Consider the following 221,370-nt stretch of genomic DNA (forward strand, 5'->3'; position numbering starts at 1 on the left):
CATCCCCGTGCGCACGCTGTTTCCCGGCGTCAAGCTGGCGCCGTACACGGCACGCACCAAGAGCTACTTCGGGCTGGAGGAGAGCCCCTTCACCTTCCTCTTCACGTATCACATGATGAGCGTGATGGAGCGAAAGAATCCCAAGGGCCTGATTCGGGCGTTCAAGCAGGCTTTCCGGCCGGACGAACCCGTGCGCCTGGTCCTCAAGAGTTCCTTCGGCGACAGGCACCCGGCGCAGATGCAGGAGCTGCGCGACGCCGCTGCGGGCGCCAACATCACCATCATCGACAAGATCCTGAACCCCGACGAAGTCCTGTCCCTCATGGACGCCTGCGACGCCTACGTCTCCCTGCATCGCAGCGAAGGCCTGGGCCTCACCATGGCCGAAGCCATGCTCATGGGCAAGCCCGTGATCGCCACCAACTTTTCCGGCAACGTGGACTTCATGGACGACAGCAACAGCCTGCTCGTCCCCTACAAGCTCGTGAAGCTGGGCAAGCCCATCCCGCCCTACGACGCCGACCTGGAATGGGCCGAGCCCTCGGAGCAGCATGCCGCCGAGCTCATGCGCCGCGTCTACGACAACCAGGCCTGGGCGAAAGGGGTGGGGGCGCGCGGCAAGGCCAGCGCCGAGGCCAACCTGTCGCTCGAGGCGGCGGGCCGCCGGATCGCCGCCCGCCTGGAAGAGATCAAGTCGCTGCGACGGCGCTCGGCAGGCTGACAGGCTCGCTGGCCGCCTGCTCGACGATCCGCCCGTGCTCCAGGTGGATCACCCGGTTGCACTCCTTCGCGATCAAGGCGGGCGAGTGCGAGGCCAGCACCAGGATGCCGGACTTGGCCACCACGTCCTTCATCCGCTGCTCGGCCTTCTCGGTGAACTCGGCGTCGCCCACCGAGAGCCACTCGTCCATCAGCAGGATGTCGGCCTGCACGCTGGTCGAGATCGAGAAGGCCAGCCGCATCAGCATGCCGGTGGAGTAGGTGCGCACCGGCATGTTGACGTATTCGCCCAGGCCGCTGAACTCGCAGATTTCGGGCGTCAGCGCGTCGATCTGCTTCTTGCTCAAGCCCATCACCAGCCCGCGCAGCATGATGTTTTCGATGCCGGTGGCGTCGTGCTCGATGCCCAGCGCCGGGTCGATCAGGCTGGACACGCTGCCCTCGCGCACGAACTCCCCCGAGGAGGGCTCGTAGACGCCCGCCAGCGCGCGCAGCAGCGTCGACTTGCCTGCGCCGTTGTGGCCGACCAGGCCCAGCCTGTCGCCGCTCTTGAGCTCCAGGTTGATGTTGCTCAGCGCCTGCACCACGTTGACGCCGGTCTCCTTGCCGAAGCGGCCCCCGGTGACGGAGGCGGCCAGCGTCTTCTTCAACGAGGCGGCGCCGGCGCCGTAGATGGGGAAGTTGACCGAGACGTTCTTGAGGGAGATGAAAGCCATGTTCTTTTTACAGCCAGTAGACGACGCGGCGGCGGTATCTCGCGAACAGCAGGCCCGAGACGGCCACGCTCAGCGTCGTCCACACCAGGATGCCCCACCAGTTGTGGGCATCGGCCACGCCGCCCATGAGGGGCGCGCGCACCAGTTCGAGCATCTGTGCGAAGGGGTTGTAGAGGATGTACTGCGCGCGTCCCGGCAGGCTCTCCGGCAGCCAGAAGACGGGCGTCAGGAACATCAGCATCTGCATCACGCTGGTGACGATCTGGGTGACGTCGCGGAAACGCGTGCACACCAGCCCGAGCGCCAGGCCGAGCGCCTGGGCGTTGACCATCAGCAACAGGAAGGCCGGCACGAAGAGCCAGGCCGGCCAGGACAGCGAAATGCCGGCCCACAGCGCCACCGGCACGTAGAGCACGATCTGGTGTGCGAACTGGATGAGGTTGCGCGCCATGCTCCGCCAGACGAACAGGCTGATCGGGAAATAGCCCTGTTTCAGATAGTTGCTGGAGCCGATGAACGCATTGCACGAGTCCGTCACCATGCTGGAGAAGAAGGTCCAGAAGATGATGCCCAGTGCCAGGTGCGGGAAGAACTTCGACAGCTCGGTGCCGAACAGCGAGCTGTACAGCGGTCCCATGCCGCCGATCATCGCGCCCATGCTGAGGGTCAGCCACAGCGGACCGAGCATCGAGCGGCGGTAGCGCAGCACGATGTCGAACCAGGCCAGCGTCCACCAGATGTCGGTGCGGCGGGTGCCCTCCCACCAATCGGACCAAGCGCTGCGATGAAGGTTGGAGTGAGCCTGACTCATACACTCATACGCGTCCGTAGGTGTCCACCAGGCGAACGATGTCGTCCTCGCCCAGGTAGCCACCGCACTGGACTTCGATGAGAACCAGTTCATCCTGTCCGATGTTGGTCAAGCGATGCTTCTCCTTGAGCGGGATGTAGCGGTATTCGCCGGGCAGCGTCCGGTGCTCCACGTCGCCGATCTGGACCATGGCCGTGCCCTGCACCACCACCCAGTGCTCCGCGCGCTGGTGGTGGTACTGCAAGGACAGCGCCTCGCCCGGCTTCACGGTGATGCGCTTGACCTTGTAGCCGTCCTCTTCCTTGAGCGAGGCATAGGTGCCCCAGGGGCGGTGGACGGTGGCGGGCAGCGTCACCGTCTCGTGCTTGCGCGCCTTGAGGATGTCGACCACCTGCTTGACCTGTTGCGCGCTGTCCTTGTGCGCCACCAGCAGCGCGTCGGGCGTGTCGACGATCACCAGGTCGCGCAGGCCCAGCGCCGCGACGATCTTGGGGCCATGGCTCTCGATCTGGATGTGCGTGCCCGTGGTGTCCACGGCCACGACGTGATCGTCGGGGAAGGTGTTGCCGCTGGGATCGGAAGGCTGCGCCTTGGCAACGGACGGCCAGGAGCCGACGTCGCTCCAGGCGAACCTCGCAGGCACGACACGCACGTTGTCGGCGTGCTCCATCACCGCGTAGTCGATGCTGATGTCCGGCTGCAGGCCGAAGGTATGGAGGTCGAAGCTGATTGCGTCGCCCTTGGTCTGTGCCGTGTCCAGCGCATGGCGCGCGGCGTTCATCACGTCGGGCGCGTGCCGCTCCAGCGCGGAAACGATGGCGGAGGCGGTGAAGCAGAACATGCCGCTGTTCCAGTAGTAGCGGCCCGTCGCCAGGTATTCCTGCGCCGTGGCCAGGTCCGGCTTCTCGACGAAGCGCTTGGCGAGCTGGCTCTCGCGCGACACGCGCTCGACCTCCACGTAGCCGAAGCCGGTGTCCGGCGCGGTCGGCACGATGCCGAACAGCACCAGCGAGCCTTCCTGCGCGAGCCGGAAGGCCTCGCTCGCGCTGGCGACGAAGGCCTCCACGTCGGGCACCAGGTGATCGGCCGAGAGCACCAGCATCACCGTGTCGCCGCTGAACTGGCGCTCGCACTGCAGGGCGGCCAGGGCGATGGCAGGCGCCGTGTTGCGGCCCTTGGGCTCGAGCAGGTAGGTGGCCGAGGGCGGATCGCTCATCTGGCGTAGCACGTCCTTGGTCAGGAACTGGTGGTCTTTGTTGGTGACGACCATCAGGTCGCCGGTGCCGCAGGCCTGTCCGCGCTCGATCGCCTGTTGCAGCAGGGTGGAGCCGCCCAGCGTCATGAAGGGCTTGGGCAGGGCCTGACGGGAGACGGGCCAGAGTCTGGAGCCGGAACCTCCCGAGAGCACCACAGAAAGCAATCGCATTTTTGTCCTTCTCTTTGAGAGGGCGCGATTTTACCGGCCCGAGCCGGACGGCCACCCGGCGCGACGGGCGGTGCACGAAGGCGGCATCACGTTGCGAAGATAATCACGCGCTTGCCCGCGACGCCGAGTCGCCGGCCGATCCGCCCCGCCCAGACCGCGCCCGCATGCCCCCCCAAGAAGAACAGTCCCACCTCGCCCACCCCAAGTACCGGCCGGACATCGATGGCCTGCGCGCGATCGCGGTGCTCTCGGTCGTCGGCTTTCACGCCTTTCCGCACTGGGTCAAGGGCGGGTTCATCGGCGTCGACATCTTTTTTGTCATTTCTGGTTACCTGATTTCCACGATCATCTTCGGCAGTCTGGCCGGAGCGGGCTTCAGCTACCGCGAGTTCTACGCGCGGCGCATCCGGCGCATCTTCCCGGCGCTGCTGGTCGTGGTGGCGGCGACCCTCGCTTTCGGCTGGTATGCGCTGCTCGCGGACGAGTTCCGCCAGCTCGGCAAGCACCTGCTGGCGAGTGCCGGTTTCGTGGTCAACCTGGCGCTGTGGAACGAGGCCGGCTACTTCGACACCGTTGCCGAAAGCAAGCCGCTGCTGCACCTGTGGTCGCTGGCGGTCGAAGAGCAGTTCTACATCTTCTGGCCCGTTTTTCTCGGCCTGGCCTGGCGCTTCCGGGGCGGGCAGGGGCGCCATCTCGCCATCTGGATGTGGGTGGCGACGGGGCTGTCCTTCCTGCTCAACGTGTACGCGGTCCATCGCCATCCCACTGCCACCTTCTATTCGCCGCTGCCGCGCATGTGGGAACTGGGGGCCGGCGCCTTGCTGGCATGGAACGCGCTGCGACGCGAGCCGCATCGCAACTGGTACAGGCGCGAACTGCGCAGCGTGGGGGGGCTCCTGCTGATCGTTGTCGGGGTGCTGCTCATCCAGCGCACCAAGTCCTTTCCTGGATGGTGGGCGCTCCTGCCCGTGCTCGGCGCCTGCCTGTGCATCTCGGCCGGCCCCGGTGCGTGGATCAATCGGCGGCTGCTCGGATCGCGCATCGCCGTCTGGTTCGGGCTGATCAGCTATCCGCTCTACCTCTGGCACTGGCCCTTGCTGGCGTATGCGCGGGTGCTGGAGAACGGCAGCGATCCGCCGCGCACCGTGCGCATTGCGGCGGTCCTTGCGGCGATCGTGCTGGCCTGGCTCACCTATCGCTACGTCGAGCAGCGGCTTCGCAGGCACCAGGGGCCGTTCGTCGTGCGCGGCCTCGCGACGAGCATGGTCCTCGTGGCCTTCGTCGGTACGCTGGCCCTTGCGCGCGTGCTGCCCTCGCGCAACGACGATCCCGGCCTGCAGGACGTCATGGCGGCAAGCGCCGACTGGGCCTATCCGGACGGCATGCGCACCGTCAAGGTCGAGGGCGAGACCATCTACCGTGTCGGCGAGGGCCGGCCCCACGTGCTGCTGATGGGCGACAGCCATGTCGAGCAGTTCGGTGCGCGCGCGGTCGAACTCGAAGAAAAGCGGCCCGATTCGGTGGGCACGATGTTCTTCGCCACGCGCGGCGCCTGCCCCCCGATCCCGCACGTGCTGGAAGATCGCGATCCGGTCTGCGGCGAGCGTTTCGACCGGACGCAGCGCTTCGCGCTCGGTTCGCAAGTCGACGTGGTCGTGATCGGCGGCTGCTGGACCTGCTATTTCGACATCGGCGACGCCCCGCCCAGTCCGGCCGCGCCTCCGCCCGACAACTATTACTACCTGGATGTCAGGGGGCGCCATCCGCTGCGCGGCGGCGACGGCATTCCGCGCTCCATGGAGTCGCTGGAGCTGTTCATCCGGTTGCTGCGCGCGGCCGGCAAGGAGGTCTATCTGCAACTGACCATTCCCGTCGGCCCCGACTTCGAGCCGCGCACCCGCGTCGCGGGCAACCGGCTCGGCGTGATGCATGCAACGCCGGTCGGTCCCAGGGCGCCGCTGTCGCCGAGCCAGCAACAACTCCGCGAGCGGCTGCGACAGGTGGCGGAGCGGGGCGGCGCGAAGGTCATCGACCCCGTGGCGGCCCTGTGCACGCCGCAGGGCCAGTGCCTGCGGACCACGCCGGACGGCGCCCCGATCTACAAGGACGCGACGCACCTTCGGGCGGCGTATGTCCGTCATTCGGCCACCTTCCTCGATCCGGCCCTCGAGGCGCGCAAGTAAGCGACTTTGCCCAGCATTCCATGAAGCACATCGCCCGATTTCTCCGGCTCGCCCAACTGGCCGTGCGGCACGGCCCGCGACTGATGACGCGGGTTCCGCAGGCCTGGCGCGTCTTCCGCAGGGCCGGATGGCGCGGCGTCGTGTGGGAAATGCGCCGGCGGACGTGGCCGCGCAGCGACTACGCGAATTGGGTGCGCCTGCATGACACCCTGTCGTCCGAAGCCCGGGCAAGAATCGCCGAACGCGTGAGCGCCATGCGGGAGGCGCCGCTGATCTCGGTGCTCATGCCCTGCTACAACCCCGACCCCGCCTGGCTGCGCGCCGCGATCGAGTCGGTACGCGACCAGCTCTATCCGAACTGGGAGCTGTGCATCGCCGACGACGCATCGCCTTCGCTCGAAGTTCGCGAGCTCCTGCGTGAATACAGCGCGCGCGATGCGCGAATCAAGGTCGTCCTGCGCCCCGAGAATGGCCACATCTCGGCCGCCTCGAACAGCGCGCTGGAGCTGGCAACGGGGCCCTGGATCGCGCTCATGGACCACGACGACCTGCTCCCCGCGCACGCACTGTTCTGCGTCGCCCAGTGCATCGTTGCGCATCCGGACGTGCAGCTCATCTATTCGGACGAGGACAAGATCGACGAGTCGGGTCGACGATTCGACCCCTACTTCAAGCCGGACTGGAACATCGACCTGTTCCGTTCGCAGAACACCTTCAGCCACCTGGGCGTCCTGGCCACCGAGCTGGTGCGCGCGGTCGGCGGCTTTCGCGTCGGCCTCGAGGGATCGCAGGACTGGGACCTGGTGCTGCGCTGCGTCGAGCGCGTGCGTGCCGACCAGATTCGGCATGTGCCGCGGGTGCTCTACCACTGGCGCGTGCACGGCGCCAGCACTGCGCGCTCGATGAAGGCCAAGCCCTACGCGGCCGTCGCCGGCGAGCGGGCGCTGAACGAGCACTTCGCGCGCCTGGGCGTCGAAGCGAAGGCCGAGTACATCGGCATCGGCTACCGCGCACGCTACGCCTTGCCGCATCCGCCGCCGCTGGTGTCGCTGATCATTCCGACGCGCAATGCGCTGAAGCTGGTGCGCCAGTGCATCGAATCGATCGTCGCGAAGACCACCTATTCGCCCTACGAAATCATCCTCGTCGACAACGGCTCGGACGATCCCGCGGCCCTCGACTACTTCCGGGCCCTTTCGCAGAGGCCGAACATCCGGGTGCTGCGCGACGAGCGCGATTTCAACTATTCGGCGCTCAACAACGCGGCGGTCGCAGTGGCTCGGGGCGAGGTCATCGCGCTGGTCAACAACGACATCCAGGTGATCTCGCCCGAATGGCTGTCCGAAATGGTGAGCCTGGCCCTTCAGCCCGGCGTCGGCGCGGTCGGCGCGCGGCTGTGGTATCCCGACATGACCTTGCAGCATGGCGGCGTGGTGCTCGCCCGCGACAACCTGGCCTTGCATGCGCACAAGGGCCTGCCGGCCGGGCTGAACGGCTATGCCGGACGCGCCGCGCTGATCCAGACCTTCTCTGCCGTGACGGCGGCCTGCCTGGTGATCCGCAAGGCGAGCTATCTGCAGGTGGGCGGGCTCGACGAGGTCCATCTGCAAGTGGCCTTCAACGACGTCGACTTCTGCCTGCGCCTGCGGCAAGCCGGCTTTCGCAACGTGTGGACGCCCTATGCGGAGCTCGTACACCACGAGTCCGCGACGCGGGGCGAGGATGTCGCCCCGCACAAGCGCGAGCGCTTCGAGCGGGAAATCGCCTATATGCAGGGGCGCTGGGCCGACGTGATTCGGAACGACCCGGCCTACAGCCCGAACCTGACCGTCGACAGCGACGACTTCGGCTACGCCTGGCCGCCGCGCGTCGAAGCGCTCGGGTGATGGCCGCAGTCTCCGTCGCGCTGTGCACGCGCAACGGCGCGCGCTACCTGCCGGCGCAGGTGCAGAGCATCTGCACGCAGGACCTGCTGCCGCGCGAAATCGTGCTGTCCGACGACGGCTCCAGCGACGACAGCGTGGCCGTGGTGCGCCAGGCCATGGCGGCCTGCGGCGCCGCCTCGAGCGTTGCGCTCACCGTCTTCGAGAACAAGCCGGCCCTCGGCGTCACCCGCAACTTCGAGCAGGCGATACGCGCCTGCCGGCACGAGCTGATCGCCCTCAGCGACCAGGACGACGTCTGGCATCCGCGCCGCCTCGCACGCATGGCGGCGCGCTTCGAGGCCCAGCCGGAGCTGCTGCTGCTGCACACCGATGCCCGGCTGGTCGACGGCGAGCTCCGCCCCCTGGGCGACACGCTGTTCCACGCGCTGGAAGTGCAGCCCGGAGAGCTCGAAGCCATCGCCCAGGGACGCGCCTTCGACGTGTTCCTGCGGCGCAACCTCGTGACCGGGGCGACCACCCTGTTCCGCCGCAGCCTGCTCGCGTCCGCGCTGCCTTTTTCCGACGAATGGGTGCACGACGAATGGCTGGCCGCGCTGGCCGCGGCCACCGGCCGCGTGGACGTGCTGCCCGAAGCCCTGATCGACTACCGCCAGCACGGCAGCAACCAGATCGGCGCCAAGCGGCCCACCTTGGCCGACAAGCTCGCCAAGGCCATGGAGGCGCGCGGTGGCAAGCACATGCAGCGCTGGCGCCGTGCGCAGGCGCTGCTCGATCGCCTGCTGGCGCTGCGGGGGCTGGTCCCCGAACCCATCGTGAACGCCCAGCGTGGCAAGGTGGCGCACCAGCGCTTCCGGGCCGAACTGCCGGCCTCGCGCCTGGCGCGGCTGCTGCCGGTGCTGCGCGAGGCCGCGAGCGGGCGCTACGAGCGCTTCGGCCGCGGCAAGCAGGCCATCGCGCAGGATCTGCTCGAGCGCGGCTGACTAGCGCTGGCCGGCGCGCGACGCCGCATCCAGGCGGCGAAAGCGCCAGAACGCCGCCGAGCTCCACACCTTCAGCAGGCTCGTCAGGTGCCAGTACAGGTGCCGCTTGCTGCTGTGGCTCGCGCGCTGCGCATCGTGCCGGGCCTGCAGATGCTCCGCGATCGACAGCTTCCAGCCCGCCAGCCGAAGGCGCGCGCAGATGTCGAAGTCCTCGCCGTACATGAAGAAGCGCTCGTCGAAGCCGCCGATCTGCCGGTACGCTTCGCTGCGGAACAGCATGAACAGGCCCGGAATCCAGGCCGGCTCCGCCGGTATCGCATAGCCCGGGCGCCGCCGCGTGAGGATCTCGCGCGGCGTGATGATCGCGCGGTGCTGCTCCGGTGTGTTCTTGCCGGGCTCCAGGATGCGGGGCGCCAGCAGGCCGGCGTCCGCTGCTGCGAATTCGACCAGCGGCGCCAGCACGTCGGCGTCGAAGCGGATGTCCGGGTTGAGCACCAGGAACCAGGGCGTTTCGCAGCGCGCGAAGGCCTGGTTGTGGTTGGCGCCGAAGCCCATGGGGCTGCCGTTCTCGATGCGCTCGATCGGAAAGCCCCAGCGCCCGCCCGCCAGCGCATCGGGCTCCGGGATGTTCACCGTGAGCAGCACCTTGGCCGTCGCGCCGCGGCTGAAGCGGTCGAGCTGGTCCAGCAGCGGGCGGATGAGTTCGAGCTGACCATGGCTCACGACAGAGACCGTGACGGCGGGCGGGGAGGGCGGGAAGGGCGGGGGTGAGGGCATGGTCTAATTTCGCCCGGGGATTCTAGGAGCAGGCTCCTGGGGCCCGCCTCACGACCATGCTTACCCTGATCGTCATCAGCTTCCTCCTCTCCGCCATCGCCGTGCAGCTGTTCATGCGGCGCGCACGCCGGCATGCGCGGCGCTATGGCACCGACATGCCCCAGCGCTTCCACAAGGGCCATGTGCCCCGGCTCGGCGGTGCCGGCATGCTGCTCGGCACCGGCGTGGCCTGGCTGGTGGCGGGGCTGCCTTCCGATCCCTTCAACGTCAACTGGCCGATCAAGGCTTCCGGCATCGCCCTGCTGTGCATCGCGCCGGCCGTGCTCGCCGGCATCGTCGAAGACCTGACCCAGCGTGTCTCGGTGCGCTACCGGCTCGGCATCACCATCGGCTCGGCGCTGCTCCTGTGCTGGCTGCTCAAGCTCGGCGTGGCGCGCACCGGCATTCCCTTCGTCGACGGCTGGCTGCAGGCCTGGCCTTACGCCGCGATGCTGTTCGCGGTCGTCGCCATCGGCGGCCTGCCGCACGCCTTCAACATCATCGACGGCTACAACGGCCTGGCCGGCACGGTGGCCATCCTGGTCTGCCTGGCGATCTCGCACGTGGCGCTGCAAGTGGGCGACCGGCAGCTCGCCGCCATGGTGATCTGCCTGGTCGGCGCGACGGCGGGCTTCCTCATCTGGAACTACCCGCGCGGCAAGATCTTTGCCGGCGACGGCGGGGCCTATGTCTGGGGCATGGTGATCGCCCTGGCCGCGGTCACCCTGGTGCAGCGGCACCGCGTGGTCTCGCCGTGGTTTCCGATGCTGCTCTTGATCTACCCGGTCTGGGAGACGGTGTTCTCGGTCTACCGCCGCTTCGTGCGCGGCCAGTCGCCGGGCGACCCGGACGCGCTGCATTTCCACCAGCTGATCTTCCGCCGCATCGTGCGCGTCGCCTTCGCCGACGACGAGGCCCGTCAGCTGCTGGCGCGCAACAACCGCACCTCGCCCTACCTGTGGATCTTCGCGGCCCTCACCGTGGTGCCGGCCGTGCTGTTCTGGAACAACACGCCGGTGCTGATGGCCTTCAGCGCGCTGTTCATCGCCACCTACGTCCTGGCGTACTTCATGATCGTGCGCTTCAAGGTGCCGCGCTGGCTGCGCCCCTGAACCAATAAGCTCTCCCCCAGGTTGGCTCACTTCGTGTAGCCGCCCACCCCCTCACCGGGGGCAACACCAGCGGCCCGGCCCTTCGCCGGGCTCAGGACAGGCGAAAGCCGGTTCCGCGGTGTTTCCCGAATTTGGCTGCAAAATCCCGTCGTCTTCAGCGTGAGCACCATGACCGATCCTGTCCTCAATATTCCCCCCCGCGACAAGGCCGAGATCCTGGCCCAGGCGCTGCCCTACATCCGCAAGTTCCACGGCAAGACCATCGTCATCAAGTACGGCGGCAACGCCATGACCGACCCGGCCCTGCAGGCCGACTTCGCGGAAGACGTGGTGCTGCTCAAGCTGGTGGGCATGAACCCCGTGGTGGTCCACGGCGGCGGCCCGCAGATCGAGGCGGCGCTCAACCGGCTCGGCAAGAAGGGCCACTTCATCCAGGGCATGCGCGTGACCGACGCCGAGACCATGGAAGTCGTCGAGTGGGTGCTGGCCGGCGAGGTGCAACAAGACATCGTGGGCCTGATCAACCAGGCCGGCGGCAAGGCAGTCGGCCTGACCGGCCGCGACGGCGGCCTGATCCGTGCGCAGAAGCTCAAGATGGCGGACCGCAACGATCCGAACGTGGAGCATGACGTCGGCCAGGTGGGCGACATCGTCGCCATCGATCCGGGCGTCGTGAAGGCGCTGCAGGACGACGCCTTCATCCCCGTCGTCAGCCCGATCGGCTTCGGCGAAGAGAACGAGAGCTACAACATCAACGCCGACGTGGTGGCCGGCAAGCTGGCCACCGTGCTCAAGGCCGAGAAGCTGATGCTCCTGACCAACACGCCGGGCGTGCTCGACAAGGACGGCAAGCTGCTCACCAACCTCAGCGCCCGCGAGATCGACGACCTGTTCGCCGACGGCACCATCTCCGGCGGCATGCTGCCGAAGATCGAGGGCGCGCTGGATGCGGCCAAGAGCGGCGTCAACGCGGTGCACATCATCGACGGGCGGGTGCCGCATGCGATGCTGCTGGAGATCCTCACGGACCAGGCCTACGGCACGATGATCCGGGCCCGATAGGGGCGGGCCGGATCGAGGACACGGCGCCTACAGTTCCTCGGGCACCGCCGCCAGCTTCAGTCGCAAGGATGAGTCAGGCGGCTGCGATGCGACGATGCGTGCCAGCTCGCGCTTCATGGGCTCGGGCATCGCTGCGGCCTTCACCGTCGTATTCGTGGCGACGCAGATCGAATTCGGAAAGGTGATCGGTGGCAGGTCCGAGCGACCGCCGTTCATGGCGAGATCTCTTCTGTAGGCGCGGTAAGCCTTGTCCGCTTCCGGAACCGCCTTGTCCAGGTCGATGAACGAGTACACCAGCTGGTCGGAATCCCTCGGCTCGCCGGCCCGGTCCATCTCCATCTGGACGACTGAGAGGTCGCCCTCCGTCATTCGTTCGAGATGGCCGTCGTGGTACTTGTCTGCGTAGGCACGTACCCGCTCCATGACGGGGTTGTTCTGCAAGTCGTTTCCATCGAGAACCAGGGCCCAGTTCCTCCCATCGACCAGGAAGGTGCCGATCACCAGGACCGCATGGTGCCCGGCGTACTGTGCGCCTCCCTGATCGCTCGCCAGCATCCGTGCGAGCGCCAGAACGCAGGGGCCATGTTGCTCCACCAGGTGGACGATGTCCTCGACCGTCGGGTCGTGACGGTACTCCCGATCCAGCTCTGGAGTCCTGATCGAGCCGAGCATCTGCTCCAGCCGATGAAGCAGACCTCCGCTGGTATCGCTGCTGCCGGCAATCTCGATTTGGTGTCTGCGATGTAGAGCGTGCAGGATGTGCGCCTGCATGACTTCTGAATTGCTCACGCACTCTCCCGGGCTCTGGAACTGGTAGTTGTGCACGAGCGTCTCTGCCCAGGGGCTGCGCCGGAGGACGTTGAGCACGGGCCTGTTCACAAACTGGCGAGTCTGTTGCCCTGGCCGTGCTTGCAAGGCTGCCGAGCCGGGCGTGCGGCTTCGAAATGGGTGTGTCTGAAACTGGGCCGCCGATCTGCTCGCCATGTACATCTCTTTGTGTCTCCGGGTGGTACGTGTCTGTGTGGCGGCGGCGCGGATTTGGTTCCATGACGTACAGAGCCCATGATCTTGGCTGGACGAGGCTCGATGTTCTGGCACTTTGCTGGGTCCGCGCAGCAAAGAGAACGATCCGCATCCCCTGCGCCATGGCGCGCATGAACACCGTCGACCCGCGTGCCTTCGTCCGCGTCAGGCGCTGGCTTGCGGCGCGCAAGGAGCGCGATCCGCTCAAGCGAAGAAAAGACCGCTTGCAGGCCGACGTCGTCGACTCGCTGATCGAGAACTACCTGCCGCAGCTCGGTGCTCAGGTATAGCCCTTCGGATTCCCCTCCTGCCAGCGCCAGCTGTCCTCGCACATCTGATCCAGCCCGCGCCGCGCGCGCCAGCCCAGCAGCGACTCGGCCAGCGTTGGGTCGCCCCAGTAGGCCGGCACATCGCCCGGCCGCCGCGGTCCGATCTCGTAGGCAATCGTCTTGCCGCTTGCGCGCTCGAAGGCCTTCACCACGTCGAGCACCGAGGCACCCTGGCCCGTGCCCAGGTTCAGCGTGACCAGGCCCGGCTGCTTCTCGGCATGGCGCAATGCCGCCACATGCCCCTCGGCCAGGTCCATCACGTGCACGTAGTCGCGCACGCCGGTACCGTCCGGCGTCGGGTAGTCGCCGCCATGCACCGAGAGCTTGTCGCGCAGCCCCACCGCCACCTGGCTCACGAAGGGCATCAGGTTGTTGGGCTTGCCCTGGGGGTGCTCGCCGATCAGCCCGCTTTCGTGCGCGCCCACGGGGTTGAAGTAGCGCAGGAGCGCGATGCGCCAGGCCGGGTGCGCACGGTGCAGGTCGCGCAGCGCGTCCTCCACCATCAGCTTCGACCGGCCATAGGGGTTGGCCGGCCGCAGCGCCGCGCTCTCGGGAATCGGCGAACTGTCCGGGTCGCCGTACACCGTGGCCGAGGACGAGAAGATCAGCGTGCGCACGCCCGCTGCCTGCATCGCCTCGGCCAGCACGAAGCTGCCGTGCACATTGTTCTGGTAGTAGGTGATCGGGTCCGCCACCGAGTCGCCCACCGCCTTGAGACCGGCGAAATGGATCACGCCCCCGATGGCCTCCCGGCGGAACACCCGGTCGAGCAGGGCCCGGTCGCGAACGTCGCCCTCCACGAAGCGCGGTGCCGTGCCGATGATCCGGGCCAGCCGGTCGAGCACGCGCACGTCGCTGTTGCCGAGGTTGTCGAGGATCAGCGGCACATAGCCCGCCGCTGCCAGCGCCACGCAGGTGTGGCTGCCGATGAAGCCGGCCCCGCCGGTCACCAGAATCGTTGGGCTCATCGTTCTTTCTCGCCGATCGTTAAAAAATCCCGTTGATTCTGCGCGACGTACAGTGCATGTCCGGTTGGCACGCGCTCACGTCGCTGTGCGAGAATCATTTTTTTACATTTTGCACGTGCCCATGCAGAACGATGACGAGACTAGCGCCTCCGGTGCTCCGCTGAGTTCCGTGAGTTCCGAGCCGGTGGCAGCAGCAGCGCCGACGCGCAAACGTCCCAGGCCGGGCGAGCGGCGCGTGCAGATTCTTCAGGCTTTGGCCGCCATGCTGGAGCAGCCCGGCGCCGAACGCGTCACGACCGCGGCCCTGGCGGCCCGGCTCGAGGTGAGCGAGGCCGCGCTGTACCGCCACTTCGCCAGCAAGGCGCAGATGTTCGAGGGCCTGATCGACTTCATCGAGCAGAGCGTCTTCACCCTCATCAACCAGATCACCGAGCGCTCCGCGCCGGGCCAGGAGCAGGCCGCGCGCATCATCGCCATGCTCGTCCAGTTCGCCGAGAAGAACCCCGGCATGACCCGCGTGATGGTCGGCGACGCGCTGGTCTACGAGAACGAGCGCCTGCAGAACCGCATGAACCAGTTCTTCGACAAGATCGAGGCCACCCTGCGCCAGGCCCTGCGCGGCGCGGCCGCGGCCGAGGGTTCGGCCACGCCCAGCGTCGATGCGCAGGTGCGGGCTTCCGCGCTCACGGCTTTCGTGGTGGGGCGCCTGCAGCGTTTCGCGCGCTCGGGCTTCCGGCGCCAGCCCTCGGAGCATCTCGAAGCCGCCGTGGCGCTGATGCTCTGAGGCGCCGCCGGGTCAGTTCGTCACGGTGAGCCGGTTGTCGACCGAATCGACGCCGCTCACGGTGCGCGCGATCTGCTCGGCGCGCGACTTCGCTTCGGCGCTCGGTGCCGAGCCGCTCAGCTTCACGGCACCGGACCTGGAGACCACCTCGATCTGCCGCGGGCCGAGCTCCGGATCGCGCGCGATCGCGGCCGACACCGAGGCGGTGATCGCCGTGTCGTTGGCAGACGAGCCCAGCCCGCTGCCGGCATTCTTCAGGGCCTGCTTGGCCGCGTCGATGTCCTCCTTCACGTCCGGCGACTTGAAGTAGTTCACCGTGTTGTCGCGGGCCTTCTCCGCCAGCTCGGCGGCCTTGCGCGCGGCGGCGACGGTGGCATCTTCCGTCTTCTCGACCGCAGTATCGACGCTCTTGCGGGTTTCGGCCTTCTCGCTCTCGCTGCAGGCCGACAGCGCCGCCACGATGGCGCCCGCCACCAGGCATGCGCAGTTCAAACGCAGAAGGCGAAGCAGCAGTTCTTGCTTCAGGATCATCGGCGCTCTCCTTGTTGCGGCCACCGGCCACCGCGAAACTGCTCCAGCAGCCCCGCCAGCCGCGCCACGCCGCCCGTGCCGCTCGCTGCGCGTCCGATGAAGGCGCCGGCGGCGGCGGCGACCAGTGCCCGGCCGATCAGCGAGCGGCTGCGCCCGGTCGCCATCAACAGCAGCACGCCGGTCGCCAGCACGATCAGGTGTTCGCCCGGCAGGTCGGGCCGGCGCGCGTCCGCTTCCTTGAGCTTCGCGAGCCACGATTTCAGTTCCATGAGGACTCCTCGTTGAGCGCCTCCTTCATAGGCGCGCCGCGCCGAACCCGGTGTAGGCGGGTTTCGAATACGCAACGAAGATCGCGCCGCCATCCACCCCGTTGAAGGGGCCGGGGGGCGCGCCGCCTCACTCCGTGTCGCGCACCTTGTGCTGCGACATCAGCTGCTGCTGCGTCCCCGGAGGCACCGCCTCGTAGTGCGACAGCTCGATGGTGTAGCGCCCCTGGCCGCTGGTCATCGCATTGAGCCGCGACTGGTAGCCCGAGAGCTCCGACATCGGCACCTGGCCGCGCACCAGCACCGTCCCCGCCGCCGCGTTGGCCGTGCCGGTGACCAGCCCGCGCCGCGACGACAGGTCGCCGGTGATGTCGCCGATCGCGCTGTCGGGCGCGGCGATGTCGATCTTCACCACCGGCTCCAGCACGATCGGCCGCGCCTCTTGAATGGCCGCGATGAAGGCCTTGCGCCCCGCGGTGGCGAAGGCGATGTCCTTGCTGTCCACGCTGTGGCTCTTGCCGTCGTAGACCGTCACCCGCACGTCGACCACCGGATAGCCGGCGATCGCGCCGTGCTCCAGCACCTCGCGCACGCCCTTTTCCACGGCCGGGATGAACTGGTACGGAATCGCCCCGCCCTTGACCTCGTCCTTGAACTCGAAGCCCATACCGCGCGCCAGCGGCTCCACCCGCAGGAAGACCTCGCCGAACTGGCCGGCGCCGCCGGTCTGCTTCTTGTGCCGATGGTGGCCCTCGGCCGGCGCCGTCACCGTCTCGCGGTAGGCGATGCGCGGCGGCCGCGTGTTGACCTCGAAGCGGTACACGTCGCGCAGCCGCTCCAGCAGCACGCGCAGGTGCAGCTCGCCCAGGCCGTAGACGATCGTCTCGTTGGTCGACGCCACATGCTCCACGCGCAGGCACGGGTCCTCGTCCACCAGCTTGCCCAGGATCTCCCACAGCCGCTGCTCGTCGCCGTGCCGCTGCGGCTCGATCGCCAACCCGTGCACGGGAATGGGGAAGTCCAGCGGGGCAAGGTGCACGTGGTCGTCTTCGGCGGCGTCGTGCAGCACGGCGTCGAAGTGGATGTCCTCCACCTTCGCCACCGCCACGATGTCGCCCGGCAGCGCGCGCGACACTTCGGTGTATTCCTTGCCCTGCAGCATGAACAGGTGGTTCACCTTGAAAGGCTTGCGGCCGTTGCCGATGAAGAGCTGGCTGTCGCGCGTGAGGGTGCCCTGGTGCACCCGGAAAATGCCCATCTTGCCCACGTACGGATCGACCGTGACCTTGAACACATGCGCCAGCACGTGCGCCGAGGGATCGGGCTTGGCTTCCATCGGCTTGGCGTCTTCGCCCTCGCCGACGAGGAAGGCCGGCGGATTGGCTTCGGTCGGATCGGGCAGCAGCTTGACGATCACGTCCAGCAGCTCGCCGAGCCCGGCCCCATTGCGCGCCGAGACGAAGCACACCGGGATCAGGTGCCCCTCGCGCAGTGCCTGCTCCAGCGGCGCATGCAGCTCGCCGGGGTCGACGTCGCCTTCCTCGAGGTAGCGGTCGACGAAGGCCGCATCCACCTCCACCACCTGCTCGACCAGCGCGCGATGCGCCGTCTCCACGTCGCCCATCTTGCAGCCGCCCTCGCGGTTGTAGAAGCAATCGAGCACCTTCGTGCCGCCGTCGTCGGGCAGGTTGACCGGCAGGCACTCGCGGCCGAAGGCGGCCTGGATCTGCGCCAGCAGCCCGGCCATGTCCACGCCCTGCGAGTCGATCTTGTTGACGATCACCATGCGCGCCAGATTGCGCGCGGCCGCATGTTCCATCATGCGCACCGCCATCTGCTCGATGCCCGTGGCCGCGTTGATCACCACTGCCGCCGTTTCCACGGCTTCCAGCGCCGGCAAGCTCTGGCCGAGGAAGTCGGCGCCGCCGGGCGTGTCGAGCAAGTGGATGCGCGTGCCTGCATGCGCGAAGTGCATCACCGAGGAGTTGAGCGAATGCTGCATTCGGCGCTCGAGCGGGTCGAAGTCGCTCACCGTGCTGCCGCGCTCCACGCTGCCCGGCGCGCCGATGGCGCCAGACTTGAGCAGCAGGGCCTCGGCCAGGGTGGTCTTGCCGGCGGCGGACGGGCCGACCAGCGCCAGGGTTCGCACCGCTTCCATTTCGGCCACGAGGCCGTTCGATCGGCTTGGCATGGGCAACTCCTTTGCGCCTCGCAGGGCGCCTTGGGCGGTTCAGGGTACGGGATTGCCCAGCGTGGCGCAAGGCCGAGAACCTGAGACGGGGCGGCTCGCAATGCCGGCGGCCCGAGGACTATCATGCTCGCCCAACCGGAGGATCTCCCCAGCATGAACACCCCGACCTTGCTCGTCTTCTCGCTCGTGGCGCTGATCGCCATCGCCACCCCCGGCCCCACCGTGCTCCTGGCCCTGGCCAACGGTTCGCGCTTCGGCGTGCGCCGCGCGCTGCCCGGCATGCTGGGCGCGGTTGCCTCCGACTTCGTGCTCGTGGGCGCCGTGGCGCTGGGCCTGGGCGCCTTGCTGGCCGCCTCGGAGTTCTGGTTCTCGGTGCTCAAGTGGGTGGGCGCGGCCTACCTGGCCTGGCTGGGCTTTCGCTTGCTGCGTTCGCAGGGCGGGCTCGATCTCTCGCAGCAGGGCGCGGCCGACGGCCGCGGCAGCCCGCGTGCCATCTTCGCCAGGTCCTTCCTCGTGGCCGTCACCAACCCCAAGGGCTACCTGTTCTGCTCGGCGCTGATGCCGCAGTTCATCGACCCCGGCGCGCCGCAGTGGCCGCAGTACGCGGCCATCAGCATCGTGTTCGCGGGCTTGGACTTCTCGGTGATGCTGGCCTATGCCGTGATCGGCGCGCGCGCCGTCAAGCTCCTGCGCCGGCGCGCCGTGCTGTGGCTGGACCGCTGCTGCGGCGGTGCCCTGCTGGCCCTGGCCGGCTCGCTCGCCTTCTACCGCCGCAGCGCAAGCTGAGCGGCATTCCTCCCTCTCCCGCCGGCGGGAGAGGGCCGGGGTGAGGGGGGTCACCCTTCCTCGAGCTCGAACGCCTCCACCTGCCGGCCGTCGATATCGGCAAACCCGTACTCCCGCGCAAGGTCCGCCACCCGGTGCACCGCGCCGCTTTTCCCCAACACCCGCGCATCCCCCGCCAGCGCCACCGCAGCCCGCCCCAGATAGCGCGGCGATTCCGTGCGCGCCAGCGCAGGCCGCTCCTGCCAATGCGCCTCGTCCGTCTTGTGCCCCATCAGAACGAACTCCGTGCGCATCCATCCCGGCGATACCGCCAACGAGGCGACCCCATGCGGCCGCAGCTCCTGCGCCATCCCGAAAGCCAGCCGCGTCATGCTCGCCTTGGCCAGGTCGTAGAACAGGTTGCCGTGCAGATAGCGGTCCCGGTCCCAGAAGGTCGTCGTCACGATCAGCCCGCGCTTGCGCTTCACCATCATCGGCGCCGCAAAGCGGCTCGCCAGCAGGTGGTTGCGCACGCCGCGGTCGAACATCGAGTCCCAGTTCGCGAGCGGGTGCTCCCAGAAGGGCGCATCGAACACCCCGTTGAAGGTCTCGTGCCCGCCCCAGGCGTTGTTCACCAGCAGGTCGATGCGGCCGGCTTCGCGCTGCACGCGCTCGAACAGCGCCGCCACCTCGTCCTCGCGCGTGTGATCGCAGCGCAGCGCGATGCCGCGGCCACCCATGCGCGTGACCTCCTCGGCCGTCTCGTCGATGCTGCCGGGCAGGGCGCCGCGCCCGGCCAGGCCCAGCAGTTGCCCATAGGTATCGGGTTGCTGCTCGCGCGTGCTGCGCCCGGTCACATACACGGTCGCGCCCGCCGCGCCCAGCTCCTGGGCGATGCCACGCCCCGCGCCACGGCTCGCGCCGGTCACTACCGCCACGCAATCCTCGAGCCTTGGTTGTTGCTGCATCCGCTGTTCCTTTCTTCCTTGTTGGTCGAGTCCGGAAACGATAGGCCGCGTTCAACCCGCCGTCTTGGAAGAACCCGAAACCGCACGACCCAGGAACTCCGTCGGCGTCAGCCCGCACAGGGCCCGGAACTCGTTGACCAGGTGCGACTGGTCGTAGTAGCCATGGTCCACCGCCACCTCCGCCCAGTCGGGCGCCGCCTGCCCGCGCAGCCCGCGCAGGCAGCCATGCAGCCGCGCCAGCCGGGCCCAGGCGCGCGGCGACAGGCCGACCTGCGCGTGGAACAGCTGTTGCAGCCGCCGCTCCCCGACGCCGACGGCCGCAGCCACCTCGCGCAGCGGACGCCGTCCGCCCGAGGCGACGATGAGTCCCGCCGCATGCGTTGCGGCCCGTTGTGCCGTGCTGGATGCGCGCGCGGCCTCGGCCAGGCGGCGCTGCAAGGCGGACTGCAGCCACGCCATGCGGACAGCATCGTCCGGCGCCTCGGCCATCCTTGCCAGCAGCTGCGCGCCTTCGCCGTGCCACAGCGCGTCCAGCGGCAGCGCGATCCCTGCCAGCTCCCCGGCCGGCAACCCCAGAAGGCCCGCCACCGCACCGGGACGCAGCGTCAGCGACACCCCGTCCACCCTTCCACGCAGGCGCACCAGCGCCGGCCCCGTCGAGGCGCCGACCACCGCCGCCGAGGGGCTGGCCGGCTCGCCCAGGTTGAAGATCAGGCGCACCGCCCCATCGGGCAGCACGCGCTCGACCACCTCCTGCCCCGCCGCGAAATCCTCCCGGCACAGCAGCACGTGCGACACATGCGCCCGCAGCGCCGCGCCCACGCGCAAGGCGCGCAGCGTGCCCGCGGGCGCGTCTGCTTCCGGTCCTTGCACCGGGTCGTCGTCGAGGCGAAGGAAAAGGCGTTCGTTCATGCAGGGCTTGCGAGGAAGGGCACGCATCATCCCGCCGAAGGCCGCAGCTGCGCAACGAAGGCGGCCGCCGGCTGCACCTGCTCACTTCGGCGTCTGTGATTCCCTGACCGGCGGGGGTGCCGCCTTCACCGATGGCGGCGCCACAGGCGGCTCGCTCGGTGGAGCGGGCGGCGGGGGCGCGAACCAGACCTCGACCGTCCTGGCCCTCGGGCGATAGGGGGCCGGCAGCGGCTCCACGGGCCAGTCGACTTGCTCGACCGCGCCCGCCAAGGCGCGAGCGCACATCACGGCATCCAGATCATGAAACCGCACCGTCGTCTTCGACACCACGGGCGGGCTGGCGAAGCCGCGTGAGTGCGCCGTGGCCACCACGTCCTCGATCGGCGGGAGCTTCGCGCCGAGGCGTCCCCAGCCTGCGGCGTAGCCCTCCGCAGTCGCGCGTTGTTCCGGCCGGTAGATCAGCCGGAAGAGCGAGATGTCGCTGCACGGTCCCCCACCCGGGGCCGGCGCGGCGGTAGCGCCGGCGGGCGGCAAGCTGTTCAGCAGCCCCGCGAAGCGCCCCGTGAAGCTGCACGCCGGCCGCGGCAGCACGCCCATGTTCAAGGCCCGCCTTTGGGCGTCTTCCCGCTCGGCCACCACGGGATCGCAAGGATGGGCATTCGTGGCGTTGCCCGCCCCCGTGTAGTCGTAGATCCAGTAGCGCGGCGGCGGCTTGACGCTGATGACCTCCGGCCCCGGCGCGAGGCAGGTTGCACGGCTGCCCGCATCCCGGCCTTGCGCCGCGTACAGCAGCGCGCCGCAGGCGGCGGGCTTGTCGCCGGGGATTGCCGCGCAGAGTTCGCGCGCCGCGCTGTCGATGCGCACCGCCAGGTCGGAGCGCGCGAACCAGTCGGCGCCACCGGCGGGGCAGAGACTGTCCGCGGTGCGCAGCAATGCGGCAGCCAGCGTGTTCGCCGCCGCCGGCCTCTCTTCGTCCTTGGCCGCCGCGGCCTGGGTCCACAGCTGCGTGAGTTCCCTCATCGCGCCGCGCTCGTCCGTGCTCTGCCTGGCATAGCTGCTCTTGGTCGACTCGATGGCCTGCCACGTCGCCACGCCCACCGTTGCTGCCGCGCTGAGGCTGAGCGTCGCGCCCACGGCCGTCACACCGCTGGCTGCCGTGGCAATGCGCGCTCCGATGCGTCCGTTGCCGGCCGTCGTCGAGGCCAGAGCGGCGGGCGCGGCCGCCTTTGCCGCCACGAAAGGCGAGCACTCGTCGTCCTCGAACCAGGCGTCTGCATTCGCCAGCAGGGCTTCGATGAACACGCGATCGAGGTGCTGGCCCAGGAAGCTGCCCAGATGAAAGTAGCTTTCCCACTGCGCTTCGGAGAAGAACTGGTCCGATGTCGCCTGCTGCGGAAACTCCGCGTACTGCCGCTTGAAATTCATCAGGTCGACCGGCAGTCCCGCGCACACGTTCGGCTTGATCACGATCAGGATGCCGGTGCTCGCGCGCTCATCCGCGTACTGCACCTTCGCCAGCGCGAGGCAAGCGCTGCTCGTCGCCGATTCCAGATCGTCCAGGGAACCGAAGCGGTCCAGTGCCGCGGGCCGGGGAGCCGCCGGAGCCACCCGCCGCGCGGTCCTGAAGCGCCGCGGCGAGGCGGCCGTTGCGCCTGCCGTCTCGCCGGCCTTCGGCTTCTGGAACAGGATCTCCGCCTGCAGGTCGATGCGCGCCTTGCGCACCAGGTTCTCGAGGTCCTCGAAGCGGTACTGCGGGTCCGCCCCGCAATCGGCGATCACGATGACCTGCGCGCGCTCGGCGAGCAGCACATAGGCTGCCGTGTTCTCGAAATGCCCGCCGTCCGTCAGGAACCAGTCGTCCTTGTCCGTGCCCTTGAAGACGCCGAAGGTCTCGTTGAGCACGCCGCGCGACTTGGCCCCGAGGTGGTACGGCGTCGTGATGCACCCCGTGCGCGCGGAGCGGTCCCACCAATAGCCCAGCCGCACGCCCGCGAAAGTGGCGAGCGCGGAGATGCCGCCACGCGTGCGCCCGCCCAGGCCCGGCGCCACCGCCGCGCCGGAGATCGCCGCCCAGTTGCCCAGGCTCAGCGCCCCGGGCCCGGTGAGGTCTTCCCACTCGCCCTGCGAGGCCTTGCGCAGCCCGCCCGACGCGACCGACAACGCCAGACCGCGGCGGTCCTGGTTGAACAGCCCGCCGCGCGGATCGCGGGTCTGGTTGATGCACACGTTGAGGATATGGATCGGCCCGCCCTTCTCCTGGGGCCGGTAGGCGTCCAGCGCGATGTCGTCATCGGCGTGGACGTCGTCGATCGAAGCGATCTTGTGGTCGGTGCGCAGCACCTGCGGCACGCGATCCAGCGCCGTGAGCGGCGGCACGGCAGCGTCGCTGGTGAAGCGCGCACCGTTCGCCGCGCCCAGATAGCTGCGCACGATGCGCGCCTTGTAGAAGGCATGCAGCGACGAGACGTTCAGAAACTCGACGTTCTTGCCCGTCAACAGCAGGAAGCCGAGCACCGGCACGGCCAGCATCAGGCAAGCCATCCAGGCGCTGCCGTAGGAAATCCCCTCGGGCGTGAAGAGCGCGCCCAGCACCATCTTGTGCGCCAGCGAAGCCCACCACACGCACAGCAGGAAGACCAGCGCATAGCCCAGAAACCGCCCCACCGCCAGCGCCACGCTCGTGCTCGGGCTCGAGGGCAGCAGCTTCGAGGCCAGCGGCAGCACCGCGCGGATCACGGCCGCGGCGATGGCCAGCCACAGGCCGGCCACGCCCTGGCCCGTCTCGGTGAGCGGCTCCAGCTCGAAAGCCAGGAACCATGCGCAGCGGTCGATCAGCCCCACCAGCACGATGGCGCTGAACAGCTCGAAGGTCTTGGCCAGCGCCCGCGTCACATAGGTGCGTGCGGCCTCCGGGCGCAGGGCGCCCTGGTCCCTGGATCGCCACAGGAAGTTGGCTGCCACCGGCATCGCCGCAAGCCACAGCACGAGCAGTGCGATGGTGATGGCGAGCAAGGTGTTCCTGAGCACCTGCCCCACCGGATGATGGTTGCCTTCGAACTGCAAGTACCACCAGCACAGCCCCCAGGTCAGGGCCAGGCTTCCCACCCACGCCGCGACCAGCCAGTACCACTTGGTCTCGTCCACCCACGGGATGGCCCAGTAGGCTGCCGCCCGCCAGGCGCCCACCATGAACACCAGCGGAAGCGCCAGCCACACCACCGGAATCCACAGCGGCGCCCAGCCGGGCAGGTCTTGCAGCAGCGCGAACACCGGATCGGAGGCGGCCGTGCCCAGCGCCGCCAATCCCTGCCAGGCATGCAGGATCACCACGTCGAGCACGAGCGCGAAGGTCAGCACGATCAGCGCGAACTCGAAGTGGATCGCGACCAGGTTGCGGACGAACAGCGCCGCCACGAACAGCGTGTCGCGCGTGCCGCGCGGGATCAGGTAGCGCCCGTTCGCCCGCAGCCACCAGGCGAACCAGCCGGCCTGTATCTCGCCGAGTGCCCGCTGCACCCTGAACATGTCCGTGCGCCGCGTGCCGCGCGAGAACAGCCGCCCCAGCATGCTGCCGATGTACCCGCCGCCCGATACCGTCGACAGCAGATCGAAGCGCAGCAACAGCCGGTTGCGTGCCAGGCTGCGCAGCAGCCCGAAGCAGAAGGTCGCGCTGCGAATGCCGCCGCCCGACAGCGCCAGGCCCCAGAGGGCCGAGCCGTCTGCGGGAAGGTTGCGAATGCCCAGGGCCCGGCGGCGGGCCGTGACTTGCTCAAGCAGCTTGCTCACGGGTGCTTCCCTCCAGGGTGGCCGCCTGGCAGGAGTCGTCGTTGTCGGTTCGAGCGCAGGCGCGCGCCGAGTATCTCAGTTGGCCGGCGCGCTTGAAAGCCCGGATCTCACTCGCGTGGAGGAGAGAAGAATGCCGTCATGCCCCGGCTGCCTACTGCCGAGCCGCATCCGCCGCGGGCGGCGGTTCGTCGTCGCGCAGCCAGGCATCGAGCAGCGTGTACGACACCGCCAGCATCACCGGCCCCACGAAGATCCCGACCAGTCCGAAGCCCAGCAGTCCGCCGATCACCCCCGCGAAGATCAGCACCAGCGGCAGGTCGGCGCCGCGGCGGATCAGCAGCGGGCGCAGGAAGTTGTCCATCGTCCCCACGATGATGGTCCACACCAGCAGGAAGATGCCCCAGCCCGTGTTGCCGCTCCAGAACACCCAGATGGTCGCCGGCGCCAGCACCAGTGTGGGCCCGACCTGCACGATGCACAGCATGAACATCACGGCCGTGAGCAGCGCCGCGAAGGGCACCCCCGCGATCGCCAGCCCGACCCCGCCCACCACGGCCTGGATGATCGCCGTCACCCCCACCCCCAGCGCCACGCCGCGGATCGCCTTGCCGGCCAGCACCACCGCATCTTCGCCGCGCTGCCCGCCCAGCTTGAAGCCGAAGCGCCGCACCACCGCTGCCGCCGACTCGCCGCCCGCGTACATCATCCCGGCGATCACCACCGTGAGCAGGAACTGCAGCGTCAGCGCCCCCAGCACGCCGGCTTGCGCGAGCACGAACGACGTGACCTGCCGGAAATAGGGCGTGACCTGCGCCTCCAGCCCCGACACCCCGGCGGCCACCAGCTCGCTCCAGGCCTCCGTCAGCCGCTTGCCGACCAGCGGCAGGCGCTGCACCCAGCCGGGCAGCGCGGGCGGGCCCTGGCTGATCAGCTTGCGCACCCAGTTGACGACTTCCTCCGCATTGGAAGCAACGGTGGTGATCGCGAGGGTGAGCGGCAGCACGAACAGCAGCAGCAGGATCACGACCATCACCAGCACCGCGAGGCTGCGGCGCCTCCACAGCCGGGCCTGGATCCAGAGGAAGGCGGGCCAGGTGGCGACGACGAGCATGGCGGCCCAGATCGTGGCGCCCAGGAAGGGGCGGAGGATCCAGAGCGAGGAGGTGATGAGCAAGACCAGCGTGAGTACGACGAAAGTCGTCTTGGCGAGGTCGGGGCGGGCGACGGACATGAATGGGAGGCGAGTGCGGCTCGCAGCAGTGTGCGCACGGGCGATGGCGCATTGTGCGGCCTGTGGTGTGCCCGCGAGCCGCCCTGCCTTTCGGCCGATTGATGCCGACGCGCGAAGGGATCATCATGCGTCGCCCCTGAACCGCGAGGAGGTGTGCGATGAAGATCGAACGCATCGAGATTCACTTGATCCGCGTGCCCTTCGACATGGGCGCAGCGCCCACGGCCTTTGCCGGCATGAACTGGACTTCCGTCGATTCCCTCTTCGTGCGCGTGCGCACCGATGCGGGGGTCGATGGCTGGGGCGAGGGCTGGGGGCACGTGGCCTGCCCCATCACCAGCGCCGCGCTGGCCGGCCTGGTCGGCCCGGCCTTCATCGGACGCGACCTCACCGACCGATCGGCATTGATGGCCGAGATGGCCCATCGCTTCCACATCCATGGCCGAAGCGGCCCGGTGGTGTACGCGCTCTCCGCCATCGAGATCGCGCTGTGGGACATCGCCGGCAAGCTCGCTTCGCAGCCCATCGCCACGCTGCTCGGCGGCGCACCGCGTGAACTCGATGCCTATGCGAGCCTGCTGCGCTACGCCGAGCCAGCGTTGCTGGCCCAGGCCGTCGAGCGCGCGGTGGGCCAAGGCTTCAGGCACATCAAGCTGCATGAGGTGCGCCTCGACACCGTGCGTGCGGCGCGGGCTGCGTGCGGCGATGCGGTGTGGCTCGCGCTGGACACCAACTGCCCCTGGAGCGTGTCGCAGTCCATCGAGCAGGCGCGCGCGCTCGAATCCGTGCGCCTGGCTTGGCTGGAAGAGCCGGTGTGGCCGCCTGAGGACTTCGCCGGGCTGGCCCGCGTGAGAGCCTCGGCGGCCATGCCCATCGCCGCAGGCGAGAACGTCGCAGGCATCCATGAGTTCGGGGCCATGCTGCGCGCGGGGGCGGTGGATATCTGCCAACCGAGCGTGATCAAGTTCGGCGGGATCGAGGCGGTGGCGCAGGCGGTGACGCTGGCCCGCACGCATGGCATCGACTATGTGCCGCATTGCTTCTACTTCGGGCCGGGCTACCTGGCTTCGCTGCACCTGGCGGCGGCGTTTGCGCCGGGGGTGGCGTTCGAGTTGTTCTTTGGGGAGTTGGAGGCGAGTCCGTATCACGAGGCGGTGCGGGCGCGGGAGGGCAGGGTGGCGGTGCCGGCGGGGCCTGGGCTGGGAGTGGAGCCGGATATGGCGGTGATCGAGCGGTATCGGGTCGGGGCGCCTGTGGTCATCGAGGCCTGATCTCGATGTCTTGCCGGCGGTGCTCACCGCTAGGGGCCTGGCTGTACTCACAGAGAAAAATCTTCAACCGAGATCGGTACTTGTTGGCGCTTCGGCCAGCGGCCGACCCGCATGCAGGACGCCCAGCCTTGTGGTCCATGCGGTTGCTGCCCAGAATTCGCGAGCTGACGCGACATCTTCGATTCGCGGATCGCCTGAAAGCTTGCGTCACTGCGTAGCTGAAGCCGTCGTCGGTGAAGGAGGCCTCTGAAACGGCGGTGAGCTGGGGGTCTCTGAGGCAAGTCCGCGCGTCGGAGCCGACGTCGCATCAACAACAAGAACGAGGAGACGCGCGTGCCGAAACGCAGAAGATCCAGCCCGCTGGACGACATGATTGAGCTGGTGTCGATGCTGCCCTGGTGGGTGGGTCTCTCGATGGCGCCAGTCTCCTACTTCCTCTTGCATGGCTGGGCGGTACGCTCCGCGGCCGAGATGGCGACCAAGCCGCAGCTCACTTCAGGCCTCTACTACGGATTGGCCACTGTCGGCCAGTTCCTGTTGCCCTTGGTCTGCCTTGTCGGCGCGGCCGTGTCGGCATGGCGACGCCACCAGAGACGAGCGCTGGCAGACAACGTGACGGCTGCGAAGTCCGCAGACGTGCTCGAACGCATGGACTGGCGCGAGTTCGAGTTGCTGGTGGGCGAGGGCTTCAGGCGCAAGGGCTTTCATGTCGAAGAACTGGGCGGTGCTGGCGCCGACGGCGGCGTCGATCTCGTTCTGCGCAAGGGCGGAGAGAAGCACCTGGTGCAATGCAAGCAATGGCGCGCCTACAAGGTCGGCGTGCAGGTCGTGCGGGAACTCTATGGGGTCATGGCTGCAAGCGGTGCCGCCGGCGGGTTCGTGGTGACCTCGGGGCGCTTCACGGACGACGCGCGCGAGTTTGCCAAGGGGCGCAATGTCGAACTGATGGGTGGCGATGCGCTCTTCGAGTTGATCCGGTCGGCACGGGCTGGCGGGCGGGGCGGCGAGCGATCAGGAAGCGCTGAAGTCGAGAGCCGGCCTGAAGCGGAGGACAAGAGTCGCGCTTCGGCACCCGCGTGCCCCCGCTGCGCAGGACAGATGGTCCGAAGGACCGCGACGAAGGGCGCGCGCGCAGGCGAGTCGTTCTGGGGCTGTGCCGCGTTTCCCAGATGCCGGGGTACGGCATGAATGACAGCCGAGGTCGGCTATGAAGAAGCTGATCGTTCTGGCGATCGTGTGCCTGATCGGATGGAACGCGTACTCGCACCACGAGGAGCGCCGTCAAGCCAGTCACTCTTCTGCTCCTGAGACCGTATGGAGCCCCACATCGAGCAGTCGACTCACGGCCGAGAGTCCATCGTTCAAGTGCGATGGCCGAACGCGTTGCTCGCAGATGACTTCATGCGCAGAGGCAACGCACTTCTTGAAGAACTGTCCTGGGGTGAGGATGGATGGGAACAACGATGGGGTGCCGTGCGAGCAGCAGTGGTGTCGGTGAGTGCGGTCGAAGGTCTTCAATGCAGCGGGAGCGGTCGTTCGGCTTATCCTCGCGGACTGGCGTAGACGGCCAGGAGCGGTCCGTCGTTCTTGCGGCGTATGGCTGTCGCTCGACCTGGGCGACGGGCCTATGGCATAGCGTCGGCCCTCCAACTGTGAGGTCCGAAAGCAGACTCTCGGTGGCGGCGGACAAGTGAACGTGATCTTGGCCAACGTGCATTCCCATGGCGGCGCCTCGACGGCCCGTTTGCGCTTGGATACTAAGGAGCGCATGATGCTTTGGCGCGCACGACGCAGTCTTTCTGCACCGTGACGGTAGGCTCCAATCGAGGAACACAATGGCGAGCGCCCCAATCCTGCCAAAACTTTCAGCAGTTCTGCTCGCGGCATGCATGGCCGACGCCGCGCAAACTCAGACTGTGCAAGAGATCTCAGGTGCCGCTCTGGTTGAACTGGTCAGCGGGCGAACCTGGGGACTCTCAATCTATGGGACCCCGGAACGCCCTTCGCACACCAACCTCTTTGACTTTCGCAAGGACCGGTCGGTGTGCGCGAGAGCAGTTGGGAGCAAGCATACGGACAAGTGCGCGGACCAGGGCAAATGGGAAGTTAAGAACAACGTGCTCTGCTGGGAACTGACATGGATGGGTGCTGAGTCAGGCTTGAAGGCTTCCTGCGTGTCCGTGAGACAGGTTGCCGGCAACCGGTTTGAACTGAGAAGCGAGAAGACGCCGGACCTGGTGTTCGCCGTAATGCAGGTCATGTGAGACTCGACGCGACAGTTCCATTCTCGACTCCCCGCAGCGACGCTGGTGCGGTAGATGAGTCAAAGCCGTGGAGGTTCAGCGCTCCACCGCGCTCTGCATTGAGCGTCAAGGCCTTCAAGCGGAGTCCCGGCATCCCTCGAACTTGGCTCTTGCGGATGCGACGGTTCACGATCGCGAACTGGAACTGTCGGCCATCACCATTCAATGTCAATGCCAAAAAGCAGCCGCTCGACGCCGCTCTCGACCCATCAGAGACATTCTCTTCGCTGAATTGGTCGACGCAAAGCAGGCGGCCCAGCGTGACGAGTAGGCGAGGGGCAGGTAGGCGCGACGACCATACCTAGGCGCCGGTCGACGCTCGAGCGAAACGCCTGCGGCCGGGGGCCCACGGGCGAGAAGCAGCCGCAAGGTGAGACACGGTGGCGGATGTCGGTTACAAGCTTGGAATGCCATGGACCCTGACCCGGGTCGCAGGCGCGCCCGTTCCATCCGATGGAGTAAGCACATGCCATTCGTCACCGAAAACGTCCTGGGCAGCATCGGCAATACGCCGCTGGTCGAATTGCGCAAAGTGGTGCCGGCAGGATGTGGGCGGGTGTTCGCCAAACTGGAATGGGCCAATCCGACCGGCAGCATGAAGGACCGGATGGCTGCGGCGGCGATCCGCAGTGCGGAGGCCGACGGTCGGCTGCAAGCCGGCGGCACTGTCGTCGAATACACCGCCGGTACGACGGGCATCTCGCTGGCGCTGGTCTGCGCCGCCAAGGGCTATGGCCTCGAGATCGTCTTTTCGGACGCCTTCAGTGACGAGAAGCGCCGCACCATGCAGGCCTTCGGCGCCCGCATTACGGACGTGTCGAGTGACAACCAGCAGATCACCGAGGCGCTGATCAAAGCCATGATCGACACGGCCGCCGAGATCAGCCGCCGGCCCGGGCACTGGTACTGCGACCAGCTCAACAACCACGATGCGACCCAGGGATACCTACCGCTCGGGGAGGAAATATGGCGTCAGACCCAGGGCGAGATTACCGCCTTTGTGCACTCTGTCAGCACGGCGCACTCGATCCATGGCGTCACGAAGGCGCTGTGGCGGCACGATCCGAAAATCCGGGTGGTAGCGGTCGAGCCGGCCGAGTCCGCGGTGCTGTCGGGCGGGCCTTCCGGTTCGCACAAGATCGAGGGCATCGGCATCGGCTTCATCCCGCCGCTGTGGCGTCCAGACCAGGTCAACGAGATCCAGCCCGTCGCCACCCGGGAAGCCAAGGAGATGACCCGGCGGCTGGCGCGCGAGGAAGGCATCTTCGGCGGCACCTCGTCGGGTGCCAATGTGGTGGCGGCGATCTGGGTCGCGCGCAGCCTGGGGCCGGGGGCCAACGTGGTCACCATCATCTGCGACTCAGGGCTGCGCTACCTGAGTACCGACGTCTATCGCGCGCCGGCTTGACCGGCACCTCGGCCCTGGCATGATCCACCACCGTCCACGGAGTCCGTCCTTGCACGCCACTACCCTCAAGCACTTCGACCAGCCCGACGAGGTGCGGACATTCCCACATGGGCGCTTCGAGATCGTTCACCTGGCCGGCGCCAGCCTTGGCCGAGCGACCTATCAGCCTGGCTGGAAATGGTCTGAACACAATTCACCGCTGGTCGGCACGGCGCTGTGCCATGCGCCTCACACCGGGGTCGTCATTTCCGGTCACGGGGTGGTGCTCTACGAAACCGGCGAGCGGCTGGACCTGCTCCCGGGGCAAGCCTTCCACATCACGTCAACGCCGCACGACAGCTGGGTCGAGGGCGACCAGCCCTATGTCTCGCTGCACCTGTTGAGTCCCCCGCCGGCATGAGCGGCACTCTCCAACCTGTCCTCTCGAAAGGGAGCATTCGAGGAGCCGTCGCATCGCCAGGTTCGAAATTGCGGTCCTCGACCTGGGTCGAGCCATCGCGTTCAATTCCGGGGTGCTCGGCGTGCCGATCAACAAGGAGGGCTGGCCGGGTTTCCGTGTTCGGCCCGGTGCCGGATACCACGACGAGATCGGCGGCTTCCTGTGGTCGCCCGAGGACGGCAATGCACCGTCGAAAGCGGGTCCACTGGTCTACCTCATCGTCGAAGGTCGTTTGCCGCAGGCCGTCGAGGCCGCGGCGGCCCATGTCGGCGAAGTGATGCGGTCCATCCACTCGATCGGCCCGCACGCTTCGCGGTTCGCGCGCATCGTGCTGGACAGCGATGGCAACCGCATCGCGCCGCACGCCCCCGCCCGGCAGACACCGACTTCTGTATCAGCGGCCCGGAACAGTGCACCCGAACCGGACCGCCACGAGCACCCGCTCTTGGCCGTTCAGTAACTTTGACGAGGGCCAGCTTCTCTTGATACTGAAAGACGGCAACGGGCCCGGACTTGCCTGCCGATCCGCTGCCGCAAATGACCGCAACCAGTCTCAAATTGTCATCCACGCGGTGGCGCTGAAGTCCGAGTTAGTCGGAACCAGCTGATTTGCTGCAGAGGCATCGAGGCATCTCAAAGGCGACACGCACTAGTCTCTGGCACTCTGCATTCCCCCCGGGCCAAACTGGTCCCATGCAGCCCGCTCCTATCGTCCGCGCCGAGCCCATGCGCCCCATGCGCCAGTTGCTGGTGCACCTTCCACGCCTTCCTTTCTCCGACAACGGCGCTGTCGACGTCACTCGTGCCTCGCCCGAGCTGCTGCGATCGGTCGCCGAGGACGCAGCATGAAATGCCGCACGCCTAACGGCGGTGTGCGGCTCAACGGGCCGGCTATTTCTTCGTCGCCCGGGTCATCAGATAGTGCTGGCGCACCACGTTGTTCTCGAAGTAGCGCGCGATGAATCCGTCGAGCTCCGCCCGGAAGGCCGCGAGTTTGTCCGGCTCATCCTTCAAGGTGGCAACCAATTTCACTACGGGGCCCAGCGTTTCCTCGATGCCCTTGCGATAGTGCTGCGGACTCAACGCAGGAAATAACATGACCGAGCGATCGAACATGATATCGGTCACGGCATCGCCGAGCCTCTGCCGGATGATGGTGGGGTCACCCCATTGCGGCGGCGGGGCTGCGCCCGGAGGCGGAGGGACGAATTTTCCGACCAGCGCGAACATCTGCCCCACGTAGTGTTCCGGCGGCCACGTGGAAAACGCAATGGTGCCGCCCGGCTTGAGCACACGCAGCATCTCAGAGATGGTGATGTCCGGCCTCGGCGCGAACATGTGACCGAACTGGCTGACCACTGCATCGAAAGTCGAGCTCTCGAAGGGCAGAGCTTCGACGTCGCCCTCGCTGAATTCAATCTCGACGCCGGCAAGCGCCGCATGCTGCCTGCCGTGCTGGATCAACACCGGAGAAAGGTCGAGCGCGTGGACCTTCGCACCTGCGCGCGCTGCAGTCAGCGCCACCACGCCGGTGCCGCAGCCAACATCGAGCACGACCTGCTCCGCCCTTATGCGCGCGTGTCTGACGAGTTCAGCTGCCGTCGCCGTGGTGACGGCTTCGAGCGGCGCGAAGAGCGACCATCCTTCTCGCTGGACGGCCTTAAGCTGAGCAAACGGATCGTTTGACACTGGCGAACTCCTCTTTGAAGCGGCGACGGAGACAACGATTGTTTACCTTCGGCCGCAGCCTTGCAAGAAACCAAGAGTCACGTTCCCTTTTTGCTTACGAACCATCCGGCCTCATGTCCGCTGGGTCGGACGCACCATTTCATAGCAAGCGCCGTTCTATTCCTTGATGGTGAATGACCGTTTGGGGCATCCATGAGCAAGGGGACCATGCCGACCCACCATGCTCCCCCGCTTGTGCCTCCCCGCCCATTGCGGAACAATGCTCGCCCGACTTGCACGCAGCGCTCGAAAAGCGCCGTTCGACAAGGCGGCACGCACCGCATCGCGGGCTCCTGGCCCGAAGGGAGGTTGTGATGACGAAGTGGTCCCGAGCCCCCGCAGCCCTCCTGCTCGCCCTCGCCTGCGCCACCACCGCCGGCATCCTCGAAGGCGTGGGCTCGATCCATCCGATGCCGCAGCTCTGGCTGGACCGCAACCGCGACCTCAAGAGCGACGTGATCCTGCCCTCCACGCTGTTCAACAAGATGAAGGGCTGGAGCTGAAGGCCGAGGCGGGCAGGCATCATGAAGAAGACCGGTGTACTCGCGATCGCAGGCCTTGCCCTGGCCGGGCTCGTGTGGGTGGTGTTCGGGTGGCAGCAGTCTCCCGCACCAACGGCGCAGCGGCAGGAATCGCCCGGGTCCGCCTCCCGCGGGAGCGATCAAGGCGCATCCGCCGCAGCGGCCGCCGGCAGGTACGCGGCAGCGATCACCATCGCCAGGAACACGCCGGACCCTCAGAACCCGCTGGTCGCGTACGTCCCCAAGCCCGGCATCGCGGGCCGCAACGAGCTCGACCGGATCTTCGCCCAGGGAGTGCCGCTCACCACGCAGTCTGCATTGGCCGCGCGTGCCTTGTTGCAGCGCGGGCTCAGCGACGATGAAAAGATTGCGCTGGCCCGCATCCTCGCCCGCCTGTATGCGCCGGACGACCCGACCGGCTACAACGCCGAACTCCTGCTCGACCTGCGTGGCCTGATGGCGGACGCCAACAAACAGGTGGCGCGATCGGCCGTGCTGAGCTTCTCGCGCCTGGGCTATCTGCCCGGCTCCGATGCGGTGCTGAAGGACGCGTTCGACAAGAAGATCCTCGGGCCCGACGACTACTACGGCGAACTGGCGCACATGGCGCCGCTGGCGCCCGCGCGCTTGCAGGACGAGCTGCTGTCCACCGTGCGCGCCTCGTCCAATGGCTATGCGGCCGACATCCTGGCGCATGCGATCAACGACAACCCGAAGGTGCTGACCAGCTACTCCGCCCACGCGCTCGGCGAGATCATCGAGCTGCTGGGCCGGACCGAGCCGCGCTTCCCGCCGGCCACCGGCGAGTTCGGGCTCACGGATGCGGTGCGCTACGCCAACTGGCTGCGCGCCACCGCGCAGCTCGAAAACCGCATCCACGGGATCGATCCTGAGCGCGCGATCGTCGACCGGCTCGGCCTGCCCGGAACCGATCCACGCAAGATCACGGCCTATCTGTTGACGTCCGAGGCGGCCCCGCTGCTGGCGGGCGCGCGCCTCGGCTCGCCGGCGAGCAGCCTGGTCGCCGTGTCCAACCAGTACGCGGCGCAGCACCCGGGGAACAGGAGCCTTCAGGCGGCTGCGCAGGAGATCGCGCAGAGGAGTGCAAGGGCCAAGGGCACGGGCCGCTAGGCGCAAACGCTCAATGCCGATGGCCGCCCGCCCGTGCGCGGCGGTAGTGCTCGCCGAGCACGTCGCGCCCCCAATCCCCTTCGAAGTCGCGCCACACGTTGTGGATGTGGTTGCCGCCCGAGTTGTCCCACTCGATCAAGAAGCGTGCGCCCTGGATGCGCCAGTAGTGCGGCTGGCCGCGCTCGGTGGCGCCGGCCCATCCGAAGCGAATGCTGTCCAGGCCACCCGCCCGCACGCGCTCCAGCCGCTGCTGCGCCAACGACGCTTCCGCCACCGAGGCCAGCGACTCGACGATGCGCAGCAGCAAGGCCTGCTGCGCGGCGTCCATGGCGTTGAAGGCCACGCCCACGGGTGCCAAGGGGTCCAGCTGCGCGGCATTGCGCGTGACGATGTCCCCGAACGGCCGCTCGCTGAAGATGGCCTGCCGGCGCTGCGCGGGCGAGAGCGCGGCCAGCAGCGCAAAGGCGCGGTCTTCCTCCTCGCCCAGCGCGCGCTGGTCCTTGCGCGGGCCCTTGCTGCCGATGTCGCGCGGCACCTGCGCCGGATTGGCGCCCAGGAACTGCGGCAGCGTGGCCACGACCTGGCCGTCGGCCAGCGTGAAGTGCAGCGAGAGATGGTGCCCTTCGATGCGCCAGCCCCAGGGCGAAGCCGCGTCCGGCGTGCCGAACAAGGCAAGGGCGTAGTTCTCCGGATCGCGCGAGAGCCCAAAGGTTTCGAGCTCGCGCAGCGCGATATCCAGGGCGATGATGGCCTGCACCTTGACCAGGCCCGGCTGCGACAAGGCCGCGGCCAGCAACTGCTGCGCGGCCTGGCGCTGCGCGTCTTCCATGGCCTTGAACGCAATGCCGGGACGGCTGCGCGGCGTGTAGTGCCAATCGCCGCGCGCCTCCAGCGTGAACGGACGCAGCAGCTCGGACCGCTGTGCCGCCGGGGTTGCCTCCAGCAGCGCGCGCGCAGCGGCCGTCATCGCCTGCGCCGCGCGGCTGGTGTCGGCCGCCGCGGCGGCCGGGGGCGCCACGGTGAGCAAGGTCCAGCAGCTCATCCAGGCGGAGAGAGAGCGCAGCAGCATGGTGGTTCCTTGTGCATGAGTCGACCCGTCGACAGGTTCGAGAATGCCCGAGTCGCGACGATGCGTCGAGGTTGTCGAACCACGCTGACAGACGAAGCGTGCTTCATGCGGAAGGCTATCCGATCCAAAGGAGCATATGCATGGAAACACAGGAGTTGCACCGCGGCCGCTTGATCGACCACCTCCAGCTCGTCGTGAAGGACCTCGCCGCAAGCCGGGCCTTCTACGAGGCTGCCTTCGAAGCGCTGAAGATCCCGATGGCCGGCAGTGGCGAGGACTATTTCTGGGCCGATGAGCTCTTCGTTTCGACCGCCAGCAGCAAGGCCGCCAACGGCCAGCTGACCGGACGCCACCACCTGGCTTTCCAGGCCCAGGACGAGGCGATGGTCGATGCCTTCTACAAGGCCGTGCTCGCGCATGGCGGCAGGGACAACGGCGCACCGGGCAAACGCTCGTATCACCCGGGCTACTACGCCTGCTTCGTGCTGGACCCCGACGGCAACAACATCGAGGCCGTGTTCCACGGCGAGGCCCAGCGCAGCGCGCCCTCGGTCAAGGTCACTTTCTGATCCTGGGCATCGCGCGCGACTCAGCCCCTGGCCGCCTGCGCAGGCTCCGGCCCGCGTCGAAAGCTGATCGCCAGCCGGTTGAAGGCGTTCATCAGGCCGATCGCGATGGTGAGGTCGGCGAGTTCCTTGTCACTGAACACGGACGCGGCGGCCTCGAACGCGTCGTCCGGCACATGCGTGTCGGCCACGCGCGTCACCGATTCGGCCCACGCCAGCGCCGCGCGTTCGCGCTCGCTGAAGAGGTCGCCGGCTTCCCGCCATGCCTGCACCAGGGCGAGCTTCTGAACCGACACGCCCTTCTTCGAGAGGTCGCGGGTGTGCATGTCCAGGCAATAGGCGCAGCCGTTGATCTGGCTGATGCGCAGGTACATGAGCTCGACGAGCACGTCCTCGAGGCCCGATTGGGCGATGTAGCCGTACACGCTGCCGAAGGCCTTGACGCCGCCCGGAGATGCTTGGGTGTAGTCCAGTCTCATGGTTCGCTCCTCGGTCATTCGTTGGTGGTTAGCGGGTGGTCGCCGCTGTCCACGACGAACACGGCCAGCAGCTTGGCGGGCTTCGTGTTGCTGGCGTTGCGGCTCACGGGATGGCGCGAGCCCGGGTCCTCGTGGAAGCTTTCGCCGGCCTTGTAGACGCGCTCGGGGCCGTCGTCGACCTTGCTGGCGATGCTGCCCGAGACCACGTAGGCATAGATGAACGCGGACTTCGAATGGACGTGCGGAAGCGAAGCCCCGCCTGGCGGGTAGAGCACTTCCAGCGCGATGAGCGACTTGCCGGGAACGTTGGCGATGGGGCGGTCGAAGTTCGGCTTCACCGTGTCGCCGGCGCCGTGTGCGGCCGCGGTGGCGGCGAAGGCCGCGCCGGTGGCGAAGAGGAGGGGGAGAAGAAGGCGTCGGAGTTTCATGGGTCGGTTTCCTGGGTTGGGAGCCTCGATGGTGCGCTCCGGTTGGTCCAGGGAAAAGACCTGAAAAGTCGAAATCGGGATGTACCATGCCCCGATGGACAACGGCTTGCAGATCGTTCTGGACCGCACGGCCAAGACCTCCCTGGCCGAACAGATCCGCATCGGAATCTCCGGCGCGATCGAAAGCGGCGTGCTCGTACCCGGCGCCAGGCTGCCCTCGTGGCTCGATCTCGCGGCGCAACTGGGCGTTGCGCGCGGCACGGTGAAGACGGCGTACGAGCGGCTGGCCGATGCGCAGTTGATCGTCTCGTCACGGCCGGCCGGCACCCGCGTGGCGGGCCAGCCGGTCAAGCGCGCCGTGAAGGAGCAGCGATCGATCGAGACCGATCTGCAGTCCGACCTGTACCAGCATTTCGTGCCCGGGCCCGCCGTGTTCCAGATGGGCGTGCCGGCCTCCGACTGCTTCCCCGCCGCGCTCTTCGCGCGCATTCGCTCGCGGGCGGTGCGTGACGAGGTGGAAGCGCCCGCCTTCTATCACGACCCGCGCGGCGAGCACGCGTTGAGGCGCGAGATTGCAGCCCACCTGGCGCTGTCGCGCGGTATCGAGTGCCGGCCGTCGCAGATCTTCATCACGGCGGGCTTTTCGGGCGCACTGGGTGCCACTCTGCAGGCCCTCCGCGCCGAAGGGCGTGCTGCATGGGTCGAGAACCCAGGCTTCCTGCCGGCGCGCAGGGCGCTGCGGATCTCGCGTCTTTCGACGGTGCCCGTTCCGGTCGACGAAGAGGGCATCGACGTTGCCCATGGAGAGGCGCACGCGCCCGATGCGGCCGTGGCGCTGGTCACGCCGGGCCAGCAGGCGCCCCTGGGTTCGACCTTGTCGCTCGCGCGCAGGCTTCGGCTGCTCGATTGGGCTAGGCGCGCACACGCCTGGATCATCGAGGACGACTACCTGGGCGAGCTGCAGCTGAAGCGGCGCGCCGCGCCCGCGCTGGCGGCGCAGGACAGGTCCGGGCGCGTCATCCACATCGGATCGTTCAGCAAGACCATCAGCCCCACGCTGCGCCTCGGTTTCGTCGTGGCGCCGCTCTCGCTCGTCCCCCGCTTCGACGAGGTCATGGCCTGTCTTGCGCCCGCTCCCGGCCCGGCCGTGCAGACGGCGACGACCGAATTCATGCGGGACGGCCACTACCTGCGGCACCTGCGGCGGATGAAGCGCATCTATGCCGCGCGCAGCAGCGCATTGCTCGCCCACCTGGAGGCCGAAGGCCTGCGTGGCTACGCCGCCGGGCTGGCCGTCGTGCTTCAGTTGCCGGACGGTGCCGACGACAAGGCGATCGCTCGCGAGGCGTATGCCTACGGCATGGCCCCGGCGCCGCTGTCGATCTGGTACGGCGCACCCGGTACGGCGCGTTCGGGACTGCTTCTCGGCGTCGCCACCGCCATCGAAGCCCAGCAGGCGACGGCTTGCCGGCGCCTGGGTCAGCTCATACAGCGGTTCTCGTGAGGGCTTGCTGCGCGACGCTGCCCAGCCGCCGCAGCTTCTCCGCTTCCGCAGCACTGAACTCCGGGGACTGCACGCACCCGGACGCCATCGCCTCCGCGGCGAAGCGCATGGCCGCGTCCGGCAGCGCATCGCGCCCTTGGAGGCGAAACGAAACGGGCGCAAGCGGCCCGAACAAGAGCGCACGCCGAAGCGCGGGCCAGCGTTCCGGTTCGGGCTCCACGCCCGCGGCGCGCGCGAACAGCAGCGCCATGAGGTTCATCTTCGTCTTCTGCGGCTCGCCGCGGCGGGCGCGGCATTCGGCAACGCCGAGCTGCATCGCTTCGAGCGTCGGCGCTGCCACGGCACCGCTCCACACATAAGCGAGCCACCGCGCCTGCAACTCGATGGGCGGGAACATCGGCCCGGACTGATCCCACATGCCGACGAAGGCAAGCCCCGGCAGCGCCGGATGGAAGGTGTGCTTGTAGAGCTCGATGTGCTGCGCATCCAGGTCGAGCGTGCGGCGGATCGCTTCGCCCAGAAAGGGCAGGCTCATCGCGAAGCCCGTGCCGAAGAGAATGCCGTCGAAGGGCTCCACCCGCCCATCGCTGAAGGCGACCTGCGTGCCGTCGATCCGGTCGAACCACGGGCGCACCTCGATGCGGCCCTCGGCGACCAGGGGGAGGTAGTGCTGGCTCAGCGTCAGGCCCGCGTCGAAGATGCTTTCGGCGGGCTTGGGGGCGCCGTACTGTTCCGGGCTGCCCACCGCGCCCACCACCAGTGCCTTCAGCAGCGCGCCGAATTCGCCGAGCGGCAGCGACTCCTCGGCCAGCGCCTGGTAGCGCGAGAACACGCGCTGGTCCGAGGGGACGCCGGCCATCAGCTTCGGAAGCACGTAGCGCTGCCGCCGCTGGCACACCACCACGCGCGACGCACCGAGCATGCAGAGGTCGCTGGCAATCTCCAGCGCGCTGATGGCGCAGCCCGCCACGAGCACGCGCTTGCCGCGGTATTGCTCCGGGTCCTTGTACGCGAAGGTGTGCGCCACGCCGGCGCTGCCCGAGAACGACGCCAGGCCCGGCACCTCGGGGATGCACGGATGCTGGAAGCGGCCGCTCGCGACCACGACCTTCTCGAACACCTCCTCCTGCGCATCGTGCCGCACGGCCCATCCGCCGGGCACGGCCCGGATCTCGCGCACGGGCGTGCGCAGGCGCGTTTTCGCCGTCAGGTCGAAGCGGGCCGCATAGCGCAGCAGGTAGTCGCCGATTTCGCGATTGGAAGGGTAGATGGCCAGGCCCGGCGCGTGCGGCAGGTCGCTGAACTGGGTCAGCACGCGGCTGGTGTTCGTGCGCATGGACGGCCATACGCCGCTGCAGCTCGCGTCACCGCTCCACTGGCCGCCAGGCCGTGCCGCCTGCTCGAAGAGCACGGGCGCGAAGCCTTCCGATTGCAGGTAGCGCGCGGCGACCAGCCCGCCGGGCCCGGACCCGATGATGGCGACCCTTTGCATCGTCTCTCCTCCTTGGTTCGTTGCAGCCTCAGGACGCGGCCGGTCCGCTTTCCGCATCCGTCCTCTCCGTCCCCGGGACGCGGTGCGCCACCAGCAGCCACCCGATGGCCCATGCCGCGCCCAGCGCCCACCCCGCCAGCACATCGGTCGCCCAATGCACCCCCAGCGCCACGCGGCTCAGTCCCACCAGGAAGGTCGCGATCGAAGCCGTCGCCAGGATGAAGACCCGCTCCACCCAGCGGCTGCGCGTGTTCGCCAGCAGCGCGCCGAGCGTGAGGAACACGATCGCCGACATGCTGGCGTGCCCGCTCGGAAAGCTCATGCCCCAGGCTGCGTGGTCGGCAAAGGCGAGGTCCGGCCGCAAGCGCCCGAAGGCGGGCTTGAGTAGCAGGTGGATCAGCACGGCGCCGGCCGCGGTGGAGGCAGCCACCAGGATGGCGGCGGTGCGCGCCGACAGCACGACCAGGTAAACCACGGTGGCGAGCACCAGGAAGCTCAGCACCACGGTGCTGCCCAGGCCGCTCAGGTCGCGCATGACCTCGCCGAAGCGCGGATGCACGGCCCTGAATCGCTGGGCGGCCTGCAGCAGCTGCATGTCCAGGCCGCGGGTGCCGCCCTCGAAGACCTCGTCGGCCAGCAGGGCGAAGAGCAGCAGCAACAGCACCACGCCCAGCCCGGCCAGGAGCGGCGCGACCAGCGTGCGCAGGCCCTCGATGTGGTGCAGGCGCAGTCGCGCCGCGACGGCGCGCAGAAGCGGCAGGGGCCGGGCTGCGCGGCCCCTCACTGGCCGGCGCTCCTGGTGGCGGTGTTGCGGGGCATGGCGGTTTCCTGGAGACATCGGCGCATCGTGCCCGATGCGCGCGAGTGTCCGCCGAAAGCGCCGCCGCCCGCAACGCGGCCCGCAACGCCGCTCGCGGCGCGGGCCTCAGTGCAGCGAGGCGCCGCGGTATTCCGCCAGCTCGGTGCGCTGGAACGCGCCCACGGGCACCCGCTTGTCCTCCAAGCCGGGAAAGCGCCCGACGATCTCGCCGCGCTCGCGCGCCCAGCAGCCTTGCAGGGTCTCGACGCCCCACCAGGTCAGGTAGGCCACGCGGGCGAGGCCCTCGCAGTTGCCCTGGGCATCGGTGAGGCTCATCACGTCGAATCCGGTGCCTTCGGTGGTGTAGAGGATGCCGGGCTGCGTGTCGCAGGCGGCCAGCAGCGCGCAGCTCAGGGCCAGCGCCGATGCGGAAAGAAATGGCTTCATGACAGGCTCCCTTGACGGCCGAACCCAGGCCGCCTGGGCCGATTGGGCGCGCCGGCGGCCCGTGCGTCATCCTCCAGCCGGACGAGAAAAGCCCGGCGAACACAGGACGGGACTGGCCGAAGAGGGGATGACTCCCTACAGCGCGGCCGCTTTACAGGCCTTACATTCAGCGACTCCTTAGTTCTTTCGTAGAACGTTTTCGGGGGCTGGAAATGAAGGCAAGCACACCGCCCACGGGCGGCAGCAACAAAGCGCAGGAGTACGAGCTGTTGAAAATGGGCGTCCCGGGACTCGACGATGTCCTGGGCGGCGGCCTCACGGCGCACCGCCTCTACCTTCTGGAGGGCGCGCCCGGCGCAGGCAAGACCACGGTGGCCATCCAGTTCCTGCGCGAGGGCGTGCTGCACGGCGAGTCGGTGCTGTACGTCACCCTCTCCGAAACAGCGCAGGAGCTGCAGGGCGTGGCCGAGTCCCACGGCTGGGACCTGAAGGGCATCGAGGTACGCGAAATGCTGCCCGCGCAGGACGTGCTGGAGCCGGACGACCAGTACACGATGTTCCATCCCTCCGAGGTCGAGCTCGGCGAGAAGACGCTCCGCATCCTGGCCGACGTCGACAAGATCAAGCCCTCGCGGGTGGTGTTCGACTCGCTGTCCGAGCTGCGCCTCTTGGCGGGCGGGTCGCTGCGCTACCGGCGGCAGATCCTGGCGCTCAAGCAGTTCTTCACCGGGCGGCAGTGCGCGGTGCTGCTGCTCGATGACCTGACGGCCACCGAGCAGGACCTGCAGGTGCAGAGCATCGCGCATGCGGTGATCCGGCTGGAACAGGTCAACCCCGACTACGGCGCGTCGCGCCGCCGGCTGGTGGTCAGCAAATACCGCGGAAGGGAGTTTCGCGGGGGCTACCACGATTACAAGATCGGGCGCGGCGGGCTGCAGGTGTTTCCGCGGCTGGTGGCTTCGGAACATTCGCCGCCGGTGACGCAGACGCGTATTCCCAGCGGGCTGGCGGCGCTCGACGACCTGCTGGGCGGCGGCATCGAGAATGGCACCAGCACGCTGTTCGTGGGCGCGCCCGGCACGGGCAAGTCGAGCGTGGCGGTGCAGTTCGCGATCACCGCGGCGCGTCGCGGCGAGACCGCGGCGCTCTTCATCTTCGACGAGAGCATCAACACCCTGCGCACGCGCTGCAAGGGCCTGGGCATGGACCTGGGGCCGTTCATCGACGCCGGACGCATCCGCGTGCGCCAGATCGACCCCGCAGAGTTGTCGCCCGGCGAGTTCGTCTTCGAGATTCGCCAGGCCGTCGAGCGGCACCACGCCACGATGGTGGTGATCGACAGCCTGAACGGCTACCTCAACGCCATGCCGGACGAGCGCTTCCTCATCGTCCAGCTGCACGAGCTGTTGACCTACCTCGGGCACAACGGCGTTGCCACCATGCTGATCGGCGCGCAGCACGGCCTGATCGGCATGCAGATGCAGACGCCCGTCGATGCGAGCTACCTCGCGGACTCGGTGGTGCTGCTGCGCTACTTCGAGGACGAGGGCGAGGTGAAGCAGGCGATCTCGGTGCTCAAGAAGCGCGGCGGCGCGCACGAGCGCACCATCCGCTCCTTCTCGCTGGACGCGCAGGGCATCCATGTCGGGGAGCCGCTGCGCAATTTCCGGGGCATCCTGACCGGCGTGCCCATCCCGATCGACGGAGTCCGGTCGCCATCGTGAGCGCTGCTCCGCCCGATCTCGACGAACGCATCCTGCTGCGGACGGCGACCACCAGGGACGCCGGCATGGCGCGCGCCGTGCTGGAGCGCGCGCATTTCGTGTCGCATGTGTGCGGCGACATGCACTCGCTGGTGGAGGAGCTGCTGCGCGGCGCCGGCGCCATCATGCTGGCAGAGGAAGTGCTCGCCGGCCCCGCGCTGGCCGAGCTCACCGGCGCGCTCGCCGCGCAGCCGCCCTGGTCCGACGTGCCGGTACTGGTGCTGGCGCGCCAGGGGGCGGATTCCCGCGCCGTCGCCAACGCCATGGACGAGTTCGCCAACGTCACGGTGATCGAGCGGCCGATGCGCGTGGCCGCGCTGGTGAGCGCGGTGCGCACCGCCCTGCGCTCGCGCCGCCGGCAGTACGAGTTGCGCAACCTGCTGGAGGGGCTGCGCGAAGCCGACCAGCGCAAGACCGAGTTCCTCGCCACGCTGGCGCACGAGCTGCGCAATCCGCTGGCGCCCTTGGGCACGGCCCTGTCGCTCCTGCAGCGCAAGAGGCCGGCGCCGGAGGAGGCCGGCAAGTACTACGAGCTCATGAACCGCCAGGTCGAGCACATGGTGCGCCTGGTGAACGACTTGATGGAGGTCTCGCGCATCACGCGCGGCAAGATCGAGCTGCACCTGGGCCCGGTGCTGCTCGACGCGGTGATCGACGACGCGGTCGAGCTGAGCCGACCGCTCTTCGAGCGCGCCGGGCATACGCTCACGGTCGATGTCGCGGGCGAGCCGCTGGTGGTGCGCGGCGATGCGGTGCGCCTCACGCAGGTGTTCTCGAACCTGATGAACAACGCGGCCAAGTACACGCCCGCGGGCGGCCGGGTGACCGTGGCCGCGCGGCAGGAAGGGCGGCAGGCCGTGGTGTCGGTGAGCGACACCGGCACCGGCCTCGCGCCGGAGATGCTGAAGTCGATCTTCGAGATGTTCGTGCAGGTGAGCGGCACGGCGCGCGAGGCGCAGGGCGGGCTGGGCATCGGCCTCACGCTGGTGAAGAGCCTGGTCGAGCTGCAGGGCGGCAGCGTCGAGGCTGCGAGCGAGGGCCTGGGCCGCGGCGCGACCTTCACCGTGCGCCTGCCGCTGGCGAAGAGCACCACCGTGACCGGCCGGCGCGCGCGCATGTCGCAGGATGGATGGGCGCCTTCCATCGAGGGCACGATCCTGGTCGTCGACGACAACCGCGACGCGGCCGACAGCCTGGCCGAGCTGCTGGCCTCGATGGGCGCGACGGCGCTGGTTGCCTACGGCGGCGAAGAGGCGCTGCAGCTGGCACGGGAGCATGACATCGACATCGCCGTGCTCGACATCGGCATGCCCGGCATGGACGGCTGCGAGCTCGCGCGCCATCTGCGCACCGGGCCCCGCGGCGCGGACCTGAAGCTGATCGCGCTCACGGGCTGGGGCCAGCAGGGCTACCGCGACCGCATCGCGGCAGCGGGCTTCGATCACCACCTGCTCAAGCCCCTGAACCTGGGCGAGTTCATGGCGCTGCTGTAGCGCCGTGGAAGTCAGCCGATCGCCACGCCCACCTTCGCCCCCGCCGCCACGATCTCGCTCCAGGTCGCGTCGTCGATCCAGATGCCTTCGCGCTCGCGGGCGGCGCGGGCCTTGCGCTCGGGCTCGCCGGCAATCTGCACGCCGTCGAAGCCCTGGCCCGGCGGGCTTTGCCGCAGCCAGTCGACGAAGGCGCGCGCCTCCTGCTCGAAGCTGGCCTGCGTGCCCAGCTTGCCCGGGTCGATCACGATGGCCAGCATGCCGTTGAGCACCGTGCGCGCGGTGTCCGCCTGCCGGTGCCAGGTGCCGCCGCCGGTGAGCGCACCGCCCAGCAGCTCGCAGGCCACGGCCATGCCGTAGCCCTTGTGCTCGCCGAAGGTCATCAGCGCGCCGAAGAGGCCATTGCCCTGCGGCACCACGACCACACCGGGGTCGTCGGTGGGCGCGCCGTGCTCGTCGATCAGGTAGCCGGGCGGCACGCGCTCGCCCTTGTTGTGGGCCACGCGCATCTTGCCCTGGGCGACGCGGCTGGTGGCGTAGTCGAGGATGAAGGGTTCCGCGCCCTTCAGCGGAATCCCGATGCAGCACGGATTGGTGCCGAAGCGCCCGTCGCCGCCGCCCCAGGGCGCGACCACCGGGCGCGAGAGCACGTTGACGAAGTGCAGGGAGACCAGGCCCTGCGCCGTCGCCATCTCGGCGAAGTGGCCGATGCGGCCCAGGTGGTGGGCGTTGGCCAGCGACAGGACGCAGCTGCCGTGCTGCTTCGCGCGCTCGATCGCCATTTGCATGGCCTGCACGCCGACGATCTGCCCGTAGCCGCGCTGGCCGTCGAGGGCGAGCATCGGGCCGGTGTCGAGGTTGATCTTGACCGCCGCATTGGGCTTCAGGCCGCCCTCGGCAGCGGCATCGACGTAGCGCGGGACCATGCCAACGCCGTGGGAGTCATGGCCGCTGAGGTTGGCGAGCACGAGGTTGGCGGCGACCTGCTCGGCTTCGGCCGGGGTGCTGCCGGTGCCGGCGATGATGGAGGCGATCTGGGTGCGAAGCGTCGCGGCTTGAAGGGTCAGAGGCATTGAAAAAGGCTCCTTGGTATGGGCTCCCTCCCCCGGAAAGAGAGGGAGCAAGACGGTCACATCACGGCACCGACCTGCCACGGCACGAACTCGTTCTGCCCATATCCATGCTTCTCGCTCTTGCTCGGGTCCCCGGAGGCCGTCGCCAGCACCAGCTCGAAGATGCGCTGCCCCATCTCCTGGATCGAGACGCTGCCTTCGACGATCTCGCCGCAGTTGATGTCCATGTCCTCCTCCTGCCGCTGCCACAGCGCCGAGTTGGTCGCGAGCTTGAGCGAGGGGGAGGGCGCGCAGCCGTAGGCCGAGCCGCGGCCGGTGGTAAAGCAGATCATGTTGGCGCCGCCCGCCACCTGGCCGGTGGCGCTCACCGGGTCGTAGCCCGGCGTGTCCATGTAGACGAAGCCGTGCGCCGTGACCGGCTCGGCGTACTCGTACACGGCTTCGAGGTTGCTGGTGCCGCCCTTGGCCACCGCGCCCAGGCTCTTCTCGAGGATGGTGGTGAGCCCGCCCGCCTTGTTGCCGGGCGAGGGATTGTTGTTCATCTCGCCCTCGTTGATGGCGGTGTAGTGCTCCCACCAGCGGATGCGCTCGACCAGCTTCTCGCCCACCTCGCGCTTCACCGCGCGTCGCGTGAGCAGGTGCTCGGCGCCGTAGATCTCGGGCGTCTCCGAGAGGATGGCGGTGCCGCCGTGCGCCACCAGCAGGTCCACCGCCGCGCCCAGCGCGGGGTTGGCGCTGATGCCCGAGTAGCCGTCCGAGCCGCCGCACTGCAGGCCGATGGTGATGTGCGCCGCGCTGCAGGGCTCGCGCTTCACCGCATTGGCACGCGGCAGCATCTCGTTGATGAGCGCAACGCCTTTCTCCACCGTCTTGCGCGTGCCGCCGGTGTCCTGGATGTTGAAGACGCGCAGGTTCTCGCCCTCGCGCAGGTTGCCGGTGGCAAGCCAGGCATTGATCTGATTGGCCTCGCAGCCCAGGCCCACCACCAGCACCGCCGCGAAGTTGGGGTGCGTGGCATAGCCGGTGAGCGTGCGCTCCAGCAGCTGCATGCCCATGCCCTGGGTGTCCATGCCGCAGCCGGTGCCGTGCGTGAGCGCGACCACGCCGTCGACCATCGGGTAGGGCGCGAGCGCCTGCGGGTTGGTCCGGCGCGAGAAGTGATCGGCGATGGCGCGCGCCGCGGTGGCCGAGCAGTTCACGCTGGTCAGCACGCCGATGTAGTTGCGCGTGGCGACGCGGCCATCGGCGCGCTTGATGCCCATGAAGGTGGCCTCGCGCCGCGGCGGAGGCGCCTTGACGTCGGCCCCGAAGGCGTAGTCGCGATCGAAGTGGCCCTTGTCCGGGCCCATGTCGAGGTTGTGCGTGTGCACGTGCTCGCCGGGCCCGATGGGGCGGCTCGCGAAGCCGATGATCTGGTTGTAGCGGCGCACCGGCTCGCCCTGGGCGATGGCGCGCACGGCAACCTTGTGGCCGGGCGGAATCAGGCCGCGGGTGGTCACGCCTTCGACGGACGTGCCGCCGACCAGCTGGCCGCGCGCGATCACGACGTCGTCGGCGGGGTGGAGGCGAATGAAGGGGTTCATCGTGGGGTCCTGCGTCGGGAATTCAAAAGAACATTTTCGGCAGCCACAGTACCAACTTGGGCATGTAGGTGATGACGGCCAGGCTCAGCAGCAGCGGCGCCAGCCAGGGCAGGATCGCCATCGTGGTGCGCTCGAAGCTCAGGCCCGCCACCCGCGCCAGCACGAAGAGCACCATGCCCATCGGCGGATGCAGCAGGCCGATCATCAGGTTGAGCACCATCACCAGGCCGAAGTGGATCGGGTCCACGCCCAGCTGCGTCGCGATGGGCAGCAGGATGGGCACGAGGATGGTGATGGCCGCGGTCGGCTCCAGGAAGCAGCCGACGAAGAGCATCAGCAGGTTGGCCAGCAACAGGAAGACCCAGGCCTCCTTGGTGAAGCCCAGCACCCAGTTGGCGATGTCGGTGGTAACGCCGGTGGCCGTCAGCATCCAGCCGAAGATGGAGGCGGCGGCGACGATGAAGAGCACGGTGGAGGTGGTCTCGATGGTGTCGAGGCAGACCTTGACGAACATCTTCCACGAGAGCGTGCGGTACCAGGCGAAGCCGAGGATCATCGCCCACACGCAGGCGGCGATGGCGCCCTCGGTGGGCGTGAAGAGCCCGGTGCTCATGCCGCCGATCAGGAGCACCGGCGTCATGATGGGCAGCAGCGCCTCGAAGGCGAAGATGCGGTCGAGCACGAAGAGCAGGGCCAGGCCGCCGAACACCGTGATCTGCGCCGGCGCGCCCAGCTTCGCCACCGCCACCCACAGCAGCAGCGGCCAGCCGATCACCACCGCCAGTTCGCACAGCGCCTTGAAGAGCCGCGTGCTGGAGAACTTGACGTCGCCGCCCCACTTGTTGCGGTGGGCGTACCAGCCGACGGTGAACATCATCAAGAGCGCCATCATCGCGCCCGGCAGGATGCCCGCGAGGAAGAGGGCGCCCACCGAAACGTTGGCCATCATCCCGTAGATCACGAAGGGCAGGCTCGGCGGGATGATCGGGCCCAGCGTGGCGGAGGCGGCCGTCACGCCCACCGCGAACTCGGTCGCGTAGCCGTGCTCCTTCATCGCCTTGATCTCGATGGTGCCGAGGCCGGCCGCGTCGGCAATGGCGGTGCCGCTCATGCCCGCGAAGATCACCGAGCCCAGCACGTTCACGTGCCCCAGGCCGCCCTTGAGCCAGCCCACCAGCGCGAGCGCGAAGTTGTAGATGCGGGTGGTGATGCCGGCGTTGTTCATCAGGTTGCCGGCCAGGATGAAGAAGGGCACCGCCAGCAGCGGAAAGCTGTCGATGCCGCTGACCATGCGGTGGATGACCACGAAGGGCGGCAGGCTCCCCGAGCTCAGGATGTAGACCAGCGAGGCGCCGGCCATGGCGATGGCGACGGGAATGCCGCCGGCCATGAAGATCAGGAAGAAGATCTTGAGCATGGGTCAGCGGTCTTCCAGCGTCGATTCGGGCCGCTCCAGCACGCTGTAGCCGCGGCGCCAGTGCACCCGCGCCACCTGCAGCGAGCGCCAGGCCATGGCCGCGAAGCCGAACAGGCACAGGCCGTAGACCAGGTTCATCGGCAGGTCGACGATGGTCATGCGGGTCTGGTTGCCGATCTTCATCATCATCTGCACGGTCATGACCACCGCCGCGACGAAGAAGCCGACGCGCAGCACGTCGACCGCGCGCGAGAGCCAGCGGCCGACCGCGCCGGGCAGAAAGCGGTAGAAGAAGTCGACCTGGATCTGGTTGTTCTTGGACACCCCGATGGCCGCGCCGACGAAGACCACGCCGATGAGCATGTAGCGCGCGATCTCCTCCGTCCAGGCGGCGGAGTCGTTCATGACGTAGCGCGTGACGAACTGGTAGAAGACCGTGAGGCCGAGCAGCCAGAAGAGCGCGAGCGCAGCCCAGCCCTCGGCGATGGTGCCGGAGAGGTCGACCACTTCGTCCTCGGCATGGAAGTGGCCTTCGTCGTCGATGATTTTCTGTTCGGTCATGGGGGAGCCGGACTCACTTGATCGCGATGATGCGGTCGTAGTCCTGCTGCCTGTAGCCGTGGTCCGTCGGCTTGGTGCTCTTCAACACCGCCTCGCGGAATGCGTTCTTGTCGACGGTGATCACGTTGTTCCCCTTCGTCTTGAACTCCTCCACCAGCCGCGCCTCCGAGGCGATGATCTCGCGCCCGGTCTTCTCCGCGGCCTCCTGCATCACCTCGGTGAAGATCTTCTTCTCGTCCGCCGAGAGCTTGCCCCACAGCTGCCCGGAGACGATGGTCAGCAGCGAGTCGACGATGTGCCCGGTCAGCGAGATGTTCTTCTGCACCTCGTAGAACTTCTTGGCCTCGATGGTCGGCAGCGGGTTCTCCTGCGCATCGACCGTGCCGTTCTGCAGCGCCAGGTACACCTCGGCGAAGGCGATCGGCGTCGGGTTCGCGCCCAGGGCCTTGGGAAAAGCCAGGTAGGCCGGCGCATCGGGCACGCGGATCTTCAGGCCCTTCATGTCCTCGGGCTTGGCCACCGGCCGGGCCGCGCTCGAGGTGACCTGGCGCGCGCCGTAGTAGGTCAGCGCCGTGATGTGGTTGCCGCTCTTGTCGTCGTAGCCCTTGGCCAGTTCCTTGAAGACGTCGCTCTTGGCGTACTTCAGCTGGTGCTCCGCATCGCGGAAGATGAAGGGAAAGTACGACACGGCCAGCGGCGCATAGGTGCGCCCGGCGAAGCTCGCGCCCGAGAGGATGATGTCCACCGTGCCCAGCGTCAGGCCCTGGTTGATGTCGGCCTCTTTGCCCAGGCTGGAGGCCGGAAAGACCTGCACCTCGTACTTGCCGTTGGTGCGCTTCTTGATCTCCTCGCCGGCCCACACCGAGTACTTGTGGAAGGGCTCCGAGGTCTCGTACACATGCGCCCACTTGAGCTTGGTCTGGGCCTGTGCCATGCCGAGGGCTCCCGCGGCGAGCACGCAGGCGGCGATCGTCTTCAGTGCGAAACGCTTGGTATTCATCGTCTTGTCTCCGTCGGTGGTTGAATGAAGAGGTTGGCCCGGCGCCAGCTCGCGCTGAAGCGCTGGTGCGACTTGTCCATGTGCGCATGCATCGCGGCGCGCGCGCCCGCCGGGTCGTGCGCGGCGATCGCGTCGCGGATCGCCTCGTGCTCGGCGATGGCCGAGCGCCAGGACTTCGCGCTCTCGAAGTAGCCGCCCAGGCGCGTGAAGATCGGGCCGCGGCGGGAATCCCAGAAGCCCTGCACCGTCTCCGACAGCACCACGTTGCCGCAGCACTCGACGATCGCCAGGTGGAAGGCGCGGTCGCCGTCCAGCGGCATCACGTTGCGCTCGGCCAGCTCGCGCATGAGCGCGATGGCGCGCGTCATCGCCTCGATGTCCTTGCGCTTGGCGGAGACGGCGGCGATGGCGGCGGTTTCGCCCTCGACCACGCGGCGCGCGCGGATCAGCTCCAGCGGGCCCCACTCGGTGCTGGTCTCCGGTGCGGCCGCCAGCTGCGCGCGGCCGCGCACGTAGACGCCGGAGCCGGTGCGCACCTCGACCCAGCCCTCGACCTCGAGCGCGATCAGCGCCTCGCGCACCGAGGGCCGGCTCACGCCCAGCTGCTTGGCCAGGTCGCGCTCCGCCGGCAGGCGCGCGCCCACGGCGAACTCGCCCTTCGCGATCAGCGCGCTGAGCTGGTCGGCGATCTGGCGGTAGAGGCGTCTGGGTTCGAGGGTCTGGAGCGGCACTTAGGGGTTGTCCTGGATTGGCCAAGTGGTCAGGCCAATTCAGAATACGAGGCGCTTCGCGATGCAGCCATCGGGCCAAACCCTGAACGCCGGCATCGCGGCTCCATCCATCAGCGAGAAGGACATCCCATGAGACTCGAGGGCAAGACCGCGCTCGTCACCGCGGCCGGGCAGGGCATCGGCCATGCCAGCGCGCTCGCACTGGCCGCCGAGGGCGCGCAGGTCTGGGCGACGGACATCAACGAGAAGCTGCTGGAGCGCTTCGCGGGCGTGGCCAACATCACGGCCGCCAGGCTCGACGTGCTCGACAAGGCGGCGATCGACGCCTTCACGAAGAAGCTGCCCGCGCTCGACATCCTCTTCAACTGCGCGGGGGTGGTGCACAACGGCACCGCGCTGCAGGCCAGCGACGACGACCTGGACTTCGCTTTCCGCCTCAACGTGCGCGCCCAGTTCTGGATGATCCAGGCGGTGCTGCCGGGCATGCTGGCGGCCGGGCGCGGCAGCATCATCAACATGGCCAGCGTGTGCTCCAGCATCAAGGGCCTGCCCAACCGATGCGTCTACGGCACCACCAAGGCGGCGGTGCTGGGGCTGACCAAGAGCGTCGCGGCCGACTACGTGGGCCAGGGCATCCGCTGCAATGCGGTGTGCCCGGGCACGGTGGACACGCCTTCGCTGGCCGACCGCATCAACGCCAACGCAGACCCGGCCGAGGCGCGCAAGGGTTTCATCGCGCGCCAGCCCATGGGGCGCCTCGCGCAGGCCGAGGAGATCGCGCCGCTGGTGGTCTTCCTGGCGAGCGACGAGTCGCAGTTCGTCACCGGGCAGGCCTACGCGGCCGACGGCGGCATCACCATATGAACCAGCTCGACTTCCGGGAGCGGCATGCAGTCGTGACCGGCGGTGCGACCGGGCTGGGCCGCGGCATCGCGCAGCGGTTGATCGAATCGGGCGGCAGCGTCACGCTGTGGGACCGCGATGCCGGGGCGGCCGAGAAGGCGGCCTGGGCGCTGGGGCCCCGCGCCTTCGCGCTGACGGTCGACGTGGCGCAGCAGGCCTCGGTGACCGAGGCCGTGGCCGCCACGCTGGCGCAGGCCGGGCGCATCGATGCGCTGGTCAACAGCGCGGGCATCACCGGCCCCAACCTCAAGCTGTGGGACTACCCGGCCGATGCCTGGCGCGAGGTGATGGACGTCAACCTCAACGGCCTCTTCCTCTGCTGCCGCGAGGTGGTGCCGCAGATGCGCAGGCAGGGCTACGGTCGCATCGTCAACATCGCCTCCGTCGCGGGCAAGGAGGGCAATCCCAATGCCAGCGCCTACAGCGCGAGCAAGGCGGCGGTGATCGCGCTGACCAAGTCGCTGGGCAAGGAACTGGCGGACACCGGCGTGCGCGTCAACTGCGTGACGCCGGCGGCGGTGAAGACGGCGATCTTCGACCAGATGACGCCGGAGCACATCGCCTTCATGCTCTCCAAGATCCCGATGGGCCGCTTCGGCACGGTGGAGGAGGTCGCCGCGCTGGTGGGCTGGCTTTGCACCGAAATTTGCTCTTTTTCCACGGGCGCCGTGTTCGACCTGTCCGGCGGCCGCTCCACTTACTAGTCTTCCAAGAAGAAAGGACTTCATGAAACTCGTTCGCTACGGCAACCCGGGCAAGGAAAAGCCCGGCCTCATCGACGACAACGGCCAGCTGCGCGACCTGAGCGCCGTCGTCGAGGACATCGGCCCCGAGCAGCTCGGCGACGCCGCGCTCGCCAGGCTGCGCAAGCAGAAGTTCGACAAGCTGCCGCTGGTCAGGGGCAAGCCGCGCTACGGCTGCCCGGTCGCGGGCGTGGGCAAGTTCATCGCCATCGGCCTCAACTACGCCGACCACGCGGCCGAGTCCGGCCTGCCGATCCCGGCGGAGCCGGTGGTCTTCATGAAGGCCAACAGCTGCGTCCAGGGGCCGAACGATCCGGTGATGCTGCCCAAGGGCTCGGTCAAGACCGACTGGGAGGTGGAGCTGGGCGTGGTGATCGGTGCGACCGCGCGCTACGTCTCGCAGAAGAGCGCGCTCGACTGCGTGGCCGGCTACTGCGTGATCAACGACGTGAGCGAGCGCGAATACCAGATCGAGCGCGGCGGCACCTGGGACAAGGGCAAGGGCTGCGACACCTTCGGCCCCATCGGCCCCTGGCTGGTGACGCGCGACGAAGTGGCCAACCCGCAGAGGTTGTCGATGTGGCTCGACCTCAACGGCAAGCGCATGCAGACCGGCAACACCAAGACCATGATCTTCAACGTGGCCAGGATCGTGAGCTACGTGAGCCAGTTCATGACGCTGGTGCCCGGCGACGTGATCACCACCGGCACCCCGCCCGGCGTGGGCCTCGGTATGAAGCCGCCGCTTTACCTGAAGAAGGGCGACGTGATGACGCTGGGCATCGAAGGCCTGGGCGAGCAGCGGCAGGAAGTGATCGGCTTCAAGGCCTGAATTCTTGTTCCCTCCCCCGGGCAGGGGAGGGAGCAATAGCCGGCTTACTTGGCCGTCGGCATCACGAACTCCGCCCCCTTGGGCGTGCTCTCCGGCCAGCGCTGCATGATCGACTTCTGCCGCGTGTAGAAGCGCACCCCTTCCTCCCCGTAGGCGTTCATGTCGCCGAAGAGCGAACGCTTCCAGCCGCCGAAGCCGTGCCAGGCCATGGGCACCGGGATCGGCACGTTGATGCCCACCATGCCCACCTCGATGCGCCGCGAGAACTCGCGCGCCACGTTGCCGTCGCGGGTGAAGCAGGCCACGCCATTGCCGAACTCGTGCGCGTTGATCAGCTCCACCGCTTCCTTCAGGTCGTGCACCCGCACGCAGGAGAGCACCGGGCCGAAGATCTCTTCCTTGTAGATGCGCATCTCGGGCGTGACGTGGTCGAACAGCGTGCCGCCCATCCAGAAGCCGTTGTCGCACCCTTCGCCGACTTGCGTCGTATCGAACTGCCGGCCGTCGAAGACCAGCTTCGCGCCTTCCTTCTCGCCCTGCGCGATGTAGCCGGTGATGCGCTCGTGCGCCGCGCGGGTGACGATCGGGCCCATCTCGGCCTCGAGGTTGGTGCCGTTGCGCACCTTCAGCGTGCGGGCGCGCTCGGCCAGCATGGGCACCAGCTTGTCGGCCACGTCGCCCACCAGCACCGCCACGCTGATCGCCATGCAGCGCTCGCCGGCCGAGCCGTAGCCGGCGCCGATCAGTGCGTCGACCGCCTGCTCCAGGTCGGCATCGGGCATCACCACCATATGGTTCTTGGCGCCGCCCAGCGCCTGCACCCGCTTGCCGTGGTGCGCGCCGGTCTCGTAGATGTAGTTGGCGATCGGGGTGGAGCCGACGAAGCTGATGGCCTTCACGTCCGGGTGCTCCAGGAGCGCATCGACCGCCTCCTTGTCGCCCTGGACCACGTTGAACACGCCGTCGGGCAGGCCCGCCTGCTTCAGCAGCTCGGCGATGCGCAGCGAGGGGCTGGGGTCGATCGGGCTGGGCTTGAGGATGAAGGTGTTGCCCGCCGCGATCGCGACCGGGAACATCCACATCGGCACCATCACCGGGAAGTTGAAGGGCGTGATGCCCGCGACGACGCCCAGCGGCTGGCGCAGCGTCCAGTTGTCGATGCCGGTGGAGACCTGCTCGGTGTAGTCGCCCTTGAGCAGTTGCGGGATGCCGCAGGCGAACTCGACGATGTCGATGCCGCGCGTCACCTCGCCCTGCGCGTCGGTGAAGACCTTGCCGTGCTCGGCGGTGATCAGCTGCGCCAGCTCGTCGCGGTGCTTGTTGAGCAGCTCCAGGAACTTGAACATCACCCGCGCACGGCGGATCGGCGGCGTGTCGGCCCAGGCCGGGAAGGCGGCGCGGGCGGCGGCGACCGCCGCATCCACGTCGGTGCGGGCGGCCAGCGAGACGCGGCCGGTGACGGCGCCCGTGGCAGGGTTGAAGACGTCCTGGGCGCGCTCGGAGGCGCCGCCCGAGCGCTGGCCGCCGATGAAGTGAACGATGGGGGTGGGGACGATGGGCTGCTTGGTCATGGCGAGGTCCTGCGGTACTGGAGGTGCCGCGAGTCTAGGAAGTGCGGCCCCTCGTGCCAAGGCCGCAGGGTTGAACTGATTGTTCGCTATCGTGAACAATAGACCCCATGAATGCCAAAAATATCGAGCTGCTCTGGACCCATCTCCACTGGCTGATCGTGCTGGCGCAGCAGGGCAGCTACACGGCAGCGGCCGCCCGCCTGGGCGTGAGCAAGGCGGCGATGAGCCAGCGCATTGCCGAGCTGGAGCGCGCGGCGGGCGTGCCGCTGGTGCGCCGTACCACCCGCAGCGTGCGCCTGACCGAAGCCGGCCAGCGGCTGGTGGACGACACGCGCGCGCCCTTCGAGCAGATCGCCCACAGCTTCGCCGGCGTGCGCGACCTGGCGGGCGTGCCGCGCGGCCTGTTGCGGGTGACGGCGCCGGTGGCCTTCGCGCGCCAGCAGCTGGTGCCGCGGATCCCGGACTTCCTGCGCGCCAACCCGGAAGTGCGGCTGGCGCTGGATCTCTCGGACCGGCTCAGCGCGCTGGCGGTGGAAGGCTTCGACCTCGCGATCCGGCATGCGGCCTCGGTGCCCGATACGCACGTGGCCTGGCAGCTGTGCGCCACGCGTTCCCTGCTGGTCGCGAGCCGCGCCTACCTGCGCCGCCGCCCTGCGCCGCAGACGCCGCAGGAGCTGTCGCAGCACGACTGCCTGCACTACCCGCGCGCGCAGGACACGCCGGCCTGGACGCTGGAATCGCCCAACGGGCGCCGCGCGGCGGAGCGCGTCACCATCCCGGTCGCGGGCCCCTTCGCCGCCAACAACAGCGAGGCCTTGCGCGACGCGGCGCTGGCCGGGCTGGGCATCGCGCTGGTGCCCGACTTCAGCGCCCAGGCCGCGCTGCAGGCCGGCAAGCTGGTGCAGGTGCTGCCGCAGTGGACGCCGGTGGGCGCCTTTGCCGGGCAGCTCTATGCCGTGCGCCCCTACGCCAGCCATGTGCCGCGGGCGGTCACGGTGTTCGTGGCCTGGCTGCGGGAGGCGTTGAAGGAGGGCTTTGCGGCTTGAACTCGCAAGTTGTGAGCGGATCCGGCGCGGCGAACTCCTCGACCGCTTCTTCAGATCTCCAGAAGCGAGGCCAGCTCTTCACATGCCGAGCGGAGTTGAAGGCCTTGACCGAAAGAACCAGCAATGGACGCTCGCCCGGCATCTCCTTTCCCGCGACGTGTATAAGCACGTGGGTGGAAGTCTTCGTGTGCGGGTCTTTTCAGCTTGCAGTTTTTCGCTGCGCTGCGCCGTGACAGCGGTCACGATGGCGTTCAGAATGGCGGTCGCCACCATCCGAGGAGCCGGCCCTTCCACCGGCGCTGCGCGACGTGCAGCGGCTCACAGGCCGCGACGCGTGGGAGTCGCTCATGACGAAACGTAAGGATGAGGAAACGCTGCCGCGCCCGCCGTGCCGGCCTTTCGAGCGGCCAGCAGACGCCTTGCTTCGCGAGCACGCCGACCTGCTGAATCTCACGCACGACGCCATGATCGTGCGCGATCTGGAAGCATCGATCACCTACTGGAACCGGGGCGCCGAGGAGATGTATGGATGGTCCGCCGAAGAGGCGCTCGGCCAGTCCGCGCCCGAGCTGCTGAAAACCCTCGCCGCCGTGCCCCTCGAGCAGATCCAAATGCAGGTGCTGCGCACCGGTCGCTGGGAAGGCGAGCTGGTGCATCACAAGCGAAACGGAACGCCGGTGGTCGTGGAAAGCCGCATGGCATTGCAGCGGGACGAGCGAGGCGAGCCGGTGGCGATCCTCTCGACCAATACCGACATCACGCGGCACAAGCGGGCCGAGGAGGCCCGGCAGGATCTCGAGGAGCAATGGCGAGTCGCCTTCGAGGCGAATCCCACGATGTACTTCATCATCGATGCGGCCGGTGCGATCCTGTCGGTGAATCCCGTCGGCGCAGAGCAACTGGGTTGGCGCGTGAACCAGCTGATCGGCCAGCCCGTGCTGAACGTGTTCCACGAAGCCGATCGGGACTTCGTGCAGGGAAATACGGCGGAGGCTTTTCGACATCCGGGGCGCGTGATGCGCTGGAGGGCGCGCAAGGTCCGCAAGGACGGCACGGTGCTGTGGGTTCGGGAGTCGGCCAACGCGGTCGTGCTTCGCAGCGGCCCGGTGCTGCTCGTGGCGTGCGAGGACATCACCGAGCGCAAGCACGCGGAGGAGGCGTTGCGCGAGAGCGAGGAGCGCTTTCGCACGCTGGTGAAGTTCTCTTTCGACGTGTACTGGGAGAGCGATGCCGAACATCGCTTCACCCGGCAGGAGTACTCCGCCAGGTTCGACCGTGCGCCGGCAGCGGGCTCGGAGATCGGCAAGACGCGATGGGAAGTCCCCTACCTGGCGCCGGACGAGGAGGCCTGGCGCCGGCACCGCGAAGCCCTCGATGCCCATGTCCCGTTCCGCGACTTCGAGCTCGCCCGGGCGACCGCCGACGGCGGGATACGCCATGTGTCGGTATCCGGGCTGCCGATGTTCGACGAGGCGGGGCGCTTCACGGGGTACCGGGGGGTCGGGCGGGACATCACCGAGCGCAAGCGCGCCGAAGAAGCGCTGCGCGCGCACCTGGGGTTTCTGGAAAGCATGAACCGCGTCAACCGCGCCATGCAGGGAACGAACGATCTCGAGAAGATGATGAGCGATGTGCTCGATGCAGTGCTCGACATCTTTGCCTGCGACCGGGCATGGCTCACTTACCCGTGCGATCCGGACGCTGACTCCTGGCAGATGGTCATGGAGCAGACGCGGCCGGAGTTTCCCGGCGCATTCAGGCTCGGCGCCGAGCTGCCCCTCGATGCGGACGTCGCCATGGTGTTCCGGACGGCGCGCGCTGAGAGCGGTGCCGTGCCCTTCGGTCCGGGCTGCGATCTGCAGGTGTCGGCGCAGCTCGCGGAGCGTTTCAGCATCCAATCCATGCTCGCCATGGCGCTGTACCCCAAGGGCGATCAGCCCTACCTCTTCGGGCTGCACCAGTGCTCGCGCCCTCGCACCTGGACGGCGCAGGAGAGGCGGCTGTTCGAGGAGATCGGGCATCGGCTGTCGGACACGCTCACCAGTCTTCTCATCTTCCGCAGCCTCCGCGAAAGCGAATACTTGACGCGGCAGGTGTTCGAAAGCGCCTCCGATGGCGTGGCCGTGATCGGCCGGGATTACCGCTATCAAAGGGCCAACGAGGTCTACGGGCGTACCTGGAGGACGTCGGCGGAGGCGATCGTCGGCACGCATGTCGCCGATGTACTCGGGAGCGACTTCTTCGATCGCACCGTGAAGCCGAGCCTCGACCGCTGCTTCGCCGGGGAGCAGTTCACGTTCGCGGAATGGTCCACGACCGAACTGGGGCGCATCTATCTGTCGGTGTCCTACTCGCCGCTGCGGCTCGGCTCGGAGCATGCGGAGGCTGCGCTCGTGATCACGCGCGACCTCACCCACCACATCCTCGCGTCCGAAGCCCTGCGCGAGGCACAGGCGGCGCTTGCGCGAGTCAACCGCGTGACCACGCTCGGCGTGCTGGCGGCCTCGATCGCGCACGAGGTCAACCAGCCGCTGGGGGCCATGGTCGCGAGCGCCGGGTCCTGCGCGCGCTGGCTCGCGGCCCAGCCGCCCGAGATCGGCAAGGCGCAGCGCTCGCTCGAGCGCATTGCCAGGGATGGCAAGCGCGCGAGCGAGGTCATCGACCGCATCCGCGCCCTGGTCATGCGCCAGCCGCCGCGGCGGGACCGCGTCGATCTCAGCCAGCTCATCGTCGACGTGATTGCGTTCGCGCACGACCAGATGCGCCGCAACGACATTGCGCTGGAGACGACGCTGGCCGAGGGCCTGCCGCCAGTGTGGGGCGACAGGGTGCAGCTGCAGCAGGTGGTCGTCAACCTGATCGTCAACGCGATCGAGGCCATGAGCGCGCCCGGCGCGCGCCCGCGACAGCTGGTCATCCGCGCGAGCGAAGCGAAGGGCGAGGTGTGCGTCGAGGTGCGCGACTCGGGCCCCGGCATCGCGCCCGACATCTCGGACAAGCTCTTCGAGCCCTTCCATACCTCCAAGGCGCAGGGCATCGGCATGGGGCTCTCGATCAGCCGCTCGATCATCGAAGCCCACGGCGGCCAGCTCTGGAGCGAACCGAACCTGCCCCACGGCGCCGTGTTCCTGTTCTTGCTGCCGGTCGGGCATCGGGAGCCGTAGTGACCACCGAGCGGCCCGTCGTCTTCGTGGTCGATGACGACCTGGCAATGCGCGAGGCGCTGCAGGATCTCCTGGCCTCCGTCGGCATGGACGTGCGGGTCTTCGCCTCGACGCAGGAGTTCATGCAGGCGCAGCGCCCGGATGCGCCCGGCTGCCTGGTGCTCGACGTGCGGCTGCCCGGCGCGAGCGGGTTGAGCTTCCAGGAAGAACTCCCGCGGGCGGGCGTCGACCTGCCGGTGATCTTCATCACCGGGCACGGCGACATTCCGATGACGGTGCGCGCCATGAAGGCCGGCGCCGTCGAATTCCTGAGCAAGCCCTTCCGCGACCAGGAGCTGCTCGATGCGATCGATGCCGCGATCGAGCGGCACCGCGCGCAGCGCCGCGAGACGGCGCTCGTCGCACAGCTGCGGCAACGCTACGCCGCGCTCACCCAGCGCGAGCGCGAAGTCATGGCGCTGGTGAGTGCCGGGCGCGTGAACAAGCAGATCGCGGCCGAGCTGGGCATCAGCGAGGCCACCGTGAAGGTCCACCGCGGGCAGATCATGCGCAAGATGCAGACCACATCCCTGGCGCAGCTCGTGCGCATCGCGGACACGCTCGGCCTTTCCGATCCGAAGGCCTAGGTGGGCTAGGCGCCTAAACCAAAGTCGTAGAGCGCGCGACGCATGTGCAATGGTCTTGCGCACGCGCTGGGCCTACTCTCGCGTCGATGCTGACGACCCGCCAAAAAATCCCAACCCCCAACCGACCGACCGTCGCGATCGTGGACGACGACGCGTCGGTTCGCGACACCACGAAGGACCTGCTCGACTCCGCCGGCTTGTCCGCCGCCACCTTCGACTCGGCCGAAAGCTTCCTGCAGTCGAAGGGCACGTGCGCCATCCGGTGCCTCGTCACCGACATGCGCATGCCGGGCATGAGCGGGGTCGAGCTGTGCAGCCACCTGGCTTCCGCCGGCACCCCGATTCCCACGATCCTGATCACCGCCTACTCCGACGAACAGGCGTGCGTGCGTGCCCTGGAGACGGGCGTGACCTGCTTTCTCACCAAGCCCTTCCGACCGGAAGACCTCCTCGCCTGCATCGAGACCGCCCTGCGCGAGCGCGAGCCTGCGTGAGGTGCAAGACCTCGTTTCCTGGAGCCGCTTCATCGCAATGAAACACGACGACACCGCCATGCATGCCGCCCCCGATTCGTCCGTCGAGCAGTCCGCCTTCGAGCTGCGCTTTCCCTCGCTCAGCGGCACGGGCCGCGCCCTGTCCTTTCCCTGCGATTCCAGCGGCAAGGTACACATGGACAGCTTGAGCGCACGCGCGCTGAACAACTACCTTCTCGCGCGCGCACTGACCGGCCGCGAGTACGGGTGGCCCATCGTGCAGGCTTCGTGCCAGGCGCAAGGCTGAAGAACGAGGAGCCAGGCAATGAACGATCGATCCGCCGAAATTCCGGGTGGCGGGGTGTCTTACCAGCATCCGGCTCTCCTTGCATCGCTGGCGCGCGAAGAAGACGCGGCGGAGGCCGACGCCGCAGTGACCGTGATCATCGGCGTCGCCTCGCCCGCCCTTGTGCGCAGCCTCGAATCGCTGGTGAGCGGCACCGAGGGCCTCGTTTTCGGCTGTTCGGCGCCCACCACCGACCGTTTGCTCGCCTGCTGCATGGAGGCCGGGGACTGCATCGCCCTGGTGGACCCAGCGCTCGGTCCGCAGGGGCTGCGCGCATTCATGCAATTGCTCCGCATGATGGCGGCCGGCGTGCGCGTGGTGCTCATCAGCGACATGAGCTCGCCGCACATGCTGCGGGAAGCGATCCGTTGGGGTGCCAGCGGATTCGTCGAGAAGACGGCCCCGCCCGCCGAGATCCGCGCCGCGCTGGTCGCGGCCGCCCGCTCGCAACGCTACCTTTCCCCGCGGATGGCGGAGGACCTGGCCGATTCCTTCGGGCTGCGGGACCTGACCCCACGCGAGCGGAATGCGCTCGCCGTCCTGACGCGCGGCGATTGCAACAAGCTCATCAGCTCCTTGCACCCGGATTGGCGGTGACGCCTCGGCGGACGGGCCCGCAACGCTCGCATCTCACAGCGGCGTCGGCCGGCCCGGCAGCGTCATGCGCCCGCGCGCACGCAGGCGCTCGATGAGCCGCAGTTCCATCTGCGCCACCTGGTCGTCGGCATCGAGCGCCAGGCAGCGCCGGTAGCGCGCCTCGGCCTCTTCCAGGCGGCCCATCTCGATCAGCGCGAAGCCCTGGCCGCGCAGGGCACGGGTCTGGTGGCGGACCTTCTCGTCGTCCAGGGAGAACGCGGTGGCGCGCTCGGCCTCAGTGAAGGCTTCGAGCGCCTTCGTCCAGCTCTTGTCGATCTGGTAGGTGTGGCCGAGCTCGGAGCGGAACTGGGCGTTGGCCGGCGCGAGCTCGATCGCACGCTCGAGCGCGCGGCGTGCGTCGGGAATGCGCTGGAGCTCCACCAGCGCATAACCCTTGAGGTACTGGGCGTGGCTCCAGGTCGGGCCGACGTCGATCGCGCTGCGGCGATCGTTCGCCGCCTGGCGCATGTAGTGCAGGCTTTCGGCCCGTGTCCGCGCGCTGTAGATGCGCGCCTTGCTGTCGCGGTAGCGGGCCTCGAAGCGGCCGATCAGGCCGTCGAGCACCTGCAGGCCCTCCGCGGGCTTGCGCTGCTTGACCAGCAGGCCCGCCTTCTCGAAATCGGCAAGGTCCTCGGCCTGCGTCGCCTGCGCGTCGGGCGGCTGCGGGCTCGTGCCTGGACTGCTCGCGCAGCCCGAGGCAAGAACGATGAGGGCCATGGCCGGCGCCAGCAGCAGTCTCTTCATGGCTCGCGCGTCTCCTTGATCCGAAGGAGCTTAGCGGAGAGCCGGTCGAATCGCTGCGGGTCGGTGCCCTCGTTCCTGCTCCGCGTTTTTCCCAAGATAACCTTCCTGCGCTGTCGGACTTTCATCGAGTGGAGAACAAAAGGCCTGCAAAATAGAACGACCGTTCGTTTTATTCCAACCCCCTCCACACATGCCCGCCGCCGCGCCTCGCAAGGCCACCCGTGCGCCCCAGAAAGGCCAGCAGACCAAGGCCGTCATCGTCGATGCGGCGCTGAACCTGGCCGCCCAGATCGGGCTCGAGGGCCTGTCCATCGGCGCGCTGGCCGAGGTCACGGGCATGAGCAAGTCGGGCGTGTTCGCCCATTTCGGCTCGCGCGAGGAACTGCAGATCTCGGTGGTTCGCGAGTACCACACGCGCTTCGAGCAGGAGGTGTTCTACCCGGCCTTGCAGGCGCCGCGCGGCCTGCCGCGGCTGCGCGCGCTGTTCGCCAACTGGATGAAGCGCACCTCGGCCGAAATCGACTCGGGCTGCATCTACATCAGCGGGGCGGTGGAGTTCGACGACCGCCCGGGGCCGGTGCGCGATGCGCTGGCCGAGTCGGTGAACATCTGGCTGGCCGCGATGCTGCGCGCCGTGCTGCAGGCGCAGGAAGAAGGCCAACTGCACGCCGAGGCCGACGCCAAGCAGATTTCCTTCGAGATCCACGCGCTGATCCTGGCGCTGCACTACGAGGCGCGCTTCCTGCGCTCGCCCGATTCGCTGGCCCGCGCCAATGCCGGCTTCGACAACATCCTCGCGCGCTGCGCCACGCCGGAGGCGCTGGCCGCTTCCGATCCCGCCGCAGGGGCACCGCGCCGGCTCAAGCCGGTGCGCTGAACACGACTTCCTTTTCTCTTTATTTTCCGGAGACCTTTCCATGCCCGCCTACACCCCGCCCCTTCGCGACATGCAGTTCGTCATGCACGAAGTGCTCAAGGTCACCGACGAATTCAAGGCCCTGCCCAAGCACGCCGAAGTCGACGCCGACACGATCAACGCGGTGCTGGAGGAGGGCGGCAAGTTTGCCGCCGAGGTGACCTTCCCGCTCAACATCTCGGGCGACGAGGAGGGCTGCGTGCTCGACAAGAGCACGCACGAGGTGAAGACCCCCAAGGGCTTCAAGGAGGCCTATGCCAAGTACGTCGAGGGCGGCTGGGCGGCGCTGTCCTGCGACCCGCAGTACGGCGGCCAGGGCCTGCCCTTCGTGGTGAACCAGTGCATCTACGAGATGCTCAACTCGGCCAACCAGGCCTGGACCATGTACCCGGGCCTCTCGCACGGCGCCTACGAGGCGCTGGTGGCGCACGGCACCGAGGAGCAGAAGAAGACCTACCTGCCCAAGCTCACCAGCGGCGAGTGGACCGGCACCATGTGCCTGACCGAGCCGCACTGCGGCACCGACCTGGGCCTGTTGCGCACCAAGGCCGAGCCGCAGCCCGACGGCAGCTACAAGCTCACCGGCAACAAGATCTTCATCTCGGCCGGCGAGCACGACATGGCCGACAACATCATCCACCTGGTGCTGGCCCGCCTGCCGGACGCGCCCAAGGGCAGCAAGGGCATCAGCCTGTTCGTGGTGCCCAAGTTCAACGTCAAGCCCGACGGCTCGCTCGGCAGCCGCAACGGCATCTATTGCGGCGGCCTAGAGCACAAGATGGGCATCCACGGCAACGCCACCGCGCAGATCGTGCTCGAGGCCGCCAGCGGCACGCTGGTGGGCGAGCCCAACAAGGGCCTGGCGGCGATGTTCGTGATGATGAACGCGGCGCGCCTGGGCGTGGGCAACCAGTCGCTGGGGCTGACCGAGGTGGCCTTCCAGAACGCGCTGGCCTATGCCAAGGACCGCGTGCAGATGCGCTCGCTCTCGGGCGTGAAGGCCAAGGACAAGGAAGCCGACCCGATCATCGTGCATCCCGACGTGCGCAAGATGCTGATGACGGCCAAGGCCTATGCCGAAGGCGGCCGCGCGCTGCAGATCTTCTGCACGCTGCTCCTGGACAAGGAGCACCACCATCCCGACGAGAAGGTGCGCAAGGATTCGGGCGAGCTGGTCGCGCTGCTCACGCCCATCGTGAAGGCCTTCATCACCGACAACGGCCACATTGCGACCAACGCCTGCATGCAGGTCTTCGGCGGCCACGGCTTCATCAAGGAATGGGGCATGGAGCAGTTCGTGCGGGACAACCGCATCAACATGATCTACGAGGGCACCAACACCATCCAGTCGCTGGACCTGCTGGGCCGCAAGGTGCTGGGCAACAACGGGGCCACGCTCAAGAAGTTCGGCAAGCTGGTGGCGACGCTGGTGGAGGAAGAGGGCGTGAACGAGAAGATGAGCGAGTTCATCACGCCCATCGCCGTGCTGGGCGAGCAGCTCACCAAGTTCACGACCGAGCTGGGCTTTCGCGGCTTCCAGAATCCCGACGAGGTGGGCGCCGCGGCGGTGGACTACCTGCGCGTGGCGGGCCACTTCGTGTTCGGCTACCTGTTCGCGCTGCAGGCCCGGGTGGCGCTCGCCGCGATCGCGGCCGGCAACTCCGACCCCTTCTACCAGGCCAAGCTGCAGACCGCGCGCTTCTACTTCGCCAAGCTCTTCCCCGAGACCGCGACGCTGATGCGCACCGCGCGCGCCGGCGCCGCGCCGCTCATGAACACCGACGCCGCCTTGGCCTGAACGCCATGAAGCGCCTGCTTGCTGCCATCGCCCTGGTGTGGGCCGGCTCGGCCCTCGCGCAGATGACGCCGGTCGGCGTCTGGCAGAGCGTCGACGACAAGACCAGCGAAGCCAAGTCGCAGATCCGCATCGCCGAGTCGGGCGGCGTGCTCACCGGCCGCATCGAGAAACTGCTGCGCAAGGAAGCCAAGCAGGACGCGGTGTGCGACGAATGCACCGACGACCGCAAGGGCAAGCCGCTGGTCGGCCTGGAGATCATCCGCGGCGCGAAGAAGGCCGAGGGCAAGGAAGTCTGGGAAGACGGAAAGATCCTCGACCCCGAAAACGGCAAGAGCTACACGCTGCGCCTCACGCCCGTCGACGGCGGCAGGAAGCTGGAAGTGCGCGGCTCGGTGCTGGGCATCGGCCGCACGCAGACCTGGGTTCGCGTCCAGTGACTCACCTTCACCCGTTCGCCCTGAGCTTGTCGAAGGGCATTGAACATCACGCAGAGGCTTCGACAAGCTCAGCCCGAACGGATTTCTGATTCAAGACATGTCTCAAGACCCCAAATTCCAGGTAAAGAAGGTCGCCGTGCTCGGCGCCGGCGTGATGGGCGCGCAGATCGCAGCCCATCTCGTCAACGTGCGCGTGCCGGTGGTGTTGTTCGATCTCGCCGCGAAGGAAGGCCCGAAGAACGGCATCGTGACGCGCGCGATCGACAACCTCAAGAAGCTCAAGCCCGCACCGCTGGGCGACGTGGCCGATGCCGAGCTGATCGAGCAGGCCAACTACGAGGACGACCTCGCGAAGCTCGGCGAATGCGACCTGGTGATCGAGGCCATCGCCGAGCGCATGGACTGGAAGCTCGATCTCTACAAGAAGATCGCGCCCCATGTGGCCAAGCGCGCGATCCTGGCCTCGAACACCTCGGGCCTGTCGATCACCAAGCTCGGCGAGGCGCTGCCCGAGGCGCTCAAGCCGCGCTTCTGCGGCATTCACTTCTTCAACCCGCCGCGCTACATGTTCCTGGTCGAGCTGATCGATACGCCGGCCACCGAGCCGCAGGTGCTGGACCAGCTCGAGGCCTTCGTCACCAGCACGCTCGGCAAGGGCGTGGTGCGCGCGCACGACACGCCCAACTTCATCGCCAACCGGGTGGGCATCGCCGGGATGCTGGCCACCCTGAAGGAAGTGGAGAAGTTCGGCCTCACGCCCGACGTGGTGGACGACCTCACCGGCAAGAAGCTGGGCCGCGCGAGCTCGGGCACCTTCCGCACCGCCGACGTGGTGGGGCTGGACACCCTGGCGCACGTGGTGAAGACACTGCAGGACAACCTGAGCGCCGAGACCGATCCCTTCTACGCCAACTTCGCGACGCCGCCGGTGCTCGCCAAGCTGCTGGAGCTGGGCAACCTGGGGCAGAAGACCAAGGCCGGCTTCTTCAAGAAGGCCGGCAGGGACATCCTGCGCTTCGACTTGGCCCGGGGGGACTACGTGCCGTCCGGCGAGAAGGCCGACGAGGTCTACGGCCGCATGCTCAAGAAGCCGGCGGCCCAGCGACTGAAGCTGTTGCGCGAGAGCGAGGGCGCGCAGGGCCGCTTCCTCTGGGCCATCCTGCGCGACGGCTTCCACTACGCAGCCGTGCACCTGGCGACCATCGCCGAGAGCGCGCGCGACGTCGACTTCGCGATGCGCTGGGGCTTCGGCATGAAGCAGGGGCCCTTCGAGCTCTGGCAGGAAGCCGGCTGGGCGCAGGTCGCGGCGTGGATCCAGCAAGACATCGATGCCGGCGAGGCGCTGTCGAAGGCGCCGCTGCCGAAGTGGGTGTTCGAAGGCCCGGTGGCGGAGGCCGGCGGCGTGCACACGCCCGAGGGCTCGTGGAGCGCCTCGCAGAATCGCTTCGTCCCGCAGCGCAGGCTGCCGGTGCATGAGCGCCAGCTCTTCCCCGAGAGCGTGCTGGGCACCAACGCGGCCGATGCGAGCCGGGCCGGCACCACCATCCAGGACGAGGGCGACGTGCGCCTGTGGACGCTGGACGGCGAGGTGCTGATCGCCAGCATCCATTCGAAGATGCATGCCATCAGCCCCGACGTGGCCGATGCGCTGGCAGCCGGCGTGGAGCTGGCCGAGCGCGAGTACAAGGCGATGGTGATCTGGTCGCCCGACGAGATGTTCTCGGTCGGCGCCGACTTGCAGGCCATGCTGCCGGCCTTCGTGGTCGCGGGCATCGGCGCGGTCGAGGGGGCGGAGGAAGAGCTGCAGAAGGTGATGCTCAAGATCCGCTACGCCGGTGTGCCCGTGGTGTCGGCCGTGCGCGGGATGGCGCTGGGCGGCGGCTGCGAGCTGGCCGTCCATTCGGCCAGGCGCGTCGCGGCGATGGAAAGCTACATCGGCCTGGTCGAAGTCGGCGTGGGCCTGGTGCCCGGCGCCGGCGGCCTGACCTACATCGCGCGCCGCGCCGCCGAGAACGCCGCCGCTTCCACCGGCAGCGACCTGCTGCCCTTCCTGACGGAGGGCTTCACGGCCGCGGCCATGGCCAAGGTCGGCACCAGCGCGCTGGAATCGAAGAAGCTGGGCTACCTGCTGGACAGCGACGTGATCGTGCCCAACAAGGACGAGCTGCTGTACGTCGCGCTGCAGCAGGCCAAGGCGATGGCGGATGCCGGCTGGCGCGCGCCGATGCGGCGGCTGTTCAAGGTCGCAGGGCGCAGCGGCGCCGCCACCATCAAGGGGCAGCTGGTCAACATGCGCGACGGCGGCTTCATCAGCGCGCACGACTTCCACATCGCCGGGCTGATCGCGAACGTGGTCACCGGCGGCGATGTCGATGCCGGCAGCCTGGTGAGCGAGGAGTACCTGATGGCGCTGGAGCGCAAGGCCTTCTGCTCGTTGATTCTTCATCCCAAGACGCAGGAGCGGATCATGGGGATGCTGAGTACCGGGAAGCCGCTGCGGAACTGAGCGGGCGAATCATGACCGCCGACGACGATGTCTCTGGTCCCCGACGCGATTGCGTGCGACGAGGCCCGCACGCGATTCTTGAAAGCCGAGGGCTTTCGCGTGCTGCGCTGCCGGAACAACGACGTGCCGAGGCAGGTTGATCTGGTCAAGGAGCAGATCCTGCAAGCGCTGCAGACCCTCACCCCGGCCCTCTCCCACAAGCGGGAGAGGGAGCAAGACACCAAGGACTTATCGCCATGAAACAACTCCAAGACGCCTACATCGTCTCCGCCACCCGCACCCCCATCGGCCGCTCGCACCGCGGCTTCTTCCGCAACACCCGCCCCGACGACCTGCTCGCGGCCACGCTCAAGGCGGCGCTGGCCGCCGTCCCGGGCCTCGATCCGAAAGCCGTCGAGGACATCGTCTGCGGCTGCGCCATCCCCGAGGGCCAGCAAGGCCTCAACGTCGCCCGCATCGGCGCCGTGCTCGCGGGCCTGCCCACCAGCATCGGCGGCATCACCGTCAACCGCTTCTGCGCCTCGGGCCTCTCGGCCGTGCAGATGGCGGCCGACCGCATCCGTGTCGGCGAGGCCGAAGTGATGATCGCCGCCGGCGTCGAGAGCATGAGCATGGTGCCGATGATGGGCAACTCGCCATCGCTGTCGCCCTCGATCTTCGAGCGCGACGGCGACGTCGGCATCGCCTACGGCATGGGCCTCACCGCCGAGAAGGTGGCGCAGCAGTGGAAGGTCAGCCGCGAGGCGCAGGACGCCTTCGCGCTGCAGTCGCACCAGCGCGCGCTGGCCGCGCAGCAGGCCGGCGAATTCGCCGACGAGATCACGCCGATCGAGGTGACCGATCGCACGCCCGAGCTGGACAGCGGCGAGGCCGTCGTCAAGACCTGCACCGTGTCGCTCGACGAAGGCGCGCGCCCCGACACCAGCCTCGAAGGCCTCGCCAAGCTGCGCACCGTGTTCGCCGCACGCGGCAGCGTCACGGCCGGCAACAGCTCGCAGACCTCCGACGGCGCCGGCGCGCTGATCCTGGCGAGCGAGAAGGCCTGCAAGCAGTTCGACCTCGAGCCGCTGGCGCGTTTCGTGAGCTTCGCAAGCAAGGGCGTGCCGCCGCACATCATGGGCATCGGCCCGATCGAGGCCATTCCCGCGGCGCTGCGCTACGCCGGGCTCACGCAGGACGCGATCGACTGGATCGAGCTCAACGAAGCCTTCGCCGCGCAGTCGCTGGCCGTGATCAACACCCTGGGCCTGGACCCGGCCAAGGTCAACCCGATGGGCGGCGCCATCGCGCTGGGTCACCCCCTCGGCGCGACCGGTGCCATCCGCTCGGCCACCGTGGTGCATGCGCTGCAACGCAAGAAGCTCAAGTACGGCATGGTCACCATGTGCGTGGGCATGGGGCAGGGCGCGGCCGGCATCTTCGAGAGGGTCTGATCCGCACGCGCCAGGCGGGCCACTCAGGACAAGGAGACAACGGCATGCAACGGAAGACCCTGACCCTCGAGGACGGCACCCCGCTCGCGCTGCGGCGCTACGAAGCCGCGGGACCGCAGCGCGCGAGCGTGGTGATCGGCGGCGCGATGGGCGTGCGCCAGACCTTCTACGAGCCCTTCGCGCGCTGGCTGGCGCAGGAGGGCATCGACGTCTGGACCTTCGACTACCGCGGCTCGGGCGACTCGCGGCCGGGTGGCGCCACGGCCTCGCTGCGCGGCTTCGAGGCCGACCTGTTCGACTGGGCGCGCGACTACGAAGCCGTGATCGATGCCGCCAAGGCCGCGCGGCCCGACCGGCCGCTGTACCTGCTGGGCCACAGCCTGGGCGCGCAGCTGCCGGGCTTCCTGCAGCGGCCGCAGCAGGTGGATGGCCTGGTCAGCATCGCGGCGGGCAGCGGCTACTGGCGCGAGAACGCGCCGCGGCTCAGGCGCAGCATCCTGTACTTCTGGTTCGTGCTGGTGCCCCTGGCCACGCGCCTGTGGGGCTACTTCCCGGGCCGCAGGCTGCGCAAGGTCGGCGACCTGCCCCGCGGCGTGATCCTGCAGTGGCGGCGCTGGTGCCTGGACCCGCGCTACAGCGTGGGCGCCGAGGGCGAGGCGGCGGCGCGCAGCTACGGCCGCGTGCGCTTCCCGGTGCTGGCGCTGTCGATCACGGACGACGAGCTGATGACGCTGGAAGGCACCCGGAGCCTCCTGAGCTTCTACGCGGGTGCGCCCAAGGCGGTGCAGCGCATCGCGCCGGCCGACGTGCAGGCCGGACGCATCGGGCACTTCGGCTTCTTCCGCGAGCAGTTCAGCCTGAACCTGTGGCCGCGCCTGGCCGACAGCCTGCACCGGCTGGCGGCGCTGACCGCGCCGCCGGCGGCGGGCGTCACGCACACGACTGCCTGAGCCGCATCGACGGAGCACACTGCGATGATGATGAGCACACATCCCCTGGACCAGGCCCTGGCGCTCGCGCACAGCGACCTCCGCGCCGGCCTGTTCGCCGGCGCCACCAGCGCCGACTACTGGAACATGGTCGGGCCCTTCGGCGGCACGACCGCGGCCGTGATGCTGCAGTCGGTGCTGAAGCATCCCGAACTGCTCGGTGCGCCGGTGGCCTTGACGGTGAACTACGCCGCGGCACTGGAGGCCGGCCCCTTCGAGCTCCTGGCCGTGCCGGTGCGCACCAACCGCTCGACCCAGCACTGGACGATCCAGATGTCGCAGGCCGATGCCGAGGGCAAGCCGCAGGTCGTGAGCACCGGCACCGCGGTCACGGCCCTGCGGCGCGACACCTGGGGCGCCAGCGACCTGCCGATGCCGGAGGTGCCGCCGCCGATCGAGGTCGAGCGCCTGAGCATCGGCCCGGGCAAGGTGGCCTGGCTGGACCGCTACGAGATGCGCCCGATCAGCGGCACGATCCCGACGCGCTGGGACGGCAGCGGCGATCACAGCGAGACCCGCATGTGGCTGCGCGATGCGCCGGCGCGCCCGCTCGATTTCGCGGCGCTGGCGGCGCTGTGCGACTGCTTCTATCCGCGGGTCTGGCTGCGCCGCGCCAAGCCGGTGCCGATCGGCACGGTGTCGATCACCACCTACTTCCATGTCGACGCCGCACAGCTCGCCGAGGTGGGTGACGGCTACCTGCTCGGCCGCGCCACCGGCCAGCAGTTCCGCAACGGCTACTTCGACCAGGCCGCGCAGCTGTGGAGCGAGGCCGGTGCGCTGCTGGCGACCTCGAACCAGATCGTCTACTTCAAGGAGTGAAGGCGGCGAGGCCCGACACTTCTTCCACTTCTCCTACTTCTTTGAGCAAGGACCTTCCATGAGCGACATCCTCGTCCACACCGAAGCCGGCGTGATGACCCTGACCTTCAACCGGCTCGACAAGAAGAACTCCATCACGCGCGCGATGTATGCCGAGCTGGCCGATGCGCTGGCGAAGGCCACCGAAGACGGCACCGTGCGCGCCGTGCTGATCCAGGGCGACGCCACCATCTTCAGCGCCGGCAACGACATCGGCGACTTCCTCAACGCGCCGCCGTCGACGCCGGAATCGCCGGTGTTCCGCTTCCTGCACGGCATCGCGGCCTTTCCGAAACCGCTGGTGGCGGCCGTGTGCGGCCCGGCGGTGGGCGTCGGCACCACGATGCTGTTCCACTGCGACCTGGTGTATGCCGGCGACAACGCAGCCTTTTCGATGCCCTTCGTCAACCTGGGCCTGTGCCCCGAGGCGGCGTCGAGCCTGCTGGTGCCGCAGATGTTCGGCTATCACCGCGCGGCCGAGGCGCTGCTGCTGGGCGAGCCCTTCATGGCCGAGGCGGCGCTCGAGGTCGGCCTGGTCAACCGCGTGGTCCCGCCCACCGAGGCCAATTCCATCGCCCAGGCCCAGGCGCGCAAGCTGGCGGCCAAGCCGCTGTCGGCGCTGATCGAGACCAAGCGGCTGATGAAGAAGGCGCAGCAGCCGGCCGTGCTGGAGCGCATGGGCGAGGAGGGCCAGAGCTTCGGGCGCATGCTGCGCGAGCCGGCGGCGCGGGAGGCCTTCACCGCGTTCATGGAGAAACGGAAGCCGGATTTCTCGAAGCTTTGATGGGTTGGAGGCTGCTGAAAGCGAGCCGGCCCGCCGCAGGCTGGCTTAGTGGATCGTCGTTGGTGGCTGCTCCGGCGGCTTTTGAATCGAGAACGTGACGGTGTAGTCCGGATCGATCACCACCTCGCCCGTGGCATGCAGCCGGTACTCGCCGGGCTTGGCTTTGCGGAACGAGCGCGTGTCCGGCGGAAGCGCGTATCGCTCTCCTGCGCGGCGCCCTTCCAGCCGGAGAGAGATACCGCCGCGCGGCGTGGCAGACAGGACGCGGCCGAAGATCTGTTGCTTGTCGATCAATGCGCCATCAGCGTCGAGGTAGGTCAGGCCCACCAGGAGCAGCTTGCCGGGAAGCGCACTGGCGAGTGCGGCATTCCAGGGGACGCGGGCATCGGGTTTATCGTTCATCCGGGAAGCTCCTTGCGTCATCGTTCAGCATGGCGGAGATGGTGCTCCGCTCGGAGCACGCAGCGTGTGGCGTGCGGCTGCCGAGTCGCGCGTTGCCACATCGGCGGGGCGATCAGGGAGAGTCGCTGATCCAGATGCTGACCGCTCGTCCTTCGGCGTCCATCCCGAACTGATTGAAGAGGAGGGAGTCTGGCAGTTGCTGGTAGTGCAAGCGCCGCTGCCCAAAGCGACTCCCATAGACGGATCCCTGGTAGCGACGATCTCTTGTTTCTCTCTCAACCGCATCATCAATTCGCCCTGGTTTGCCAAGCAGCCGTTCGATGTCATGTCGGGAACTGCCCAACTTCAAACCGCGTTCTGTATGCGCGATCGAGAACGTCCCAATTCCACCTCGATCGCAGACTCCTTGAGTTGTCAAGAACAGGCTGTCCAGCTTGCTGCGGCCTACCGGGCCATCGCCAGAGAAGCCAAGAATGAGGTAAGCCTTCGAACGACGATCCCGGATGCACAGTGTGCGCCGGGCATCCTCACCCGGAACAGCAGCTCCTGTGCGCGATCCGAGACTCGATGCCCATACGTCGTAGGTCTTGGCTCGTGGGCCTACACAGAAGCGATCGATGCACTGCTCCAAGCCTTCCGCAAGTGCCTCGTGTGTAGTGGCCGTGGCCATCATCAGGACAACGCTGGCCGCAACGACCCTGGCGCATTGGGTGGCGGCATTTACCATCTGGAGTAGGGGATAGTTTGACCTGGGTTTCGCTGAAGCCAACCATCAGATCTTCGGCAGAGATCTTCCACGTCCATATTCTGTGCGCGAGTGCAACCGTATGTCGGAACCCAGCCTTGCCTTGGCGCCAAGGGGTCGGCCAATCCGGTGCCGCCACCGTGAATCCATCTGTACCGTGAATCCGTCGTGCGCCACTTTGCCGTCCCGAATGCCTTGGAGTTCGGATACTCGCAGTAAGTGAATTCGCCGCTGTAAGGGCCGGCGGCGCCAAGTGCGGCACCACGCGCTACCGTGTTCTTGGAATCGTAAATTGGCAATTCTCGTGTCATCGGGTCATAGAAGGTCGTGGTACCTCCAGCCATGTCCGTGTAGACACGTGCAGGGCCGCTCGCCTGTCGATCAAGGCCTGTAGCGTCGCTATAGGTCAGTGGGTTCCCGTCCACATAAGGAATCCGATTCCAGCCTCCATCGAGCCCAATCGGATCAGGTTGAATGTATCGTGCCAAGGCGATGCCGTGGCAAGCGATGAGTGCTGTCATCAACAGGCTGGCGCGAGTGAGTTTGTGTTTTTTCATGCGGTTCCTCCGGTTCATTTGTTAGTTCGATTTCACCGTCTTCACCATCTCCCGGTATCTGCGATCCGTGCCAGCGTCCGGCTCGCGCCAACCCAACGCTTCGGCCTTTTCGTACCAAAGGCGGTTATCGCGCTCCAAGGCCCGAAAACGCGACCTGTCCTCCATGGGAATGTCCCTTGGCGTCGGGTACCTTTTCAGGAAATCCCGCTTGAGCAGAAGGTAGTAGGCGTTGCCCTTGTGGAGCATGGCATCGACATCTCGCGGGTAATGCTCGAGCACAAGATCAGCGATCGCGATGGTCCGTTCAAGCTTGCCGGTGCTGCTGTAATGCTCCATCAGCGTGCCGATCATGGTGTTCGCGACGGACTCTTTCTTCGAGAGCGGTCGCATGTAGATCCCGTTCTTGAGCGCCAGCGGTGTCATCGGCGTGTCCCGCTGGTAGGACTCGTCTTTCCGGGGGTAGCCTCCCGATGTGGTCTCCAGGTTGTATCAACGCCCGGTGTCGTCCCGGAACTTCACGAAGATGTGGCCAGGCGATGCCGCGAAGGTCGCGTCGAGCCCCAGTCTTTGGGCCAGCAGGACGAACAGCGTGGGCATCGAAACGCAATTGCCCTTCCTGGTCGCCAGGTAGTTGGTCAGCAGCTTGCCGGAAATCTCGCGGCCAAGGGGGTCGCCTTCCAGGTCATACCGGAAGGGCTGTCGATGGTTCCATGCGCCTGCGTCATACAGGTACGTACGGAGCACCTGCGCGATCTCCGTGCTCTTGGCTCGCGGGCCGGCCAAAGCCTTGATCGTCGCGGCCATGGCGTCGAGCTTGGCCAGTGTGCCCTCGATATCGACGGCGCGGTCGATGAGTTGGTCAATGGTCAGCTTGGCCCGGGCAAGATCGATGTCCGCCTCTGGCTTCTCGAGGATGGCTCTCAGCACCCGAACATCCGGGTCCAAGCGTTGCGCATACGCCGGCATGGCCTGCATACAAGCCACCATGGCCGTACAGGCAAAAATTACCCTCGTGACCGTAGCCCCTCCCGTTGCCAGTTTCATTGATCCCTCTGCTGTCTTGTATGCCGAAGGAGTAGATGTGAAACAGGGCGCCGGGGCAACTACCAACATTGGTAGGTTCGGCCAGTCGTTCTATGGGGCGCAGATTCCGGGGCTCCCACGCCCCGGCGCAATCAACCGCTCAGCCCTGCGCGATCGGCCGCGGCCTCCCGTTGTCGTCGATCGCCACGTAAGTGAAGGTCGCCTGCGTCACCTTGATGTACTCGCCTTGCGCCTGGTAGCGCTCCGCGAACACCTCCACCGTGACCGTCACCGAGGTCCGGCCGATCCGCACCAGCTTCGAATAGAAGGACAGGATGTCGCCCAGCCGCACCGGCTGCTTGAAGACGAACTCGTTGACGGCGACCGTGGCCATGCGGCCTTTGGCATGGCGCGCCGGAATGACGGAGCCGGCGAGGTCGCACTGGGCCATCACCCAGCCGCCGAAGATGTCGCCGTTGGCGTTGACGTCGGCCGGCAGCGGGATCACCTTGAGCACGAGTTCCATGTCGGCGGGCAGGCTCTTGAGGGGGGCGGCGACATTCGAGGGAGCAGACATGGGCACAATCCGGGAAAAGCAACAGCCACGATTGTCTCCTCATGCGCCGTAGCGGCGAAACCCTTTCCTCCGCCCATCACGCTTCGTCCAGCGAGCCCGCGCGCGCCGACCGCTCCGACTGGGCGACGCTGCGCCGGCTCTTTCCCTACCTCTGGCGCTACAAGTGGCGCGTGTTCGCCGCGCTGCTTTTCATGGTGGGCGCCAAGGTCGCCAACGTCGGCGTGCCGGTACTGCTGAAGAACCTGGTCGACACCATGACGCCCAAGCCCGACATGGCGCAGGCGCTGCTGGTGGTGCCGATCGCGCTGCTGGTGGCCTACGGGCTGCTGCGCTTCTCGACCTCGCTGTTCGGCGAGCTGCGCGAACTGGTGTTCGCCAAGGCGACGGAGGGCGCGGCGCGCAGCATCTCGCTGGAGGTGTTCCGCCACCTGCATGCGCTGTCGCTGCGCTTCCACCTGGAGCGGCAGACCGGCGGCATGACGCGCGACATCGAGCGCGGCACGCGCGGCGTTCATTCGCTGATCTCGATGTCGCTCTACAGCATCGTGCCGACCATCATCGAGCTCGCGCTGGTGCTGACCATCCTGGGCGTCAAGTTCGATGCGCTTTTCGTCTGGATCACCGGATGCGCGCTGGTGCTCTACATCGTCTTCACCGTCACGGTGACCGAGTGGCGCACGCAGTTCCGCAAGACCATGAACGAGCTCGACTCGGTGGCGCAGAGCCGCGCGATCGACTCGCTGCTGAACTACGAGACGGTCAAGTACTTCAACAACGAGGAGTTCGAGGCCGGGCGCTACGACGCCAGCCTGGACCGCTACCGCCGCGCCGCCATCAAGAGCCAGAACACCCTGAGCCTGCTCAACACCGGCCAGCAGCTGCTGATCGCGGTGAGCCTGGTCCTGATGCTGTGGCGCGCCACCTCGGGGGTGGTCGAGGGCCGCATGACGCTGGGGGACCTGGTGATGGTCAACGCCTTCATGATCCAGCTCTACATCCCGCTCAACTTCCTGGGCGTCATCTACCGCGAGATCAAGCAGAGCCTGACCGACCTCGACAAGATGTTCGTGCTGATGGAGAAGGAGCGCGAGGTGCGCGACGCGCCGGGCGCAAAGCCGCTGGCAGGGCGCGATGCCAGCGTGCGTTTCGAGGATGTCAGCTTCGCCTACGAGCCCGCGCGGCCGATCCTCCAGCATGTGAGCTTCGAGATCCCGGCCGGGAAGACGGTGGCGGTGGTCGGCCCTTCCGGCTCGGGAAAGTCCACATTGGCGCGGCTGCTTTACCGCTTCTACGACGTCCAGCAGGGCCGCATCCTCATCGGCGGCGAGGACATTCGCGAGGTGACGCAGGCCAGCGTGCGCCAGGCCATCGGCATCGTGCCGCAGGACACGGTGCTCTTCAACGACACCATCGAATACAACATCGCCTACGGCCGCCCGGGCGCCAGCCGTGCCGAGGTCGAGCAGGCGGCGCGGGCGGCGCGCATCCACGACTTCATCGCCGCCACGCCCAAGGGCTACGAGACGGCGGTCGGCGAGCGCGGCCTCAAGCTCTCGGGCGGCGAGAAGCAGCGGGTGGCGATCGCGCGCACGCTGCTGAAGAACCCGCCCATCCTCATCTTCGACGAGGCCACCTCGGCGCTGGACTCGGCCAACGAGCGCGCGATCCAGTCCGAGCTCAAGAGCGCGGCGCAGAACAAGACCACCCTGGTCATCGCGCACCGGCTCTCGACCGTGGTCGACGCGCACGAGATCCTGGTGCTCGAGGGCGGCGTGATCGTCGAGCGCGGCACCCATGCGCAGCTGCTTGCCAGGGATGCCCGCTATGCCCAGATGTGGGCCTTGCAGCAGATCGAGGCTGCCGAGCCCGTTCTTTGATTCCCGCCGCTTTTTCCGGAGATCGGACGATGCCCGACAAGATTCCCCTCCTGGTGCTCAACAGCCTGTCGAGCGCGCACCAGGCCCAGATTGCCGCCGTCTACGACATGACCTACGCGCCCACGGCCGCCGCGCGCGCGGCGGCCATCGCGGCGCACGGCGCCCGCTTCCGCGCGGTGCTGACCATCGGGGTGATCGGACTCACGCCCGACGAGCTGGCCGCCATGCCGAAGGTCGAGCTCATCTGCGCGATGGGCGCGGGCTACGAAGGCCTTCCGCTGGATGCGGCGCGCTCGCGCGGCATCGCGCTGGCCAACGGCGCCGGCACCAACGACGACTGCGTGGCCGACCATGCCTTCGGCCTGCTGATCGGCATCGTGCGCGGCATCCGCACGCTCGACCGGCAGTGCCGGGAGGGCGTGTGGCGCGAGGCGATCCCGCAGCCGCCCAACGTCTCGGGCAAGCGCCTGGGCATCCTCGGCCTGGGCACCATCGGCCAGAAGATCGCCAAGCGCGCGGCCGGCTTCGACATGGAAGTCGGCTACCACAACCGCAAGCCGCGCGAGGGCGCCGTGCACCGCTACTTCGACAGCCTGGAGGCGCTGGCCGCCTGGGCCGACGTGCTGATGGTCGCCACGCCGGGCGGACCCGGCACGCGGCACCTGGTCGATGCCGGCATCCTCGACGCGCTCGGGCCGCGGGGCTTCCTGGTCAACATCTCGCGCGGCAGCGTGGTCGACACCGAGGCGCTCGCGGCCGCGCTGCGCGAGGGCCGCATCGCCGGCGCCGGGCTCGACGTCTACGAGAGCGAGCCCCAGCGCCCCGAGCCGCTCATCGGACTCGACAACGTGCTGCTGACGCCGCACATGGCCGGCTGGTCGCCCGAGGCCACGCAGGCCTCGGTGGATCGCTTCATGGCCAACGCCGAAGGGCATTTCTCGGGACGCGGCGTGGTGTCGCCGATCTAAGCCCGAGGGGCGGCTCGTCATGGCGCAGACATAATCGCCGCTCATGGAAACCAAGTGGCTTGAGGACTTCGTCAGCCTTGCAGAGACACGCAGCTTCAGCCGCTCGGCCCAGCTGCGCCATGTGACCCAGCCGGCCTTCTCGCGCCGCATCCAGGCGCTCGAAGGCTGGGCCGGCACCGACCTGGTCGACCGCAGCTCCTATCCCACCCGCCTCACACCCGCCGGCCAGACGCTCTACGGCCAGGCCATCGAGATGCTGCAGGCCCTGCAGAGCACGCGCGCCATGCTGCGCGGCCATTCGGCTGCGGCGCAGGACGTGATCGAGGTCGCGGTGCCGCACACCCTGGCCTTCACCTTCTTCCCGGCCTGGGTCACCAGCCTGCGCGAGCAGTTCGGGCCGCTGAAGAGCCGGCTCATCGCCCTGAACGTGCACGATGCCGTGCTGCGCCTGGTGGAAGGCAGCTGCGACCTGCTGATCGCCTACCACCATCCCTCGCAGCCGTTGCCGCTGGACGCCACCCGCTACGAGATGGTGAGCCTCGGCGAGGAAGTGGTCGCGCCCTGGGTCAAGCCCGATGCCGAGGGCGCGCCGCGCTACCGGCTGCCGGGCCGCCCCGGCCAGCCGCTGCCCTACCTGGGCTATGCCCCCGGCGCCTACCTGGGCCGCGTGGTCGACCAGCTGCTGAAGGAATCGCACACCGCCATCCATCTCGACCGCGTCTACGAGACCGACATGGCCGAGGGCCTCAAGGTGATGGCGCTCGAAGGGCACGGCATCGCCTTCCTGCCGCAGAGCGCGGTGCGCAAGGAGGTGCGGGCGCGCACGCTGGTGAGCGCGCTGCCGCCCGAGATCGAGAAGCTCGAGGTCACCATGGAGATCCGGGCCTACCGCGAGCGGCCGGCGGCCTCGGCGCCAGGCAAGCCCGGCGCGCGTTCCGTCAAGGGCGAGGGCGCCCCGGTGCGCGGCAACAAGGGCACGGCCGATGCGTTGTGGGCCTATCTCGTCGGCACCCAGCCCGCCGCGTGAACGAGACCCGCTCTTTGTGCGCTGCACAAATCTATGACGCGCCGGCATGCCGACCGCCGCAAAGGGCATTTGCCTCCGGGCCCGCATGGCGCCTACATTCTGGGCGCACGTTTTCTGCTGTCGAGGCTTCGGAGAACACGCGCCATGCGCGTGTTTTTTTTCGGGCACAAAGGCTGCTACAGCGGATCACGTGAAGCGCTTTGCAACACCGCGCACCGCATCGGAACTGCTGCACACTCCGCATGGTCGCAGGCGGTGCGCGGCGCACCGGGTTGGCCCGGGTATGCCGCAGAATGCGGGTGTCTAGAATTTGTGTATCTCTCAGTCACAGGAGTTTTCCTTATGAAGAAGCAAGTATTGGCGCTGGCCGTGATGGCGCTCGCTGCAGGGGGCGCACTGGCGCAGGCCAATGACACCCTGGCCAAGATCAAGGCCAGCGGCACGGTCACGATGGGGGTGCGCGACTCGTCCGGCGCGCTGGCCTACACCATCGGCGACGGCAAGTACGTCGGCTTCCACACCGAGATGGCACGCAAGATCCTGAGCGACATCCAGAAGCAGCTGGGCCTTCCCAAGCTGGAAGTGAAGGAGCAACTGGTCACCTCGCAGAACCGCATTCCCCTGGTGCAGAACGGCACCGTCGATCTGGAATGCGGCTCGACCACCAACAACGCCACCCGCCAGAAGGACGTGGCCTTCGCGGTCACCACCTACGTCGAGGAAGTGCGCATCGCCGTCAAGGCCGACTCCGGCATCACCAAGGTTGCCGACCTCAACGGCAAGAGCGTGGCCACCACCACCGGCACGACCTCCGTGCAGACCCTGCGCAAGAACGAGCGCGCCCAGGGCATCGACTTCAAGGAAGTCATGGGCAAGGACCACGCCGACAGCTTCCTGCTGCTCGAATCGGGCCGTGCCGATGCCTTCGTGATGGATGGCCAGATCCTGGCCGGCAACATCTCCAAGTCCAAGAATCCGGCCGGCTTCAAGGTCGTCGGCGAGGCGTTGTCGGTCGAGCCCATCGCCTGCATGATGCGCAAGGACGACCCGGCCTTCAAGAAGGCGGTCGACGACAGCATCAAGAACCAGATCAAGGACGGCTCGCTGGCCAAGCTGTACGACAAGTGGTTCATGCAGCCGATCCCGCCGACCAACACCAAGGTCGGCCTGCCGCTGTCCGAAGCCACCAAGGCCGCGTGGGCGGCCCCCAACGACAAGCCGATGGAAGACTACGTCAAGAAGTGATGCTCGTGGGCTGAGTCGAAACGCCCGCCCTTTGCGGCGGGCGTTTGTTTTCAGGTTTTCTTTTTCTTCTTCAAGCAACAACGACTGAGGAGGTCCCGATGGGAAGTTGGGATTGGCAGGTCTTCCTGCAGGACCCGGGGGGCAAGGACCCGACGTATTGGCAATGGCTGCTCTCCGCATGGGGCTGGACGGTGTCCGTGGCCCTTTCGGCGCTGGTCGTTGCGCTGGTTCTCGGCTCCATCGTCGGCATGATCCGCACGCTGCCCAACAGCCCGGGCTGGGTGCGCGCCGGCAATGCCTGGGTCGAGCTGTTCCGCAACATTCCGCTCCTGGTCCAGATCTTCCTCTGGTACCACGTGGTGCCGGCGCTGTTCCCGGTCATGCGCGAGGTGCCGCCCTTCGTGCTGGTGGTGCTGGCCCTGGGCTTCTTCACCTCGGCGCGGATCGCGGAGCAGCTGCGCTCCGGCATCCAGGCCTTGCCGCGGGGGCAGCGCTACGCCGGCATGGCGGTGGGCTTCACCACGCCGCAGTACTACCGCTACGTGCTGCTGCCGATGGCCTACCGCATCATCATTCCGCCGCTCACCAGCGAGTCGATGAACATCTTCAAGAACTCGTCGGTGGCCTTCGCGGTGTCGATCGCCGAGATGACGCAGTTCGCGATGCAGGCCGGCGAAGAGACCGCCCGGCCGATGGAGATGTACCTGGCCGTGACGGTGCTCTACGTCATCTCGGCCTTCGCGATCAACCGCATCATGGCCTCGATCGAGAAGCGGACGCGGGTGCCGGGCTTCATTGCCCAGGCCGGCGGGGGAGGACACTGAGATGCTCGCAAACCTCGACTTCTCCTTCTACAACTGGGACGTCATCACCGGCTTCCTGCTGAAGGGCCTGTACTTCAGTCTGTTCCTCACCGTCGTCGCGACGCTGGGCGGCATTCTCTTCGGCACCCTGCTGGCGCTGATGCGGCTGTCGGGCAAGAAGTGGCTGGACGCACCCGCCGCGATCTACGTCAACGGCATGCGCAGCATTCCGCTGGTGATGGTGATCCTGTGGTTCTTCCTGCTGGTGCCCTTCATCATCGGCCGTCCCATCGGCGCCGAGGTCTCGGCCATCATCACCTTCGTGGCCTTCGAGGCTGCGTACTTCAGCGAGATCATGCGCGCGGGCATCCAGTCGATTCCGCGCGGCCAGGTCTTCGCCGGACAGGCGGTGGGCATGACCTACAAGCAGAACATGACGCTGGTGATCCTGCCGCAGGCCTTCCGCAACATGCTGCCGGTGCTGCTGACCCAGACCATCATCCTGTTCCAGGACACCTCGCTGGTGTATGCCATCGGCGCCTACGACCTGTTGAAGGGCTTCGAGACGGCCGGCAAGAATTTCGGGCGGCCCATCGAGTCCTACCTGCTGGCGGCGGTGCTTTACTTCGTCATCTGCTATGCGCTGTCCTATCTCGTCAAGCGTCTTCACAAGAAGATCGCCATCATCCGCTGAACACCGAAAGGCAAAGTCATGGCCGACAAAATGATTGAAATCAAGAACGTCTCCAAGTGGTACGGCCCGGTGCAGGTGCTCAACGACTGCTCCGTCAGCATCGCCAAGGGCGATGTGGTGGTGGTGTGCGGGCCCTCGGGCTCGGGCAAGTCCACGCTGATCAAGACGGTGAACGCGCTCGAGCCCTTCCAGAAGGGCGAGATCACCGTCGACGGCACGCCGCTGCACGACCCCAAGACCAACCTGCCGAAGCTGCGCTCCAGGGTGGGCATGGTGTTCCAGCATTTCGAGCTGTTCCCGCATCTGTCGGTGACGGAGAACCTCACCATTGCACAGATCAAGGTGCTGGGCCGCTCGCAGGACGAGGCCAAGGTGCGCGGCCTGAAGATGCTCGACCGCGTGGGACTGATGGCGCACAAGGACAAGTTCCCGGGCCAGCTCTCGGGCGGTCAGCAGCAGCGCGTGGCCATCGCCCGCGCGCTCAGCATGGACCCGATCGTGATGCTGTTCGACGAGCCCACCTCTGCGCTCGACCCGGAGATGGTGGGCGAGGTGCTGGACGTGATGGTGGCGCTGGCCAAGGAAGGCATGACCATGATGGTGGTCACGCACGAGATGGGCTTCGCGCGCAAGGTGGCGAGCCGGGTGATCTTCATCGACGTGGGCGGCCGCATCCTGGAAGACTGCTCGAAGGACGAATTCTTCGCGCATCCGGAGAACCGGCAGGCACGGACGCGGGACTTTCTCAACAAGATCCTGCAGCACTGAGCCCGGCGTTCTTCGGCAAAAAGCCCCGCTGTGCGGGGCTTTTTGCTTTTAGGCTTTTCTTTGCGCTACTTCTTGCGAGCGGCAATCGCCTGCTCGGCTTTCGTCACCAGCTCCGCACCGATCTGCGGCTTCCACTTCGCATACACGGGCCGCGTCGCCTTCACGAAGGCCTCGCGCTCGGCAGGCGACAGCCGGGTGATGGTGACGCCGAGCGCCGCAATGTCCTTGAGCAGTGGCTGGTCGGCCTCGACGAGGCCTTTGCGGGCGATCGCGATCTCTTCCTTGCCTGCATCGATCGCGGCCTGGCGCACGATCGCCTGGTCGGCCGGCGTCCACGAATTCCAGACTTCCTTGTTGACCACGAACACCAGCGGATCGGCCACGTAGCCCCACATCGTGACGTTCTTCTGGCCCACGGTGTGCAGCTTGGCCGCGGTATAGATCGACATCGGGTTCTCCTGCCCGTCGACTGCGCCGCTGGCGAAGGCCGGCTGCGCGTCGGCCCAGCTCATCTGCGTCGGGTTGGCGCCCAGCGCTGTGAAGGTGTCGACGAAGAGCGGCGATCCCACCACGCGGATCTTCAGGCCCTTCAGGTCCTCCGGCGTCTTGATGGGTCGCTTGGAATTGGTGAGCTCGCGATAGCCGTTCTCCCCCCATGCCAGCGGCACCACGCCCGACTTCTCGAGCGTCGCGAAGATCTCCTTGCCGACCTGGCCCTGCGTCAGCGCATCCACTGCCGCATAGTCGGGCATCAGGAAGGGCAGCGAGAACAGGTTGAGCTGCTTGACCTGGGGCGACCAGTTGATGGTCGAGCCGATGGCCATGTCGATCACGCCCTGGCGCAGCGCGCTGAACTCGCGCGTCTGGTCGCCCTGGATCAGCGAGACGCCCGGATAGAGCTTGATGTTGATGCGGCCTTGCGTGCGCTCTCGAACCAGGTTGGCCCAGATCTCTCCGCCCTTGCCCCAGGGGAAGGCGGTGCCGACCACCAGCGACATCTTGTACTCGGGCTTGTAGGTCTGTGCGGATGCGGCGCCCGAGAAGCTGCCCAGCGTGGCAGCGACGGCCAGAAGGCCGAGCAGGGAACGACGGAATTTCATGGGTGTGTCTCCTTTGGAACGAAGCAAGAAAATCAATAGCCCAGCGCATGCGGCAGCCACAGCGCAAGCTGCGGCCACGCGATCACGGCCACCATCACCAGGAACATCGCGAACAGCATCCAGCCCACCCAGCGCACGGTCTCTTCCATGCGCACGCCGGCGATGCGGCAGGACACCATCAGGTTGACCGCCAGCGGCGGCGTGAACTGGCCGAGCGCCACCTTGAGCGTGAGGATCACGCCGAACCACACCGGGTCCCACTTGTAGTGCTGCACGATCGGCCACAAGAGCGGCACGAAGATCAGGAAGATCGACACGCCGTCGAGGAACATGCCCACCGTGATGAGCAGCAGGATCAGCAGCGACAGCACGCCGTACTCGCCCAGCCCGGAATTCACGATCGCGCGCGTCACCGGATCGATCACGCCCAGCGTCGACAGCGAATAGGCAAAGATGCCCGCGAGCGACACCACCAGCAGGATCACTGCCGAGAGTTCCCCCGATTCGCGCAGGATGACGAACAGGTCGCGCACGCGGATCGTGCGATGCACCGCCATCCCGACGAAGAGGCCGTAGAACACCGCGACCACCGCCGCCTCGGTGGGCGTGAACCAGCCGGCGCGCATGCCGCCCAGGATGAGCACCGGCGCCGCCAAGCCCCAGATCGCGTCGCGCAAACTCTTCCAGAAGGGCGGGTGCAGCAGCGAGGCCTCGAGCGTGCCCATGCGGTGCCTGCGCGCCATCCAGACGGCCGGCACGATCAGCGCCAGGCCTGCGAGCACGCCCGGCACCATTCCGGCGGCGAACAGCGCCGGCACGGAAGCCCCCGGCACCAGCACCGAGTAGACGATGAAGGCCACCGAGGGCGGGATCAGGATGTCGGTGGCGGCGGCAGCGCCCACCACGCTGGCCGAGTAGGCGGCCGGATAGCCCGCGCGCGACATCGCGCCGATCATCACCGCGCCCACCGCCGCTGCGTTGGCCGGGCCCGAACCCGAGATGCCGCCGAGGAACATCGCCACCACGATCGCCACCAGCGGCAGCATGCCGGGCCCGCGCCCGACGATCGCCACCGCGAAGTTGACCAGGCGCAGCGCCACGCCCGAGCGGTCGAAGATCGAGCCCACCAGCACGAACATGGGAACCGCCAGCAGCGGGTACTTGCCCAGGCCGGCATAGAAGTTCTGCGGCACCGCCAGCAGGCCGAACCACTGGGCCTCGGCATTGGCCAGCCCGATGGCGACCGCGCCCGCGAGGCCCAACGCGGCGCCGATCGGCACGCCGACCAGCATCATCAGGATGAAGGCGGCGAAGAGGAGCGCCGGGATCATTCGCCCGCGCCCTCGGCGCGCCCCTCGCGGCTGCGCCGGATGAACAGGCCCACCGCGCGCAGCCCGATCGCGAAGCAGACGATCGGCAGCCAGACGGAGTACCACCACTGCGGCACGCCGATGCCCGGCGAAGTTTCTTCGAAGCGGTAGTCGTCCCACACCACGCGCAAGCTCAGTGCGGCGATCAGGAAGAAGAGCGCGGCCACCATCAGCGCGCCGAACTGCGCGAGCCGCGTGCGCCGGCCCCTGGAGCCGCTTTCCGCGAAGTACTCGATGCGGATGTGGCGGTCGCGCGCCACTGCGGCGGAGCCCGCGACCATCGCCAGCAGGATCATCAGGAACACCGAGAACTCCTCGGTCCAGGCGAAGGAGGAATCGGTGAAATAGCGCACCAGCACGTTGGCGAAGGTGATGCAGGCCAGGAGGCCCATGATGATCACCGTGGCCCAGTCCTCGATGGCCAGGGGCACGCGGGTGGGCTCGGCAGCGGCTTCGATCTCGGGGGGCAGGGGGCTGGCGGCGTCCAGCGTGGGGCCGGACTCGGGGAGAGAAGACATTCGGGAAACGACGCAGCGGCCGGGATTCGGCAAGCTCCGATCGTAACGATCGATAACGGTTCCCCTATGGGGGCTTTCCTTAGCCGCGTTCCGAGCTCACGGCCGCGTGCCCGGTGGCCGCATTCTGCGGCCCGACGCCGACGTGCACCCGGAGCTCGCCCAGTCCTTCGATCGCGCCGATCATCGTCTGTCCGGCTTGCACGGGGCCGACGCCGGCCGGCGTTCCCGTGTAGATGAGGTCGCCCGGATGCAGCTCGAACCAGCCCGACAGATGCGCGATCGTTTCCGCGGCATTCCAGATCAACTGGTCGATATCGCTGTCCTGGCGTGTCCGGCCGTCCACGTCGAGCCGGATGCGCCCGCGCTCGGGGTGGCCGATGGTGGCGGCGGGCCGGAGTTCGCCGAGCAGTGCCGAGCCGTCGAAGGACTTTCCGATTTCCCACGGCCTGCCTTGCTCCCGCATCCGGATCTGAAGGTCGCGCCGAGTCATGTCCAGACCCACCGCGTAGCCGAAGACGTGATCGAGCGCGTCGCGCACCGGAATGCCGCTGCCGTGCCTGCCGATGGCGACGACGAGCTCGATCTCGTGCTGGAAGTCCGTGGTGCGGGCGGGATAGGGGATCTCGGTCGTGGTGCCTTCGCGGACCGGCACGATGGCGTCCGTGGGCTTGCAGAAGAAGAAGGGCGGCTCGCGATCCGAGAAGCCCATCTCGCGGGCATGCGCCGCGTAGTTGCGCCCGACGCAGTAGACACGGCGCACCGGAAAGAGCAGGCCGCTGCCTGCAACGGGCACGGCCGTCGCGGGCGGAGGGGGCAGCACATGGGCGCTCATTCGAGCGCTCCCGCCGCCCGGCGCGCGCCCGCGCCGGGCACCGCTTCGCGGCGGCGCATCGTTCGGCGAGCCAGCAGCGCGACCGCGACTGCGGCCATCCACGCCGGGAGCGCGGCCACGGCGAAGAGGGATTCGAGGGCCACGCCGGTGCCGACCAACAGGCCGCCCACCACCGGCCCGACGATCGAGCCCGCCCGCCCCACGCCCAGGGCCCAGCCCACGCCGGTCGAGCGAATCTCGGTGTCATAGAGGCCGGATGCCAGCGCGTTGATGCTGATCTGGGCGCCGATCACGCAGAAGCCGGCGACGAAGACCATCGCCATCAGCGCGGGAAACTCCGCCTGCGTCATGCGGCCGATGGCGAAGGTCGCCACGCCTGCCGCGGCGTACGCGGCAAGGAGCACCCGGTACGGGCCCAGCCGATCGATCAGCCGCGCGAACACCAGGGCGCCCGCAATGCCGCCGAGATTGAGCAGTGCCGTGGACACGATGGCCTTGTCCAGCGGCACGCCGGCCTGCCGCAGCAGGGCAGGCAGCCAGTTCACCAGGAAGTACAGCACCAGCAGGTTCATGAAGAACACCGCCCACAGCAGCAGGGTCTGCGCCGTGCGCAGGCCGCCGAAGAGCTGCAGCACGCTCATGCCTTTCTGCGGCTGCGCCTGCGCCTCGCTCCTGTTGAAATGCACCTGCGCCGCGCGTCCGGCGCCGAGGATCGGGACCAGCAGCGCCCGCAGCGTGGCCTCGGGCGTCCGCCGCGCGGCCAGCAGCCGGATCGACTCCGGCAGCCAGACGAAGAGCGCGGGCAGCAGCAGCAACGGCAGCGCGCCGCCCAGCCAGAAGGTCGACTCCCATCCGAGCGAGGGGATCATCCGCGCCGCCAGGAAGCCGCCGAGCACGGCGCCCAGCGGGAAGCCGCAGAACATCAGGCTGATCAGCGTGGCGCGCGAGCGCGCCGGTGCGTACTCGGCGGTCAGCGCAATGATGTTGGGCATGGCGCCGCCCAGGCCGAGGCCCGTCAGCAGCCGCAGGATCAGCAGCGTCGTGAGCGAATCCGCCCAGGGCGTCAGCAGGGTGAAGGCACCGAAGATGGCGGTCGTGGCCATGATCACGCGGCGGCGCCCGAAGCGATCCGCTGCCGGGCCGAAGACCAGCGCGCCGAGCATCAGCCCGGCCAGCCCCGCGCCGAACACCGGGCCGAAGGACGAGACCGGCAGGCCCCATTGGGCGGCCAGCACCGGCGCCACGAAGGCAACCACCTGGGTGTCGAAGCCGTCCAGCATGGCGATCAATGCGCAGAGGAAGACGATACGTTTCTGGGCGCGGCCGAAGGGCGCCTGGTCGATTGCCGTCGCTGCATCGACGGAAGGAGTCGAGGACATCTTGTGCTCCGTGTGTATGTGTCGGGACCGGGCAGCGATCAGTCCTGGTGAGGCGCCTTGCCCTCGACCATGTGGAAGGTGCGGCCGATGGGCTCCTCCCAGATCAGGTTGCGGTCCATCGCACGCGCCGGCATGTCCTGGATGACGTACTGGATGGCCGGCTCGCTGCCGGTGTTGATGTGCTCGTGGCTGGCCATCGGCGGGCAGCCGAAAGTGTCGCCGCGCTTCCAGTCGAAGCGCTGGCCGTCCAGCACCGAATAGCCCTCGCCCTGGATGATGTGATAGAGGGCGTAGGAGTTGTGCCGGTGGGCGACGATGTGTTCGCCGGGGCCGAAGATCTGGATGCCGAGAAAGATCGACGGGAACACCCCGCCCGCTTCGCCGGTGTCGCTGTTGACCAGCGCGATGAAGCGGCGATCGGCGCGGCGCAGGGGGTCGCGCAGCACCTGCTCCAGACGGGGCTCGAGATCGTTCCAGCGCCAGATGGCCGCGCGCAGGTTCTTCTTGACGAGGAAGGGGTAGTACTCGTCATCGGTCATGAACCGTGCCCACTCGGTGCGATCGACGGTCGACGTGGTCTCCGGGGCGTGGGCTTCGGTGTCGAGTTGTGCGCTCATGAATGTGTCTCCTGGGGGTTGCTAAAAAAATGCGTCAATCGGGCAGGCGTCCGCGCAGATGCCAGTCGAGGAAGACCAGGCTTCTTCTCCAGGCCTCGGCAGCGGCGACCGGGCGGAAGACGGCAGGCCGGAACCATTCGTCGAACGCGTGGGGTGCGCCTGCATAGGTGTGGATCTCGTGGTGCCGCTGGGCTTCGCGCAGCTGCGCCGAGAAGTCGGCCAGCTCGTGCTTGTCGATCAGCCTGTCCATGTCGCCGAAGTGCCCCAGCAGCGGCGCCTGCAGGCGCGCAGCCACGCCGATGGGGTCCGCCGCTTTAGGGCGCGAGCGGCGCAGCTGCCCGTAATACGCGACCGCGCAGGCCGGCCCGTCCGCCTCGCTGGCTGCGAGCACGGCATAGCTGCCGCCGATGCAAAAGCCCAGCACGCCTGCGTGCCGGCGATCGATGCCGCGTTCGCCGAGCCAGCCGAGCACATGGCGGACGTCGGCCAGCACGCGATGGTCATCGACAGCCGCCACGGCGGCATCGATGCGCTCGGGCGTGGACAGGTCCGGCTGCGACGCGCTGCGGCTGAAATAGTCGAGCGCGGCGACCAGGTAGCCGGCGCGCGCGAGCTGTGCGGCGCGCCCCGCGACATACGCGTTCACGCCGGCAATGGCAGGGAGCAGCACCACTGCGTGGGTCGCGTCGGCGAGCTCGGGTTGATGAACGTGGATCGCGAATCTTTCGCGTGCGTCTTCCTGCAGGAGGACGTGCTGTTGCAGGGGAGTGGGGCTCATGGTCTCGGTTCCGGATTTCGTTGCGGCAAGTATTCGTTCCAGACCCCTCGCCACGCAATGCGAATGGTTTAGTCTGTACTATTCGTTGAATGAATAAGCAGGCGCTCGACCTCAACCGTCTTCGTGTCTTCCGCGCCATCTGGGAATGCCGCAACGTCTCGCGCGCGGCCGAGGCGCTGGGTGTCTCGCAGCCCACGGTCAGCCATGCCTTGCGGGATCTGCGTGCGCATTTCGGCGATCGCATCTTCGTGCGCTGCCCGGGCGGCGTCATGCCCACGCCGCTGGCCGAGACCATCGCGCGCCGCATCAGCCAAGCCCTGGCCCTGCTCGAGCAAGGGCTCGACATCCGCGGCGAATTCGACCCCGCGTCGAGCCGCCGCGAGTTCACGATCGTGATGACGGACATTGCCGAAGCGATCATCCTTCCGCGCATCCTCGGGCTGTGCCGGCGCGAGGCGCCTGCGGTGGGCTTTCGGGCCATCCAGCTGCCCACCGAATCCGTCGTCGGCGCGCTGCGCGACGGGGCTGCCGACGTGGCCATCGGCTTCAGCCCCGCGCTACGCGCGAGCCTGCTGCACAAGTCCTTCTTTCGCAGCGAGTACGTGTGCATCGCCAGTGCCACCCACCCGCGCATTCGCGAGCGGATGAAGCTGCAGGACTTCACGCGCGAGCGCCACGCCGTGGCCCAGGCCCAGGGCACCGGGCACCACGCCGTCGAGGCCGCGCTGCAGCGCATGGGGCTGCTCGATGCCATCGGTGCGCGCGTGCCGCACTTCCTCGCCTTGCCGACCATCGTGGCGGCCAGCGACATGATCGCCACCATCCCCCGTCCGCTCGCGGAGCTGATGCTGCCGGTGGCGGCGGTGCGCGTGCATCCGCTGCCGATCCGTCTGCCGAAGCTGCTGATCGAGCAGTTCTGGCACGAGCGCTTCCATGACGATGCGGCATCGCGCTGGCTGCGGGCGCTGCTGCCGCGGGCGATGCAGGAGGTGTTCGAAACCGGCCCGCAGGGCTTCAGGCAGGCCGCCGACTGAGCCCGGCCGATCCTTATCGGTAGACCAGGCCCGAGAGCCGCCACGCGAGCTGCCGGCGGACCATCGGCAGGCGCGACAGCGTGCGCAGCAGAAGGTTGCGCGCCGCGCGCAAGCCGGGCCGGGCCGTCGCCATGCGCGTGAGGCGATCGGCCAGCGCGATCACCTGGCCCGCAACCGGGCGCCGCATCGTGCCGTAGGCATCCAGCGCGGCTTCGTTGCCTGCCAGTGCCTGGCTCAATGCATCGGCCAGAGTGATCGCATCGACGATGCCGACGTTCATGCCCTGGCCGCCGGCCGGGCTGTGCACATGCGCGGCATCGCCGGCCAGCAGCACGCGCCCCGCGCGGTAGGCATCGGCCAGCCGGTGATGAACCCTGAAGCGCGAACCCCAGAGCACCTGGCGGACCACCGCTCGCTCGCTCGCGGGGCCGCGCGCGTCCAGCAGGGCCTGCAGGTAGCCGGCGTCAGGGTGCTCCGGCGCATTCGCCACCGTCGCGACGATGCGGTGCGCACCGCCCGGCAGCGGCGCCACGACGACCATGCCCGCGGGCGAGAAATAGAGGATCACCTCGTCGTGCGGCACCCCGCCCGTCAGGCGCACATCGGCCAGCAGGAAGGACTCGCCGTAGCTGCCGCCCGTGAAGCCGATACCCGCGCGCTCGCGCACCGTGCTGTGCATCCCGTCGGTGCCGACCGCGTAACGCGCCCGCACTTGCCGGCCGTCGTCGAGTGTGGCGGTGACGCCCGTGGCGTCCTGGCGCAGGTCGGTCAGCACGCATGGACGCAGCACCTGGCCGCCGAGCTCGCGCAACCGCTCGAGCAGCACGCTTTCGGTGACCGCCTGCGAAACCATCAGCGTGTAGGGATAGCGCGTCGGCAGGTGCTCGAAGCCGATGGGCACCAGCACGCGGTCGCGGTCGCGGATCGTGAAGCGCCGCGCCGGCACGCCGCGCTCGACCAGCCGGTCCGCGACCTGCAGCGGCTCGAGCGCTTCCAGCGTATGGGCATGGACCACCGCGGCGCGCGACGTGTTGGCACCCTCCGCCTGCCGGTCGATCAGCATGAAATTCGCGCCGCGTGCGGCGAGCGCGGTCGCCAGCGTGAGGCCGGCGGGGCCTGCGCCGACGATCAGCACGTCGGTGTCGAAGGAGGAAGTCGAGGGGTTGCGGGGGTCGGACATGAGGGGTCTCCTGTAAAGTCAACAAGTGTTGGTCAACACGTGTTGGCAATTCTGGGCAAGACCGATCCGTTTGTCAACAACTGTTGGCCTATACTTGTTGACATGGCTGAACCCGACCCCATCGTCCCTCCCGCCCGGCGCTCCGACGCGACCAAGGCGACCATCCTCGCGGCCGCGCGCGCCCAGTTCGCGGCTCTCGGCTACCAGGCCACCACCATCCGCGCCGTTGCGAACGCAGCCGAGATCGATCCCGCGATGGTGATGCGCTACTTCGGCAACAAGGAAGGGCTGTTTGCCGCGGCGGCCGATTTCGACCTGCGCCTGCCGGATCTGGCCGGCGTCCCGCGCGATGCGCTGGGTGCCGCGCTGGTGGCGCACTTCCTGGATCGGTGGGAGGACGACGAGACGCTGATGGCGTTGCTGCGCACGGCCTCGACCAACGAGGCCGCCGCCGCGCGCATGCAGGCGCTGTTCTCGTCGCAGATGGCGCCCCTGATCGCGCGCCTGAGCGGCGACTCGCGCGCCGGCGCCGCCGCGCGTGCAGGCTTGATCGCCAGCCAGGTGCTGGGCCTTGCCCTGTGCCGCTATGTGCTGAAGCTGCCGCCGGTGGTCGCGCTCAAGCGCCCGGAGATCGTCCGGCGCATCGGTGCGACCGTGCAGTCCTATCTGTTCGACGCCTGAGCCGGCGCCGGTTCAAGGCGAGTCGAAGTACCCGCGCGCCCGATCCAGGTGCTCGCGGCATTCGCGCACCATGCGCTCGATCAGCTCGGCGCAGGTCGGCACGTCGTCGATCAGCCCGATGCATTGGCCGGCCGAGATCACGCCGCCGTTGACCTCGCCGGCCTCCAGCGCCGCGCGGCCGCGCACGCCGGCGACCAGTGGGCGGATGTCCTCGAACTGGCAGCCGCCGGGGCGGTTTTCGGTGGCCACCACTTCTTCCGAGATGGCGTTGCGGAACACACGCGCCGTGTTCTTCAGGGTACGGAACATCAGCTTGGTGTCGCGCTCCGAGGCCGCCACCAGCGCCTGCTTGATGTTGTAGTGGATCGGCGCCTCCTGCGTGACGCAGAAGCGCGTGCCCATGTTCACGCCCTCGGCACCCAGCGCCAGCGCTGCCGCCATGCCGCGCCCGTCGGCGATGCCGCCCGAGGCGATGATCGGGATGCGCAGCGCGCGCGCCGCGATCGGCAGCAGCACGAGGCCGGGCACGTCGTCCTCGCCCGGGTGGCCGGCGCATTCGAAGCCGTCGATGGAGACCGCGTCCACGCCATTGCGCTCGGCCGACAGCGCATGGCGCACCGTGGTGCACTTGTGCACGATCTTCACGCCCTGGGCCTTGAACTGGTCGATGAAGTCGCGCGGGCTGTTCCCGGCCGTCTCGACGATGCGGATGCCCCCGTCGAGGATGGCCTTCACGTACTCCGCATAGGGCGGCGGCTTCACGGCCGGGAGGATCGTGAGGTTCACTCCGAAGGGCTGGTCCGTCAGCGTCCGCGTGCGGGCGATCTCGTCGCGCAGTGCATCGGGCGTCTGCTGCGTCAGCGCCGTGAGGATGCCCAGGCCGCCGGCGTTCGACACTGCGGCCGCCAGCTCGGCGCGGCCCACCCATTGCATGCCGCCCTGGATGATGGGGTAGCGAACGCCGAGCAGCTCGGTGATGCGGGTCTTCATGCCTTCGTCCTCATTCGAGCTTGGCGCCGGATTGCTTGATCAGCCGCTCCCACACCGGCCGCTCCTTCTTGTACTCGGCGGCGAAGGCTTCCGGCGAGCTGTCCTTCAGCTCGAAGCCCATGGCCGCCACCTTCTGCTGCACGTCGGGCTGCTGGGTGGCCTTGCGGATCTCGTCGGCCAGGCGCTTGACGATGGGCTCCGGCGTCTTCGCCGGCACCGCGATGGCGAGCCAGCCGGTGATGCGATAGGCCTCGTCCTTCAGCCCCTGCTCGGCCAGCGTGGGCACGTTGGGCAGCGAGGAGATGCGGCGCTCGCCGGTCACGCCGATGGCCTTGAGCTTGCCGGCCTCGATCTGCGGCTTGGCCTGCAGCGAGCTGGCGTAGGCCATCTGGATCTGGCCGCCGATCAGGTCCGCGATCATCGGCGCCTCGCCCTTGTAGGCGACGTGGTTCATGTCGGCGTTCTGCGTCGCGCTCATGTGCGCGCCGGCCAGATGCGGATAGGCGCCCACCCCGTAGGAGCCGTAGGCCAGCTTGCCCTTGTTGGCCGCCACGTACTTCAGGAGCTCGGGGCCGTTGCCGGCCGGCACGCTGGGATGGGTCACCAGCACCAGCGGGCCCATGGCCACCTGGTAGACCAGGGTCAGGTCGCGCTCCGGGTGGTAGGGCAGCTTCTCGTAGAGGAACTGGTTGGTCAGCAGGGCGTTCGAGAGCGACATCACGATCGTGTAGCCGTCGGGCGCAGCCTTGGCCACCGCGTCGGTGCCGATGATGCCGGCCGCGCCGGGCTTGTTGTCGATGACCACCGGCTGGCCCATGCCGGCCGCGAGCTTCTCGCCGATGACGCGCGCCAGCACGTCGGTGCCGCCGCCGGCGGCGAAGGGCACGACCATCTTGATCGGCTTGGCGGGGTAGGTCTGGGCGAGCGCGGGTGGGGCGGCCCCGAGGGCGAGGATGGAGGCGGTGGCACAGAGCCAGCGGCGGCGAGTCAGGTCTCGAGGGAACATGGATGTCTCTTGTGGGAATGAAGAAATTCGGGGCGTCATGGGAGAAACGGCGGCGGCGCTACTGCACGATCACCTGCACTTTGAGCGGCAGCTTTCCCAAGGCCTCCTGCAACCGCGACTGCAGCGCCTGCACCGCCGGCCCCGTCGCAGCAGCGTCGATGGTCACCGTGAGCGCCTTCTCTCCCTGCGCCTGCACCGTCGGCCGCGCGGCGCCGGGCAGGTCGAGGTCGGCCCAGGCCTCCTCGACCAGTGCCTCGGCCACGTGGCGGGCGGCGAGGGCGCGCAGATCGGGCTTGAAGATCTTGCCGACATTGGTCATCGGCATGTGGTCGATCACCACCACCGACTTGGGCTTGGCCGGCGCCTCGTCCACGCGCTCGGCGGCAAAGGCCAGCAGCTCGGCCGCGCTCGCCTTCGCGCCCGGCACCAGCGTGGCGAAGGCCACCGGCAGCTCGCCCGCGTAGGCATCGGGCGCGCCGACGGCGGCGCACAGCTGCACCGCGGGGTGCGCGCCCAGCGCGTCCTCGATGGTCTTGGGGTCGATGTTGTGGCCGCTGCGGATGATCAGGTCCTTGGAGCGGCCGCTGAGGTTGAGGCGCTCTTGCGTGTCGAGCCAGCCCAGGTCGCCGGTGGCCAGCCAGCCGTCGGCGGTGAAGGCCTTCGCGTTGTCCGCCGGATCGACGAAGCCCGAGAACAGGTTGGGCGACTTGAAAAGCACCATGCCCTGCTCGCCGGGCGGCAGCTCGCGATCGCTCGCATTGCCGTGCGCGTCGAGCGCCACGATGCGGATCTGCGACCAGGGCAGGCGCAGGCCCACGCAGCTCGGCGGCCCGATCACCCCAGGTGGCGTGATGGTGGAGATGCCGGCCATCTCGGTCATGCCCAGGCTCTCGTGAACGTGCAGGCCGAACAGCCGCTCGAAACGCGCCGCCAGCTCCGGCGGCAGCACCGCGGCGCCGGTGCGGCAGTATCGGATGGAGGAGATGTCGGCGCCAGCCAGCGGCACGTTGGCCAGCGCGGCCAGCACCGTGGGCACGGCCGACAGGGAAGTCGGGCGGTGCTTTTGCACCAGCTTCCAGTAGTTCGCCATCACCTGCCTGTTGCGCAGCAGGGTGGTGGTGGGAATGATCACCTCCACCCCGGCCGAGAGCGACGCCAGCGAGGCCGGCAGCACGCCCGCCACGTGGAACAGCGGGTAGCCGTTGATCGTGATGTCGTCCGGCCCCTGGCCGGTCATGTTCACGCTGGCGAAGGCGGTGAAGACCTGCGCGCCATGGCTGTGGCGCGCCAGCTTGGGCGCGCCGGTGGTGCCCCCGGTGTGGAAGTAGGCGGCGATGTCGGCGGGCTGGATGTCGCGGCCGCTCACCAGGCAATCGTCGGGCTGGGCGGTGCGCTCCGTGCCGAAGTCGAGCACGCCCTCGGGCAGCGCGCCCGCGGCGCCCGGCGCTTCGTCGTGCGGCGCCACGCGCAGCACCGTGGTGAGCGTGGGCACCTGGCCGCGCAGGCGCATCGCCTTGGACCACATGCCCGCATCGTCGTCCGCGCCCCAAGCGATCAGCACCTTGGCGCGGCCGGCCGTCATCAGCGAGACCAGCTTTTCATCGGTGAGCAGCGGATTGAGCGGCTGCGCGATGCCGGCCGCGGCGCCGCCCCACAGCGCCAGGTGGTAGTCGAGGCAGCCGGGCAGCAGGATCGCCACCGCGTCCTCGGGCCCGACGCCCAGCTTGTGCAGCAGGTTCGCGGTCTGGTGGATGCCCGCCAGCAGCTGGGCATAGGACCAGCGGATCGGCTCGTCGGCCGGGTCGCCGGTGCGCAGGAAGGTCAGGGCCGTCTTGTCGCCGAAGGCCGCGGCCGAGTTGCGGAAGATCTCGTAAGTGCTGCGGACCGTCAGCACCTCGGCCAGCGGCTTCGCTTCGAGCCGGCGCACGTCCTCGATGCTGCGGATGGGGAAGGGCGCGCTGAAGGGCGCCTGCGCCGGGGATTGGCTTGTGCGGCTCATGGACTTGTCTCCATATCCAGCCGTTCGGGCCGGGCTTGTCGAAGCGGTGCGCGGCGCTTCGACAAGCTCAGCGTGAACGGAGTGGTTGTTCTGGTTGCTCGTGAACGGATGGGTGGTTCTGTTCGTGAACGGGCGCGTATTTCCGTTCGTGAACGGATGCGCATTTCCGCTCGTGAACGGATGCGTCGTCGTTCTCCTCGTGAACGGGGGTGTCGTTCTCCTTGTGAGGGGGCGTCGTTCTGCTTGTTGGCGGGGGCGTCGTTCTGCTCGTGAACGCGGTTGTATTCACCTGCTCTCGACAGGCTGCGCGCGGCCAAGCTGCGCGTAGCGCTGCAGATGATGGTCCTCGTCGCCGAGCTGGTGGTCGATCATCACCAGCCGCTTGGCAAAGTGGGCCAGGGGCAGCTCCCAGGTCATGCCGATGCCGCCGTGCATCTGGATGCTTTCCTCGGCCACCAGCGTGCCGATGCGTCCGATGCTGGCCTTGGCGGCCGAGAGGGCGCGCTCGCGCGCCACGCGGTCCTCGCCGTCGATCGCCGCGGCAGCATTGATCACGGCCGAGCGCGCCTGCTCCACCTCGAGCAACAGGTCGGCCATGCGGTGCTGCAGGGCCTGGAAGCTGCCGATCAGCTGACCGAATTGCTTGCGCGTGCGCAGGTATTCGAGCGTCGCCGCCTTGGCCGCTTCCATCGCGCCCAGGCTTTCGGCGCACAGGGCGAGCAGGCCGCGGCCGACGGCGCGCTCCAGCGCCGGGTAGCCCTGGCCTTCGCTGCCCAGCAGTGCCGCGCCTTCCAGCTTCAGCCCGTCGAACACGACTTCGGCCACGCGACCGCCGTCGATCGCGGGGCAGCCGCGCACGTACAGCCCCTTGGTCTTTGCCGGCACGAGGAAGAGCGAAACGCCGGCTTCGTCGTCGTCCGCGCCGCCGGTGCGGGCCGAGACCACGAACAGGTCCGCCTGCTCGCCCTGCGGCACCACGGCCTTGGCGCCGTTGAGCAGCCAGCCCTCGCCGCTGCGCTCGGCGCGGGTCTGCACATGCGCGAGCTCGTAGTGCGTGCCGGGCTCGTCGTGCGCCAGCGCCGCGACGGTGCTCCCCGCGATGATGCCGGCCAGCTGTTCCTTCTGCGCGTCGCTGCCCGCGGCGGCAATGGCTTCGCCGGCCATCACCGCGCCCAGCACCGGCTCGACCACCAGGCCGCGGCCCAGCGCCTCGAAGACCACGGCCAGGTCGAAGCCGCCGCCGCCGAAGCCGCCATCCTCTTCGCGGAAGAGCGCGCCGATCACGCCCAGCTCGGCGAACTGCTCCCAGATCCTGGTGCTGAAACCCTGCTCCGACTTCGCGATGCGGTCGCGCGCCTCGAAGGTGTACTGCTCGGCGATGAAGCGGTTGAGGCTGTCGGCGAGCATGCGCCGGTCTTCGGTGTGTTCGAAGTTCATGGTCTTGCCCTCACAGTCCGAGGATCATCTTGGAGATGATGTTCTTTTGAATTTCGTTGGAGCCGCCGAAGATCGACAGCTTCCGGTTGTTGAAGTACTTGGCTGCCGCAGGCGCTGCCTCGGCCGGGCCGAAGGGCACGCCGCTGAAGCCTTCCTCCAGCGCTGCCTCGACGTAGGGGCGCGCATACGGCCCCATCGCGCGCCGGATCAGCGAAGAGATTTCCTGCCGGATCTCGGTGCCGCGGATCTTGAGCATCGAGCTCTCGGCCCCCGGCACGCCGCCGCCGGCCACCGCCGCGATCACGCGCAGGTTGGTGGTCTTCATGTTCTCCAGGTCGATCTCGACGCGCGCCATGCGCGCCGCGAAGGCCGGGTCTTCCGACAGCGGCTTTCCGTTCTTCGTCCGCTTCGCCGCGATGGCCTTGAGCTGCTCCATCGCCGCCACCGAGAAGCCCACGCCCGCGATGTTGGTGCGCTCGTAGGTCAGCAGATACTTGGCGCAGGTCCAGCCCTTGTCCTCCTCGCCCACCAGGTTTTCGGCCGGCACGCGCACGTCGGAAAAGAAGACTTCGTTGACTTCGTGGTCGCCGTCCAGCGTGATGATCGGCCGCACCTGGACACCGGGCGACTTCATGTCGATCAGCAGGAAGCTGATGCCCTCCTGCTTCTTCGCCTCCCGGTTGGTCCGCACCAGGCAGAAGATCATGTTGGCGTGCTGGCCCAGCGTGGTCCAGGTCTTCTGGCCGTTGACGATGTAGTGCGGGCCGTCTGCATCCACGCCGCGCACGGCCGAGGTCTTGACCGAGGCGAGGTCCGAGCCCGCGCCCGGCTCCGAATAGCCCTGGCACCACCAGTCCGAGCCGTCGAGGATGCGCGGGAGCCAGCGGCGCTTCTGCTCCTCGTTGCCGTACTTGATCAGCACCGGCCCCAGCATGTTCACGCCGAAGGGCACGATGCGCGGCGCATGGGCCAGCGCGCATTCGTTCTCGAAGATGAACTTCTCCACCGCGGTCCAGCCCGGGCCGCCGTACTGCTCGGGCCAGTGGTTGGCGAGCCAGCCGCGCGCGTTGAGGATGGCGTGCCATTCCTCCATGTCGGCCTTGCCCAGGTGCTTGCCATGGGCCACCTTGTCGGACAGGCGCTTGGGCAGCTTCTCGGCCAGGAAGGTCCGCACCTCGTCGCGGAAGGCCTGCTCTTCAGGGGTGAAGTTGAGATCCATGACAGCGGTCTCCTTCAATAGATTTCGAACAGGCCCGCCGCGCCCATGCCGCCGGCGATGCACATCGTCACCACCGCGTACCTGGCGCCGCGGCGGCGACCTTCGATCAGCACGTGGCCCGCGAGCCGCGCACCCGTCATGCCGAAGGGGTGGCCGATCGAGATCGCGCCGCCATCGACATTGAGACGCTCGGACGGAATGCCGAGCTTCTCCTGGCAGTAGATGGACTGCGAGGCAAAGGCCTCGTTGAGTTCCCAGAGGTCGATATCGTCGACCTTCAGGCCGTTGCGCGCCAGCAGTTTCGGCACGGCGAACACCGGGCCGATGCCCATCTCGTCGGGCTCGCAGCCGGCCAGCGCGAGGCCGCGGAAGGCGCCCAGCGGCTTGAGGTTGGCGCGCTCCGCGTCCTTGGCCTCCATCAGCACGCAGGCCGAGGCGCCGTCGGAAAGCTGCGAGGCATTGCCGGCCGTGACGAACTTGCCGGCGCCCATCACCGGCTCCAGCTTGGCCAGCGCCTCGTAGGTGGTGCCGCGGCGGTTGCAGGTGTCGACGTCGACCGTCGCTTCCTTGTGGCTGACCTGCTTGGTCTCCTTGTCGGTCACCGCCATGGTGGTGGTGCAGGAGACGATCTCTTCCTTGTAGCGGCCGGCGAGTTGCGCCTCCTCGGTCTTGCGCTGGCTCTCGGCCGAGAAGCGGTCCTGCGCCTCGCGGCTGATGTTGTAGCGCTGGGCCACGATGTCGGCGGTCTCGATCATCGACAGGTAGAGCGCGGGCTTGTGCTCGACGATCCACGGGTCCATCCCGGAGTCGCCGCTGTCGGTGGCGCTGCGGGTGCGGATCTGCGAGATGCTCTCCACGCCGCCCGCGATCATGGCCGGCGCGCCCTCGACCACGATGCGGCCCGCCGCCATCGCGATGGCCTGCAGGCCCGAGGCGCAGAAGCGGTTGACCGTGGTGCCGGCGATGCTGATGGGCAGCCCGGCGCGCACGATGGTCTGGCGCGCCACGTTGCGGCCGGTGGTGCCCTCGGGGTAGCCGCAGCCGAGGATGGCGTCCTCGATCTGCGCCGGGTCCAGCCCCGAGCGCTCCACCGCGGCGCGCACCGCGAAGGCGGCGAGCGTGGGGCCGGGCGTGATGTTGAATTCGCCGCGGTGCGCCTTGGTCAGCGGGGTGCGGGCGGTGGAAACGATGACGGCTTCGCGCATGATGTTTGTCTCCTTACTCGGATTGATTGAGACTCGAGAAATCGGCGCCGCGTTCGACCAGCTCCACCAAGAGCGGCGAGGGCTTCCAGAACAGCGGGTCTTCCTTGGCGAACTCGCGGATGTCGGCCAGCACCTTCGGCAGGCCCACCGTGTCGGCGTACTTCATCGGCCCGCCGCGGTGGCGCGGAAAGCCGTAGCCGTAGAGGAAGGTCACGTCCACGTCCAGCGGGCGCAGCGCGATGCGCTGATGCACGACGTTGGCCCCTTCGTTGATCATCGCGGCCATGTAGCGGCGCATGATTTCCTCGTCGGTGAACGTGCGCGGCGCGATGCCGGCGCGCCGGCGCTCGGCGTCGATGATGGCCTCGACCTCCGGGTCCGGCGTGCCGGTGCGCGCGCCTTCGGGGTACAGGTAGTAGCCGCGGCCGGTCTTCTGGCCGAACCAGCCGCGCTCGCAGATGCGGTCGGCGATCTGCACGTAGCGCGCCTTCGGGTCGCGGGTGGCGGCCTTGCGCTTGCGCGTGGCCCAGCCGATGTCGCCGCCGGCCAGGTCGGACACCTGGAAGGGGCCCATCGGGTAGCCGAACTCGCGCACCGCCTTGTCGATCTGGTAGGGCGAGGCGCCGTCTTCCACCATGTAGTCCGCGGCCTGGCGGTACACGGCGAGGATGCGGTTGCCGATGAAGCCGTCGCACACGCCGGCGCGCACCGGCGTCTTCTTCAGCTTCTTCGCCAGCTCGAAGCCGGTGGCGACCACGTCGGCGCTGACCTTCGCCGGCACCACGATCTCCAGCAGCTTCATGATGTTGGCCGGCGAGAAGAAGTGCAGGCCCAGCACGTCGCCCGGGCGCGAGATGCTGGCCGCGATCTCGTCGATGTCGAGGTAGGAGGTGTTGGTGGCGAGCACCGCGCCGGGCTTGCACACACGGTCGAGCTCGGCGAAGACGGCCTTCTTGACCGCCATGTCCTCGAACACCGCCTCCACCACCAGGTCGGCCTTCGCGAGCGCGTCGTAGGCGGTCGAGCCCGCGAAGCGCGCCATCACCGCCGCCTTGGCCTCGGCCGTCATGCGGCCCTTCTGGATCAGGCCGTCGTACACCTTCTCGACGTGCGCGCGGCCGCGTGCGAGGCTGGGCTCGTCGCGCTCGATCATCGTCACGGGCAGGCCGGCATCGAGCATGGCGACCGCGATGCCCGCGCCCATGGTGCCGCCGCCGACGATCCCGCAGGATTCGATGGCGCGCGGCTTGGCGGCCTTGGTCTCGGGGGCCTTGAGGACTTCGCGCTCGGCGAAGAAGGCGTGGATCAGCCCGGCGCGCTGCGGGCTGTCGATGCATTGCATGAAGAGCTGGCGCTCCAGCGCCATGCCTTCGTCGAAGGGTTGCGAGAGCGCGGCCTCGGTGGCTTCGATGATCTTCATCGGGGAGAACAGGCCGCGGCTCTTCCTGGCGGTCTCGGCGCGGGCGGTTTCCAGCGCCGTGCGCTGGGCGTCCTTGTCGGCGAGCGCAGCGCTTGCGTCGCGCGTGCGGCGCACAGGTGCCTTGGCCGCGGCCAGTTCCTTCGCATAGGCCAGCCCTTCGGCCAGCGCATCGGCGCCTTCGCCCAGGCGATCGATCAGGCCCAGGGCCAGCGCTTCCTTGGCGCCGGCGTGGCGGCCGCTCAGCATCAGGTCCAGCGCGGCCTTCACGCCGATCAGGCGCGGCGCGCGCTGGGTGCCGCCGGAGCCGGGCATCAGGCCCAACTGCACTTCGGGCAGGCCCAGCTTGGCGGAGGGCACGGCCAGGCGGTAATGCGCCGACAGCGCGATTTCCAGTCCGCCGCCGAGCGCGGCGCCGTGGATGGCGGCGACCACCGGCTTGCTGCAGTTCTCGATGCGGTTGCAGACCTCGGGCAGCGAAGGCTGCTGCGGTGGCTTGCCGAACTCGCGGATGTCGGCACCCGCGATGAAGTTGCGGCCGGCGCCGACGATCAGCACCGCGGCTGCGGCACCGTCGGCCTCCGCCGCGTCGATGGCGGCCACCAGGCCGCGGCGCACGTCCACGCCGAGCGCATTGACGGGCGGGTTGTCGATGGTGACGACCAGCACATCGGCCTGGCGCTGGAAGGTGACGAGTTCGGGGGAGGCGTTCGTGGCCATGCTGCGTGTCTCCTGGGGGGCGAACCTGCGCCGGTTCGCTGGGGCTTGGGGGGAACCCCGCATTCTTGGACAGCCATGGCGCTTTGACAATTGCATGGCCGGTTGACAGACTGTCAAAGAATTTTTGACACAATGCGCCGATCTTCATGGACTTGCAATCCCTCACCCTGCTGGTCGAGATCCTCGATGCCGGCAACCTGAGCGAGGCCGCGCGCCGGCTCAAGATGAGCCGCGCGAACGTGAGCTATCACCTGAACCAGCTCGAGCGCTCGGTCGGCGCCCAGCTCGTGCGCCGCACCACGCGCCGCGCCGAGGCCACGGAGATCGGCCAGCGGCTCTATCAGCATGGCGTGGCCATCCAGAACGAGCTGCAGGCGGCGCGCGAGTCGGCCACCGCGCTGGGCGAAGGGCTGGTGGGGCGGGTGCGGCTCAGCGTGCCCAGCGGTTACGGGCAGCTCGTGATGTCGGACTGGCTGATCGACTTCAAGCGGCTGTACCCCGGCATCGTGCTCGACGTGCTGTTCGAGAACCGCATCGAGGACCTGCTGCGCGACGAGGTGGACATTGCCATCCGCGTGATCCCCGAGCCGCCGCAGAACCTGGTGGCCCGCGCGTTGGGGCCGGTGCGCTACGTGGCCTGCGCCTCGCGCGCCTACGCGCAGGCGCACGCGCTGCCCACGCAGCTCGACCAGCTCAGCGGTGCGCCGGTGGTCACCGCGGCCGTGATCGGCAAGCAGCTGCGCATCTCGGCCTACCAGGGCGAGGAGCGTCGCGAGGTGGTGCTGGAGCCCACGCTGATCTCCGAGAACTTCCTGTTCCTGCGCCAGGCCGTTCTCGCCGGCCTGGGCATCGGGCTGGTGCCCGACTACGTGGTGCAGGACGACGTGCGGCGGGGCGAGGTGGTGACCACGCTGGACGACTGGCGCCTGAGCATCTTCGGCACGCAGATGTTCATGCTCTACATGCCGAACCGCCAGCACACGCGGGCGACCCGGACCTTCATCGAGTTCATCCTGGAGCGGGCTCGGGCGGGTTCGACGGGCGGAGGCGGTGCCTTGCAGGCGCCTGCAGCGGCCCAGCCCCTGCCCCGATAGCGCACGTCAGTGGAGCCCTTGCTCGGCCTCCATGACTAACTTTTTCGTGTTTGAAGTACGGGAAAGTTAGAAAACTTGCATATTCTCGCTCTGAATGCTAACTTTCCCGTATCTGAAACACGCAAAAGTTAGACGTGCCCCTCCACCTCGTCGGCGAGAACATCGACAAGACGCGCAGCCACTACCAGGCCGAAACGGGCAAGCTCGTCCAGCTCATGCGAGGCATCTATGCAGACGCGGGCGACGACGACATCGATCAAACCGTCCTCGCGCACGCCGTGCGCATCGCGCGCTACCTGTACCCGAAGGCCTATTTGTCCGGCGCGAGCGCCATCCTGCTCGGCCCCACCCGCGACGGCCGCCTTTACCTGTCCGGCCAGCGGGTTCAGCGCACCCGCATCCGCGCCCTGGAAATCATCCAGAACAAGGCGCCGGCGAACCCTTCGGTCGCCAGCGCCTCGATCGCCGACAGTCTCGGCGAGTTCAGCGTTCAAGTCTCTGCCGTACGGCAGCGCTTCCTCGAGGCTTTTCGTCGGCGCAGCGAGCACGCGATGTCCATCGACCCGGCCATGCGCGAGGCGCTTTCGGCGCGGCTCATCGAGGAGTACGGCGACGTCAAGGGGGCCGGCGACGCCATCTGGGCGCTTGCGCGCGAGAACGAGTGGTATCGCGAAGCCGAGGCGGCACAAAAGTTCCTGTTGCGTCGCCCCACGGCCGTGGCCGTCCGGAACGAGGCTGCCTTCGATCTTCTCGTGGCCTGGCACGGACGGCCCATCGGCACGCTCGCGCACGATGGTTTCGAATGGCGCTGGTCGGCAAACCAGGAAGGCGCGCGGCTGCCGCCGGTCGTGCGGCAAACCGTGCCGGGAAAGCTGCCGCCCTTCATCGTCTCCCTGCTGCCCGAGGGCTGGCTCGAGTCGGTTCTGAAGGGCCGCCGCGACGAACGCGCCCTGCTGCGTTCAGGCAAGCGCTACATGTCGAACATCACCGTCGCCGCGACGGTGGACGAGTTGTCGGCATTGCCCGCGGACGTCCTGACCCACAAGCTCGCTGCCTTCACCCGCGACGGGCTCTTCACCGGCGCCTACGCCGGCCCCGGCAGGAGCGCCGTCGAGCGGGACTTCGAGCACCGGCTGGCCGCGCTCTTCGCGAACGCCGAAACGCCGCGCCTCTCCGGCGTGCAGATCAAGGCCCCCATGCATCTGGACGCGGACGGAAAGCTGGTGCCCAGCGTGACGCTGCCGTTCACGCACATCCTCAAGCCCGCCGGAACGGGCGCCTTCGAAGCATTGCCGCTCATCGAGTGGATCGGCCTGGCGCTCGCGCGCGCCTGCGGCCTTCCCGCACCGCAGACGGCGCTGGTTCCCATGCCGGACGGCATGCCTGCGGCCCTGCTGGTCGAGCGCTTCGACATCCGCGATCAGCCGGGCGATACGCGTTGGCTGGCCATGGAGGACATGTGCTCGGCGCTGGATCTCGAGCCTGAGCAGAAGTACGCCGGGCCCCTCGAACGTGTCGCGCGGGCCGTTCGCGCCTTGTCCACGGCCCCCGAGGAAGACCTGCTGTTGCTGCTTCGCCGTGTCCTGTTCGCCTGGCTCATCGGCGACGGCGACCTGCACCTGAAGAACCTGGCCCTTCTGAAGATTGCCCGCGGCGAAGGGCCGGCGTTCAGCGAAGTCCGCCTCGCGCCCGTCTACGACGCCTTGAGCACGCGTGCCTTTCCCGGCCTGGAGCACGACCGCATGGCGCTGAAGCTCAACGGCAAGGACGAGCGGCTGCAGCGGGCCGACTTCGCGGCGCTCGGCAGCATCGCGGGGCTGCGGGCAACGGATGCGCAGGCCGCCATCGACGACGTGCTGCAGCGCCTGCGGCAGGGACTCGACGCCCTGATCCTTCCGTCGGGCCTCGCGCTGGAGGCCGATGTGCAAGCCACTGTCGCGAGGACCCTGGATCTCTGTCGGGGGCGTGTGGCGGCCTTCGAGTAGTCTTGCGCAACTTCAAGAAAATCAGCGGCATCCTCAAGACCTGACCCCGACCGGACCTGCTCATGCCTACAGACCCCGCCATCGTCAAAGCCTTCACGCCCACCGGCGTCCTGCGCGCCTCCATCAATCTCGGCAATCCCATCCTGGCAAAGCGGAATGCCGGAACCGGCGAGCCCGAGGGGGTGTCGATCGACCTGGCGCGCGCCTTCGCCGCACAGCTGGGCGTTCCGCTCGAACTGGTCGTGTTCGACACCGCCGGCAAGTCCGTCGAGGCCGTGACCGCCGAGCAGGCCGACATCGGCTTCTTTGCCGTGGACCCCTTGCGCGGGCAGGGCATCCGCTTCACGGCACCTTATGTGCTGATCGAGGGTGCCTATCTCGTGAAGGAGGGCTCGCCCATGGCGTCGAACGACGAGGTCGACCGGGCCGGCGTCCGTGTCATGGTCGGGAAGGGCAGTGCCTACGACCTGTATCTCACGCGCGAGTTGAAGGCGGCCGGCATCGAACGTGCGCCGACCTCGCCCGCCGTCGTCGATTGCTTTCTCTCCGAAAACGCCGACGTCGCTGCCGGCGTGAAGCAGCAACTCGAAGCCGACGCGGCGCGCCTGGGTGGGTTGCGCCTGCTTCCCGGCCGCTTCATGGAGATCCGGCAGGCGATGGGGGTGCCGATCAGCCGAGGGGAGCCCGCCGCCGCTCTGCTTGCAAGCTTCGTCGAGTCCATGAAGTCCAGCGGCTTCGTGAGCGGCGCCTTGCAGCGCCACGGCATCAAGGGCGCGATCGTGGCGCCTGCGGCGTAGGGGCTGTTCGCAGGGCCGGCTCGACGCCGCCCGGCGCCGGCGCGTTCACCCGCCCCACCGGATCGGTACACACGTCGACCAGGCGCCGCAACATCGCCCCGTGGTCGGAAGAAGCCGCGGACGAGGGCGGTGTTCATTGCGTGCGGCCCAGGAGGGTTTGCGGCCATCGTCATCAGAACACGCCCAGCGCCATCCCCGCCGCGAGCGCGGCGCCGAGCTCGCGGCATTTCGCAAGATCATCGGCGCCGATCTGCTTGGGCCGCGCGATCGCCTCGGGCGTCTGCGCATGGGTGCAGACGATCAATGCCGGCGCGATGGCGTTCAGGCGCCAGCCGGTGGCGATTCGCTCGAGCTGCCGCGCGGCATTCTGGCCGTCGCTGCCGGCGCAGATCAGCGTGGCGTAGGGCCGGCCGTTCAGGCGGTCGAGTGCGGCGTAGTAGCAGCGGTCGAAGAAGTCCTTCATCAGCCCGGCCATCGCGGCAAGGTTCTCGGGCGTCGCGAACACGTAGCCGTCCGCCCCCAGCACGTCTTCGGGCTGCGCCTCCGGCGCGCGCAGCAGGCGCACCTGGACGCCGGCTTCGGAGCGCGCGCCCTCGGCCGCGGCCTGCGCCATCTGCGCGGTGCCGCCGGTCATCGTGTGATAGACCACGAGCAGGGTCTTCGGATCCATGCCGCCCAGCATAGCGGCCCGGGTCCGGGCGATCAGTCGTCCTTGTCCTTGCCCCTGGGCCGGTCGGTGAGGAAGTCGAGCGTGGCCTGCCAGGTCTGCGGCGAATTCAGGATGCCGAGGTGGCCGGTGCGCAGGATGGCGTCGTAGGCGCCTTGCCCCGTGAGCACGAGCTCGCGCGCGCCGCGCAGGCTGGCGCTCGTCGAGAAGTCGTTGGGCTTGCCGAACGAGTCGACGGCGGGCACCGGTGCGATCACGCCGTCCTGGACCGGGAAGTAGACGAAGCTGGCATCGCCGTTGCGAATGACCAGAACGCGCGTGGGCCCCTCGTTCTCGCGGCTGCCGTGGCGGCCGTTCAGCAGGCGCAGGAAGGGCGTGTCGGGCGAGCCCAGTTCCTGGCACACCTCGCTCGCCGGCGTGAAGCCGCCTGCCGCCGGCGCCTGGAAGTAGTTCGCGGGGTCCGGGGAGCAATTGATGATGCCGTGGTTGGGGCCGTCGATGGCCACCAGGCGGCGCACCATGTCGTGCGCCTCGTCCTGCCGCATCCATTCGCGCGCCAGCGTCACGCCCAGGCTGTGGGCGACGATGTCCACGCGCTTCGCGCCCGTGAAATCCATCACCGCACGCACGAAGCGGCGCAGGTCGGGCACGTTGGCCGCGTTGGTGTGGGCGATGCTCGAGCGGCGCGTCTGGTCGGCGGCCAGGTCGCACTGGTCGCCCTGGTAGCCCACGCCCCAGAGCTCGCTGGTGGAATAGCCGTTGTCCGCGAGGAACTGTGCCAGCGCCTGGATGCGGCCGAAGGGGCTGCAGGCGGTGGGGAAGGGCGTGTCGTTGTTGCCGTGGATGAGGATGACCGGCGTTCGCGTCACCGCGCCGGCGGCACCGAAGCCGATGAGCGGCTTGGCCAGGGAGGTGTCTTCGATCGAAGGGAAGCCCGTCGGCAGCGTGTTGCCCACGGTGCCTGCCGCCTGTACGGCAGCAGCGGCGGCAAGGGTTGCCAGGGCGGCGGCATGGCGAATCCACGTTCTCATCGGCGGTCTCCTTCCTCTGGGGCCGGGATGATGCCGGTGAAAGGCGGTGCTGGCAAGGCTCGCCGCGGCAGAGAGCGGCCGTTGCGGGCGTCACCCATCCCGGGCGCTATTTCGCGAGCTATCGGTTCATGAAGGCCTTCGGTGCGACTGCGCCGGAACCGGCGGTCATGGCCTGGCTTCGCGAAAGCATTGCCGACATCTCCATGTGCGGCTATCTCTTTTATCCGTGGACGAGAGCGGGTACGAGATCGCGGGCCGCTTCCCGCATGTCCAGGCCTGGCTCGAGCGCGTTCGGGCCATTGCGGGCTGGACAGACCCGTACGACATCCTGCCTGGCGAGCGAATCTTGCCCAGGTGGTGACGCATCGATTCGAAGGCGCATTGAAGACCTGAAACGAGGAACCAGGCTTCGGGTTCCACGAGGCGCGAACCGGGTCTGCACAGGCGATGGCCGCGCCGTTCAGGTTCCGCATTGCTGCCCTGGAGGCGGCGGCGTACGATGCACGACGCTTCGGGATTTGCAAGACATCGCCGTCGCATCAAGCCGAGGAGAAAAGGGATGAGTGCTGTCTCCGAGCGCCCCGCCGCCAAAGCGCAGCGGCCCACCTCGATCGACGAGCTGCCGGGTCCGAGACAGTGGCCTCTCGCGGGCAACCTTCTGCAGATGAAAGTCCCTCAGCTGCATCGTCAGCTCGAGGGCTGGGCCAAGACCTACGGCGACATCTACCGCCTCAAGATGGCGAAGCAGGACGTCGTCGTCATCACCAAGGCCGAGGACATCGCGGCCGTCTTGCGAGCCCGTCCCGAGACCTGGAGCCGTCCCGCCAACTTTGCCTCCATCGCGCGGGAATCCAACGCATTCGGCGTGTTCGCCGCCGAGGGCGACGAGTGGCGCCGCCAACGCCGGATGGTCATGACGGGCTTCGACCCCGAGCACCTGCGCAACTACATGCCCTCCCTCGTTCGCGTGACCAGGCGCCTGCGCAACCGGTGGATCGTCGCCGCACACGCGGGAACGGTGATGAACCTGCAGGCCGAACTGATGCGGTATTCGGTGGACGCGGCATCCGGCATTTCCTTCGGCATCGACATCAACACCATCGAAGACGAAAGAAGCGACCTGCACGAGCACCTGAAGCACATGTTCCCGATGCTGTTTCGCCGAATGAACCTGCCGTTTCCGTACTGGCGCTACTTTCGCCTGCCATCGGACATTGCCTACGACAGGCACATCGCGGCGATCCACCGGGTCATCAAGGACATCGTCGAGCAGGCGCGCGAGCGCCTGCGGCAGGACCCGGCGAGACGCGAGCAGCCCACCGACCTGCTCGAAGCCATGCTCGCCGCGCGCGACGCCGACGGCAGCGCGCTGAGCGAAGCCGACATCACCGGCAATGTCTTCACCATGCTCAGCGCTTCGGAAGACACCACCGCCAACACGCTCGCCTGGACCATCTACCTTCTTCACCAGCACCCGGCGGCATGGGTTCGTCTTGTCGACGAAGCCCGCGCCGTCTTGAAAGAGGAGCCCGTCGCACAGTCCGTCGAGCAGCTCAGGTCGCTGAGGTACGCCGAGGCCTGCGCCAGCGAGGCGATGCGCCTTCGGCCCGTTGCGCCGCTCCTGATCCTCGATGCCATCGAAGACACGGCGATCCGGGACGTTCGCATCCCGAAGGGAACACGGCTTTTTCTCGCGATGCGGCCTGCCGCTGTCGACGAGTCCGTCGTCGAGGCCGCGAGCGAGTTCCGGCCCGAACGCTGGCTCGCGGACAACGCCGGCTCCGTTCACTCGCCCAAGCGCGTATCGATGCCGTTCGGCGCCGGGCCAAGACTCTGCCCGGGGCGGTATCTGGCCATGCTCGAGATCAACCTGGTCCTGAGCATGCTCGCGCACGATTTCCAGCTGCTCGACGTGTCGACGCCGGACGGCACGCCGCCGGAGGAGATCCTGGAGTTCACCATGCATCCGGTCGGCTTGCGCATGCGCCTGACGACGGGCGCCCGAGCAAAGCCCGGCTAAGACAGGAATCCTGCGGCGAGCACCCGCGTGCTCATTCCGGCAACGGCAGCGAGCTCGTGCACTTGAACTCGTCCAGGCAAACGCTGGACCGCACCCCGTCCACGCCAGGCAAGCGCATCAGCTTGTCGATCAAAAAGCGCGACAGCCCCTTCAGGTCGCGGGCGATGACCTTCATCACGAAGTCGTAGTCCCCGGTGATGGAGTAGCACTCCAGCACCTCCGGCATGTCGATCACCACGTCGGTGAACTTCGACAGGTCGCGAATATGCCCCTTCTCCATCGCGACGAGGATGAAGGCCACCACGTTCAGGTCGAGGCGCGCGGGGTCCAGGCGCGTCTCGTAGCGGGCGATGAAGCCGGCTTCCTCCAGCCGCCGGTGGCGCCGGTGGCATTGCGCCGGCGACAGGCCGACGGCCCCCGCCAACTCCAGGTTGGACGCGCGCCCATGCTCCTGCAGGAAGGCCAGGATCTTGCGGTCGGTGCGGTCGAGTTCGATGTCATGCAAGTTCGTCTCCTATTAACGTTGAATGGAGAAATTATGTTGCTTGCCTGAGGGTTCCTCCCCATATGGGATGAAAGCAGATTTTTTGGGCGGAAGTTCACACTTCTCCACCTGGAAAGCGGCTCGGCGATGGAGATCAAACAGATCTTCGGCCGGAGTGGCTTTCTCAACTGAACCACGCCGACTATTTCTCACAAGGACCTCATGGTGCAACATTCTTTCCTGCGTTCCTCCCTGGCCCTCATTGCTGCCGCAGCCGCGACGGCGATCGCCGCGCCCGCCCTCGCCGCCGAGAAGTCGGTGGCGGTCACGGCGATCGTCGAACACAAGGCGCTCGATGCCGTGCGTGACGGCGTCAAGGACGAGCTGAAGTCCGCCGGCTTCGAAGTCGGCAAGAACCTGAAATTCCAGTACCAGTCCGCGCAGGGCAACAACGGCACCGCGGCGCAGATCGCCCGCAAGTACGTGGGCGAGCGGCCGGACGTGATCGTCGCCATCGCCACGCCCTCCGCGCAGGCCGTGGTCGCCGCGAGCAAGGACATCCCGGTCGTCTACAGCGCGGTGACCGACCCGGTCGCCGCCAAGCTGGTCAAGACCTGGGAGGCCTCGGGCACCAACGTCACCGGCGTGTCCGATCTCTCGCCGCTGGACAAGCACCTCGACCTCATCAAGCGGGTCCTTCCCGGCGCGAAGCGCGTCGGCGTGATCTACAGCCCGGGCGAAGCCAATTCGGTGGCCATCGTCGACGCGCTGAAGAAGGCCGCGCCGGCCGCCGGCATGACGCTGGTGGAAGGCGCCGCCGCGCGCACCGTCGACGTGGCCAGCGCCGCGCAGAGCCTGGCGGGCAAGGTGGACGTGATCTACGCGCCCACCGACAACAACGTGATGTCGGCCTTCGAGGGCATCGTCAAGGTGGCCCAGCAGGCGAAGATTCCGGTGGTCGCGGCGGACACGGACGCGGTCAAGCGCGGCGCCGTGGCGGCGCTGGGCCTGAACTACTACGACATCGGCCAGCAGACCGGCAAGATCGTCGTGCGCATCCTCCAGGGCCAGGCGCCCGGCACGATCGCGTCGCAGACCAGCAAGACCTTCGAACTGCACGTCAATCCGGGTGCGGCCCTGAAGCAGGGCGTGACGCTGTCCGACGAACTGCTCAAGTCGGCCCAGGTGGTGGTCAAGTAAGCGGGCGCACCAGACATGTCGCTCATTGCTTCCCTGGGTGCCATCGAGATCGGCCTGATCTTCGGGCTGGTCGCGCTGGGCGTGTACCTCTCGTTCCGCATCATCAATTTTCCCGACCTGACGGTGGACGGCAGCTTCCCGCTCGGCGGCGCCGTGGCCGCGGCGCTGATCGTCACGGGCTGGAATCCGTTTGCCGCGACGGCGGCCGCGATGCTCGCCGGCGCAATGTCGGGCTACCTCACCGCATGGCTCAACGTGCGGCTGCGCATCATGCAGCTGCTCGCGAGCATCCTGGTGATGATCGCGCTGTACTCGGTCAACCTGCGCATCATGGGCAAGCCCAACGTGGCGCTGATCGACGACCCCACGGTGTTCAGCCTGCTCCAGTTCGGCGGCCTGCCCGACTACTGGCTCAAGCCGCTGGTGCTGCTGGCGATCGTGGCCGCGGCCAAGGTGCTCATCGACTTGTTCTTCGCCTCGGAGACGGGCCTCGCGATGCGCGCCACCGGCGGCAACCCGCGCATGGCACGGGCGCAGGGCATCTCGACCGACCGGCTGACGGTCTGGGGGCTGGCGCTGTCGAACGGGCTGGTCGCGCTGGCCGGCGCGCTCTTCGTGCAGTCGCAGGGCGGGGCGGACATCTCCATGGGCATCGGCACCATCGTCGTCGGCCTGGCCGCGGTGATCATCGGCGAGACCATCCTGCCGGCCCGCAGCCTGGTCGTCACGACGCTGGCGTGCGTGCTCGGGGCGGTGCTCTACCGCTTCTTCATCGCGTTGGCGCTCAACAGCGATTTCATCGGCCTGCAGGCCCAGGATCTGAATCTGGTCACTGCCGTGCTGGTCGCCTTCGCACTGCTCGTGCCCGCCTACAAGCGCAAGCTGGCCGCCCTGTGGCCCGGCGTACGCGCCAACCCCACAGTCGCCGTCGAGGAGGCCAAGTAATGCTGCGCGCCAAAGGCCTGGAAATCACCTTCAACCCCGGCACGCCGATCGAGAACCGCGTGCTGCGCGGGCTGGACCTGAGCATTCCCACGGGGCAGTTCGTCACCGTCATCGGCTCCAACGGGGCCGGCAAGTCGACCTTTCTCAATGCGATCAGCGGCGACCTGATGGTCGACCGCGGCAGCATCCACATCGACGAGAGCGAAGTCACCCGCCGCTCGGCCTGGCAGCGCTCCGACCTGGTCGCACGCGTCTTCCAGGACCCGATGGCCGGTACCTGCGAGGCGCTGACGATCGAGGAGAACATGGCGCTGGCATGGAAGCGGGGCGCGCGCCGCGGCTTCGGCTTTTCGCTGACGCGCAGGCTGCGCGAGCGCTTCCGCGAGAAGCTCAGCATCCTCGAGCTCGGGCTCGAGAACCGCCTGGCCGACCGCATGGGCCTGCTCTCGGGCGGACAGCGCCAGGCCGTGAGCCTGCTGATGGCATCGCTGCAGCCTTCGCGCATCCTGCTGCTCGACGAGCACACCGCGGCGCTCGATCCGAAGACGGCCGCATTCGTGCTCGAACTCACGGCCAAGATCGTCGAGGCCGGCAAGCTGACGGCCATGATGGTCACGCACAGCATGCGCCAGGCGCTCGACTACGGCACGCGCACGGTGATGCTGCACGAAGGCCGCGTGATCCTCGACGTCGAGGGCTCCGAGCGCGCCCGCATGGACGTGCCCGACCTGCTGCACATGTTCGAGAAGACCCGCGGCGAGAAGCTCGACGACGACAAGCTGCTGCTCGCCTGAACGCACCGAATCCCCAGAATCCTGAAAGACCGAGATGAAAGAACTGCTGACCCGTTTCGAGAACAAGGCGCCCGAGATCGTCTTCGAATGGCACGATGCCGAGACGCCCGCCAAGGGCTGGGTCGTCATCAACTCCCTGCGCGGCGGCGCCGCCGGGGGCGGCACGCGCATGCGCCCGGGCCTGGACCGCCGCGAGGTCGAGTCGCTGGCCAAGACGATGGAGGTGAAGTTCAGCGTGTCCGGTCCCGCCATCGGCGGCGCCAAGTCGGGCATCGACTTCGATCCGGCCGATCCGCGCAAGAACGACGTGCTCAAGCGCTGGTACAAGGCCGTGACGCCGCTGCTCAAGACCTACTACGGCACCGGCGGCGACCTCAACGTCGACGAGGTGCACGAGGTGATCCCGATCACCGAGAGCTATGGCCTGTGGCATCCCCAGGAGGGCGTGGTCAACGGGCACTTCGTGCCGAGCGACAGCGAGCGCATCCAGAAGGTCGGCCAGCTGCGCATGGGCGTGGCCAAGGTGGTGGAGGACCCGCGCTACACGCCCGAGCCCGCACGCAAGTACCTGGTGGCGGACCTGATCACGGGCTGGGGCGTGGCCGAATCGGTGCTGCACTACCTGCGGCTCTACGGTGGCCAGGTGGCCGGCAAGCGCGTCATCGTGCAGGGCTGGGGCAACGTCGGCTCGACCGCGGCCTACTACCTGGCGCAGGCCGGCGCGCGCGTGGTCGGCATCATCGACCGCGAGGGCGGGCTGCTCGATGCCGAGGGCTTCAGCTTCGAGCAGATCCGCACCCTGTTCCTTGAAAAGAAGGGCAACCAGCTTGCCGCCCAGGGCATGCTTTCGTTCGAGGAGATCGATCGCCGGGTGTGGAGCGTCGGGGCCGAGATCTTCCTGCCCTGCGCCGGGTCCCGCCTGGTGACGCAGCAGCAGGTCGAGCAGCTGATCGAGGGCGGACTCGAAGTCGTGTCCAGCGGCGCCAACGTGCCGTTTGCCGACCGCGAGATCTTCTACGGCCCCATCTACGAGCACGCCGATTCGCGTGTCGCGGTGATCCCCGACTTCATCGCCAATTGCGGCATGGCGCGCGCGTTCGCGTTCCTGATGCAGGGCGATGTCGAGATCTCGGATGAAGCGATCTTCGGCGACGTCTCGGCCACCGTGGCCGCGGCGCTGGAGCGCTGCCATGCGCGCTCCAGCCAACGCACCGGCATCGCCCGCACCGCGTTCGAGAACGCGTTGACGCAGATCGTCTGAGGCGCGCGAGCGTCCGCGGCCGCGCGGCGTGCCGCCGTCCCGGATGCCGGTCGAAGTGTTCAAGCGCGAGTGGGGCGAGTCTTGGTGTGAACTCGGAAAGATGCAATGGGACAATGCATCTCATGACCAGCCCCGCCCAGACCCTCACCCTCACCCGCCCCGACGACTGGCACCTGCACGTACGCGACGGCGCGGCCCTGCAAGCCGTGGTGCCGCATTCGGCCCGCCAGTTCGGCCGCGCGCTGATCATGCCCAACCTGCGCCCGCCGGTGACCACCGCCGAGCAGGCCAAGGCCTACCGCGGCCGCATCCGCGCCGCCGTGCCGGAGGGCCTGGACTTCGAGCCGATCATGTCGCTGTACCTGACGGACAAGCTCCCTCCGGAGGAGATCGGGCGAGCGGCCGCGGCGGGAGTCTGCGCCCTCAAGCTGTACCCGGCCGGCGCCACCACCAACAGCGATGCCGGCGTCACCGACATCCGCAAGACCTACCCGACGCTGGAGGCGATGCAGAAGCACGGCCTGCTGCTGCTGGTACACGGCGAGGTGACCGACCCCGCGGTCGACCTGTTCGACCGCGAGGCCGTCTTCATCGAGCGCGTGATGATCCCGCTGCGCCGCGACTTCCCGGAGCTCAAGATCGTGTTCGAGCACCTGACGACGAAGGAGGGCGCCCACTACGTGCGCGATGCGGACCGCTTCACCGCCGCCACCATCACCGCCCACCACCTGCTCTACAACCGCAACGCCATCTTCACCGGCGGCATCCGGCCGCACTACTACTGCCTGCCGGTGCTCAAGCGCGAGACCCATCGCGTGGCCCTGGTCGAGGCGGCCACCAGCGGCAGCCCGCGCTTCTTCCTCGGCACCGACAGCGCGCCGCATCCTGCGCACCTCAAGGAACATGCGCTGGGCTGCGCCGGCTGCTACACCGCGCTCACGGCGCTCGAGCTCTATGCCGAGGCCTTCGACAATGCCGGCGCGCTGGACAAGCTCGAAGGCTTCGCCAGCTTCCACGGCCCCGACTTCTATGGCCTGCCGCGCAACAGCGACACCGTGACCCTGCAGCGCGAGGCCTGGACGGTGCCCGAGACCGTGCCTTACGGCGAGGCGACGCTGAAGCCGCTGCGCGGCGGCGAGACCGTTGCCTGGAGGCTGTTGTGAGCGCCGCCGGCCGCCGCGTGATGCTGCTGATCGACGCCGACAACGTCTCGGCCGACGTCATCGAGCAGGCGGTGCAGCGCACGCTCGCCGACCAGGGCGCCATCCACGTGCGCCGCGCCTACTGCAACGCCGAGACCGCGCTCAAGCAGCAGGCGCTCTTCAAGCGGCTCTCGGTGCGGCCGATGGTCAACCTCGCCTCCGGCAAGAACTCGACCGACATCGCGCTGGCGGTCGATGCGATGGACCTGGTGGTGGCCGAGCGGCCCGAGCTGGTGGTGCTGGTGTCTTCCGATTCCGACTTCGCGCCGCTGGTGATCCGCCTGCGCGAGAAGGGCTGCCGCGTCTGCGGCATCGGCCAGCAGGGCAAGACGGGCGAGGAGACGGTGGCGGTCTACGACAGCTTCATCGATCTGCAGCACCAGTCCGCGGCCCGGCCTGCTGCCGCCAAGCGGCCCGCGCGCGCACGGCGCGCCAAGGCCCAGGAAGTCGCGCCGCCGCCGGTGCTGCCGGAGGACGTGCTGCGCATCCTCGATGCGGTGCCCGAACTCGCCGGCGGCGCGAAGCTGGAGCTCAATCACGCGGCCGAGCGGCTGCGCGGCGCCAAGCTGCTGGGCAAGAGCGCGAGCTCGCCCAAGCTGTTCAAGAAATTTCCCGAGCTGTTCCTGCTGACGCCGGAGAAGACGCCGAACAAGGTGCAGTACGTCGGCCCTGCCGCCTCGTGAACCTGCCCCTGGGCTTCGACCCGGCGCGGCCCTGGCTGGCGCCCTATGCGCCGCGGGCCGCGGCGATGGCCGCGTCGCTGGCACGAGGTGCCGGCGTGGCGGCCGTGCTGTCGGGCCAGGGCACGGACATCGACCTGCCGGCCGGGCCCCTGCGCTTCGTGCAGGCCGACGCCGCGCCGCCCGGCGAAGCCTACGAGGCCTTCATCTTCCGCACTGCGCAGGTGCCCACGCGCGACAACCTGCATGACCTCTTCAACGGCCTGGCGTGGCTGCATTTCCCGCGCGCCAAGCGACGCCTCAACGCCTTGCAGGCTGCCGAGATCGCGCGCGCCGGCATCGGTGCCACGCGCGGGCCCCTGCGCGATGCGCTGACCCTCTTCGACGAGAACGGAGCGGTGCTCGATGCGCCGGCTGCGTTGTGGGCGGCGCTGCTGGCGCGCGACTGGCAGCGCCTCTTCGTGCGCGAACGCGCGCTGTGGCGCGAGGCCCGCCTGCTGGTCTTCGGCCATGCACTGCTCGAAAAGCTGGTTTCGCCGCGCAAGGCGCTCACCGCGCATGTGCTGTGGGCACCGGGCGCGGTGCGCTCGATCGCGATCGACGATGCCGCGATTGCGGCCGCCCTGGAACCCGATCACCTGGCCGGCAAGCCCTTCGCGCCGCTCCCCGTGCTGGGCGTGCCGGGCTGGTGGGCCGCCAACGAGGCGCCGGAGTTCTACGACGACCCAACGGTCTTCAGGCCGGCACGGCCTCCGCAGGACTGAGCGCCGGCCCGTCGACGAACACATCGGCGTGAAAGTCGGCGGCGTCCAGCCCCAGCTTCTGCAGCGCCAACTCGCGCACCGCATGCACCATGCCCGGCGAGCCGCAGCAGTAGAGCTCGTGGCCCGCGAGCTCGGGGCAGTGGGCCTGCAAGGCCTGGTCCACGCGGCCCGGGAAGGCATGCTCGGCGTCGCCGCTTTCCTCGCTCAGGGCGGCGACGAAGCGGAAGGCCCCGGGCCATTGCCGCTGCCACTTCGACACGGCCGAGCGCAGGTAGATGCCTTCCGCGCGGCGCGCGCCCCAGATCAGCGTGATCGGCCGCTCGATGCGGCGCTTCGCCATGTCGTCCAGGATGGACTTGATGGGCGCGAAGCCGGTGCCGCCGGCCACGAAGACGATGGGCCGCGTCGAGGCGGCGTCCAGCGTCACGGCGCCGAAGGGCAGTTCGACATCGAGCAGGTCTCCCTGCTGCAGCGCCGGCACGCGGGCACTGAAGGCGCCGCCCTGCACATGGCGGATGTGCAGGGTCAGCGCGTCGCTCTCGTGCGGCGCATTGGCCATCGAATAGCAGCGCGTGCTGCCGTCGCCCACCGCGAGCTGCAGGTACTGCCCCGCGTGGAACTTCACGCGCTGGCCCGCCGGCAGCCGCAGCTGAAGCACGGACACGTCGGGCGCCGCCAGCTGGTTGCGAAACACCTTGGCCGTGAAGCGCTTGCGCGCGCCGGGGTCGATGCGATGCCAGCTCACCGGCTGGATCTGCAGGTCGGTGGCCGGCGTGCACATGCAGTAGAGCACCTGCTCCGGCGTGCAGCTCTCGTTGCGGATCGAAGCGCCCTCGAGGCCGGCGACCTCGCCCTGCGCGATGCCGCCGGCGCAGTTGCCGCACACGCCCCTGCGGCAGGAGTAGGGCAGCTCGATGCCGGCGCGCAGCGCGGCATCGAGCACGCTCTGGTTCTCCGCGCAGTCGAAGGCGATGTCGCTGCCGGCGATGGCGATGCGATGGCTCATGGTGTGGTGTCTCCCGGACCCGGGCCCGACAAGAGGTGAATGGTGCGCAGCACCGCGCCCGGGTCCGCGATGCCGCGCCCCGCGATGTCCATCGCGCTGCCGTGGCCCACGCTGGACAGCAGCACCTCGGCGCCGATGGAGAGGGCGCTGGCCGCGTTCGGCGCGAGCAGCTTGATGGGGATGTGGCCCTGGTCGTGCAGCATCGCGACGTAGAGCTGGTGCCGGCGTTGTGCCAGCAGCACGTCGGCGCCCTGCGGGCCGTCGACACGAAGGCCCTCGGCGCGCAGGGCGCGCACGGCCGGCGCCACGCAGGCCTCGTCCTCGGGCCCGAAGAGCCCGGCCTCGGAGGCGTGCGGGTTGATGCCGAACACGCCGATCGACGGATCTGGCACCCCCAGCAATGCACAGGCCCGAACACCGGCGCGCACGGCAGCGGCGATCAGTTCGGGCTGCAGCCGGTCCAGGGCATGGCGCACGCTCTCGTGCAGCGTCGCATGCACGATGCGCAGGCCGCCGCCGACCAGCATCAGGAACACGCTGTCTTCCCCCTGGCCGCAGACGCGCGCCACCAGCGAGGGATAGCCGCTGAAGGCGATGCCGGCCTGGTGGATCGCGGTCTCGTGGTGCGGGCAGGCCACCACGGCATCGAAGTCGCCGCGCCGGCACGCCTCGATGGCCGCGCTCGCCGACGCCACCGCGGAAGCGCCGGCCGCGGCTTCGATGCGGCCCGGCTGCGCGGCGTGGGCCGGCAGCGCGCCGGCATCGACCAGCCGCAGCGTCGGCAGCATCGCTTCGAGGCCCAGCTGCACCGCCGTGCGCTCGAGCACGCGGCGCGGCCCGAAGAGCGTGATGCGCCGGCGCGCATCGGCCGCCAGCGCCGCCAGCGCCTTCAGCGCGATCTCGGGCCCGATGCCGTTGGGATCGCCGGCGGCGAGCGCGAGGCGGCGGGGTGGTGTCGTCGCAATGCTCATCGTGCCCCCGCGCTTGTCATTGCGTGTGCTGCGCTGCCCACCGTGGGGCTTTCGCGCCTTCGGACGGCCACGCGGCGCTCACAACGGCAGGGCCAACAGCGTGTCGGTCACCGTGCTGTCGCACACCGCCACGCGCGACTGCAGCCTCAGCTGCCCGTCCTGCTGGACGAAGCGGTCCTGGTACACGCCGGTGGCGAAGACTTCCGTCTGGCCCGTGGCCATGATGCGCGCCACGATGAAGGGCGTGCGCGCCTCGGCGCCGTCGGCGCTGGCTCGTTCGAGCAGCGGAATGCCCAGCAGGTGCCGGTAGCGCTGCCGCTCGTAGATGTTGGCCTCGCGCAGTGCGGCGACGCGGTCTTGCAGCATCGCGCGCGAGTCGGCATAGACGATGCCGGCGGCCAGGCCTTCGCGCTCGTTCTCCACATGCGTGATGCGGTAGTGGCAGTCCTCGGTGAAGTAGTCCGGCCACTGCTCCAGCGCATCGCTGTCGATGGTGTGGGCATAGGCCGCGTTGAAGGCGCACAGCGCCAGCAGGTCGATCATCGTGTTCTCTCTCGTCGTCGCGCGTGCTCAGGCGCCCATGTGATGGCGGTAGGCCTTCCAGAAGCCGCGCACCGAGGCTTCGGTGGCGCGGCCTTCGCTCGACGCTGCGCCGTCGCCGCCCATCTCGACCACCGCCGCCTGGTCGTGCGCGCCGGCGATGCCGCGCTGCACGAAGCCGCCCACCGCGCCGTCCTCCATCGAGATGAAGCCGGCCGGCCCGATCAGGTTCGACTGCTTCAGGCGCACGCGGCGCGCTTCGGGCGTGTCGTCGGCATAGCCCAGGTAGGTCCAGTTGAGCTCGGTGCGCGCCACGCCCTTGGGCAGCACCTGCCGCACCGCCAGGCAGTTCTGGATCTGCTGCAGCACGAAGCCGGGGAAGACCGAGAGGATCTGCAGCGTCACGCCGTCCTCGTATTCCTTGAAGCCGGCGAGCAGGCTCGGGTCCTTCAGGCGCAAGCGGTCGTTGTCGGAGCGCAGTGCCTGTTCCTTGTACGAGGCGTCCTTCTCCGCGGCCGGATCGATCATCGAGTAGCTCACGTGATGGCCCCCGCTCTCGTCGACGATCACGCCGCCCTTCTGCGACAGGCGGTTGAGCTCGAAGGTGGTGAAGAACATGTGCAGCAGGCTCGCGTGGTAGCTGTCCTTCACGTTCTCCACGTAGAGCTTCCAGTTGTTGGGCAGCGCCTGCGTGAAGCGGCCGATCACCTCCACCGGCTTGTGCAGCACGCGCTCGATGCGCGCGCAGATCTCTTCGCCCAGGTAGTCCTCGATGCCGGGCACGTCCTCGCTGAAGCTGCCGAAGACCAGGCCGCAGAAGGTGGCGATGCGCAGCTTGCGCGGGCCGTGGGCCTCCTTGCAGAAATCCGGCGGCATGCCGCCCTGGCCCTTGACGCCCTTCTCGAAGGCGACGCCGGTCAGGTCGCCCCGGCGGTTGTAGCTCCAGGCGTGGTAGACGCACTGGAAGTTCTCGGCGCGGCCCGATTTCTCCAGCGCGATCAGCGCGCCGCGGTGGGCGCAGCGGTTCTCGAAGGCGTAGATCTCGCCGTCTGCGTCGCGCACCACCACCACCGGCGTCTCGCCGGCGAAGGTGGTGCGGTAGCTGCCGGCATCGGGCAGCTCGGCCTCGAGGCACAGGTAGTTCCAGACCTCGCCCCGGAAGATGCGGGCCTGCTCCTCGGCTGCGGTCTGCGCGTCGCTGTAGAGCGCGAAGGGAATGCGCGTGAGGCCGGGGCCGGCCCAGTGGATCGGTTGGGATGCGATGTCGTTCATGTTCGTGATGTCAATCGAGGCTGACCTTGGCGCTCTTGATGACCTTGTTCCATTTCGCGGATTCGGCCTGGAGGAACCTGCCGGTGCGGGCAGCGTCCCAGCCGCGCGGCTCGGCGCCCTGTTCGGCGAACTTCTGCTTCACGTCGGGCAATGCCAGCGCATCGGCGATCGCCTTCTGCGCAGAGGCGACCTTGTCCGCGGGCGTGCCGGGCGGCGCCACCACCGCGAACCAGGTCACGGCGTTCATGGCGGGCAGCTTCTGCTCGGCGAAGGTCGGGACCTCCGGCAGGGCGTGCGAGCGCTGCTCGTCGGCCACGCCAAGGATGCGCAGCTTGCCGGCCTGGTGGAAGGGCAGCGAGGAGCTCAGGTTGTCGAAGAACACGTCGATCTGTCCGCCCACCAGGTCCACCAGCGCGGGCGCCGTGCCCTTGTAGGGAATGTGGACCATCTCGACGCCCGTCAGCTGCATGAACAGGCTGGCCGTCAGGTGCGAGGTGGTGCCGTTGCCCTGCGAGCCGTAGCTGAGCTTGCCGGGGTTGGCCTTGGCATAGGCGATGAATTCCTGCACGTTCTTCACCGGCAGCCTGGGGCTGACCACCAGCACGTTCGGCACCGTCGCGAGCACCGTGACGGGCACCCATTGGGTGGGGTCGAAGGAGAGCTTCTTGTAGAGGTGCTGGTTGATCGCGATCGGTGCCGGCGGCGACACCAGCAGCGTGTTGCCGTCCGGCTCCGAACGGAACACCAGCTCGGCGCCGATGTTGCCGCCCGCGCCGGTGCGGTTGTCGATCAGCACGCCGCCGGGGTACTGGGCGCGCAGCTTCTCGGCCACCACGCGCGGCAGGATGTCGGCAGTGCCGCCGGCCGGGAAGGGCACGACGAGCTTCAGCGCCTGGGGGCTCTGCGCCGAGGCGAGGCCGAGCAGGCAGGCGCCCGCCAGGCAGGCGGCGCAGAGGCGCCGCGCAAAGGAATTCAGCATGGGGGTTTTGTCTCCGTGGCAGACGTTCATCGGGGTAGGAGGAGTGTCCGCCGCAGGGCCACGGCGAACAAGCTAGATTTGCGCCATGCGCAAAAACCAAGCCGCTGCCCAGGGAAGCGTGGAGCTGACCGACAAGAATTTCGTCGCCTCGCTGCAGAAGGGCCTGGAGGTGCTGACCTGCTTCGGCCGCCAGCACGGCCGGCTCACCGTGTCGGAGGTGGCGCGGCTCACCGGCTGCTCGCCGGCCTCGGCGCGACGCTCGCTGCTGACCCTGCAGGTGCTGGGCTATCTCGACAGCGACGGCAAGCGCTTCTGGATGCTGCCCAAGGCGCTCCTGGTGGCGCATGCCTACCTGGCCTCGCGCGCCACCCCCTCGCTGGCGCAGCCGCTGCTCGACGCGCTGTCGGAGCGCACGCGCGAGTCGGCGTCTTTGGGCAAGCTCCTGGGCGACGACGCGATCATCATCGCCCGCTCCACCGCGCGGCGCAGCCTCAGCACGGGGCTGGGCATCGGCTCGCGCCTGCCGGCGTATTGCTCGGCGCTGGGGCGCGTGCTGCTCGCCAGCCTGCCGCCGGCGGAAGCCGAGCGCCGGGTGCGCGCGATGCCGCGGCAGCCGCTCACCGCGCGCACCGTGTACGAGCTGAAGCCGGTGCTGGCCTTGCTCGCACGCTGCCGCGAGGAAGGCTACGCCGGCAACGACGGCGAACTCGAGCTGGGCGTGCGCTCCATGGCCGTGCCGGTGCACGACCGCAGCGGCGCGATGGTGGCCGCGATGAGCATCGCGGTGCGCGCCGAGCGCATGAGCTTCGTCGAATTCCGCGACGCCTTCCTCCCCGCGCTGCGCAAGGCCAGCGCCACGCTGGCGGGCCGGCTTTATCCCGAGTGAGCGTAGTGGCGTGTTCCGGACGTGCGAACTTTTGCTCCTATGATCGATCCGAGGCCTGGCGCCGCAGGGCAGAACCACCACAACGATCCGCCGTGCCGCGCTTGAAAACCTCCTCGCCGGGCCTCATTTGCTCGCCACGGCGGGCACTTCGCCTGAACCCCACGGAGAAATCAGCTTGAAACGCATCCTTCTGTTTGTCCTGACCAACGTGATGGTGGTCGCGGTGCTGGGCGTCGTCGCCAGCCTGCTCGGCGTCAACCGCTACCTCACCGCCAACGGGCTCAACCTGACGGCCCTGCTGGGCTTCGCGCTGGTGATGGGCTTCGGCGGCGCGATCATCTCGCTGCTCATCAGCAAGCCGATGGCCAAGTGGACGGCCGGCGTGCGCATCATCAACGAGCCGCAGTCGCCCGACGAAGCCTGGATCGTGCAGACCGTGCGCAAGTTCGCCGACAAGGCCGGCATCGGCATGCCCGAGGTCGGCATCTTCGAGGGCGACCCCAATGCCTTCGCCACCGGCGCCTTCAAGAACTCGTCGCTGGTGGCCGTTTCAACCGGCCTGCTCGCCAACATGACGCGCGAGGAGGTCGAGGCCGTGATCGGGCACGAGGTGGCGCACGTGGCCAACGGCGACATGGTGACGATGACGCTGATCCAGGGCGTGATGAACACCTTCGTGGTTTTCCTCTCGCGCGTGATCGGCTACGCGGTAGACGGCTTCCTGCGCCGCGGCAGCGACAGCAACACCGGCCCGGGCATCGGCTACATGATCACCACCGTGGTGCTCGACATCGTGCTGGGCTTCGCGGCCGCGATCGTGGTGGCCTGGTTCTCGCGCCACCGCGAATTCCGCGCCGACGCCGGCGCCGCGCAGTTGATGGGCCGCAAGCAGCCGATGGTGAACGCGCTCGCCCGCCTGGGCGGCCTGACGCCCGGCGAGCTGCCGAAGGCGGTGGAAGCCATGGGCATCACGGGCAGCATCGGCAAACTGTTTGCCACGCACCCGCCGATCGAGGAGCGCATCGCGGCACTGCAGAACGCCCAGATCTGATTGCCGACGCGCATGGAACAAGGGGCCGGGCGATCGGCCCTTTTTTCGTGGGGCCGACGCCCGCCGGCCAGGTGCCGTCGGCGAGCGGATGGCCGTCTTGCGCCGGGCCTTCGCTATCCCGCCGCCACGATCACATGCGCCTGAATCTTGCCGGCCACCGGGCCTTCGCCATGGCGGCTGGCGATCGCCTCCGTCGCGCGGTCCGTGGCGAGTTGAAGCAGGCTGGCGTCGCGCGCCTCGATTTCATTGCGCAGCGGCGTCCCCTGGCAATAGGCGGCGGCGGCGTCGCGTGCCGAGGGCGCGCGGCTCACCTTCTCCCTCGTCTCGATTTCGATGTCGGCGAACCCTGCGCGGCTCAGTTCCTCCCGGATCAGTGCGACGTCGTGATAGCCATGCGGCGTGCGGGCGAGGAAGCGCGGCGGCTCGTGCGGAAACACCTCGGCAACGGCGTTGGTGACCTCGTCCGCAAAGGCGTTCTCTTCGATGCGGTCCCAGACATTGAAGACAAATCGCCCGCCCGGCCTCAGCACGCGACGCGCCTCGGCGTAGCCGGCGATCCGGTTGGGGAAGAACATCGCGCCGAACTGGCAGCAGACGACGTCGAACGAGGCATCTTCGAATGGCAGGTCGAGCGCATCCGCTTGCCGCCATTCGATACGGGGGTCGGGCCCCTGCCGGATGGCGGCGTAGTCGAGCATGGGTTGGTTGAGGTCGGTCACCACGTAGCGGGCGCCGGCGCCGAGTCTTGGCGCCAGCGCCCGCGCGACCACGCCGCTGCCGGCCGCCGTTTCAAGCACCGAGCCGGGCGAGGAGGCAGCGACGAGCGCCGCCAGGTCGCTCGCATAGGCTTCGAAGATCAGCGGGACCATCAGCGTGTCGTAGAACTTCGGGATCGAGCCCGCGAAGACCTTGTCGCTCTCAGCCATGGGACCTCCTTGAAAGCGCCGAACGGCGCGGGGGACCGTCCACTCCTGCGCGGGCCAAGCCTCTTCGACGAGTGCGCAGCACCGGGTGGACATGGGTGGCGATGCCCTATGGTGGCCGCGCATGCCACCCTCGTCAACGTCGCGCCGGCGGCATCGCTGGCCTGATGGGCGCTCGACTTACCGCTCGTTCAACTCGCCGCCAAGGATGGCAGCAGTGTCTTGACGCTCGCCGAGCAGGCGAACGACGTCGAGATGATCATCCGCTTCGAAGTAGAACCACTGCACGGGAAAGCCTGTGACGCGCCACGCGCGAAGGCGTGGTATGTCGCACAGCTTCCCAAGCCGCGGAGATCCCATGGCCGGCATGCGTTGGATCGCCTCGAGTGCATCCAAAGCCGCATCGAAGAAGCGCGCGCCAAGGGCCCGATCGCCCGCCTGTACGTAGTACTGGGCGGTTTCGACGAGATCTTGCTCCGCCAGCGGCCTGAGTTTCGCCCGCTTCAACGCGAGCGTCCCAGCGCTCGTTCTTTCAGCTCAGCGGCGACCTTTGGAGTGAGCAGGCGCCCTTTGCCCGATTCAAGCCCTTCCTTGATCAGTTCACGCAATTGCTTTCTCGCCTGTTCCTCCTGATCCTTGCGAATCAGCTCCCGAAGGTACTCGCTCGTGTTTCCATAGGCGCCAGAGCGCACCCGTTGATCAACATAGCTGCGCAAGGCCTCGGGAAGCGCAAAACTCATGGTGTTGGTGCTCATGGGGAAATCTTGGTGTCACTATCAATAGTTGTCAAGATTGTTCGAGATTCCGCGTGCCACCGCCTCCGCGACCTTGATGCCGTCCACGCCCGCCGACAGGATGCCGCCCGCATAGCTCGCACCTTCGCCTGCGGGATAGAGCCCGCGCACATTCAGGCTTTGGAAATCGTCGCCGCGCGTGATCCTGATCGGCGACGAGGTGCGCGTCTCGACGCCGGTGAGCACCGCGTCGTGCAGGTCGAAGCCCTTGATCTTGCGTCCGAAGGCCGGAAAGGCCTCGCGCATGGCCTCGATGGCATAGCCGGGCAGGGCGGCATGCAGGTCGCCCGGCGTCACGCCCGGCTTGTACGAGGGCTCGACGCTGCCCAGCGCAAGCGAGGGCTTGCCGGCCACGAAGTCGCCGACCAGCTGGCCCGGCGCGCGGTAGTCGCCACCGCCGAGCACGAAGGCGTTGGACTCCAGCGCCCGCTGCAGCGCGATGCCTGCGAGCGGCGATCCGGTGCGGCCATCTTCCCAGCCGGGATAGTCGCGCGGATCGATGCCCACCACGATGCCCGCGTTGGCATTGCGCTCGTTGCGCGAGTACTGGCTCATGCCGTTGGTGACGACGCGGCCGGGCTCGCTCGTCGCCGCGACCACCGTGCCGCCCGGGCACATGCAGAAGCTGTAGACCGAGCGGCCGTTGCTCGCGTGATGCACCAGCTTGTAGTCGGCCGCGCCCAGCAGCGGGTGGCCGGCATGCCGGCCCCAGCGCGCGCGGTCGATCAGGCCTTGCGGATGCTCGACGCGAAAGCCGATGGAGAAGGGCTTGGCCTCGATGTGCACCCCGCGCGCATGCAGCATCTCGAAGCTGTCGCGCGCGCTGTGGCCCAGCGCCATCACCACGTGGTCGGTGCGCAATTCGTGGCGGGTGCCGCTGCGCTGGTCGAGCACGGTGAGGCCGCGCAGACGGCCGTTCTCGATGTGCACGTCGGTCACGCGCTGCTCGAAGCGGATTTCGCCGCCGAGGGCGACGATCTGCTCGCGGATGTTCTCCACCACCTTCACCAGCTTGAAGGTGCCGATGTGCGGGTGGGCAACGTAGAGGATCTCGGGTGGCGCGCCGGCCTTGACGAACTCTTCCATCACCTTGCGGCCGAGGAAGCGCGGGTCCTTGATCTGGCTGTAGAGCTTGCCGTCGGAGAAGGTGCCGGCGCCGCCTTCGCCGAACTGCACGTTCGATTCGGGGTCGAGCACGCTCTTGCGCCACAGGCCCCAGGTGTCCCTGGTGCGCTGGCGCACGGTCTTGCCGCGCTCCAGGACGATGGGCTTGAATCCCATCTGCGCCAGCATCAGCGCGCAGAAGATGCCGCAAGGGCCGAAGCCCACGACCACCGGGCGCTGCGAGCTCTCGCCGGCGCGCACGGGCGGGCGGTAGGCCATGTCGGGTGCGGGCTGCACATGCGGGCGGCCGGCATGCCGGGCCAGCACCGAGGCCTCGGCTTGCGCATCGGCCAGCGCCACGTCGACGATGTACACCGTGAGCAGCTCGGCCTTGCGCGCATCGAAGCTGCGCTTGAAGACCGTGTGCGAAGCGATGTCGCCGGGCGCGATGCCCAGCGTGGACGCGACCAGCGCGGGCAGCGCCTCGGGCGCATGGTCGAGGGGGAGCTTGAGTTCGGAGACGCGGATCATGGCGGGCGGCCCGTGGTGATCGGGCAGGTGGCGCTTGGGGGTTGCGATTGTAAATTCCGCAGAACAGGAGCCGAGGCATCCTGCCGCCGGGGCTGGGATAATCATGCCCGTGAAGCGCGCCGGACCGCCGCTGGTGCAAGTCCCGAAAGGGCGCACTGGAGGAAAGTCCGGACTGCACAGGACAGCGCAGGAGCTAACGGCTCTCCACCGCGAGGTGAGGATCAGAGCAACAGAGACGAGTCGGCCGGGGCAACCCGGCCGGGTGAAACGGGCAATCTCTGCGCGCAGCAACACCAAGTAGGCCAGCGTCGATATGGTTCCGTAGAGCTGGCGGGTAGGTGGCACCGAGCCGTCTGGCGACAGACGGCCCAGAGTAATGGCGGTCACGTGGGGGGCAACTCCAACGCACAGAATCCGGCTTACAGGCGCGCTTCACACTTTTTCTTGCTTCATCGCTTCCGCGCGGTGATCAGCAGCGCCGGCATCGCGAAGGCGACCTGGCCGGCGGCATCGACGAAAGGCCTGAATGCTTCCTGCGCCTCGCGCCGCAGGCTTTCGAACTGGTCGTGGTCGAGCAGGCCGCCGAGCGTCCACACGCAGGCGCGCTCCGTCGACACCAGGGCATCGACCGAATCGAAGCGCACCATGCCTTCGTGTTGCGCGACGCTCGCCTCGATGCCCGCCTCGGCGCACAGCGCTCGCAGCCTGGCCGCGTCTCCCAGCACGAAGGGCGCACGGAAGGCGTCGCCGACGCGCCGGCCGAACAGCCGATCGAGCAGCGCGGCCAGCGCCGCATAGCCCGGTGAGCTTTCAAGCGCATCGCAAACCGCCACGGCAAGACGGCCGCCGGGCCGCAGCACGCGCTGCATCTCGCGCAGCGCCGCCACGCGGTCGTCGAAGAACATCAGGCCGAACTGGCTCACGACCGCATCGAAGCTCGCGCCGGCGAAGGGCAGCGATTCGGCGCGGCCCTCGTGCCATCCGATCTCCGGATGCTTGCGCCGGGCGACCGCCAGCATCTCGGGATGGATGTCCAGCCCGAGCACCGACCCGCCGGGCGAGACGCGCCCGGCCACCGCCACGGTCAGCGCACCGGTGCCGCAGGCCACGTCGAGCACGCGCTGGCCCGGACCGATGTGCGCGGCCTCGCACAGCACCGGCCCCCAGTGTCTGAAGAGCGCCGGGACGAATTGCGTTTCGTACACCTCGGCCGGCGAGCACGGGGCGTCTTCGATGGGCGGCGTGAAGATCTTGCTCATGGCGTTCCTCTTCGGTGCAATCGCTGCGTGTAGCATCGTCCAGGCCATGAGCGCGAACCATGACCCGGCGTCCGGATCGCTTGCTGCGGCGTCCGGCTTCGACGTCCTGTCCGACGTGCTGCGCTGCGTGCGTCTCACCGGCTCCATGCTGTTCCTCGTCGATGCGCGTTCGCCGTGGATGTCATGGGCGCCCAGGGCCGATGCGTTCCGCCGTGTCGCGCTGCCCGACGCTCAACACCTGGTCTCCTACCACGTGGTCACGCACGGCAGCTGCTGGGCGGGGCTGCGCGATGCGGAACCCGAGCGCTTCGAAACCGGGGACGTGCTGGTCGTGCCCCACGGCGATGCTTACTTCCTCGCCGATTCGCCCGACACGCCCGCGGCCTACGGCCCCGAGGAAGCAGTGGATTTTTTCCGCAGCATGGCGGCCGGCGAAATGCCCTCGGTCGTGAGCGAGGGCGGAGCGGGCGCCGAGCAGGCGCAGTTCATCTGCGGCTTCCTCGGCTGCGATCGCAGGCCGCTCAACCCGGTGCTCGATGCGCTGCCGCCGATGATCCATCTGCGCAGCGCCATGCGGCCGGACGATCGCATGGGCCACCTGATCGAGTTCGCGCTGTGCGAGTTGCGCGAGCCCTCGTCCGGCGGCCGGGGCGTGCGGCTGCGCCTGGCCGAGCTGATGTTCGTCGAGGTGGTGCGGCGCTACCTCGAAACGGTGGGTGGCGCGCCGGCCGGCTGGCTGGCCGGGCTGCACGATCCGCTGGTCGCGCGCACGCTGGCGCTGCTGCACGCGTCGCCGGCCAGGCACTGGACGCTGGAGGCGCTCGCCGCGCAGGCCGGCAGCTCGCGTTCGGTGCTCGCCGAGCGCTTTGCGCATTTCGTGGGCCTGGCGCCGATGCAGTACCTCACGCAATGGCGCATGCAGCTGGCAAGCCGCCTGCTGACCGAGCCCGGCGCGGGGAAGGTCGCTGCGGTTGCGGAGGCTGTCGGCTACGAATCGGAGGCGGCCTTCAGCCGCGCGTTCAAGAAGTGCGTCGGCCTGCCGCCTTCCGCATGGCGCATGCGTGCGGCGCAATGAGGCCAGAAGTTCAGAAGCGCTCGTGCGGCAACAGATAACGCCATTGGCCGGCCAGCAGGCCCGCGAGCGCCACGCGCCCGATGCGCAGGCGCCGAATCCCCAGCAGCCGCAGGCCGGCGGCCTGGCATTGCTGCGCGATCTGCCCCGGCTGCAAGCCCTTGACGGCGAAGCGCAGGCCGGTGTGCCCCTCGTTCTGCTGGCTCACGCTCACGCGCGCAGGCGCCCGGTCCAGCCGCGCCAGCGCCTCCGGCCCGACCGGGCCGGCCACGTCGACGATCAGCTCGTGCTCCAGCAGCGCCGCGTCCTCGTGCAGCTTGCGCTCGATGCGCCATTCCTGCGTGAAGACGACCAGGCCGCTGGCGGCCGTCTCCAGCGGCGTCATGCAGCGCTGGGCCGCGACGTGGCGCGGCAGGAAGCGCAGCCCCGCGCGCTCCGGCGCGTGATGATTCGCGGGGACCAGCAGGCGATGCGCCTGCTCGATTGCGGTGCCGGCCGGCTTGTGCAGCAGCAGCGTGACGGGCACCACCGGCTCGGGCCGCGCGCCGGCCTCGATCTCGACCTGCTGGTGCGGCTGCACGCGCGACTGCGGCAGCAGTGCCGGCTGACCGTCGACGCGGACCGCGCCGTTCTCGATCAGCAGCTCGGCCTCGCGCCGCGAGCAGCCGGCCAGCGCGGCGACGCGCTTGGCCAGGCGGATGCCTTCGTCCGATTCGTTCATTGCGACGGGCGCTGTCGAATGCGCTCGATGTGTGCCGCCAGCGAGCGTGCGGCCACCGGCCACAGGCGCTGCGGCACGTCGTCGTAGGCGAGCGGCAGCCAGTCCTCGGGCGTGCCCTGCGGCAGGCGCTGCATCGCGGCGGCGATCCTGGCCTCGCGCTTCAGGCGGTGCGCCTTCAGGTGGGCGATGGCGGCGCGCGCCTCGCCCAGCACGTAGCCATGCGCCGGCAGGATGAAGCGGATGTCGCCCTCGGCGCAGACGGCGTCGAGGCGGTCGAGCGAATCGAGGTAGGCGTTCATGTTGCCGTCGGGCGGATCGACCACCGTGGTGCTGCCGTTGAGCACATGGTCGCCGGAGAAGAGCAGGCCGTCTTCCTCCAGCACCAGGCACAGGTGGTTGGCCGCATGGCCGGGCGTGTGCACCGCGCGCAGCGTGTGCGTCGTGCCCCGGCCGTCCTGCAGCAGCAGGCGCTCGCCATCCTCCAGCACGCGCTCGGGCACGAAGTGGGAGTGCGGCCGCGCGGTCGGTGCCGAGGCCAGGCCGAGAATGGGCGGCTTCGGGGATGCCGTGCTGCACATTGCCTGCAGCGGCGCCGCGCCCGGCGAATGGTCGGGGTGCGAATGGGTGCAGACGATCAGGCGGATGTCGCCGCCGGTGGCCTGGTACAGCCGCTCCAGGTGCGCGGCATCGCCGGGGCCCGGGTCGATCACGATGTAGCCCGTGGCCGCATCGCCCACGATGTAGCTGTTGGTGCCGGGGCCGGTCATGGCGCCGGGGTTGGGCGCCGTGAGGCGCCGCAGGTTCTTCAGCAGCGCCACCGGCGCCTCGGTCTGCCAGCCGAGCTCGTGCACGATCTGGCCGTCGGGGCAGACCAGGGCCAGCTCGCCGAAGGGCGATTCGTGCTCCATGTAGCGCGCTTCCTTGCCGCGCAGCAGGCCGGCGCGCGGGCAGCTGGTCCACAGCGGCCCTTCGCCGTCGGGCCGGTTGGCGCAGGCCTCGAGCACCGCCTCGGCCGTCGCGTAGGCGGCCAGCCGCTCCAGCGTTCGCAGCGTCGGGAAGATCATGAAGAAGCCGCCTGACTGGTGCCGCGCCAGCGCGTCGGCCGGCCGCACCCAGCAGGGCTCGAACTGCTCGGCCTCGTCGGCCGTGGGCGTCTGGCCCTCGGGCATGCGCGCGACCAGGAAAGGCACGTCGAAGCGCTTGGGCAGGTCGCGGTCGGTGATCCAGTGGGCGAGGGTGTAAACTTGGTCGGTGGCAAGAAGCAGGCCGTGCGCCGCGCACTGGTCCACCAGCGCGATCGCCGAAGTGGTGCTGCGGTCCATGGCCGCGACCACCGCCGGGTCCACCGCGCGGCCGTCCGGATGCCGGGCGAGCAGCACGCCGAGCTCCTCGAAGCATTCGCGCACCGCGGCGACCGATTGGGTGAGCTGCAGATCGCTCTGCGTGGGCCGGCGCCTTGCCACCGCCTGTGCGACCGCGTCCGCCTCCTCGATGCGCCCGCCCGGGAAAACATAGGCGCCGGGCGCGAAGCTGGCGCCGGCGGAGCGCCGCGTCATCAGCACCTCGATGCCCTCGGGCGTGTCGCGCAGGAGCAGCACGGTGGCGGCAGGCAGCACGGCGGCGGGCTCGCGCGGCGGATGGAGTTGTTGCGTGGGGCGGACCATGGGCCGTCATTATCGGGAGGCGGGCGACGGGCTGCACGATGGCATGGTTGCTGCTGAATAAGCTTCGATGCCATTGCGAATGAGGCGCGCGCCAAAATGCGCTCTCGCTCTCCTCTCTCATTTCAAGGACCGCCATGCCCGCTTCACCTTTTCGCCGCCCGTTCCTTGCCTTCGCCGGCCTCGCGCTCGCGGCGCCGCTGGCCTGGGCACAGGCCGATTGGCCGCAGCAGCCGGTCACGCTGATCATGGGCTTCCCGGCCGGCTCCGGCGTGGACGTGGTGGCCCGCACCATCCAGGAGCCGCTCTCGCAGAAGCTCGGCCAGCCGGTGGTGATCGACTACAAGTCGGGCGCTGCCGGCAACATCGCCAGCGAGTTCGTGGCGCGCGCGAAGCCGGACGGCTACACCCTGGCCTTCGGCACCGCCGCCACCCACGGCAGCAACGCAGCGCTCTACAAGAAGCTGAGCTTCGACGTCGAGGCCGACTTCGTGCCGGTGGCGCCGGTGCTGGACGTCTCGAACGTGCTCACCATCAACCCGGACGTGATCGACGCGAAGACGCTCAAGGAGTTCGTCGATCGGGTCAAGGCGAACCCCGGCAAGTACAACTACGCTTCCACCGGCAACGGCGCCGGCACCCACATGGCCTTTGCCGAGTTCAATTCGCGCCTGGGCCTGGACATGATCCACGTGCCCTACAAGGGCGGGCCGGAGGCCATCACCTCGGTGGTGCGCGGCGAGACCTGCTGCATCATGAACCAGGTGCAGACCGTGCTGCCGCATTACAAGGCCGGCAAGGTGCGGCTGCTGGGCGTGACCACCGCCAAGCCGGTGGCGGCCGTCCGGGAGGTGCCGACCATCGCCTCCAGCGGCATCGCGGGCACGCAGGGCTTCGACAGCTCGATCTGGTTCGGCGTGTTCGCCCCGAAGGGCACCGATGCGCGCATCGTCGAGAAGCTCAACAGCGCCATCCGCGCGGTGCTGGAGCAGCCCGAGATCCGCGAGAAGTTCGAGGGGCAGGGCAACACGGTGCGCATCGAGACGCCGGCGCAATTCAAGCAGACGGTGCACGCCAACCGCGTGAAGTGGGCGGAGGTGGCGAAGGCGGCGAAGATCAGCATCGATTGAGCGCCCACCCCGATCTGCGAAGGCCCGGTGCCCCTCACCGCCACCCGCTCCCGGCGGGAGAGGGCGCAGGAGCGAGCTATCCGCCGGCGCGCGCCCGCTTGAACTTCTCGATCTTCTCCTTCAGTTCCGTGTACTGCTCGCACGGGAACCAGCAGAGCTTGTCCAGCGCCTTCAGGTGCTTCTCCGCGCCGTCCAGCTGGCCGACCTGCAGATAGGCCTCGCCCACGTACTCGTGCGCGTCGCGGTGGCGGGGGTTGAGCTCCAGCGCTTTTTCGTAGTGCTGGAAGGACTTGTCCATCTGGCCCATGTGGCGATAGGCGAAGCCCAGCAGGTTCCAGGCATCGGCGTTCCTGGGGTCGGTGCGGATCGCCCTGTCGAGGTGCCCCACGGCCTGCGACCATTGCTCGGCCTTGACGGCGGTCTGGCCGGCGAGCAGGTCGGGGTCCACTTCCTGGACCGAGGAGCCGCCCCCACCACCCCCACCACCCCCGCCGCCCGCCGGCCATGCCGGCAGGCTGAAGCCGGCGAGACAGGCCAGCGTCGCCAGGAAGATTTTCTTGCGCATGATGAGTGCCTCCTGCTGAGTGCTCCCGCGCCCGCCTCCAACCAGGAATTCGATGCCTGCGGCCGCCGGGTGTCAATGGAGACTTCGCGCAATTGCCCGGCTGCGCAGACGGGCGAATTTCGCTAGGCTTTGCCTTGCAAGCGACAACAACGAGCTCGGAGACAAACACGATGAGCCAGGGCGCATCCCCGCTTCGTCTGCATGTGCCGGAGCCCACCGGGCGGCCGGGCCGCGAGACCGACTTTTCCTACCTGCATCTCTCGCGTGCCGGCGAGGTGCGGCGGCCGCCGGTCGAGGTCGCGCCGGCCGACACCAGCGACCTGGCCTACACGCTGGTGCGCGTGCTCGACGACGAGGGCAGGGCCGTCGGCCCCTGGGTGCCCGAGGCCGATGCCGCGCTGCTGCGCCGCGGGCTGATCGCGATGATGAAGACGCGCATCTTCGACGCCCGCATGCTGATCGCGCAGCGGCAGAAGAAGATCTCCTTCTACATGCAGTGCCTGGGCGAGGAAGCCATCGCCACCGGCCATGCGCTGGCGCTCGTGCAGGGCGACATGTGCTTTCCCACCTATCGCCAGCAGGGCCTGCTGCTCGCGCGCGACGACGTGTCGATGGTGGACCTGATCTGCGAGCTGATGTCCAACGAGCGCGACCCGCTCAAGGGGCGGCAGTTGCCGGTGTGCTATTCGATGAAGCGCGCCGGCTTCTTCTCGATCTCGGGCAACCTGGCCACGCAGTTCATCCAGGCAGTGGGCTGGGGCATGGCCTCGGCCATCAAGGGCGACACGCGCATCGCCTCGGCCTGGATCGGCGACGGTGCCACCGCCGAATCCGACTTCCACACCGCGCTGACCTTCGCGCACGTGTACCGCGCGCCGGTGATCCTCAACGTGGTCAACAACCAGTGGGCGATCTCCACCTTCCAGGCCATCGCCGGCGGCGAGGCCACCACCTTCGCCGCGCGCGGGGTCGGCTGCGGCATCGCCTCGCTGCGCGTGGACGGCAACGATTTCCTGGCCGTGCTGGCGGCCTCGCGCTGGGCGGCCGAGCGTGCCCGCGGCAACCTGGGGCCGACGCTGGTCGAGTGGGTCACCTACCGGGCGGGTGCCCATTCCACCTCGGACGATCCGTCGCGCTACCGGCCCGCCGACGACTGGCAGCACTTCCCGCTGGGCGACCCGGTCGCGCGGCTCGCGCAGCACCTGCGCGGCATCGGCGCCTGGTCGGAGGAAGAGCACCGGAAGACGCAGTCGGAGCTCGAAGCCCAGGTGAGCGCGGCGATGAAGGAGGCCGAGCGTTACGGCTCGCTGGCCGACGGCCATCTGTTCGGCCCGGCGGCGATGTTCGAGGATGTCTACCAGACGATGCCGCCGCACCTGCAGGAGCAGCGCCGGCAGCTCTCGCAGTTTCAGCCGGAGGCCCGCCCATGCCCGCCATGACCATGATCCAGGCCCTGCGCTCGGCCATGGACCTGATGCTGGCGCGCGACGACAACGTCGTGATCTACGGCCAGGACGTGGGCTACTTCGGCGGCGTGTTCCGCGTCACCGAGGGCCTGCAGGCCAAGTACGGCCGCTCGCGCGTGTTCGATGCGCCGATCTCCGAGGGCGGCATCGTCGGCTCGGCCATCGGCATGGGTGCATACGGCCTGCGCCCGGTGGTGGAGGTGCAGTTCGCCGACTACTTCTACCCGGCCTACGACCAGATCGTGTCGGAAGCGGCGCGCCTGCGGTACCGCTCGGCCGGCGACTTCTTCGCCCCCATCACCATCCGCATGCCCTGCGGCGGCGGCATCTACGGCGGGCAGACGCACAGCCAGAGCCCCGAGGTGCTGTTCACCCACGTCTGCGGGCTGCGCACGGTGATGCCCTCCAACCCGCGGGATGCCAAGGGCCTGCTGATCGCCTCGATCGAGAACGACGACCCGGTCATCTTCCTGGAGCCCAAGCGCCTCTACAACGGCCCGTTCGACGGCCACCACGACCAGCCGCTGGTGCCCTGGTCCCAGCATCCGCTGGGCGAGGTGCCCGAGGGCTACTACACCGTGCCGCTGGAGTCGGCCACGGTGTTCCGGCCCGGCGGGGCGCTCACCGCCATCACCTACGGCACGATGGTGTTCGTCTGCGAGGCGGCGGCGCGCGAGACCGGCATCGATGTCGAGATCATCGACTTGCGCAGCCTGTGGCCGCTGGACCTGCCCACGCTGGTCGCTTCGGTAAAGAAGACCGGCCGCTGCGCGATCGTGCACGAGGCCACGCGCAGCAGCGGCTTCGGCGCCGAGCTCACGGCGCTGGTGCAGGAGCACTGCTTCTACCACCTCGAGGCGCCGATCGAGCGCGTGACGGGCTGGGACACGCCCTACCCGCATGCGCAGGAGTGGGCCTACTTCCCCGGCCCGGCACGCGTCGGCGCCGCCTTCCGGCGCCTGATGGAGGACTGAGCGAATGGGCGAGCTTGCGATCAAGGTCCCGGACATCGGCGAGGGCATCGCCGAGGTGGAGCTGGTCGCCTGGTGGGTGCAGCCCGGCGAGAAGGTGGCGGAAGACCAGGTGCTGGCCGACGTGATGACCGACAAGGCCACGGTCGAGCTTCCCTCGCCGGTGGCCGGCAAGGTGCTCTCGCTGGGCGCCACGGTCGGGCAACTGATCGCGGTGGGTGCGGAGCTGATTCGCATCGAGGTGGAAGGGGCTGGCAACGTGGAGGTGCCCGGCACGCAGACGGACGGGCCGACGCTGGCGCCTGCACCGGCGCCGTCGCTGGCACCAGCACCGGCCCTAGCACCGGCACCAGCACCGGCGCGCCCGTCCGTCGTCGCTTCGGCCGGCAAGCCCGCGCCCGCGCCCGTGCAACAGGGCGAGCGCCCCATCGCCTCGCCCGCCGTGCGTCGCCGCGCGTGGGAGCTCGGCATCGACCTGCGGCTGATACCCGCCAGCGGCACCGCCGGCCGCATCGTGCAGGCCGACCTCGACGCCTGGCAGGCCCGCCATCCCGACGCACGCCGTGAGTCGCAGCAGCCCCCCGCGATGGCCCCGCGCGGCGTCGAGCGCCACGACGAAGAGGCCGTGCCCATCACCGGCGTGCGCCGCCGCATCGCGCAGCGCATGCAGGAGTCGGCGCGCCGCATTCCGCATTTCACCTACGTCGAGGAGGTCGACGTCAGCGACGTGGAGCGCCTGCGCGCGCAGCTCAACGAACGCTGGAAGGGCGAGCGCCCGCACCTGACGCTGCTGCCCCTGTTGGTGCGCGCGCTGGTGCTGGCGGTGCAGCGCTATCCGCAGACCAACGCCCGCTTCGACGATGACGCCGGCGTGCTCACGCGCCACGGCGCGGTGCACGTGGGCATCGCCACCCAGACCGAGGCGGGCCTCATGGTGCCGGTGCTGCGGCATGCCGAAGCCCGCGAGCCGTGGTCCAGTGCCGCCGAGATCGCCCGCCTGGCGGCCGCCGCGCGCGCCGGGCATGCCACGCGCGACGAGCTGAGCGGCTCGACCATCACCATCACCAGCCTGGGTGCGCTGGGCGGCATCGCCTCCACGCCGATCATCAACCTGCCCGAGGTGGCGATCGTGGGCGTCAACCGCATCGTGCTGCGGCCTGTGATGCGCGACGGCGCGATGCTGCCCCGCAGCATGATGAACCTGTCCTGCTCCTTCGACCACCGCGTGATCGACGGCCAGTACGCGGCCGGGTTCGTGCAGGCGATGCGGGCCTCGCTGGAATCTCCAGCCCTGCTTTTTGTCGATTAGCAGCGGGTTTGCGAGCGTGTGACATCCATGCTGCCGACTCCTAGAATCCGCCGCATGGGGTCCGCCAGAACATGGTTGATGGCACTGGTCCTCCTGGCAAATGGGAGTGCCTTCGCCTGCGGCTTCGGTGCCAGTGCCTTCAAGTGGCCGGGCGGGGCTCATGCCACGGCAGTGGCCAGTTCTGAAGCCGTGTCTCCCGCGGCGCCGTCCGCCACCCCCGCCACCCCCGCAACCCGCATCGTGGTCCTGATGCAGCTCGACGGTGCCATCGGACCCGCCTCCGCCGACTATGTGCGCCGCGGCCTCGCCCTCGCCGCCCAGAAGGGCGCGCGCCTCGCCGTGCTGCAACTCGACACGCCCGGCGGCCTCGATGCCTCGATGCGCAGCATCGTCAAGGACATCCTCGCCTCGCCCGTGCCGGTCGCGACCTTCGTGGCACCCAGCGGCGCGCGTGCCGCCAGCGCCGGCACCTACATCCTCTACGCCAGCCACATCGCGGCCATGGCGCCCGCCTCCAACCTGGGCGCCGCGACGCCGGTGGCGATCGGCATGCCGACGCCGGGGCGGCCCGATGCGAAACCCGGCGACAAGAACGAAAAGGAATCCGCCCCCGATGCGATGACCGCCAAGCGCCTGTCCGACGCCTCGGCCTACATCCGCAGCCTCGCGCAGCTGCGCCATCGCAATGCCGAGTGGGCCGAGCTGGCGGTGCGCGAGTCGGTCAGCCTGTCGGCCCAGGAGGCGCTGCAGAAGCGGGTGATCAATATCGTGGCGCAGGACGTGGCCGACCTGCTGATGCAGGTCAACGGCCGCGATGTGGAGATGGACCGCGGCACCGTGCGCCTCGCCACGCAGCGCGCGCAGCTGCTGGCGTTCGACGCCGACTGGCGCAGCCGCCTGCTGTCGGTGATCACCGAGCCCAGCCTGGCGCTGATCCTGTTGATGATCGGCATTTACGGCCTGCTGTTCGAGTTCTCCAGTCCGGGCTTCGTGCTGCCCGGCGTGGTGGGCGCGATCTGCCTGACGCTGGCGCTCTTCGGGCTGCAGATGCTGCCCGTCAACTACGCGGGCCTGGCGCTGATCCTGCTGGGCGTGGCCTTCCTGGTTGCCGAGGCCTTCCTGCCCAGCTTCGGCGTGCTGGGGCTGGGCGGCATCGCCGCCTTCGCCTTCGGCGCGGTGCTGCTGATCGACAACGACGCGCCGGGCTTCGGCGTGCCGGTGTGGGTGGTCGCGCTGAGCAGTGCGGTCTCGGCGCTCTTCATCATCGTGGTTGCAGGCATGGCGGCCAAGGCGAGGCACCGCCCGGTGGTCAGCGGCGTCACGACGCTGGTGGGCACCACGGGCGAGCTGGTCGAGTTCGCCGATGGCGAGGGCTGGGCCCAGATCCAGGGCGACTACTGGCGCGTGACCGGCACCGGCGACCTGTACGCGGGCCGCCGCGTTCGCGTGAGCGGCGTGCAGGGCAGCGCGCTGCAGGTGGCGCCGGAAGGCCAGGAGTCGGCCGCGAGGGCCTGACCATGTTCTTCAACCTGAGCCTCGCGCTCACCGTGCTCGTCGTGGTGTTCGCGATCGTCATCATCGCCGCTTCGCTGCGCATCCTGCGCGAGTACGAGCGCGGCGTGGTGTTCCAGCTCGGCCGCTTCTGGAAGGTCAAGGGCCCGGGGCTGGTGATCCTGATCCCCGGCATCCAGCAGATGGTGCGGGTCGGCCTGCGCGTGATGGTGCTGGACATCCCGAGCCAGGACGTGATCACGCGCGACAACGTCTCGGTGAAGGTGAACGCGGTGCTCTACTTCCGCGTGGTCGATGCCCAGAAGGCCATCATCCAGGTCGAGAAATACTTCGAGGCCACCAGCCAGCTCGCGCAGACCACGCTGCGCGCGGTGCTGGGCAAGCACGAGCTCGACGACCTGCTGGCCGAGCGCGAGCGCCTCAACCTCGACATCCAGAAGACGCTGGAGTCGCAGACCGACGCCTGGGGCATCAAGGTGACCAATGTCGAGATCAAGCACGTCGACCTCAACGACAACATGGTGCGCGCGATCGCGCGCCAGGCCGAGGCCGAGCGCGAACGCAGGGCCAAGGTGATCCATGCGGAGGGCGAGCTGCAGGCCTCGGTCAAGCTGGCCGAGGCGGCCGAGATCCTGGCGCGCGAGCCGCAGGCGCTGCAACTGCGCTACCTGGAGACACTGACCGTCATTGCGGCCGACAAGAACTCGACCATCATCTTTCCGTTGCCGCTGGATATCGTGGGGCCGCTGTTGCAGTGGCTGCAGAAGAAGCCCGAGGGGTGATCGCGTCTTGCACCGGACCTATCCACGGCCGGCAGCCCCTGCGCGTGGCAAGATGCCGCGTCCTGTCCCCCCACCGCCCGGGTCCCTCGCATGCTCATCAACTGCGTCGCCTACGAGAACGGCACCAAGCTGGCCGACATTCCCGTTTCCGAGATCAGCGACTACGTCTCGCTGCCCGGCTGCTTCGTCTGGGTCGCGCTGCACGACCCCACGCCCGCGGAGCTGGCGGAGGTGCAGGAGGAGTTCGAGCTGCACCCGCTGGCGGTCGAGGACGCGCAGCACGGCCACCAGCGGCCCAAGGTCGAGGAGTACGCGGACTCGCTGTTCGTGGTGTTGCACCTGGTCGAATTGGGCCGGGCGGGGACGCCTTTCGAGCTGTCCGTGGGCGAGCTCGATGTGTTCGTCGGCCGCAACTACGTGGTCTCGGCGCGCAACCGCAGCGAGCACGGCTTCGTCGAGGTGCGCGAGCGCTGCGAGCGCGAGCCCGAGCTGCTGAAGAACGGGCCCGGCTTCGTGCTCTATGCGCTGATGGACGCGGTGGTCGACCGCTACTTCCCCGTCATCGATGCCTTCGAGGTCGAGCTCGAGGCCATCGAGCAGCGCATCTTCACCAAGGGTTCGGCGCGCGAGAACATCAAGCAGCTCTACGAGCTCAAGCAGCGCCTCACGCTGCTCAAGCATGCCGTCGCACCGCTGCTCGAAGGCACCGGCAAGCTGCACGGCGGGCGCGTGCCGCAGATCTGCGTCGGCTCGCAGGACTACTTCCGGGACGTGGTCGACCACCTGGGCCGCATCAACAACACCATCGACTCGATGCGCGACACCATCGGCACCGCCATCAGCGTCAACCTCTCGATGGTCACGATCGAGGACAACGAGGTCACCAAGCGCTTTGCCGCCTGGGCGGCCATCTTCGCCGTGTGCACCGCCTTCGCCGGCATCTGGGGCATGAACTTCGAGCACATGCCGGAGCTGAAGTGGCGCTACGGCTACTGGGCCGCGGTGGGCCTGATCGCGAGCTTGTGCGGCTTGCTGTACTACCGCTTCAGGCGGGCGGGCTGGGTTTAGTGGCCCGTCACCATCCGCCGGTGGCGAACAGGCTCGCGAGGTCCGGCGCCTGCTGCGCGGCGCCGGCGCCGGCGATCACGCGCTGCTCCAGCTCGTCGAGGTGCCCCAGGGCCACGGAGAGCGCCCTCGCGAGCGAGGCGGCCGAGAGCGCCTCGATGATCTGCTCGTGCTCCCGCGGGGCGCAGCTCGCGGCCTCCGCCGAGTCGTACAGGGCCTTGTAGAGCTCGGTGTTGGCGACCAGGCGCTGCAGATAGGACAGCAGCTCTTCGCTGCCCGTCATGCGCGCGAGCAGCAGGTGGAACTCGCCCGCCAGGCGGATCGCGTCTTCGCGCCGCCCTTCCTTGAAGGCCCGCTGCTCGGCCTGCACGTGCTTGCGCAGGGCCGCGCCCTGCTCGCGCGACAACTGTCCGAACAGCGTCGCGACCACCCCCGCCTCGACGATGCGGCGCGCGCGGTAGATGCCGCGCATGTCCTCGATCGAGGGGTTGGGCACGAAGGCGCCGCGGTTGTGTTCCAGCACCAGCCTCTTTTCCATGCCCAGCCGTGCCAGCACTTTCCGGATGGCACCGCGCGTGCAGCCCAGCGCCTCGGCCAGGGCGCGTTCGCGCAGCGGCGTGCCGGGGCGCAGCTTGCCGCTCAGCAGGGCTTTCGAGACGGCGGCGTAGACGCGCTCGTCCACGCTGGTGGAGTCGGCGGATGCCTTCGCCGGTATGCCGCGCGCAGCGGGTGCCCTGGAGGCGGAAGATGCGGTGGACGTGCGAAGGCGGGCGGTGGGCATGAAAGAGCGGGAAAGGCGTGCCGGAAATATTAACCGCCGTCCTCCCGTCGCGGCGATCCGGCCGGGATTGACGAAGCGATGGTCAATCTTTACCATGCGTTTGGTTAACCAAAAATATCGCAATAGTTGACCATACAGCTGGCCAAACCCCTGTTGCCCAACTCCGCTTCTTCGTTTTCCTGGAATCCGCCATGTCCCCACCCTCGCTGCTGCTTCGCAATGTGCGCCCGCTGGGCGACGCTGCCGTCGACCTGCTGGTGCAGGACGGCCGCATCGCCGCTCTCGGCCCCGCGCTCGCAGCCGTGGCGGACTGCGAGGTGGAGGAGGGCGGCGGCGCCCTGCTGCTGCCCGGCCTGGTCGAGGGCCACACCCACCTGGACAAGACGCTGTGGGGCCTGGACTGGTACCGCAACGAGGTCGGTCCCCGCCTGGTCGATCGCATCGACAACGAGCGCGCCTTCCGCCGGGACAGCGGCCACGACGCGGCGGCGCAGTCGCGGGCGCTGGCCAGGGCCTTCCTGGCGCTGGGCACCACGCGCCTGCGCACCCACGTGGACATCGACACCGAGGCCGGCCTGCGGCATCTCGAAGGCGTGCTGCGCACCCGCGATGCGATGCAGGACGTGCAGCAGATCCAGATCGTGGCCTTTCCGCAGTCGGGCCTGCTGGGGCGCCCCGGCACGGCCGAACTGCTGGACCAGGCCCTGGCGCGGGGGGCCGACGTGCTGGGCGGCCTGGACCCCTGCGCGATCGATGGCGATCCGGTGCGTTCGCTGGACCTGCTCTTCGAGATCGCGCAGCGCCACGGCCGGCCGCTCGACATCCACCTGCACGAGCCCGGCGCGATGGGCGCCTTCTCGCTGGAACTCATCCTCGATCGAACGGCCGCGCTGGGCCTGCAGGGCCGCGTCGCGATCAGCCACGGCTTCTGCCTCGGCGACCTGCCCGAGCGCGACTGCGAGGCGCTGCTGGCGCGCATGGCGAAGCTGGGCGTGGCGCTGATCACCAGCGCGCCGGCCGCGCGCGCCGTGCCGCCGCTCCTGGCCTGCCGCAGGGCCGGCGTCACGGTGCTGGGCGGCAACGACGGCATCCGCGACACCTGGTCGCCCTACGGCAGCCCCGACATGCTGGAGCGCGCGATGCTGATCGGCCTGCGCTACAACCTGCGGCGCGACGACGAGCTCGCAGTCGCGCTCGACTGCGTGACGGAGGCGGGCGCGCGCGGCTGCGGCTTCGGGGCCTACGGCCTGGCGCCCGGCTGCCGCGCCGATCTGGTGCTGGTCGAGGCGCAGACCGTCGCGCAAGCCGTGGTCGCACGGCCGCCGCGGCGGCTGGTGGTGTCGGGCGGGCGCGTCGTGGCGCGCGAAGGTGTGCTCTTGCCGGGCGTGGTGCCGGCGTGAGCGGCGTCCGGCTGCCCGAAGGCGCAGCCACTCCAGCGATCGGCGCCGGCGCGCGCCAAGGTGCCGGCATCGGCTTCGCGCTGGTGATCGTGGCGGTCGCGCTCAATCTGCGCGCCTTCCTCACGGCCAGCAGTCCGCTGCTGGGCGAGATCCGCGCCGCCACCGGCCTCGATTTCCGCGACGCCGCGATGCTCACCGTGCTGCCGATGCTGGCCATGGGGCCGATGTCGCTGGCCGGCGTTGCGCTGGGCCGATGGCTCGGCGAGCGCGCCGCGCTGCTGCTGGGCCTGGCCGCCATCGTGCTGGCCTGCGCGAGCCGCGCTTTCTCGAGCGCGGCGGCACTGCTCCTGGGCAGCGCCGCGCTCGCGGGCCTGGGCGTGGGGCTGGTGCAGGCGCTGATGCCCGCGATCATCAAGCGGGCCTACCCGGTCGGCATGGGTCTGGCGATGGGCCTTTACTCGGCCGCCCTCATGGGCGGCGGCGGGCTCGGCGCGCTGGGCGCGCCATGGGTGGCGCGCCGTGCGGGCGACTGGCATGCGGGGCTGGCGATCTGGGCCTTGCCGGCGCTGGCGGCGCTGCTGGCCTGGGTGCTGGCCGGCCGCGCCATCTCGACGCCGGCGAGTGCCGGACGCAGGGGTGGCGGTTGGCTGCTGCAGTGCCTGCGCAGCCGGCGCGCCTGGTTGCTCGCCCTTTACTTCGGGCTTCTCAACGGCGGCTACACCAGCCTGGTCGCCTGGCTGCCGCCTGCCTTTGTGCAGCGGGGCTGGAGCAGCCAGGAGGCGGGTGCGCTGCTCGCGCTGATGACCGCCGCGCAGGTGCTGGCGGCACTCGTGATGCCGGCGCTGGCGCGCGGCCGGCGCGACCTGCGTCTGTGGCTCGCCGCGCTGCTGCTGATCCAGATTGCCGGCTTCGGCGGCCTGTTCCGGGAGCTGCCCGCAGCCACAGGCGTGGTCGTGCTGCTGGGCTTCGGTCTCGGCGGCGGCTTCTCGCTGTGCATGGTGCTCGCGCTCGATCACCGGCCCGACCCGGCGGAGGCCGGCGCGCTGGCTGCCTTCATGCAGTGCTTCGGCTTCATGATCGCGGCGCTGGCGCCTTTCGCCACCGGCTGGGTGCGCGGGATGAGCGGCGGCTTCGGCGCGGGCTGGTTGTACCTCGCGGTGATGGCGCTCGCGCTGATTCCGATGACGGCCTGCTTCGCGCCTCGGCGCTATGGGGAGTCGACGCGGGGGATCTTTGCTCGCGGGACGTGATCGCGGAGCCTCCGACGTGCACGCACCCCTCGCTAGCCGCCGTCGCTTCCGAACAACCCCAGGACTTCTCCGAACAGCGCCGTGTCAGGCGATGCAAAGGCTTCCAGCAGGCTGAAGTGATCCGCCCCGGCCTCGATGTGCAGCGCAGAGCGATTGCCGGCGGCACTCCACGCCGCGTGGAAGTCCCGGCTCTGCGCCACGAAGGCCGGCGTTTCCGCGCCACCCACCCCGACGAGTGCCGGCGCCGCGCCGGTGCGCACGCGATGCAGGGGCGAGCAGGCCTTCGCGCTGGCCGCGTCGAGCTGCAGCTTGTCGTTCAGCGTGGTCGCCACCAGCGGGGCCAGGTCGTAGATGCCGCTCAGCGCCGCCACGCCCGCGATCGGCGCCGCGCCGGGCTGCTGCGCCAGCGCCAGCTCGACGGCGATGTGCGCGCCCGCCGAATGGCCGGCGAGCACCAGCGCACCGCCGCCACCGGCCTGCGCGCGGATCGCCGGCACGCAGGCCCGCGCCGCCTCGACCAGGGCGGCCACCGAGACCTCCGGGCACAGCGGGTAGTTGACCAGCGCGACATGGATGCCGGCCCGCACGTAGGGGGGCGCGACGAAGCGGAAGCCCGACCTGTCCCGCGACTGCCAGTAGCCGGCGTGGAAGTAGGCCAGCGTGCCGCGCGGGCTGCCGCGCGCCGGGAAGAAGTCGAAGGTCTGGCGCGCGTGCGGGCCGTAGGGCAGGTCGAGCGCGCAGTCGGCGGCGGCCGCTGCGGCGCGGCTGCGGGCCTCGTAGTCCGCGAGCAGGGCCGGGAAGGCGGGGCGCGCCTGCCCTTGGACGTACTGGTACTGGGGGTCGTCGTTCATGCGCTTGCTTTCGGCCGCTGGAGCCATGGATCATTCTTCCAGATCGCAGCGCCCGGGCGCGCCGGAGCAGGAGGCCCTCTCCTACAAGGCCGCGCGCCGGCGCGCGCCCATACTTCGGAGCCTCTCTTCCCGCGGAAACCATTCGATTTGAAAGTGAAAGCCTCACCCGGAGCCAGAAGCTGGATCGTCGCCGGAGTGCGGCACGAGTTGCTCACGCGCGCCCTGCCGGCGCTGCGGCACGACATGGCCGCACCCCTGTCGGTGATCCGCATGAGCCTGCTGCTGCTCAAGCACCGTGCGGCGGCGGCGTCGCCGGACGAAGGCGCGTCGGAGGAGCCGCTCGAAGCCATCTCCCAGCAGGTCGATGCCTTGGCCGACGGCGTGCGCTCGCTGCGCGACTGGGAGCTGGTCGCGAGCGACGACGGCATCACGCGCAGCACGCTGGTGCAGCGCTGCGCCTCGCTGATGCGCGCGGCCTTCGAGCTCCATGGCATCGGGCTGCACGTGGATGAGGACCTGATCGCCGGCACGCCCGACGAGCCGCGCTTCCCGGAGGGCGCGGCCCTGCGCTACATGGTGCTGGGCGCGCTGGGCTACCTGCACGACACCACCGAGCGGCTCGGCGCCCTTCACATCGAGGCCGACGGGCCCGAGGGCCTGCGCTTCGTCGCGACCCATGGCGATTCGGCCCTCGCCGATTCGATGCCGCCGATGGCGGGCGCCCTGCGCGCACCGCGCAAGCTGGCCATCGATGCCGTGGCGCTGCAGGCGCTGGCGGACGGGCTGGGCTATCCGGTGGCGGTCGAGGGCGAGACGGTGCGGCTCACGCTGCGCTCCAGCTGAAGCCGGGCGTTCCCCGGCCGGTGCCGATCAGCGCGTTTCGCGCCGGTCCGGCGGAACGTACCAACGTGTCGCGGCCAGCTCGGGCTCGTCATGGGCCTGCAGCCGCGCCCAATGGCGGTCGGCATCTTCCACGAACAGGTCGCGCGCGATCGCCTGGGCCAGGCGGGTCGCGCCGATCGCCAGGCCGGGGATGTCGCCCGCCAGCGCGCCGTGGCTCATGGTGGCGCCCCAGTTGAAGAGGCGCATGCGCGAGAGCGCGGCGGCGGCGTCCGGCGCCCCGGGCGCATGGGCGCGCAGCTCGAAGCCGGCGCCCAGGTAGGGAAAGCGCGCCGGCTCGGGGTAGCGCCGTGCCTCCTCGGGGGGCACATGGCGGGCCCAGGTGTCGACCAGCGGCGTGTAGCGCGCGATCTCCGGTCGGTCGAGCAGGTCGACGTCGAAGCCGGTGCCGAAGATCACCGCATCGAAGCGCTCGCTGCCGCCGTCGGGCAGGGCGACCGTCACGCCGTCCTCGTCGGGCGCCACGTCCAGCCAGGGCGTGCCCAGGCGCAGCGTGAAGGCTTCGTGCGCGTCGCAGCGTCGCACGCTCTCCCAGGGCGGCGGCACCTGCTCGTCGAAGATGTAGGTGTAGACGCGCCACTTGCGCGGATCGTCCAGCCCCTCGAAGCCGCGCAGGAAGCCGTGGCTGGAGGCGGCCTTGCTCTTGTTGATCTGCGGCAGCTGCGGCCGGCGCGCGAACAGCTGCACCTGGGCGGCGCCGGCCTCCAGCGCGCAGCCCGCGTTGTCGAAGGCCGAGGCGCCGGCGCCGAGCACGCCGATGCGCCGGCCTTCGAGGGCGGCAAAGTCGATCGCATCGGCCGAATGGAACACCCGGCCGGCCGCGAGCGGGTCGTCGCGCCGCAGCGTCGGGAAGTCGGGCCAGCGCGGCGCGCCGCTGCCGTCGCGGCCCAGCGCCAGCACCAACTGGCGCGCGCGCACGGTCTCGCGCCGGCCCGCCGGGCCTTCCAGCTCGATCACGAGCAGGCGGCCGTCTTCGTCGTGCGAGACCGAGCGCAAGCCGATGCCGTTGTCCACCGCCAGGCCGGCCGTGTCGCGCACCCACAGCAGGTAGTCGCGCCAGTCGATGCGGCCGATCTTGTGCAGCGCCTGCCAGCCCTCGCTGCCGTGCTGCGCCTCGTACCAGGCGCGGAAGGAGAGCGAAGGCACGCCGAGCTCCGGCCCGCCGACCTGCTTGGGACTGCGCAGCGTGAGCATGCGTGCATAGGTGCCCCAGGGGCCTTCCTCGCCGCGCGGGGCGCGGTCGATCACGCGGATGTTCGTCAGGCCCTCCCGGCGCAGCGCGAACGCGGCGGTCTGGCCGCACATGCCGGCGCCGGCCACCAGCACGTCGAGCACCGGCGAAGCGTCGGTGGCGGAATCGGCCGGGAGCATCCACGCGGGCGGCGGGACGTTGATGCGTTCGAGGTCGGCGCGCGCCTGGCGGGCGAGGGCCTCGAGCGCCGCCGCGTCGCGCGGGCTGGTGGTGAACTGCGGGGGCACCGGCGGCAGCGCGGCCGAAGGGAGTTCGTCGTCAGGCATGGCCTGAAGATAATCCAGAAGATGATCGCCCTCGACTGCTACTACAGCCTTTCCTCGCCCTGGGCCTACCTCGGCGGCCCGCAACTGCAGGACATCGTGCGCCGCCACCACGTGCGCCTCACGCTCAAGCCCTACGACTTTCAGGCCGTGGTGCCGCAGACCGGTGGCATTCCGCTGAAGACCCGGCCGCAGGCGCGCCGCAGCTACCACGCGCTCGAGCTCGCCCGTTGGCGGGACTACCTGGGCATGCCGCTGGTGCTGGAGCCGGCGCACTATCCCAAGGGCAAACCGTCCGATCCGGACTGGAACAAGTACGCCGGCTGGATGGTGATCGCCGCCCAGTTGCAGGGGCTGGACGCACAGCCGCTCTCGCATGCGCTGCTGCGCGCGCTGTGGGCCGAGGAGCGCGACACCTCGAAAGCCGAGGTGCGCATCGCGGTGGCCGACGAGAACGGCTACGACGGCGCGGCGCTGCAGGCGCTGGAGCAGGGCGCGGAGACGCAGGCCACGTACCGTGCCAACAGCGCCGAGGCGGTGGAGAGGGGCGTGTTCGGGTCGCCGACCTATGTCCTGGAGGGGGAGCGCTTCTGGGGGCAGGACCGGCTGGCCTTTCTGGACCGGGCGCTCGACCGCATGCGCCGCTGATCGGAAACCCGGCGCGGCAGATAATCCCCCGATGCGAATCCGCTTCAACAAGATGCAGGGCGCCGGCAACGACTTCGTCGTGCTGGACGAGACCCGCGGCGCGCTGGGCCTCGACGCGGCGCAGTACCGCTTCCTGGCCGACCGCCATTTCGGCGTCGGCGCCGACCAGATCCTCAGCGTGCGGCCCGCGCCGGCCGAAGGCGTCGACTTCGAGTACGTGATCCACAACGCCGACGGCGGCGAGGTCGAGCAATGCGGCAACGGCGCGCGCTGCTTCATGCGCTTCGTGCGCGAGCACGGCCTGACCGACAAGGAGCAGGTGCGGGTGCAGACGCTGTCGGGCGTGATCGAGCCCAGGATGGGCGCGGACGGCCGCGTCACGGTGGACATGGGCGCCCCCATCTTCGAGCCGCAGCGCGTGCCCTTCGACACCGCCGGGCTCGACCCGCAGCACGACAGCGGCTGGCACACCTGGCATCTCACCCTGGGCACGCACGCCGACAGTGCCAAGGTGTCGGTGGCGGTGCTCTCGATGGGCAATCCGCATGCGGTGCAGATCGTGCCCGATGTCGATACCGCGCCGGTGGCCAAGCAAGGGCCCGCGATCGAGCACCATCCGCGCTTTCCGCAGCGCGTCAATGCCGGCTTCATGCAGATCGTCGATCGCAGCCACGTGCGCCTGCGCGTGTTCGAGCGCGGCGCCGGCGAGACGCTGGCCTGCGGCACCGGCGCCTGCGCCGCGGTGGTGGCGGGCATCCGGCTCGGGCGGCTCGATGCGCGCGTCGACGTGCAGACCCACGGCGGGCTGCTGACCATCGAATGGGCCGGCGACGGCGCGCCGGTGCTGATGACCGGCCCCGCCGTCACGGTGTTCGAGGGCGAGATCGAGGTCCCCGATGCCCCATAAAGCGCCATGAAATCCAATCACAAAGACGCCATGAACCCCATCACCGAAGACGACATCGCCAACTACCTCTCGAACACGCCCGACTTCTTCGAACGCCATGCGCAGCTGCTGGCGCAGGTGCAGCTCACCAGCCCGCACGGCAATCGCGCGGTCAGCCTGCAGGAGCGCCAGGCCGAGATGCTGCGCGAGAAGATCAAGGCGCTGGAGCACCGCGTGATGGACATGGTGCGCCACGGCACCGAGAACGTGGTGACGGCCGACCGCCTCCAGCGCTGGACGCGCGGGCTCTTGACCATGCGCGATCCGCGGTCGCTGCCCACGCGCATCGCGGGCGACCTGCAGACGCTGTTCGTGGTGCCGCAGGTCACGATCAAGGTCTGGGACTGCGACAGCAGCTACCTCCACGAGCCCTACGCGCAGCACGTGAGCGAGGACATGAAAGCGCTGGCCACCTCGCTGACCGCGCCTTATTGCGGCCTCAACGCCGGCTTCGAGGTCGCCAGCTGGCTGGCCGAGCCGCAGGCGGCGGTGTCGATCGCGCTGATTCCGCTGCGGCCCGAGGCCGATGCGCCGGCCTTCGGCCTGCTGGTGCTGGCATCGCCCGATGCGCATCGCTTCAACGCGGAAATGGGCACCGACTTCCTGGAGCGCATCGCCGAGCTGGCCTCGGCGGCGCTGTCGCGGCTGCGCGCTTGATCGCGCGGCTGCGGCGCGCGCTGCCGGGCGCGCTGCTGGTGTCGCTGCTGGGCTATGCCGCGATCCACTGCACCGTCTGGCTGCATGCGCGCGAGCGGCTCGCGCATCCGCCCGGGCAGGCAGCCGACGTGGCGCTGGTACTCGGCAATCGCGCGTACCGGGACGGCCGGCCCAACCCCTGCCTCACGGGACGCGTCGACGTCGCCGTCGCACTGGCACGTGCCGGGCTGGTACGCCAGCTCGTGTTCTCGGGCGGGATCGACCGGGAGGACGGGCGCATCGAGGCCGAGGTGATGCAGCAGCATGCGCGTGCCTCAGGCTACGCAGGCCCGCTGCTGCTGGAGGCGGTGTCGCAATCCACGCGGGAGAACCTGTCGATGTCCTGGCATCTGCTCGAGGCCGCGGGCGTGAAGCGCGTGATCGTCGTCTCCGAGCCGTATCACTTGTGGCGCGTCGAGCGGCTGGCGCGGGCCACCGGCTTCGACGGCCGTTTCGAGGTGCAGTACGCCGCCGCGTCCACCCCCTGCTGGCAGCGCTGGGGCATGGCCTTCCGGGGCGCGTTGCGTGAGCCGCTTGCCATCGTGAACAATGCCGTCAATGGATACCTCCACTGAATCGCCGCTCGTCGAGAAATACCTCGAGCACGTGCGGGTCGAGCGCCGATTGGCGGAGCGCAGTGTCGAGCTCTATGCGATCCACCTGAAGACGCTGGTGCAGAAGGCGCAGGCCGCGGGGCTGGCGCTGGACCAGGTGGAGACCGCGCACGTGCGCCGCTGGATGGCGCAATTGCACAGCGCGGGCCGTGAGTCGCGCGGCATTGCGCTGGTGCTGTCCTGTTGGCGCGGCTTCTACCGGTGGATGGGTCACGAAGGGCGGATCGGCTCGAACCCGGTGCAGGACGTCCACGCGCCGAAGGCCGGGCGGCCACTGCCGAAAGCGCTGGCGGTCGACGAGGCGGTGCAGCTCGCCGAGCTGCACGACGACGAGGCCGACCCGTGGATCGAGGCGCGCGACCGCGCCATCGTGGAGCTGCTCTACGGCTGCGGCCTGCGCGTCAGCGAGCTGACCGGCCTGGATCTGCGCGCAAGCAACACCGCGCGCGGCTGGGTGGACCTCGACGCGCGGGAGGCCAGCGTGCTGGGCAAGGGCAGCAAGCGGCGCAGCGTCCCGGTGGGCGCCAAGGCGGCCGAGGCGCTGGCAGCCTGGATCGCACGGCGCGAGGACTGCGCGGCGCTGCCGGCGGCGCAGCTGCGCGATCCGGCCGGCGCCGCGGCGCTCTTCATCGGCCGCACCGGCGTGCGCATGTCCTCGCAAGGGGTCTGGCGCCAGCTGCGCCAGCGCAGCCTGAAGGCCGGCCTGGCCGCGCCGGTGCATCCGCACATGCTGCGCCATTCCTTCGCCAGCCATGTGCTGCAGTCCAGCAGCGACCTGCGCGCCGTGCAGGAGCTGCTGGGCCATGCCAGCATCTCGACGACGCAGATCTACACGCGCCTGGATTTCCAGCACCTGGCCAAGGCCTACGACGCGGCGCATCCCCGGGCCAAGGCTCGCGAGGAAGCCGCCCCCACGATCGTCAAGAACAAGAGCAAATGAAAGTCCTGCGCCTTCGCCCCGGTAAGGAGCGCTCGCTCCTTCGCCGCCACCCCTGGGTCTTCGAATCGGCCATCGCCAAGGGCGGCGGCGACGCCGGCGAGACCGTGCGCATCGAGGCCGAGGACGGCCGCTTCCTGGCCTGGGCGGCCTTCAGCCCGCATTCCAAGATCCGCGCGCGGGCCTGGAGCTTCGACGAGCAGCAGCGCATCGACGCGGCCTTCATGGCGTCGCGGGTATCGAGCGCGGTGGCGGCGCGGGAGCGCTTCGAGCTGCCGAGCGAGGGCGTGCGCCTGGTCCATGGCGAGGCCGACGGCCTGCCGGGGCTGATCGTCGACCGCTACGGCGACACGCTGGTGGCGCAGTTTCTGTCGGCCGGCGCCGAGCGCTGGAAGCCGGTGCTGGCGGATGCGCTGCTGGCTGCCACCGGCCTCGCGAAGCTCTACGAGCGCTCCGATGCGAGCGGCCGCGAGCGCGAGGGCCTGCCGCCGGTTTCCGGCTGGCTGCGCGGCAGCGGGCCCACCGAGCTCACCATCCGCGAGCACGACTGGCAGCTCACGCTGGACATCGCCACCGGCCACAAGACCGGCTTCTACCTCGACCAGCGCGACAGCCGCCGGCGCTTCGCCGATCTGGCACGGCACCGGCGCTTCCGGCGCGTGCTCAACTGCTTCTGCTACACCGGCGGCTTCACGGTGGCGGCGCTGGCCGGGCTGAAGGCGGCGGGCGCGTTGGAAGGGGCGGAGCTGCTGTCCATCGACTCCTCGCTTCCGGCGCTGGAGCGCGCCCGGGCCCACGTGGCCCTCAATGGCTTCGAAGGGGCCCGCACGGAGTTCCTCGATGCCGACGTCAACGCCAGCCTGCGCCGCTTCCTCGACGAGGGCCGCAGCTTCGACGCCATCGTGCTGGACCCGCCCAAGTTCGCCCCCACCGTGGCCCATGCCGAGCGCGCGGCGCGGGCCTACAAGGACCTCAACCGCCTGGCGCTGAAGCTGCTCGAGCCGGGCGGCGTGCTGCTGACCTTCTCCTGCTCGGGCGGCATCGGCGCCGACCTGTTCCACAAGATCGTGGCCTCGGCCGGCATCGACGCCGGCGTGGACGGCTACATCAGCGAGCGCCTGGGCGCGGCACCGGACCACCCCATGACGATCGAATTCCCGGAGGGCGAATACCTGAAAGGCCTTCTGGTGGTGCGCAAATAGGCCGCTCGGGCCCTGGTGGCCTTTTGCCCCTGCCGGAACGCGGCCCCGGGTGCGTGGCTAAACTTCCCGCCTTCCCCTGTCCCCATTCCCGGAGCATCCATGGCCCTGATTCCCGCCACCATCCTCACCGGCTTCCTCGGCTCGGGCAAGACCACGCTGCTCAAGCGCATCCTGACCGAGGCGCACGGGCAGAAGATCGCCGTGATCGAGAACGAGTTCGGCGAGGAGAACATCGACAACGACATCCTGGTCACCGAGTCCAAGGAGCAGATCGTGCAGATGAGCAACGGCTGCATCTGCTGCACCATCCGCGAGGACCTGCGCGAGGCCCTGCAGCTGCTCGCCGCCAAGAAACGCAAGGGGCTGCTCGACTTCGACCGCGTGGTGATCGAGACCACCGGCCTGGCCGACCCGGGCCCCGTGGCGCAGACCTTCTTCATGGACGACGAGATCGCCGAGAGCTACCTGCTCGACTCGATCCTCACGCTGGTCGATGCCAAGCATGCGCCGCAGCAGCTCGACGACCGCCAGGAGGCACGGCGCCAGGTGGGCTTTGCCGACCAGATCTTCATCAGCAAGAGCGACCTGGTCGCGGCCGAAGAGACCGAAGCGCTGATCCACCGCCTCAAGCACATGAACCCGCGCGCACCGCAGCAGAAGGTGCATTTCGGCGACGTGCCCTTGAAGGACGTGTTCGACCTGCGCGGATTCAACCTCAATGCCAAGCTGGACATCGACCCGGACTTCCTCAAGGAGGAAGAGGAGCACGACCACGACCATGCGCACGGCGAGCACTGCGACCACCCCTCGCACAAGCACGAGGGCCAGGGCCACCACCATCACCATGACGACGACGTGAAGAGCTTCGTCTTCCGCGCCGACCGCCCCTTCGACCCGGCCCGCCTGGAGGACTTCCTGGGCGCCATCGTCAACATCTACGGGCCGCGCATGCTGCGCTACAAGGGCGTGCTGCACATGCAGGGCACCGAGCGCAAGGTGATCTTCCAGGGCGTGCACCAGCTGATGGGCAGCGATCTCGGCCCGGCCTGGGGCCCCGACGAGAAGCGCAACAGCCGCATGGTGTTCATCGGCATCGACCTGCCGCGCGAGATCCTGGAGCAGGGTCTGGAGCAGTGCCTGGTCTGAGATCCCGCTCGCCCTGAGCCGGCCCGGGCGTCCGCGGCCGGGGCAGGGAACACCCGGTACCGGCTCGCGCGCCCATCCCTTCGAGTTCTCTATACAATCGCGCGCCTGTTCCGGACGCCAGGCACCGTCCTTCCCGGGACGATGTGTGACTTTCGGCATAGAGCTGCGCACGTTTTCGGCGTGCTTTCGGGGGTATAACCCCTGGGCGCGTACCAGTTCGTCGAAGGAGCCAGTCACCGTGAAGAAACCAGTCGCCAAGGCAACGCCCGTGTCCAAGCCCGCCGTCAAGAAGACGGCGGTTGCCAAGCAGGCTGCGCCCGCCGCGAAGAAGGTTTCCGCGTCCAAGCCCGCGAGGCCTGCCGCGCCGCCGAAGCCCCCTGCCGAGAGCAAGGTCAAGGCGGCGGGTGCAGGTGCTTCTCCATCAACCAAGGCGGCCGGTACCCACGCCGCCGCACCTGCTTCATCGATTCCCGTAAAAAAGGCGCCCACGGCCTCCACCACTGCGGCGACAACTGCCATGACCACTCCGACCGAGACCGACTCCACCAGCAACCCACCCTCCAGCGCACCGACACCCGCTCCTGCACGCGGCGGGCGCGTTTCGCGGTTGTCGCAACTGACCGTGCCTTCCATGCCCCAATCGGTGGCCTCCACCGCGGCCAAGTCCAGCTTCGTGCAGGTGGCGGACACGGCGCTCGTGCCGCCGCCGCCCATCGCCGTCAAGAAAGACCCCAAGCTGGCGAACAACTGGAAGACCAAGTCGGCCGAGGAGCTCAGCGACGCCGAGGTGATCGCGATGCCCGACGCGGAGTACATGAACGAAAAGCAGATGGCCTTCTTCCGCCTCAAGCTGCAGGCCTTGAAGCGCGGCATCCTCGACAACGCCGGCGAGACCACCGAGCATCTGCGCGAGGACACCGTGGTGGTGCCCGACCCGGCCGACCGCGCCACCATCGAGGAAGAGCACGCGCTGGAGCTGCGCACCCGCGACCGCGAGCGCAAGCTGCTCAAGAAGATCGAGCAGTCGATCCAGCGCATCGACAACGGCGACTACGGCTACTGCGACGAGACCGGCGAGCCCATCGGCGTCGGCCGCCTGCTGGCCCGCCCGACCGCCACGCTGTCGCTCGAAGCGCAGCAGCGCCGCGAGCTCAAGCAGAAGATGTACGGCGACTGAACGCCGGACCGGACAGGGGAGTTGCCGCGCATGGCCAAGGAAGATACCGGGCGCCTGCTGTCCAAGGTGGCGAAGTTCGTTCGCAATCCCCTCAAGGATTGGTCCGAGCTCGACGCCGAGGAGTCCTCGCAGCTCGAGAACGGCTACAGCCGCGAGATGCTCAAGGAAATGATCGAGCGGCGGCAGCGCAACGACTTCGTGCGCCGCCGCGAGTTCGACATGCTGCGCAAGCTGCGCCAGCGGGAGGCGGCGGGCGGGCGCGACCCGGCGGCCACGCCGTCCTCCTTCAACATCAGCAGCACTTCCGGCAAGACCGAAGGCCGCGCGCTCACGCTCAAGAAGATCGCCGAGATCGAAGAGCAGATGTCGCAGCAGTGGTGGAAGAACCGCGGCCCCGCCGGCGAGGCCGCCGGCGATGGCAAGGCCGGCCCCGGTGGCGACATGGCGGCCCAGCACGCGCGGGCCTATGCCGACACCGTGCCGGGCGTGCCGCCGCCCCAGGGCGCCGCCGGCCCGGCCGCCGTGCCCTCCGTCTCCGACGGCTGCATCGAGGAAGCCGCGATCCGCTTCGCCCACGGCGACGATGCCGGCACCGAGGCCATCCTGCTGCAGGCGCTGGCGCCCGAGGCTTCGGGCGCCGACCACGACGACACCTGGCGCGCCCTGTTCGACTTCTACCGTGCCACGGGAGACAGCGAGAAATTCTCGGCCACCGCGGTGCGCTATGCGCAGCGCACCAAGCGCGGCCCGCCCGAATGGATCTCGCTGCGCGCGGTGGCGCGCCATGCCCAGGTCGTGGCGGCGGCCACCCCGGCGCCGGAACCGCCACCGGCCGGCGGCGCCGACTGGGCCAGCCCGCCGGTGCTCAAGCGCGAGAACCTGCTCGCCCTGACGCGCGCCCTGGCTGCGGCCGGCCCCTCCTGGAAGCTGGACTGGAGCGCGATCGACGCCATCGAGGCCGATGCCGCCGGCCCGCTGCGCGCGCTGTTCAACCACTGGGCCGACTCGCCGGTGCAACTGCGCTTCGCCGGGGCCGACCGGCTGTTGATCGTGCTCACCGAGGCCACCCCGGTCAACGAACGGCGCGTCGACGCCGTCTGGTGGCAGCTGCACATGGCGGCCCTGCGCGTCATGCACCGGGCCGACGAGTTCGAGCTGCTGGCGCTCAACTACTGCATCACCTACGAGGTCTCGCCGCCACCCTGGGAAGATCCCAAGGGCGACTTCGGCGAGCTCGAGCCGCCGGCGGCAGCGGCCCGGCCGTCGGTGTCGTCCGGCTTCTCGATCTCGGGCCGCGACGACGAGCTGATAGGCGCCGACGCCGCACCGACGGCCGCCGCGGCGGGCCACGGCTCGCTGGCGGGAGAGCTCGCCGGCGAGTCGCTCGCGACCTGGGAGCGTCTCGATGCCGAGCTGGCCGATGCGCAGGGCCTGAGCATTTCCTGTGCGGCGCTGGTGCGCATCGATTTCCAGGCGGCGGGCTCGCTGCTGAACTGGGTCACCGCCCGCGATGCGCGAGGTCAGCGGGTCGCCTTCGTCGATGCTCATCGCCTCGTCGCGGCATTCTTTGGCGTGATCGGCATCGCGGACCACGCCGAAGTGGGCATCCGGGCGAACTGAAACATCTGGCGACAGCCGGGCACTCCACGCCCTGCGCTCCCTGTCGGAAGAGGTCGCCGCAACGCGTTATTCTGTTTGCCGCCTCCTTTCCGCTTTCCGGCTTGCATTCGTGCGGGCCATAGCCATATTGCCTCGATGGAACAATTTCACGGAACCACGATCATCAGCGTGCGCCGCAAGTCCCCGAACGGCGACCAGGTCGCGATCGGCGGTGACGGCCAGGTCACGCTGGGCAACATCGTCATCAAGGGCAGCGCGCGCAAGGTGCGCCGGCTCTACCAGGGCAAGGTCCTCGCCGGTTTCGCCGGCGCCACGGCCGATGCCTTCACCCTCTTCGAGCGCTTCGAGGGCAAGCTCGAGAAGCACCAGGGCCACCTGGCGCGTGCCGCGATCGAGCTGACCAAGGACTGGCGCACCGACCGCGTGCTGCGCCGCCTGGAGGCGATGCTGGCCGTGGCCGACGCGCACAGCTCGCTGATCATCACCGGCAACGGCGACGTGCTGGAGCCCGAGAACGGCATCATCGCCATCGGCTCCGGCGGCGCCTACGCCCAGGCCGCGGCCAAGGCCCTGCTCGACCACACCGAGCTGAGCGCTGCCGACATCGTGAAGAAGTCCCTCGAGATCGCGGGCGAGCTCTGCATCTACACCAACATGCATCACACCATCGAAACCCTGTGAGCCCAGCGAGTCGCCCATGCCCATGACCCCACAGGAAATCGTCTCCGAACTCGACAACCACATCGTCGGCCAGCCCGACGCCAAGCGCGCCGTGGCGATTGCGCTGCGCAACCGCTGGCGCCGCCAGCAGGTCGACGAAAAGCTGCGCGCCGAGATCACGCCCAAGAACATCCTCATGATCGGCCCCACCGGCGTGGGCAAGACCGAAATCGCGCGCCGGCTCGCGCGACTGGCCGATGCGCCCTTCATCAAGGTCGAGGCCACCAAGTTCACCGAGGTGGGCTACGTGGGCAAGGACGTGGATTCCATCGTCCGCGACCTGGCCGAAATCGCCGTCAAGCAGACGCGCGAGAGCGAGAGCGCCAAGGTGCGCATGCGCGCCGAGGACGGCGCCGAGGAGCGCATCCTCGACGTGCTGCTGCCCCCGGCCCGCACGGCCGATGGCGCGGGCGCCGACAGCGGCAACGCCACGCGCCAGGCCTTCCGCAAGAAGCTGCGCGAGCACCAGCTCGACGACAAGGAAATCGATATCGAGCTGGCCGAGCAGCGCGCTCCGCTCGAGATCATGGGGCCCGCCGGCATGGAGGACATGACCGAGCAGCTGCGCGGCATGTTCGGCCAGCTCACCCAGGGCCGGCGCAAGACGCGCAAGCTCAAGATCGGTGAGGCCATGCGCCTCCTGGTCGACGAGGAGGCCGCCAAGCTGCTCAACGAGGACGAGATCCGCACCCAGGCGATCAACAACGCCGAGCAGAACGGCATCGTCTTCATCGACGAGATCGACAAGGTCGCCACCCGCAGCGAGGCCCAGGGCGCCGATGTCTCGCGCCAGGGCGTGCAGCGCGACCTGCTGCCGCTGGTCGAGGGCACGGCGGTGAGCACCAAGTACGGCGTGGTGCGCACCGACCACATCCTCTTCATTGCGAGCGGCGCCTTCCACCTGAGCAAGCCCAGCGACCTGATCCCCGAGCTGCAGGGCCGCTTTCCGATCCGTGTCGAGCTGCAGTCGCTGTCGGTGGCGGACTTCGAAAGCATCCTCACCCAGACCCGGGCCTCGCTGGTCAAGCAGTACCAGGCGCTGCTGGCGACCGAAGGCGTGGCGCTGGAGTTCGCGGCCGACGGCATCACCCGGCTGGCCAGCATCGCCTACGAGGTCAACGAGCGCACCGAGAACATCGGCGCCCGGCGCCTCTCCACCGTGATGGAGCGGTTGCTCGACGAAGTGAGCTTCGACGCCGCCAAGCTCGAAGGCCAGACGGTGCACATCGACGCCGCCTATGTCGACGCCCGTCTCTCGGCACTAAGTCACGACGAAGACCTTTCCCGCTTCATCCTCTGATCGGGCTTTTGCACTGAGACGGTTCACGCAACACATTCATTGCGTGAGCTAAGTGCTTCATTTGCAACGGAATTAGGTGTTTTCGAGACTTCAAAAACACTGCTAAGTCGTTGATTCCATTACAAAAAATAGCCGCGACGCCCCGTTGCGTGGTAGGTGTTTCCTGCTACAGTGCAAAAAAGTGCAGTTAAGTGGGAAAAAGTGTCCGTTCGTGCCTCGCCGAGGTGCGCGGCACCTCCAAACAGGGGTTCGCGGTCGTGTTTCAAGGGGCTTCATCGCTCAGTCTCGATGCCAAGGGGCGGCTCTCCGTGCCGACCCGGCATCGTGACGTCCTGAGCGCGACAGCCGCCGGCCAGCTCACGATCACCAAGCACCCCCATGGCTGCCTGATGGTGTTCCCGCGTCCGGAGTGGGAGAAATTCCGCGAGCGCATCGCGGCGCTCCCGATGTCGGCACAGTGGTGGAAGCGCGTCTTCCTGGGCAATGCGATGGACGTGGACATGGACGGCACCGGCCGGGTGCTGATCTCCCCCGAGCTGCGTGCGGCCGCCGGCATCACGCGCGACGCGCTGCTGCTCGGCATGGGCAACCACTTCGAGCTCTGGGACAAGGCCACCTACGACGCCAAGGAGGCCGAGGCCACCCAGGGCGAGATGCCCGATGTGTTCCAGGACTTCTCGTTCTGAGGCCGCCAGTGCAAGCGCCATGGAGCCATACGACCGTGCTGTTGAAGGAGGCGGTGGAAGCCCTTCTTCCCGGCAGCGCGCCCGCCCCCGGCACCTACGTCGATGCCACCTTCGGGCGCGGCGGTCACTCCCGGGCCATCCTGGAGAGACTGTCCGAGGCCGGCCGGCTGATCGCGTTCGACAAGGACGCGGAAGCGGTGGCCGAGGCAGCGCGCATCGAGGATGCGCGTTTTTCCATCCGGCACCAGAGCTTCGACCACCTGGGGGAGCTGCCGCCGCGCAGCGTCGCCGGCGTGCTGATGGATCTGGGCGTGAGCTCCCCGCACATCGACAACCCCGTGCGGGGTTTTTCTTTTCGTTTCGACGGCCCGCTCGACATGCGCATGGACACCACGCGCGGCCAGAGCGTGGCCGAGTGGCTGGCAACGGCCGAAATACAGCAGATGGCGGAGGTGATTCGTGACTATGGCGAGGAACGGTTTGCTGTTCAGATTGCAAAGGCGATTGCAGCTCGCCGACAGGAACGGGGCCCAATTTCAACCACCGCCGAGCTGGCCGAGCTCGTGGCTGGCACGGTCAAAACCCGCGAGCCGGGCCAGAACCCTGCAACGCGCACATTTCAGGCTCTTCGGATTTTCATCAACGCCGAGCTTGAAGAGCTGCAACAGGCGCTAGAAGCGAGTCTTTCCGTGCTGCAACCCCAGGGCCGGCTCGCGGTGATCAGCTTCCATTCGCTGGAAGACCGCATCGTGAAGCAGTTCATCGCCGGGCATTCGCGCGAGGTCTACGACCGCCGCGCGCCCTTCGCCGCGCCGCGCGCGATGAAGCTGCGGGCGGTCGGCCGCATCAAGCCGTCGCAGGCCGAGGTGGACGCGAACCCCCGCGCCCGCAGCGCGATCCTGCGCGTGGCCGAACGCACGGCGGAGGCCTGAACCGTGGTGCGCCTCAACCTCCTGTTGCTCCTCGCCGTGCTGGCTTCGGCGATCTACCTGGTGCACACGCAGTACCTGTCGCGCCAGCTCTTCACCGAACTGCACCGCGAGCAGAGCGAGACGCGCCGGCTGGAGCTCGAGCGCGACCGGCTGGAGGTGGAGAAGCGCGCCCAGGCCACGCCGCTGCGGGTCGAGCGGCTGGCCAAGGAGCAGCTGAAGATGCGCACCACCACGCCGGCCATCACGCAGTACGTGCGCGCCGACGGCACGGTGATCCCGGCGATCGCGGCGCCCGCGCCGGTGCCCGCAGCGCCCGCGCCCGCGGCGCCGGCGCGCAGGAGTACGCCATGATCCGCAGGCTCGCTCCCGGGGCGAACGGCGCCGCAGTCGCAGGCGGAGGTACTCCATGAGCCGCCGCAGCGTCCAATACACCACCAGCCCGCTGCTGGCGAGCAAGACGCCCGTCTGGCGCAGCAAGTTCATCGTCGCCGGCATTGCCTTCGGCTTCCTGGTGCTGGCCGGCCGCGCGGCCTATGTGCAGGTGTTCGGCAACGCCTTCTTCCAGCGCCAGGGCGAGGTGCGCTTCGCCCGCACGCTGGAGCTGCCTGCCAATCGCGGCCGCATCCTGGACCGCAACGGCCTGCTGCTCGCCTCCAGCGTGGTGGCGCCCAGCATCTGGGCGATTCCCGAAGACATCGAGCGCGACGACCCGGAGGTCAAGGCCAAGCTGCGCCAGGCGGCGAAGCTGCTGGGCATGGCGCAGAAGGACTTCGACAAGAAGCTGGAGGACGAGGACAAGACCTTCGTCTGGATCCAGCGGCAGGTCGACGAGCCGATCGCCAAGCAGATCGCCGAGCTCAACATCAAGGGCCTCTACCAGCGCAAGGAATACAAGCGGCAGTACCCCGAGGGCGAGGCGGCCGCGCACGTGGTGGGCTTCACCAACGTCGAGGACAAGGGCCAGGAAGGCATCGAGCTCGCCTTCAACAACGAGCTGGCCGGCCGCGCCGGCTCGAAGCGCGTGATCAAGGACCGCCTCGGCCGCGTGGTCGAGGGCATCGGCGAGCAGGTGCCGCCGGTGGACGGCAAGGACATCCAGCTCTCCGTGGACAGCAAGGTGCAGTTCTTTGCCTACCAGAAGCTGCGCGACGCCGTCACCAGCAACAAGGCCAAGGCCGGCAGCGTGGTGGTGCTGGACGCCATCACCGGCGAAGTGCTGGCGCTGGCCAACTACCCGAGCTACGTGCCCGACAAGCGGCAGAACCTCACCGGCGAGCAGTTGCGCAACCGCGCGCTCACCGACACCTTCGAGCCGGGCTCGACCATGAAGCCCATCACGGTGGCGATGGCGCTGGAGGCCGGCCGCATCAAGCCGCTGACGCCGATCGACACCTCCCCGGGGCGCTTCAGCATCGGCGGCTTCACCATCAGCGACACCCACAACTACGGCCTGCTGACGGTGGAGGGCGTGATCCAGAAGTCCAGCAACGTGGGCGCGCTCAAGATCGCCCAGAAGATGACGCCGCACGAAATGTGGGACACCTACACCGCGCTCGGCTACGGCCAGAAACCGCAGCTCCAGTTCCCCGGCGCAGTGACTGGACGGCTGCGCCCGTGGAAGAGCTGGAAGCCGGTCGAGCAGGCCACCATGGCCTATGGCTACGGCCTCTCGGCCTCGCTGTTCCAGATGGCGCATTCCTACACCGCCTTCGCGCACGACGGCGCCATCATTCCGGCCACCATCCTCAAGAATTCCGACCCGGCGGTGGGCGTGAAGGTGTTCTCGCCCCAGAACGCGCTGGCCGTGCGCAAGATGCTGCAGATGGCCGCGGGCCCCGGCGGCACCGGCCAGCGCGCGCAGACCATCGGCTATTCGGTGGGCGGCAAGTCGGGCACCGCGCACAAGCAGGTCGGCAGGGGCTACGCCAGCAACAAGTACCGCTCCTGGTTCACCGGCATGGCGCCGATCGAGAAGCCGCGCATCATCGTGGCGGTGATGATCGACGAGCCGAGCGCCGGCCAGTACTTCGGCGGCCTGGTGGCGGCCCCCGTGTTCAGCGAAGTGGTGCAACAGACGCTGCGCATGATGAACGTGCCGCCGGACCTGGCAGTCAAACCGCTGGTCGTGACCAACGGCGTGGAGGAGAGCTTCTGATGCTGGCGCTCCGCAACCCTCTCGAGGCCGCGGACTGGCTGAAGTCCCGCGTGCGCGGCGTGCTGCATGCCGACAGCCGTCCGGTGGGCGCGGGCGACGGCTTCGTCGCCTGGCCGGGCGCGGCGACCGACGGCCGGCGCCACGTCGCGGCCGCGCTGGCCCAGGGCGCCGCGGCCTGCCTTGTCGAGGCCGAAGGCGCCGAGGCTTTCGGCTTCGACGCGGGCGACGAGCGCATCGCGCGCTACGCCGGCCTGAAGGCCGCGACCGGACCGATCGCCGCTGCCTTCCACGACCACCCGTCGTCGCGCCTGGACGTGCTCGCCGTCACCGGCACCAACGGCAAGACCTCCACCGCCTGGTGGCTGGCGCAGGCGCTGGCGGCGCACGACGGCACGCGGCCCTGCGCCGTGATGGGCACGCTCGGCATCGGCGTGCCGCCGGATCTCACCTACACCGGCCTCACCACGCCCGACCCGGTGATGCTGCAGCGCGAGCTGCGCGCGTACGCGCAGCGCAACTTCGGCGCTTGCGCGATCGAGGCCTCCTCGATCGGCATCGCCGAGCGCCGCCTGGACGGCACGCGCATCGCGGTCGCGGTGTTCACCAACTTCACCCAGGACCATCTGGACTACCACGGCAGCATGGACGCCTACTGGCAGGCCAAGGCCGAGCTGTTCCGCTGGCCGGGCCTGCGCGCCGCGGTGGTCAACATCGACGACGTGCACGGCGCGAGCCTGGTGGCCAATTTGATCGAGCGCGGCGAGGGCGCTCCGGACATCTGGACCGTCTCCGCTGCCGGTGCGCCGGCCCGCCTCGCGGCGACGCAGATCGGCTACGACGCCCAGGGCCTGCAGTTCACCGTGGTGGAGCAGGGAGCCGCGCCCGAGCGGCTGTCGACGCAGCTGATCGGCCAGTACAACGTGGCCAACCTGCTCGGCGTGCTCGGCACCCTGCGCGTGCTGGGCCTCACGCTCGCGCAAGCCGTGGCTGCCTGCGCCCGGCTGGACAGCGTGCCCGGCCGCATGGAGCGCGTGAGCCTGCCGGGCCGGCCGCTGGCCGTGGTCGACTACGCCCACACGCCCGATGCGCTCGACAAGGCGCTGGCCGGCCTGCGCCCGCTGGCGCGGCAACGCGGCGGGCAGCTGTGGTGCATGTTCGGCTGCGGCGGCGACCGCGACCGGGCCAAGCGGCCGATGATGGCCGCGGTGGCCGAGAAGCAGGCCGATCGCGTGGTGCTGACCAGCGACAACCCGCGCAGCGAGAAGCCCGGCGCCATCATCAGCCAGATCCTGCTGGGACTGGCGCGCCCCGAGGCCGCCCAGGTCGAGCCCGATCGCGCCGAAGCGATCCGCCAGACGCTGGCCCAGGCCGCGCCCGAGGACGTCGTGCTGCTGGCGGGCCGCGGCCACGAGGCCTGGCAGGAGATCGCGGGCGAGCGCATCGCCTTCTCCGACCGGGCGCATGCCATCGATGCATTGACGCAAAGGAGGGGAGCAGCATGAGCGCTGAAGAAGCTCCCATGATGACGCTCCGCGAGGCGCTGGCCTGGATTCCCGGCGCGCGCCTGATCGGCGATCCGGACGTGGCCATCTCGCGCGTGCACAGCGACACCCGCACCCTGGCGGCCGGCGACCTGTTCGTCGCGCTGAAGGGCGAGCGCTTCGACGCCAACGACTTCCTGGCCGAAGCGCGCGCGCGCGGCGCCGCCGCGGCCATCGCGCATCGGGGGCTGGAGGCCGCCGGCCTTCCGGGCCTGGAAGTGCCCGACACCCTGGCCGCCCTGGGCGCCCTGGCCGCGGGCTGGCGTTCCCGGTTCGACCTGCCGCTGGTCGCGGTCACCGGCAGCAACGGCAAGACCACCGTCACGCAGATGATCGCCTCCATCCTGCGGGCCGCGGGCGTGGACCGGGCGCTGGCCACCATCGGCAACCTGAACAACGAGATCGGCCTGCCGCTGACGCTGCTGCGCCTGCGCGAGCGCCACCAGCTGGCGGTGGTCGAGCTGGGCATGAACCACCCGGGCGAGATCGCGCGGCTGGCCGCGATCGCCCGCCCCACCATCGGCCTGGTCAACAACGCACAGCGCGAGCACCAGGAGTTCATGGCCACGGTCGAGGCGGTGGCCCGCGAGAACGGCGCCGTGTTCGCCGCGCTGCCGGACAACGGCACGGCCGTCTTCCCCTACGGCGACGCCTTCACCGCGCTGTGGAACGAGATGGCGCACGAGGGCGCGCCGCGGCGCTGCCTGAGCTTCGGCGAGCAGCCCAATGCCGACATCGCGCTCGGCCGCGCCGAGTGGAAGCACGGCGCCTGGGAGTTCGAGGCCCGCACTCCGCTCGGCGAGATCCGCTCCACCTTGCGCATCGCCGGGCGCCATAACGTGGTGAACGCGCTGGCGGCCATCGCCTGCGCACTGGCCTGCGGGGTTTCGGTCGAAAAGATCGCCGAAGGCCTCGCCGCTTTCGAGCCCGTCAAGGGGCGTTCGCGGGCGAGCGAGCTGCTGCTGGCGGACGGCCGTGCCATCACCGTGGTCGACGACAGCTACAACGCCAACCCCGATTCCGTGCGCGCCGCCGTCGACGTGCTCAGCGGCCTGCCGGGCCCGCGCCTGCTGGTGCTGGGCGACATGGGCGAGGTCGGCGACCGCGGCCCGCAGTTCCATGCCGAGGTCGGCGCCTGGGCGGCGGAGCGCGGCATCGAATCGCTGTACGCGCTGGGCGACGCATCGGTCCACGCCACCGACGCCTTCACACGCGCCGGCGGTGCCGAGGCGCGGCACTTCGGCGACATCGAGGCGCTCGATGCCGCGGTGCTCGCGCAGCTGCCGCGCATCGCCAGCGTGCTGGTCAAGGGTTCGCGCTTCATGCGGATGGAGCGCGTGGTCCAGGCCATCGCCTCCGCTTGCGCGCAACAGAACAACGACAACGACAAAGAGGAGGGCCGGCCATGATCCATGCGCCGCGCACGTTCGCATCATGCTGATGAGTCTTGCCCAATGGCTGCAGACCCTTTCGCCGGAGCTGGGCTTCCTGCGTGTCTTCCAGTACCTCACCTTTCGTGCGCTGATGGCGGCGCTGAGTGCGCTGCTGCTCGGCCTGGGTGCCGGGCCCTACGTGATCCGCCGGCTCGCCGCGCTCAAGATCGGCCAGCCGGTGCGCGGCTACGCCATGGAGACGCACCTGAGCAAGAGCGGCACGCCCACCATGGGCGGCGTGCTGGTGCTGTTCTCGATCGCCTTCGCGACGCTCCTGTGGTTCGACCTGTCGAACCGCTTCGTCTGGATCGTGCTGTGGGTCACGCTGGGCTTCGGCGCCATCGGCTGGGTGGATGACTGGCGCAAGGTGGTGAGAAAAGACCCCGAGGGCATGCGCTCGCGCGAGAAGTACATCTGGCAGTCGGTGGTCGGCCTCGTCGCGGCCGTCTACCTGCTCTTCAGCATTTCCGAAAGCTCCAACTGGCGCGTGCTCGAGCTGTTCTACGCCTGGGTGGGCTCGGGCTTCGCACTGGACTTCCCGCCCAAGATCAACCTGCTGGTGCCGTTCTTCAAGGAAGTGAGCTATCCGCTCGGCGGCATCGGCTTCGTGATCCTGACCTACCTGGTGATCGTGGGCGCCAGCAACGCGGTGAACCTGACCGACGGCCTCGACGGGCTGGCGATCATGCCGGTGGTGATGGTCGGCTCTGCGCTGGGCGTGTTCGCCTACGTGACGGGCAGCGCCGTCTATTCGCGCTACCTGCTGTTCCCGCACATCCCGGGTTCGGGCGAGCTGCTGGTGTTCTGCTCGGCAATGGCCGGCGCCGGCCTGGCCTTTCTCTGGTTCAACACCCATCCGGCGCAGGTCTTCATGGGCGACGTGGGCGCGCTCGCGCTGGGTGGCGCGCTCGGCACCATCGCGATCATCGTGCGCCAGGAGATCGTGTTCTTCGTCATGGGCGGCATCTTCGTGGTCGAGGCGATCTCCGTGATGGCGCAGGTGGCCTACTTCAAGTACACCAAGAAGCGCTTCGGCGAGGGACGGCGCGTGCTCAAGATGGCGCCGCTGCACCACCACTTCGAGAAGAGCGGCTGGCGCGAGACGCAGGTCGTGGTGCGCTTCTGGATCATCACCATGCTGCTGTGCCTGGTGGGCCTGTCGACCTTGAAGCTGCGGTGACATCCATGCGGCATCTTCAAGACCAACACGTGCTGATCCTGGGGCTGGGTGCCTCGGGCCTGGCGATGGCGCGCTGGTGCGCCCGCCATGGAGCAAAGCTCACGGTGGCCGACACGCGCGAAGCCCCGCCGCAGCTCGAAGCCCTGCGTGCCGAGCTGCCCGATGCGGTCTTCGTCGGCGGCCCCTTCACGGCCGCGCTGGTCGAAGGCACGGCGGTGCGGGCGGTGTATCGCTCGCCGGGCTTGTCGCCGGCTTCGGTGGCTGTCGTGGTGGACGCCGCGAAGGCCGTGGGCTTGCCGGTGGGCGGCGAGCTGGACCTCTTCGCGCACGCGCTGGCCGACCTGCGCGTGGTCGAGCATGCCGAGGAAGCGGCGCCGGCGGCCGAGCCGGAGGCGCTGCCGCCAGCCGAGTCCGAAACGCCCGAAGCGCAGCTGTCGCAAGAGGAAGCGCCGGCCGCCAACGAGCCGCAACTCGCCCCCGGGCCGGAGTCCGCAGCGGTCGAAGACGACGACGATGCCGAGGCCCCGGCGCCTGCGCCCGTGCCCGCTCCGGCGGCGCCCCAGGGCTACCGGCCCGCCGTGCTGGCCGTGACCGGCACCAACGGCAAGACCACCGTCACCGCGCTGACCGGCCAGCTGGTCGCGCGCGCGGGCAAGACGGTGGCGGTGGCCGGCAACATCGGGCCCACCCTGCTGGACACGCTCGCCGCGCACATCGATGCCGGCACGCTGCCCGAAGTGTGGGTGCTCGAGCTCTCCAGCTTCCAGCTCGACGGCGTGCAGGGCTTCGAGCCGACCGCCGCGACCGTGCTCAACGTGACGCAGGACCACCTCGACTGGCACGGCGACATGGCCGCGTATGCCGCCGCCAAGGCGCGCATCTTCGGTGCAAAAAGCATCATGGTGCTGAACCGCGAGGACGAGGCCGTGATGGCGATGAAGCCTGCGCCCGTCAAGCTGGCCAAGGGCCAGTCGCCCCGCACCGTCCTGACCTTCGGCGCCGGCATGCCCCTGCGTCCGGGCGACTACGGCATCGAGCGGGTCCACGGCATGGCCTGGCTGGTACGCGCCCTGGAGGCCGACGAGACGCAGAAGCGCAAGCGAGGCGCCGCGCTCGAGGAGGAAGAGATCCACATCCAGCGCCTGATGCCCGCCGATGCCCTGCGCATCCGCGGCCGGCACAACGCGCTCAATGCGCTGGCGGCGCTCGCGCTCGCCACTGCGGCGGGCTGCCAGCTCGGGCCCATGCTCTATGGACTGCGCGAATACCGCGGCGAGTCGCACCGCGTGGAGCCGGTCACCATCGTGGACGAGGTCGAGTTCTTCGACGACAGCAAGGGCACCAACGTCGGCGCGACCGTCGCGGCGCTGAGCGGCCTGGGCGAGGAGCGCCGCGTGGTGGTGATCCTCGGCGGCGAAGGCAAGGGGCAGGACTTCGCGCCGCTGGCGGCACCCGTGCGCCAGTACGCGCGCGCCGTGGTGCTGATCGGCCGCGACGCACCGCTGATCGAAGCCGCGCTCGCCGCCACCGGCGTCCCGCTGCTGCACGCCGCCTCGATGGAAGACGCGGTGAAGGCCGCGGCACGCCGGGCCCACCCCGGCGACGCCGTGCTGCTCTCGCCGGCCTGCGCCAGCTTCGACATGTTCAAGGACTACGCGCACCGCGCCGCCGTGTTCTGCGAAGCCGTGCAGGACTGGGCCGAGTCGCCGCGTGACGACGGCGCCGATACGGTCATGCCGAACGGAGAGGGCGTATGAGCCGCACGGCCGCTCCGAAGGCGAATGGCACCGCAGCCGAAGGCGAAGGTACTCCAGTGAGCCGCACGGCCGCTCCGAAGGCGAATAGCACCGCAGCCCGCGGGGCGGAGGTCATCCATTGAGCTCGACCGCCGCCGCCACCCCCAACAAGAGCCCCCGCTTCTGGGAGGGCTGGTTCAGCCGCGCCAAGACCAGCATGGACGCCTTGCCCATGCACCTGCCGGTGCGCCTGGGCAATGCCGGCATGACGCAGACCAAGGCCGCACCGGTGCGCGTGCTGGGCTTCGACCAGGCGTTGGCCTGGGTCACGGTCGCGCTGCTGGCCTGGGGGCTGGTGATGGTGTACTCGGCCTCGATCGCGCTGCCCGACAACCCGCGCTTCGCACGTGCCGGCTACAGCGCCAGCTACTTCCTCACGCGGCACATCGCTTCGGTCGTGATCGCCTTCGTGGCGGCGCTGCTCGCCTTCCAGGTGCCCATGCAGGCCTGGGAGCGCGCCGCGCCCTGGCTCTTCGTGGCCTCGCTGCTGCTGCTGGTTGCGGTGCTCATTCCGCACATCGGCATCAACGTCAACGGCGCGCGCCGCTGGCTGCCGATGGGCTTCATGCGCTTCCAGCCCTCGGAGCTGGCCAAGCTCGCGATGATCCTCTACGCCGCCAGCTACATGGTGCGCAAGATGGAAATCAAGGAGCGCTTCTTCCGCGCCGTGCTGCCGATGGGCGTGGCGGTGGTGGTGGTCGGCATGCTGGTGATGGCCGAGCCCGACATGGGCGCCTTCATGGTGATCGCCGTGATCGCAATGGGCATCCTGTTCCTGGGCGGCGTCAACGCCCGCATGTTCTTCCTCATCGCGGCGCTGGTGGTGGTGGCTTTCGGCACCATCGTGGCCAGCAGCCCCTGGCGGCGCGAGCGCATCTTCGCCTACCTCGATCCGTGGAGCGAGGAGCATGCGCTGGGCAAGGGCTACCAGCTCTCGCATTCGCTGATCGCGATCGGCCGCGGCGAGATCTTCGGCGTCGGCCTGGGCGGCAGCGTCGAGAAGCTGCACTGGCTGCCGGAGGCCCACACCGACTTCCTGATGGCGGTGATCGGCGAGGAGTTCGGCCTGGTCGGCGTGCTGCTGGCCATCGGCCTGTTCCTCTGGCTGACCCGCCGCATCATGCACATCGGCCGCCAGGCCATCGCGCTGGACCGCGTGTTCGCCGGGCTGGTGGCGCAAGGGGTGGGCATCTGGATCGGCTTCCAGGCCTTCATCAACATGGGCGTGAACCTGGGCGCGCTGCCGACCAAGGGGCTGACGCTGCCGCTGATGAGCTTCGGCGGCTCGGCCATCCTGATGAACGTGATCGCCCTGGCGCTCGTGCTGCGCATCGACTACGAGAACCGGGTTCTCATGCGCGGAGGCCGCGTATGAGCGAGGACACACCAGTGCCGAGCGTGGGGGCCGACCGATGAGCAGGACCGCACTCGTCATGGCGGGCGGCACGGGCGGCCACATCTTCCCTGGCCTGGCCGTGGCCGAGGCTTTGCGCGATCGCGGCTGGCGCGTGCACTGGCTCGGCGCGCCCGGCAGCATGGAAGAAAAGCTGGTGCCGCCGCGCGGCTTCGCCTTCGAGCCCGTGCAGTTCGGCGGTGTGCGCGGCAAGGGGCCCGTCACCCTGGCGCTGCTGCCCATGCGCCTGCTCCGCGCCTTCTGGCAGAGCCTGGCCGTGGTGCGCCGGGTGCGGCCCGACGTGGTGCTGGGCCTGGGCGGCTACATCACCTTCCCGGGCGGCATGATGAGCGTGCTGCTCAACAAGCCGCTGGTGCTGCACGAGCAGAACTCGGTGGCCGGGCTCGCCAACAAGATCCTGGCCGGCGTGGCCGACCGCGTCTTCACCGCCTTCCCGAACGTGATGAAGAAGGCCCAGTGGATCGGCAATCCGCTGCGCGCTGCCTTCGTGTCGCAGCCCGACCCGGCCACGCGCTTCGCCGGCCGCAGCGGCCCGCTCAAGCTGCTGGTGGTGGGTGGCAGCCTGGGCGCGAAGGCGCTCAATGCCGTGGTGCCCAAGGCGCTGGCGCGCATCGCGCCCGAGCAGCGCCCGAGCGTCTTGCACCAGAGCGGCGCCAAGCAGATCGACGAACTGCGCGCCAACTACGCCGCCGCCGGCGTCGAGGGCGAGCTCACCCCCTTCATCGAAGACACCGCACGCGCCTACGCCGACGCCGACCTGATCGTCGCGCGCGCCGGCGCGAGCACCGTCACCGAGATCGCGGCCGTCGGCGCAGCTGCGCTGTTCGTGCCTTTCCCTTCCGCCGTGGACGACCACCAGACCACCAACGCCCGCTTCCTCGTCGACGCGGGCGGGGGCTGGCTCGTTCAACAAACAGAACTGACTCCCGAATTGCTGGCCGATTTGCTACAGAAAACCGGGCGCCCCGCGCTCATGGAACGCGCCGTGAAGGCCAAGACGATGCAGAAGACCGAGGCCGTCGAGGCGATGGTGCGCGCTTGCGAGGAGTTGGCCAAATGAAGCACGCCATCCGCCATATCCACTTCGTAGGCGTGGGCGGCTCCGGCATGAGCGGCATCGCCGAGGTGCTGCTCAACCTGGGCTACAAGATCACGGGCTCCGACCTGGCCGACAGCGCCACGCTCAAGCGGCTCGCGGGGCTGGGCATCGGCACCTTCGTCGGCCACGACGCGGCCCACATCGCGGGGGCCGACGCGGTCGTCACCTCCACCGCCGTGCAGGGCGACAACCCCGAGGTGGTGGCGGCGCGCGAGAAGCGCATTCCCGTGGTTCCGCGCGCGCTGATGCTGGCCGAGCTGATGCGGCTCAAGCAGGGCATCGCGATCGCCGGCACGCACGGCAAGACCACCACCACCAGCCTGGTGGCCAGCGTCCTCGCTGCCGCGGGCCTGGACCCGACCTTCGTCATCGGCGGCCGGCTCAATAGCGCCGGCGCCAATGCGCAGCTGGGCAGCGGCGACTACATCGTGGTGGAGGCCGACGAATCCGACGCCTCCTTCCTGAACCTGCTGCCGGTCATGGCCGTGGTCACGAACATCGACGCCGACCACATGGAGACCTACGGGCACGACTTCGCGAAGCTGAAAAAAGCCTTCGTCGACTTCCTGCACCGGATGCCCTTCTACGGCGTGGCGATCCTGTGCACCGATGACCCGGCGGTGCGCGAGATCGTGACCGAGGTCTCGTGCCCGGTCACCAGCTACGGCTTCGGGGAGGATGCGCAGGTGCGCGCCGTGAACGTGCGCGCGGTCGGCCAGCAGATGCACTTCACCGCGCAGCGGCGCAACGGCGTCACCTTGCCCGACCTGGACATCGTCCTCAACCTGCCGGGCGAGCACAACGTGCGCAACGCGCTGGCGGTGATCGCGGTGGCGGTCGAGCTCAACGTGCCCGACGAGGCGGTGCAGCGCGGCCTGGCCGACTTCAAGGGCGTGGGCCGGCGCTTCCAGCGCTATGGCGACGTCAAGCTGCGCGGCGCCCACGGCCTGGGCAGCTTCACGCTGATCGACGACTACGGCCACCACCCGGTCGAGATGGCGGCCACCATTGCCGCCGCGCGCGGCGCCTTCCCGGGCCGGCGCCTGGTGCTGGCCTTCCAGCCGCACCGCTACACCCGCACGCGCGACTGCTTCGAGGACTTCGTCAAGGTCATCGGCGGCGCCGATGCCGTGCTGCTCGGCGAGGTCTACGCCGCCGGCGAAGCGCGCATCGTGGCGGCCGACGGCCGCTCGCTGGCGCGGGCGATCCGCGTCGCTGGCAAGCTCGAGCCGGTCTTCGTCGACGACATCGCCGCCATGCCGCAGGCGATCCTGGACAACGCGCACGACGGCGACGTCGTGATCTGCATGGGCGCCGGCTCCATCGGCGCCGTGCCGGCCAAGGTGGTCGAGCTGGGCGGTTCGGTTTCTTCTTCAGGGAGGTCCCTGTGAACCCGCAAGACTTCGGCAAGGTCGCGGTGCTGTTCGGCGGCACGTCGGCCGAGCGAGAGATTTCCATCATGTCGGGCACCGGCGTGCTCGAGGCGCTGCGCTCGCGCGGCGTCGATGCGCATGCCTTCGACCCGGCCGAGCGCGAGCTCGTCGAGCTCAAGCACGAGGGCTTCGCGCGCTGCTTCGTGGTGCTGCACGGCCGCCACGGCGAGGACGGCACGGTGCAGGGCGCGCTGGAGCTGCTGGGCATCCCCTACACCGGCTCGGGCGTGATGGCCTCGGCCGTGGCCATGGACAAGGTCATGACCAAGCGCATCTGGCAGGCCGACGGCCTGCCGACGCCACGCTATGTGCGCCTGGCCTTCGACCAGCAGAGCCGCGAGCAGGTCATGGCCGTGCCCGACGTGCTGGGCCTGCCCCTGATCGTCAAGCCGCCGCGCGAGGGCTCTTCCATCGGCGTGACCAAGGTCATGGGCTATTCCGAGATGCAGGATGCCGTGACGCTTGCCGTCGGCTACGACACCGACGTGCTGTGCGAGGAGTTCATCGAAGGCGAGGAAGTCACCTGCGCCGTGCTGGGCAACGGCCTGAACGCGCAGGCGCTGCCGGTGGTGCGCATCGCCGCGCCGGAGGGCGCCTACGACTACCAGAACAAGTACTTCACCGACGACGTGAAGTACCACTGCCCGAGCGGCCTGCCGGAGGCCGAGGAGCATGAGATCCGGCGCATCTCGCTGGCGGCCTACCACCAGCTCGGCTGCCGCGGCTGGGGCCGCGCCGACCTGATGATCCGCGCCAGCGACCGCAAGCCTTTCCTGCTGGAGATGAACACCTCGCCGGGCATGACGAGCCACTCGCTGGTGCCCATGTCGGCGCGCGCTGCCGGCATCTCCTATGAGGACTTGTGCTTGCGCGTGCTGGCTTCCGCCACGCTGGATTCGAGGGCGGAGGTCTGATGAGCACCGCCCGGCCGCCCGAAGGTGCTCGCCCCCTCGCTTGCGATGGGGGTGGCGGAGCCGCGCAGCGGCACAGCCTGGGGGAGATCTGATGGCCGATAGCGTCCACGTGCCCTTCGACGTCAAGCTCATGAACGTGACCGCGACCCTGGTGTACGCGTTGTTCGCGCTCGTGCTGCTGGCGGCGGGGGCCTGGTGGGTGCTGCGCCAGCCCTTCTTCCCGCTCGCCGGCATCAAGGTGGACGGCGAGGTCACGCACAACAACGCGGTCACGCTGCGCGCCAACGTCGCGCCGCAGCTGGCCGGCAACTTCTTCACCGTCGACCTGGCGAAGGCGCGGGCGGCCTTCGAATCCGTGCCCTGGGTGCGCAAGGCGGTGGTGCGGCGCGAGTTCCCCAACAAGCTGCGCGCGACGCTGACCGAGCATGTGCCGGTGGCGCACTGGGGCGACGAGGCCGATTCGCGGCTGATCAACGGCTTCGGCGAGGTCTTCGATGCCAACGTCGCCGAGGTGGACGACGACCTGCCGCGCCTCGGAGGCCCGCCCGAGCAGGCCGGCCAGGTGCTGGGCATGTACCGCGTGCTGCAGCCGCTGTTTTCGCCCTACGAACTGGCGATCGATCAGCTGAAGCTGTCGAGCCGCGGCAGCTGGAGCGTCGTGCTCGACAGCGGGGCGGTGCTCGAGCTGGGCCGGGGCCGCAGCGAGGAAGTGGCGGCCCGCACGCAGCGCTTCCTGGTCACTGTGGCGCCGGTCGCCAGACAGTACGGGCGCAGCGTCTCCGCCGTCGAAGGCGCCGACCTGCGCCACCACGAAGGCTATGCACTGCGGCTGCGCGGCGTCACCACGGTCACGACAGAACCGCCACCGCCCAGGAAGAAATAGAGAGCAGAGGAAATTCATGTCCAAGGAATACAAAGACCTGGTCGTCGGACTCGACATCGGCACCGCCAAGGTGATGGCGGTGGTGGCCGAGGTCCTGCCCACCGGCGAGCTCAAGCTGGCGGGGCTGGGCATCGCGCCCAGCAACGGGCTCAAGCGCGGCGTGGTGGTGAACATCGACGCCACGGTGCAGAGCATCCAGCAGGCGCTCAAGGAAGCGGAGCTGATGGCCGACTGCAAGATCAGCCGCGTCTACACCGGCATCACGGGCAGCCACATCCGCGGCATCAATTCGAGCGGCATGGTGGCGGTCAAGGACAAGGAAGTCACGCAGGCCGACGTGGCCCGCGTGGTGGAGACCGCGCGCGCGATCAACATCTCCAGCGACCAGCGCCTGCTGCTGGTGGAGCCGCAGGAGTTCGTGATCGACGGCCAGGACGTGAAGGAGCCGATCGGCATGAGCGGCATGCGGCTCGAGGCCAAGGTCCACATCGTGACCGGCGCCCAGAGCGCGGCCGAGAACATCATCAAGTGCGTGCGCCGCTGCGGGCTGGAGGTCGACCAGCTGATGCTCAACCCGCTCGCCTCCAGCCAGGCGGTGCTGACCGAGGACGAGCGCGAGCTCGGCGTGGTGCTGGTGGACATCGGCGCCGGCACCACCGACGTCGCCATCTTCACCAACGGCGCGATTCGCCACACCGCGGTGATCCCGATCGCCGGCGACCTCATCACCAGCGACATCGCGATGGCGCTGCGCACGCCCACCAAGGACGCCGAGGACATCAAGGTCGAGAACGGCTATGCCAAGCAGTTGCTGGCCGATCCCGAGACGCAGGTGGAGGTGCCGGGGCTCGGCGACCGCGGGCCGCGCATGCTCAGCAAGCAGGCGCTGGCCGGCGTGATCGAGCCGCGGGTGGAAGAAATCTTCTCGCTGGTGCAGCAGGTGGTGCGCGAGTCGGGCTACGAGGAGGTGCTGTCCTCCGGCGTGGTGCTGACCGGCGGCAGCGCGGTGATGCCGGGCATGGTCGAGCTGGGCGAGGACATCTTCCTCAAGCCGGTGCGCCGCGGCATCCCCAAGTATTCGAGCGCGCTGTCGGACATGGTCGCGCAGCCGCGCGCCGCGACCGTGATGGGCCTGCTGGAAGAGGCGCGTTATGCACGGCTGCGCGGCTTCAAGGTCGCCCAGAAGAACGGCTCCGTAAAGACCGCCTTCGGCCGCTTCAAGGACTTCATCGTGGGGAACTTCTGATGATGGACAGCACACCACTTTGGCTCGTCGGTCCGCAGATCCAGCGGACCCTGAGTCCCCCCCGGCATTTCAACGAGCGATGGCGGCGCACCGGGCCGCCGCGGGAGGGCAGACGGTGACCCTCAAAACAACACATTCGTACAAGCAAGGCAACTGCAAATTCAAGGAGTCAGAAATGGCCATCGAAATGATCGAAATCGAAGAGTTCAACCAAGGCACGCAGATCAAGGTGATCGGCGTGGGCGGCGGCGGCGGCAACGCGGTCTCGCACATGATCGAGCGGCGCGTCCAGGGCGTCGAGTTCATCTGCGCGAACACCGATGCGCAGGCGCTCCAGCGCAGCAACGCGCACAAGACCATCCAGCTCGGCACCAACGGCCTGGGCGCCGGCAGCAAGCCCGAGAAGGGCCGCGACGCGGCGGAAGCGGCGGTCGACGACATCCGCGGCGCGATCAACGGCGCCCACATGCTGTTCATCACGGCCGGCATGGGCGGCGGCACCGGCACCGGTGCGGCGCCGGTGATCGCGCGCGTGGCCAAGGAGATGGGCATCCTCACCGTGGGCGTGGTGACCAAGCCCTTCGACTGGGAAGGCGGCCGCCGCATGACCAATGCCGACGCCGGGCTGACCGAGCTGGAGGCGAACGTCGACTCGCTGATCGTGGTGCTCAACGAGAAGCTGCTCGACGTGCTGGGCGAGGACGTCACGCAGGACGAAGCCTTCGCGCATGCCAACGACGTGCTGAAGAACGCAGTGGGCGGGATCTCGGAGATCATCAACGAGTACGGCGGCGTGAACGTCGACTTCGAGGACGTGCGCACCGTGATGGGCGAGCCGGGCAAGGCCATGATGGGCACCGCCGCGGCCTCGGGCCCGGACCGCGCGCGCATCGCCGCGGAACAGGCCGTGGCCTGCCCGCTGCTCGAAGGCATCGACCTCTCGGGCGCCAAGGGCGTGCTGGTGCTGGTGACGGCATCGAAGAACTCGCTGAAGCTGAGCGAATCGAAGCTGGCCATGACCACCATCCGCGCCTTCGCAGCGGAAGACGCGCACGTGATCTACGGTGCCGCCTACGACGACAGCCTGGGCGACGAGATGCGCGTGACGGTGGTCGCCACCGGCCTGTCGCGCCAGGACGCGCGCCGCCAGGCGCCGACGCTGGAGGTGATCCGCACCGGCACCGACAACATCCCGTTCGGCGTGCCGACCCTCGGCGGCACCGTGCAGGGCCACCCCAGCCAGCCCAACTACGACGGCATGGCCGTGCCCAGCGTGTGGCGCACCAACCGCACCATGGCCGCCGCCAAGGTGGACGCGCTGTCGACGGGCGGGATGGACGACATCGAGATCCCCGCCTTCCTGCGTCGTCAAGCCGACTGAACGGCCTGAACATGGTGGCTATTGCGGAGATAGCGAGGCGCACGGCGCGCCGGGTGCCTCGCGCTCCTAAAATCGCTGCCGTGCTCCAACAACGAACCCTGAAATCCATCACCCGCGCGGTCGGCGTGGGGCTGCACAGCGGCCAGCGCGTCGAGCTGACGCTCAGGCCGGCGCCCATCGATGCGGGCATCGTGTTCCGCCGCGTCGACCTGCCCGAGCCGGTGGAGATCCCCATGCGCGCCGAGGCCGTGACCGACACGCGGCTGGCCTCCACCGTGTCCACCAACGGCGCCAAGGTGCAGACGGTCGAGCACCTGATGTCGGCCTGTGCGGGCCTGGGCATCGACAACCTGCAGATCGACATCACGGCCGACGAGGTGCCGATCCTCGACGGCTCGGCCTCGTCCTTCGTGTTCCTGCTGCAAAGCGCGGGCATCGTGCTGCAGGATGCGCCGCGCCGCTTCATCAAGGTCACGAAGCCGGTCGAGGTGCGCGAGGGCGAGGGCCACGACCTCAAGTGGGCGCGCCTGGTGCCTTACCACGGTTTCAAGCTGAGCTTCGAGATCGACTTCGACCACCGCGTGGTCAACGCCAGCGGCCAGCGCTTCGAGTTCGACCTGGGCTCGGGCTCCTACAGCCGCGACATCGCGCGCGCGCGCACCTTCGGCTTCACCAAGGAGGTCGAGTACATGCGCTCCAAGGGATTGGCGCTGGGCGGCGGGCTCGACAACGCGATCGTGATGGACGACACCAAGGTGCTCAATGCCGGCGGGCTGCGCTACGACGACGAGTTCGTCAAGCACAAGATCCTCGACGCCATGGGCGACCTCTACGTCATCGGCCGCCCGCTGCTCGCGGCCTACAGCGCCTTCCGCTCCGGCCATGCGCTCAACAACAAGCTGCTGCGCGAGCTGCTGGCCCAGAAAGACGCCTACGAGATCGTCAGCTTCGACGACCAGCGCCAGGCGCCGGCCGGCTTCGCCGAAGTCGCGCGGGCCTGGTAGGCAAGCGACCGATGCTGCTGTTCCGCTGGGCCATCCTGCTGCTCCTGCTGGCGGCCGGCGTTTCCTTTGCCTTCTATGCCGGGACCGGCCAGCCCAAGTACAAGCGCTTCGGGTGGATCGTGCTCAAGTGGACGCTGCTGGCAGCCTTCGGGTTCTTCGCGGTGCTGATTGCCGAGCGCGCGCTCTGAAGTGATTTCCTTACCTCTTTGTAAGGAATGTGGTGCAAACCACGCTGACATCCAAAGGTCAGATGACGCTGCCGAGCGCGGCGCGGGCTCGGCTCGGCTTGGAAGCGGGCGACCGGCTCTTGGTGACGGTGGTGGATGACGACACCATCATCCTGAAGCGGCCGCCCTCGAAGCCCGCCAAGAACTTGCGCGGCCTCCTGGCGCGCCCCGGACGCGCGCTGTCCGTGGAAGAGATGGATGTCTGCTGGCCGCAAGCGCACAGGCTGCCGGCCACGCGCCCATATTGACCTTCGGCAAGAAGGCAGCCAAGACGTCGACGCATCAGCTGCTGCGCTGACCGACGCGCCGAACGGCCAGTCTCAGCGCGTTCGACCCTTCCGATACATCCCGCTGGTGCTGCGCGCCAGCACCGCCGCCTGGCCGAGCCGGGCCATCGAGCTGCCCACATGCGCATGGGTGATCGCGATGCCCAGCGCGTCGGCCGCATCGCTGCCGGGCACGCCGGGCAGCTGCAGCAGGCGCCGCACCATTTCCTGCACCTGCGCCTTGGCGGCGCGACCGTGGCCGGCGACGGCCTGCTTCATCTGCAGGGCGGTGTACTCGGCCACGGGCAGCGCGTTCGTCACCAGCGCCGTGAGGCAGGCGCCGCGGGCCTGGCCGAGCAGCAGGGTGGATTGCGGGTTGACATTGACGAACACGATCTCCACCGCCGCCGCATCGGGCTGGTAGCGGGCCACGATCTCGCCGATGCCGTCGAAAAGCACCTTGAGCCGCGCCGGCAGCTCGCCTTGCGACACGCTGCGGGTGCTGATGGTGCCGCTGGCGACGTAGCGAAGCGCGTGGCCGTCCATGTCCACCAGGCCGAAGCCGGTGGTCTGCAGGCCGGGGTCGATGCCGAGGATGCGCATGCCGGGCCGCGCCTCAGGCACCGAAGTACCAGCGAACCGAATGGAAGAACACCGGGGCCGCGAAGCACAGTGCATCGACGCGGTCCAGCAGGCCGTTGGCCCCGGTCACGCCCACGCCGCGCCGGCCCCAGTTCGGAATGCCGCGGTCGCGCTTGAGCGCCTTCATCACCAGGTGGCCCATCGAGCCGGCCACGCAGGCGAGCAGGGAGACGGCCAGCGCCTGGCCGAAGCGGAAGGGCGTGATGAAGGAGAACAGCGCGCCAACGACGCTCGCGATCGCCATGCCGATGGCCCAGCTGCGCCAGTTGAAGCTGCGGCTCACATGCGGCGCGGCAGGCGCATCCCTGAAGAGCCAGTCGCCGACGCGCTGCAGGCGCCCGCCGGTCGCTTCGGCGGCTTCCGCCGGCGCTTCTTCGCCGGGCAGGCTGCTGCGCCGCGCGATGAGGTGCTGCACCAGCACGCAAGTCTGCACCACGAAGACCAGGAAGAACACGAGAAACGCGCTCTTGCCCTCGTAGCCCGGGAAGGAGAGCAGCAGCAGTGCCGGCACATGGCTCATGCCGTAGACGCAGACCATGATGCCCCACTGCAGCTTGGCGTTGCGTTCGAGGAAGTGGTTGGGATCGTCGGCCAGCGCGCTCACCACCGGGATGGCGAGGAAGACGTAGACCGGAATGAACACGGTGAAGAGGTCGAAGCGCGCCGTCGCCACCAGCCAGAACTGGATCGGCAGCACCACGAAGAAGGCCAGGATCAGGCTGCGGTGGTCGCCGCGCCGGGTCGGCGACAGCGTGATGAACTCGCGCAGCGTGAAGAAGGAGATCAGCGCGAAGAGCACGGTGGCCATCGTCTCGCCCAGCGCCCAGCCGATCCAGAAGATCACCGCCATGAACCATGTGGTGCCCAGCAGCCGGCGGAAATGCGCCAGCTCGCGCTGCCAGCGCTCGTCGTGACGCGGGTTGCGGCGCTCGCGAAAGCTCAGCAAAAAGGCCGCGATGCTCACCATCACCAGCAGGCCGAAGACGATGAAGAACAGGGCCGCCACCTGGTGCGTGGGCGAGAGCTGTCGGAGGTATTCGTTCATCTATACGTACCGCAATGCGATGACGCACTCGCGCGCGCGGTCGAGGAAAGGACGCCGCTCCTCGCTGTCCTCGAGGCGGATCGGCGCGCCGAAGGTGACCGAGCAGAGGATCGGCACCGGCACGACCTCGCCCTTGGGCATCACGCGCTGCACGTTGTCGATCCAGGCCGGCACCAGCACCACCTCGGGGAACATCTGCGCCAGCGTGTAGAGGCCCGACTTGAATTTCTGCGGCTCGCCGGTGTTGCCGCGCGTGCCCTCGGGAAAGATGATGATCGAGTCGCCGCTCTGCAGCGCCTCGATCAGCGGCTGCAGCGGCAGCAGCGCTTCGGCGCTGCCCGGCTGTGGCGCGGGTGGTGCATCGGCCGGTGGCGATGCCAGCGGCAGCTCGCCCTGCATGGCGTCGACCGGCTCGGGATCCACGAGGGGCATCGCTTCTTCGAACACGGGCTCGATGCGCTCGCGGGGCGCGGCCGGCGCAGGTGCAGGGGCGGGCGCACTGCCGCCGCGTTCCACGTAGATCGCATTGAACACCTCGGTGGTGATCCATCGCTTGAAGGGCGTGGTGGCCCAGTAGTCGCGCGCCGCGATCGGCCGGGTGATGCTGCGCAGCTCCTCGGGGAGCGCGGCCCAGATCATCACCAGGTCCAGATGGCTCTGATGGTTGGCGAAGTAGATGCGCTGCTCGGCCTTGGGCGGGCAGCCCCACCAGCGCGCCTGGGCACCGGTGAGGAGCCGGATCAGGCCCAGCAGCACCCACCCCGTGAACTTTGCAAGCATGGCGGCGATGATACGGGCGGCGCATGCAGGTTTTTCTCGTGCCGCGGCCGAAGAGGCCTCGTGAATCCGCTATGATTCGGACCCTTCAAACGCGGGAATAGCTCAGTTGGTAGAGCGCAACCTTGCCAAGGTTGAGGTCGAGAGTTCGAGACTCTTTTCCCGCTCCAGATTCCCCTCCTCGATGTGCGCGCTGCCCCTGCAGATCAGGGCAGCTCGGCCGACGGCATGCGCGCCACGATGGTGGCCGTGCGGCCCGCGAGGTAGGCCGATCCGGACCGCCGCTCGAAGAACTTCGGGCTCGGCAGCATCACCGCCAGTTTCGCCGCCTCATGCGCGCCGAGCCGCGAGGCCGGCTTCTTGAAGTAGTGCTGCGCGGCCGCCTCTGCGCCGAAGATGCCTTCGCCCCACTCCACGCTGTTGAGGTAGATTTCGAGGATGCGCTGCTTGTCCAGCAGCAGCTCCAATGCAACCGAAAGCAGCAGTTCCTGGCCCTTGCGCAGCAGCGTGCGCTCGCCCGACAGCAGCAGGTTCTTGGCCAGCTGCTGCGTGATGGTCGAGCCGCCGCGCAGTTGCACCGGCCGCGGCTCCTTGCCGCGTGCGCGCATCTGCGCCGCCCGCCGGGCCGCGATCTGCTCGGCCCTGGCATTGCGCTGGCGCGCGCGCTCGACGGCCTCCCACTCGACGCCGTTGTGATAGATGAATTCGCTGTCCTCACTCGCGATCACCGCGCGCTTCAGGCTGTCTGCGATCTGCGAATAAGGCACCCATGCTTGTTTCCAGCCGCGCTCGCCGTTGCTGCGCCCCTCGCTCGCGAGCTGCCAGGCCTCGGAACGCTGGAAGGCGGTGGACTGCGGATCGATCACCGCCATCGCGGCGATGCGGCCGATGAAGAAGACTTCGAGCGCCACGGCCGCAAAGAGCAGGCACAGCACCCAGCGCAGAAGAGCCTTCACTTGCCGTCGACCATCGCGCGCATCTCGGCCAGCACCTGGCCCGAAGGCGGCCGCACGCCGCGCCAGAGGGCGAAGGACTCGGCGGCCTGTTCGACCAGCATGCCCAGTCCGTCGCGCGGCACCGCGCCGTGTTCGCGGGCCCATTCCATGAAGCCCGCGGCGGCCGGCCCATACATCATGTCGACGGCCAGCGCGCCGCGCTTGAGCACGCGGGCCGCCACCGGCACCTCGCCGCCCGCAAGGCTGGAGGCGGTGCCGTTCACCACCACATCGAACTCCCCGGGCACGGACTGCAGTTCGTGCGCCTCCAGGTCGATGCCATGCTGCAGCGCCAGCGCCGCATGGCGCCGCACCAGGTCGATGGCCTTGGCCAGCGTGCGGTTGGCCACCACCACACGGCGCGGTCCGGCTTCCAGCAACGGGCCCAGCACGCCGGCCGCAGCGCCGCCCGCGCCCAGCAGCAGCAGCTCGCTCCCGGCCAGTGGCACGCCGGCGTGCTGCGTGATGTCGGCGACGAGGCCTGCGCCGTCGGTGTTGTCGCCATGGATGCCGTCCTCGTCGAAGCGCAGCGTGTTGACCGCGCGCGCCAGCATGGCGCGTGGGCTCAGGTGCTGGGCCAGCGCCGCGGCCTCGAACTTGAAGGGCACGGTGACGTTGCAGCCGCGCGCCGTGCCGCTCGTCTCGGCGCGAAAGGCGGCCACCGCGGCCTCGAAGCCGTCCCGCGGCACCAGGCGGCGGCCGTAGTCCAGCACCTGGCCGGTGAGCTCGCCGAAGCGCGCATGAATCCAGGGCGAGCGGCTGTGCTCGACCGGATTGCCCATCACGCAATAGAGGTCCATGGCGTCCGGCTCACTGTTTGGACGGCGACGAGGAGACTTGGGTCTCGAGCGTCTCGTCGCGGGTGAACTTGAAGCGCGAGGGCAGCACGATCTGGTCGGTTTGCCGCCGCATGGCGTCGGTGAACTTGCCGAAGCTGCCGATGCTGCGCACGATGGCCTGTGCGCGCCGGTCCAGGGTCGCATTGCCCGAACCCTCGACGACCTCGGTGCCGAGGATCGCGCCGTCGAAGTTGACGGTCACCAGCATCGTGAGCTCGCCGTAGAGCTTCTTGCCCGAGAGCTCTGGGAAGTTCTCGGTGCCGCGCGCCTCGATCTTGCGGCGCAAAGCATCGACGTAGACGGCATAGGTGGCCTCGCGCGTGGCGGGGCTGAGGTAGCGCTTCTTGGGCCGGGCATTCTCCTCGTTCACCCGGCGCTCGATCTCGGCCAGCATTTCGATCAGCTGGCGGCGTCTTTCCTCGCGCGCCTTGGACTCGCTGGGGTTGCCCTGGTGGCGCGGATCGGGCAGCGGCATCGCGGCGAGCTGCTGCTTGATCTGCGCCAGCAGCAGCATCTGCTGGGCCTGCATGGCCTCGACCTGCCGCTGGGCGTCTTCCATCGAGTCGCCGATGGCGGTGAAGGTGGAGGGCGGCAGCGGGCTGGTGGCGCGGCCGCGCTCGAGGTCGCCGCCGCCGGCCAGCGAGCTCTGGGCGATGGCCTGGGCTTTCTCGGGCCGTTCGTTGCTCTTGGCGTTGACCAGGATGACTTCGAGCGGCGTCTCGGTGAAGACCCGGTTGAAGGACTCGGGGTCGGCAAAGCGGAACGCGAGCAGCAGGGCATGCGCGGCGACCGAAATGCCGAGCGCGATTTGCAGGCTGCTCAAGTCGCGCAGGTTCACGAGGCGACCTCCCCCATGCTCGTCACTTCATGTACTTCGCGCACTCCCTCCTGAAGGAGGGGGCGAGCACCTTCGGGCAACCGTGCCGTGCTCATGCCGTGATCTTCTCCGGTGGGGCCGCCTCGTCGCTGTCGGCCAGGTCCACGGCAATGGCGATCGGTCCGGCGACTTCTTCTTCCTCGCCTTCGTCTTCCGCAGCCGCCTCGGCCGGCGTCGTGTCGAGGCGCTCGATGACGGTGCCGTGCACGTCGAGCGCGATCTCGTCGACCTCGCCGAGCTTGACACGCACGCGTGCCCCGCGCGCCAGGCCCTGCGTGCCGGTGACCTGGAACACCAGCGGCAGCGTATCGGCGCGCGCCAAGGCGCCGTTGGGCACGTCCTTGATCAGCGTCGCCTCGAGTTCGGTGATGTTTTCCTGCTCCAGGTACTTGAGGGTCCAGAAGCGCTCCATGCCGCCCTGGTGCGCGTTGTAGGCGGCATAGGCGGCATCGAAGCCCGAGAGGATGGAGAACAGGTCGGCATCCTTCGGCTTGAAGGGCGCCGCCAGCGCGGCGGTCTTGCCGTGGCGCGCGGCCGCGATGATCTGCCACTGGTTCACCAGGTCGGTGTAGCGGCGCAGCGGCGAGGTGCTCCAGGCATAGCTCTTCACGCCCAGGCCGGCGTGCGGCAGGGCGCGGGTGCCCATGCGCACCTTGATGCCCGGCGCCAGGCTGGCCTGGCTGCGGTAGAGCGCGGGTACGCCGAGCTCGCCGAGCCAGCCGCCCCAGCTGCTGTTGGCCAGGATCATCGCTTCCGACACGATCAGGTCCAGCGGCGCACCGCGCTGGCGGGTGGTGATCTGCACCCGCTCCTCGCCGGTGGGCTCGCCCTGGGCATCGGGCAGGCGGAAGTTGTAGTCGGGCCGGTTGAAGCTCTCCGGCTTGCCGCGAACCACTTCGCGCTGCGCCTTCAACTGCCTGGCGAGGCGGAACAGGAAGGACAGCGGCTCGCGCAGCCGCCTGGCGACCTCGGGCGTGCCTGCGTTGTCGACCGCGGCGTCCTCGAGCCAGGCCTGCGTGATGAAGCCGTCGAGCTGGTCGTGACGCAGGTTGGCGACGATGGGCACGCGCTCGAGGCGGGTCTCGGTGGTCTTCAGCGCCAGCGTGGTCTCGTCGAAGTCGGCGTAGAGCGAGACGGCCGGGCAGTCGCGCCCTTCCTGCAGGGTGTAGATCTCGACCACCTCGTCGGGCAGCATGGTGATCTTGTGCCCCGGCATGTAGACCGTGGACATGCGGGCGCGCGCGACCTGGTCGATCGGGCCGCCCGGCGCCAGCGCCAGGCCCGGCGCGGCGATGTGGATGCCGACGCGCACGGTGCCACTGCCGAGGCCGGTGACCGAGAGCGCATCGTCGATCTCGGTGGTTTGCGAATCGTCGACCGAGAAGGCCTGCACTTCGGCCAGCGGCAGCTCGTCGGCGATGGCCGGGGCCTTGAGCGCCGGGAAGCCGGTGCCCTTGGGGAAGTTCTCGAACAGGAAGCGCCGCCAGTGGAACTGGTAGGGCGAATCGATCGCTCCCGCCTGCTGCAGCAAGTCGAGGGGCGGGCGCTGCGTGGCCCGCGCGGCCTCGACCACGGCCTTGTACTCGGGCGCGTTCTTGTCGGGCTTGAAGAGAATCTTATAGAGCTGCTCGCGCACCGGCGCCGGACATTCGCCGGCGCCGAGTTGCGCGGCCCATTCGGCGATCTGGGCCTGGACCTGCTTCTTCTTCTCGATGGCGGCCAGCGCCTGCTGCACGATCTCGGCCGGCGCCTTCCTGAAGCGGCCCTTGCCGGCGCGGCGGAAGTAGTGCGGCGCCTCGAACAGCGCCAGCAGCGATGCGGCCTGCTGGACCAGCGTGGGCTGGGCCTGGAAGTAGTCGGCGGCCAGCTCGATAAAGGCGAACTCCCCTTCGGGCGCGAATTCCCAGGCCAGGTCGAGGTCCATGCCGGCGGCGAGGGCGCGCGCCTCTTCCAGCAACTGGGCCGGCGCCGGCTTCTCGAAGCGCAGCACGATGTTGGCGGTCTTTACCTTGACCCGCTTGCCGGAATCGAGCTCGACCTGTGCCGAGGCCTCGGCCTCCGACAGCACGCGTCCGCCCAGGTACTTGCCGGCTTCTTCGAACAAAACAAACATGGGGCGGATTGTCCCATGCGCCGCCGCGCGCGCAGGGCTCGCTGGAGTGCCTTCGCCTTCGGCTGCGGTGCAAGCGCCTTGGGGCGGCCGGGCGGCGCTCAGGCGGGGTGGACGAAGGCCATCACCTCGTCGAGGTGACGGCGCTCGAAATCGGACAGGGCGTGGTCGCTGCCTTCCAGCAGCTCGATGCGGCTTCCGGGGTAGCGGGCCGACATCTCGCGCCAGTCCAGCACCTCGTCGCCCTTGGCGATGATGGCGAAGACGCGTTCCGGTCGCGCCAGCGGGCCGACGTCGAGGGCGCGCAGCTCGTCGATGTACTCGGGCCGGAAATGGAAGTGCTCGGCCGGGTCGTGCCAGGAGGTCTGCTCGCCGATGTGCTTCGCCAGGTCGCGCGCCGGGTGGACGGCCGGGTTCAGGAGCACGGCGCGGCAACCGGTCATGCCGGCGACGTAGGTCGCGTAGAAGCCGCCCAGCGAGGAGCCGATCACCGCCATCCTGTCGCGCGGCCATGGTGCGATGCCCTGCATGATCAGCTCGATCGCTTCGTGCGGCGAGGGCGGCAGCTGCGGGCACCACCAATGCAGATGCGGGTGCCGCTCCCGGGCACGCTGTGCCACCTGGCGCGCCTTGGTCGATTGCGGCGAGGAACGGAAGCCATGGAGGTACAGCAGGTGGGTGGTGGGCGCGGAAGTCATGCCTTTGTCTTAAATAGCGAGCGAATCGATGCGCCGGCCATTGTCCGTGAAGCTCGCGCACGGCTGCCGCGGGCGGATAATTCGCGCCCATGTCCGCCGTGTTCCACCAGCCGTCCCTTGCGCGTCGCATCGCGCCCGTGTTCCAGGGCTTCGACGGCCTGCTCGCCTTCGCCGTGCTGTTGCTGGCCTGTGCCGGGCTGCTGACCATGTACTCGTCGGGCTACGACCACGGCACGCGCTTCATGGACCACGGCCGCAACATGCTGCTGGCCGGCTTCATCATGTTCGTGGTGGCGCAGGTGCCGCCGCAGCGGCTGATGTTCTTTGCCGTGCCCGTCTATGTGGTGGGCGTGTCGCTGCTGGTGGCGGTGATGCTGTTCGGCATCACGAAGAAGGGCGCGACGCGCTGGATCAACGTGGGCGTGGTCATCCAGCCGAGCGAGATCCTGAAGATCGCCATGCCGCTGATGCTGGCCTGGTGGTTCCAGCGCCGCGAAGGCCAGCTGCGCACCCTCGACTACGTGGTGGCGACGCTGCTGCTGGCGGTGCCGGTCGGGCTGATCATGAAGCAGCCTGACCTGGGCACCTCGCTGCTGGTGCTGGCGGCAGGCCTGTCGGTGATCTTCTTCGCCGGCCTGTCGTGGAAGCTGATCGTGCCGCCCGTCATCATCGGGCTGGTCGCGGTGTCGCTGATCGTGGGCTTCGAGTCGCAGCTGTGCGCCGACGGCCTCGACTGGCGAATCCTGCACGACTACCAGAAGCAGCGCATCTGCACGCTGCTCGACCCCACCAAGGACCCGCTGGGCAAGGGCTTCCACATCATCCAGGGCATGATCGCCATCGGCTCCGGCGGTGTCGGCGGCAAGGGCTTCATGCAGGGCACGCAGACGCACCTGGAGTTCATCCCCGAGCGCACCACCGACTTCATCTTCGCCGCCTACTCCGAGGAGTTCGGCCTGGCCGGCAACCTGGCCTTGATTGCCGGCTTCATCTTCCTCATCTTCCGCGGACTGGCGATCGCGCTGGATGCGCCCACGCTGTTCTCGCGCCTGCTGGCCGGTGCGGTGACCATGATCTTCTTCACCTACGCCTTCGTGAATATGGGTATGGTCAGCGGCATCCTGCCGGTGGTGGGGGTGCCCTTGCCCTTCATCAGCTACGGGGGCACCGCGATGGTGACGCTGGGACTGGGCCTGGGCATCCTGATGTCGATCGCGCGAGCCAAGCGCCTGATGCAAAGCTGAGCATCGTTCGGAGGGCGAGCCTAGAATCCCCCGATGATTTCCCGCGAACCCACCCTCGAGCGCCTCGCCACGGCGCAGCAGCTCCTGCTCACGCCCTTCGGCCTGGACGAATCGCACCTGCTGCGCGCCCTGGCGGAGATCACCGCCCACAAGGTGGACGACGCCGACCTCTACTTCCAGTACACCCGCAGCGAGGGCTGGAGCCTGGAAGAGGGCATCGTGAAGACCGGCAGCTTCAGCATCGACCAGGGCGTGGGCGTGCGCGCGGTCAGCGGCGAGAAGACGGCCTTCGCCTATTCGGACGACATTTCCGAGGCATCCCTCCTCGATGCGGCGCGCACGGTCCGCACCATTTCCGCCGCGGGACGCAACGGCCGCGTGAAAGCGCCGAGACGCAAGGTCGCGACCAGCCGCACGCTCTACGGTGGCGTGGACCCGATCTCGACGCTCGACAGCGCCGCCAAGGTCGAGCTCCTGGGCAAGGTCGAGAAGCTTGCACGCTCGCGCGATCCTCGGGTCGCCCAGGTCATGGCCGGGCTGGCCAGCGAATACGACGTGGTGCTGGTGGCGCGGGCCGACGGCACCCTGGCCGCCGACGTGCGGCCGCTGGTGCGCCTGTCGCTCACGGTGATCGCCGAGCAGAACGGCCGGCGCGAGGTGGGGTCCGGCGGCGGCGGCGGGCGTTTCGGCCTCGCCTACTTCGACGAGGCGCGCATTGCCGAATTCGTCGACCAGGCGGTCAAGCAGGCGCTCGTCAACCTCGATTCGCGTCCGGCGCCCGCGGGCGAGATGACCGTGGTGCTGGGCCCGGGCTGGCCCGGCATCCTGCTGCACGAAGCCATCGGCCACGGGCTGGAAGGCGACTTCAATCGCAAGGGGTCGAGCGCCTTCTCGGGCCGCATCGGCGAGCGCGTGGCCGCCAAGGGTGTGACCGTGCTGGACGACGGCACCATCGCCGACCGCCGCGGCTCGCTCAATGTCGACGACGAGGGCAACGCCACCCAGCGCAATGTGCTGATCGAAGACGGCATCCTGAAGGGCTACATCCAGGATTCGCTCAATGCGCGGCTGATGAAGGTCAAGCCCACCGGCAACGGCCGCCGCGAGAGCTACGCGCACGTGCCGATGCCGCGCATGACCAATACCTACATGCTGGGCGGCGACAAGGTGCCGGCCGAGATCGTGGCGAGCATCAAGAAGGGCCTCTACGCCACGAATTTCGGCGGCGGCCAGGTCGACATCACCAGCGGCAAGTTCGTGTTCTCGGCGAGCGAGGCCTACTGGGTGGAGAACGGCAAGATCCAGTACCCGGTCAAGGGCGCCACCCTGGTCGGCAACGGCCCGGATGCGCTGACGCGCGTCACCATGATCGGCAACGACATGGCGCTCGATTCCGGCGTGGGAACCTGCGGCAAGGAGGGCCAGAGCGTGCCGGTCGGCGTGGGTCAGCCCACCTTGCGCATCGATGGCTTGACCGTCGGCGGCACGGCCTGAGGCGTTCGCGCAGCGGCCGGCTCGTCTTGCTGTGCTACATTCGGCCCTTATGTCTTTGCGCGCCGCGTTTTTCTTTTCGTACTTTTGGTTCCCGGACTCCGGCGGACGAGAGGCGAGCGCGTAAAGCACACTGAACACCTCCCAAGACCGCCGGCGCCCCGAGCCCCGGCGGTTTTTTTATGCCCCGATGATTCACACCCTTGAAGGAACGACCCAATGAGCACGAGCAATCTCCCCGGCACCGAGAACTGGTATGCGAGCGTCGAGAAAACCAGCCGAACCGACGACGAACGCATCAAGGACATCACCGTGCTCCCGCCTCCCGAACATCTGATCCGCTTCTTCCCGATTCGCGGTACGCCTGTCGAAACGCTCATCACCGGCACCCGCCACGCCATCCACAACATCATGAGCGGCAAGGATGACCGGCTGCTGGTGGTGATGGGCCCCTGCTCGATCCACGACCCGATCGCCGCGCTCGAATACGCCCGGCGACTGAAGGTGGAGCGCGAGAAGTACGCCGGCACGCTGGAGGTCGTGATGCGCGTGTACTTCGAGAAGCCCCGCACCACGGTGGGCTGGAAGGGGCTGATCAACGACCCCTACCTCGACGAGAGCTACCGCATCGACGAAGGACTGCGCATCGCGCGCCAGTTGCTGATCGAGATCAACCGCCTCGGGCTGCCGGCCGGCAGCGAATTCCTCGATGTGATCTCGCCGCAGTACATCGGCGACCTGATCTCATGGGGCGCCATCGGCGCGCGCACCACCGAGAGCCAGGTGCATCGCGAACTGGCCTCGGGCCTGTCGGCGCCGATCGGCTTCAAGAACGGCACCGACGGCAACATCCGCATCGCCACCGATGCGATCCAGGCGGCAGCACGCGGCCATCACTTCCTCTCGGTGCACAAGAACGGCCAAGTCGCGATCGTGCAGACCAACGGCAACAAGGACTGCCACGTGATTCTGCGCGGCGGCAAGGCACCCAACTATGACGCCGCCAGCGTTGCCACCGCCTGCAAGGACCTGGAATCGGCCAAGCTGCCGCCCACGCTGATGGTGGACTGCAGCCACGCCAACAGCAGCAAGCAGCACCAGAAGCAGGTCGACGTGGCGAAGGACATCGCGGCGCAAATTGCGCACGGCAGCCGCAGCATCTTCGGCCTGATGGTCGAGAGCCACCTGAGCGCAGGGGCCCAGAAATTCAGCGCCGGCAAGGACAACGTCGCCAACCTCGAGTACGGCAAGAGCATCACCGATGCCTGCCTGGGCTGGGACGATTCGGCGCACGTGCTGGAGTTGCTGTCGCAGGCGGTGAAGGCCCGCAGGGGCTGAGGCCTTCCGGTCAGATCAGTTCGGCCAGTGCGGGCCAGTGGTGGCGCAGCAAAGCCGCCTCCTCGCCGTCGGGCTGCATGAACGAGAAGTCGTTGAAGTCGAAGCCGGGACCGACGGTGCAATGCACCAGCGTGTAGTCGGCGCTCTCGGGCGTCAGCAGGGGCCTGGCGGCCTGCCAGCGACCGGCCGTCACGGTGTGCTGCGGATGCGTGCCATGCACGTCGACCGGCCCCAGCCGGACATGTGCAGGTGGCGTGCGCAGCGCGGCATCGCTGGTCCAGAGCGAGAGGGGGGCACCTTCGAGGTGAACCCAGACTTCGTCGGAGAGCACCCGGTGCCAGCGTGAATGCTGGCCGGCCTGCAGCAGGAAATAGATGGTCGTGAGTGCCTGGCGTGCCGGCCTGCCATCGCCCGGAGACACCTGCGCCTCGGAGCGGAACAGCTCGCGATACCAACCGCCCTCGGGATGGGGCGCCAGATTCAGGGTGTCGATGAGCTGCTGCGCGCGCATCCGGTCATTGTGCCGCGCCTGTCGCGCGCAGTGCCGAAAGAAGCTTCTCGTGGACGCCGCCGAAGCCGCCGTTGCTCATGCAGACGATGTGGTCCCCGGGCCGTGCGGCGGCCACGATCTGCGCCACCAGGGGCTCGATCGCACCGGCCACCCGTGCGCGTTCGCCCATGGGCGCGAGCGCGCCCGCCGCGTCCCAGTCCAGCCCGCCGCTGTGGCAGAAGGCGAGGTTGGCCTGCTCCAGACTCCAGGGCAGCTGGGCCGCCATCGTGCCCAGCTTCATCGTGTTGCTGCGCGGCTCGAAGGCGGCCAGGATGCGCTCGTCCCGATGGCCGCCTGCGTCGAGCTTGTTGCGCAGGCCTTCGAGCGTGGTGCGGATGGCGGTCGGGTGGTGGGCGAAGTCGTCGTAGACCGTGATCGGTCCGCCGTGCCGCTCGACCGTGCCGCGCACTTCCATGCGCCGGCGGACGTTGCGAAAGCCCGCCAGTGCCGCCGCCGCCTCGGCCGGCGCCACGCCCACATGCTCGGCCGCGGCGATGGCGGCCAAGGCATTCATCTGGTTGTGCAGCCCGGATAGCGTCCACTCCACGCGGCCGACGGGCTCGCCTTGCCGCAGCACGTCGAAGGCGTCGTGCGTTCCCCGCGCCTGCCATTCGCCGCCCGCACCGAAGCGGGCCAGCTCGCTCCAGCAGCCCTGGATCAGCACGCGCCGCAGGCTGTCCTCGGTCGCATTGACGACCACCCGGCCGCTGGCCGGTACCGTGCGGACGAGGTGATGGAACTGCCGCTCGATCGCCGCCAGGTCGTCGAAGATGTCGGCGTGGTCGTATTCCAGGTTGTTGAGAATCGCGGTGCGCGGACGGTAGTGGACGAACTTGCTGCGTTTGTCGAAGAAGGCGGTGTCGTACTCGTCGGCCTCGATCACGAAGAGCTTCTGCGCGCCGCTTCCCAGCCGCGCCGAGACGCCGAAGTCCAGCGGCACCCCGCCCACCAGGAAGCCCGGCGAGCGGCCGGCGCGCTCGAGAATCCAGGCCAGCATGGAGGTGGTCGTGGTCTTGCCATGGGTGCCGGCCACCGCCAGCACATGCCGGCCCTGCAGCACCTGTTCCGCCAGCCACTGGGGGCCGCTGGTGTAGGGAACGCCGGCATCGAGGATCGCTTCCATCAGCGGGAACTTGGGCGTTCCGTCCGCAAGCCGGACCCGCGACACCACGTTGCCGATGACGAAGACCTCGGGCTGCAGTGCCATCTGATCGGCGCCGAAGCCTTCGATCAGCTCGATGCCGAGGGCGCGCAGCTGATCGCTCATCGGCGGGTAGACGCCGGCATCGCAGCCGGTGACCCGGTGCCCGGCCTCGCGCGCCAGTGCGGCCAGCCCGCCCATGAAGGTGCCGCAGATGCCGAGGATGTGAATGTGCATCGGTCGATTCTAGGGATGCCCGGGGATCGCTCTTCTGCGCACGCCTTCCTTTGGGCAAAATGGGCCGATGGATGTGCCCAAACAGGAAATCGCCGCCGCCGCCGCGCGCCTCATCGTGGAGGAGGGGCTGGAGTACGGCCCGGCCAAGCGCCGCGCGCTGCGCGACCTGGGCCTGCCCGCGCGCACGCCCCTGCCGCACAACGACGAGGTCGAAAACGAGGTGCGGGACTACATCCAGCTCTTTTGCGCCGACACCCAGCCGAAGGAACTCCACGCCCTGCGCGTGCTGGCGCTCGAATGGATGGAGCACATGGCGGAGTTCCGCCCTCATATCGGCGGCGCCGTCTGGCACGGCACGGCGACCCGGCTGTCGGACATCTATATCCAGCTGTTCTGCGATGACCCGAAGTCGGCCGAAATCGCGCTCATCGACCACCACGTCGACTACGAGCCGCGCATGGTGACCGGCTTCCATGGCGAGCAGGTCGAGGCGCTCAGCATTCATGTGGCGAGCCGCACCCTGGGCGAAGAAATCGGGGTACACCTCCTGATCTACGACCTCGACGACCTGCGCGGCGCCCTCAAGCCCGACACCCAGGGCCGCGTGCCCCGGGGCAATCTGGCCGCGCTCAGACGGCTGATCGAAAAGGAAAACGGATGACTGCCAGCCCTACGCGCCGTGGCTGGCTCTTTGGGGGCGTGGCTGCGGCGGCGGCCATTGCCGGATTCGGGGGCGCGGTCTGGCACCGGCGCGCGAATGGAGGCGGCGAACAGCTCGACGCCGCCTTCTGGGCGCAGCGCTTCGAGCGGCCGGAGGGCGGGGAACTGCTCTTGGAGCAACTTCGCGGAAAGCGCTTGCTGATCAACTTCTGGGCGACCTGGTGCCCGCCGTGCATCGAGGAGATGCCGATGATCGATGCCTTTTTCCGCGAAAACGCCGGCAACGGCTGGCAAGTTGTCGGATTGGCCATCGATCAACCCAGCGCCGTGCGCAAGTTCCTGGCCAAGACACCGGTCAGCTATCCTGTCGGGCTGGCGGGCTTGCAGGGGACTGAACTGGTCAAAAACCTCGGCAACACGGCCGGTGGGTTGCCCTTCAGCATCGTGTTGGACGCTGGAGGCGTGATCGCGGCGCGTAAAATGGGCAAGATCGAACCGGCCGACCTCCAAGCGTGGCGGCGGGCCTAGTTCACCAGCTAGAATCCGGTCCCCTCGTCGGGTGTTGACGGCTAAACGCCGAAGTACACCGAAGTACACAGAAGTACACCGACTTTCAGACCGAATAAATCCTCATAGCCGGCAACCCCGGCGCTGGAGTCCCATGGATCTGCGCAAGCTCAAGACACTGATCGACTTGGTGTCCGAATCGAATATTTCCGAACTGGAAATCACCGAAACCGAAGGCAAGGTCCGCATCGTCAAGGGCGGAATCGCAGCGCCGGTTCAGTATGTGCAAGCCATGCCTGCGCCGGCTCCTGGCGTCGGTGCCGCGGCACCCGTGGGCGCCATCGCCGCAGCCCCGGCTCCGGCTGCGGCTCCCGTGGAGGCCGCGCCGTCCGGCCACGTCGTGAAGTCGCCCATGGTCGGCACCTTCTATCGCTCCTCCAGCCCCGGCGCTCCGGCCTTCGTCGAAGTGGGCAGCCAGGTGAAAGAGGGCGACACCATCTGCATCATCGAGGCGATGAAGATCCTCAACGAAATCGAGGCCGACAAGTCCGGCACCGTCACACAAATCCTCGGCGAAAACGGTCAGGCGGTCGAATACGGCCAGCCGCTGTTCATCATCGAGTGACCATGTTCAAGAAGATTCTCGTTGCCAATCGCGGGGTTGGCGCCCGGGCGCGGACGCGCCAAGCCCGGCAAATTGCACTCGTGCGCACCAGCGCACGGGCGATGAGCCGCGGGGGGCGCAATGTTTAAGAAGATCCTGGTCGCCAACCGAGGTGAAATCGCACTTCGTATCCAGCGGGCTTGCAGTGAACTGGGCATCAAGGCCGTCATGGTCTATTCCGAGGCCGATCGAGAAGCCAAGTATGTGAAGCTGGCCGAAGAGGCCGTGTGCATCGGCCCGGCGCCGTCGTCCCAGAGCTACCTGAACATGCCGGCGATCATCTCGGCCGCCGAAGTGACGGACTCCGAAGCCATCCATCCCGGCTATGGCTTCCTGAGCGAGAACGCCAACTTCGCCGAGCGCGTCGAGCAGAGCGGCTTCCAGTTCATCGGCCCCACCCCCGAGTCGATCCGCATCATGGGCGACAAGGTGTCGGCCAAGCAGGCCATGATCAAGGCCGGCGTGCCCTGCGTGCCAGGCTCCGAGGGCGAGCTGTCCGACGATGCCGCCATCAACAAGCGCATCGCGCGCGCCATCGGCTACCCGGTCATCATCAAGGCCGCGGGCGGCGGCGGCGGCCGCGGCATGCGCGTGGTGCACACCGAGGCGGCGCTGGTCAACGCGATCCAGATGACCAAGGCGGAGGCCGCGGCGGCCTTCAACAATCCCTCGGTGTACATGGAGAAGTTTCTCCAGAACCCGCGCCACATCGAGATCCAGGTGCTGGCCGACAAGCACAAGAACGCGGTCTACCTGGGCGAGCGCGACTGCTCCATGCAGCGGCGCCACCAGAAGGTGATCGAGGAATCGCCCGCACCGGGCATTCCGCGCAAGCTGATCGAGAAGATCGGCGAGCGCTGCGCCATGGCCTGCAAGAAGATCGGCTACCGCGGCGCCGGCACCTTCGAGTTTCTCTACGAGAACGGCGAGTTCTACTTCATCGAGATGAACACGCGCGTGCAGGTCGAGCACCCAGTCACCGAGTTCACCACCGGCATCGACATCGTGAAGACGCAGATCATGGTGGCAGCCGGCGAGCGGCTGCCGTTCACCCAGCGCCAGATCGAGATGCGCGGCCATGCGATCGAGTGCCGCATCAACGCCGAGGACCCGTACAAGTTCACGCCGTCGCCGGGTCGCATCACGATGTGGCATCCGCCCGGCGGGCCGGGTGTGCGGGTGGATTCCCACATCTATACCAATTACTTCGTGCCGCCCAACTACGACTCGATGATCGGCAAGATCATCGTGCACGGCGACACCCGCGAGCAGGCGCTCGCGCGCATGCGCACGGCGCTCAGCGAGACGGTGGTGGAGGGCATCCAGACCAACATCCCGTTGCACCGCGAGCTGATGGTCGACGCCAAGTTCATGAGCGGCGGTACCAATATCCACTACCTCGAAGAGTGGCTCGCGGCGCACAAGCGCTGAACGGGGCCGCCCCATGTTCGAACTTCGGCTGCTCGTTCCGGAAGACCGCGTCGAGACCGTCAGCGACGCGCTCGAGGCCCTGGATGCGCTGAGCGTCTCGGTGGAAGATGCCGACGCCCAGACCGACGCCGAGCAGGCGCTCTTCGGCGAGCCGGGCATGCCGCCGCCGAAAGAGGGCTGGCAGCGCTCCCGCGTGATTGCCCTCTTCGCCGACGAGGCGCAGGCGCGCGAGGCGGCGACCGTTTTGGCGGCGCAGGACTTCTTCGAAGGCTGCCAGCAGCTGGGCCTGGTCGACGTGCCCGAGCAGGACTGGGTGCGGCTCACCCAATCGCAGTTCACGCCGGTCGAGATCACGCCGGCGTTCTGGATCGTGCCCACCTGGCATGAGCCGCCGGCCGGGGCGCGGCAGGTCATACGGCTCGATCCCGGCCTGGCCTTCGGCACCGGCACGCACCCGACCACGCGCATGTGCCTGCGCTGGATCGCGTCGCGCGCGGAGATGGCCGGCCAGCGCGTGCTGGACTACGGCTGCGGCTCCGGCATCCTGGCGATCGGTGCGGCGAAGTTCGGCGCCGCCGAGATCGATGCCGTCGACATCGACGAAGCCGCCGTCGACGCGACCCGCCTCAACGCCGAGGCCAATGGCGTGCAACTGAGAGCCGGGCTGAGCGAACTCGCCCAGGGGCGCTATGACATCGTGCTGGCGAATATCCTCGCCACCCCGCTCAAGGTGCTGGCCCCCCTGTTGTGCGAGCACGTGGCGCCCGGCGGCTCGCTGGTGCTGGCCGGCATCCTCGAGCGCCAGGCCGACGAGCTGAAGCTGGCCTATGCGCCCTATGCGGCGCTGGAGGTCAGCGACGCCGAGGACGGCTGGATCCTGATGACCGCGCAGGTCTAGAGCCTCCTCCTGCCGGAGGTCGCAACCCTACAATCGGCGCCTCATGAGCCTGGTCACCCGCTGCCCTGCCTGCGGCACCACCTTCAAGGTGGTGAGGGACCAGCTTCGCATCTCCGATGGCTGGGTGCGCTGCGGGCGCTGCAGCGAGGTCTTCGATGCGACCCTTGCGCTGCAGGAGACGCCCGACCCGGCGCCGGATGCCCAGGCGCCCGCGGCGCCGGCCGTCGAGACGCCGGTGAGCGCGCCGTCCCCTACCCAGCCCGAGCAGGAAGAGGTCGCGCCGCCCTCGGAGGATTCAGCGCACGACGTGGGTGAGACGGACTTCCTCGACGACGAGCACGAGACCGAGCCCCCGCCGGCCGAACCGCAAATCGCAGAGCCACCGGTCGCCGAGCCGCTGCCACCCGAAGCCCCCCGGAAACCCGAGGCGCGGGCCGAGTCCGACCCGCTGCCCTTCGCCGGCATCGTCACCGACGAGCCCTGGCCCGAGACTTCTGCGTCGATGGTCGAGGCGGGTCCGCATGTGGTGCCGCCGTACCCATCCTTGCCGCCCTTCCCGAATATCGACCTGAGTCTGTCCGCCTCGCCTCCCATAGGTCGCGATGCGCGGCGAGCGGAGCCGGCGCGGGTCGAGGCAAAGGCCGCACTTGCGACCACGGCGGAAGAGGACGCCGGCAACGTGCAGTTGCAGAAGGCCTTGCGGCGCGCGCGTGCCAAGTCCGCCAAGATTGCCCGAGCCAAGGCCCGCGGCGAAGAGCGCGCTGCGCGCGAATCGGCCCCCATCGTGCTCGCGGCCAGCGAGCCCGAACCCGTGCCCGATCATCCGCAGCGCCTGCCCCGCTTCGCTGCTGCCGCCGAGGGCACTGCCTTTTGGGAACGCGCCGGCGTGCGGCGGGCGCTGGTCGGGATGGCCGCGCTGGCTGCGGTGCTCCTGGTCGTGCAGGTGCTGCACCAGGAGCGTGACCTGATCGCGGCGCGCCAGCCTTCGATGCGCCCGGTGCTCGCGGCCGTGTGCGGGCTGACGGGCTGCGAGCTTTCGGCACTGCGGCAGATCGGCGACATCACGATCGACGGCGCCTCTTTCGCGCGCGAGAAGGTCGGCGATGCCTACAGGCTGAACTTCACCTTGCGCAATGCCGCGTCCGTGCCGCTCGCGATGCCGGCCGTCGAGTTGTCCCTGCTCGACATGCAGGAGCGCGCCGTGGTGCGGCGCGTGCTCATGCCGTCGGAGTTCGGCGCGCCCTCCGTGCTGCCGCCCCGTGCCGAGCGCACGGCATCGCTGCCGTTGGCGCTCGGCGGTCCGGACGCCGCCGCGCTGCCGCCGGTCGCGGGCTTTCATCTGCTGGCCTTCTATCCCTGAAGCCGGCGCCTCTTCTTTCTTCTCAACCCAACCAGTGGTTCATTCATGGCAGCAGTGATTTGCGGTTCTCTCGCGTTCGACACGATCATGACCTTCGAGGGCCGGTTTGCCGATCAGATCCTTCCTGATCAGCTGCACATCCTCAACGTGTCCTTTCTGGTCCCCGGCCTGCGGCGCGATTTTGGGGGCTGTGCCGGCAACATCGCCTACAGCCTCAACGCGCTGGGCGGCAGGGCGCTGCCGATGGCCACGGTCGGTAGCGACGGCGGCGACTACCTGGAGCGGCTGCGCTCGCTCGGCATCAGCACGGAGTTCGTGCGGCAGATCGACGACAGCTTCACCGCGCAGGCGATGATCATGAACGACCGCGACAACAACCAGATCACGGCGTTCCACCCCGGCGCGATGCAGCAGGCGCACATCACGCGCGTGACGGCGCGCGACGACATCCGGCTCGGCATCGTGGCACCCGACGGACGCGAGGCGATGCTGCAGCACGCCGAGCAGTTCAAGGCGGCGAACATCCCCTTCGTTTTCGATCCCGGCCAAGGCCTGCCGATGTTCGACGGCGAGGAGTTGCGGCATTTCGTGGAGCTGGCGAGCTGGGTCGTCGTCAACGATTACGAGGGCAAGATGCTCTCGCAGCGCACGGGCTGGAGCTTCGCCGAGATCTCCGAGCGCGTGCAGGGCCTGGTCGTCACCCTCGCGGCCGAGGGCTGCGAGGTGTGGACCCGAGGCGAGCGCGAACATGTGCTGGCCGTCAAGCCCACCGCCGTGATCGAGCCCACGGGTTGCGGCGACGCCTGGCGCGGTGCGCTGCTGTACGGGTTGGAGCAGGGCTGGCCACTCGCGCGCTGCGCCGCCCTGGGCAATCGCCTTGGCGCGCTCAAGATCGCGCAGCGGGGCCCGCAGAACTACCAGGTGGATCGCCAGGCGCTCGGCCTCTGAGCCCCGGCCCGCAATAAAAAAAGCCCGGCACCGAAGTGCCGGGCTTTTGCCTTCAAGGCTGCTGAGCGACTCAGGGCTTGCTGGCCGTCGGGAACGGCCAGGCTGCCTGGGGGTTCAGCGTCGTTTGCGCTGCAGGCGCAGGCGCAGCAGCGGTGGGCGCTTTCGCGGCCTTCTTGGCAGCAGGCTTCTTCGCTGCTTTCTTGGCGGCAGGCTTCTTGGCCGCGGCCTTTTTCGCCGGCGCCTTTTTCGCAGGAGCCTTCTTGGCAGCGGCCTTCTTCGCCGGCGCCTTCTTGGCTGCTGCCTTCTTGGCAGGAGCCTTCTTCGCTGCGGCCTTCTTCGCCGGCGCCTTCTTGGCCGCTGCCTTCTTGGCAGGAGCCTTCTTCGCTGCGGCCTTCTTCGCCGGCGCCTTCTTGGCCGCTACCTTCTTGGCAGGGGCCTTCTTCGCTGCGACCTTCTTGGCCGGTGCCTTCTTGGCAGCAGCGACCTTCTTGGCCGGAGCCTTCTTTGCTGCGGCTTTCTTAGCCGGCGCTTTCTTTGCAGTTGCCATTTCTCTTTTCTCCTTGATCAAGTTGAAAAAATCAACCTTTTGAAGCACTCCACGCATGTTGGTAGCGTGAAGCGATTCATGGCGTTGGATCGAGCTCCAGCGCCATGAACACCTGCGCCTTCATCGCCGCCGCACTCTCCGGTGCTTGGTCGTGATGAGGGCTATTCTTGAATTCACTTTTCTTGTCGGAACAATTCAATCCCAGGAGAGCGCACCACCCGACTGATACTCGATCACGCGGGTCTCGAAGAAGTTGCGCTCCTTCTTCAGGTCAATCATCTCGCTCATCCAGGGGAAGGGGTTTTCCTCGTTCGGGAAGAGCGTTTCCAGGCCGATCTGCTGCGCGCGCCGGTTGGCGATGTAGCGCAGGTAGCCCTTGAACATGGAGGCGTTCATGCCGAGCACGCCGCGGGGCATGGTGTCTTCGGCATAGCGGTACTCGAGCTCGACAGCCTTCAGGAAGAGGGCCTTGATCTCCGCCTTGAACTCCGCGGTCCAGAGGTGGGGATTCTCGAGCTTAAGCTGGTTGATCAGGTCGATGCCGAAATTGCAGTGCATCGACTCGTCGCGCAGGATGTATTGGTACTGCTCGGCAGCACCGGTCATCTTGTTCTGGCGGCCCAGCGCGAGGATCTGCGTGAAGCCGACGTAGAAGAACAGGCCTTCCATCAGGCAGGCGAAGACGATCAGCGACTTGAGCAGCGTCTGGTCGTTCTCGTGCGTGCCGGTGTGGAAGTTCGGGTCGCTGATGGCGTCGATGAAGGGGATCAGGAACTGGTCCTTCTCGCGGATCGACGGCACCTCGTTGTAGGCGTTGAAGATCTCGCTCTCGTCCAGGCCCAGCGACTCGACGATGTATTGGTAGGCGTGCGTGTGGATCGCCTCCTCGAAGGCCTGGCGCAGCAGGAACTGGCGGCATTCGGGCGCCGTGATGTGCCGGTAGGTGCCCAGCACGATGTTGTTGGCGGCCAGCGAATCGGCCGTCACGAAGAAGCCGAGATTGCGCTTGACGATGCGGCGCTCGTCCTCGGTCAGCCCGTTGGGGTCTTTCCAGAGCGCGATGTCGCGCGTCATGTTCACTTCCTGCGGCATCCAGTGGTTGGCGCAGGTGGCGAGGTACTTCTCCCAGGCCCACTTGTACTTGAAGGGGACGAGCTGGTTGACGTCGGTCTGGCCATTGATGATGCGCTTGTCGGCGGCCTTGACGCGGCGTGCGGCCGGCATTGCCGGCGTGGCCTGCTGGGCGGCGCGCGGCGCAGCGCCGTCATCGAACGTGCGGGGAACCGAAGCGAGGGCGGGAGCTGTTTGCGAAGTCGGACGCTCCAGCGAGCGGCCGGCTTGCGCGTCGCTGATCGATGGTTGCCGCATGCCTTGTTGCAGATCCTTTGGCAAGGAGGGCTTGACTTCTTCGTCCCAGGTCAACATAGAAAAATCCAATGCTCAAATTATGTGAGCAACGATGTGAGTTGCAAAGCGCTCTTCACATCGCCGCTCCATTTATGTTGTCGTTATGTTGTTCGCGTGCATCGCCATTTGTCGGGCGATGCCGCGAATCGATGCGTCTTCACGCCGACATCACTGGCACGCTTCGCATGTCGGATCGTCGACGCCGCAGAAGGCGATGTCGGTCGCAGGCACCGTGCCGAGCTGCGCGCGCGCAGCCGCCGCGGCCGCTTCGAGCGCGCTCATGCCCGACGACGTCGCATCGTTCGAACCGGAGGACACCGCATTGAGCCGGCCCGATTGCACCGTCGACTTCTCGGCGTGCGTGGCGCTCTGCGTGCGCAGGTAGTAGGTGGTCTTCAAGCCGCGCAGCCATGCGAGCTTGTAGGTGTCGTCGAGCTTCTTGCCCGAGGCGCCGGCCATGTAGATGTTCAGCGACTGCGCCTGGTCGATCCACTTCTGGCGACGCGCGGCCGCCTCGACCAGCCAGGTGGTCTCGATCTCGAAAGCGGTCGCGTAGAGCGCCTTCACGTCCTGCGGCACGCGGTCGATCGGGCGCAGCGACCCGTCGAAGTGCTTGAGATCCATCACCATTACGTCGTCCCACAGGTCCAGGCGCTTGAGGTCGCGCACCAGGTAGTGGTTGATGACGGTGAACTCGCCCGAGAGGTTCGACTTGACCGAGAGATTGCCGAAGCAGGGCTCGATCGAGGCGTCCACGCCGATGATGTTCGAGATGGTGGCGGTCGGTGCGATGGCGACGCAGTTGGAGTTGCGCATGCCGTCGGCCTTGATCTTCTGGCGCAGCGCGTCCCAGTCCAGCGTGGCCGAGCGGTCCAGCTCGACGTAGCCGCCGCGCGCCTTCTCGAGCAGGTCGAGCGTGTCGGGAGGCAGCACGCCCTTGTCCCACAGCGAGCCCTTGTAGCTCGAATAGCGGCCGCGTTCGCGGGCCAGCTCGGTCGAGGCCCAGTAGGCGTGGTAGCAGATCGCTTCCATCGACTCGTCGGCGAACTGCACGGCCTCCTGCGAGGCGTAGGGGATGCGCAGCTCGTACAGTGCGTCCTGGAAGCCCATCAGGCCCAGGCCGACGGGGCGGTGGCGCAGGTTGGAGTCGCGGGCCTTCTTGACCGCGTAGTAGTTGATGTCGATCACGTTGTCGAGCATGCGCATCGCGGTCGACACGGTGCGCTTCAGCTTCTCCTGGTCGACCTTGCCGTCCTTCAGGTGCTGCAGCAGGTTCACCGAGCCCAGGTTGCAGACGGCGGTCTCGGTGTCGCTGGTGTTGAGCGTGATCTCGGTGCAGAGGTTGGACGAGTGGACCACGCCCACGTGCTGCTGGGGCGAGCGCACGTTGCAGGCGTCCTTGAAGGTGATCCAGGGATGGCCGGTCTCGAACAGCATCGTGAGCATCTTGCGCCAGAGATCGGTAGCCTGGACGGTGCGGCTGGGCTTGATCTCGCCGCGCGCGGCCTTCTCTTCATAGGCGACGTAGGCGGTCTCGAAGTCGATGCCGAACTTGTCGTGCAGGTCCGGCACGCTGGAGGGCGAGAACAGCGTCCAGCTGCCCTTTTCCATCACGCGGCGCATGAACAGGTCGGGAATCCAGTTGGCCGTGTTCATGTCGTGCGTGCGGCGGCGGTCGTCGCCGGTGTTCTTGCGCAGCTCCAGGAACTCCTCGATGTCGAGGTGCCAGCTTTCCAGGTAGGTGCAGACCGCGCCCTTGCGCTTGCCGCCCTGGTTGACCGCGACCGCGGTGTCGTTCACCACCTTGAGGAAGGGCACCACGCCCTGCGACTCGCCGTTGGTGCCCTTGATGTGGCTGCCCAGCGCGCGCACGCGCGTCCAGTCGTTGCCCAGGCCGCCCGCAAACTTGGAGAGCAGGGCGTTTTCCTTGATCGATTCGTAGATGCCGTCCAGGTCGTCGGGCACGGTGGTCAGATAGCAGCTGGAGAGCTGCGAGCGCAGCGTGCCGCTGTTGAACAGCGTGGGCGTGCTGGACATGAAGTCGAAGGAGGACAGCACCTCGTAGAACTCGATGGCGCGGGCTTCGCGGTCGATCTCGTTCAGCGCCAGGCCCATGGCCACGCGCATGAAGAAGGCCTGCGGCAGCTCGATGCGGGTCTTGCGCACGTGCAGGAAGTAGCGGTCGTACAGGGTCTGCAGGCCGAGGTAGTCGAACTGCAGGTCGCGCTCGGGCTTGAGCGCGGCGCCCAGGCGGGCCAGGTCGTACTGCTGCAGCTTCTCGTCGAGCAGCTCGTTGTCCACGCCCTTCTTGATGAACAGCGGGAAGCTGTCGGCATAGGCCTGGGCGCGCTCGGCGGCCGGCACTTCGCGGCCGATGACTTCCTTGAAGATCGTGTGCAGCAGCAGGCGCGCGGTGGCGAAGGTGTAGTCGGGGTCCTTCTCGATCAGCGTGCGGGCGGCCAGGATCGAGGCCTTGTAGACCTCGTCCAGCGGCACGCCGTCATAGAGGTTGCGCATGGTCTCGGCCACGATCGGGCCGGCGGTGATGCTCTCGCCCAGGCCGGCGCAGGCGGACTCGATCAGGCCCTTGAGCTCGTTCAGGTCCAGGGCCACGCGCTCGCCGCGGTCCAGCACGTGCAGCGTGGAGACGGCGATCGGGGCATCCTGCTCGCCCTGCTTGGAGCGCTCCTGGGCGCGGCGCTCGCGGTACAGGACGTAGGCACGCGCAATCTCGTGGTGGCCGCCGCGCATCAGGCCCAGCTCGACCTGGTCCTGCACGTCCTCGATGTGGAAGGTGCCGCCGCCCGGGCGCGAGCGCAGCATGGCGCGCACCACGCCCTGGGTCAGGGTGTCGACCGTTTCGCGCACGCTGGCGGAGGCCGCGCCCTGGGTGCCGTGCACCGCGAGGAAGGCCTTCATCATCGCAATCGCGATCTTGTTGGGCTCGAAGGGAACGACGGCGCCGTTGCGGCGGATGATCTGGTAGTTGGCGAGCGCGTTGCCGGCGGGCGAGCCGGCCTTGTCGCTGGGGTGTTGCGGCGTCGAGGTTACGGCGCGGGAGGTGGCGGGATGGTTCAGGGCAGTTTGCATTCGATCCTCTGTTGGCAATTCTTGTTGGGGGCGGCGGTGCCGCGTCTGGCCGGTTGCTCCGCATGAAGCACGGGACCAGGGCACACTATATCTGGGGTCCAAGGGGGGTTCAACCCACTAGATATAGTGTTTTCCTTGTAGTTCAACGGTATCCATCCCCTGTGGACGCCTTGCGATCGGCGGGTTTGCCCCGTCGTTACTGAGCCACCTTAGCGGGCGCCGCTATCCATGCGCCTTGCGCGCGTTTTTGGGCCTGAAAGGCGCATGGTTGCTGCGCGGGCTGAAAGCAAGAGCTGCGATCGCGCGGCCGTGGCGCCGGCGCATCAGTGACGCATCGACGATCAAAAAAATCAGCGGGCAACAGTTGTGTCCGGGAACATCGCGGGCGCCCATGCCAACTGCTGCTGCAGCAGAGCCCAGTCGAAGCCGCTGCCGGGATCGGCCTTGCGGCCCGGTGCGATGTGCTCGTGCCCGGCGATGAAGGCGATCGCGTAGCGCTGCGCGAGGGCCGGGCAGAGACTGGCCAGGGTCTCGTATTGCGCAAGCTCGAAACGGTCGCCCTCCAGGCCCTCGAGCTCGATGCCGATCGAATCGTCATTGCAGTTGGTGCGGCCGCGCCAGGACGAGGGGCCGGCATGCCAGGCGCGGTCGTCGCAGCTCACGAACTGCCAGAGCTCGCCGTTGCGGCGAACATAGAAGTGGGCCGAGACCTCGAGGCCGCGGATGCTGCCGAAGTAGGGATGCGCATCCCAGTCGAGCTGGTTCGTGAAGAGCTGCTGCACCTCGTCCCCGCCATAGCGGCCCGGCGGCAGGCTGATGGAGTGCAGCACGATCAGGTCGATTTGCGCACCGGCGGGCCGCGGCCCGAAGTTCGGTGAGCGCAGTGGCCGGGCGAAGCGGTACCAGCCGTCCTGCCAGAGGGCCGGGTTCATGAGCCCACCTTCGCGCTACCCGCTGCGATGCGAGCGCCTTCGGGCGGCCGGCCGCCACTCATCGACGCAGCGTCGGGCGGCCGTGCGGGGCGGTTGTGTTCACTCGTCGGGGCCATTGCCTTGGCTGTCGTCGCCGCCCGGCGTCGCGATGCCCAGGCGCGCAATGCGATAGCGGATCTGCCGCAGGCTCAGGCCCAGCCGCGCGGCGGCGGCGGTGCGGTTGAAGCCGCTTTCCTGCAGCGCACGAACGAGGATCTCGCGCTCCTGCTGGTCCAGATAGCTTTGCAGATCGCTCGGCACCGCGGCCGCGGGCCCGGCAGCATGAAGCCCGGGTTGCTGCGGCGCGGCCGGTGCCTGCGTTGGCGTGGCGGCCAGCGCACCCGCCGGTTCGGGGTGAGCCGCGGGGCTCGAGACATCGATGTGCAGCACGTCGCCATCGCTCAAGGCGACCGCGCGGTGCAGCAGGTTCTCGAGCTCGCGAACGTTGCCGTGCAGCGGATGCTGCGACAGCCGCTGCAGCACCTCGGCCGACAGTGCGGGGATCGGCATGCCGGCGTCGCGAGCGATGCGTGCCAGCAGGGCCTCGCAGAGTGCCGGCAGGTCCTCGCGTCGCTCGCGCAGCGCCGGCACCGCGATCTCGATGACGTTCAGGCGATAGAACAGGTCCTGCCGGAAGCGGCCGGCCTGCACTTCGGCCTGAAGGTCCTTGTGCGTGGCGCTCACGATGCGCACGTCGACGGCGTCTTCCTGGGTCGAGCCGATCGGCCGCACGCTGCGCTCCTGGATCGCGCGCAGCAGCTTGGACTGCATCGCCAGCGGCAGGTCGCCGATCTCGTCGAGGAAGAGCGTGCCGCCCCGCGCGGCCTGGAAATAGCCGTCGCGGTCCTGCGAGGAGCCGGTGTACGAGCCTTTTCTGGCGCCGAAGAACTCGGCCTCGAGCAGGTTCTCGGGGATGGCGCCGCAGTTGACGGCAACGAAGGGGCCGTCGCTGCGCTGGCTGCACGCATGCACCGCGCGCGCCGCCAGTTCCTTGCCGGTGCCGGACTCGCCGCGCACCAGCACCGGCGCCATGCCGCGTGCCACCTTGGCGATGCGGGACTTGACCAGGCGCATCGGCTCGGAGTCGCCGACCAGCCGTTCGAGCGCCGAGGTGCCGGCATTGCTGGTGGCTGCGGCGAGCTTGCCGCCGTTGTCCTCCGCCGGGCGCACCGGCCGCGCGGGGGCGGCCTGTGCCTGCACCGCCGAGGCGACCACGGTGCGGAACTGCTTCAGGTCCACCGGCTTGGTGAGGTAGTCGAAGGCGCCCGCCTTCAGGGCCTCGACTGCGTTCTCGGCCGAGCCGTAGGCGGTCATCACCACGCAGCGCTCGCTGCGCTGCTCCTGCTGGATGCGCTGCAGGATCTCCATGCCCAGCCCGTCGGGCAGGCGCATGTCGGTGATCACGGCGTCAAAGCGCCCCGCGTCCAGATGCTCGCGCGCCTCCGACACGCTGCCGGCGGCCTCGACGCGGTAGCCCTCGCGCAGCAGCGTGAGCTCGTAGAGCGTGCGCAGGTCGGGTTCGTCGTCGACGACAAGAATCTGTGCAGGGCGCTGGGCGGACGGGTTGGAGCTGCTCACGGCGCTATTGTGTCAGCCCGAGTTCGCCCGGCATGAAGACGACCGCGAATTCGTTGCCTTCCGGGCCGCCTGCGGCGAGGGTGCGGCGCTCGTAGCCGATGGTCGCGCCGTGGCGTTCGCACAGCTCGCGGCACAGGTACAGGCCGAGGCCGCTGGAGCGGCTTTCGGACGAGAAGAAGGGTTCGAACAGATGGCGCTGCACCGCGGGCTCGAGCGGCGCGCCGTCGCTCCACACCTGCAGGCCGGCGCGGCCGGCGGCGTTCAGGCGCGTCGTCACCTGGATAGAACCTTCGCGTGCGCCCGCGTAGCGCGCGGCGTTGTCGAGCAGATTCACGAGGATGCGCCGCAGGTGCTCGATGTCGAAGCGCACCACGCTGCCGGGGGCTTCCAGCACCAGCAGCACGCCCTGGCGCTGGGTTTGCCGCACCCATTCCTCGGCCAGCGTGCGCACGGTCGGATCGAGCACCAACTGCTCGCCCATCGGCAGCACGCGCTGCTGGCGGGCGCGGGCGACGTCCAGCACGTCGTCGACGATGCGCGCCAGGCGCTGGGCGTTCTGCTGGACCATGTTCGTCAGGCGGCGATGGGCCGGGTCGACCAGGTCCTCGCCCAGCAGCGCACTGGCCTGGGTGATCGCGGCCAGGGGGTTGCGGATCTCGTGCGCGACCGCCGCAGACATGCGCCCCATGGCCGCCAGCTTCTCGGTGCGGATGCGCGCCTCCAGTTCGCGCAGGTCCTGCAGGAACATCACGCACAGGCTGTCGATGCCGCGCTCGGCGGCGCGCGTGAGGCGCGTGCGCACGCGCACCTCGCGCGGCGCACCCTGGGCCTGCGCGATCGGAATCTCGCGCGCCTGCGACGTGCGGCGCGCGAAGGTGCTCCGCGCGATCGCTGCCAGCGGCGCCCAAGCCGGGTTCGCGCCCAGTGCGAAGGGCAGCGTGAGCTGCGCCAGGCCCTGCCCGAGGATGGTGTCGGCCGCCGGATTGGCCGCATGCACCTGGCCCTGGGCGTCGACCACCAGCACGCCCTCGCTGAGCGTCTCGATCACCAGGTCGTTGACCAGGGCATGCATCTGCGCCGCGCCGCGATTGCTCTGCGCCAGCGCCTCCTCGCGCATCAGGCGCCGCGCCAGCTCGTGCGCCAGCAGCGCCACCACGAACAGGCCGGTGCCGGTCAGCGCCGCCTGCACGAAGCGGGCCGAAGGCTCGACCTGCTGCTGCAGCCAGTACCAGCCGGCGTGCGCGAGCAGCAGCAGCGTGACGACGGCGGTGGTGCCCAACCCGACGGTGCCGGTGCCCAGCACCGCGCCCATCAGCACCGGCAAGGCGAACAGCGGCGTGTAGTTGATGCTGCCCACCTGCAGCATCTGCAGCGTGCTGAAGGCCACCAGGTCGACGCCGATGGTCGACAGCCAGGCCGTGCCGAAGCGCCGCACCGGCGGCTGGAAGATCGAGTAGCGCGCGATCAGCAGGGTCAACACGAGGTAGCCGCCCGTCAGCGCCACCGCGATCGGCTGCGGGGCTTGCCCGAGCGCAAAGACGATGGCCTGCAGCAACAGCAGCACGACCGCGATGAAGACGCGCGCCGTCATGAAGCCGCGCCACAGGCGCAGCAGGGCCGAGCTTTCGCGGCCCGCCGCCCGGTCGAGCGGCGTCCAGTCGGTCCCGGGTTCGGCACGCGACCAGAGGAAGGTGCTCATCGGCGACGGCTCACTCAGTGTGTGGCGGCCTGGCGGTGCGCCGTACTGCAGTAGGCCGCACCGTCCGTGCCGCGTACCGCGTCCGAGGCCGGCAGGTGCAGTCCGCAATGCGCGCAGCGCAACATGGCTTGCGGCGGCGCGATGGCGCCCGGCGCAGGCGGAGGCGAGGGAGGCGGCGTGCGCGACTGCAGCTCCTCTCGCCGGGCCTTGCGCCAGAGCCACACCGCCACGAGGATGACCGCGAGGACCAGCAGGTATTTCATGTCACGCGCCCCAGCACCACCTCGAGCACGAAGCGCGAGCCCACATAGGCCAGCAGCAGCAGGGCCGCGCCGGCGTAGAGCACGCGCCGTGCGGTGCGACCGCGCCAACCGAAGCGCGCGCGCCCGATCAAGAGCACCGCGAAGCTGATCCACGCCAGCACCGAGAACACGGTCTTGTGGTCCCATTTCCAGCTGCGTGCGCTGGCACCGTACAACTGCTCGCTGAACAGCAGGCCCGCGAGAAGGGTGGCCGACAGCAGCACGAAGCCTGCGGTGACGAAGCGGAAGGTCAGGCGCTCCATGGTGAGCAGAGGCACGCCGCCCTGCGGCTCGGCCGCCAGCCGGATCTGCTTCTCGGCGCGCGTCATGATCCAGGCGTGGATGACCGCCGCGCCGAACAGGCCGTAGGAAGCAATGCCCAGCGCCAGGTGCAGCGGCAGCCAGGGCGAGGCCGACACATGCAGCGGCGTGCCCGGAAAGACCAGCGCCAGCAGCACGGCCGCCGCGCCCAGCCCCGCGAGCATGCGCCGCACCTTGAGCTGCGGATACAGGCGGCTCTCGATCGCGTAAACCGTTGTCACCAGCCACGCGGTGACGGACAGGGCGGGCGCGAAGCCGAAGCGCGGATCGCCTCCGGCCAGCGACCAGGCGAGCACGCAGGCGTGCAGCACCCAGGCCACACCCAGCATCCATTGCGTGGGAGGCCGCCCGAGCCAGGAGGCCGCGGCAGCGGTCGCGGCGTAGGCGGCGGCGGTGGCGATGCCCAGCGCCACGCCGAGTGGGGAGGGGATCGCTAAAATCATCGGTCGGAGTTTAGCGTCTCGCACTTGCGTGATCCTCCGCGATGACGCCCCCACTCCCCACCTACCGGTCCCGCCCGCGGGAAGCACCATGGCCAGCGCCCTCACCGAAAAATTCTCACGCCTCGTCAAGCAGGTCAGCGGCCAGGCCCGCATCACCGAAAGCAATGTGCAGGACATGCTGCGCGAGGTCCGCATGGCCTTGCTCGAGGCCGACGTCGCGCTGCCCGTGGTGCGCGACTTCGTCGCCCGCGTCAAGGACAAGGCCATGGGCCAGGAGGTGCTGGGCTCGCTCAAGCCCGGCCAGGCGCTGGTGGGCATCGTCAACCGCGAGCTCGCCGCCACCATGGGCGAGGGCGTGGCCGACATCAACCTGGTGGCCCAGCCGCCCGCAGTCATCCTGATGGCCGGCCTGCAGGGCGCCGGCAAGACCACCACCACCGCCAAGCTGGCCAAGCATCTCATCGAGAAGCGCAAGAAAAAAGTGCTCACCGTCTCGGGCGACGTCTACCGGCCGGCCGCCATCGAGCAGCTCAAGACCGTCACGAAGCAAGCCGGCGCCGAGTGGTTCCCGAGCACGCCTCAGCAGAAGCCGCTGGACATCGCCCGCGCCGCGCTCGATCACGCCAAGCGTCATTTCTTCGACGTGCTGCTGGTCGACACCGCCGGCCGCCTCGCCATCGACGAGGTGCTGATGAACGAGATCCAGCAGCTGCACGCGGCGCTGAACCCGGTCGAGACCCTGTTCGTGGTCGATGCGATGCAGGGCCAGGACGCGATCAACACCGCCAAGGCCTTCAAGGAGGCGCTGCCGCTCACCGGCATCATCCTCACCAAGACCGACGGCGATTCGCGCGGCGGCGCGGCGTTGTCGGTGCGGCAGGTCACGGGCGTGCCGATCAAGTTCGCCGGCGTCAGCGAAAAGATCGACGGCCTGGAGGTGTTCGATGCCGAGCGCCATGCGGGCCGCATCCTCGGCATGGGCGACATCGTCGCGCTGGTCGAGCAGGTCACGGCCGGCGTCGATGTGGCGGCGGCGCAGAAGCTCGCGGCCAAGGTCAAGAGCGGCGCCGGCTTCGACCTCAACGACTTCCTCGGCCAGCTGCAGCAGATGAAGCAGATGGGCGGGCTCTCCAGCATCATGGACAAGCTGCCGACGCAGCTGGCCGCCAAGGCCACCGATGCCGACATGACCCGCGCCGAGCGCGACATCCGGCGCAAGGAGGGCATTATCAACAGCATGACGCCGCTGGAGCGGCGCAAGCCGGAGCTGCTCAAGGCCACGCGCAAACGGCGCATCGCAGCCGGCGCTGGCGTGCAGGTTCAGGAGGTGAACCGGCTGCTCAATGAGTTCGAGCAGATGCAGCAGATGATGAAGAAGATGAAGGGCGGCGGCCTGATGAAGATGATGAAGCGCATGGGCGGCATGAAGGGCTTGCCCGGCATGGGTGGGGGCGGGGGCGGCATGCCGCGCTTCTGACTCGGCTCACTGCCTCGAAAGGCAGGGGAAAGAAAAAAAGCCCGCTCATCGAGCGGGCTTTTTCATGGGCGGCAAAACCGTCAGGCGCGCGCGAGTCGCACCGCGTGCATCCACGCCCGGCGCAGCACCGCCGGCGAACGCGACTCTTCCGGAATCACCAGGAAGCCCCGGTCGCGCATCGCATTGCCCAGCGCGATCTGGCTGGTCAGCACGGTCAGCGGGATCGCCAGCAGCAGCGGCAGCCCCACCGGCATCAGCCAGGCCAGCGCGCTGGCATCGATCAGCGCGATGCCCACCGCCAGCGCGGCGATCACCAGCGACATCGGCGCCAGCTGGGTGAAGGCGATGCGCCACGGCACGGCGGCGGCTTCCCGCGGCGGCGACTTCCAGTCCAGCTTGATGCCGGTGAGCGCCACCACCACGAACAGGGAGTGGGCCAGCATCCGCACCGGGGCCTGCACGATGGCCAGTGCGCTTTCCAGCGCGGCGCTCTTGAGCAGGCCGCCGACACCGCCGTACTGGCGCTGCTCGCGGCGCATCACCACGGCCGCAATGCCCAGGAGGCGCGGCAGGAACAACAGGCACAGCGTCCACAGCCACAGGCCGGCCAGTTCCATCGGCATCACCATCCAGTGCGCCATCACGCTCGAGCCGGTAAGCCACAGGGCGGTGCCCAGCGTCAGGAAGGCCAGCCACAGCGGCGCCGAGGCATAGGCCATGGTGCCGGTCATGAACATCGCGCGATGCACCGGATGCAGGCCCGGCTCGGCCATCAGGCGGGCGTTTTGCAGGTTGCCCTGGCACCAGCGGCGGTCGCGCTGCAGCTCGGCCAGCAGATCCGGCGGTTGTTGCTCGTAACTGCCGACCAGGTCGGCCACCAGCCACACGTGGTAGCCGGCGCGGCGCATCAGCGCAGCCTCGACGAAGTCGTGCGACATGATGCCGCCCGACATGCCGCCGGTGCCCTTGATCGTCGCCAGCGCGCAGTGCTCCATGAAGGGCTCGATGCGGATGATCGCGTTGTGGCCCCAGTAGTGGGACTCGCCGAGCTGCCAGAACTGCATGCCCAGTGTGAACAGGCGGCCCGTCACGCGCGAGGCGAACTGCTGGGCGCGGGCGTGCAGCGTGACGTGGCCGATGGCCTGCGTCGCGGTCTGGATGATGCCGGCGGTCGGGTTGGCTTCCATCAGCTTGACCATCGAGGTCAGGCAGTCGCCGCTCATCACGCTGTCGGCGTCGAGCACCACCATGTAGCGGTAGTCCTTGCCCCAGCGGCGGCAGAAGTCGGCCACGTTGCCGGCCTTGCGGTGGGTACGGCGCTTGCGCAGGCGGTAGTAGACCTCGACCTGAGGCTGGTTCGGGCTGTCGGCCAGCGCGGCCCGCAGCTCTTCCCAGGCGGCGCGCTCGGCGGCGGCGACCTCGGGGGTGTAGCTGTCGGATAGCACGAAGACATCGAACTGCTTGGCATGGCCGGTCGCCGCCACCGATTCGCAGGTGGCACGAAGGCCGGCGAACACGGTGGCTACGTCTTCGTTGCAGATCGGCATGATGATCGCCGTGCGCGCTTCCGGATTCATCGGATGGTCGGCCACCTGCTTGGCCGAAAGCGCATGCTTGTCGCCGCGCACCGAGACGTAAAAGCCCATCAGCGCGGTCACGAAGCCCGTCACCACCCAGCCCGAGAGCAGGCCGTAGAGGGCGATCTGGCTGTACTGGAGCCAGAGATTGTCGTAGTCGGGCTGCACGCCGGCGAACAGCGAGGAGGCGATGACCGTGCTGACCACGGTGAGCGCCAGGAAGGCCATGCGACGTTGCTGGGCCGTGCGCTGCCAGGCCTGGGGGGCCTGCGGCGCGCGCGACGCGACCGCCGCTGCCTTGCCGCCGGCACCGAGCTTGACCAGCAGGGCCGTGCCGATGCTGTTCCAGAAGCCGCGCCAGGGGCGGGGCGTCATCGAGCCGCGGTTGATCGGCGGGGCGGTGACCGAGTTGGGGTGGCGTTCTTCACGCAGCAGGCTGCGGCGGGAAATACCCACTCCGGTGAGAACGTTGAGCTGAGAAAAATCGTTGGGCTTCATGTTCGACTCACCCGCGTTGCTTGTCGACGGAAGGCGTGTCGCCGATTGCCGGAAAGCGCTTGAAGACGCAGTCCGGTGCCGCACCGCCGGCGCTGGCCAGTCCGGCGGGAGGATGACCCGCGGCACGGGACCGCGAGAGGGAAAACTGCTTTTGACGCAGGCCGTCGCGCTGCGGACGCAGTGCGAAAGATGGGCTGGTAAGTGCTGTCATGCCCTCATAAGGGCAAACCCCGTGCCAGCCTGGAAAAACCCTTTCAGATCAAGCACTTGGCACGATTTCGAGGCGCCGGTGCCGGCTCTTGAGGTCTAAAGACCTCTAAAAGCCCCGAATTTGTCGCCGAATCCCGACAAGGCTTGTGAAGGGGATGTCAATTCCCAATGAAATCAAGCACTTAGGGTCGTCGCTCTTCGGCGACAGCATCGCCGCCCGGCGACACGGCATCGGATTTGAAGTGCCCGGCCGTGAGCCCGTTCTTCTGCAGCAGGCGGTAGAACTCCGTGCGATTGCGGTCCGCCAGGCGTGCCGCGTCGGCCACGTTGCCGTCGGTCAGCTTGAGCAGGCCGACCAGGTATTCGCGCTCGAAGCGCTGCTTGGCCTCGGCATACGTCTGCACCTCGACGCTGGGCGAGCGCAGCGCCCGCTGCACCAGCGCCAGCGGGATCAGCGGCGAGCTCGACAGGGCGCAGACCTGCTCGACCACGTTGAACAACTGGCGCACGTTGCCCGGCCAGGACGCCATGGTCAGCGCTTTCAGCGCCTCCGGCGCGAAGCCCGACAAGCGCTTGCCGTACTTGCTCGAAAGCCGGTGCAGGAAGTGATTGGCCAAGAGCGGAATGTCCTCGCGCCGCGCCGACAGGGGCGGCAGCTGGAGTGTCACGACGTTGAGACGGTAGTACAGGTCCTCGCGGAACTGCCCGGCCTCCATCGCAGCATCGAGGTCGCGGTGGGTGGCGGAGACGATCCGCACGTCGACCGCGATCGACTGGGTCGATCCGACCGGCCGCACCGCGTGCTCCTGCAGCACCCGCAGCAGCTTGACCTGCAGGGCCGGCGGCATGTCGCCGATCTCGTCGAGCAGCAGGGTGCCGCCGTCGGCCTGCTGGAACAGGCCCTTGTGGTTGGCCACCGCGTCGGTGAAGGCGCCCTTCATATGCCCGAACAGCTCCGACTCCAGCAGCGCCTCCGGAATGGCCCCGCAGTTGACCGCCACGAAAGGCTTGTCGGCGCGCGCGCTGGCGCGATGGATGGCGCGGGCCAACAGTTCCTTGCCCGCGCCGCTGTCGCCGCGCAGCAGCACGCTCGCGTCGGACTTGGCCACCATCCGGGCCTCGGCCAGCAGCTCGGCCATGCGGTTGCTGCGGCTCACGATCTCCGAACGCCAGCTCTCGTCGCCGACCTTGCCGCCGCTCGGCGCAGGCGCGCCCAGCGCCAGGGCCTGCGCGATCTTGTCGAGCAGCTCGCGCGCGTCGTAGGGCTTGGTGAGGTAGGTGAAGACGCCGCGCGCCGTGGCCTCGACCGCGTCGGGAATGGTGCCGTGCGCCGTCAGCAGGATCACCGGCAGCGTCGGATGGCGCTTGCGGATCTCATCGAAGAGCTGCAGGCCGTCGCGGCCGGGCAGGCGCACGTCGCTCAGCACCAGCTGGGGGTGCTCGATCTCGAGCTGCGTCAGCGCCGATTCGGCCGAGGTCACGGCCGTCACCTGGTAGCCGGCCCCCGTGAGCCGCATCGACAGCAGCCGCAGCATGTCCGCGTCGTCGTCCACCACCAGCAGGCGGGCGCCGGGCGGGTCCTTCGCGGAACCAGGGGGGGTGTTCATGGTGCAGGCTTGGGTGCTGCCGGCGCGACGGGCGGCGGGTTGTTGGGACGCGAGAAGCTGCGCTCGATCGCCCGCAGCGCCTCGATCCGGTCGGTCAGTTGGTCGATGCGGCGCTGGCTGTCGCGCAGCTGCTGCGCCTGGCGGTCGCGGTCGTCCTCGACGCGGCGCTGCTCCTGATACCGCGCGGCCAGCAGCCGGGCGAGCGGATGCAGGGCCTGCGCCTCGTTTGCCGGGTTGGCGATCACACGTTGCAGCAGCCCAAGCGCACGCGCGAGATCGGCCGGCGAGCGGGTCTGCGCCAGCAGCATCGCCAGCTGCATCTGCACCAGCGGCTGCTCGCCCGGCTCGCCCAGGCGCGAAATCTCATTGGCGAGTTCGTTGCCGCTCAGCGGACGCACCTTGTCGGCGTACACGAGCAGGGCGGCCACCGGTCCTTGCGTGAGCTGCGTGAAGATCAGCGCCGGCTGCGTGGCCGGCGCCATCGGCTCGGCTTCGACGGGTTGCACCGGCGGCGGCAGCGGTGGTGGAGGTGGTGCCGGCTGCACGGCGACGGGTTCGGGCGGCGGCTTGGACGGCGCGGCGCATGCAGCGAGCAGCAGCGGCATGACGACCACGGTCATGGCGAATGCGGATCTGCGAGCGATCGAACTGAAGAACATGAGGTCAGAGAAAAACGCTTGAGGCGGGGGCGGTGGTCAGGCGGAGCGCGGCAGCTCGATGCGGAAGCGCGCCCCGGGTCCCTCGGGCAGCAACGTGATGCGGCCGCCATGAGCTGCAATGTACTCCTGCACGATCGACAGCCCGATGCCGGTGCCCTTGACGGCATGCTGGGGTTGGCGCTCGCCGCGATAGAAAGGCTCGAAGATGCGGTCGCGGTCGCCCTCGGCTATGCCCGGGCCCGCGTCCTGTATCTCGATGCAGACGGTGTCCGGCGTGCTCGACACGGTGATCACGATGGTGCCCCCACGCGCCGAATAACGGATGGCGTTGGACAGCAGGTTGGCCAGCGCCGTACCCAGCTTCACCGGGTCCACCACGACGGCGAGCGGCTCGCCCTCGGCCCGCACCGCCAGCCCGTTGGCCTGCCATTGCAGGCGCTGGGCCTCGATCTGCTCCTCGATCAGCGGCAGCAGCGGCGTGCGCTGGCGGCGCAGCTCGCGCGCCTCGAAGGCCGCCGCGTTGAAGCGCAGCAACGCCTCGATCTGGCCCTGCAGCGCGACGGTGTTCTGCTGCAGGATCTGCGCCACTTCGCGCTGCGCCGGGTTCAAGGCGCCGGTCACGCCGTCCTCCAGCAGCGACACGCCTTCGCGCAGCGCCGCCAGCGGAGTCTTGAGCTCGTGCGAGACGTGGCGCAGGAAGCGTGCCTTGTCGGCGTCCAGCTCGGTCAGCCGCAGCCGAAGCCACTCGAGCTGCTGCGAGATGCGGCGCACGTCGGCCGCGCCGCGGATGTCGATCGGCTCGTCGAGCCGGTTCTCGCCCAGCCCGACGATGGCGCGCTGCAGCCGCTTGAAGGGCCGCGCCAGCCACACGCCGAAGGCCAGCGCGAGCGCCACCGCCACCGCGCTGGCCGCCAGCACCTCGCGCATCAGCCGGCGGCGCGCGTTCTCGATGCGCTGCGCCAGCGCGTTGTTCTGCGTCTCGATCAGGATCTGGGCCTGCTGCGCGATGTTGGTGTTGAGCGCGTCGAGGTCGCGGAACTGCATGGCCATCGAGCTCTCGCGCGCCAGCGCGGTTTCCGGCGCACCGCTCATCAGTCCCTCGATCACGGCCAGCTGGCCGCGCCAAAGGTCGAGGCCGGTGGAGGGCAGGCCATTGGCGCCCAGGCGGTCGAGCGCATGGTTGGCGTCCCGTGCCGCATCGTCGAAGCGGCGGCGCAGCACCGCATCGTTGAGCACCAGCGACTGGCGCCCGGCGCGCTCCATCGCGGCACTGCGCTCGGCCAGGGACTGCGCCGCGCCCGAGAGCGTGAGCGCGCGGCCTGCGGCGTTGCGGCTCTGCGTCATCAGCGCGTCGTACTGGAACACCGAGCGCAGGGCCACGCCCACCAGCAGCGCGGTGATCAGGAGGAACGCGAACAGCAGCAGTTGCTGGAACGAGCCGCGCGCCGACTTCAGGCCCGCCATCAGGCCGCGGCCGCCGCGGTCCGGGCGGCCGGCGACGAGGTCGATTCGGCGGTCGGCACCTCGCCGCGCAGCGAGTAGGCCAGCGAACGGGTGATGCGCACGTCGATCATCTGGCCGACCAGGCGCGGATCGCCTTCGAAGTTCACCGCGCGGTTGCACTCGGTGCGCCCCATCAGCTCGTCGGCATCCTTGCGCGAGCGCCCTTCGACCAGCACGCGCTGGGCCGTCCCCACCAGGGCCTGGCCGAAGCGCTTGACGTTGGCGTCGATTACCGCCTGCAGCCTTTGCAGCCGCGCCAGCTTGACTGCGTGCGGCGTGTCGTCGTGCAACTGCGCCGCCGGCGTGCCGGGGCGCGGGCTGAAGATGAAGCTGAAACTGTTGTCGAACTCCAGCTCGTCGATCAGCTTCATCATCTTCTCGAAGTCGGCGTCGGTCTCGCCCGGGAAGCCGACGATGAAGTCGCTGGAGAGCGAGAGGCCCGGGCGGATGGCGCGCAGCTTGCGCACCGTGCTCTTGTATTCCATTGCCGTGTAGCCGCGCTTCATCGCCATCAGGATGCGGTCGCTGCCGTGCTGCACCGGCAGGTGCAGGTGGCTCACCAGCTTCGGCACGCGGGCGTAGGCCTCGATCAGCCGCGGCGTGAACTCGTTCGGGTGGCTGGTGGTGTAGCGGATGCGCTCGATGCCCGGGATCTCGGCGATGTACTCGATGAGCAACGCGAAGTCGGCGATCTCGGCCGTGTCGCCCATGCGGCCGCGGTAGGCATTGACGTTCTGGCCCAGCAGCGTGACTTCGCGAACCCCTTGGTCCGCCAGGCCGGCGATCTCGACCAGCACATCGTCCAGCGGCCGGTTCACCTCTTCGCCGCGGGTGTAGGGCACCACGCAGTAGCTGCAGTACTTGGAGCAGCCTTCCATGATCGAGACGAAAGCGGTCGCGCCCTCGACGCGTGCCGGCGGCAGGTGGTCGAACTTCTCGATTTCGGGGAAGCTGATGTCCACCTGCGGCTGGCCCGCGCGCTCGCGCTCGTGCAGCAGCTCGGGCAGGCGGTGCAGGGTCTGGGGGCCGAATACCACGTCGACGTAGGGCGCGCGCGCAATGATGGCCGCGCCTTCCTGGCTGGCCACGCAGCCGCCGACGCCGATCTTCACGCCGCGCGCCTTGAGGTGCTTGACGCGGCCGAGGTCGGAGAACACCTTCTCCTGGGCCTTCTCGCGCACCGAGCAGGTGTTGAAGAGGATCAGGTCGGCCTCTTCCACGTTGGTCGTGGGCTCGTAGCCCTCGGCGGCGCGCAGTACGTCGGCCATCTTGTCCGAGTCGTACTCGTTCATCTGGCAGCCGAAGGTCTTGATGAAAACTTTGGGGGTCATGGGGTGGGCTCCGTGGAGGTGCCGTCGAAAAGCCGAACTCCGGACGTCAGGGGCAGGCGCGCCCCGCGTCCGGTCGCCGGGTTCGAGGATTACTGGCCGTAGCGGGGCAGCTGGTCGAACGGTGTCTTGCCGTCGTCGCGCGGGCCGGTGTCGGCCACGAAGGGCCAGAAGTTCAGGAGCGGCTTCTCGGCCGATTCGCGTTTGGCCTGGGCTTCTTCGGGCGTGAGGATCCAGACCTCGCTCACCAGGCCGGCGGCGTCGCGCTTGTAGTTGACCAGCAGGTTCTGTCCGGTGAGGGCCGCCGGCATCACCAGCATCTGCTGTGCGCTGCGGATGCGGGCGCCGGGCGAGAGCCGTTCGGGCTGGCCGTCGAGCTGGATCTCGGGCGCATTCATCACCATGAAGCGCCCGCGCAGCGTGCCGATGGGAAAGTTGCGGCCGCCGAGCGCGGCCTCGTTCTGAGTCTGGACCGACTGTTGCGCGGCGGCGGGCGCCAGAACGGCGCACAGTGCTACCAAAATGAGAGCAGACCAGGAAGGGTTGCAGCGGTTCATGGTGTTCATCCAGAGGCTGTGGGGCAGCGGCGATTCTAGCGGCCGCCTCCCACACGCCGCGGCGAAGGGAGCGCCTTCCGTGCCGTGCTTCATGTTCGCTTTACTTATCTTTACGGCACCGATGGACGGCAGTCCCCCACCCCTGATCCAATAGCTGCTGTCAGGCAAAAGTGCGCCTCGGACAACCGTGGCCGGCTTTCTACCCAATGCAAAAGCGCTCATGAACAAGAAACTCGTCCTCGCCCTCGCGGGTGTGCTGATCCTGAGTGCGGCCGCCGCCTGGCGCTGGGCCGGGAACAGGACCCAGGACGTGGCACAAACGGGCGCACCGGCCGCCGGCAGCAGCGCCGCGCCCGGCAAGGGCGCCGGGCCGGGTGCCGGCGCAGCCGCCCTGGTCACGCTCGCCGCGGCGCAGAAGCAGGACGTGCCGATCACGGTGCAGGTCAACGGCAGCGTGGTCTCGCTCAACAGCGTGGAGCTGCGCCCGCAGGTGACGAACACCGTGCGCGAGGTTCATGTGAAGGAAGGCCAGTTCGTCAAGCAGGGCCAGTTGCTCTTCACGCTCGACGATCGCCCCGACCAGGCCAACCTCGCCAAGGCCCGCGCCCAGCAGCAGAAGGACGAGGCCACGCTGGCCGACCTGGAGCGCCAGTACCGCCGCAGCCAGGAGCTGTTGGCGCAGAACTTCATCGCCAAGGCCGCCGCCGACGCGACGCTGTCGCAGTGGGAGGCCCAGCGCGCCGCGGTCGCGGCCGACAAGGCGGCGGTGCAGTCGGCGCAGGTGGCGCTGGGTTACGCCACGCTGCGCGCGCCCATCGCCGGGCGCATCGGCGCCGTCAACATCTACCCGGGCACCCTGGTCCAGCCCACCCTCACGCTGGTGACCATCACCCAGCTCGACCCGATCGCGGTGAGCTTCCCGGTGCCCGAGGGCAAGCTCCAGGACCTGCTGGCCGCCGCGCGCTCGCAAACGCCGGTCGAAGCGCTGGTGAGCGGACGCAGGACGCCGATGAAGGGCACGCTGAACTTCGTGGACAACACGGTGGACCCGATGATCGGCACGGTGCGCGCCAAGGCAGTGTTCGACAACGCCGACCAGGCCCTGTGGCCCGGCCAGTTCGTCGAGACTCGCGTGACCGTGCGCAGCCTCCAGGGCGCCACCGTCATCCCCGCGGCCGCCGTCATGATGCTGGCCGATGGCAGCTCGGTCTACGTGGTCGACGCCGAGCACAAGGCCACGCGCCGCAAGATCGAGACCCTGCACACCTTCGGCACGCAGGTCGCGGTGCGCGGCGTCGAGCCCGGCGAGCAGGTGGTGATCGAGGGCAAGCAGAACGTGCGCCCGGGCGGCAAGGTGCGGCTGGACGGCGCCGCCCCGCCGCAGCAGCGCCCCAACGGCAACGCGCCCGAGGCGACCCCGGGCAGCGCGGCCTCCGCAAGGCCCGGCAACGCCAGCGTGGTCGCGGAGCGGGAGCGCACGTGAGCACCGCAGCCCGCAGGGCGGGGGTGATCCAGTGAACATCTCGGAGCTCTGCATCCGCCGTCCGGCGATGACGGTGCTGCTCTCGGCCGCCGCGGTGGTGGCGGGCATCTTCGCGTACTTCCAGATTCCGGTCGCGGCACTGCCGAGCTACAACACGCCCGTCATCAACGTCAATGCGCAGCTGCCGGGCGCCAGTCCCGACACCATGGCCTCCTCGGTCGCGCTGCCGCTGGAGAAGCAGTTCTCCACCATCCCCGGGCTGCAGACCATCAGCTCGGTCAACACCCAGGGCGTGAGCTCGATCACGCTCGAATTCGTCAGCAGCCGCGACATCGATGCCGCTGCCGTCGACGTGCAGGCGGCACTCTTGCGCGCGCAGCGCCAGCTGCCGGTCGAGCTGACGCAGATGCCCTCGTACCGCAAGGTCAATCCGGCCGATGCGCCGGTGCTCTTCATCTCGCTGGTCTCGCCCTCGATGTCGCCGTCGGAGCTCAACGACTACGCCGAGAACCTGATCTCGCCCACGCTCTCCACCATCGACGGCGTGGCCCAGGTCGCGGTCTACGGCCGCAAGGCCTTCGCGGTGCGCGTCAAGGCCGATGCCGACCTGCTCAACGCCCGCAACATCACCCTCGACGAACTCGCCAACGCGGTGCGCCTGGCCAACGCGAACACGCCCGTGGGCGTGCTCGACGGCCCGCGCCAGACGCTCACCATCCAGGCCAACGAGCAGATGCTCAAGGCCGCCGACTTCGCCAAGGTGATCGTCGGCCAGCGCAACGGCGCCCCGGTTCGGCTGGACGAGGTGGCCACCATCGAGGACAGCTTCGAATCCGTCAAGACCGCCAGCAGCTTCAACGGCGAGAGCTCGATCTCGCTGGCCGTGCTGCGCCAGCCCAATGCCAACACGGTGCAGGTGGTGGACGCGGTGCGCGCGCTGATGCCGCGCTTCCGCGACGAGCTGCCGCAGTCGGTCGCGATCAACATGGTGAACGATCGCTCCATCTCCATCCGCGAGGCGGTGCACGACGTGCAGCTCACGCTGCTGGGCACCGTGCTGCTGGTGGTGCTGGTGATCTTCCTGTTCCTGCACCGCGTGGTCGCCACGCTGATTCCCGCGGCCACCATCCCGATCTCGCTGATCGGTGCGGTGGCGCTGCTCTACGCCTTCGGCTACAGCCTGGACAACGTGTCGCTCCTGGGCATCACGCTGGCCGTGGGCCTGGTGGTGGACGACGCCATCGTGGTGCTCGAAAACATCATGCGCTACGTCGAGAAGGGCATGGAGCCCATGGCCGCCGCGCTGCGCGGCTCGCGCGAGGTGGGCTTCACCATCATCTCGATCTCGATCTCGCTGGTGGCGGTGTTCATCCCGATCTTCTTCATGCCCGGCGTGATCGGCCTGCTGTTCCACGAATTCGCCGTGGTGGTGGGCCTGGCCGTGATGGTGTCGGCCGTGGTCTCGCTCACCTTGGTGCCGATGCTCGCGAGCCGGCTCCTGCGGCACCAGCCGCGCGAAGGAGGCGTGGCCGAGGACCACGAGGAAACCCATCCCGAGCCCGGCACCGCGATCGGCCGCGGCTTCGAGCGCGGCTACCGCTGGGTGCACGGCAACTACATGCGCACCCTCGACTGGACGCTGCACCACCGCAATCTCATGCTGGCCCTGGCGGCCGCGACCTTCGCGCTCACGGCCTGGATGTTCATCAGCATCCCGAAGGGCTTCTTCCCCGAGGAGGACATCGGCCAGATCCAGATCACGACCGAGGCGGCCGAGGACATTTCGTTCCCCGCGATGAAGGCCTTGCAGGACCGCGTTGCCGATGCGCTCATGGCCGACCCGAGCGTGGCCTACGTCAACTCCTTCATCGGCGTCGGCGGCCCGACCGCCACGCAGAACGCCGGCCGCCTGTTCGCGGTGCTCAAGCCGCGCGGCGAGCGGCCGCGCATGCCGCAGGTGCTGGAGCAGCTGCGCAAGCGCTTCCGCGAAATCCCCGGCGTGGCCGTCTACATGCAGCCGGTGCAGAACCTGCGCCTGGGCGGCCGCCAGAGCAAGGCGCGCTTCCAGTACACGCTGCAGAGCGTCAATGCCGGCGCCATCAACGAATGGGCCGAGAAGCTGATGGAGCGCATGCGCGCCGACCCGGACTTCCGCGACGTCACCAGCGATTCGCAGAACCGCGGCCTGCAGGCCACGCTGGAGATCGACCGCGACAAGGCCGGCGTGCT

Annotated in this window: 207 protein-coding genes, 1 tRNA gene, 1 other RNA gene and 2 pseudogenes (2 of these 211 only partly in view); 119 read left to right on the plus strand and 92 right to left on the minus strand. The window is 68.6% G+C overall.

The features are described 5' to 3' along the window. Positions 1-721 carry the end of a glycosyltransferase family 4 protein gene (locus AC3A6Y_RS07470; protein WP_487867555.1) on the plus strand. Its footprint begins 1,427 nt before the window's first position, so the window shows 721 of its 2,148 coding nt (coding positions 1,428-2,148); its start codon lies off the left edge, out of view; the stop codon is at positions 719-721. Here the strand turns inward: AC3A6Y_RS07470 and AC3A6Y_RS07475 are convergent. Genes AC3A6Y_RS07475 through AC3A6Y_RS07485 form a run of 3 tightly spaced genes read right to left on the minus strand, consistent with a single transcriptional unit; the run spans position 690 to position 3,673 of the window. Then, positions 690-1,436, minus strand: a complete 747-nt coding sequence (locus tag AC3A6Y_RS07475; protein WP_487867556.1) for an ABC transporter ATP-binding protein — start codon at positions 1,434-1,436, stop codon at positions 690-692. The two genes, AC3A6Y_RS07470 and AC3A6Y_RS07475, sit on opposite strands and share 32 nt — an antisense overlap. Before the next feature lie 7 nt (positions 1,437-1,443). Beyond that, positions 1,444-2,247, minus strand: coding sequence for an ABC transporter permease (locus tag AC3A6Y_RS07480; protein ID WP_487867557.1), 804 nt, complete (start codon positions 2,245-2,247; stop codon positions 1,444-1,446). Positions 2,248-2,251: 4 nt separating this feature from the next. Further along, the gene (locus tag AC3A6Y_RS07485; protein WP_487867558.1) at positions 2,252-3,673 is read right to left on the minus strand and encodes a mannose-1-phosphate guanylyltransferase/mannose-6-phosphate isomerase; all 1,422 of its coding nucleotides are present in this window, start codon (positions 3,671-3,673) and stop codon (positions 2,252-2,254) included. A gap of 164 nt (positions 3,674-3,837) precedes the next feature. Between AC3A6Y_RS07485 and AC3A6Y_RS07490 the strand changes: the two genes are divergently transcribed. The 3 genes from AC3A6Y_RS07490 to AC3A6Y_RS07500 are packed head-to-tail and all read left to right on the plus strand — an operon-like array spanning position 3,838 to position 8,722. Continuing rightward, positions 3,838-5,856 (plus strand): acyltransferase family protein, encoded by a 2,019-nt coding sequence (locus tag AC3A6Y_RS07490; RefSeq protein ID WP_487867559.1) that lies wholly within the window; start codon positions 3,838-3,840, stop codon positions 5,854-5,856. A gap of 20 nt (positions 5,857-5,876) precedes the next feature. Beyond that, on the plus strand, positions 5,877-7,742 hold the full coding sequence (locus AC3A6Y_RS07495; RefSeq protein ID WP_487867560.1) for a glycosyltransferase family 2 protein: 1,866 nt from the start codon (positions 5,877-5,879) through the stop codon (positions 7,740-7,742). Beyond that, positions 7,742-8,722, plus strand: a complete 981-nt coding sequence (locus AC3A6Y_RS07500; RefSeq protein WP_487867561.1) for a glycosyltransferase — start codon at positions 7,742-7,744, stop codon at positions 8,720-8,722. Before AC3A6Y_RS07495 ends, AC3A6Y_RS07500 begins: the two co-directional genes overlap by 1 nt. Here the strand turns inward: AC3A6Y_RS07500 and AC3A6Y_RS07505 are convergent, their stop codons facing one another. Next, on the minus strand, positions 8,723-9,499 hold the full coding sequence (locus AC3A6Y_RS07505) for a glycosyltransferase family 2 protein (protein WP_487867562.1): 777 nt from the start codon (positions 9,497-9,499) through the stop codon (positions 8,723-8,725). It lies immediately after the preceding gene. A gap of 56 nt (positions 9,500-9,555) precedes the next feature. Here AC3A6Y_RS07505 and AC3A6Y_RS07510 point away from each other — a divergent pair, with 56 nt between their 5' ends. Further along, the gene (locus tag AC3A6Y_RS07510; protein WP_487867563.1) at positions 9,556-10,650 is read left to right on the plus strand and encodes a glycosyltransferase family 4 protein; all 1,095 of its coding nucleotides are present in this window, start codon (positions 9,556-9,558) and stop codon (positions 10,648-10,650) included. Positions 10,651-10,818: 168 nt separating this feature from the next. Then, positions 10,819-11,712: an acetylglutamate kinase gene (gene argB, locus AC3A6Y_RS07515; RefSeq protein ID WP_487842733.1), complete on the plus strand. Its 894-nt coding sequence runs from the start codon at positions 10,819-10,821 to the stop codon at positions 11,710-11,712. A gap of 27 nt (positions 11,713-11,739) precedes the next feature. Here the strand turns inward: argB and AC3A6Y_RS07520 are convergent, their stop codons facing one another. Continuing rightward, complete coding sequence (locus AC3A6Y_RS07520; protein WP_487867564.1) at positions 11,740-12,579, minus strand: hypothetical protein; 840 nt, start codon at positions 12,577-12,579, stop codon at positions 11,740-11,742. A 287-nt stretch (positions 12,580-12,866) separates the two neighbouring features. Between AC3A6Y_RS07520 and AC3A6Y_RS07525 the strand changes: the two genes are divergently transcribed. Continuing rightward, entirely contained in the window at positions 12,867-13,025 is a 159-nt protein-coding gene (locus AC3A6Y_RS07525; RefSeq protein ID WP_487867565.1) for a GSU2403 family nucleotidyltransferase fold protein, read from the plus strand. Here the strand turns inward: AC3A6Y_RS07525 and galE are convergent. Beyond that, a complete protein-coding gene (galE, locus tag AC3A6Y_RS07530; protein ID WP_487867566.1) occupies positions 13,016-14,032 on the minus strand; it encodes a UDP-glucose 4-epimerase GalE in 1,017 nt (338 codons plus the stop codon). The two genes, AC3A6Y_RS07525 and galE, sit on opposite strands and share 10 nt — an antisense overlap. Before the next feature lie 121 nt (positions 14,033-14,153). Here galE and slmA point away from each other — a divergent pair, with 121 nt between their 5' ends. Beyond that, positions 14,154-14,816: a nucleoid occlusion factor SlmA gene (gene slmA, locus AC3A6Y_RS07535; protein ID WP_487867813.1), complete on the plus strand. Its 663-nt coding sequence runs from the start codon at positions 14,154-14,156 to the stop codon at positions 14,814-14,816. Between the two features lie 12 nt (positions 14,817-14,828). Here the strand turns inward: slmA and AC3A6Y_RS07540 are convergent, their stop codons facing one another. From AC3A6Y_RS07540 to fusA, 3 genes are all read right to left on the minus strand, one after another. Next, the gene (locus tag AC3A6Y_RS07540) at positions 14,829-15,347 is read right to left on the minus strand and encodes a BON domain-containing protein (RefSeq protein ID WP_487867567.1); all 519 of its coding nucleotides are present in this window, start codon (positions 15,345-15,347) and stop codon (positions 14,829-14,831) included. After that, on the minus strand, positions 15,344-15,616 hold the full coding sequence (locus AC3A6Y_RS07545) for a hypothetical protein (protein WP_487867568.1): 273 nt from the start codon (positions 15,614-15,616) through the stop codon (positions 15,344-15,346). The genes AC3A6Y_RS07540 and AC3A6Y_RS07545 overlap by 4 nt, the downstream gene beginning before the upstream one ends. A gap of 127 nt (positions 15,617-15,743) precedes the next feature. Further along, the gene (gene fusA, locus AC3A6Y_RS07550; protein WP_487867569.1) at positions 15,744-17,804 is read right to left on the minus strand and encodes an elongation factor G; all 2,061 of its coding nucleotides are present in this window, start codon (positions 17,802-17,804) and stop codon (positions 15,744-15,746) included. A gap of 153 nt (positions 17,805-17,957) precedes the next feature. On the opposite strand from fusA, the gene AC3A6Y_RS07555 reads away from it, so the two are divergent. Beyond that, the gene (locus tag AC3A6Y_RS07555) at positions 17,958-18,590 is read left to right on the plus strand and encodes a LysE family translocator (protein ID WP_487867570.1); all 633 of its coding nucleotides are present in this window, start codon (positions 17,958-17,960) and stop codon (positions 18,588-18,590) included. A 50-nt stretch (positions 18,591-18,640) separates the two neighbouring features. Here AC3A6Y_RS07555 and AC3A6Y_RS07560 read toward each other — a convergent pair whose 3' ends face one another. The 4 genes from AC3A6Y_RS07560 to ydiK form a co-directional block, all read right to left on the minus strand. Beyond that, positions 18,641-19,537, minus strand: coding sequence for an SDR family oxidoreductase (locus AC3A6Y_RS07560; RefSeq protein WP_487867571.1), 897 nt, complete (start codon positions 19,535-19,537; stop codon positions 18,641-18,643). 51 nt (positions 19,538-19,588) lie between these two features. Then, positions 19,589-20,449 carry a helix-turn-helix domain-containing protein gene (locus AC3A6Y_RS07565; protein WP_487867572.1) on the minus strand — a complete coding sequence of 287 codons (861 nt, stop codon included), beginning with the start codon at positions 20,447-20,449 and terminating at the stop codon, positions 19,589-19,591. An 81-nt stretch (positions 20,450-20,530) separates the two neighbouring features. Then, a complete protein-coding gene (locus AC3A6Y_RS07570) occupies positions 20,531-24,235 on the minus strand; it encodes a patatin-like phospholipase family protein (protein ID WP_487867573.1) in 3,705 nt (1,234 codons plus the stop codon). Positions 24,236-24,386: 151 nt separating this feature from the next. Further along, positions 24,387-25,466 carry an AI-2E family transporter YdiK gene (ydiK, locus tag AC3A6Y_RS07575; RefSeq protein WP_487867574.1) on the minus strand — a complete coding sequence of 360 codons (1,080 nt, stop codon included), beginning with the start codon at positions 25,464-25,466 and terminating at the stop codon, positions 24,387-24,389. 158 nt (positions 25,467-25,624) lie between these two features. Here ydiK and AC3A6Y_RS07580 point away from each other — a divergent pair, with 158 nt between their 5' ends. From AC3A6Y_RS07580 to AC3A6Y_RS07615, 8 genes are all read left to right on the plus strand, one after another. Further along, positions 25,625-26,737 (plus strand): mandelate racemase/muconate lactonizing enzyme family protein, encoded by a 1,113-nt coding sequence (locus AC3A6Y_RS07580; RefSeq protein ID WP_487867575.1) that lies wholly within the window; start codon positions 25,625-25,627, stop codon positions 26,735-26,737. Between the two features lie 333 nt (positions 26,738-27,070). Beyond that, entirely contained in the window at positions 27,071-27,925 is an 855-nt protein-coding gene (locus tag AC3A6Y_RS07585) for a restriction endonuclease (RefSeq protein ID WP_487867576.1), read from the plus strand. A gap of 19 nt (positions 27,926-27,944) precedes the next feature. Further along, complete coding sequence (locus tag AC3A6Y_RS07590) at positions 27,945-28,235, plus strand: excalibur calcium-binding domain-containing protein (protein ID WP_487867577.1); 291 nt, start codon at positions 27,945-27,947, stop codon at positions 28,233-28,235. Positions 28,236-28,572: 337 nt separating this feature from the next. Then, positions 28,573-29,001, plus strand: coding sequence for a hypothetical protein (locus AC3A6Y_RS07595; protein ID WP_436295984.1), 429 nt, complete (start codon positions 28,573-28,575; stop codon positions 28,999-29,001). Between the two features lie 505 nt (positions 29,002-29,506). Then, a complete protein-coding gene (locus AC3A6Y_RS07600) occupies positions 29,507-30,448 on the plus strand; it encodes a PLP-dependent cysteine synthase family protein (protein ID WP_487867578.1) in 942 nt (313 codons plus the stop codon). Positions 30,449-30,497: 49 nt separating this feature from the next. Further along, complete coding sequence (locus AC3A6Y_RS07605; protein ID WP_487867579.1) at positions 30,498-30,848, plus strand: cupin domain-containing protein; 351 nt, start codon at positions 30,498-30,500, stop codon at positions 30,846-30,848. 121 nt (positions 30,849-30,969) lie between these two features. Next, on the plus strand, positions 30,970-31,347 hold the full coding sequence (locus AC3A6Y_RS07610; protein ID WP_487867580.1) for a VOC family protein: 378 nt from the start codon (positions 30,970-30,972) through the stop codon (positions 31,345-31,347). Between the two features lie 233 nt (positions 31,348-31,580). After that, positions 31,581-31,736 (plus strand): hypothetical protein, encoded by a 156-nt coding sequence (locus AC3A6Y_RS07615; protein WP_487867581.1) that lies wholly within the window; start codon positions 31,581-31,583, stop codon positions 31,734-31,736. A 42-nt stretch (positions 31,737-31,778) separates the two neighbouring features. Here AC3A6Y_RS07615 and AC3A6Y_RS07620 read toward each other — a convergent pair whose 3' ends face one another. Then, positions 31,779-32,576: a class I SAM-dependent methyltransferase gene (locus AC3A6Y_RS07620; protein ID WP_487867582.1), complete on the minus strand. Its 798-nt coding sequence runs from the start codon at positions 32,574-32,576 to the stop codon at positions 31,779-31,781. Between the two features lie 353 nt (positions 32,577-32,929). On the opposite strand from AC3A6Y_RS07620, the gene AC3A6Y_RS07625 reads away from it, so the two are divergent. Next, complete coding sequence (locus AC3A6Y_RS07625; protein WP_487867583.1) at positions 32,930-33,118, plus strand: hypothetical protein; 189 nt, start codon at positions 32,930-32,932, stop codon at positions 33,116-33,118. Between the two features lie 21 nt (positions 33,119-33,139). Continuing rightward, entirely contained in the window at positions 33,140-34,267 is a 1,128-nt protein-coding gene (locus tag AC3A6Y_RS07630) for a hypothetical protein (RefSeq protein ID WP_487867584.1), read from the plus strand. A 10-nt stretch (positions 34,268-34,277) separates the two neighbouring features. Here the strand turns inward: AC3A6Y_RS07630 and AC3A6Y_RS07635 are convergent, their stop codons facing one another. Then, a complete protein-coding gene (locus AC3A6Y_RS07635; protein ID WP_487867585.1) occupies positions 34,278-35,336 on the minus strand; it encodes a DUF3500 domain-containing protein in 1,059 nt (352 codons plus the stop codon). Between the two features lie 140 nt (positions 35,337-35,476). On the opposite strand from AC3A6Y_RS07635, the gene AC3A6Y_RS07640 reads away from it, so the two are divergent. Then, the gene (locus AC3A6Y_RS07640) at positions 35,477-35,905 is read left to right on the plus strand and encodes a VOC family protein (protein WP_487867586.1); all 429 of its coding nucleotides are present in this window, start codon (positions 35,477-35,479) and stop codon (positions 35,903-35,905) included. A 20-nt stretch (positions 35,906-35,925) separates the two neighbouring features. Here the strand turns inward: AC3A6Y_RS07640 and AC3A6Y_RS07645 are convergent, their stop codons facing one another. Both AC3A6Y_RS07645 and AC3A6Y_RS07650 read right to left on the minus strand, forming a co-directional pair. Then, positions 35,926-36,381, minus strand: coding sequence for a carboxymuconolactone decarboxylase family protein (locus AC3A6Y_RS07645; RefSeq protein WP_487867587.1), 456 nt, complete (start codon positions 36,379-36,381; stop codon positions 35,926-35,928). 14 nt (positions 36,382-36,395) lie between these two features. After that, positions 36,396-36,809, minus strand: a complete 414-nt coding sequence (locus AC3A6Y_RS07650; protein WP_487867588.1) for a cupin domain-containing protein — start codon at positions 36,807-36,809, stop codon at positions 36,396-36,398. Positions 36,810-36,903: 94 nt separating this feature from the next. On the opposite strand from AC3A6Y_RS07650, the gene pdxR reads away from it, so the two are divergent. Then, positions 36,904-38,313 carry a MocR-like pyridoxine biosynthesis transcription factor PdxR gene (gene pdxR, locus AC3A6Y_RS07655; protein WP_487867589.1) on the plus strand — a complete coding sequence of 470 codons (1,410 nt, stop codon included), beginning with the start codon at positions 36,904-36,906 and terminating at the stop codon, positions 38,311-38,313. On the opposite strand, the gene AC3A6Y_RS07660 is transcribed toward pdxR, so the two are convergent. The 3 genes from AC3A6Y_RS07660 to AC3A6Y_RS07670 all read right to left on the minus strand — a co-directional run bounded on the left by AC3A6Y_RS07660 (position 38,294) and on the right by AC3A6Y_RS07670 (position 41,051). After that, entirely contained in the window at positions 38,294-39,805 is a 1,512-nt protein-coding gene (locus tag AC3A6Y_RS07660) for a flavin-containing monooxygenase (protein ID WP_487867590.1), read from the minus strand. The genes pdxR and AC3A6Y_RS07660 overlap by 20 nt on opposite strands. 28 nt (positions 39,806-39,833) lie before the next feature. Then, entirely contained in the window at positions 39,834-40,589 is a 756-nt protein-coding gene (locus AC3A6Y_RS07665; protein ID WP_487867591.1) for a phosphatase PAP2 family protein, read from the minus strand. Between the two features lie 141 nt (positions 40,590-40,730). Next, positions 40,731-41,051, minus strand: a complete 321-nt coding sequence (locus AC3A6Y_RS07670; RefSeq protein ID WP_487867592.1) for a hypothetical protein — start codon at positions 41,049-41,051, stop codon at positions 40,731-40,733. A gap of 212 nt (positions 41,052-41,263) precedes the next feature. Between AC3A6Y_RS07670 and AC3A6Y_RS07675 the strand changes: the two genes are divergently transcribed. Both AC3A6Y_RS07675 and AC3A6Y_RS07680 read left to right on the plus strand, forming a co-directional pair. Then, positions 41,264-42,775, plus strand: a complete 1,512-nt coding sequence (locus AC3A6Y_RS07675) for an ATPase domain-containing protein (RefSeq protein ID WP_487867593.1) — start codon at positions 41,264-41,266, stop codon at positions 42,773-42,775. After that, positions 42,772-44,307 carry a hybrid sensor histidine kinase/response regulator gene (locus AC3A6Y_RS07680; protein WP_487867594.1) on the plus strand — a complete coding sequence of 512 codons (1,536 nt, stop codon included), beginning with the start codon at positions 42,772-42,774 and terminating at the stop codon, positions 44,305-44,307. Before AC3A6Y_RS07675 ends, AC3A6Y_RS07680 begins: the two co-directional genes overlap by 4 nt. An 11-nt stretch (positions 44,308-44,318) precedes the next feature. On the opposite strand, the gene AC3A6Y_RS07685 is transcribed toward AC3A6Y_RS07680, so the two are convergent. From AC3A6Y_RS07685 to AC3A6Y_RS07710, 6 genes are read right to left on the minus strand one after another with little or no spacing between them, the layout of a single operon-like run. Beyond that, a complete protein-coding gene (locus AC3A6Y_RS07685; protein WP_487867595.1) occupies positions 44,319-45,377 on the minus strand; it encodes a malate/lactate/ureidoglycolate dehydrogenase in 1,059 nt (352 codons plus the stop codon). Between the two features lie 56 nt (positions 45,378-45,433). Next, positions 45,434-46,960, minus strand: a complete 1,527-nt coding sequence (locus tag AC3A6Y_RS07690) for a UxaA family hydrolase (protein WP_487867596.1) — start codon at positions 46,958-46,960, stop codon at positions 45,434-45,436. Between the two features lie 22 nt (positions 46,961-46,982). Further along, complete coding sequence (locus tag AC3A6Y_RS07695) at positions 46,983-48,377, minus strand: TRAP transporter large permease (RefSeq protein ID WP_487867597.1); 1,395 nt, start codon at positions 48,375-48,377, stop codon at positions 46,983-46,985. Positions 48,378-48,380: 3 nt separating this feature from the next. Then, positions 48,381-48,938 (minus strand): TRAP transporter small permease, encoded by a 558-nt coding sequence (locus AC3A6Y_RS07700; RefSeq protein WP_487867598.1) that lies wholly within the window; start codon positions 48,936-48,938, stop codon positions 48,381-48,383. Between the two features lie 13 nt (positions 48,939-48,951). Beyond that, positions 48,952-49,938 (minus strand): sialic acid TRAP transporter substrate-binding protein SiaP, encoded by a 987-nt coding sequence (locus AC3A6Y_RS07705; RefSeq protein WP_487867599.1) that lies wholly within the window; start codon positions 49,936-49,938, stop codon positions 48,952-48,954. Continuing rightward, positions 49,935-50,669, minus strand: a complete 735-nt coding sequence (locus tag AC3A6Y_RS07710) for a FadR/GntR family transcriptional regulator (protein ID WP_487867600.1) — start codon at positions 50,667-50,669, stop codon at positions 49,935-49,937. The genes AC3A6Y_RS07705 and AC3A6Y_RS07710 overlap by 4 nt, the downstream gene beginning before the upstream one ends. 129 nt (positions 50,670-50,798) lie before the next feature. Here AC3A6Y_RS07710 and AC3A6Y_RS07715 point away from each other — a divergent pair, with 129 nt between their 5' ends. From AC3A6Y_RS07715 to AC3A6Y_RS07725, 3 genes are read left to right on the plus strand one after another with little or no spacing between them, the layout of a single operon-like run. After that, positions 50,799-51,533 carry an SDR family oxidoreductase gene (locus AC3A6Y_RS07715; protein ID WP_487867601.1) on the plus strand — a complete coding sequence of 245 codons (735 nt, stop codon included), beginning with the start codon at positions 50,799-50,801 and terminating at the stop codon, positions 51,531-51,533. Beyond that, entirely contained in the window at positions 51,530-52,276 is a 747-nt protein-coding gene (locus AC3A6Y_RS07720) for an SDR family NAD(P)-dependent oxidoreductase (RefSeq protein ID WP_487867602.1), read from the plus strand. The genes AC3A6Y_RS07715 and AC3A6Y_RS07720 overlap by 4 nt, the downstream gene beginning before the upstream one ends. A gap of 22 nt (positions 52,277-52,298) precedes the next feature. Continuing rightward, the gene (locus AC3A6Y_RS07725; RefSeq protein WP_487867603.1) at positions 52,299-53,147 is read left to right on the plus strand and encodes a fumarylacetoacetate hydrolase family protein; all 849 of its coding nucleotides are present in this window, start codon (positions 52,299-52,301) and stop codon (positions 53,145-53,147) included. A 44-nt stretch (positions 53,148-53,191) separates the two neighbouring features. Here AC3A6Y_RS07725 and AC3A6Y_RS07730 read toward each other — a convergent pair whose 3' ends face one another. Beyond that, complete coding sequence (locus AC3A6Y_RS07730; protein WP_487867604.1) at positions 53,192-54,718, minus strand: CoA-acylating methylmalonate-semialdehyde dehydrogenase; 1,527 nt, start codon at positions 54,716-54,718, stop codon at positions 53,192-53,194. A 107-nt stretch (positions 54,719-54,825) separates the two neighbouring features. Between AC3A6Y_RS07730 and AC3A6Y_RS07735 the strand changes: the two genes are divergently transcribed. From AC3A6Y_RS07735 to AC3A6Y_RS07760, 6 genes are all read left to right on the plus strand, one after another. After that, positions 54,826-55,764, plus strand: coding sequence for a LysR family transcriptional regulator (locus tag AC3A6Y_RS07735; protein WP_487867605.1), 939 nt, complete (start codon positions 54,826-54,828; stop codon positions 55,762-55,764). Positions 55,765-56,111: 347 nt separating this feature from the next. Further along, entirely contained in the window at positions 56,112-58,928 is a 2,817-nt protein-coding gene (locus AC3A6Y_RS07740; protein WP_487867606.1) for a PAS domain S-box protein, read from the plus strand. Then, positions 58,928-59,554 carry a response regulator transcription factor gene (locus AC3A6Y_RS07745; protein ID WP_487867607.1) on the plus strand — a complete coding sequence of 209 codons (627 nt, stop codon included), beginning with the start codon at positions 58,928-58,930 and terminating at the stop codon, positions 59,552-59,554. Before AC3A6Y_RS07740 ends, AC3A6Y_RS07745 begins: the two co-directional genes overlap by 1 nt. 86 nt (positions 59,555-59,640) lie before the next feature. Next, positions 59,641-60,048 (plus strand): response regulator transcription factor, encoded by a 408-nt coding sequence (locus AC3A6Y_RS07750; RefSeq protein WP_487867608.1) that lies wholly within the window; start codon positions 59,641-59,643, stop codon positions 60,046-60,048. 37 nt (positions 60,049-60,085) lie between these two features. Continuing rightward, positions 60,086-60,334: a hypothetical protein gene (locus tag AC3A6Y_RS07755; RefSeq protein ID WP_487867609.1), complete on the plus strand. Its 249-nt coding sequence runs from the start codon at positions 60,086-60,088 to the stop codon at positions 60,332-60,334. Positions 60,335-60,352: 18 nt separating this feature from the next. Continuing rightward, positions 60,353-60,970 carry a response regulator transcription factor gene (locus AC3A6Y_RS07760; protein WP_487867610.1) on the plus strand — a complete coding sequence of 206 codons (618 nt, stop codon included), beginning with the start codon at positions 60,353-60,355 and terminating at the stop codon, positions 60,968-60,970. Between the two features lie 33 nt (positions 60,971-61,003). On the opposite strand, the gene AC3A6Y_RS07765 is transcribed toward AC3A6Y_RS07760, so the two are convergent. Further along, entirely contained in the window at positions 61,004-61,753 is a 750-nt protein-coding gene (locus tag AC3A6Y_RS07765) for a tetratricopeptide repeat protein (protein ID WP_487867611.1), read from the minus strand. Between the two features lie 190 nt (positions 61,754-61,943). Between AC3A6Y_RS07765 and AC3A6Y_RS07770 the strand changes: the two genes are divergently transcribed. The 9 genes from AC3A6Y_RS07770 to AC3A6Y_RS07810 all read left to right on the plus strand — a co-directional run bounded on the left by AC3A6Y_RS07770 (position 61,944) and on the right by AC3A6Y_RS07810 (position 71,477). Then, the gene (locus tag AC3A6Y_RS07770; protein WP_487867612.1) at positions 61,944-62,630 is read left to right on the plus strand and encodes a TetR/AcrR family transcriptional regulator; all 687 of its coding nucleotides are present in this window, start codon (positions 61,944-61,946) and stop codon (positions 62,628-62,630) included. Between the two features lie 40 nt (positions 62,631-62,670). Next, positions 62,671-64,467, plus strand: coding sequence for an acyl-CoA dehydrogenase C-terminal domain-containing protein (locus AC3A6Y_RS07775; RefSeq protein WP_487867613.1), 1,797 nt, complete (start codon positions 62,671-62,673; stop codon positions 64,465-64,467). A gap of 5 nt (positions 64,468-64,472) precedes the next feature. Beyond that, positions 64,473-64,904: a DUF2147 domain-containing protein gene (locus AC3A6Y_RS07780; protein ID WP_487867614.1), complete on the plus strand. Its 432-nt coding sequence runs from the start codon at positions 64,473-64,475 to the stop codon at positions 64,902-64,904. 97 nt (positions 64,905-65,001) lie between these two features. After that, positions 65,002-67,410 (plus strand): 3-hydroxyacyl-CoA dehydrogenase/enoyl-CoA hydratase family protein, encoded by a 2,409-nt coding sequence (locus AC3A6Y_RS07785; RefSeq protein ID WP_487867615.1) that lies wholly within the window; start codon positions 65,002-65,004, stop codon positions 67,408-67,410. A gap of 27 nt (positions 67,411-67,437) precedes the next feature. Beyond that, on the plus strand, positions 67,438-67,650 hold the full coding sequence (locus AC3A6Y_RS07790; RefSeq protein ID WP_487867616.1) for a DUF559 domain-containing protein: 213 nt from the start codon (positions 67,438-67,440) through the stop codon (positions 67,648-67,650). Continuing rightward, a complete protein-coding gene (locus AC3A6Y_RS07795) occupies positions 67,647-68,843 on the plus strand; it encodes an acetyl-CoA C-acyltransferase (RefSeq protein ID WP_487867617.1) in 1,197 nt (398 codons plus the stop codon). The genes AC3A6Y_RS07790 and AC3A6Y_RS07795 overlap by 4 nt, the downstream gene beginning before the upstream one ends. A gap of 44 nt (positions 68,844-68,887) precedes the next feature. Continuing rightward, on the plus strand, positions 68,888-69,793 hold the full coding sequence (locus tag AC3A6Y_RS07800) for an alpha/beta hydrolase family protein (protein WP_487867618.1): 906 nt from the start codon (positions 68,888-68,890) through the stop codon (positions 69,791-69,793). 24 nt (positions 69,794-69,817) lie between these two features. Further along, positions 69,818-70,654 carry an acyl-CoA thioesterase gene (locus tag AC3A6Y_RS07805; protein WP_487867619.1) on the plus strand — a complete coding sequence of 279 codons (837 nt, stop codon included), beginning with the start codon at positions 69,818-69,820 and terminating at the stop codon, positions 70,652-70,654. Between the two features lie 58 nt (positions 70,655-70,712). Continuing rightward, positions 70,713-71,477, plus strand: a complete 765-nt coding sequence (locus AC3A6Y_RS07810; RefSeq protein WP_487867620.1) for an enoyl-CoA hydratase — start codon at positions 70,713-70,715, stop codon at positions 71,475-71,477. Between the two features lie 45 nt (positions 71,478-71,522). Here AC3A6Y_RS07810 and AC3A6Y_RS07815 read toward each other — a convergent pair whose 3' ends face one another. The 6 genes from AC3A6Y_RS07815 to AC3A6Y_RS07840 all read right to left on the minus strand — a co-directional run bounded on the left by AC3A6Y_RS07815 (position 71,523) and on the right by AC3A6Y_RS07840 (position 74,781). Further along, positions 71,523-71,879 carry a hypothetical protein gene (locus tag AC3A6Y_RS07815; RefSeq protein WP_487867621.1) on the minus strand — a complete coding sequence of 119 codons (357 nt, stop codon included), beginning with the start codon at positions 71,877-71,879 and terminating at the stop codon, positions 71,523-71,525. A gap of 112 nt (positions 71,880-71,991) precedes the next feature. Continuing rightward, entirely contained in the window at positions 71,992-72,552 is a 561-nt protein-coding gene (locus tag AC3A6Y_RS07820) for a hypothetical protein (protein ID WP_487867622.1), read from the minus strand. Between the two features lie 47 nt (positions 72,553-72,599). Beyond that, positions 72,600-73,199, minus strand: a complete 600-nt coding sequence (locus AC3A6Y_RS07825) for an RHS repeat-associated core domain-containing protein (protein WP_487867623.1) — start codon at positions 73,197-73,199, stop codon at positions 72,600-72,602. Positions 73,200-73,202: 3 nt separating this feature from the next. Continuing rightward, positions 73,203-73,604: a hypothetical protein gene (locus AC3A6Y_RS07830; RefSeq protein WP_487867624.1), complete on the minus strand. Its 402-nt coding sequence runs from the start codon at positions 73,602-73,604 to the stop codon at positions 73,203-73,205. A 66-nt stretch (positions 73,605-73,670) separates the two neighbouring features. Next, entirely contained in the window at positions 73,671-74,225 is a 555-nt protein-coding gene (locus AC3A6Y_RS07835) for a transglutaminase family protein (protein ID WP_487867625.1), read from the minus strand. Positions 74,226-74,364: 139 nt separating this feature from the next. After that, entirely contained in the window at positions 74,365-74,781 is a 417-nt protein-coding gene (locus AC3A6Y_RS07840) for an acyl-CoA thioesterase (RefSeq protein WP_487867626.1), read from the minus strand. A gap of 41 nt (positions 74,782-74,822) precedes the next feature. Between AC3A6Y_RS07840 and AC3A6Y_RS07845 the strand changes: the two genes are divergently transcribed. From AC3A6Y_RS07845 to AC3A6Y_RS07875, 7 genes are all read left to right on the plus strand, one after another. Continuing rightward, a complete protein-coding gene (locus tag AC3A6Y_RS07845; RefSeq protein ID WP_487867627.1) occupies positions 74,823-76,658 on the plus strand; it encodes an ABCB family ABC transporter ATP-binding protein/permease in 1,836 nt (611 codons plus the stop codon). 29 nt (positions 76,659-76,687) lie between these two features. Next, the gene (locus AC3A6Y_RS07850) at positions 76,688-77,626 is read left to right on the plus strand and encodes a 2-hydroxyacid dehydrogenase (RefSeq protein WP_487867628.1); all 939 of its coding nucleotides are present in this window, start codon (positions 76,688-76,690) and stop codon (positions 77,624-77,626) included. 43 nt (positions 77,627-77,669) lie between these two features. Next, entirely contained in the window at positions 77,670-78,653 is a 984-nt protein-coding gene (locus tag AC3A6Y_RS07855; RefSeq protein WP_487867629.1) for a LysR substrate-binding domain-containing protein, read from the plus strand. A gap of 342 nt (positions 78,654-78,995) precedes the next feature. Next, entirely contained in the window at positions 78,996-79,898 is a 903-nt protein-coding gene (locus tag AC3A6Y_RS07860) for a transporter substrate-binding domain-containing protein (protein ID WP_487867630.1), read from the plus strand. Positions 79,899-79,996: 98 nt separating this feature from the next. Then, positions 79,997-80,722, plus strand: coding sequence for an amino acid ABC transporter permease (locus AC3A6Y_RS07865; protein WP_487867631.1), 726 nt, complete (start codon positions 79,997-79,999; stop codon positions 80,720-80,722). A 1-nt stretch (position 80,723) separates the two neighbouring features. Continuing rightward, positions 80,724-81,395, plus strand: coding sequence for an amino acid ABC transporter permease (locus AC3A6Y_RS07870; RefSeq protein ID WP_487867632.1), 672 nt, complete (start codon positions 80,724-80,726; stop codon positions 81,393-81,395). A 30-nt stretch (positions 81,396-81,425) separates the two neighbouring features. Next, positions 81,426-82,163 (plus strand): amino acid ABC transporter ATP-binding protein, encoded by a 738-nt coding sequence (locus AC3A6Y_RS07875; RefSeq protein WP_487867814.1) that lies wholly within the window; start codon positions 81,426-81,428, stop codon positions 82,161-82,163. A 65-nt stretch (positions 82,164-82,228) separates the two neighbouring features. On the opposite strand, the gene AC3A6Y_RS07880 is transcribed toward AC3A6Y_RS07875, so the two are convergent. The 7 genes from AC3A6Y_RS07880 to AC3A6Y_RS07910 form a co-directional block, all read right to left on the minus strand. After that, the gene (locus AC3A6Y_RS07880) at positions 82,229-83,263 is read right to left on the minus strand and encodes a DctP family TRAP transporter solute-binding subunit (protein ID WP_487867633.1); all 1,035 of its coding nucleotides are present in this window, start codon (positions 83,261-83,263) and stop codon (positions 82,229-82,231) included. 32 nt (positions 83,264-83,295) lie between these two features. Beyond that, positions 83,296-84,594 carry a TRAP transporter large permease gene (locus AC3A6Y_RS07885; protein WP_487867634.1) on the minus strand — a complete coding sequence of 433 codons (1,299 nt, stop codon included), beginning with the start codon at positions 84,592-84,594 and terminating at the stop codon, positions 83,296-83,298. Beyond that, positions 84,591-85,151, minus strand: coding sequence for a TRAP transporter small permease (locus AC3A6Y_RS07890; protein WP_487867635.1), 561 nt, complete (start codon positions 85,149-85,151; stop codon positions 84,591-84,593). The genes AC3A6Y_RS07885 and AC3A6Y_RS07890 overlap by 4 nt, the downstream gene beginning before the upstream one ends. A 79-nt stretch (positions 85,152-85,230) precedes the next feature. Beyond that, a complete protein-coding gene (locus tag AC3A6Y_RS07895) occupies positions 85,231-85,983 on the minus strand; it encodes a fumarylacetoacetate hydrolase family protein (protein WP_487867636.1) in 753 nt (250 codons plus the stop codon). Beyond that, positions 85,980-87,362 (minus strand): MFS transporter, encoded by a 1,383-nt coding sequence (locus AC3A6Y_RS07900; RefSeq protein WP_487867637.1) that lies wholly within the window; start codon positions 87,360-87,362, stop codon positions 85,980-85,982. Before AC3A6Y_RS07900 ends, AC3A6Y_RS07895 begins: the two co-directional genes overlap by 4 nt. 38 nt (positions 87,363-87,400) lie before the next feature. Continuing rightward, positions 87,401-87,979 (minus strand): cupin domain-containing protein, encoded by a 579-nt coding sequence (locus AC3A6Y_RS07905; RefSeq protein ID WP_487867638.1) that lies wholly within the window; start codon positions 87,977-87,979, stop codon positions 87,401-87,403. 34 nt (positions 87,980-88,013) lie between these two features. Beyond that, entirely contained in the window at positions 88,014-88,757 is a 744-nt protein-coding gene (locus AC3A6Y_RS07910) for a dienelactone hydrolase family protein (protein WP_487867639.1), read from the minus strand. An 89-nt stretch (positions 88,758-88,846) separates the two neighbouring features. Between AC3A6Y_RS07910 and AC3A6Y_RS07915 the strand changes: the two genes are divergently transcribed. After that, positions 88,847-89,791, plus strand: a complete 945-nt coding sequence (locus AC3A6Y_RS07915) for a LysR family transcriptional regulator (RefSeq protein WP_487867640.1) — start codon at positions 88,847-88,849, stop codon at positions 89,789-89,791. Positions 89,792-89,804: 13 nt separating this feature from the next. Here the strand turns inward: AC3A6Y_RS07915 and AC3A6Y_RS07920 are convergent, their stop codons facing one another. Beyond that, a complete protein-coding gene (locus AC3A6Y_RS07920; protein ID WP_487867641.1) occupies positions 89,805-90,971 on the minus strand; it encodes an FAD-dependent oxidoreductase in 1,167 nt (388 codons plus the stop codon). A gap of 102 nt (positions 90,972-91,073) precedes the next feature. Here AC3A6Y_RS07920 and AC3A6Y_RS07925 point away from each other — a divergent pair, with 102 nt between their 5' ends. Continuing rightward, entirely contained in the window at positions 91,074-91,652 is a 579-nt protein-coding gene (locus tag AC3A6Y_RS07925) for a TetR/AcrR family transcriptional regulator (protein ID WP_487867642.1), read from the plus strand. Positions 91,653-91,664: 12 nt separating this feature from the next. On the opposite strand, the gene AC3A6Y_RS07930 is transcribed toward AC3A6Y_RS07925, so the two are convergent. From AC3A6Y_RS07930 to AC3A6Y_RS07960, 7 genes are all read right to left on the minus strand, one after another. Beyond that, positions 91,665-92,642 (minus strand): NAD(P)H-dependent flavin oxidoreductase, encoded by a 978-nt coding sequence (locus AC3A6Y_RS07930; RefSeq protein WP_487867643.1) that lies wholly within the window; start codon positions 92,640-92,642, stop codon positions 91,665-91,667. Positions 92,643-92,652: 10 nt separating this feature from the next. Next, the gene (locus AC3A6Y_RS07935) at positions 92,653-93,648 is read right to left on the minus strand and encodes a Bug family tripartite tricarboxylate transporter substrate binding protein (protein ID WP_487867644.1); all 996 of its coding nucleotides are present in this window, start codon (positions 93,646-93,648) and stop codon (positions 92,653-92,655) included. A 58-nt stretch (positions 93,649-93,706) separates the two neighbouring features. Continuing rightward, positions 93,707-95,647 (minus strand): acyl-CoA synthetase, encoded by a 1,941-nt coding sequence (locus AC3A6Y_RS07940; protein WP_487867645.1) that lies wholly within the window; start codon positions 95,645-95,647, stop codon positions 93,707-93,709. Between the two features lie 285 nt (positions 95,648-95,932). After that, the gene (locus AC3A6Y_RS07945; protein ID WP_487867646.1) at positions 95,933-97,084 is read right to left on the minus strand and encodes an acyl-CoA dehydrogenase family protein; all 1,152 of its coding nucleotides are present in this window, start codon (positions 97,082-97,084) and stop codon (positions 95,933-95,935) included. A 10-nt stretch (positions 97,085-97,094) separates the two neighbouring features. After that, positions 97,095-98,303 carry an acyl-CoA dehydrogenase family protein gene (locus AC3A6Y_RS07950; protein WP_487867647.1) on the minus strand — a complete coding sequence of 403 codons (1,209 nt, stop codon included), beginning with the start codon at positions 98,301-98,303 and terminating at the stop codon, positions 97,095-97,097. Positions 98,304-98,317: 14 nt separating this feature from the next. After that, positions 98,318-99,508: an acetyl-CoA C-acyltransferase gene (locus AC3A6Y_RS07955; protein ID WP_487867648.1), complete on the minus strand. Its 1,191-nt coding sequence runs from the start codon at positions 99,506-99,508 to the stop codon at positions 98,318-98,320. Positions 99,509-99,521: 13 nt separating this feature from the next. Then, on the minus strand, positions 99,522-101,645 hold the full coding sequence (locus AC3A6Y_RS07960; RefSeq protein WP_487867649.1) for a 3-hydroxyacyl-CoA dehydrogenase NAD-binding domain-containing protein: 2,124 nt from the start codon (positions 101,643-101,645) through the stop codon (positions 99,522-99,524). Between the two features lie 146 nt (positions 101,646-101,791). Between AC3A6Y_RS07960 and AC3A6Y_RS07965 the strand changes: the two genes are divergently transcribed. The 3 genes from AC3A6Y_RS07965 to AC3A6Y_RS07975 all read left to right on the plus strand — a co-directional run bounded on the left by AC3A6Y_RS07965 (position 101,792) and on the right by AC3A6Y_RS07975 (position 105,521). Next, on the plus strand, positions 101,792-102,739 hold the full coding sequence (locus AC3A6Y_RS07965) for a LysR family transcriptional regulator (protein ID WP_487867650.1): 948 nt from the start codon (positions 101,792-101,794) through the stop codon (positions 102,737-102,739). Positions 102,740-102,873: 134 nt separating this feature from the next. After that, positions 102,874-104,724 (plus strand): type II toxin-antitoxin system HipA family toxin, encoded by a 1,851-nt coding sequence (locus tag AC3A6Y_RS07970; protein ID WP_487867651.1) that lies wholly within the window; start codon positions 102,874-102,876, stop codon positions 104,722-104,724. Positions 104,725-104,786: 62 nt separating this feature from the next. After that, entirely contained in the window at positions 104,787-105,521 is a 735-nt protein-coding gene (locus tag AC3A6Y_RS07975) for an ABC transporter substrate-binding protein (protein WP_487867652.1), read from the plus strand. A 172-nt stretch (positions 105,522-105,693) separates the two neighbouring features. Here AC3A6Y_RS07975 and AC3A6Y_RS07980 read toward each other — a convergent pair whose 3' ends face one another. Then, positions 105,694-106,191 carry a flavodoxin family protein gene (locus AC3A6Y_RS07980; protein WP_487867653.1) on the minus strand — a complete coding sequence of 166 codons (498 nt, stop codon included), beginning with the start codon at positions 106,189-106,191 and terminating at the stop codon, positions 105,694-105,696. A 32-nt stretch (positions 106,192-106,223) separates the two neighbouring features. Then, a complete protein-coding gene (locus tag AC3A6Y_RS07985; RefSeq protein ID WP_487867654.1) occupies positions 106,224-107,219 on the minus strand; it encodes an esterase/lipase family protein in 996 nt (331 codons plus the stop codon). 559 nt (positions 107,220-107,778) lie between these two features. Between AC3A6Y_RS07985 and AC3A6Y_RS07990 the strand changes: the two genes are divergently transcribed. Then, complete coding sequence (locus AC3A6Y_RS07990; RefSeq protein ID WP_487867655.1) at positions 107,779-109,239, plus strand: cytochrome P450; 1,461 nt, start codon at positions 107,779-107,781, stop codon at positions 109,237-109,239. 31 nt (positions 109,240-109,270) lie between these two features. Here the strand turns inward: AC3A6Y_RS07990 and AC3A6Y_RS07995 are convergent, their stop codons facing one another. Beyond that, positions 109,271-109,744 carry an Lrp/AsnC family transcriptional regulator gene (locus tag AC3A6Y_RS07995; RefSeq protein WP_487867656.1) on the minus strand — a complete coding sequence of 158 codons (474 nt, stop codon included), beginning with the start codon at positions 109,742-109,744 and terminating at the stop codon, positions 109,271-109,273. A 201-nt stretch (positions 109,745-109,945) separates the two neighbouring features. Here AC3A6Y_RS07995 and AC3A6Y_RS08000 point away from each other — a divergent pair, with 201 nt between their 5' ends. From AC3A6Y_RS08000 to AC3A6Y_RS08035, 8 genes and pseudogenes are all read left to right on the plus strand, one after another. Next, positions 109,946-110,923, plus strand: a complete 978-nt coding sequence (locus tag AC3A6Y_RS08000) for an ABC transporter substrate-binding protein (RefSeq protein WP_487867657.1) — start codon at positions 109,946-109,948, stop codon at positions 110,921-110,923. A 15-nt stretch (positions 110,924-110,938) separates the two neighbouring features. Further along, positions 110,939-111,868 carry an ABC transporter permease gene (locus AC3A6Y_RS08005; RefSeq protein WP_487867658.1) on the plus strand — a complete coding sequence of 310 codons (930 nt, stop codon included), beginning with the start codon at positions 110,939-110,941 and terminating at the stop codon, positions 111,866-111,868. Continuing rightward, a complete protein-coding gene (locus tag AC3A6Y_RS08010) occupies positions 111,868-112,662 on the plus strand; it encodes an ABC transporter ATP-binding protein (RefSeq protein WP_487867659.1) in 795 nt (264 codons plus the stop codon). The genes AC3A6Y_RS08005 and AC3A6Y_RS08010 overlap by 1 nt, the downstream gene beginning before the upstream one ends. Before the next feature lie 34 nt (positions 112,663-112,696). After that, a pseudogene (locus AC3A6Y_RS08015) lies at positions 112,697-113,026 on the plus strand (Glu/Leu/Phe/Val dehydrogenase dimerization domain-containing protein); the annotation flags it as partial. Positions 113,027-113,305: 279 nt separating this feature from the next. Beyond that, positions 113,306-113,923: pseudogene (locus AC3A6Y_RS08020) on the plus strand (amino acid dehydrogenase); the annotation flags it as partial. A gap of 122 nt (positions 113,924-114,045) precedes the next feature. Further along, the gene (gene pyrC / locus AC3A6Y_RS08025; RefSeq protein ID WP_487867660.1) at positions 114,046-115,086 is read left to right on the plus strand and encodes a dihydroorotase; all 1,041 of its coding nucleotides are present in this window, start codon (positions 114,046-114,048) and stop codon (positions 115,084-115,086) included. Further along, entirely contained in the window at positions 115,083-115,808 is a 726-nt protein-coding gene (locus tag AC3A6Y_RS08030; RefSeq protein ID WP_487867661.1) for an NYN domain-containing protein, read from the plus strand. Before pyrC ends, AC3A6Y_RS08030 begins: the two co-directional genes overlap by 4 nt. A gap of 65 nt (positions 115,809-115,873) precedes the next feature. After that, positions 115,874-116,569 carry a DUF3025 domain-containing protein gene (locus AC3A6Y_RS08035; protein WP_487867815.1) on the plus strand — a complete coding sequence of 232 codons (696 nt, stop codon included), beginning with the start codon at positions 115,874-115,876 and terminating at the stop codon, positions 116,567-116,569. Here the strand turns inward: AC3A6Y_RS08035 and AC3A6Y_RS08040 are convergent. The 5 genes from AC3A6Y_RS08040 to AC3A6Y_RS08060 form a co-directional block, all read right to left on the minus strand. After that, positions 116,541-117,575 carry a 2Fe-2S iron-sulfur cluster-binding protein gene (locus tag AC3A6Y_RS08040; RefSeq protein ID WP_487867662.1) on the minus strand — a complete coding sequence of 345 codons (1,035 nt, stop codon included), beginning with the start codon at positions 117,573-117,575 and terminating at the stop codon, positions 116,541-116,543. The genes AC3A6Y_RS08035 and AC3A6Y_RS08040 overlap by 29 nt on opposite strands. After that, positions 117,572-118,546 carry a PdxA family dehydrogenase gene (locus AC3A6Y_RS08045; protein ID WP_487867663.1) on the minus strand — a complete coding sequence of 325 codons (975 nt, stop codon included), beginning with the start codon at positions 118,544-118,546 and terminating at the stop codon, positions 117,572-117,574. The genes AC3A6Y_RS08040 and AC3A6Y_RS08045 overlap by 4 nt, the downstream gene beginning before the upstream one ends. Positions 118,547-118,624: 78 nt before the next feature. Then, a complete protein-coding gene (locus tag AC3A6Y_RS08050; protein WP_487867664.1) occupies positions 118,625-119,089 on the minus strand; it encodes an aromatic-ring-hydroxylating dioxygenase subunit beta in 465 nt (154 codons plus the stop codon). A gap of 27 nt (positions 119,090-119,116) precedes the next feature. Continuing rightward, positions 119,117-120,358, minus strand: a complete 1,242-nt coding sequence (locus AC3A6Y_RS08055) for a Rieske 2Fe-2S domain-containing protein (protein ID WP_487867665.1) — start codon at positions 120,356-120,358, stop codon at positions 119,117-119,119. A 10-nt stretch (positions 120,359-120,368) separates the two neighbouring features. After that, positions 120,369-121,337 (minus strand): Bug family tripartite tricarboxylate transporter substrate binding protein, encoded by a 969-nt coding sequence (locus tag AC3A6Y_RS08060; protein ID WP_487867666.1) that lies wholly within the window; start codon positions 121,335-121,337, stop codon positions 120,369-120,371. Positions 121,338-121,422: 85 nt separating this feature from the next. On the opposite strand from AC3A6Y_RS08060, the gene AC3A6Y_RS08065 reads away from it, so the two are divergent. Together AC3A6Y_RS08065 and htpX are read left to right on the plus strand one after the other, a co-directional pair. After that, positions 121,423-122,223, plus strand: a complete 801-nt coding sequence (locus AC3A6Y_RS08065; RefSeq protein ID WP_487867667.1) for an IclR family transcriptional regulator domain-containing protein — start codon at positions 121,423-121,425, stop codon at positions 122,221-122,223. Positions 122,224-122,398: 175 nt separating this feature from the next. Next, positions 122,399-123,274 carry a protease HtpX gene (gene htpX, locus AC3A6Y_RS08070; RefSeq protein WP_487867668.1) on the plus strand — a complete coding sequence of 292 codons (876 nt, stop codon included), beginning with the start codon at positions 122,399-122,401 and terminating at the stop codon, positions 123,272-123,274. 113 nt (positions 123,275-123,387) lie between these two features. On the opposite strand, the gene AC3A6Y_RS08075 is transcribed toward htpX, so the two are convergent. The 4 genes from AC3A6Y_RS08075 to AC3A6Y_RS08090 form a co-directional block, all read right to left on the minus strand. Next, positions 123,388-124,200: a class I SAM-dependent methyltransferase gene (locus AC3A6Y_RS08075; RefSeq protein ID WP_487867669.1), complete on the minus strand. Its 813-nt coding sequence runs from the start codon at positions 124,198-124,200 to the stop codon at positions 123,388-123,390. A gap of 177 nt (positions 124,201-124,377) precedes the next feature. After that, positions 124,378-124,704 (minus strand): type II toxin-antitoxin system RelE/ParE family toxin, encoded by a 327-nt coding sequence (locus tag AC3A6Y_RS08080; RefSeq protein WP_487867670.1) that lies wholly within the window; start codon positions 124,702-124,704, stop codon positions 124,378-124,380. After that, entirely contained in the window at positions 124,701-124,952 is a 252-nt protein-coding gene (locus AC3A6Y_RS08085) for a type II toxin-antitoxin system ParD family antitoxin (RefSeq protein WP_487867671.1), read from the minus strand. Before AC3A6Y_RS08085 ends, AC3A6Y_RS08080 begins: the two co-directional genes overlap by 4 nt. Positions 124,953-124,973: 21 nt before the next feature. After that, positions 124,974-126,626, minus strand: coding sequence for an NAD(P)/FAD-dependent oxidoreductase (locus AC3A6Y_RS08090; RefSeq protein WP_487867672.1), 1,653 nt, complete (start codon positions 126,624-126,626; stop codon positions 124,974-124,976). Positions 126,627-126,737: 111 nt separating this feature from the next. Between AC3A6Y_RS08090 and rnpB the strand changes: the two genes are divergently transcribed. After that, an RNA gene (rnpB, locus tag AC3A6Y_RS08095) (RNase P RNA component class A) lies at positions 126,738-127,064 on the plus strand. 11 nt (positions 127,065-127,075) lie between these two features. Here the strand turns inward: rnpB and AC3A6Y_RS08100 are convergent. After that, on the minus strand, positions 127,076-127,885 hold the full coding sequence (locus AC3A6Y_RS08100) for a methyltransferase domain-containing protein (RefSeq protein WP_487867673.1): 810 nt from the start codon (positions 127,883-127,885) through the stop codon (positions 127,076-127,078). Positions 127,886-127,931: 46 nt separating this feature from the next. Between AC3A6Y_RS08100 and AC3A6Y_RS08105 the strand changes: the two genes are divergently transcribed. After that, a complete protein-coding gene (locus AC3A6Y_RS08105) occupies positions 127,932-128,960 on the plus strand; it encodes an AraC family transcriptional regulator (RefSeq protein WP_487867674.1) in 1,029 nt (342 codons plus the stop codon). A gap of 10 nt (positions 128,961-128,970) precedes the next feature. Here the strand turns inward: AC3A6Y_RS08105 and AC3A6Y_RS08110 are convergent, their stop codons facing one another. Continuing rightward, a complete protein-coding gene (locus AC3A6Y_RS08110; protein WP_487867675.1) occupies positions 128,971-129,678 on the minus strand; it encodes an RNA pseudouridine synthase in 708 nt (235 codons plus the stop codon). Then, the gene (locus AC3A6Y_RS08115; RefSeq protein WP_487867676.1) at positions 129,675-131,342 is read right to left on the minus strand and encodes an MBL fold metallo-hydrolase; all 1,668 of its coding nucleotides are present in this window, start codon (positions 131,340-131,342) and stop codon (positions 129,675-129,677) included. Before AC3A6Y_RS08115 ends, AC3A6Y_RS08110 begins: the two co-directional genes overlap by 4 nt. 134 nt (positions 131,343-131,476) lie before the next feature. Between AC3A6Y_RS08115 and AC3A6Y_RS08120 the strand changes: the two genes are divergently transcribed. Continuing rightward, positions 131,477-132,469 (plus strand): Bug family tripartite tricarboxylate transporter substrate binding protein, encoded by a 993-nt coding sequence (locus AC3A6Y_RS08120; RefSeq protein WP_487867677.1) that lies wholly within the window; start codon positions 131,477-131,479, stop codon positions 132,467-132,469. Between the two features lie 76 nt (positions 132,470-132,545). On the opposite strand, the gene AC3A6Y_RS08125 is transcribed toward AC3A6Y_RS08120, so the two are convergent. Further along, positions 132,546-133,034 carry a tetratricopeptide repeat protein gene (locus AC3A6Y_RS08125; protein WP_487867678.1) on the minus strand — a complete coding sequence of 163 codons (489 nt, stop codon included), beginning with the start codon at positions 133,032-133,034 and terminating at the stop codon, positions 132,546-132,548. Between the two features lie 170 nt (positions 133,035-133,204). On the opposite strand from AC3A6Y_RS08125, the gene AC3A6Y_RS08130 reads away from it, so the two are divergent. The 6 genes from AC3A6Y_RS08130 (at position 133,205) to corA (ending at position 140,142) form a co-directional block, all read left to right on the plus strand. Further along, positions 133,205-134,473: a thiamine pyrophosphate-dependent enzyme gene (locus AC3A6Y_RS08130; RefSeq protein ID WP_487867679.1), complete on the plus strand. Its 1,269-nt coding sequence runs from the start codon at positions 133,205-133,207 to the stop codon at positions 134,471-134,473. After that, entirely contained in the window at positions 134,461-135,474 is a 1,014-nt protein-coding gene (locus AC3A6Y_RS08135) for an alpha-ketoacid dehydrogenase subunit beta (protein ID WP_487867680.1), read from the plus strand. The genes AC3A6Y_RS08130 and AC3A6Y_RS08135 overlap by 13 nt, the downstream gene beginning before the upstream one ends. 4 nt (positions 135,475-135,478) lie before the next feature. Then, a complete protein-coding gene (locus AC3A6Y_RS08140; RefSeq protein ID WP_487867681.1) occupies positions 135,479-136,780 on the plus strand; it encodes a dihydrolipoamide acetyltransferase family protein in 1,302 nt (433 codons plus the stop codon). Between the two features lie 78 nt (positions 136,781-136,858). Then, on the plus strand, positions 136,859-138,295 hold the full coding sequence (locus tag AC3A6Y_RS08145) for an NfeD family protein (RefSeq protein ID WP_487867682.1): 1,437 nt from the start codon (positions 136,859-136,861) through the stop codon (positions 138,293-138,295). Positions 138,296-138,297: 2 nt separating this feature from the next. Further along, positions 138,298-139,074, plus strand: a complete 777-nt coding sequence (locus AC3A6Y_RS08150; RefSeq protein WP_487867683.1) for a slipin family protein — start codon at positions 138,298-138,300, stop codon at positions 139,072-139,074. A 90-nt stretch (positions 139,075-139,164) separates the two neighbouring features. Then, complete coding sequence (corA, locus tag AC3A6Y_RS08155) at positions 139,165-140,142, plus strand: magnesium/cobalt transporter CorA (protein WP_487867684.1); 978 nt, start codon at positions 139,165-139,167, stop codon at positions 140,140-140,142. A 7-nt stretch (positions 140,143-140,149) separates the two neighbouring features. Here the strand turns inward: corA and AC3A6Y_RS08160 are convergent, their stop codons facing one another. Beyond that, on the minus strand, positions 140,150-140,920 hold the full coding sequence (locus AC3A6Y_RS08160; protein ID WP_487867685.1) for a GntR family transcriptional regulator: 771 nt from the start codon (positions 140,918-140,920) through the stop codon (positions 140,150-140,152). Between the two features lie 191 nt (positions 140,921-141,111). Between AC3A6Y_RS08160 and AC3A6Y_RS08165 the strand changes: the two genes are divergently transcribed. After that, the gene (locus AC3A6Y_RS08165) at positions 141,112-142,320 is read left to right on the plus strand and encodes an amidohydrolase family protein (RefSeq protein ID WP_487867686.1); all 1,209 of its coding nucleotides are present in this window, start codon (positions 141,112-141,114) and stop codon (positions 142,318-142,320) included. Next, positions 142,317-143,570: a cyanate transporter gene (locus AC3A6Y_RS08170; protein ID WP_487867687.1), complete on the plus strand. Its 1,254-nt coding sequence runs from the start codon at positions 142,317-142,319 to the stop codon at positions 143,568-143,570. Before AC3A6Y_RS08165 ends, AC3A6Y_RS08170 begins: the two co-directional genes overlap by 4 nt. Before the next feature lie 32 nt (positions 143,571-143,602). Here AC3A6Y_RS08170 and AC3A6Y_RS08175 read toward each other — a convergent pair whose 3' ends face one another. After that, entirely contained in the window at positions 143,603-144,421 is an 819-nt protein-coding gene (locus AC3A6Y_RS08175; protein ID WP_487867688.1) for an alpha/beta hydrolase, read from the minus strand. 153 nt (positions 144,422-144,574) lie between these two features. Between AC3A6Y_RS08175 and AC3A6Y_RS08180 the strand changes: the two genes are divergently transcribed. Beyond that, positions 144,575-145,264, plus strand: a complete 690-nt coding sequence (locus AC3A6Y_RS08180; RefSeq protein ID WP_487867689.1) for a histidine kinase — start codon at positions 144,575-144,577, stop codon at positions 145,262-145,264. Positions 145,265-145,291: 27 nt separating this feature from the next. Here AC3A6Y_RS08180 and AC3A6Y_RS08185 read toward each other — a convergent pair whose 3' ends face one another. Continuing rightward, a complete protein-coding gene (locus AC3A6Y_RS08185; protein ID WP_487867690.1) occupies positions 145,292-146,839 on the minus strand; it encodes an FAD/NAD(P)-binding protein in 1,548 nt (515 codons plus the stop codon). Between the two features lie 21 nt (positions 146,840-146,860). Between AC3A6Y_RS08185 and AC3A6Y_RS08190 the strand changes: the two genes are divergently transcribed. The 29 genes from AC3A6Y_RS08190 (at position 146,861) to AC3A6Y_RS08330 (ending at position 177,414) form a co-directional block, all read left to right on the plus strand. After that, entirely contained in the window at positions 146,861-147,484 is a 624-nt protein-coding gene (locus AC3A6Y_RS08190; protein WP_487867691.1) for a DsbA family protein, read from the plus strand. Positions 147,485-147,515: 31 nt separating this feature from the next. Then, positions 147,516-148,391 (plus strand): diaminopimelate epimerase, encoded by an 876-nt coding sequence (gene dapF, locus AC3A6Y_RS08195; RefSeq protein WP_487867692.1) that lies wholly within the window; start codon positions 147,516-147,518, stop codon positions 148,389-148,391. Between the two features lie 30 nt (positions 148,392-148,421). After that, complete coding sequence (locus AC3A6Y_RS08200; protein WP_487867693.1) at positions 148,422-149,087, plus strand: DUF484 family protein; 666 nt, start codon at positions 148,422-148,424, stop codon at positions 149,085-149,087. Next, a complete protein-coding gene (locus AC3A6Y_RS08205) occupies positions 149,084-149,701 on the plus strand; it encodes a YdcF family protein (RefSeq protein ID WP_487867694.1) in 618 nt (205 codons plus the stop codon). The genes AC3A6Y_RS08200 and AC3A6Y_RS08205 overlap by 4 nt, the downstream gene beginning before the upstream one ends. Next, positions 149,685-150,680: a tyrosine-type recombinase/integrase gene (locus AC3A6Y_RS08210; RefSeq protein ID WP_487867695.1), complete on the plus strand. Its 996-nt coding sequence runs from the start codon at positions 149,685-149,687 to the stop codon at positions 150,678-150,680. The genes AC3A6Y_RS08205 and AC3A6Y_RS08210 overlap by 17 nt, the downstream gene beginning before the upstream one ends. Continuing rightward, positions 150,677-151,879, plus strand: a complete 1,203-nt coding sequence (locus AC3A6Y_RS08215) for a class I SAM-dependent rRNA methyltransferase (protein ID WP_487867696.1) — start codon at positions 150,677-150,679, stop codon at positions 151,877-151,879. Before AC3A6Y_RS08210 ends, AC3A6Y_RS08215 begins: the two co-directional genes overlap by 4 nt. Before the next feature lie 99 nt (positions 151,880-151,978). Further along, entirely contained in the window at positions 151,979-153,025 is a 1,047-nt protein-coding gene (locus AC3A6Y_RS08220; protein WP_487867697.1) for a CobW family GTP-binding protein, read from the plus strand. Between the two features lie 238 nt (positions 153,026-153,263). Beyond that, the gene (gene dksA, locus AC3A6Y_RS08225; RefSeq protein WP_487867698.1) at positions 153,264-154,202 is read left to right on the plus strand and encodes an RNA polymerase-binding protein DksA; all 939 of its coding nucleotides are present in this window, start codon (positions 153,264-153,266) and stop codon (positions 154,200-154,202) included. A 30-nt stretch (positions 154,203-154,232) separates the two neighbouring features. Beyond that, a complete protein-coding gene (locus tag AC3A6Y_RS08230; protein ID WP_487867699.1) occupies positions 154,233-155,822 on the plus strand; it encodes an STAS domain-containing protein in 1,590 nt (529 codons plus the stop codon). Between the two features lie 135 nt (positions 155,823-155,957). Continuing rightward, on the plus strand, positions 155,958-156,503 hold the full coding sequence (gene hslV, locus AC3A6Y_RS08235; RefSeq protein WP_106558545.1) for an ATP-dependent protease subunit HslV: 546 nt from the start codon (positions 155,958-155,960) through the stop codon (positions 156,501-156,503). A 16-nt stretch (positions 156,504-156,519) separates the two neighbouring features. Continuing rightward, positions 156,520-157,842: an ATP-dependent protease ATPase subunit HslU gene (gene hslU, locus AC3A6Y_RS08240; protein WP_487867700.1), complete on the plus strand. Its 1,323-nt coding sequence runs from the start codon at positions 156,520-156,522 to the stop codon at positions 157,840-157,842. Between the two features lie 257 nt (positions 157,843-158,099). Further along, positions 158,100-158,528 (plus strand): division/cell wall cluster transcriptional repressor MraZ, encoded by a 429-nt coding sequence (gene mraZ, locus AC3A6Y_RS08245; RefSeq protein WP_068683908.1) that lies wholly within the window; start codon positions 158,100-158,102, stop codon positions 158,526-158,528. A gap of 8 nt (positions 158,529-158,536) precedes the next feature. Next, entirely contained in the window at positions 158,537-159,460 is a 924-nt protein-coding gene (rsmH, locus tag AC3A6Y_RS08250) for a 16S rRNA (cytosine(1402)-N(4))-methyltransferase RsmH (protein WP_487867701.1), read from the plus strand. Positions 159,461-159,463: 3 nt separating this feature from the next. Next, positions 159,464-159,811 (plus strand): cell division protein FtsL, encoded by a 348-nt coding sequence (ftsL, locus tag AC3A6Y_RS08255; protein WP_487867702.1) that lies wholly within the window; start codon positions 159,464-159,466, stop codon positions 159,809-159,811. A gap of 55 nt (positions 159,812-159,866) precedes the next feature. Then, positions 159,867-161,615: a peptidoglycan D,D-transpeptidase FtsI family protein gene (locus AC3A6Y_RS08260; RefSeq protein WP_487867703.1), complete on the plus strand. Its 1,749-nt coding sequence runs from the start codon at positions 159,867-159,869 to the stop codon at positions 161,613-161,615. Next, a complete protein-coding gene (locus AC3A6Y_RS08265) occupies positions 161,615-163,117 on the plus strand; it encodes a UDP-N-acetylmuramoyl-L-alanyl-D-glutamate--2,6-diaminopimelate ligase (protein ID WP_487867704.1) in 1,503 nt (500 codons plus the stop codon). The genes AC3A6Y_RS08260 and AC3A6Y_RS08265 overlap by 1 nt, the downstream gene beginning before the upstream one ends. After that, complete coding sequence (locus AC3A6Y_RS08270; RefSeq protein ID WP_487867705.1) at positions 163,114-164,565, plus strand: UDP-N-acetylmuramoyl-tripeptide--D-alanyl-D-alanine ligase; 1,452 nt, start codon at positions 163,114-163,116, stop codon at positions 164,563-164,565. Before AC3A6Y_RS08265 ends, AC3A6Y_RS08270 begins: the two co-directional genes overlap by 4 nt. Positions 164,566-164,590: 25 nt before the next feature. After that, positions 164,591-165,769: a phospho-N-acetylmuramoyl-pentapeptide-transferase gene (gene mraY, locus AC3A6Y_RS08275; protein ID WP_487867706.1), complete on the plus strand. Its 1,179-nt coding sequence runs from the start codon at positions 164,591-164,593 to the stop codon at positions 165,767-165,769. A 5-nt stretch (positions 165,770-165,774) separates the two neighbouring features. Further along, positions 165,775-167,526 carry a UDP-N-acetylmuramoyl-L-alanine--D-glutamate ligase gene (murD, locus tag AC3A6Y_RS08280; RefSeq protein WP_487867707.1) on the plus strand — a complete coding sequence of 584 codons (1,752 nt, stop codon included), beginning with the start codon at positions 165,775-165,777 and terminating at the stop codon, positions 167,524-167,526. A gap of 118 nt (positions 167,527-167,644) precedes the next feature. Beyond that, on the plus strand, positions 167,645-168,940 hold the full coding sequence (gene ftsW, locus AC3A6Y_RS08285) for a putative lipid II flippase FtsW (protein WP_487867708.1): 1,296 nt from the start codon (positions 167,645-167,647) through the stop codon (positions 168,938-168,940). 37 nt (positions 168,941-168,977) lie between these two features. Further along, the gene (gene murG / locus AC3A6Y_RS08290; RefSeq protein WP_487867709.1) at positions 168,978-170,039 is read left to right on the plus strand and encodes an undecaprenyldiphospho-muramoylpentapeptide beta-N-acetylglucosaminyltransferase; all 1,062 of its coding nucleotides are present in this window, start codon (positions 168,978-168,980) and stop codon (positions 170,037-170,039) included. Beyond that, on the plus strand, positions 170,036-171,469 hold the full coding sequence (murC, locus tag AC3A6Y_RS08295; protein ID WP_487867710.1) for a UDP-N-acetylmuramate--L-alanine ligase: 1,434 nt from the start codon (positions 170,036-170,038) through the stop codon (positions 171,467-171,469). Before murG ends, murC begins: the two co-directional genes overlap by 4 nt. Then, positions 171,466-172,425 (plus strand): D-alanine--D-alanine ligase, encoded by a 960-nt coding sequence (locus AC3A6Y_RS08300; protein WP_487867711.1) that lies wholly within the window; start codon positions 171,466-171,468, stop codon positions 172,423-172,425. Before murC ends, AC3A6Y_RS08300 begins: the two co-directional genes overlap by 4 nt. A gap of 91 nt (positions 172,426-172,516) precedes the next feature. Continuing rightward, on the plus strand, positions 172,517-173,308 hold the full coding sequence (locus tag AC3A6Y_RS08305) for a cell division protein FtsQ/DivIB (RefSeq protein WP_487867712.1): 792 nt from the start codon (positions 172,517-172,519) through the stop codon (positions 173,306-173,308). 16 nt (positions 173,309-173,324) lie between these two features. After that, positions 173,325-174,554 (plus strand): cell division protein FtsA, encoded by a 1,230-nt coding sequence (ftsA, locus tag AC3A6Y_RS08310; protein WP_162578612.1) that lies wholly within the window; start codon positions 173,325-173,327, stop codon positions 174,552-174,554. Positions 174,555-174,729: 175 nt separating this feature from the next. Continuing rightward, a complete protein-coding gene (gene ftsZ / locus AC3A6Y_RS08315) occupies positions 174,730-175,935 on the plus strand; it encodes a cell division protein FtsZ (protein WP_106558530.1) in 1,206 nt (401 codons plus the stop codon). An 80-nt stretch (positions 175,936-176,015) separates the two neighbouring features. Further along, positions 176,016-176,939 (plus strand): UDP-3-O-acyl-N-acetylglucosamine deacetylase, encoded by a 924-nt coding sequence (gene lpxC / locus AC3A6Y_RS08320; protein WP_487867713.1) that lies wholly within the window; start codon positions 176,016-176,018, stop codon positions 176,937-176,939. An 11-nt stretch (positions 176,940-176,950) separates the two neighbouring features. Further along, positions 176,951-177,127, plus strand: coding sequence for a hypothetical protein (locus AC3A6Y_RS08325; protein ID WP_487867714.1), 177 nt, complete (start codon positions 176,951-176,953; stop codon positions 177,125-177,127). A gap of 32 nt (positions 177,128-177,159) precedes the next feature. Further along, entirely contained in the window at positions 177,160-177,414 is a 255-nt protein-coding gene (locus AC3A6Y_RS08330) for an AbrB/MazE/SpoVT family DNA-binding domain-containing protein (RefSeq protein WP_487867715.1), read from the plus strand. Between the two features lie 72 nt (positions 177,415-177,486). Here the strand turns inward: AC3A6Y_RS08330 and ruvC are convergent, their stop codons facing one another. The 3 genes from ruvC to AC3A6Y_RS08345 are packed head-to-tail and all read right to left on the minus strand — an operon-like array spanning position 177,487 to position 179,899. Continuing rightward, the gene (gene ruvC, locus AC3A6Y_RS08335) at positions 177,487-178,035 is read right to left on the minus strand and encodes a crossover junction endodeoxyribonuclease RuvC (protein ID WP_487867716.1); all 549 of its coding nucleotides are present in this window, start codon (positions 178,033-178,035) and stop codon (positions 177,487-177,489) included. Positions 178,036-178,048: 13 nt separating this feature from the next. Then, the gene (locus AC3A6Y_RS08340) at positions 178,049-179,119 is read right to left on the minus strand and encodes a phosphatidate cytidylyltransferase (RefSeq protein WP_487867717.1); all 1,071 of its coding nucleotides are present in this window, start codon (positions 179,117-179,119) and stop codon (positions 178,049-178,051) included. After that, positions 179,120-179,899, minus strand: coding sequence for a lysophospholipid acyltransferase family protein (locus AC3A6Y_RS08345; RefSeq protein ID WP_487867718.1), 780 nt, complete (start codon positions 179,897-179,899; stop codon positions 179,120-179,122). Positions 179,900-179,990: 91 nt separating this feature from the next. On the opposite strand from AC3A6Y_RS08345, the gene AC3A6Y_RS08350 reads away from it, so the two are divergent. Then, a tRNA-Gly gene (locus tag AC3A6Y_RS08350) sits at positions 179,991-180,066 on the plus strand. Positions 180,067-180,102: 36 nt separating this feature from the next. Here AC3A6Y_RS08350 and mtgA read toward each other — a convergent pair. The 5 genes from mtgA to AC3A6Y_RS08375 form a co-directional block, all read right to left on the minus strand. Then, entirely contained in the window at positions 180,103-180,852 is a 750-nt protein-coding gene (mtgA, locus tag AC3A6Y_RS08355; RefSeq protein WP_487867719.1) for a monofunctional biosynthetic peptidoglycan transglycosylase, read from the minus strand. Next, positions 180,849-181,691, minus strand: a complete 843-nt coding sequence (gene aroE / locus AC3A6Y_RS08360) for a shikimate dehydrogenase (RefSeq protein ID WP_487867720.1) — start codon at positions 181,689-181,691, stop codon at positions 180,849-180,851. The genes mtgA and aroE overlap by 4 nt, the downstream gene beginning before the upstream one ends. Before the next feature lie 10 nt (positions 181,692-181,701). Further along, positions 181,702-182,568, minus strand: a complete 867-nt coding sequence (locus AC3A6Y_RS08365) for an energy transducer TonB (RefSeq protein ID WP_487867721.1) — start codon at positions 182,566-182,568, stop codon at positions 181,702-181,704. A gap of 91 nt (positions 182,569-182,659) precedes the next feature. Beyond that, complete coding sequence (locus AC3A6Y_RS08370; RefSeq protein WP_487867722.1) at positions 182,660-184,720, minus strand: ribonuclease catalytic domain-containing protein; 2,061 nt, start codon at positions 184,718-184,720, stop codon at positions 182,660-182,662. Between the two features lie 98 nt (positions 184,721-184,818). After that, entirely contained in the window at positions 184,819-185,415 is a 597-nt protein-coding gene (locus tag AC3A6Y_RS08375; protein WP_487867723.1) for a YqiA/YcfP family alpha/beta fold hydrolase, read from the minus strand. A gap of 89 nt (positions 185,416-185,504) precedes the next feature. On the opposite strand from AC3A6Y_RS08375, the gene rodA reads away from it, so the two are divergent. The 3 genes from rodA (at position 185,505) to AC3A6Y_RS08390 (ending at position 189,488) form a co-directional block, all read left to right on the plus strand. Beyond that, complete coding sequence (gene rodA / locus AC3A6Y_RS08380) at positions 185,505-186,659, plus strand: rod shape-determining protein RodA (protein ID WP_487867724.1); 1,155 nt, start codon at positions 185,505-185,507, stop codon at positions 186,657-186,659. A 33-nt stretch (positions 186,660-186,692) separates the two neighbouring features. Beyond that, entirely contained in the window at positions 186,693-188,153 is a 1,461-nt protein-coding gene (tldD, locus tag AC3A6Y_RS08385; RefSeq protein ID WP_487867725.1) for a metalloprotease TldD, read from the plus strand. Positions 188,154-188,369: 216 nt separating this feature from the next. Continuing rightward, the gene (locus AC3A6Y_RS08390) at positions 188,370-189,488 is read left to right on the plus strand and encodes a 3-deoxy-7-phosphoheptulonate synthase (RefSeq protein ID WP_487867726.1); all 1,119 of its coding nucleotides are present in this window, start codon (positions 188,370-188,372) and stop codon (positions 189,486-189,488) included. 10 nt (positions 189,489-189,498) lie between these two features. On the opposite strand, the gene AC3A6Y_RS08395 is transcribed toward AC3A6Y_RS08390, so the two are convergent. Both AC3A6Y_RS08395 and mpl read right to left on the minus strand, forming a co-directional pair. Beyond that, positions 189,499-189,999, minus strand: a complete 501-nt coding sequence (locus AC3A6Y_RS08395; RefSeq protein ID WP_487867727.1) for a cupin domain-containing protein — start codon at positions 189,997-189,999, stop codon at positions 189,499-189,501. A 4-nt stretch (positions 190,000-190,003) separates the two neighbouring features. Beyond that, the gene (mpl, locus tag AC3A6Y_RS08400) at positions 190,004-191,416 is read right to left on the minus strand and encodes a UDP-N-acetylmuramate:L-alanyl-gamma-D-glutamyl-meso-diaminopimelate ligase (protein ID WP_487867728.1); all 1,413 of its coding nucleotides are present in this window, start codon (positions 191,414-191,416) and stop codon (positions 190,004-190,006) included. Between the two features lie 67 nt (positions 191,417-191,483). Here mpl and AC3A6Y_RS08405 point away from each other — a divergent pair, with 67 nt between their 5' ends. The 7 genes from AC3A6Y_RS08405 to AC3A6Y_RS08435 all read left to right on the plus strand — a co-directional run bounded on the left by AC3A6Y_RS08405 (position 191,484) and on the right by AC3A6Y_RS08435 (position 197,884). Further along, positions 191,484-192,077, plus strand: a complete 594-nt coding sequence (locus AC3A6Y_RS08405) for a hypothetical protein (RefSeq protein WP_487867729.1) — start codon at positions 191,484-191,486, stop codon at positions 192,075-192,077. Continuing rightward, complete coding sequence (locus AC3A6Y_RS08410) at positions 192,074-192,604, plus strand: TlpA family protein disulfide reductase (protein ID WP_487867730.1); 531 nt, start codon at positions 192,074-192,076, stop codon at positions 192,602-192,604. The genes AC3A6Y_RS08405 and AC3A6Y_RS08410 overlap by 4 nt, the downstream gene beginning before the upstream one ends. Positions 192,605-192,737: 133 nt before the next feature. Beyond that, complete coding sequence (gene accB / locus AC3A6Y_RS08415) at positions 192,738-193,208, plus strand: acetyl-CoA carboxylase biotin carboxyl carrier protein (protein WP_487867731.1); 471 nt, start codon at positions 192,738-192,740, stop codon at positions 193,206-193,208. A gap of 120 nt (positions 193,209-193,328) precedes the next feature. Next, positions 193,329-194,678, plus strand: a complete 1,350-nt coding sequence (accC, locus tag AC3A6Y_RS08420; protein ID WP_487867732.1) for an acetyl-CoA carboxylase biotin carboxylase subunit — start codon at positions 193,329-193,331, stop codon at positions 194,676-194,678. 13 nt (positions 194,679-194,691) lie between these two features. Beyond that, entirely contained in the window at positions 194,692-195,576 is an 885-nt protein-coding gene (gene prmA, locus AC3A6Y_RS08425; RefSeq protein ID WP_487867733.1) for a 50S ribosomal protein L11 methyltransferase, read from the plus strand. A 43-nt stretch (positions 195,577-195,619) separates the two neighbouring features. Then, positions 195,620-196,936, plus strand: a complete 1,317-nt coding sequence (locus AC3A6Y_RS08430; RefSeq protein WP_487867734.1) for a DUF3426 domain-containing protein — start codon at positions 195,620-195,622, stop codon at positions 196,934-196,936. A 45-nt stretch (positions 196,937-196,981) separates the two neighbouring features. Then, a complete protein-coding gene (locus AC3A6Y_RS08435) occupies positions 196,982-197,884 on the plus strand; it encodes a carbohydrate kinase family protein (RefSeq protein ID WP_487867735.1) in 903 nt (300 codons plus the stop codon). Positions 197,885-197,954: 70 nt separating this feature from the next. On the opposite strand, the gene AC3A6Y_RS08440 is transcribed toward AC3A6Y_RS08435, so the two are convergent. The 8 genes from AC3A6Y_RS08440 to AC3A6Y_RS08475 form a co-directional block, all read right to left on the minus strand. Beyond that, complete coding sequence (locus AC3A6Y_RS08440) at positions 197,955-198,431, minus strand: histone H1-like DNA-binding protein (protein WP_487867816.1); 477 nt, start codon at positions 198,429-198,431, stop codon at positions 197,955-197,957. Positions 198,432-198,626: 195 nt separating this feature from the next. After that, a complete protein-coding gene (locus AC3A6Y_RS08445; protein ID WP_487867736.1) occupies positions 198,627-199,856 on the minus strand; it encodes a ribonucleotide-diphosphate reductase subunit beta in 1,230 nt (409 codons plus the stop codon). 150 nt (positions 199,857-200,006) lie between these two features. Then, the gene (locus AC3A6Y_RS08450; protein ID WP_487867737.1) at positions 200,007-202,928 is read right to left on the minus strand and encodes a ribonucleoside-diphosphate reductase subunit alpha; all 2,922 of its coding nucleotides are present in this window, start codon (positions 202,926-202,928) and stop codon (positions 200,007-200,009) included. A 350-nt stretch (positions 202,929-203,278) separates the two neighbouring features. Further along, positions 203,279-203,860, minus strand: coding sequence for a 1,6-anhydro-N-acetylmuramyl-L-alanine amidase AmpD (ampD, locus tag AC3A6Y_RS08455; RefSeq protein ID WP_487867738.1), 582 nt, complete (start codon positions 203,858-203,860; stop codon positions 203,279-203,281). 99 nt (positions 203,861-203,959) lie between these two features. Continuing rightward, positions 203,960-205,477 (minus strand): sigma-54-dependent transcriptional regulator, encoded by a 1,518-nt coding sequence (locus tag AC3A6Y_RS08460; RefSeq protein WP_487867739.1) that lies wholly within the window; start codon positions 205,475-205,477, stop codon positions 203,960-203,962. 4 nt (positions 205,478-205,481) lie between these two features. Further along, positions 205,482-207,176: a two-component system sensor histidine kinase NtrB gene (locus AC3A6Y_RS08465; protein ID WP_487867740.1), complete on the minus strand. Its 1,695-nt coding sequence runs from the start codon at positions 207,174-207,176 to the stop codon at positions 205,482-205,484. 14 nt (positions 207,177-207,190) lie between these two features. After that, positions 207,191-207,439, minus strand: a complete 249-nt coding sequence (locus AC3A6Y_RS08470) for a PP0621 family protein (RefSeq protein WP_487867741.1) — start codon at positions 207,437-207,439, stop codon at positions 207,191-207,193. After that, the gene (locus tag AC3A6Y_RS08475) at positions 207,436-208,242 is read right to left on the minus strand and encodes a cytochrome C assembly family protein (protein ID WP_487867742.1); all 807 of its coding nucleotides are present in this window, start codon (positions 208,240-208,242) and stop codon (positions 207,436-207,438) included. Before AC3A6Y_RS08475 ends, AC3A6Y_RS08470 begins: the two co-directional genes overlap by 4 nt. Before the next feature lie 88 nt (positions 208,243-208,330). Between AC3A6Y_RS08475 and ffh the strand changes: the two genes are divergently transcribed. Continuing rightward, positions 208,331-209,719 carry a signal recognition particle protein gene (gene ffh / locus AC3A6Y_RS08480; RefSeq protein ID WP_487867743.1) on the plus strand — a complete coding sequence of 463 codons (1,389 nt, stop codon included), beginning with the start codon at positions 208,331-208,333 and terminating at the stop codon, positions 209,717-209,719. Positions 209,720-209,799: 80 nt separating this feature from the next. On the opposite strand, the gene mdoH is transcribed toward ffh, so the two are convergent. From mdoH to AC3A6Y_RS08510, 6 genes are all read right to left on the minus strand, one after another. Beyond that, positions 209,800-211,794: a glucans biosynthesis glucosyltransferase MdoH gene (gene mdoH, locus AC3A6Y_RS08485; RefSeq protein ID WP_487867744.1), complete on the minus strand. Its 1,995-nt coding sequence runs from the start codon at positions 211,792-211,794 to the stop codon at positions 209,800-209,802. A 392-nt stretch (positions 211,795-212,186) separates the two neighbouring features. Beyond that, entirely contained in the window at positions 212,187-213,611 is a 1,425-nt protein-coding gene (locus tag AC3A6Y_RS08490; RefSeq protein ID WP_487867745.1) for a sigma 54-interacting transcriptional regulator, read from the minus strand. After that, positions 213,608-214,231, minus strand: a complete 624-nt coding sequence (locus AC3A6Y_RS08495; protein ID WP_487867746.1) for a hypothetical protein — start codon at positions 214,229-214,231, stop codon at positions 213,608-213,610. The genes AC3A6Y_RS08490 and AC3A6Y_RS08495 overlap by 4 nt, the downstream gene beginning before the upstream one ends. A gap of 75 nt (positions 214,232-214,306) precedes the next feature. Then, positions 214,307-215,734 carry a sensor histidine kinase gene (locus AC3A6Y_RS08500; RefSeq protein ID WP_487867747.1) on the minus strand — a complete coding sequence of 476 codons (1,428 nt, stop codon included), beginning with the start codon at positions 215,732-215,734 and terminating at the stop codon, positions 214,307-214,309. Then, the gene (gene miaB / locus AC3A6Y_RS08505; protein ID WP_487867748.1) at positions 215,734-217,104 is read right to left on the minus strand and encodes a tRNA (N6-isopentenyl adenosine(37)-C2)-methylthiotransferase MiaB; all 1,371 of its coding nucleotides are present in this window, start codon (positions 217,102-217,104) and stop codon (positions 215,734-215,736) included. The genes AC3A6Y_RS08500 and miaB overlap by 1 nt, the downstream gene beginning before the upstream one ends. Before the next feature lie 89 nt (positions 217,105-217,193). Then, entirely contained in the window at positions 217,194-217,667 is a 474-nt protein-coding gene (locus AC3A6Y_RS08510; RefSeq protein WP_487867749.1) for a hypothetical protein, read from the minus strand. Between the two features lie 211 nt (positions 217,668-217,878). On the opposite strand from AC3A6Y_RS08510, the gene AC3A6Y_RS08515 reads away from it, so the two are divergent. Further along, entirely contained in the window at positions 217,879-219,141 is a 1,263-nt protein-coding gene (locus AC3A6Y_RS08515; RefSeq protein ID WP_487867750.1) for an efflux RND transporter periplasmic adaptor subunit, read from the plus strand. 31 nt (positions 219,142-219,172) lie between these two features. Next, positions 219,173-221,370, plus strand: partial view of an efflux RND transporter permease subunit gene (locus AC3A6Y_RS08520; RefSeq protein ID WP_487867751.1) — the 5' portion only. 946 nt of this gene lie beyond the right edge of the window; the window shows 2,198 of its 3,144 coding nt (coding positions 1-2,198); its start codon is at positions 219,173-219,175; the stop codon falls past the right edge of the window.

The sequence above is a fragment of the Variovorax sp. Soil_C_17 genome (assembly GCF_057657265.1).

Excerpts from the sequence above, each read along its gene's own strand:
- AC3A6Y_RS07475 (WP_487867556.1), bottom strand. The coding sequence starts at position 1,436 with ATGGCTTTCATCTCCCTCAAGAACGTCTCGGTCAACTTCCCCATCTAC.
- AC3A6Y_RS07480 (WP_487867557.1), bottom strand. The coding sequence starts at position 2,247 with ATGAGTCAGGCTCACTCCAACCTTCATCGCAGCGCTTGGTCCGATTGG.
- AC3A6Y_RS07485 (WP_487867558.1), bottom strand. The coding sequence starts at position 3,673 with ATGCGATTGCTTTCTGTGGTGCTCTCGGGAGGTTCCGGCTCCAGACTC.
- AC3A6Y_RS07490 (WP_487867559.1), top strand. The coding sequence starts at position 3,838 with ATGCCCCCCCAAGAAGAACAGTCCCACCTCGCCCACCCCAAGTACCGG.
- AC3A6Y_RS07495 (WP_487867560.1), top strand. The coding sequence starts at position 5,877 with ATGAAGCACATCGCCCGATTTCTCCGGCTCGCCCAACTGGCCGTGCGG.
- AC3A6Y_RS07500 (WP_487867561.1), top strand. The coding sequence starts at position 7,742 with ATGGCCGCAGTCTCCGTCGCGCTGTGCACGCGCAACGGCGCGCGCTAC.
- AC3A6Y_RS07505 (WP_487867562.1), bottom strand. The coding sequence starts at position 9,499 with ATGCCCTCACCCCCGCCCTTCCCGCCCTCCCCGCCCGCCGTCACGGTC.
- AC3A6Y_RS07510 (WP_487867563.1), top strand. The coding sequence starts at position 9,556 with ATGCTTACCCTGATCGTCATCAGCTTCCTCCTCTCCGCCATCGCCGTG.
- argB (WP_487842733.1), top strand. The coding sequence starts at position 10,819 with ATGACCGATCCTGTCCTCAATATTCCCCCCCGCGACAAGGCCGAGATC.
- AC3A6Y_RS07525 (WP_487867565.1), top strand. The coding sequence starts at position 12,867 with ATGAACACCGTCGACCCGCGTGCCTTCGTCCGCGTCAGGCGCTGGCTT.
- galE (WP_487867566.1), bottom strand. The coding sequence starts at position 14,032 with ATGAGCCCAACGATTCTGGTGACCGGCGGGGCCGGCTTCATCGGCAGC.
- slmA (WP_487867813.1), top strand. The coding sequence starts at position 14,154 with ATGCAGAACGATGACGAGACTAGCGCCTCCGGTGCTCCGCTGAGTTCC.
- AC3A6Y_RS07540 (WP_487867567.1), bottom strand. The coding sequence starts at position 15,347 with ATGATCCTGAAGCAAGAACTGCTGCTTCGCCTTCTGCGTTTGAACTGC.
- AC3A6Y_RS07545 (WP_487867568.1), bottom strand. The coding sequence starts at position 15,616 with ATGGAACTGAAATCGTGGCTCGCGAAGCTCAAGGAAGCGGACGCGCGC.
- fusA (WP_487867569.1), bottom strand. The coding sequence starts at position 17,804 with ATGCCAAGCCGATCGAACGGCCTCGTGGCCGAAATGGAAGCGGTGCGA.
- AC3A6Y_RS07555 (WP_487867570.1), top strand. The coding sequence starts at position 17,958 with ATGAACACCCCGACCTTGCTCGTCTTCTCGCTCGTGGCGCTGATCGCC.
- AC3A6Y_RS07560 (WP_487867571.1), bottom strand. The coding sequence starts at position 19,537 with ATGCAGCAACAACCAAGGCTCGAGGATTGCGTGGCGGTAGTGACCGGC.
- AC3A6Y_RS07565 (WP_487867572.1), bottom strand. The coding sequence starts at position 20,449 with ATGAACGAACGCCTTTTCCTTCGCCTCGACGACGACCCGGTGCAAGGA.
- ydiK (WP_487867574.1), bottom strand. The coding sequence starts at position 25,466 with ATGTCCGTCGCCCGCCCCGACCTCGCCAAGACGACTTTCGTCGTACTC.
- AC3A6Y_RS07580 (WP_487867575.1), top strand. The coding sequence starts at position 25,625 with ATGAAGATCGAACGCATCGAGATTCACTTGATCCGCGTGCCCTTCGAC.
- AC3A6Y_RS07590 (WP_487867577.1), top strand. The coding sequence starts at position 27,945 with ATGAAGAAGCTGATCGTTCTGGCGATCGTGTGCCTGATCGGATGGAAC.
- AC3A6Y_RS07595 (WP_436295984.1), top strand. The coding sequence starts at position 28,573 with ATGGCGAGCGCCCCAATCCTGCCAAAACTTTCAGCAGTTCTGCTCGCG.
- AC3A6Y_RS07600 (WP_487867578.1), top strand. The coding sequence starts at position 29,507 with ATGCCATTCGTCACCGAAAACGTCCTGGGCAGCATCGGCAATACGCCG.
- AC3A6Y_RS07615 (WP_487867581.1), top strand. The coding sequence starts at position 31,581 with ATGCAGCCCGCTCCTATCGTCCGCGCCGAGCCCATGCGCCCCATGCGC.
- AC3A6Y_RS07625 (WP_487867583.1), top strand. The coding sequence starts at position 32,930 with ATGACGAAGTGGTCCCGAGCCCCCGCAGCCCTCCTGCTCGCCCTCGCC.
- AC3A6Y_RS07630 (WP_487867584.1), top strand. The coding sequence starts at position 33,140 with ATGAAGAAGACCGGTGTACTCGCGATCGCAGGCCTTGCCCTGGCCGGG.
- AC3A6Y_RS07635 (WP_487867585.1), bottom strand. The coding sequence starts at position 35,336 with ATGCTGCTGCGCTCTCTCTCCGCCTGGATGAGCTGCTGGACCTTGCTC.
- AC3A6Y_RS07640 (WP_487867586.1), top strand. The coding sequence starts at position 35,477 with ATGGAAACACAGGAGTTGCACCGCGGCCGCTTGATCGACCACCTCCAG.
- AC3A6Y_RS07645 (WP_487867587.1), bottom strand. The coding sequence starts at position 36,381 with ATGAGACTGGACTACACCCAAGCATCTCCGGGCGGCGTCAAGGCCTTC.
- AC3A6Y_RS07650 (WP_487867588.1), bottom strand. The coding sequence starts at position 36,809 with ATGAAACTCCGACGCCTTCTTCTCCCCCTCCTCTTCGCCACCGGCGCG.
- pdxR (WP_487867589.1), top strand. The coding sequence starts at position 36,904 with ATGGACAACGGCTTGCAGATCGTTCTGGACCGCACGGCCAAGACCTCC.
- AC3A6Y_RS07660 (WP_487867590.1), bottom strand. The coding sequence starts at position 39,805 with ATGCAAAGGGTCGCCATCATCGGGTCCGGGCCCGGCGGGCTGGTCGCC.
- AC3A6Y_RS07670 (WP_487867592.1), bottom strand. The coding sequence starts at position 41,051 with ATGAAGCCATTTCTTTCCGCATCGGCGCTGGCCCTGAGCTGCGCGCTG.
- AC3A6Y_RS07675 (WP_487867593.1), top strand. The coding sequence starts at position 41,264 with ATGAAGGCAAGCACACCGCCCACGGGCGGCAGCAACAAAGCGCAGGAG.
- AC3A6Y_RS07685 (WP_487867595.1), bottom strand. The coding sequence starts at position 45,377 with ATGCCTCTGACCCTTCAAGCCGCGACGCTTCGCACCCAGATCGCCTCC.
- AC3A6Y_RS07690 (WP_487867596.1), bottom strand. The coding sequence starts at position 46,960 with ATGAACCCCTTCATTCGCCTCCACCCCGCCGACGACGTCGTGATCGCG.
- AC3A6Y_RS07695 (WP_487867597.1), bottom strand. The coding sequence starts at position 48,377 with ATGCTCAAGATCTTCTTCCTGATCTTCATGGCCGGCGGCATTCCCGTC.
- AC3A6Y_RS07700 (WP_487867598.1), bottom strand. The coding sequence starts at position 48,938 with ATGACCGAACAGAAAATCATCGACGACGAAGGCCACTTCCATGCCGAG.
- AC3A6Y_RS07705 (WP_487867599.1), bottom strand. The coding sequence starts at position 49,938 with ATGAATACCAAGCGTTTCGCACTGAAGACGATCGCCGCCTGCGTGCTC.
- AC3A6Y_RS07715 (WP_487867601.1), top strand. The coding sequence starts at position 50,799 with ATGAGACTCGAGGGCAAGACCGCGCTCGTCACCGCGGCCGGGCAGGGC.
- AC3A6Y_RS07720 (WP_487867602.1), top strand. The coding sequence starts at position 51,530 with ATGAACCAGCTCGACTTCCGGGAGCGGCATGCAGTCGTGACCGGCGGT.
- AC3A6Y_RS07725 (WP_487867603.1), top strand. The coding sequence starts at position 52,299 with ATGAAACTCGTTCGCTACGGCAACCCGGGCAAGGAAAAGCCCGGCCTC.
- AC3A6Y_RS07730 (WP_487867604.1), bottom strand. The coding sequence starts at position 54,718 with ATGACCAAGCAGCCCATCGTCCCCACCCCCATCGTTCACTTCATCGGC.
- AC3A6Y_RS07735 (WP_487867605.1), top strand. The coding sequence starts at position 54,826 with ATGAATGCCAAAAATATCGAGCTGCTCTGGACCCATCTCCACTGGCTG.
- AC3A6Y_RS07740 (WP_487867606.1), top strand. The coding sequence starts at position 56,112 with ATGACGAAACGTAAGGATGAGGAAACGCTGCCGCGCCCGCCGTGCCGG.
- AC3A6Y_RS07750 (WP_487867608.1), top strand. The coding sequence starts at position 59,641 with ATGCTGACGACCCGCCAAAAAATCCCAACCCCCAACCGACCGACCGTC.
- AC3A6Y_RS07755 (WP_487867609.1), top strand. The coding sequence starts at position 60,086 with ATGAAACACGACGACACCGCCATGCATGCCGCCCCCGATTCGTCCGTC.
- AC3A6Y_RS07760 (WP_487867610.1), top strand. The coding sequence starts at position 60,353 with ATGAACGATCGATCCGCCGAAATTCCGGGTGGCGGGGTGTCTTACCAG.
- AC3A6Y_RS07765 (WP_487867611.1), bottom strand. The coding sequence starts at position 61,753 with ATGAAGAGACTGCTGCTGGCGCCGGCCATGGCCCTCATCGTTCTTGCC.
- AC3A6Y_RS07770 (WP_487867612.1), top strand. The coding sequence starts at position 61,944 with ATGCCCGCCGCCGCGCCTCGCAAGGCCACCCGTGCGCCCCAGAAAGGC.
- AC3A6Y_RS07775 (WP_487867613.1), top strand. The coding sequence starts at position 62,671 with ATGCCCGCCTACACCCCGCCCCTTCGCGACATGCAGTTCGTCATGCAC.
- AC3A6Y_RS07780 (WP_487867614.1), top strand. The coding sequence starts at position 64,473 with ATGAAGCGCCTGCTTGCTGCCATCGCCCTGGTGTGGGCCGGCTCGGCC.
- AC3A6Y_RS07785 (WP_487867615.1), top strand. The coding sequence starts at position 65,002 with ATGTCTCAAGACCCCAAATTCCAGGTAAAGAAGGTCGCCGTGCTCGGC.
- AC3A6Y_RS07790 (WP_487867616.1), top strand. The coding sequence starts at position 67,438 with ATGTCTCTGGTCCCCGACGCGATTGCGTGCGACGAGGCCCGCACGCGA.
- AC3A6Y_RS07795 (WP_487867617.1), top strand. The coding sequence starts at position 67,647 with ATGAAACAACTCCAAGACGCCTACATCGTCTCCGCCACCCGCACCCCC.
- AC3A6Y_RS07800 (WP_487867618.1), top strand. The coding sequence starts at position 68,888 with ATGCAACGGAAGACCCTGACCCTCGAGGACGGCACCCCGCTCGCGCTG.
- AC3A6Y_RS07805 (WP_487867619.1), top strand. The coding sequence starts at position 69,818 with ATGATGATGAGCACACATCCCCTGGACCAGGCCCTGGCGCTCGCGCAC.
- AC3A6Y_RS07810 (WP_487867620.1), top strand. The coding sequence starts at position 70,713 with ATGAGCGACATCCTCGTCCACACCGAAGCCGGCGTGATGACCCTGACC.
- AC3A6Y_RS07815 (WP_487867621.1), bottom strand. The coding sequence starts at position 71,879 with ATGAACGATAAACCCGATGCCCGCGTCCCCTGGAATGCCGCACTCGCC.
- AC3A6Y_RS07820 (WP_487867622.1), bottom strand. The coding sequence starts at position 72,552 with ATGATGGCCACGGCCACTACACACGAGGCACTTGCGGAAGGCTTGGAG.
- AC3A6Y_RS07825 (WP_487867623.1), bottom strand. The coding sequence starts at position 73,199 with ATGAACCGGAGGAACCGCATGAAAAAACACAAACTCACTCGCGCCAGC.
- AC3A6Y_RS07830 (WP_487867624.1), bottom strand. The coding sequence starts at position 73,604 with ATGACACCGCTGGCGCTCAAGAACGGGATCTACATGCGACCGCTCTCG.
- AC3A6Y_RS07835 (WP_487867625.1), bottom strand. The coding sequence starts at position 74,225 with ATGAAACTGGCAACGGGAGGGGCTACGGTCACGAGGGTAATTTTTGCC.
- AC3A6Y_RS07840 (WP_487867626.1), bottom strand. The coding sequence starts at position 74,781 with ATGTCTGCTCCCTCGAATGTCGCCGCCCCCCTCAAGAGCCTGCCCGCC.
- AC3A6Y_RS07845 (WP_487867627.1), top strand. The coding sequence starts at position 74,823 with ATGCGCCGTAGCGGCGAAACCCTTTCCTCCGCCCATCACGCTTCGTCC.
- AC3A6Y_RS07850 (WP_487867628.1), top strand. The coding sequence starts at position 76,688 with ATGCCCGACAAGATTCCCCTCCTGGTGCTCAACAGCCTGTCGAGCGCG.
- AC3A6Y_RS07855 (WP_487867629.1), top strand. The coding sequence starts at position 77,670 with ATGGAAACCAAGTGGCTTGAGGACTTCGTCAGCCTTGCAGAGACACGC.
- AC3A6Y_RS07860 (WP_487867630.1), top strand. The coding sequence starts at position 78,996 with ATGAAGAAGCAAGTATTGGCGCTGGCCGTGATGGCGCTCGCTGCAGGG.
- AC3A6Y_RS07865 (WP_487867631.1), top strand. The coding sequence starts at position 79,997 with ATGGGAAGTTGGGATTGGCAGGTCTTCCTGCAGGACCCGGGGGGCAAG.
- AC3A6Y_RS07870 (WP_487867632.1), top strand. The coding sequence starts at position 80,724 with ATGCTCGCAAACCTCGACTTCTCCTTCTACAACTGGGACGTCATCACC.
- AC3A6Y_RS07875 (WP_487867814.1), top strand. The coding sequence starts at position 81,426 with ATGATTGAAATCAAGAACGTCTCCAAGTGGTACGGCCCGGTGCAGGTG.
- AC3A6Y_RS07880 (WP_487867633.1), bottom strand. The coding sequence starts at position 83,263 with ATGAAATTCCGTCGTTCCCTGCTCGGCCTTCTGGCCGTCGCTGCCACG.
- AC3A6Y_RS07885 (WP_487867634.1), bottom strand. The coding sequence starts at position 84,594 with ATGATCCCGGCGCTCCTCTTCGCCGCCTTCATCCTGATGATGCTGGTC.
- AC3A6Y_RS07890 (WP_487867635.1), bottom strand. The coding sequence starts at position 85,151 with ATGTCTTCTCTCCCCGAGTCCGGCCCCACGCTGGACGCCGCCAGCCCC.
- AC3A6Y_RS07895 (WP_487867636.1), bottom strand. The coding sequence starts at position 85,983 with ATGAGCGCCCATGTGCTGCCCCCTCCGCCCGCGACGGCCGTGCCCGTT.
- AC3A6Y_RS07900 (WP_487867637.1), bottom strand. The coding sequence starts at position 87,362 with ATGTCCTCGACTCCTTCCGTCGATGCAGCGACGGCAATCGACCAGGCG.
- AC3A6Y_RS07905 (WP_487867638.1), bottom strand. The coding sequence starts at position 87,979 with ATGAGCGCACAACTCGACACCGAAGCCCACGCCCCGGAGACCACGTCG.
- AC3A6Y_RS07910 (WP_487867639.1), bottom strand. The coding sequence starts at position 88,757 with ATGAGCCCCACTCCCCTGCAACAGCACGTCCTCCTGCAGGAAGACGCA.
- AC3A6Y_RS07915 (WP_487867640.1), top strand. The coding sequence starts at position 88,847 with ATGAATAAGCAGGCGCTCGACCTCAACCGTCTTCGTGTCTTCCGCGCC.
- AC3A6Y_RS07920 (WP_487867641.1), bottom strand. The coding sequence starts at position 90,971 with ATGTCCGACCCCCGCAACCCCTCGACTTCCTCCTTCGACACCGACGTG.
- AC3A6Y_RS07925 (WP_487867642.1), top strand. The coding sequence starts at position 91,074 with ATGGCTGAACCCGACCCCATCGTCCCTCCCGCCCGGCGCTCCGACGCG.
- AC3A6Y_RS07930 (WP_487867643.1), bottom strand. The coding sequence starts at position 92,642 with ATGAAGACCCGCATCACCGAGCTGCTCGGCGTTCGCTACCCCATCATC.
- AC3A6Y_RS07935 (WP_487867644.1), bottom strand. The coding sequence starts at position 93,648 with ATGTTCCCTCGAGACCTGACTCGCCGCCGCTGGCTCTGTGCCACCGCC.
- AC3A6Y_RS07940 (WP_487867645.1), bottom strand. The coding sequence starts at position 95,647 with ATGAGCCGCACAAGCCAATCCCCGGCGCAGGCGCCCTTCAGCGCGCCC.
- AC3A6Y_RS07945 (WP_487867646.1), bottom strand. The coding sequence starts at position 97,084 with ATGAACTTCGAACACACCGAAGACCGGCGCATGCTCGCCGACAGCCTC.
- AC3A6Y_RS07950 (WP_487867647.1), bottom strand. The coding sequence starts at position 98,303 with ATGGATCTCAACTTCACCCCTGAAGAGCAGGCCTTCCGCGACGAGGTG.
- AC3A6Y_RS07955 (WP_487867648.1), bottom strand. The coding sequence starts at position 99,508 with ATGCGCGAAGCCGTCATCGTTTCCACCGCCCGCACCCCGCTGACCAAG.
- AC3A6Y_RS07960 (WP_487867649.1), bottom strand. The coding sequence starts at position 101,645 with ATGGCCACGAACGCCTCCCCCGAACTCGTCACCTTCCAGCGCCAGGCC.
- AC3A6Y_RS07965 (WP_487867650.1), top strand. The coding sequence starts at position 101,792 with ATGGACTTGCAATCCCTCACCCTGCTGGTCGAGATCCTCGATGCCGGC.
- AC3A6Y_RS07975 (WP_487867652.1), top strand. The coding sequence starts at position 104,787 with ATGCCTACAGACCCCGCCATCGTCAAAGCCTTCACGCCCACCGGCGTC.
- AC3A6Y_RS07980 (WP_487867653.1), bottom strand. The coding sequence starts at position 106,191 with ATGGATCCGAAGACCCTGCTCGTGGTCTATCACACGATGACCGGCGGC.
- AC3A6Y_RS07985 (WP_487867654.1), bottom strand. The coding sequence starts at position 107,219 with ATGAGAACGTGGATTCGCCATGCCGCCGCCCTGGCAACCCTTGCCGCC.
- AC3A6Y_RS07990 (WP_487867655.1), top strand. The coding sequence starts at position 107,779 with ATGAGTGCTGTCTCCGAGCGCCCCGCCGCCAAAGCGCAGCGGCCCACC.
- AC3A6Y_RS08000 (WP_487867657.1), top strand. The coding sequence starts at position 109,946 with ATGGTGCAACATTCTTTCCTGCGTTCCTCCCTGGCCCTCATTGCTGCC.
- AC3A6Y_RS08005 (WP_487867658.1), top strand. The coding sequence starts at position 110,939 with ATGTCGCTCATTGCTTCCCTGGGTGCCATCGAGATCGGCCTGATCTTC.
- AC3A6Y_RS08010 (WP_487867659.1), top strand. The coding sequence starts at position 111,868 with ATGCTGCGCGCCAAAGGCCTGGAAATCACCTTCAACCCCGGCACGCCG.
- pyrC (WP_487867660.1), top strand. The coding sequence starts at position 114,046 with ATGACCAGCCCCGCCCAGACCCTCACCCTCACCCGCCCCGACGACTGG.
- AC3A6Y_RS08035 (WP_487867815.1), top strand. The coding sequence starts at position 115,874 with ATGGCCGCGTCGCTGGCACGAGGTGCCGGCGTGGCGGCCGTGCTGTCG.
- AC3A6Y_RS08040 (WP_487867662.1), bottom strand. The coding sequence starts at position 117,575 with ATGAGCCATCGCATCGCCATCGCCGGCAGCGACATCGCCTTCGACTGC.
- AC3A6Y_RS08045 (WP_487867663.1), bottom strand. The coding sequence starts at position 118,546 with ATGAGCATTGCGACGACACCACCCCGCCGCCTCGCGCTCGCCGCCGGC.
- AC3A6Y_RS08050 (WP_487867664.1), bottom strand. The coding sequence starts at position 119,089 with ATGATCGACCTGCTGGCGCTGTGCGCCTTCAACGCGGCCTATGCCCAC.
- AC3A6Y_RS08055 (WP_487867665.1), bottom strand. The coding sequence starts at position 120,358 with ATGAACGACATCGCATCCCAACCGATCCACTGGGCCGGCCCCGGCCTC.
- AC3A6Y_RS08060 (WP_487867666.1), bottom strand. The coding sequence starts at position 121,337 with ATGCTGAATTCCTTTGCGCGGCGCCTCTGCGCCGCCTGCCTGGCGGGC.
- AC3A6Y_RS08065 (WP_487867667.1), top strand. The coding sequence starts at position 121,423 with ATGCGCAAAAACCAAGCCGCTGCCCAGGGAAGCGTGGAGCTGACCGAC.
- AC3A6Y_RS08075 (WP_487867669.1), bottom strand. The coding sequence starts at position 124,200 with ATGGCTGAGAGCGACAAGGTCTTCGCGGGCTCGATCCCGAAGTTCTAC.
- AC3A6Y_RS08085 (WP_487867671.1), bottom strand. The coding sequence starts at position 124,952 with ATGAGCACCAACACCATGAGTTTTGCGCTTCCCGAGGCCTTGCGCAGC.
- AC3A6Y_RS08090 (WP_487867672.1), bottom strand. The coding sequence starts at position 126,626 with ATGATCCGCGTCTCCGAACTCAAGCTCCCCCTCGACCATGCGCCCGAG.
- AC3A6Y_RS08100 (WP_487867673.1), bottom strand. The coding sequence starts at position 127,885 with ATGAGCAAGATCTTCACGCCGCCCATCGAAGACGCCCCGTGCTCGCCG.
- AC3A6Y_RS08105 (WP_487867674.1), top strand. The coding sequence starts at position 127,932 with ATGAGCGCGAACCATGACCCGGCGTCCGGATCGCTTGCTGCGGCGTCC.
- AC3A6Y_RS08110 (WP_487867675.1), bottom strand. The coding sequence starts at position 129,678 with ATGAACGAATCGGACGAAGGCATCCGCCTGGCCAAGCGCGTCGCCGCG.
- AC3A6Y_RS08115 (WP_487867676.1), bottom strand. The coding sequence starts at position 131,342 with ATGGTCCGCCCCACGCAACAACTCCATCCGCCGCGCGAGCCCGCCGCC.
- AC3A6Y_RS08120 (WP_487867677.1), top strand. The coding sequence starts at position 131,477 with ATGCCCGCTTCACCTTTTCGCCGCCCGTTCCTTGCCTTCGCCGGCCTC.
- AC3A6Y_RS08125 (WP_487867678.1), bottom strand. The coding sequence starts at position 133,034 with ATGCGCAAGAAAATCTTCCTGGCGACGCTGGCCTGTCTCGCCGGCTTC.
- AC3A6Y_RS08130 (WP_487867679.1), top strand. The coding sequence starts at position 133,205 with ATGAGCCAGGGCGCATCCCCGCTTCGTCTGCATGTGCCGGAGCCCACC.
- AC3A6Y_RS08135 (WP_487867680.1), top strand. The coding sequence starts at position 134,461 with ATGCCCGCCATGACCATGATCCAGGCCCTGCGCTCGGCCATGGACCTG.
- AC3A6Y_RS08140 (WP_487867681.1), top strand. The coding sequence starts at position 135,479 with ATGGGCGAGCTTGCGATCAAGGTCCCGGACATCGGCGAGGGCATCGCC.
- AC3A6Y_RS08145 (WP_487867682.1), top strand. The coding sequence starts at position 136,859 with ATGGCACTGGTCCTCCTGGCAAATGGGAGTGCCTTCGCCTGCGGCTTC.
- AC3A6Y_RS08150 (WP_487867683.1), top strand. The coding sequence starts at position 138,298 with ATGTTCTTCAACCTGAGCCTCGCGCTCACCGTGCTCGTCGTGGTGTTC.
- corA (WP_487867684.1), top strand. The coding sequence starts at position 139,165 with ATGCTCATCAACTGCGTCGCCTACGAGAACGGCACCAAGCTGGCCGAC.
- AC3A6Y_RS08160 (WP_487867685.1), bottom strand. The coding sequence starts at position 140,920 with ATGCCCACCGCCCGCCTTCGCACGTCCACCGCATCTTCCGCCTCCAGG.
- AC3A6Y_RS08165 (WP_487867686.1), top strand. The coding sequence starts at position 141,112 with ATGTCCCCACCCTCGCTGCTGCTTCGCAATGTGCGCCCGCTGGGCGAC.
- AC3A6Y_RS08175 (WP_487867688.1), bottom strand. The coding sequence starts at position 144,421 with ATGAACGACGACCCCCAGTACCAGTACGTCCAAGGGCAGGCGCGCCCC.
- AC3A6Y_RS08185 (WP_487867690.1), bottom strand. The coding sequence starts at position 146,839 with ATGCCTGACGACGAACTCCCTTCGGCCGCGCTGCCGCCGGTGCCCCCG.
- AC3A6Y_RS08190 (WP_487867691.1), top strand. The coding sequence starts at position 146,861 with ATGATCGCCCTCGACTGCTACTACAGCCTTTCCTCGCCCTGGGCCTAC.
- dapF (WP_487867692.1), top strand. The coding sequence starts at position 147,516 with ATGCGAATCCGCTTCAACAAGATGCAGGGCGCCGGCAACGACTTCGTC.
- AC3A6Y_RS08200 (WP_487867693.1), top strand. The coding sequence starts at position 148,422 with ATGAACCCCATCACCGAAGACGACATCGCCAACTACCTCTCGAACACG.
- AC3A6Y_RS08210 (WP_487867695.1), top strand. The coding sequence starts at position 149,685 with ATGGATACCTCCACTGAATCGCCGCTCGTCGAGAAATACCTCGAGCAC.
- AC3A6Y_RS08215 (WP_487867696.1), top strand. The coding sequence starts at position 150,677 with ATGAAAGTCCTGCGCCTTCGCCCCGGTAAGGAGCGCTCGCTCCTTCGC.
- AC3A6Y_RS08220 (WP_487867697.1), top strand. The coding sequence starts at position 151,979 with ATGGCCCTGATTCCCGCCACCATCCTCACCGGCTTCCTCGGCTCGGGC.
- AC3A6Y_RS08230 (WP_487867699.1), top strand. The coding sequence starts at position 154,233 with ATGGCCAAGGAAGATACCGGGCGCCTGCTGTCCAAGGTGGCGAAGTTC.
- hslV (WP_106558545.1), top strand. The coding sequence starts at position 155,958 with ATGGAACAATTTCACGGAACCACGATCATCAGCGTGCGCCGCAAGTCC.
- hslU (WP_487867700.1), top strand. The coding sequence starts at position 156,520 with ATGCCCATGACCCCACAGGAAATCGTCTCCGAACTCGACAACCACATC.
- AC3A6Y_RS08260 (WP_487867703.1), top strand. The coding sequence starts at position 159,867 with ATGAGCCGCCGCAGCGTCCAATACACCACCAGCCCGCTGCTGGCGAGC.
- AC3A6Y_RS08265 (WP_487867704.1), top strand. The coding sequence starts at position 161,615 with ATGCTGGCGCTCCGCAACCCTCTCGAGGCCGCGGACTGGCTGAAGTCC.
- AC3A6Y_RS08270 (WP_487867705.1), top strand. The coding sequence starts at position 163,114 with ATGAGCGCTGAAGAAGCTCCCATGATGACGCTCCGCGAGGCGCTGGCC.
- mraY (WP_487867706.1), top strand. The coding sequence starts at position 164,591 with ATGCTGATGAGTCTTGCCCAATGGCTGCAGACCCTTTCGCCGGAGCTG.
- murD (WP_487867707.1), top strand. The coding sequence starts at position 165,775 with ATGCGGCATCTTCAAGACCAACACGTGCTGATCCTGGGGCTGGGTGCC.
- murG (WP_487867709.1), top strand. The coding sequence starts at position 168,978 with ATGAGCAGGACCGCACTCGTCATGGCGGGCGGCACGGGCGGCCACATC.
- murC (WP_487867710.1), top strand. The coding sequence starts at position 170,036 with ATGAAGCACGCCATCCGCCATATCCACTTCGTAGGCGTGGGCGGCTCC.
- AC3A6Y_RS08305 (WP_487867712.1), top strand. The coding sequence starts at position 172,517 with ATGGCCGATAGCGTCCACGTGCCCTTCGACGTCAAGCTCATGAACGTG.
- ftsA (WP_162578612.1), top strand. The coding sequence starts at position 173,325 with ATGTCCAAGGAATACAAAGACCTGGTCGTCGGACTCGACATCGGCACC.
- ftsZ (WP_106558530.1), top strand. The coding sequence starts at position 174,730 with ATGGCCATCGAAATGATCGAAATCGAAGAGTTCAACCAAGGCACGCAG.
- AC3A6Y_RS08325 (WP_487867714.1), top strand. The coding sequence starts at position 176,951 with ATGCTGCTGTTCCGCTGGGCCATCCTGCTGCTCCTGCTGGCGGCCGGC.
- ruvC (WP_487867716.1), bottom strand. The coding sequence starts at position 178,035 with ATGCGCATCCTCGGCATCGACCCCGGCCTGCAGACCACCGGCTTCGGC.
- AC3A6Y_RS08340 (WP_487867717.1), bottom strand. The coding sequence starts at position 179,119 with ATGAACGAATACCTCCGACAGCTCTCGCCCACGCACCAGGTGGCGGCC.
- AC3A6Y_RS08345 (WP_487867718.1), bottom strand. The coding sequence starts at position 179,899 with ATGCTTGCAAAGTTCACGGGGTGGGTGCTGCTGGGCCTGATCCGGCTC.
- aroE (WP_487867720.1), bottom strand. The coding sequence starts at position 181,691 with ATGGACCTCTATTGCGTGATGGGCAATCCGGTCGAGCACAGCCGCTCG.
- AC3A6Y_RS08370 (WP_487867722.1), bottom strand. The coding sequence starts at position 184,720 with ATGTTTGTTTTGTTCGAAGAAGCCGGCAAGTACCTGGGCGGACGCGTG.
- AC3A6Y_RS08375 (WP_487867723.1), bottom strand. The coding sequence starts at position 185,415 with ATGACTTCCGCGCCCACCACCCACCTGCTGTACCTCCATGGCTTCCGT.
- rodA (WP_487867724.1), top strand. The coding sequence starts at position 185,505 with ATGTCCGCCGTGTTCCACCAGCCGTCCCTTGCGCGTCGCATCGCGCCC.
- tldD (WP_487867725.1), top strand. The coding sequence starts at position 186,693 with ATGATTTCCCGCGAACCCACCCTCGAGCGCCTCGCCACGGCGCAGCAG.
- AC3A6Y_RS08390 (WP_487867726.1), top strand. The coding sequence starts at position 188,370 with ATGAGCACGAGCAATCTCCCCGGCACCGAGAACTGGTATGCGAGCGTC.
- AC3A6Y_RS08395 (WP_487867727.1), bottom strand. The coding sequence starts at position 189,999 with ATGCGCGCGCAGCAGCTCATCGACACCCTGAATCTGGCGCCCCATCCC.
- mpl (WP_487867728.1), bottom strand. The coding sequence starts at position 191,416 with ATGCACATTCACATCCTCGGCATCTGCGGCACCTTCATGGGCGGGCTG.
- AC3A6Y_RS08405 (WP_487867729.1), top strand. The coding sequence starts at position 191,484 with ATGGATGTGCCCAAACAGGAAATCGCCGCCGCCGCCGCGCGCCTCATC.
- AC3A6Y_RS08410 (WP_487867730.1), top strand. The coding sequence starts at position 192,074 with ATGACTGCCAGCCCTACGCGCCGTGGCTGGCTCTTTGGGGGCGTGGCT.
- accB (WP_487867731.1), top strand. The coding sequence starts at position 192,738 with ATGGATCTGCGCAAGCTCAAGACACTGATCGACTTGGTGTCCGAATCG.
- accC (WP_487867732.1), top strand. The coding sequence starts at position 193,329 with ATGTTTAAGAAGATCCTGGTCGCCAACCGAGGTGAAATCGCACTTCGT.
- prmA (WP_487867733.1), top strand. The coding sequence starts at position 194,692 with ATGTTCGAACTTCGGCTGCTCGTTCCGGAAGACCGCGTCGAGACCGTC.
- AC3A6Y_RS08430 (WP_487867734.1), top strand. The coding sequence starts at position 195,620 with ATGAGCCTGGTCACCCGCTGCCCTGCCTGCGGCACCACCTTCAAGGTG.
- AC3A6Y_RS08435 (WP_487867735.1), top strand. The coding sequence starts at position 196,982 with ATGGCAGCAGTGATTTGCGGTTCTCTCGCGTTCGACACGATCATGACC.
- AC3A6Y_RS08440 (WP_487867816.1), bottom strand. The coding sequence starts at position 198,431 with ATGGCAACTGCAAAGAAAGCGCCGGCTAAGAAAGCCGCAGCAAAGAAG.
- AC3A6Y_RS08445 (WP_487867736.1), bottom strand. The coding sequence starts at position 199,856 with ATGTTGACCTGGGACGAAGAAGTCAAGCCCTCCTTGCCAAAGGATCTG.
- AC3A6Y_RS08450 (WP_487867737.1), bottom strand. The coding sequence starts at position 202,928 with ATGCAAACTGCCCTGAACCATCCCGCCACCTCCCGCGCCGTAACCTCG.
- ampD (WP_487867738.1), bottom strand. The coding sequence starts at position 203,860 with ATGAACCCGGCCCTCTGGCAGGACGGCTGGTACCGCTTCGCCCGGCCA.
- AC3A6Y_RS08465 (WP_487867740.1), bottom strand. The coding sequence starts at position 207,176 with ATGAGCACCTTCCTCTGGTCGCGTGCCGAACCCGGGACCGACTGGACG.
- AC3A6Y_RS08470 (WP_487867741.1), bottom strand. The coding sequence starts at position 207,439 with ATGAAATACCTGCTGGTCCTCGCGGTCATCCTCGTGGCGGTGTGGCTC.
- AC3A6Y_RS08475 (WP_487867742.1), bottom strand. The coding sequence starts at position 208,242 with ATGATTTTAGCGATCCCCTCCCCACTCGGCGTGGCGCTGGGCATCGCC.
- ffh (WP_487867743.1), top strand. The coding sequence starts at position 208,331 with ATGGCCAGCGCCCTCACCGAAAAATTCTCACGCCTCGTCAAGCAGGTC.
- mdoH (WP_487867744.1), bottom strand. The coding sequence starts at position 211,794 with ATGAAGCCCAACGATTTTTCTCAGCTCAACGTTCTCACCGGAGTGGGT.
- AC3A6Y_RS08490 (WP_487867745.1), bottom strand. The coding sequence starts at position 213,611 with ATGAACACCCCCCCTGGTTCCGCGAAGGACCCGCCCGGCGCCCGCCTG.
- AC3A6Y_RS08495 (WP_487867746.1), bottom strand. The coding sequence starts at position 214,231 with ATGACCGTGGTCGTCATGCCGCTGCTGCTCGCTGCATGCGCCGCGCCG.
- AC3A6Y_RS08500 (WP_487867747.1), bottom strand. The coding sequence starts at position 215,734 with ATGGCGGGCCTGAAGTCGGCGCGCGGCTCGTTCCAGCAACTGCTGCTG.
- miaB (WP_487867748.1), bottom strand. The coding sequence starts at position 217,104 with ATGACCCCCAAAGTTTTCATCAAGACCTTCGGCTGCCAGATGAACGAG.
- AC3A6Y_RS08510 (WP_487867749.1), bottom strand. The coding sequence starts at position 217,667 with ATGAACACCATGAACCGCTGCAACCCTTCCTGGTCTGCTCTCATTTTG.
- AC3A6Y_RS08515 (WP_487867750.1), top strand. The coding sequence starts at position 217,879 with ATGAACAAGAAACTCGTCCTCGCCCTCGCGGGTGTGCTGATCCTGAGT.